The organism is Paenibacillus sp. V4I9, assembly GCF_030817295.1.
GTDB lineage: Bacteria > Bacillota > Bacilli > Paenibacillales > NBRC-103111 > Paenibacillus_E.
The window spans coordinates 6,397,318-6,628,003 of sequence record NZ_JAUSZE010000001.1 but is presented as its reverse complement, the minus strand read 5'-3'; the positions used below and the strand labels follow the sequence as shown (position 1 = coordinate 6,628,003).

Below are 230,686 nucleotides of genomic sequence, written 5' to 3'. Positions count from 1 at the left end.
TTTGGACGGCATCCTCAAGCATCGCCAAACGGTACTTCAATCGATCATTCGCAACATTGCTTTTATTTCGATAGGCTTACTGCTCGTTCTCTTTCTAATGACCTATGTGCTGCTCTCTTCGATTCGTAAGCTTCGCAATAGCGTTGGGGAGATTGCCAAGGGTAACTGGGATACGATAGTTACGATCAACACAAGGGATGAAGTGTCAGACCTAGGCGACAGTGTCAACACGATGGCTGCTCACATTCGAGACTACATCACCAAGGTAGAAAATTTCAGCCAATCCTACTATCGCTTCGTGCCGCAGCAATTTCTGCGTTTTCTGAACAAAGAAAGCATCCTAGATGTCGAGCTCGGTGATCAGGTGGAGCAAAATATGTCCGTCTTAATTTTCAATATCCGAGGCTTTTATCAACTGTCCAAAAGGCTCTCGCCGGAAGAGAACTTCAATTTCGTCAATTCATTTCTGAAAAGATTCGGACCTTATGTGCGCAATCATCAAGGTCTCATGAATAAGTACCTGGGCGCGGGCTTCATGGCATTATTCCCGAATCAAGCAGATGAAGCACTGCGAGCCTGTATTGAAATGCGTAAAGAATTGGACATTTATAATTCTCATCGAGCCAAAGTTGGCTATATGCCAGTTGATTTCGGCATTGGTTTGCATAAAGGACCGCTCCGACTAGGGATCATTGGTGAGGAGCAGCGTTTGGAAGGCAATGTGATTTCCGACGGTGTTAATTTGGCAACCATGCTGGAGAAAATGACGGAACCGCTAGGGGCATCGATTCTCATTACCGATTATGTGGTTCAATCGTTGGAGCAGGCAGACGGCTTCCACTATCGCAATTTGGGATTGATTCAGGTAGAAGGGGTCAAAGAGCCGCTTCATCTGTTCGATGTGTATCAGGGGGATCCGGATACGATCCGAACTCTGAAGGATAAAACCAAAGCTTTGTTCGAGCAAGCTGTAACGTACTACCAAGTAGGGCGATTCTATGATGCTCGTGAAGCGTTCTTAATGGTCATTAAGCAAAACCGACAAGATAAAGCAGCACAGCTGTATTTCTATATTTGTGATGAATACTTCCAAAACGGTACAACAGCAGAGTGGAATGGTACATTATCTGTTTCTTAATTTGAAAGAGGCGATGTTGGCATGCATGTGCACGAATTAGCAACGGAAAAGGACGCAATGCGTATTACGGATTTCTATTTGTCTTCGGAATCTTTTGATGACCAGCGGCATACACCGGGAGAACTAGAACATTTCCGTCATGCACCCCTGCTTAGTTTAACGCAGCGCAATCATCGTCATTGGTTTATTGAGAACGAATCAGGAGACATTATTGCGGTTACCAGCTGCAAGGAAAATGAGCATCAATCCGGAGGATTTCTGTGGGATTACTTAGCTGTACACCGCGAGTACCGCAGACATGGCTTTGCCAAGATTTTGTTCCAAGCGTTGGAGACGTTCGCCAGGTTAGCGGAGGGAAGATATATACTTACATATACCTGTGATTTACCAGAGTACCAGCCCATCCAAAAAATGTTTAGAGCGAATGGTTTTGAATTAATCGGCACTTATCCGAATTACTATTATGAAGGTGAAGCCAGGCTGGCTTTTTACAAACCACTGTGAATCAACTAATGAAATAATAGATTGGACCTGATGATATGCAAGGAAGCTTAACCAGATGGATGGGACTGCGCACTGAAGATATTCGGAAGCTATGGATGATGCTGCCGATCTTTTATTTTAGCGGGATTGCTGAATCCTTGAACTATACCGCGTTCATGGCGCTTTTTAACCAAAGATTCGGTGTGCAGTATTTACCTTATATCTATATCGTAGAAGCGGCAATCATGCCTCTAGAGGGCTGGCTCTTAGCGAAGCTGGCGAATCGGCTGCCCAAGGCCAAAATGATGACAACGCTCTACCTAATTATGATAGGATTGCTGCTCCTCAATGGTGCCGTGCTGCTTGGATTTAAGCTTGGCGGTATTGATTTCCGGTATTACTACCCGATTCTGTTCTTGTCTTCCAACTTTGTCGTGAGACAGCTCACGCTACTGCTTTGGAGTACGGCCTTCGATCTGTGTCCGACACAGCAGGCCAAAAGGTTAATGCCGGTGTTCATCGCTTCAACGACGACCGGCGGAATTACGGCAGGCTTGATCGCCCACCAAATTGGTAAACTGCTTGGTACCGAAGCGGTGTATGCGCTCGCTCCAGTGTTGATGGTGTTCGGCTTCATCTTTTTCCGCAAAGCGCTGGCACGGTATTTGGTGCCTTTGACTTTGAAAGAAGATAAACGATTGAAGGCACAGGGGGATTTAAGCCCAAGCGAAGAGAAACAGCAGCCTGCTGGCTACTATGTGAAACATATACTGCGCAGCCCGTTCTTGCTTTGTGCCATAGCTTTAATGACACTTATGCCTGCGATTTATTTTATGATCGAGTATCAGTACTTCACGGTTGCTGAGAGCAAGTTCCCCCAGGAAGGCGATTTAACCTCATTTTATGGATTAATTACCGCTATTCAATTCACGATCTGCTTGCTTCTGCAAACGGTATCTACCCGCTTAATGAACTGGCTGGGCGCGAGTAATATGCTGCTGGCGATTACGGTCATCTTCCTTGGCGGCTTTGGACTTACTGCTTTGTTTTTAAATCAATCGCTGGGGCTCGTGATGGTGTCCGGCTCTTATGCCATTTTTTATATTCTGCTGTATTACATTGCGGAGCCGTGCTATCAGCTTTTTTTCAAAATGATGCCTATCGGAAGGCGCGATGGCTATCGTTATTTTGCTCAGGGTGTGGCTGCTTCGGGCGGGATCTTAATCGGTTCACTGTTATCTTTGCTGCATTCGTTTGGCCTAATTCAGCTGTCACCTCTTGCTTGGGTAGGTGTAGTTGTAGCGGCTATTCTCGTCGTGGTAGCTTGGTTCGGAAGGAATCTATACATACGTGAATTGGTCAAAAGTGTGCAATCCTTGCATGCGGATCTATCGGATATTGCGGGCTCCTTTATCGGGGGCATTCGCAGCTCCAAAGCTTTATCCTCCATGCTCGGCTATCTGAAGCATCCGAATGATTATGTGCGAGAGCTGGCGCTCGAAGTGATTGGTAAAGCGAAAGATTCCGCTTTCCTGCCGCAGTTGATCGGAATGATTGGTGAGGAAAGCTCAAGAATCCGCATTGCTGTGCTGCGGGCGATGAATTTGCAAGGGGCAACGATTCAGGATCTCGTGCAGGTGGCTTCATTCTTGGAGGATGAGGACCCTGAGGTACGTGCGGAGAGTGTGAAGTTGATTTCAAAGGCAACACATCTCAAAAGCCAATCGCATTTCTTCATTCGTGTTAAGCTGCTAGATAACCATCCGAAGGTTGTGCACGAAGGCGTTAAGGCGCTTTATGCGCTGGAAAGTGAAGAAAGCTATCAAGCCTGTGACGAGGCAATTATTAAAATGCTCGATAACGGTGGTGAATGGGCGGTTTATGGCTGTCACACTGTCGCTGATCTTAAGCTGGATTCCTATTCAGCATGGGTGTTATCGCTGCTCGATGATCATCGTCCTGCTGTCAAAGTTGCGGCTGCGCACTGTATTGGTAAGCTTCAGCAGGTGGATGCAATTCCCCACCTCTTGTCGATGGTGCCACTCGCAGATCAAGAGCTGCGCAAGGCCATTCTCGAGGCTTTCATAGATATGGGGGCTAAGGCTCTGCCAGCCTTGTTGAACGGCGTGAATCATGTGAATCCGTTTATATGGAATTCGGCGGTTACAGCGCTCGCTGAGTTGCTGGATGAAAGTAAATTACGATCAGAGTTAGTTGATCGCTGCGTAAGTCGAATGCTTGCTTCCACGCAGGAACGCGCATTGCCGGCTGCTCTTCAAGAGCTGGGGATGCAGGGGCTTGCCGAGCTTGCCAACCAACGCTGCGGGGAGCTGCATAATGCGTTGGTTGGCGGCGCGTGGGCGGTAATGACCAAGTTCGTAGATGAGCGTGTGGTTACGACACTCCGCGAAGCGACTCAGGACGAGAGTGACGAAGTTCGCGATAATGCTTTGGAAGTTCTTGCTGAGGGGCTCGGCGATCGCAGATTGGCCTTGGCTCTGTTGGAATTATTAAAGAAAGAGACTGTGAGAAGCAGTGTAGCAATGACGGAGCCGCTTCTTATTTTGCAAGAAGCTAAGATTTGGTCGGATGATTGGCTTCGAGATATTGCTGTTTATGCACTAAGTTCACTGGAGCGTGCCGTTATGAAGGAAGATCGCAAGTTTTTAACGATGCTGGATAAAGTTATTTTCTTGAAGCAGGTCTCCCTATTCGCGGACCTGTCCGTGGATGAACTAGGTTTAATTGCAGGGATTGCAACGGAGGAAGTACATGAGGATCTTACTTATTTATTGCGCCGTGGTGAGAGGAATGCGGCCATGTATCTCATCATAGAAGGCAATGTAGAGCTGAGCAATGAGACAGGTATTGGGGAGACTGTAACGATTGGTGTACTAGGACCGAAGCAAGCACTCGGCGAAACGACGGCATTAGACGGATCTCCTTCCTCGATTACAGCTCAAGCGATTTTCGATGAGGTGCGTGTGCTCACTTTGCAAGGGGAAAGCTTGTCTCGGCTAGTGAGATTGTATCCAGAGATCGGGATTGGGCTGCTTCATGCTTCTAGTGCCAGAGTGCGGCTGCTCGAAAATATGCTTTTGAAAATGGCTTAAATCGGTTATTCGGCTAGTGGCTTCAGTAATCAGCGTCTGGGAGGGTGAATGTCGTGTCAGCAGAGTCCATCGTTTTGAGCAATGATCTGAAGGAACTCGAACGGCTAGGTGTATTCTTACGAGGCTTGTCGGGGACTATGGGCATGGATGACCATACGTTGTACCAAGTGAATTTAGTCTGCGACGAGCTTGTGACGAACATCATTCTCTATGGCTATCCGCCTGCTGAAACCCGTATGCATACGATCCGCATTGATTTGGGGCTTGTCCCCGATGGTTGGGAGCTTCGAATGACAGATCGCGGAGTGCCTTTTAATCTTCTGTTGAAGTCTAGTCCGACTGTGGATCAGAGCTTGGAAGATCGAGGGATTGGCGGTCTCGGCATCTACTTTGTGAAGCAGGTAATGGATGACATTGTATATGAACGCTTGAACGAGGAAAATGTTCTAATGATGAAAAAATGGCGAATCAAGGAGGAGGGAATATCATGATGATAACCGAGCAAATGCAAGGCGATATCGTGCTGCTAAGCTTAAACGGCCGACTGGATGCGAATACATCCGCGAGCTTGGAATCGGCTTTTGCAAAACTAGTAGAGCAGGGGAATGGCAAGTTCGTGTTTGATCTTCAAGGACTTGACTATGTCAGCAGTGCAGGGCTCAGAAGCTTACTTGCAGCAGCCAAAATGATTAAGGTGATTCAAGGCAAGCTGGCGCTGGCACGAATGAATGAGCATGTGAAAGATGTTTTCGACATGTCGGGATTTAGCCGGATTTTCTCAATTTATGAGACGGAAGCGGATGCTGTCCATGCTATTTCATAGTTGGAAAGGGAGGCGCGCTAGATGAATATCGTTGTTGGTGTGCTTCTCATTGTTTGTCTAGTGGTTGTCGTTTTTTGGCAGCTGAGCGAGCGAAAGCGTAGATCCGCAGAGTTGGAGCTTCAGAGAACTATGCAGCTATTCGATGTAAGTTTGGAAGTAAATTCGACGATCCGCAAGCAGGACTTGCTTGTGAAAATTATGGAAACCTCTTCCCGCATTATGAATGCGGAAGCTTCGTCGGTCATTTTGGTCGATGAGGAAAAAGGGGAGTTGTTCTTTGACCTTGCGCTAGGTGAAAAAGGCGATGAAGTTCGTGAAATTCGCCTCAAAATAGGTGAAGGTATCGCAGGCTGGGTGGCTCAGACCGGCGAATCGGTCAAGGTTGATGATGCTGGGCAGGATGAGCGGTGGTCGTCGAAGGTAGCGAAACGAGTCGATTATCCGACGCGCAGCCTTCTCTGCGTACCACTGGTAAGCAAGGGTAAAATTATCGGTGTGCTGCAGGTGTTGAACAAGCGGGATGGCGCCCATTTCTCTGACCGCGATTTACAGCTGCTTGAGTCCATTGCATCGCCAACGGCGGTCTCCTTGGAGAATGCCATGCTGTATGAAGCGCTTGAGAAGTCAATCCATGCGTTGAAAACGACGACGGCTGCTAAAGAACGGATGGAAAGTGAGTTGCGCATTGCCACCGATATCCAAATGGGATTCCTGCCTCGCGGGAGTTTGTGTTTAAGCAGCGGCGGCATTGAAGGTGATCTGAGCAGCTCAACTGAAGCGGAAGGTCTTGAAAGTGCTGACGTAGCCGTCGTGGAGACACAGGCCATTATTCGTCCTGCTCGTGAAGTGGGTGGGGACTTCTACGACTACTTCTGTATCGGAGCGGATCGCTTGTTCTTCGTGCTTGGCGATGTATCTGACAAAGGAATCCCTGCGGCATTATTCATGGCTGTAACCATGACATTGTTGAAAGGGAAGATGACTTCAGAGATGACTCCTGGAGAGCTGTTGACGTCAGTCAATCAGGAGCTTTATAAGGATGACTCAACGATGTTTGCGACGATCTTCTGCGGTTTACTGGATGTACGAACGGGACAGTTAATTTATAGCGATGGTGGTCATTGTCCCCCTTATATCATAAGGGAAAGCGGAGACGTGGAGCAGCTGAGAGGGAAGAAGGGTCTCCCGCTTGGCGTTATGGATGATACGCTTTATATGGATAATGAAATAACATTAGGTATTGGCGATCGAATTATACTATATACCGATGGGATTACAGAGGCTGAGGATCGGCTGCAGGAACAATATGGCTTCTCCCGACTCTATGATCTATTGTCGAAGGAGCAAGCAAGTAATCAAACGCGCATGCTTGAGCGGATGGTTGAGGGCGTAGATGACTTCACGAATGGCGCTGTCCAGTCTGATGATATTGCTGTGCTTGTTATAGACAGAACAACCAAAATGTAACCTCAAAGCCATATAGTTGTGATATAGTGAATTTATATGACTTCATGCGTTCAGACACGGATAATTAGGGGACGCAAGCCATCCGCGGATGGGAAATAAGGCTGGGAAATACCACTATAGGGGGTTCATGCCAATGCAAAAGTCACGTATTAACAGGCAACCAGATACTTCTTTGCAAACGAATCATCGTACCAAAAGCAGTACGCAAGGACAGTCTGCAGGAGCAGATCTGATGAATATTCAGCGCACGATTGGCAACAAAGCTGTTGGCAGTATGCTGACTGTTCAGACGAAGCTTACTGTTGGACCCGTGGGTGATTCTTATGAACAAGAGGCCGATCAAGTCGGTAAAGAAGTAGCTGATCATATCGCAGCATCAGAAAGTGGCGGGGCATCTAAGACAGACGTTCAGCGTACGGAGAGTGAAGGTGCAGGTTCGGAGGCTGAAGAACTTCAGATGAAACCAGCAGCGGACACGATCCAACGTATGGAGGAAGAAGATGAGCTTCAGATGAAGCCAGCAGACACGATCCAGCGTATGGAGGAAGAGGAAGAACTTCAGATGAAGCCATCGGCGGAAACGATCCAACGTATGGAGGAAGAAGATGAGCTTCAGATGAAGCCATCGGCGGAAACGATCCAGCGTATGGAGGAAGAAGATGAGCTTCAGATGAAGCCGTCGGGCGAAGCAATCCAGCGCTCGGAGAGCGGAGAATCAGAAGAGGAAGAGCTGCAAATGAAGCCGTCAGGTGGCGGAAGCTTCGATGCAGGGGCTTCTATCGAATCACAAATTAAGTCCAAACAAGGCAGCGGCAGCAAGATGGATAATCAGATTCAAGCCAAGATGGAATCCGCCTTTCAAGCTGATTTTAGCAATGTTAACATACACAATGACGCGGAGTCGACTAAGCTCAGCGCTTCCTTAGGCGCAGAAGCATTTGCAACTGGCAATGATGTCTTTTTCCGCGAAGGTCGCTATAACCCTGATAGCCGTGAAGGGCAGGAGCTGCTCGGTCACGAATTAACGCATGTTATCCAGCAGCGAGGCGGCAAATAAGGTTGATTCATCGGCAACAGGGACTTCCTATCATCCTGTTGCTTTTTCGCATGCACGATCACATTGTATAAAGGAGTCAGGCCCGAATGGCACAAGGAAACCAGTTCCAATCCAAACGAACCAGCACATCTAACCAAAGGGCTCAACTATCGCAAGCCCCTCAGATAAGCAGTACTTCACCTCAAGTGTCTCCTCTGGGAAGAGACTTCTTTATGCAAATGCAGCGAACAGCAGGCAATCGTGCGACGCAAGCCTATGCTAATCAACTCATTCAGAGAAATCCTGCGGCTACCCAGCCGCAAGTGGTTCCTTTGCCAACGGCAACAACAGCGCCACCCGTTGCAGCAACGCCGGCACCACTTCCCACTGTAGCAACACCGACGCCTGTAGCAACCCAGGCACCAGGAACAGCGCAACCTGCTCCCGGAATAGCACCCCCTACAACGGTAGCAACTCCGGCACTAGCACCAGCAATAGCAACAGCAGTAGCTGCCCCGCAGAGTGACGGGACTAAAGAAAGTGCGGACATGGGATCTGGCGTTGTTTCAACATTCAGTGACAGTTTCGGGATGAGATCAGAGGACATGGATGAGTCCTTCAAAAAATCGAATAATACAGGTGAAGAACAACTATCGAATAGCACGGGAGCTGTAGCTTCGACAGCGGATCTCATTGGCGGACCGTTCCAAATTTTGAGTACGATGAGAGAAATGCTAGCTATTTCTGAAGATGATCGAACAAAATTAGACTACGCGTCAGCAGGCTTATCCATAACCGAAGCTGGAGGTAAAATGGTCAGCGGATCGGCAGGTTTGATAGATAAATCAGCTAAATCCACAGGCCATGAAAATGGCGTGGGTGCTTCTTCCTCCGTCAGTGACTATTCCGGAACGGTTGCTGAAGCGATAACTTCTGTTAAGAGCGCCATTTTGACGGTTAAGGCGATTTATGATTTGTACAGTAAGCATGCTGGAAATGGCGGTCTGGACAAGGGAGAAAAGTCAAAAGGCGCTATTGAAATTATTAGCAATGCCATCCAGACTGCGCAATCCGGTCTCAAAGTAGCCAAAGGCATCATGAAGCTTATGGAAACAAGCACAGCCAGCTTAACATCCGTAATACCAGGTGTCAGCATTGCTGTAAGTGGTGTGAAAATTGCGATTAAAACCGTTGATGTCATTAAAGCCGGCTTAAATCGCTCGGCCATGACAACGTTGAAACGTGACTTTAAAGGGAAGCACACTGGTGCAGACTTCATTATTGCTAAGCGTTGGTTCCGTAACGCTGGTGTTGATAAAGCGAAGCTTGCGACGCATAAAGCGGAACTTGAACGGAAGAAGGCGCTAGGAGTTGCAGGTGCCGCAGAGCAGCTTGAAGAAATCGCTGAGTATGAATTAGCGAAAGAAATGAAAGATATTAACGTGAAGCGTACGACACGCGGCGGCTTGCAAATCGGTTTAGAGTTAACTAAAATAGCTGCAGACATTGCAACATTGACTGGGGTCGGAGCGCAAGTCGGAACGCCGCTCAAAATTGTGGCTTCGGGTGTAAGCGCCGCGATGCCGATTGCGAGGAATTTGAAACAAGCGGGCCGCGATCGGGCCTCCAAAGCCGGCGCATGGGGAATTACCAAAGCCGTTTTTGATGCTAATAAGTCGACCGATAAGAAACGGGAACAACGCGGGCGGGATGCGGATTTAATTCTGAATTTGATCAGGAATCTTCCTAAGCTATACGAGCCAGCGCCAGCTCCGGCGACTGCTGCGCCAACACCAACATCGGCACCAGCACCTGCAACATCAGGACAGGCCCCCGCAGTAACGACACAGCCACCAGCATCTGCGGCAACTGTGCCTGCACCGATAGCTATACCTGTAGCAGTAGCTATGCCTACAGATCCAGGTGTTCTTGCTCGATACGAGCATGTACGCAGTTATGTAGAAGCGGCTGGAGTAAGTTTACCGGCTCTTAAGAATTTTGAGAACAAAGATGAATTGAGAGGCATGTTGACTAAAGCCATGGCCCAAAGAGAGTAGGAGAGTGTACATACATGTTGCCAGATAAAATACATGCGCGTCATTTGGCGCAACTAGGGTTTCTGAAGGAAATTTTAGATGAGACAGGCCTAGCGACTAATTTATTGGAAAAATCCGAAGCGATTCCGCTTCACGTCCTCATGGCAGGATTCCAAGAGGACAAAAAAGGAAGGGAACGGTTCCTTCACTTTAGTTTTTTACCGCTGAATGATGATGAAATTGGCGCGATTCAGCTGCTGCAAATTTACAGTACGCTCCCCTTTCATTTGCAAGAAGGGTCCCGCGATGCCGTGGCTTCTGTCCTGCTGGAAATTAACACAAGATTGCCGATCGGTCATTTTGGCATCAATGAACAGAATGAGCTGCACTATCGGTATGTATATAGTATTTCAGCGTCCAGCACTTTTGAAAGTGAAGAAGTGTTGGAGATTCTCAGCTTGTTTGTCTACATGTGCGATATGTTCGCTGAGCATGTTGAACTCGTAGCGAGTGGTGAAGCCTCTGCTGAGCAAGTTGTTCAATCTTTGAGATAGTTGAAATAAACCGAAAAACCGATTCCTTCCTTAGTAGGAGATCGGTTTTTTGGCTGTACTATTTGATTTTTGTCTGCAGCAGTTCAATAAGCTGCTTACCGGGATCTCTCATTTCTCCGCCAGCAGGACGATTTCCATTGCCATTCTTGCCACCGGTTCGATCGGGTGCATTAGCATTTGGTTGTGCAGAAGCATCTGGTTTATTTTCTGTATTTCCAGATTCACCATTTTGATTGCCCTTGCCAGTGCCGGTGTTTCCGTTATTTCGAGGACCATTTGCACCGCCGTTTCCTCGATTGCTCATACGCCCAGCTGAATCCTCTATAAATTTCTTCTGGGCATCCGTTAACTTTTCAAATAGCTTGGTCTTGTTTTCATCACTAAGTTCAGCTTTAGTTACGATGTCTTGAGTAACGGGCAGCATGGATTGAGCCTGTTCTTTCGTAATGGTAAGTCCTTCTGCTTTGTCTAGCATGAGCAGGGTCTGGAATGTACTGAACATTTGTCTTTGTGCCGCACTCATGACAGGTCGGTCTTGAGCATTTTGCTTGCCGTCTGCCTGGGATTGTCCGTTTTGTTGTTGTTGCTGCGGTTGTGCTGAGCTTGCTGCAGCAGGTTGTGAGGATGACGGGTTCCCACAACCGCTTAGTATTACGGGGATTAGAATGCATAAGCCCGCTATTTTTGTCATTTTTATCATATGTATCACTCCTATCAGTCATCTTCTTCACAATCGTACACGACAATTATGAAAAATCTGAGAAGAGAAGCTGAATGATACATAAAAGTTAGCTTAAAATGTGCTGAGGGATAAAGATTTGTAGTCCATATAACACCTAAGATGGTGCAACCGAAGCTTTTGAGCCGCGACAAACATATGTAACACAAAGTTTACAACTGGGAGGTACTATTAATGCAGGAGCTTGTTGGGGAGTGCAAGGAATGTAGAAAGCAAATTTTCTGCAACGATGGATTTATTAACGGCGTAGTGTTAGACGATAACACGTTAATATGCTTTGAATGTTTCAAAGGAGAGAGCGAAATCACAGCTGATTAACAAAAAAAGAAGCTGCTCGAGCAGCTCCTCAACTAAACTTGTTTCACACTTTTGACCGTTAAGCTGGGAATATCACTTTTCAAAGCGTAGCGTCTGTTCAGCAGAAAGCCGAAAAGGGAAGCTAGCGACTGCTGGAACAGCATGCCGAGTACAACGGGGACAGTCACCAGAGGCGGGAAGTAGGCAACTGCGAGTACCGCGCCAGCACTAATATTACGCATCCCGCTGTTAAACGTAAGTGCTACGACGACGTCTTGTTCCCATCGCATGAGCTTGGCAACCAGCCACCCGATGATGTAACCAAGTGAGGCTATGAAGAGTACAAATCCGGCCAAACCTAGTAATCTAGCATTAAAATCACGTAAATAAGGGGCGATTACGGAGCTGTTGATAGCGACAACGATGCCCATGGTTATTTTCGAAAAAGGACCTAGACGCTCACTCCATTGTTCTTTAATTTTGCCGCGTGTCCATTGATTCAGCAGCATGCCAATGATAGAGGGTAGAACGATCATCAGGAACAGACCTTTCATCATCGCGAAGGAGTCCATCTGAACTTTGGTTCCAATTAACGCAGATAGTGTGTAGGGAACGACAAAAGGTGAAAGGATGGTGTCCATGAGAATAATCGATAAGGTGAGCATGATATTTCCGCGATAAATGGCTACCCAGACGAAGCTTGAAATGCCAGTAGGAATGGCTGCTGCTAAGATGAGGCCAGTTATGGTCATGGGCTCATGGCTGTATACGACATGCCCGAGAACCAGCGCAATCAGCGGCATCGCGACATGTAGAATTAACAATGTGGTTATGAGTGGAAGAGGCTGAACGACGACTTTGACGAATTCTTTGAAGCTGGAGCTTATGCTGCCCGCGAAAGTCATAAAGGCAAACAACCAAGGGGATAAATAGGTGAATTCGGATAAATGACTGCCTAGCAATATACCGATGAGAACACTGACTGGTGTAATTAGCGGCAAGATTTTTTCTAATTGACGATTCAATTGAGACAACATTTAGGTGAACATCCTTCCTTTAAACTTCTTAGGCAGCTTTGTCTCCCTATTATATGAGTTGAAAGGGGTGGTGACTAGCCCCACATCGTTATTCGAGAAATGAAAACGTTTGCGATGAATTCGGCTATTGGCTATAATTGGAGTACATGCAAGGTGCTTACACTATGTAAACAGGTTATTTTTTTATGGATAGCTTCTATATCGAGGAGTGTTTGTATGAAAAGCAGATGGGAACAGGAATTAGAGGAGCAAAGAAATAAACGGCGGGAGGAAATTATTCTAGCCGCTCAGGAGCTTTTTTTGGAAAAAGATTTGCACGGTGTAACGATGAAAGACATCGGACTTCAATTGGGGATCAGCCGTGTTACTCTTTATAAATATTATAACTCGATTGATGAGCTGGCATTTGAGGTTCAGATGAAGGTTCTGGACGATTTGTTTAGATGGGTCGATTCTCACAAAATCGGTGAACGAGCCGAAGAGAAAATGCGAAACTTATTGTTAGCATGGCAGGATTTTACCCAGACTAGACCTAGCCATTTACGCTTTATTGGACTGTTTGATCACTATTACCGAGAAAAGTATCCAACCCGCGAATTGGAGGAGAAGTATAAAATATTCATCCAAAATGTCTTTCCATCACCTGTTCAGCTTATTCTGGAAGGCATTCAAGATGGCTCGATCCGGTCTGACCTTGATCCCGCCAAGACATCAGCCATGATTGCAAACACGATGATGAGTATGACGCAGCGGATGGCATCAAGAGGAAACATTCTTCGTGTCGAACAAGAGATTGATCCAGGCGAGATGATGTTGCAGTTAATTGACATGATCATGGCCTATCTGAAACCCGAAGCGTCTTCTATCTGATCACGCTAGCTTTCACGAGAGGGGAAGTCTATTCAACCGTGCAAATTCATACTTTGCCTCTGTTCAAAACACTGCGCTTTAAGTTGATATTTGGGTTACTCATTATTGTGATACCCATCGTAGTTTTCATGATCTATAACAATTTGTACGCCATCCAAGTTGTTCGAAATCAAGTGGCTCAATCGAATAAAAATTTAATCAGCTTATATATGGGGCAGATCGACCGTAATTTGGATGAGGTAGACAAGTATTTATTCAACTTCGCTGCGCAAGACACGGGACTGCTTGTACTTGACGCGCAGCGAGATCAAAATGCCGATCGGTACTCTTTTACGAAAATTCAATTAAATAATAAGCTGTTAAAAGACCTCCCTAATTATAAATCAATGGATATGTTCTTTGTTTACTCGGAGCCGAATCAAGATTTATTGACAGTTATGAGTGATCAAGTCACTTACACCAGACAGGAAGCCGTTGAAAATAGCATTAAGACCATTTTTCAGGACCAACGCGATGGTTCAAATCAGACAAGTCTGAAAGAATGGTTCATGCTTAAGCTTGGAGATCAATACTTTTTGACCCGTGTGATCAAATATGGGAATGTCTATATCGGGGCATGGACGGATGCGAGTAAATTAATGGTTCCGCTGAACCTGGTCGATTTGGGCAACAACGGTAGGGCGCTGCTGGTTACGGACCTGTTCGAGACCATGTCTAACCAAGCTTTCGTACAAGAAAATCAAATTAATTTGAACGATGTTGGAACGGATTACAAACTCACTGGAAAAAACGAAAAATTTCTAGTCGTTGGCGAAAAATCCGCGAAAGGCCGTTTCAGCTTAATCGCTGCCATACCAGACAGCAAAATTCTAGAGAATCTTCCTTTCCTTCGCCGAATGGTATCGTTCATTTTGATGGGATCACTTATTCTGTTTCCTTTCATTTTGTTTCTTTTAAGGAAAATCATCTTGGTTCCGATAAACCGGATCATGATGGCTATGAGGAGAATCGAAGACGGGAATTTGGACGTCCGCATCACATACAGCCCTTCTGTCATTGAATTCGACAAGATGAACCAATCCTTCAATCGCATGATATCGCAAATACAGGAATTGAAAATTAATGTTTTGGAAGAACAATTAAATCATCAGAAGGCCGAACTCAAACATTTGCAGCTTCAAATTAATCCGCACTTTTTCCTGAACTCGTTGAACATTATTTATAATTTGGCACAGGTGAAAGACTTTGTATTGATTCAGGAAATGGCGCTTTGTCTCGTACAATATTTTCGCTTTATGTTTCGAAGCAACATGGCATTCGTCGCTTTAAGGGATGAGGTCCAGCATACTCTTAATTACTTTCGTATCCAAGAGATGCGGTTTCCTCAAAATTTGACTTATGATCTATCCGTTCCAGACAACCTGATGGATGAATTGGTTCCTCCGCTTGTTATTCAAACCTTTGTGGAAAATACGATCAAACACGCAGTTAGCATGGATAAACTTGTTCATATTGGTATAACCATTGAAGCCATAGAAGTTAATAAAATCCGTATACGGGTGCAGGATACTGGAAAAGGATTTCCTGAAGATGTTTTGGCTCGGCTGCAGATGGAAATGGATATCGGTAACGGAGAAGGTCATCATATCGGGATATGGAATGTGCAGCGTCGACTGCGTCTTCTGTATCAAGATCAAGCCCAGATCACGTTTTCAAATGGTGCAGGTCACGGCGCAGTGATTGAAATTCTCATCCCATTTCATGAGAAGAAAGGCGGAGAAAGCGATGCTTCAATTGCTGGTCGTGGACGATGAAATTCACGCTGTACGAGGGATAAAAGCGGGGGTACCGTGGGACCAACTTGGATTTTCAAAGGTTCATGAAGCTTTTAACATTCGACAGGCGAAGGAAATCTTTGGGGCCCAGAAAATTGATATTATGCTTTGCGACATTGAAATGCCGGAAGGTGACGGATTTCAATTGTTATCTTGGGTCAAAGAACACTCTCCAGATACCGAGTCCCTTTTTTTAACCTGTCATGCTGATTTCGAATTCGCGCAAAAAGCGATTCAATTGGGAAGTCTGGATTATATGCTCAAACCTGTCCGCTTTCCGGAATTGGAGAAAGCCGTTCGAAAAGCGATCGGACAATTAGAAAAGAAAAGAGGATTGGTCCAATTTAATGAAACCTATAAGCATTACTATCAGTTATGGGAATCGTACCAACCGATGGTTGTTGAGCGCTTCTGGCAGGATTTAATCCATAGGTCTATCCCTTCGAATAAGGTTCAAATCAAAGAAATTATGGCGAAGCAAAGTATACCTTATAGTGATACAGCCTTATTTGTGCCGATATGGATCAGTGTACAGCGTTGGCATAAAAAACTGACTCTTCGTGAAGAAAAAATAATGGAATTCGCCTTGCGCAACTCTTTGGAGGAATTGGCTGTACGGAAAGAGGCAAACGGCCAAATCGTTCAGGTCAAAAGCGGAGGGTTACTGGCCATCCTCTCGGTCGACCCGGGTAGCAAGATCGATAAAGAGAAGCTAACCAACGAATTACAGGGTTATATCGATGCTTGTAACCATTACTTTTTCTGTGATCTTTGTTGTTATATCGGTACTCCCGTATATACGGAGGGAATGCTGGAGATGTTCGAATCCTTAGTCACGTTGGAGTCCAACAATGTTACACAAACGAATAAAATCTTCTTTTTAAGTGAGCAACGATGCAGCTACGATACATTTCCGCTGCCCAAAATGAACGGTTGGGGGGAAATGCTCAAGTGTGGATGCAAAGGGAAACTGCTGAAAGAGATCGATCATAGTTTGGATGCGATGAAGCAAATGGAGAGACTCGATGCCAAATTGCTGCGCGGATTTTATGAGGATTTTCTGCAAATGATTCATCACGTATTACATTATAAGGGCTTGAGGGCGCATCAGGTTTTTTCGGAAGAACTTCTGTCTATGCAAGCATCGTCCGTTTCCCGTTCCATAGCTGATCTTAGACAATGGATAAACACGATGATCGAAGAAGCTGCGGGTCGCATTCATTCTGTGGATGAAAGTCAAACCGTTGTTGAAAAAGCGAAACACTATATCGCTCAGCACATCAACGAAGATGTATCGCGGGAAGATATCGCCAGCCATGTGAATATGAATCCGGACTACCTGACAAGAATTTTCAAGAAAGAAACCGGCTTGACGATTTCTGATTATATTCTCCAGGAGCGGGTAGAATTGGCCAAAGAAATGCTGGTGAAGACGGATCTTCAAATTGGAAGCATCGCCGCTTCAGTGGGCTACAATAATTTTTCCCATTTCTCAAAAATGTTCAAGAAAGCGACGGCCATTAATCCACAGGATTACCGCAAATTATATGAAACTTACCAAACATAAGGTTCCTTAAACATGAGATCGTTCCCTTCTCGGGTTCGATCTTTTTTGTTCAAAAAGAAGTCGGAAATGCGATAACAGGAAGTCGGGAAACAGGTAGAGTGCATAGCGGCAGTTAGATATGATGAGAGTATAACGGAAGAGGGGGGAACGATGTGGGGACAACGACAACAACTAGGGCAAATTCAGCGACCACGACAGCTGCTGGGATAACGGCAACGAAATCAATAACCAGAAAAAAACTGAGAAAGTTATGGAGGTATGCCCCTCTGTTTGTGATGGTCATACCCGAAATCATTTATCTGATCATCAACAACTATTTGCCGATGTTTGGCTTGATTATTGCGTTCAAAGACGTCAACTTCACGAAAGGAATTTGGGCCAGCGATTGGGTTGGATTTAAAAATTTCGAGTACCTGTTCAAAACCTCCGACGCCATGCTGATTACCCGAAATACGATTCTATATAATTCGGCTTTTATTATCATTAATTTGATCATCGCCGTTGGCGTAGCTATTTTGTTGAATGAAGTGAAGAAGAAATTATTTGCCCGGTTTTACCAAAGCGTCATTCTCATCCCCTATTTGATTTCTATGGTTATTGTCGGTTATTTGGTGCTTGCCATGCTAAGCGGAGAAACCGGTTACATTAATAAACAAATCCTGCCTATGCTTGGAATGGATCCAATCTCATGGTATAGCGAAGCCAAATATTGGCCGTATATTTTGACCTTTGTGAACATTTGGAAGCATGTTGGATACCTATGTGTCATCTATTTAGCGGCGATTATCGGAATCGACCCGGAATATTACGAGGCCGCAAGGATTGACGGAGCGAGTAAATGGCAGCAGATTACGAATATTACCATACCATTAATCACTCCGGTTATTGTGATTATGACATTACTGCAAATCGGCCGCATTTTTTACTCCGAATTTGGTTTGTTCTATCAAGTTCCGCTTGATACGGGCGCGCTCTTTCCTACAACCAACGTTATCGATACGTATGTTTATCGGGCTTTACTAAGATTGGGCGACATCGGCATGTCTTCGGCAGCGGGCCTATATCAATCCGTTGTGGGATTCATTCTCGTACTCATCTCAAATTATGAGGTGAGCAAGCGAAACAGCGATAACGCTTTGTTTTAATAAGGAGGGATACCCAATGAAAGTAAAAAGTCAACTGTACCAAGCGATCATTCATGTATTCTTTATTGGCATTGTTTGTCTCTGTCTTCTTCCGTTTTTTCTGCTCGTGATTACTTCTTTTACCGATGAAATGACCATTGTGTCAGAAGGGTATTCCTTCCTACCGAGTAAATTCAGCCTGGCAGCTTACGAATTTTTGTGGAACGATTCCTCCAACATATTTCGGGCTTACGGTATTACCATTCTGGTAACTTTAGTTGGTACGTTTGTGGGGCTATCGATCACTGCCCTATGCGCCTATCCATTATCTAGAAAGGATATGCTGATTCGCAAGCCGCTCTCGTTTATCGTGTTTTTCACACTGCTGTTTAACGGAGGTCTGGTCCCCACCTACCTGGTATATACACAAGTGTTCGATATGAAAAACACACTGCTGGCCTTAATCATTCCCGGTTTGTTATCCAATGGATTTTACGTGCTGATTATGCGAACCTTTTTTATGACTTCAATCCCAACCCCGGTTATTGAGTCAGCATCCATTGACGGGGCGGGGGAATTTAAAATCTTTTTCCAGATCGTGCTTCCGCTCTCTCTTCCCATTCTGGCTACGGTCGGATTGATGCAAACGATCGGCTATTGGAACGATTGGTTCAACGGATTAATCTATGTGACCGACAGCAAGCTGTTCAGTTTGCAAAATTTGTTAAACCGGATTTTGTTAAACGCGCAATTTTTGTCAAGCAACGCGAGCAGCAGCACAACGGAACTTGCTGCAAGCAGTAACATTCCGATGGAATCGGTCCGGATGGCTATGGCGGTTATTGGGACTATTCCATTGCTGATCGCATACCCTTTTTTTCAAAAATACTTCGTCAAAGGTCTCGTTATTGGAGCAGTCAAAGGCTAGGCTATACTCGGCATCAGCCGGTTAGCATAAATGGAATATAAACAGGGAGGCTACGAAATGAGAGGGAATAGAAAAAAAAGCGTCCAAACAGCGTTAGCGGGAATGATAGCCGTTTCTCTTCTATTGACGGCATGCAGCAGCGGTAGCGGTGGCTCTACGGCTACAACCGCACCAAGTGCGGCAGGAGAAACAGTAAAGGCGAAGTCGGACTTAAAACCTTATGAACTAACAGTGGCCTACTATAAAATTGGTAACAACAAGGATCTGCAAGAGGTCCAGGATGCCGTTAACAAACTGACCAAAGAGAAAATTAATGCAACGGTTAAATTTGTGCCTATTGACCCCGCTGCGTATCAGCAACAAGTCAATCTGATGCTTGCTAGCAATGAAAATTTGGACTTGCTAGTCACTTTGACAGCACTCGGCTACGGTACGCAAGCGGCAAAAGGACAGCTTGTCCCTTTAGAGGATCTGCTTAAGAAATATGGACAGGATATTGCCAAGGTCGTCACACCGGAGATTCAAAAAGCGACGATGGCCAGCGGTAAACTTTATGGCATACCTAGCGTACGCGACTGGGCAGCCGACTACGGTATCCTGATGCGCAAAGATATTGTTGATAAATACAAGATTGATCTAAGCAAGATCAAGACCTTTGATGATTTGGATGCCGTATTCAAGGTCGTCAAAGATAACGAGCCGAATATGGCGGCTATTGTTCCGGAAGGCGGGGGTACGTCCTATATCGCGTCCCTTGCACCTGGCTTTATGGACCCATTGAATGATGATAACGGAGTGCTGCCGGACCATGATAATAACCTGAAGGTAGTCAATTGGTTTGAATCGAAGCAATATTCTGATCTATTAAAAATGGTCAGAAGATGGTATTTGGACGGATATATCCCGAAAGATATCGCTACAAACAAAATCCGCCCTGAAGACCTTGTGAAGGCCGGCAAAGCTTTTTCCTTTACAGTGCATATGAAGCCTGGCTATGAAACGAAGGAAGCCATCTTGACGGGCACACCGATGGTTGCAGCTCGCATTATCCCACCTGTCACTTCTACGTCGTCGATTGCAAACGTCATGTTCAGTATCGCCAAAAACTCGAAGGATCCGGAGAGAGCCATGATGTTCCTCAACTTGCTTTACTCCGACAAAGAGTTGATCAACTTGATCGACTATGGCATTGAAGGAAAGCACTACGTCAAGAAGGGTGACTTGATCGCCTTCCCGAATGGAGTAGATACGCAGAATGCCACCTATAGCCCGAATCATGGATGGGAGTGGGGTAATCAATTCCTTTCCTACATTTGGGAAAGTGATCCTGTTAGTCTTTGGAAAGATCAGGCTGATTTCAACAAATCGTCCAAAAAATCAAAAGCGCTCGGCTTCAGCTTTTCTGTCGATCCGGTTAAAACGGAAGTGGCCGCTGTTCAGAGCGTGAAGGACCAATTCAAAATAGGTTTGGAAACCGGTACGCTGGATCCGGATAAAAACTTGCCTGAATTTATTGGCAAAATGAAGGCTTCCGGCATGGACAAAATTATAGCTGAGAAGCAAAAGCAGCTTGATGAATGGGCGAAAACCAATAAGTAGTTTTTGCGAGGAGAAGCTGCATGTCCCCTACAGAGATACAGGAGAGAAACATACCGTTTGTGCCTGTAATGATCGCGATTTTTTTCGGGTCCGTACTGGCGACACTTGGCATGAGTTCGATAAGTGTAGCGTTCCCCGTTTTGATGGAACAATTTCATACCGATTTGACCACCATGCAGTGGACGATGACGGGTTACCTGCTGGCAACCGGAATTGTGGCTCCCCTCACCGGGTATCTTGGGGAAAAGTTCAGTACCAAGTACCTGTATGTCGCTGCGCTTATTGGCTACACGCTGATTTCAGGACTTAGCGCTTTCGCATGGAATATTGAATCGTTAATTGCGTTTCGAGTCGTGCAGGGTATTTTTGGCGGGATTATCTTGCCAGCCACAATGACAATCCTTTATCAGGTGATTCCCCGAGCCAAGCAGGCGTTTGCGCTCAGCATGTGGACCTTGTCGACGATGCTTTCGCCTGCGTTCGGACCTCTATTGGCGGGCTGGCTGATCGGAAAGTTCGAATGGAAATGGCTGTTCCTCATGGACATTCCGTTCGGTATTGCGGCAGTTGCAGTCGCTTGGCGGCTTATTCCCTATTACAAACTGAATACACCGAAAACGTTCGATTTGCCTGGCTTGATTACCGTAATTCTAAGCAGCGGCTCCCTCCTGATCGCCTTCAGCGAAGCACATTCATGGGGATGGAGCTCGTGGAGAACGCTGTCTCTGCTCGCTTTCGGCATCCTGATGCTCGGGTGCTTTATTCGGAGAGAATTAATGATCCCTGAACCGCTCTTGAATTTGAAGGTATTTGTCAATTTAAAATATACGGTTAGCCTTGCCGTGCTGGCCGTTATTACGCTCAATTTGTATTCCGGCGCCTATTTAATACCGGTGTTTCTGCAGAACGTTCAAGGGGCGTCCGCACTGGAGGTCGGTTTGATCTTGCTACCGGCCACACTTGCGATGGCAGGCGTGATGCCGCTCGTCGGCAAGCTGTATATGAGAATTGCTCCGCAATGGCTGATCGTTTCCGGGATTCTTTTGATCGCGGTCGGAACACTAGCAATAGGACGTCTGGATGTGTACGTATCGCAATGGTACATCACTCTGTGGCTGACCATACGCTACATCGGGATTTCGTTAACGATCATGCCGCTTACCAACGTTGGTATGGAGGCTATCCCGCGCGAACTGTCCGGTCATGCTTCATCGGTGAATAACTGGATCCGCCAAGTTTTCGGTTCCTTTTCCATCGCGTTGTTTACTTCACTGATCGCATCACGGTTAACCGCACACAACCAGGCACTTGGTTTAGATAGGGCTGCGGAAGCCCAGCGAAAGTTGCTGAAGGCGGAAGCCTTCATGATGAGCTCTAATGACGTGTACATTGTAGCGACGATGATCGTATTAGTCGGCCTTCCTCTCGTGTGGACGTTGTTTAGAGGCAAATCTCGGAATAAAAGGCTAGTGAACCATAAGCTTCAGCATATGAAAAATTTAACACAAAAGGAGCAGTTAAAATGAGCATTTCAATTGGCGTGAATTTATTTTCAGTCTTTCAAGCACTAAACAACGACTACTTTGGCACCCTTGAAAAGGTAGCTTCTGCAGGCTATACAAATGTGGAATTAATCACCACCAATTTTATGACAGGCGTCCGATACAGTGACTCATTTCCTCTGCAAACCATAAAAAACAAGCTGGAAGAATTGGGGCTTAAGCCTATAGCATCCCATGAAAGACTGGATCAAGATGCCCAGAATTGGGATCAGTTAATCCAAGAAAATGCTGAACTTGGATGTAAAGCGATTGTAATGCCGTCTGCATGGATCAAAAATCGTGAAGATACATTGGTAACCGCAGAACAACTGAATGCAATCGGAAAAAAATGCACTGAAAACGGTTTGCAATTTTACTTTCATAATCACTTCCATGAATTCAAAAGATGGGAAAATACGACCTTATACGATATTTTAGTTGAAAATACGGACCCGGCTTATGTCAAATTTGAGTTGGATTTGGTTTGGGTTATGCGTGCGGGTCTTGATCCCATCGCCGTTCTTGAGAAATTAGGCAGCCGATGCGATATCGTCCATCAGAAAGATTTAAATAAAGAGGTCCTCCATCTAAACGTGTTTGACGCTCTCCAGCCAGGTGACGAAGATTTGGATATGATGCAGCTATATCGCGGGAAGGGATACATACAAGCAGGTGACTTTGTGGATCTAGGAACAGGTTCAATCGATTTTAAAGCCACCTACGACAAAATCAAAGAAATGGGTACGATCCAATATGCCTTTATTGAAAATGAAGGGATAAGCGACGATAAATTTACAAGCATAAAGAATGATTTAAAGCTTTTGCAAAAGTATGTGTAAAGCCGCTTTATGGCGCATTAGATCATAGGGAGTGTGTTCGATCATGTCAACAGCTAAATTGAAAATCGGAATTATAGGCTGCGGCGGTATTGCTAACCAAAAGCATATGCCTTCATTAGCGAAACTCACTCATTTAGGCGAAATGGTTGCTTTCTGTGATGTTGTCGAAGAGCGGGCTGTCAAAGCTGCAAAAGAATTTGGAACGGAGCAGGCGAAAGTTTATTTGGACTATAAGGAATTATTGCAAGATGAGTCAATTGATGTTATTCATGTGTTGACTCCCAATCTTCAGCATTCCTTCATAACGGTGGCTGCGCTTGAGGCAGGTAAGCATGTCATGTGCGAAAAGCCGATGGCTATCAATTCTGTTGAAGCTAAAAAGATGTTAGAGGCAAGCAAGAAGACAGGAAGAAAATTAACGATCGGTTACCAAAATAGGTTCCGAGACGATTCACAGGTATTGTACAAAGCATGCCGCCATGGGGAGTTCGGCGATATTTATATGGCCAAAGCCCATGCCCTTCGCAGACGCGGAGTTCCGACCTGGGGCGTTTTTACGGACAAAGAACAGCAAGGTGGCGGACCGTTGATCGATATTGGCACACACGCGCTGGATCTATCTCTCTGGTTCATGGACAACTACAAGCCGAAATCAGTGACAGGATCGGTATTCCACAAATTAGGGGATAAGTTCGAAGGCAATATGTTCGGTCCATGGGATCCCAAAAGCTACGAGGTCGAAGATTCAGCTTTCGGATTTATCAAAATGGAGAATGGTGCAACGATATTCCTGGAATGCGCATGGGCGCTTAATATAACAGATACTAGAGAAGCGATGACGACCCTGTGCGGAACAGAAGGCGGAGCGGAAATGAAAGGCAGTCCTGCTATGGGCAAAGGTGAGTTGGTTTTCAACAGCGCCAAGTATGGAAAGCTAGTCGAAACCAAGGCTACGACAGGCGGAGGCATTGCTTATTTCGACGCAGGTGCCGAAGAGCCAGGCGTGAAAGAGGCCAGACAATGGCTGGAGAGTATTCTCAACGATACGGAGCCACTTGTTAAACCGGAGCAAGCATTTGTTGTTACCCAAATTTTGGAAGCCATTTATGAATCGGCAAAAACAGGGAAAACGATAGAATTATGATCAATAAAAATTTCTATTTCCAAGCGATGAATGACGTGCTATGATATTTAACAATTACATACGAATGAATCCCTAGGGGCGCCGCAAGGCTGAGACAGAGCAATCTGAACCCTTTGAACCTGAACTGGGTCATACCAGCGGAGGAAAGTGGAACGATCATTGGAGCCCCATCTTTGCATGTTTATTAGGCGGCGCAACCTACAACCACTTTTCTTTGGAAAAGTGGTTTTTTTCATGCCTGAAAATAAGATTTTGGGGTGAAATTGATTATTTTAACCCATTTCATACAGTGTGTGGTACAGAAAGTAGCTGGGCCCTAAATTGCGATTTCTCTTTGGATTCCTGCACTGGAGTGATGTTTATCATCGCTAAAGTCAGAGTGAAGGGGAAAAGAACCTCCGTAGCGATGAAAAATATGCTTAAAACAAAAAGATGAAGATGATTTGGGGCGATTTCCACTCTGAAGTGATGTTTTTCATCGTTAGAGTCGGTGTGAAGGGGAGAAGAACCTCCGTAGTGATGAAAAACATGCTTATAACCCGAAAGTTAAGCTGAATAAGTAGCGCAAGAAAGGAGTTGAGACTCTTCATGACTGGGTATGAACTGCATGTCATTTCCAATGGCAGGCTAGCGTGGACAGAGCTGGCGGCGGTTGCGGCTAAGATTCACCCTTATGTCACGGCCATTCATATACGTGAAAAAAAGAAATCATTAGACGAGATATTCTTAGGTGTGCAGTTTCTGCTCGAAACAGGTATTCCTGCGAAAAGCCTATATATCAATGGTTACCCGTCCATTGTCACGGCTGCGGCTTTAGGTGGATTACAGCTCCAGGGCAGCACCCCGCCGCTTTCAACCCTAAGAGAATTCTGTCAGGGAGTGCAGAGGACTGGCGTATCGATACATAGTGCGGAGGAAGCTAAGCAGCGAGAGAGGGAGGGTGCGGATTATGTGATGTTTGGTCATATTTTTGCTACGAATTCCAAGGTGGGTATCCCGCCTAGGGGGTTGAAGCAGATCAGAGATATGGCGGCCCAAGTCTCAATTCCGATTATTGCGATCGGAGGCATGAGACCTGAACGTGTAGGATCAGTTTTGGAAGCGGGAGCTTCTGGTATAGCAGTGATGAGTGGGATATGGGAAGCGGAAGACCCATTGGAAGCAGTGAAAGCTTACGAGAGCGAGCTAAAGCGAAAGGAGGTTGGATAAATGAAACATATGAACGATGTGATCATCGTCGGAGGCGGAGTTATTGGCTCCTCGATCGCCTATAACTTGGCAAAGAGAGGTCAGTCCGTCATGCTCCTCGATCGCGGCAGGCTTGGCATGGAAGCCTCGGCGGCGGCGGGTGGCATGCTCGGAGCACAATCCGAGATGGAGGATACGGGCCCGCTTTTCCAGTGGGCCCGACAAAGCAGAGCGATGTTCCCCCAGCTGAGCGAGGAACTGAAAGCTCTCACGGGCATCGACATCGGTCTCGTCCGTGAAGGTTTGTTGAACGTGGCGCTCAGCGACGTTCAAGAGCAGGAGCTGCGCGCGAGGGAGAAGCTCCAACGCGCAGCGGGCGAGCAGGCGGAGTGGCTGAGCGCAGCTGCAGCCTCCAAGCTCGAGCCCGCCTTGAGCGAGGCGACGCGCGGAGCCTTATACCTGCCGGGCGATGGGCAGGTAGAGGCACCGCTGCTGGCGGCGGCGTTCGCGCAGGCAGCCCGTGTGCTGGGGGCGAAGGTGCAAGAATTCGCCCAGGTACTTGGGCTGCTGACGGAGCGAGGCCGAGCCGTCGGTGTTATGACGAGCGAAGGTCCGCTCTACAGCGACCACGTCGTTGTGGCGGCTGGCACGTGGAGCGGACAGCTAATGGCTGGTATCGGCGTCGACCTGCCGGTGTATCCCGTGAAGGGCGAGTGCTTCTCTGTCCTTACGACGAAGCCGTTGCCCAAGAAGACCCTGTTCACGACAGGGTGTTATATCGTCCCGAAAGCCGGAGGACGACTGCTGGTCGGCGCGACAGTAGTACCGAACAGCTACGACCGCAAGGTGTCGCTGGCTGGGCTAGCTGAGCTGATGGATCGCGCGAGGCTGCTCATGCCCGCGATTGGCGAAGCCGAGTGGGAGAAAGCTTGGTCGGGTCTGCGACCGCAGACGGCAGACGGGCTGCCGTACATCGGCAAAGTGCCGGGGTACGATGGTTTATATGCCGCTTGCGGGCATTACCGCAATGGGATTTTGCTCAGTCCGGTCACTGGTAAGGTGATCGCGGATTTCGTTTTGGGCGGGGGAGAGGATCCCCTTCAGCCTGAGCTTGAGCTGGGATTGGAGATAGGATCAGTGACAAGATCTGAGACGAGATCAGAGATAAGATCAGACACGGGAAAACAGACCTTTTTGGCTATGGAATCGTTGCTCGATGCTTTTAGTCCTGATCTATCTGGGCAATCGAAGCGGATCGGGCGGCGTAAAAGGGAACTTTTTTCAGCCTTAGGAAAGGAGCTGCACAGCATTGAAGCTGCACATTAATGGGCAAAGCGTAGACATTCCAGATTCAATCCGAACCATTGATGAGCTGCTCGCGCATTTTGAATTGAGTGAGAAAATGCTCGTCGTGGAACATAATGAAAACATTTTACAAAAAGAAGATCACGTGAAAGCTGAGCTTTCCGCAGGTCATAAAATCGAAATCGTTCATTTTGTTGGAGGGGGATAATTGTATGCTAAAAATCGGTCCTTACGAGTTTCGTTCACGACTATTGCTGGGCACGGGCAAGTTCCCGGATTTCAATATTCAGAAGCAGGCGGTAGAAGTTAGTGAATCTCAGATTTTGACGTTTGCGGTGCGTCGTATGAATATTTTTGAAGCGAGTCAGCCAAATTTCTTGTCGATGCTGGATGTGTCGAATTTCACCTTACTGCCGAATACGGCAGGCGCTAAAACAGCCGAAGAAGCTGTACGCATCGCGAGACTAGCGAAGGCTTCCGGACTATGCGACATGATCAAAGTCGAAGTTATTGGAGACGAAATGACGCTGCTGCCCGACCCGGTTGAAACGTTGAAAGCCTCGGAAATGCTCCTAGAGGAGGGCTTCATCGTGTTGCCATACACATCAGACGACGTTCTTTTAGCCAAACGCTTGCAAGCCCTAGGAGTTCATGCCATTATGCCTGGCGCATCGCCAATCGGAACAGGTCAAGGCATCATTAACCCGCTGAACCTGAGCTTCATAATTGAGCAAGCGACCGTACCAGTAATCGTCGATGCGGGCATTGGTGCTCCTTCGGACGCTGCACTTGCTATGGAGATGGGAGCCGATGGTGTGCTGCTCAACACTGCTGTGTCGGGTGCCAAGGATCCGGTCAAAATGGCTTACGCCATGAAATTGGCGATTGAAGCCGGACGTGCCGGCTTCGAAGCCGGCCGTATTCCGAAGAAGCGGTATGCCTCGGCTAGCAGCCCGATGGAGGGTTTTAGCCGCGTTTAGTTGGAGAAGAGCAAAAGTGTGAATCGGAGAAAGCCGAAAAGGACGTCTCGGGAGAGGGATAGTGGATATTCCATAGTGAGCGGTCGATAAAGATCTTCTCGGCTGGTGCGAGAGGGCTATTAGTAAGAATGTGAGGCTGAGAGGGCCGGAATATACGTCTCGGTAGAGGGATAGTGAATATTCCATGGTGAGCGGTCGATAAAGATCTTCTCAGCTGCTGTGAGTGGGTTGAGAGTAAGAATGTGAGGCTGAGAGGGCCGGAATATACGTCTCGGTAGAGGGATAGTGAATATTCCATAGTTGAGCGGTCGATAAAGGCCTTCTCGGCTGCTGTGAGAGGGCTATTAGTAAGAATGTGAGGCTGAGAGGGCCGAAAAGAACGTCTCGCTAGAGGGATAGTAGATAATCGATGGTGAGCGGTCAGAAAATGCTTTCTCGGATGTGTTGTTAGCGGGTTAAAAGCAAGAATGTGGCTCTTAGGGGGCGGGAAATAGAGATTGAAGCTGAAAGGGGGAGTAAGATGTCTGTTTACAAAGCATTAACGATCGCGGGCTCGGATAGCGGAGGGGGTGCGGGGATTCAAGCAGACCTGAAGACGTTCCAAGAGCTGGGCGTTTATGGGATGTCGGTCATTACCGCCGTGACTGCGCAGAATACGCTTGGTGTTCAAGGGGTTTATCCGATGAGCGCTGAAGCGATTGAGCAGCAGTTGGCCTCTATTGGGGAGGATTTACCTCCCAACGCGCTCAAAACGGGGATGTTATTCAGTGGTGAGATTATACGAATCGTAGCGGCCGCGATACAAACCTATAAGTGGGAGCGTGTCGTGGTTGACCCCGTGATGATAGCCAAAGGCGGGGCCTCCTTGCTTCAGCAAGAGGCTATCGATGCGATGATTCACTCTTTATTGCCGCTGGCCGATGTGGTTACACCGAACATACCTGAAGCTGAAGCGCTTAGCGGCTTGCAAATAACGGATAGCGTGTCGCGTCAACAGGCTGCGAAGCGGATTCATCTCTACGGCTGCAAGAACGTGATGATTAAAGGCGGACATGAAGTGAATACGGAGCATGCAACTGATTTGCTGTATGACGGGAAGACATTCACGGAGTTTTCGTCCAGACGTCTTGTTACCAAGCACACGCACGGTACAGGTTGCACGTTTGCGGCGGCGGTCACTTCGGGACTTGCGCAGGGCTTAACGACGAAAGAAGCAATCCAACTGGCAAAAAGATTCATCCAAGCTGCAATTGCGGAGCCGTTACACATAGGAAGCGGTCATGGTCCTACGAACCATTGGGCTTATCAACGTGGAGTTAGAGCGAGTATTGCTCGCACGTTGGCGAATGAGCTTGACAGGACGTCAACTGGCGGGCAGCTAAAGAGTGATAAGGCTTTGGACGCTGATGCTAATGCCACTGACTTAGATGACATTTTCGTCAACGAGGATGTTTTCATTCGAGGTGCACGATGAAAATCGAGCAGCTGCGCAAAGCGCTGCGTTTGTATTTGGTCATGGGCAGCCCGAACTGTGGCGGGGCTGACCCTGTTTCGGTGCTGGAGGCCGCTATTGCCGGCGGCATCACGATGTTTCAGTTCCGCGAGAAGGGCGCCGGAGCCCTGCAGGGGGCGGCGAAGCTCGAGCTGGGCGCGCGGCTGCGCCGCCTATGCGCGCAGCACGCGATCCCCTTCATCGTCAACGATGATGAAGGGCTCGCTCTAGAGCTTGAGGCCGATGGCATTCACATCGGCCAAGAAGACACCCCAGCCGCCGCCGTGCGGCAGCGGCTGAAGAAAATGATCGTGGGCGTCTCGGTCCACGATCTGGGCGAAGCCCGGTCGGCGCTCGCCGAAGGCGCCGACTATCTGGGCGTAGGCCCCCAATACGCCACGCGCACGAAGCTGGATGCGCGTGAGGTCCAGGGGCCTGCCGTCATCCAGCGGATTCGCGCAGGCGGCATCCGGCTGCCGCTCGTTGGCATCGGAGGCATCGATGCCACGAATGCATCCCACGTCATCCGCGCAGGGGCGGATGGCGTAGCCGTAGTCAGCGCGATTGCAAGCGCGCACTCACCACGTGAAGCAGCAACTGAGCTGCTTAGAAACATCAAATAGAGGAGGAATTCGTATGACAACAACTAATAGTAGTTCCGTGAAAGACGTCCAAATTTCCACATTTCCAGGTAGTAAAAAGGTATATGTACAAGGCTCAAGACCAGATATTCAAGTGCCAATGAGAGAAATTTCTTTGGGAAGCTCCACGAATTTACACGGAGAGGAAGTAGCCAATGAGCCAGTGCAGGTTTATGATACAAGTGGTGTTTATACCGATACCGAACTGAAAACGGATATCCGTCAAGGTCTTCCCGCTAATCGTTTAACATGGATCGAAGAGCGTGGTGACGTTGAATCTTACGTTGGACGTGAAGTGAAGCCAGAAGATAATGGGCTTGCAACTCCTGATGCAAGAGGGGCCGCTGAAATATTCCCAGGCTTACACCGCAGACCGCTCCGAGCTAAGCAAGGCTGTAACGTGACACAGATGCATTATGCACGCCAAGGCATCGTGACACCGGAAATGGAGTACATTGCGATTCGAGAGAATCTCGATGCTGAATTCGTTCGTAAAGAAGTAGCAATTGGTCGTGCCATCATTCCTTCCAATATTAATCATCCCGAGAGCGAGCCGATGATCATCGGACGCAACTTCCTTGTGAAAATTAATGCCAATATCGGAAATTCCGCCGTCGCTTCTTCCATTGAGGAAGAGGTCGAGAAGATGACGTGGGCCACCCGTTGGGGCGCTGACACGATTATGGATTTATCGACGGGCAAAAACATACATACAACACGCGAATGGATCATCCGCAACTCCCCTGTTCCTGTTGGAACGGTGCCATTGTATCAAGCGCTCGAAAAAGTGAACGGCAAAGCGGAAGACCTCACTTGGGAAGTTTACCGTGATACGCTGATTGAGCAAGCAGAACAGGGTGTTAGCTACTTTACGATCCATGCGGGCGTACTGCTGCGATACATCCCTATGACGGCTAAGCGCGTAACGGGTATCGTCTCCCGCGGTGGATCCATTATGGCTGCATGGTGCCTAGCTCACCACCAAGAGAATTTTCTTTATACGCATTTCGAAGATATTTGCGAAATTATGAAAGCTTACGACGTCGCCTTCTCGCTTGGTGATGGACTGCGCCCTGGTTCGATCGCAGACGCGAACGATGAGGCCCAATTCGCCGAATTGGAAACACTTGGCGAGCTGACGCAAATCGCTTGGAAGCACGACGTCCAAGTGATGGTTGAAGGACCAGGCCACGTGCCGATGCATCTGGTCAAAGAAAATATGGACCGTCAGCTGGAAGTTTGCCAAGAAGCGCCATTCTACACGCTTGGACCGCTGACGACCGACATTGCGCCAGGCTATGACCATATCACCTCTGCCATTGGAGCAGCGATGATCGGCTGGTTTGGCACAGCGATGCTGTGCTATGTGACGCCGAAGGAGCATCTCGGCCTGCCGAATAAGGAAGACGTACGCGTCGGGGTCATCACGTACAAGATTGCTGCGCACGCCGCCGATCTGGCTAAGGGCCATCCAGGCGCGCAAATTCGCGACAACGCGCTGTCCAAGGCGCGCTTCGAGTTCCGCTGGCGCGACCAGTTCAATCTCTCGCTCGATCCAGAACGCGCAATTGAGTACCATGATGAGACGCTGCCGGCCGAAGGCGCGAAGACGGCGCACTTCTGCTCCATGTGTGGACCGAAGTTTTGCAGTATGAGAATTACTCAAGATATAAGGCAGTACGCACACGCGCAAGGGCTTGATGAAGAGTCCGCGCGAAACAGCGGCATGGAGGAGAAGTCCAAGGAATTCCGTGAAGCAGGAAGCCAAATTTATCGTTAATAAATTGGGGGCGTTTCCACCTTTAATGGGTGACAGAAACGTCCCTTTTTGCTACCATAGAGAAAAGCTTAACTTCGTTAATCCGTTAAAGCGTTGAAATGGTCAGAAATGAGGACATTCATGTTTGCCGAGACTGCAATTGACATGAAATCCTTTTCGCATTATGATACGGTTAAAAAGATTTGACCGTCGTTTAATTAATCTCATTAAGAGATTAAGAGTTGACCAAGAACGCATGTTTAAGGGCTAGATTGGTACAATAGAGGGAGGTCGAGTCCATATGAAGCTGCAACCGGTTTATATTATTGAAGAACTTGAGCAATTAAAAACGATAAGTGATCCACTTCGCGCTAAGGTGTTACTTTATCTAATAGAGAAAGCTTACACCGGTCAGCAATTGGCTAAACTGCTGGGAATGGCTCGTGCGAAAGTGCATTATCATTTGAATGAGCTTGAGAAGCATGGCTTGATTTCGGTCTTTCGTACGGAACTCAAGAATGGTATTTTGCAAAAATTTTATCGTGCAGTAGCCCGCGGCTTCGTACCTAGTGAAAAACTGCTGCCATACGTCTCAGAGGTAGAGAATTATTATCGCGAGAGGACGCTTAGCGTACTTGGACGTGCCAGACGTAGAGCGATTAATGCCCCCGAAGAGGCGTTCCATATTCCATCTTCTGATCGTACTCAATGGCCGATTATCATGACCCAGGTCGAAGTCAAAATGAGCAAAGAGAAATATGCAGAATGGCTGAGAAAGTTTCGTGCTCTTATTTTTGAGCTTGATTCTCAGCAGGAAGAGAATGGGGAGTGGTTTTATTTGACCACGGTCGGCTTTCAAACGAATGAGCCGTCTTTTGACCCTGTTGATGAAGAAGAGGAGAGATAAAGTATGCTGGATCCAAGACTAACGAAACTCGCTGATGTGCTTGTGAATTATTCGGTTAAGGCGCAGCCTGGCGAAAATATTTTGATAGAAGCATATGGCATTGATTCTGCTCTTGTGAAAGAGATCGTGAAAAAGGTTCACGCAGCTGGCGCGCAACCTTTCGTCAATGTAAGAGATCATGTGATTATGCGTCAACTCATCATGAACGGTACAGAAGCTCAAATGCAGACATGGGCAGATGCCGATGCTTTCCAAATGAAACAAATGCAAGGCTACATAGGTGTACGCGGCGGAGCCAATATTTATGAACTGTCGGATATTCCGGCAGATCGGATGAAGCTGTACAATTCGATTTATTATCAACAGGTTCATTTTGATGTCCGCGTGAAGGATACAAGATGGGTCGTGCTTCGCTACCCAACGTCTTCCATGGCGCAGCTTGCCAGCATGAGTACAGATGAGTTCGAGGAGTTCTATTTCAACGTTTGTACGATGAATTATGGCAAAATGTCCAAAGCAATGGATGCTTTGAAAGATCTAATGGATCGCACAGATAAAGTGCGCCTCGTCGGTCCAGGCACTGATTTGACGTTCTCCATTAAAGGAATCGGCGGCGTTAAATGCGATGGGGAGCTCAACATTCCGGATGGCGAGGTTTACTCTGCTCCGGTTCGTGAGTCGGTGAATGGTATTATTTCCTATAATACACCAACGCCTCATGATGGTTTCATTTTTGAGAATATCGTACTTGAATTCGAAAATGGCAAAATCATCAAAGCGACAGCTAACGATACAGATCGAATTAATGAAATTTTTGATATGGATGAAGGTGCGCGTTTTGTAGGGGAATTCGCGATTGGCGTGAATCCTTACATTCAAGAGCCGATGAAAGATACGCTTTTCGATGAGAAAATCGACGGCAGCTTCCACTTCACACCAGGTAATTGTTACGATGATGCCTATAACGGCAACAAATCCTCCTTGCACTGGGATATCGTGAATATCCAACGTCCGGAATACGGCGGCGGCGAAATTTGGTTTGACGATGTGCTCATTCGTAAGGACGGTATTTTCGTACTGCCTGAGCTTCTGCAGCTGAATCCGGAAAACTTGAAGTAGAGCAGACAAAGTGTTCGGTAATAAGGTAGCTGGTTTTCGAGGTATCGAGGATTCCTCACGAAACTGATGCACTTTTTGCAGTTACTTGGCAGTTTAGCGCTCTCCTAATCACCGGATTTCATCCTATTCTGATTACCCCTCCATAGTCCCAATAAAAAAAGGTTGTCCAAAGTCACGAAGACTAGGACGACCTTTTTCTGTTTGGCGACCAATCAAACCCGCCGCTGCTGGGCCTGGTACTGACGAGGAGGAAGGCCGACAGCCTTCTTAAACGTTCGGATAAAGTTGGAGTAGTCGTTGAAGCCTGCTAGCTGGCACGTATCTGTGACTGTAGAGCCCTCGCGCAGCAGCTGTTTCGCTTTGGCGATGCGCTTGAACAAAATATGCTCATGAATGGTGCTGCCTGTGTGTTTTTTGAAGAGTCTGCATAGGTAGGAACGATTCATAAACACGACGTGTTCCAGTACCTCGAGCGACAGATCCTGATCTAAATTTTCGTCAATGTAGGTGAATAGAGAGGAAAGCTTGTCGGGAATCATGATCTGTTCCTCTTGTTTGCCTTGATTTTGAAAAACGCGATTGATAAAAACGAGCAGCTCGATAAAGGCTGAAACAAAGAGGATTTCCGATCCTGGGAGCGCTTGTGGTCGCTTATGCATCTCCATACGCTCATAAAGCTTCATAATGTCATCAATCTGCTGCGGAGTCAGCCGCATCCGGTTTTGTTCACCAAATATCCGGTTATTGAAGCAGTCGAGCAAGTTAAACTGCGGAGAATTAAACGTCTCCACCAGCGTAGGATTAAAATGGATCACGACGTTCTCATATCGCTGTTTTTTGGATTGAAAATTAGGTCTGTGCAGTTCATTACTATGCATGATCAGCAGATCCCCGTACTGCAAGGGGTAAACCTGTTTTTCGATGAAGTAGTGAACGTCTCCGGTAAGGAAAAAATAAATTTCATATTGGTCCTGGTGCTGGTGAAAATCCAATGGAAGCGGATCATGGGTCACGGCATGTCTAAAATTGATCATGCGATGCAAATTCTGGTAAAGTTCCTGCATGTGAGGCTCTCCTCTATTTAGCTGGAGTCAATATTAGCAAACTTTTGCCCAATTAATGCAATGAATACGTTTTTATTATACTGCAAAATAAAGAATAGTTAAACAATCAACCAACTCTTGTTAAAAAAAGGGGAGACTTTGATCTACGCTCAAAGATCCCTGTAAAGGAGAGACTTTGATCTCTGAAGCATATTCCGAATACTTTGCGGGGGCCCCAAATGAAATTAGGAGGCATATTCAAATGAAATTATCCGTGTTTACTGTAGCGACACCTGACATGACACCAGAAGAACTAGCAAAGGCGGCCCTTGCTGCCGGGATTGATGGCATTGAATGGCGTTTTAAAGATATTCCTGCTGACGCGGTAAATGAGAAGCCATCTTTCTGGAGAAATAATCTTTGCTCCATTGATCCGAATGGTTCGGATGAAGAATTGGAACGTTTTCGACTCGCTGCTGTTAACAATAACTTAGTGAACTTGAGTATCACCCCGTACTTAAATGCTTGTAATGTTGCAGAGACCGAGCATGTTTTCAAAACTGCACAGAAAATAGGAGCATCTTTCATTCGTATTGGTGTTCCTGGCTATGACAAGAGCAAAAATTATAATGACTTGTATGCAACGGCTGTGGACTATTTACATCATGTGCAGGAATTTGCTCAGCAGTATGGTGTTAAAGCCTTAGCTGAAATCCACCATAATACCATCACACCAAGTGCTGGATTGGCACATCGACTGGTTTCCAACTTCAATCCGGATTACATTGGGGTTCTGCATGATGCCGGCAACATGGTGCATGAAGGATACGAAAATTTTCGCATGGGTCTTGAGCTGCTCGGACCTTATCTAGCGCATGTTCATGTTAAAAATGCAAGATGGTTGCCAACCGGCGAAGAGCAAGATGGCATTAAGCTCTGGAAAAGTGAGTGGTCACCACTAAGCGAAGGGATCGTCAATTGGAAGCAACTGCTGAATGACTTAAAAGCGGTCGGCTACGATGGTTACCTCGGCATTGAAGATTTCAGCGGTCAATATGGCTCGCATGAAATGCTGAATAATTTTGCCTCGAAAGTGAAGCAATGGTTGGCATAAATATATGTATGTCTTAGGAGTCTCACTCGTCTTCAGCGAGTGGGGCTTTTTTTCATTTGCCATGCCAATGGTTGATATGTAGCCTTTGCTTTGTGTAAGATGGTACTCAAGAATACTGGGCAAAGGAGGGGAGCCATGGCGCGCTCGAAGTCGCTCTGGATACTATTGTTATGGTTTATAATCGCTGTAGCTGGTCTGCTCGTTTTGAAATGGACCGGTGTATGGGAGCACTTGGATCTGGATTGGCTGACCGATTGGCTGCGAGATTTAGGTCCACTTGGCGGGCTGATATATATTATCGTTTATACACTTCGTCCATTGGTATTATTTCCGGCGACACCGTTGACTCTGTATGGAGGCTATGTGTTTGGCGCTTTCTGGGGGACTATCTATGATATTATTGGGGCTGGCGCCGGGGCGATGCTATCTTTCTATATTACGCGCAAATGGGGCCGCAACAGCTTTCAGCGGATTTTGCGAAATAAGAAGCTTCAGTCTTTCGATCAGAAGGCCGAAGAAAAAGGTTTTATGGTCGTCCTATATATGCGGCTAATGCCTTTCTTTCCTTTCGATGGCGTAAGTTATGGGGCAGGACTCTCCAAAATTCGCTTTTGGGACTATACGTGGGGAACACTGATTGGTATAATTCCGGGTGCCGTTGTTTATAACGTTTTTGGCGCATCACTGCAAGACATTGGGTCGGGTAAGTTTTATGCCGCAGTGGGATTGTACATCGCTTTTGCGTTAATACCGCTGCTCCTGAAAAAGACACAGGCTCTAAGAACTCGCGACCGGGCATAGCGTACATAGTATAATGAGAAAATCAATATGGGGGAGAATTGATATATGCAGGGGAAAGCGTTGTACAAAGATTTATTTTGGGGGTTTGGGGCAGCGTGCGTATTGTTAATCGGTTTCGTACTATTGTCTCAAAGCTTGTCATCCACCTGGTTAAAGGAATTTGATGAGAGTATTGGTAGTGCTGTACGTTCACTGAGGAGTGACGCTGTAACACCGATTGCTTTATTTTTTACTATAATGGGAAAAGCGATAACAGAATTCATTGTATTCGTTGTTGTAGCCCTGATCCTACTGATCAAATTTAAGCACAAATGGGAGACACTTATACTGCTCATTGGTGTATTGACAGCGTGGGGGTTGAATCAACTACTTAAAAATCTATTTCAGCGTGACCGTCCTACGGGAATGCGATTAATTGAGGAAGACAGCTTCAGCTTTCCTAGTGGTCATGCGATGGTATCCATCCTGTTCTATGGACTGATCGGCTACTTATTGTGGGTCAATATGCGTAAAAAATGGAAAGCGGCCTGGCTAATCCCCGTTGTTACTATCGTTGTGGTTGTATGTATCGGTTTAAGCCGGATTTATCTAGGTGTTCATTATCCAAGCGATGTACTGGCAGGCTTTGCCGCAGGCGGCGCCGGACTCATTGGATGTATCATGGCGATTCATCGTATAGGGACGAGAAAGATACGAAGCATACATAGAACGGAACAGCTGCGAGGCTGAGTTCATGACTTTAGTGTTAAGTTAGGTAAAATAGAAAAGGGCCGTCAGGATTATCCTGACGGCTTTTTTGGATTAGGGGATAGGGCGAAATGGAGAATTAGAAAGGCAAGTTGTTGTACAGCGTACAACAATTTTCTTGATTTCTTCTTTGTACAAAATACAACTTACCACGGACAGCAAGGAAATGTTTAGGTTTCAAAAAGAACCATTTGGTGACCGGTTAGACTGACAGAAACGGAAGTATATCCTTCTTCGTTCGTCATATGAGGTAGCAACGTCATTTCAGGCAGCAGCATGACTTGTTTAACCTTCTCATCCAATTTGATCTGTACGGAGATGTCTCTTAAAGTCAGCACATCCTCGATGACCTGGGTATCTCCCCGCAAGATGGGGACGGCATAGAGTAGATGCAGCACGTAATCAGTCCCGTTGGATTGACGGGTCAAGTTTACTTTCCCAGCAGAAGGCAGATCGGTTATCACCGTTGGAGCCGAGATAAACTGTTTGACACACGCAAGGAATAAATCCCTATACAACTGCACGCCGTGCTTCCGATACAACCTAAATAGGGGTTGAGCGATATAGATGATATTGCCGTGTTTAACAACAGCCGGATAATCCGCTTCTTCTTTGGCCGGAGCATGAAGATGCGAACAGAAATGCCCGTGCCTCCGGTTGAAATAAGGCCTGTAGGTCTGAGCCAAAACTTCAGCACTGTTCACCTGAGCTTGATAACCCGATTCGTAATTGAGAAAAGGTGATCTTACAAGCGATCCGGTTAGCTGATCAGTGACCAGGGTATAATCCACATCCCACTCGGATTTCCCTTTGAACTCCACGCCTAGATCCAAGGAGAATTCGGGGCGATCCGACCGAAGTCCGCTTTCTGCGCTCATAATCAGATTTCCGCCGCCAGTTATATAATCTTCAAGTTTGCGCTGTAAAGCATCAGATACTCGAATACAGTCGGGCAGAACGATAATTCGATAGGCGGAGAAATCCATCGAGTCATCAATGATATCGAACAAATAGTGGCCTTCTTCAAGCATCATATAAGCACCCATATCGCTTGTTCGGCTATCTTCGGCATCTGTAAGTGCATTGGCTGAAAGGATGGCAATTTCGGATATACTGGTCGTATTCTCACACCATGGTTCTTTGGCCGCAATTCCGTCGAAAGCTTCCCCAATAATCCGGTAGGTTTCTTCGTCCATTCGGCCATCGGGGTGAAGCTGATCCCCAATACAAATTCTTGCGCCGAAGGCTAGCATTTGCTGGCATTCATACTTCAATGCGGCCGGATTTTTGAATCCGCCGAATTCTCCCCACGATTTGTGGAATTTCCCTGTCATTCCTAAATACTGAAAGTCTTGTTTGCGAATGTAACGAACCATGCTGGTGAAGTAATCGTAACCCCAACCGCCTGTCGGCAGCGATTCGATGTCGTAATGCGAATAGTAAGGGTAGTATTGCTTTTCACCCATTTTTTCCGTGCAGCAGTTATGATACAGCCTGGTATCCGGGTTAAGGGACCAGATCAATTCGGATGTTTGCTGTAAGTAATTCAAGTACACTTTTTTGGCCAATTGCTTGCGGTGATCCGGGTTGTTTTCGTTAAGACCCATTTCTTTGAGGCTGTCGCGGCAGTAAGAACAAACGCAAGGATATTCTCCGACGATATCGTAAAAGATTCCAACAGGCTGGAATCTCTCCATGACTTCCTTCGTATAGTCCAGAAGATACTGTAAATACGGTGTATTCAGACATAGCATATGCCAACCGTCAAAGCCGGTCGAACGGGGCGCTTCTGGATCTGCTGATTTCGGTGGACCGTAGGGGTCATCACCTTCGGGGGCGATTGCCACCCATTCAGGGTGCTCGCGAGCAGAAAGCTCGTTAAATCCAACTGTCATATAAATCGGAGCTTCGATGTCATTTGCGCTGCAAGCAGCTAACATGCGCGGCAACAAATTCGTTTCCAAATGAGGATGAGGCTTCCCGACTTTCGTGTCAAAATAACTCCAACCATGATGACACATGGCAAAGACGTTAATTGTATCTACTTGAGCACTTTGCAAACAAGAGATGAATTGTTCTTCATCGAAATTTCTACCAACGCCGGTAATGTGCTCGGACGTATGAAAGTCCAAATGGACTTGGCGGTAACGAATAGATTTGAATGATTTCATAGATTCACATTCCTTCTAAGTATATTGTTATTCCGTGTGAACCATCAATCTGGATGGAAACTCACATTTAGAATAACAAAAGCGCTATGAGCTGTCTTTGAAGGAATGTGTTGCATTTGTACAAAACTATCCTAATCTTTTAATACCCCTCCCTTAAACGTTTGCGGTAAACGGAGGGTGACTCGCCGAAATTTTGCGTAAATAATCTCGAGAAGTAGTGGATGGAACCGAAGCCAAGATCTTCGGTGATGTCAGTGATAGATAGATTGGTTTCACGCAAAATCTTTTTGGCTCTCTCCAGCTTGCATTTAATCGCATAAGAATGGGGGCTCATGCCTATTTCCTGGATAAATAACTTATGCAAATAAGAGGTGCTAATCCCTAGCTGCGAAGCCCATTTCTCAATAGAAATGTTATGTTGAGGAAATTCCTTCATTTGCTTCATGATCGCTTGCATTCTTCTGTCACTTTTAAGGGTAGGGTTTCGCCAAAGGTTCGCCAATTCTGAAACAAATTGCTCAAAGGCTGCCCTTCGGAAAAGTTTAGCATCTTCCTGTATCTGTTCGATATTTTCGATGACATGAAGATATAATTCCATCCATCTCATCTGCTTGGGGGCGTGCACTTTGGTAGGAATCGTAGGCAAATCCTGAAATACGACGTTAGGTGAGCACTCGGATGGATCACAGAGCTGGTCTCCGAAATGAAACAAAGACATATCTCCCACTCGAGGTCTGGTGTTAATCCAATCAAAGTAAATCGAAGCATGGACCATCGGATGCTGGTTATCCGCATGAAAAGAGTGAGGCAAGCCTGGCGGGATGTAAAATAGGTCTTCTCTGGTACAGGAATATACAGTTGTTCCAATGGTTATTGAACCTTTGCCTTCATAAATGTATACATACGAATGCACGAACGATTTGCGCGGACCAATTCGCTCATTTGGACGAAACGGAAAATAATCGGCTCGATATATTTGCGGAACAATGTCGGAAAGTTGTATCGTTTTCTCTTCTAGCTTCATATATGTAGTGTCACCTCGATCACCTTAATATTTGTATAATACAATACTTTATGAATGAATGAGATTCGTAGAGTGATAAATTTAACCCTTTGTAAATTTATGCCATTGTCAAAAGAAGATAATCGATTTATACTATGAACCAGAAGCATAGTAAACCTTCTGGTATCGATACCAGAAAACGCATTAATTATTCAGATATAAATTATTTGGATATTTAGCAGTGAATCTGGTATCGATACCAGATTGTTGTAATCTTACACAGGAAGGTGGTTAGCCCCTGCGAACGTTTTGCCTGCTATTCTGGTATCGATACCAGAAATAATTCTTAGACGAAATGTTTATGCTAATCAATAACGTGAAATCAAGAGGGCGTCGTATGTGGTTGGGGAAAGCTGAAATGAGCCTTGGAATTACAAATGTCTTATTATTATCAAATTTCGCTAAATCGGAGGAACAAGACTATGAAATTTAAAGCATTGTACAGTGTGCCACTAGCTCTTAGTTTGATTCTTGTCGTATCTGCCTGTGGTGACCAGAATAATACGAGTACTTCGACGCAAAAACCAACTACGACCAGTTCTAATCAAAATGAAAGCGCTTCTAATCAGAAAGTTTCGTTAACGATGTGGTATTGGAACGGTGCGATATCCGATTCAACGATTGAAGCAGCTAAGAAAAAATTTCCGAATATTGATTTGCAAGCACAGAAACTTCCATCCGGGGGGGATTACGCAACCAAATTAAAAACAACAATCTCAGGCGGAGGAAGCGGGCCGGACATCGTAGCGATGGATAGCTGGGTTACTTCCATGTTGCCTTATAAAGAAAAATTCGTGAATTTATACGATCAAGGCGCTAAGGACATCCAACCCCAGTATTTGGATTGGAAATGGAAAATGGCCGCATCAGCAGACAATAAATATTTAATCGGTTTGCCGATCGATGTTGCTCCGGTTGTTATGTATTACCGCAAAGATTTATTTGAGAAAGCGGGAGTACCGAGCACGCCGGAAGCCATTAAGAGCCAAGTGAAGACGTGGGGTGATTATTTCAATCTTCAGCAGAAAGTGAAAGACGCAACAGGATCGCAATTACTATCCATTGTAGATGTTTTCAGAAACATCATAGGCCAAAATAGCCAAGGCTATTTTACGGAAGATGGAAAATATATTGGTGATCAGGCCCATATCAAAGGTGCTTGGGATATGGCTGTGAAAGCCTACCAAACGGGCTTAACGTATCCAAATGTTAGTGATGCTGAGAAAAATGCCGCAACGAACAACAGCAAAGTTTCTTCTTTCATCGGAGCGTCTTGGGCTGTTGGTGATTTGATTGGCGCAGCTCCTGATACGAAGGGGAAATGGCAGATTGCCTACCCGCCTGGTGGTGTGGGTAATCAAGGAGGATCATTCTTCGGGCTGTTGAAATCGACGAAAAATCCGAAAGAAGCTTATGAAGTTATTAAATTTCTAACTAGCCCCGATAACCTGGTTGCTGGATATAAGGAATTCGGTAACTATCCGTCTACACCGGAAGTTTACACGAAACCCGAAATGGTAAATAAAAATGAGTTCTTCGGAAACCAAGATCTGAGTCCAATATTCGCTGAAGCGGCAAAAGATGTGAAAATCGCACCAGTCGATTCAAGAGACGATATGGTCGGTACTTCTTTGACCGATGAAATTGGTTTAATTGACACGCAGAAGAAAGACCCAGAGAAGGCTTGGAAAGATGCGCAGGATAAAATTAAAAGGCAGCTTTCACGCTAAGCCGTATTTGGTAAGAAAATGAATGAAATAATGGATGTAGGTGAGGAAGTAGGCTTCCTCGCCTCGTCCAATTAGCGGAGGAATAGCATGGGAGGTCTTTTTAAAGAAATTTATAAGAGCAGAACACTGTATCTATTTATTTCTCCATTTTATATTTTGTTCCTGATCTTTTCTGTATTTCCCATTTTGTTCTCGATGTACTTAGCCGTACATAAATGGGATGGAATTGGGGAAATGAAATATGTTGGATTCAAGAATTTTGATTATATGCTCCATGATCCGACTTTTTGGAAAGTGTTAGTCAACAATATCGCACTTTGGATATTGGGGAACGCACCGCAGCTTCTGTGCGCATTGGTTGTCGCATATGTGATCAATTTATCCATTGTAAGATTCAAGGGTTTTTACAGAATTGCTTATTTTCTTCCGAATGTAACGGCCATGGTGGCTGTCGTCATTATCTTTCAGTCCTTGTTCGGCAACGAGTACGGGTTGATTAACTATTTGATGGAAAAAATCGGCCTTCATAAGATAGCGTGGTTAAATTCGGAATTCGGAGCTAGAGTCGTTATTGCAGCAATGATTTCTTGGAGATATATGGGGTATAACGCCGTCATCTATTTATCGGGCTTGCAAAGAATTCCAAAAGATCTATACGAAGCAGCTGAGCTGGACGGCGCTACCTTATTTCAAACTTTCACCAAAATTACGATACCAATGCTCAGACCCATCATCTTGTTCTCAGTGATGATGTCGACAATCGGCGGGTTTCAAATTTTCACGGAACCTCAAGTATTAGCTGGAAATCAACCGCCATACCCGGGTACCGATACGATCGTTCTCTATATGTTCCGGGAAGGTTTTAATTATCAGAATTATGGTTATGCAGCTGCAGTATCATGGGTGTTATTCATCATCATCGGCTTATTATCCGTCCTCAATTGGAAGTTTTTCAACAGATCGGATGATTGATAAAAAGGAGAATACAAGATGACTGTTGAAGTGTTGACCAAAAAAATAATCGTAAATACTTTTTTGATGATCGGTGTCGCGATCTCCATATTTCCGTTTTACTGGCTTATCGTCATGTCCACGAATGAGACAAGTGCGATGTTTGCTTTTCCGCCGGAGTTAACGTTCGGAACTAATTTGATGAATAACTTTCATCATGTTTTGGAGAAAAGCAATTTTATTCGTGCATTCTTCAACACGGTTTTCATTGCATTGATTAGCTGCACGCTTCAGTTGTTTTTCAATTCATTGACTGGATTTGCGTTTGCCAAATTTAAGTTTCCGGGTTCTAAATTGCTGTTTTTTGCCATGATGGCCACGATGATGATTCCAGCGCAAATGCTGCTGGTTCCGCAATTCATCATTATTAAGGAGTTCGGGTGGTTGGGAAGTTATAAGGCCTTGATTATCCCGGGCATGGCAAGTGCATTCGGAATTTTTTGGATCAGGCAATATGCGCTAGCGATTCATGATGATTTACTAGAGGCTGCGAGAATCGATGGCTGTAATAAATTTGGACTTTATTGGCATGTTGCTTTGCCGATTTTAAGACCTGCGCTTGCCTTTCTCGCTATAACAACGTTTATGGGCGTGTGGGAAGATTATTTGTGGCCTTTGATCGTATTGACGGACACTTCCAAATTCACATTAATGTTAGCCTTACAGCAATTAAAATCGGCTCATACAGCAGACTATTCCATGGTTATGACTGGAGCACTTATGGCTACCCTTCCATTGATTGTCTTCTTCCTCATTGTGAGCAGACAATTCATCGCCGGGATCACAGAGGGTGCAGTTAAAAGCTAAGATATAAGTTAGAAGAGAACTAGTTTTTTAGAAGGTAGGGTGACAAGGTTGGCTCCGAAGATTAAGGATGTCGCCAAACAAGCGGGCGTTTCCGTGACTACGGTTTCGCGGGTGCTTAATGGAGAGAAGTATGTAAAGGACGATCTAAAAGCTAGGGTGAAGAAAGCTATTGACGAGCTCGGATACGCGCCTAGTCACATTGCTAGGAGTCTGGTACGGAAAAAGACAAACCTTATCGGTGTCATTGTCCCAGACCTTACGTCAAGCTTTTACTCCACCATTCTAAGCAGTATTGAAGAAACAGCCAGTCTGAATGAGTACAATCTTCTGGTGTGCAACATTAGTGAGGATACCGATAAAGAGTTCAAATATTTAAATGTATTTAAAGAAATGCGTGTAGACGGCATTATCATTATGCATGAAAAATTGAATGATGAAATCAGGGCATTTTTGAATAAGCTGGATATTCCAATTATTTTCTCAAGTGTAAGACCATCTGATCAAACGTTTCTTTCTGTGATCATTGATGATTACGCGGCAGCCTTCGATGCAACCAATTATTTGATAGAGCTTGGACATCAACGAATTGGCTTTATTGGCGGCGATATGAGAGACGTGACCTCCGGCCAAAATCGCTACATTGGCTACCGCGGTGCTCTATCCGAGCGCAGCATCCCCATCGTAGATGAGTACATTCGGTTCGGCGATTATAAAATACAAAGCGGGTACAATCTCATGAAAGAGATTCTGGCTTGCGGTACCCATCCAACCGCTATATTTGCGGTGAGTGACGATATGGCTGTAGGGGCTATGAATTGTATTCATGACCATCAGTTGAAAGTTCCGGAAGACATTTCGGTCATTGGATTCGATGGAAGCCAGTTGACGGAGTTGGTTCGTCCACAGTTATCCTCGATGGAGCAGCCTATTCAGGATATGGGGAAAGTTACGGTGGAAACGCTGCTTGATTTAATTACAGGGGATGCGGAATCGCCAAAAGAAGATATTATTTTGAAACATAAGCTTGTTGTCCGTAATAGCTGTGGGCCTTATCGTGAGGACAAATAAGTATAGAAAAACATAGATATATAGAAGCGTAAAAGCATAGATATTTATTTGGATTGAGAGAGGGAGAGTATATTGAAAAAATTTGATGCGGTGGTCATCGGTGACGCCAATATAGATCTCGTTGTGGCAGGACTTAATCAAATTCCTCAGCCAGGTCAGGAGATTTTCGTTGATAATATGACGATGCATGTTGGCGGGGGGGCTGCTTTGTTCGCGATTTCACTCGCTAAGCTCGGGCTTGATGTAGCTTTTAACGGTGTTCTGGGAGATGATGACTACGGCCATTATGTTCGAGGGCAGTTCGGCCAATATGGTATCGATACCAGCTTGATTAAAACAAGTAAAACGAGTAACACCGGTATCACGATCGCGATTAATCCAGAGACGGATCGGTCTTTTATCACTTATGGGGGATCCAATATGGAGCTTCAAATAAGGGATTTGGACTTGTCACAAATCGCTCAAGGAAAACATGTTCACGTGACCGGATATAGAGGAAGACGCAACCACGAAGAATTCATAGCGATGGCCAAAACACTGAATGAGATGGGTGTGACCCTTTCCTGCGATGTAGGCTGGGATGATTCAGGCGAGTGGTTTAAGGGTGTTTTCGATTTAATGGCTTACTTTGATGTATTTCTAATGAACGAAACGGAAGCTTTTCATTACACAGGCTTCGATCATATAGAAGAAAGCTTACGCTTTATGGGGGGCTATTCCAATCACATTGTAGTTAAACTCGGTCCAAAAGGGGCTGTAGCCATGAAGGAAGGCCAAATAACGTACCATTCGGCATTTCCGGCCGAGACTGTAGATACAACTGGCGCAGGGGATTCCTTTAACGCTGGTTATATCTTTGGACATTTGACGGGTCAAAATGTGGAAACATGCTTGCAGTACGGAAATGTTTGCGGAGCACTATCTGTCGGCGCTCACGGCGGCAGCACGGGTACACCGGACAAGGATGGGCTTGAGGCCTTTATCCTTCAATTCGGAGATCACATCAAAGAACGTATGGAGGCGTAATTATGAAATTGACCTTAATCGGAGGCGGCGGGGTTCGCGCCGTTTTATTTACAAAAAGCTTAACGTTAAAAGCAGAAGATGCCGGGATTACTAAGTTTGTTCTTCATGATACGGATGAGGAGCAGCTAGCCGTTATTTCAAAATTATGCCAGATCGTAATCGATCGCAGCGGAATCAACCTTCAGCTGGAGACTACAACAGATAGCCGCGAAGCGATTAAGGGTGCGGACTACATTGTAACTACGGTACGTGTAGGTAAGGAATGGTCACGGTATGTAGATGAGCAGATCGCTCTAAAACATGGCGTGATCGGTCAAGAAACGACGGGACCAGCAGGTTTCTCGATGGCGATTCGTACGATTCCAGTTCTGATGGAATATTGCGAGATTGCTAAAGAGCTTGCACCTCAGGCCTGGATCTTTAACTTTTCGAACCCATCTGGACTTGTTACGCAAGCATTGCGAAATGCGGGCTACGATCGGGTGATCGGGATCTGTGATTCGCCAAGCCATACGAAGCTGCGAATGGCCGAAGCGCTAGAGATCGATCCGAAGGAGCTAGAGGTTGAATTTTTCGGACTTAATCATTTGTCATGGATGACCAAAGTAATTTATCAAGGCAAAGACATTATGTCGGAGCTTAAGAATGATCCCGATTTTACAAGTCGGGTGGATGAATTCAAAATGTTCGATACTGATTTGCTGAAATCACTTCCTTTTTTACCAAATGAATATTTGTACTATTATTACCACCGCGAAAAGGCCTTCGCTAATATCGTTAAATCAGGAATGACGCGCGGCCAGATGATCGCAGAGAATAATAAGGAAATGCTCAATATCTTACGTAAGATGGATATTGAAAGCAACCCGGATGAAGCCATTCAAACCTATTTGTACTATACGCAAAAAAGGGAAGCTTCTTATATGGCGATTGAAACCAATTCGGAGTCGAAGCCTGTTCTACCGACAGATAAGCTAGAGCTGCCTAACTCACTTGGCTATGCAGGTGTCATGCTGGATTTTGTGGAGTCGCTGCAAACGGGTGAGACCAACAACATCGTTCTATCTGTACCGAATGAAGGCAGTATCGAAGGTTTCGCCGATGATGACGTCGTTGAAATTTCTTGCGTTATCACGAAAGACGGGGCGAAGCCGGTTCAGATCGGTTCTGTGCCGGAGGAAATGAGCCTGCTGATGAAAAATGTGAAGCTGTTTGAGCGTCTGACCGTTGAGGCTGTCAAACATAAATCGCGTGATCTAGCCATTCAAGCCCTCACCGTTCATCCGCTTGTTAATTCCTATTCCATTGCTAAGCTGCTTGTCGATGATTATTTGGAAGCCTATAAGGATATTCTGGGGGATTGGAAATAATGACCTTGCCTAATTCTGTCACTTCCTTGCTTGAAGAAGCGGAGATTAAGCTTGCTGGGCACCCGAAACTGCTCGCCATGTTCAAGAACTGCTATCCGAATACGCTGGAAACCACAACCAAAATAATGAACGACAATACCGCGTTTGTATTCACCGGGGATATCCCGGCAATGTGGTTAAGGGATTCCAGTGCGCAGGTGAGGCATTATATACCGCTCACGGCCGGAGACAAAGAACTGCAGGAAATAGTGGCTGGCTTGATTCGCAGGCAAATCGCTTATATTCATATCGATCCTTATGCGAATGCGTTCAATGAGGAAGCGAACGATAACCGGTACGACCAGGATCTGACCGAGCTGAATCCGTGGATTTGGGAACGCAAATACGAAATCGATTCGCTCTGTTACCCGATCCAACTGTCTTACTTGTTTTGGAAGGCGACCGGACGGACGGATATGTTTGATGATTCCTTCCGGTCAGCGGTTCACACGATTATCTCGCTATGGAAAACCGAACAAAGACATGCCGAACAATCTCCTTACCGGTTCGCCCGTATAGATTGTCCGCCAAGTGATACACTGCGTAATAATCGGATGGGAATGCCCGTAAATTATACAGGGATGACTTGGTCCGGATTTCGGCCAAGCGACGATGCTTGCACGTTCGGCTATTTGATTCCAGCCAATATGTTTGCAGTTGTGGTGCTCCGTTATATGGAGGAAATTGCCCAGCTTGTATGGGACGATCAGGAGTGCGTACAGCTTGCGGCGGAGCTTCGAGAAGAAATAGACTTTGGCATTCAAAACTACGGCACTTATCTTCATCCTAAGTACGGAAAGATTTATGCATATGAAACAGACGGATTCGGCAATTACAACCTGATGGATGACGCCAATGTTCCCAGCTTGCTGTCGATTCCTTATTTGGGTTACACGACCTCAGACGATCCAGTCTATCAAAATACGCGTAGATTTGTGCTAAGCAGTGACAATCCAACCTACTTTGATGGGAAATATGCGAAGGGGATCGGAAGTCCGCATACGCCAGCGGGCTACATTTGGCCGATTAGTCTGGCTATGCAGGCCCTTACCTCGCAGGATGAAACCGAAGTAAGAGAGCTTCTGGAGATGCTGCTGCGGACGGATGCGGATACGGGGTACATGCATGAAGGGTTCGATCCGAATTCCCCGACCGATTATACGCGCCCATGGTTTGCTTGGGCCAACAGTTTATTCGGCGAGTTGATCCACGGTCTGCTGGTTAAGGGTTACTTTAATTCATAGATGTCTTTACGAAGGAGAGAGTGGTCACATTGAATCACATCAATCGATATTGGGAAGACTTAAGCGTTTTGCAGGTGAACAGGGAGACTCCTCGAGCCCATTACATCCCTTATGCGGATGCGGGGTCGGCGAAATCCGGAAAACGCGCGCGTTCCCCTTTTTATCAGACATTGAACGGAAGTTGGAAGTTCCAATATCATCGCAGTGTTAGGGATGTAGAAGAAGCTTTCTACGAGGAATCGGCGAATGTCAGCGCTTGGGATGAATTAATCGTTCCGTCATGCTGGCAGGTGAATGGCTATGATCAGCTTCAATACACCAATATCAATTATCCTTTTCCTTGCGATCCCCCTTATGTACCGGATAACAACCCAGCCGGACTGTATGTGAGAGAATTCAACGTTTCGGGCAACTGGGACAAAAAGGACAAATATATCGTCTTTGAAGGGGTTAATTCGTGCTTTTACCTCTGGATAAACGGCAAGTTTGCCGGTTACAGCCAAGGCAGCCGGGTACCTGCGGAATTCAACGTATCTTCCTTGCTCCGCGAAGGGAAAAACCGTATTGCTGTGATGGTGTTGAAATGGTGCGACGGTTCTTATCTGGAAGACCAAGATGCGTGGCGGTATACCGGAATATTCCGGGATGTGTATTTGCTTGCTCGCGATTCTGTCCATGTTCGAGATGTGTTCAATAAACAAACGTTCGAAGACGGTTTTCGGAAGGTTACTCTGTTGACAGAACTGGAGACGACGGGTTCTCAAACAGTCAGAGCCGAATTGAAAGACGCACAAGGTAACATCGTGGGTACGGACGAAGCCGCTGTCGACGGAAAAGGCACGCTTCGATTCGAGGTGACGAATCCGGTCTTGTGGAATGCCGAGAAACCGAATCTGTACCAACTCTATGTTCATTGTGGTAATGAGGTGCTTCAATTTCCAGTCGGGTTCCGGCAAATTACAATTACGGACGGCGTTTTCCAGATCAATGGACAGGCGGTCAAGCTAAAAGGCGTCAATCGCCATGATTCCCATCCTGAGCTCGGACAGACGATTCCGCTTAATCATATGATCAAAGATCTCGTTCTGATGAAGAAGCATAATATCAACACGATCCGGACCTCGCATTATCCGAACGATTCCCGATTTATGGATTTGTGCGACGAGTATGGTTTTTATGTCATTGATGAAGCTGACTTGGAATGCCATGGTATGGGGACGGCGAGCGAGGAGTGGGATGATGCGAATATTCATCTGCTTTCTCAGAAACCCGAATGGGAAGCCTCGTTTGTGGATCGGGCTATTCGGATGGTGGAACGGGATAAAAATCATCCATCGATCGTGATGTGGTCCATGGGTAATGAGTCTGGTTACGATGTTAACCATATCGCGATGGCTGAATGGACAAAATTGCGTGATGCGTCCATACCGGTTCATTATGAAGGTGCTGCTTCGAATCAAGCTAATCCCGACGTGGAGAGTCTCGATATGGTAAGCCGAATGTATGCTTCCGTGCAAGAGATTGAAGCGTATGCTCAGGACGAGAAGCAGAAGAAGCCGCTGTTCCTATGCGAATACAGCCATGCTATGGGAAATGGTCCAGGCGATTTGAAGGATTATTGGGATGCCATTTACAAATATCCGAAGCTCATGGGCGGCTGTGTGTGGGAGTGGTGCGATCACGGTATCAAGACTGAGACGAGTGACGGTACGCCTTTCTTTGCTTATGGGGGCGATTTTGGAGATAAGCCTAACGACGGGAATTTCTGTATCGATGGTCTGATTACGCCGGATAGGAAACCGCATACGGGGCTGTTGGAGCTCAAGAAGGTGATCGCGCCCATTCGCATCGAAGCGCAAGATTTGCGAAGAGGTACGATCAAGGTGACGAACCTTTACGACTTCATCGATCTATCTCATTTGGGGCTTCATTGGAAAGTGGAGATGGACGGTTTGGTTGTCCAACAGGGACAACTTGAGTCAATTGAAGCCGCACCGCATGGTCATCAAATTGTGACAATACCTTATGATTTGCCAGAAACATCAACTGGAACATACATGCTTACCTTATCCTGCTGGTTGAAGGAACAGACGAATTGGGCGGAAGCTGGTTACGAAATCAATTTTGAACAGTTTGAATTGCCTGTGCAGCAGGTGAAAGAATCAGGTGATAGCTTACGGCAAATGTCCCCTTTTCAAGCTTATCAGGAGGGAGACATTCTGAGGATCGAAGGCTTTGATTTCTCTCATGCGTTTGACTTGTACAGCGGAATGATACAGAAGATTTCCAAGCACGGGGTGAATATGCTCCAGTCTCCGGCCCAGCTCACTGTTTGGCGCGCTCCAACGGATAATGACATGCATGTGAAGGAAAAATGGATGAACGCAGGTTATGACCGTACAGCAATGAAAACATACCGCTGTGAATGGACGGAAATTGACGGAACATCTGTTGAAATCAAGAGCGAATTCTCCCTCGGCGGAGATAGCCGGTTTACCGTCCTTCATGGAGAAGCGATATGGAGAATAGATGGAACTGGCGAGATTTCAGTCAAGCTGCAAGTAAAAGTGGGAGAAAAGCACGTCTATCTTCCGCGTTTTGGCCTTCAGCTTACGATGCCTCAAGGTATGGAGGAAGTCGAGTACTTAGGCTTCGGACCGCATGAGAGCTATATCGACAAGCGTCAAAGCGTGAAAAGAGGCAGATACCTGATGACGGTCGACGAGATGTTTGAAGATTACATCATGCCTCAGGAAAATGGGTCCAGGTATGGAACAGAGTGGGCTATTGTTTCCAATGAGCAAGGGATGGGGATCAAGTTTTCTTCTCCAGAAGATTTCTCCTTGAATGCGGGCCATTTTACGCCAGAGGATTTGACAAGAGCGACTCATAACTACGAGCTTGCGAAGAGGAAGGAAACGATCGTCCATCTGGATTACAAGATGAGCGGGGTAGGATCCAATTCTTGTGGACCGGAGCTTCTTGATTCATACCGTCTTAACGAAAAAGAATTCTCGTTTGAGCTCCGTTTGATGCCGGTGTTTAAAGAGGATGAATAGAACGGCAGCTGTACTTTTGATGGGGCGGTCAAATGTTTGAAGGAGGATTCAAGATGAGATATATGAATAGCAAGGGCGTAGACAAACCCATTTCCCGATTGTTCATGGGAACGGGAGATTTGAGAAAATTGGAAGAGCCAGAACGGATGATGCTGGATGCTTACATTCGCGCTGGCGGTAATGCCTTCGATACAGCTCATCAATATCGGGGGAAAGAACTGGTTCTCGGCCAATGGCTTGCGGAGCAGAAGAACCGGGAAAAGGTGGTCATTCTAACGAAGGGTGCTCATCATGATGACGGAAGCCCGGGTCCACGGGTAAATCCAGAAGCGATCCGCAAGGATTTAACGGAGAGTCTGGAGAGGCTAGGAACGGAATATGTCGATCTATATGCGCTGCACCGGGACGATCCGGACGTTGCGGTCGGACCAATCATCGAAGAGCTGAATGTACACCTTGAGGCCAAGCGAATCCGGGCAATTGGAGCATCTAACTGGTCGCATAAGCGAATCCAGGAAGCGAATGAGTACGCGGCTGCTCATAAACTCACAGGTTTTTCATTCAGCAGTCCGAATCTTAGTCTTGCTAAGCCTAACGTACCCCGCTGGGAGGGCTGCGTTTCGGCAGATGAGGAAACCTGCGGTTGGCATTCGGTCAATCAGCTGCCATTGTTAGCATGGTCCGCTCAAGCTGGTGGATTTTTCTCAGGAAATTTCACGCCAGACAATCGTACGGATGAGGAAATGGTACGCGTTTACTACAGTGAAAACAACTGGGAACGTTATCGTCGTGCCGCAAAGCTGGCAGAAGAAAAGCAAGTTTCACCGATTCAAATTGCCTTATCATACGTTCTTAATCAGTCGTTCCCGACATGTGCAATCATTGGGCCTCGAAACCCCGAGGAGCTGGATTCCTCTATACAAGCTATGAATTTGCCCTTAACTGAGCAAGAGGTCGAATGGTTGGATTTGAAAAGGGAGGAGATTGCGGAATGATTAAACATAATTTGGCTGCGCAATTATATACCTTGAGAAACGAATTGAAAAAAGATTTCCCTAGCGTGCTGAGAGAGCTCAAAAAGATGGGATGGGCAGCCGTCCAAATCGATGGGCTGCATGGAAACCCCGCGAAAGATATTGCTGCGATAATGAAGGAAATCGGCTTGCAAACGGCTGGCATGCATGTCGGTTTGGAGCGATTGAAGAACGATATGGACGCCGTATTGGAGGAGGCCCGCCTTTTCGATACGAAGGATCTGATCTGCCACTCCCTACCGGATGGGCTGCAGAATCCAGAAGGATATGCTAGTGTGCGTCGCGATTTGTTGCAAGCCGCTTCCAAAGTCAGTGGCATGGGATACCGCGTAGGGTATCATAATCACGATTTTGAATTTCATACGACAATCGACGGAAAATTTGCGCTGGAATATTTGCTTGAAGATCCGGCTATTTATGCAGAGATTGACACCTACTGGGTAAAAAAAGCGGATCAAGATCCGCTGTCCTTCATCCAAAATTATGCTTTTCGTATGCCGATCCTCCATTTGAAGGATATTACTGCAGACGAAAGAAAATATTTCGCTGAAATCGGAACGGGATTGATTGATTTCGCACCTATCCTGAAGTGGGGATTGCAAAATGGGGTAGAATGGTTCGCTGTTGAGCAGGATTATTGCCCGGGAAACCCAATGGATAGTTTGGAGTTAAGTTATACCAATTTGCTCAAGCTAGAGAAATTGATTCATTGAAATCGATAGGAGGAGAGATTCGATATGTTTTTTACAGAATCGAAGCTGGAAGCAAGACTGCGCGAATTAAGCGAAACCCGGTATCGCGATGCGGTGCCTATGGAGCGATTTTCAGCTACGGAAGACGAGGATGGAGCGATTGGAGCAAGGCCGCCAGTCACGCTGCCTACGTTTGAACTGAAAACAGGTGAGACTTGGAAAGGGCGCGACCGCTACGTGTGGCTATCGCGCACGATTGATATTCCTAAGGGATGGGCAGATAAAACCATTTTGGGGCGCTTCGATTTCGGTGAAACGGGCGGAGGCAACAATGACGGCTTCGAATCCTTATTATATTGGAACGGTTCCCCTTTTCAGGGCCTCGATTCGAACCATCAAGAAGTATTTTTGCCGGAAGAAGCTGCAGGAACTAGGGGGCGGATGGATATCCGCCTGTGGTCAGGGCTCGAAGGAGGCGGGAAACCGCGCGAGAAGAAGCATACGGTGAATCGCGCTGAAATCTGCTGGCTGGATGAGCGGGTTGACGATTTCTACTACACAGGACGCGCTGTGCTGGAAACAATCCGCAGCCTGGATGCTAACCATCCTGAACGTAATCAGTTAGTTAAAGCGCTCGATCGTTCTTTTAAACTAGTTGATTGGTCGAATCCGCTCTCGGACGCTTACTATGAATCCGTATATAGTTCCCGAGAACTGCTTCTTGAGGAATTAAATCAGATGGAGAAGCATCATCCAGTTACGGTTACTTGTATTGGGCATACCCATATTGATGTGGCTTGGTTATGGAGACTTAAGCATACTCGGGAGAAATGTGCACGCTCGTTCTCAACAGTGCTGCGCCTAATGGAACGATTCCCGGACTATGTATTTTTGCAGACACAGCCTCAACTATACGCCTATATCAAGCAAGATTATCCTGATATTTACAAGCAAATCCTTGAGCGTGTACGTGAGGGGCGCTGGGAAGTTGGCGGAGGAATGTGGCTGGAAGCGGATTGCAACCTAACCTCTGGGGAATCGCTGGTGAGACAATTTTTACACGGGACCCGATTTATTCGTGAAGAATTCGGAGTAGAAAGCACCTATTTATGGCTTCCTGACGTATTCGGGTACAGCTGGGCGCTGCCGCAAATTTTGCGGAAATCCGGTTTCGATACGTTCATGACGACCAAAATCAGCTGGAACCAATTCAATCGTATGCCTCATGATACCTTCAAATGGCGGGGAATTGATGGCACTGAAGTTTTGACGCATTTCATTACCACACCTGGCGATTGGGAAGAAGCTAACTCGTTCTTCTATACGTACAACGGCATGGTAACGCCAATGACGGTCAAAGGTACTTGGGATGCCTACCGAGATAAGGAAGTAAATCAAGAACTTCTGCTTTCTTATGGTTATGGGGATGGCGGCGGCGGTGTCAATCGAGAGATGCTGGAGATGCGCCGTCGTTTGGAAGACATGCCTGGCCTGCCAAAAGTGAAAACAGGACGCGCAGACGAATACTTTGAGCGGTTACAAGAAACTGTTGAAGCAACCGACCGTTACGTCCATACATGGGACGGTGAGCTGTATCTCGAATATCACCGCGGGACTTATACAAGCCAAGCCTACATCAAACGGATGAATCGTAAGCTGGAGCTTCTATATCGTGAAACGGAATATGTCAGCGCTTTGGCTGCCTTGTTGAAATCCGATTGGAGCGTTTATCCACAGGAGATGCTTAACAAGGGTTGGACCATCCTTTTACGCAATCAGTTCCATGATATTATTCCTGGTTCTTCGATTACAGAGGTCTACGAGGACAGTCGTGAGGAATATGCTGAAGCTATGTCTATAGGGACATCCGCGTGGAATGAAGCTGCAGCTCGAATTGGAAACCAGCAGGAAAAAGGTGCGGTAACGGTTCTGAACAGCGCTTCATGGGAACGCAGCGATCTTGTTGTAATCCCTGGGGAAAAAGCTGCGATTGGCAGCGTTTGGACAGATCGCGAAGGCCGCCAATTGAAATCGCAATACACGGATGGCCGCTGGATCATCGACACGCCTCAGGTACCGTCTTTAGGTATGACGACGATTCACTTTACAGATCAATCTCAATCAACTGTGGCTGACGAGATTCCTTTCCAATTGGAAGGTCGCTCGCTGAAAACGCCTCATTATGAAATCGAATGGAACGAATCCGGTCAATTGGTTCGCGTATTCGACCTAGATAATCGCCGGAACGTGCTTGCCGCAAACTCGCGAGGCAACGTTCTGCAGGTGTTTGAAGATAAGCCGATTGATTTCGACGCTTGGGATATTGATATTTTTTACCAAGAAAAAATGCGTGAAATTACCGATCTCGTTTCGGTTGAGCTCGTTGAAGAAGGACCATTAGCAGCAACTGTTGCATTCAAATGGAACTTTGTGAAGTCTACGATCTCACAGTCGATGACTGTTTACGCAGGCAGCCGTCGCATTGATTTCCGCACCCATATCGACTGGCAGGAACGTCAGCAGCTGTTGAAGGTTGCATTCCCGGTAGACGTGCGTTCTACGGAGGCTACTTACGATATCCAGTTCGGTAACGTCAAGCGTCCGACGCATTGGAATACGAGCTGGGATTGGGCGCGTTTTGAATCCGTCGGGCACCAATGGGCGGACTTGTCTGAACGTGGATACGGTGTAAGCTTACTGAATGATTGTAAGTATGGCTACGACATTAAGGATAATGTCATGCGTTTATCGCTAATTAAATCCGCGATTCATCCGGATCCGACAGCTGATCTTGGAGAACATTCCTTTGTGTATGCTCTTCTCCCGCATGCGGGGGATTGGTATGCAGGCGGTACGGTACAGGAAGCATGGGCGCTTAATAATCCGCTGACGAGTTACGTTGGTGTTCCAACGAAAGGTACACTTTCCATGTTCGAATTCTCTGCTCCAAACGTGATGGCGGATGCGATCAAAAAAGCAGAGGATGGAGAGAGACTGGTGCTGCGTATCCATGAGTTTGCTGGAGTCCGTACCTACGTGAATATCAAGAGCGATTTTAAAATTCGATCGCTGCAGGAATGTGATTTGATGGAGCGTCCTATCGGGGACGTGGAGGCTTTCAATATTGAGCTGAAGCCTTATGAGATTAAGACATTTCTTGTTAGTCTTGAAGTTTAGGGCAGCGCTGTAAAACCTGAATCTGAACATAAACCTAATTTCCACCTATGCCTCAAATTGTTGCAAAATAATGAACCTAGCGGTGATTTTCCGCTAGGTTCTTCGCTTACCGGCTACACAGCATGTTTGGTTACGGATATTGCTAGTCATGCGGAGCTATTGGCAGACAATGGTGTAGTTTCGAGACTGTCGATTCATTCAGGTATGCTCCTAACAACTGGTAGGCACTCTTCCTGGGCTAAAGTGGTTACTAATGTTGTAGTTATGAAGGGCGGGATTTAGGCCGCAATTGTTGCACATTCTACAACATCATTCAACCGAGAATAGAGATTCATTCATCCAGCAACCTCATATAAGCCTATATGAAGATGGATTCCGATTTTATAACGCCCAATTAAGATAAATGTGTATTGAAAAATTACTGTTTGGAAAAAAGTCTGGCATAAAATTTCCCTGTAACCATACACTTTTAGTAAGTAAGAGGAATTGATAAGTTAAAATTTCACAATCGGGGACAACGCCATTAGGGGTTTGTCCTTTTTCTTTTGTTGGTCGGACGTTGTATAATCAAGATCATCGGCAGATGACTCAGAAAGAAGGGATGACAATGCTGAAGTTAAGTATTCTTGATCAGTCACCGGTATCATCCGGGTGTACGCATAGCGAGGCTTTACAGCAAACAATTGGGTTGGCTCAGGTGGCCGACCGTCTAGGCTACACCCGATTCTGGGTGTCGGAGCATCATAACTCGGCAGGCCTTGCGGGCTCCTCGCCAGAGGTGCTTCTCTCCACGCTGGCTGCCCGCACTAGTCGTATTCGGCTCGGCTCCGGCGGCGTGCTGCTGCCCCATTACAGCCCCTACAAGGTCGCTGAGAATTTCCGTATGCTCGAGGCGCTCTATCCGGGGCGCATCGACCTTGGCATCGGGCGTGCGCCCGGAGGCACGCCGCATACGGCCAAAGCGCTGCGAGGCATCAGCGCTGATATGTTCGAAGGACTTGAGCGGTTCCCAGCGCAAGTCACGGATCTGCTCGGGTTCCTCGCCGACTCGGTGGAACCCGGGCACGTATTCGAGGGCATCCGCGCCACCCCTTTGGTGGACTCGATGCCCCAGGTGTGGCTGCTCGGCTCGACCGGGCAGAGCGGGGTATATGCCTCGCAAGCAGGCGCAGCGTTCTGCTTCGCGCACTTCATCAACGGAGCGGGAGGACAGCATGCGGTGCGCAGCTACCGCAGCTCGTTCCGACCGTCAGCGCTGAATGTCGTACCGCAGGCGACAGTGTGCATCTATGTGCTGTGCGCTGAGACGCAGGCGGAGGCCGAGGGGCTTGCGGCTTCGATTGATTTGCGCATCCTGCAAACGGAAAAAGGCGAATTCACAGGAGTGAAATCGCCCGAAGAAGCGGCTGACTATGTATACTCAGATTGGGATCATACAAGGGTAAGGGACAATCGATCCCGTATGATTATTGGTGATCCGAACCAGGTAAGGGAGCAGCTGCTGCTCCTAGCCGAAAGCTACCAAGTCGATGAAGTGATGGTCGTGACTGGAGGCTACCGCTTTGAGACGAGACTGCAGACGATTGAATTGTTGGCAGAAGCTTTTAAACTTGAGATGAGGCAGCATGCTTTTTAAGGAAACGGTTAACGGTTCTGACTCGGCCGCTTATCGATTTCTTGTGTGACGATATAGGCTAGCTCCTCGTTGCCGAATAGAGTTAGCACGCCTAGTACAGTATCATCAGGGACTTCACCAGCTTCTTCTTTGGAAACCGTTAAATCAAGGGCTTGCTGCAGCGATTCGTTATTAGGCTGGTCAGGATAGGCGCTATGATAAAGCGCAGCAGGATCCAAATCATGGTTGATACACCATTGTGCAAAAACGAGGATCATCATATGCTCTTCACGTTTGTAATTTTCGATCATTTGTTCTTCTAATTGTTTATTATTCATATTTGGTTAGACATCTCCTTAAACAACCTCTTCCTGGTGATGGGTTCATTATAGCGAAAGATTAGGTGTAATCACAATGATTAAGAATGAGAAAATCAAAGCATCCGAGGTTCATGTTACGGGACTGCTTGGTGAAGATCTGGGCGTTATGTCCACGAAGGAAGCACTACTGCTAGCAAAGCAGCTGAAAGTGGATTTAATCTGCACCTCGCTCATGAGCAGTCCTCCTCCCTGTAAGCTCATTGGAGCTGGTCAAGCGAAGCAAGAAGATCTGCAGGAAAAGCAGCAGGCCCGCAAGCGTGAGCAAGCTCCTAAGGTCAAGGAGCTCCGCTTAACGCCCCACATTGAAGATCATGACCTGGAGACGAAGCGGCTGCAAGCGGAGCGCATTCTGCAAGGCGGTGACGCTGTGCTGCTGGTCGTGAAGATTTCAGGCAAAGAAGGCGCGAAGGCGAAAGAATTGCTTGAGACGCTGACCAAAGATTTAAGCTCGTATGGACGTAAGCACACAGGCATACAGCTTAGCGGTAAGCAAGCGGCTGTGCAAATGGATCCCTTATAAAAAAAGCATGGACTACTCGGGATAGATCGAGCAGTTCATGCTTTCTTTTAATTAACTGTAATCGCTTGAGACCCCATCTGCTCCCAGACTGTTTTGAAATCAAATAAAGCATAGGATTCCTGCTTTCCGGTCATCGGATCGTTCATATAGGCGTAATCATCGTCCCAACCTGTTAAGAGTAAAGCGTGCTCGGGTTGATACCACTCGACTAGCTGACCCTCTTCATCCTGCCATTCCATCTCCAGATAAGGTATATCCATATGTTCCGTTGCCCAAATCATTGCTGGTTTTCCTTGGGAAATAATCGTGAGCAAATCTTTAAAGGCAATGCCAGACAAATCCCTAACATGGCCGGGTAACCATTGATCCAGCATGTCCGCGATCGGCCTATGATAAATACCATACCCTACCTCATAAGGGTTACCTACAAATACATTTTTGGGATTACTGCCAATTAATGCTCCGTCGTCATTCACATAGGGCAACTCACCTAAGGGGAGTGCATCAGCGACCTCCTCTTTGGATACTGGGACCCCAGCCCAGTTTAACAGCATCGTGGCCACGACTGCTTCGCATCCGTTCGGCAGCTCGGGCAGTTGCGATAGGGGAGGAACATTTTGCAACTGAAAATGATGTTTCATCTTGGGTTGAATGGTTGGTGCAGGGGCAGGTATTGATATTGGTATTGGTATTTGTTGTTCTGTACCATCTAGATGTGGTTTAGTGACGGATATAGGTAATACCTGCTCCAGGGCAGGAGATGTAGGCATAGCGTTTGCCAAACAAAAGATGCTGAATAAAACTAAAAAACAACAGGTCATTTTCTTCATTTCCCACGTCCAATCTGGTTATCTTCTCATTACAACATGGGAAAATGGAAAAATCAAATAAAGGGATCGGCTATCTATTTCTGCAAATTGAAAATGATCAAGCCAATACACATACAATGGCAACTCTGTCGCATAGTCTAGGAGAACGGATTATTGCCAAGAGCGTTGGTTTTTTAAGCCGACCGCTCATCGCTTGAATCAAAAAATGCTTGGCGTATATGTTCGTGAGGTATAAGCTCATAGAATAGGGTAAAATGGGAGCAAAGACTCGTTTAACGGATATAAGGGAGACTTATGAATAAACACGAGGATCAGAAAAAGGCGATGGAACAAGCTGCAATTGATATCTTTCTGGATTTATACAATGTGAACAATGAGGTTCCCTTACGTATGGTTCAGCAGCAAGAGAAGCCGGACGCGCTGCTTGAGGATGCGAGGGATAATCGAATAGGGTTAGAAGTCACCCATCTGTTCTACGATACCGAGGAAGCACGGCTTATGCTGTCGCGTTCCGAGCTGACTAAGCCTAGTGCCGAAGGAATAGATACGTTTATTAAGGTCATTAATGACCGCATTCAAAGTAAGGAACATAAATTAAAAGATTACTCTCATGATTATCCCTGCATGCTGCTTATTCGTAATCTATCCCTTTTGTTTGGGATGTCCGATATACTTGGCCGGAAGCGTAATCTGGTACTACCGCATGGACATTTCACCCAGGTGTGGCTCCTGTCTAGAGATTTCACACCAGACTGGTTATTGATTAACTTGAATGAAGTTGGTCGTGGAGGTATGAAATGAAGCGTTTCTACATAGGACTTGTTGCAGCTTTTGGTGTGTATGCGTTAACCTTGATCGTTTACTTCTTAAAAGGGGACTTGTTCCACATCCCATATGCACTAATTGGAACCATTGCAGACCCGCATACGTTCATGACCACAGAAGAAATTACAAAGGCCGAGTCCTTGTCACGTATACGCTCGCTAGCTTATTTCCTAAGCTCTCCATTGCAAATGGGGGTCTTGCTGGCACTGCTCGGAATTGCAGTAAGGTTTCGCCGTATGTCAGAAAGGTTATTCCGCGCCTCCTTCCTGCAGATGGTTGCTTTTGTGCTTTTTTTTACCTTACTTATGGACGTGCTCTTCCTGCCGATTGATTATTTTCTGTTCAAAGTCGATCAGGCTTATGGTTTGTCCACGGAAACACTAGCCTTGTTCTGGAGTGATCGTGGGAAAGATTTCCTCATTGACGTCTTGGGTACGATTGTTATCGTATGGATTTTCAGAGGGGTGTTAAAATGGCGTCCTGACCGTTGGTGGCTCTGGTTCTGGCTGGTATCTATTCCGCTTATTTTGTTCGTCACCTTCATCCAGCCCGTTGTGCTGGACCCGCTGTATCACGATTTTCAACCGCTTCAAAATCAAAAGCTAAAGGCACAAATTCTCCAGCTTGCTGCGCAATCACAGATCCCTGCGGATCAAGTATATGAAGTCAATATGTCTGAGCGGACTCATACAATTAATGCCTATGTGAACGGCATTGGAGGGAACGCCCGTATCGTTCTTTGGGATACGATACTAAAGAAGCTGCAGCCGGATGAGATTTTGACCGTGATGGCTCATGAAATGGGACATTACGCCGAGCGGCATATCTATCTAGGGATTGCTTATGGGATCGCACTTAGTTTTATCGGTTTCTGGCTTGCCTTTCATGCTTATCGTTTGTTTATTCGGCGTTGGGGTTCCTATTGGGGAATACGAGGGGAGAGCGATTTAGCTGCTCTGCCGATCCTGCTGCTTATTGTGACGATCATGAGTTTTGCCTCGGCGCCAGCGCAAAATGCTTTCTCGAGAGTCATCGAGCATCGAGCCGATGTCTATGCTATGAAAATGACCGGAGACGGCAGCGCCGCGATCCGCGCCTTTCAACACATAGCCCAAGAAAATCTCAGCCCCGTCACACAACCTAAGCTGGTTCAGTGGTTCCGCGGGTCGCATCCAACGATTTTGGAGCGGATTTTATATTTTGAGCAGTTTGAAGCTAAACGTTAGAGTAGAGTGGGAGTAAAAAGAGTGGTTCGTCGCATTCCCCTTCTTATATGTAAAAAAGCACTGAAGGCTTCCAGAATTTCTGGATAGCTTCCGTGCTTTTTTTCGAGGATTCTTTATACTTGCTCATAACTTCTACTCTTCCTACTCTTGTTAGGTTAAGTGAAATATGCATAATTAGTCGGTAAGTAACTATCTTTCCAAGCGTTTTGTTTGCTGTTTTTTTGAAGAAATGGAGCCTTAGGCAAGTTGTACTGCTTACAACAATTTCCTTGATTTCTTTTTGGGAAGTTAAGAATGTTGTATGTTCTACAACAATCTAGCAGTTTTATAGGCTATAGAGCTACTTTTGGCCGGATAAGCGAGCAAATGTTTCAGCATTAGTGGGTTTTGCATACCGCCATATAGCGTACACTGCGCGCTCAGGATTCGTGCGCGGTGAGAAACTTACCAAACGCTATTCGTTTCTACGGGTCATTTGCTGCCATACGGAGCCTTCGGCGGCGTGCCCACCTTCGATACGTTCGAGTGCGATTTTCACCTGCATGCGTACCTCGAATTCGGGGTCATCTACTGCTTGGTGCAGGGCACTGAGCACAGTGTTATCTCCCACTTCGTACAAGAAGCGCGCCGCGCGCCAGCGGACTAGCTTGTTGCGGTCTTTGAGGGCCTTCGCCATGGCTGGCATGGCGGCAGGGTCACCGATGTCGGACAGCGTATCGCCTGCGGTCCGCCGAACGGAAGGTGTATCGTCCTCGAGGGCACGATACAGGAAGGGCAGTACCTCGGGTTCCTTGATATCCCCGAGGTATACGGTTGCTAGTCGCCGAATCGACGTGTTCTCGTCCTGCAGGGCATGGACGAGAAGCGGCAGCGTCGTAAGCGACGGCTGGATCTTCTGAAGCGCGGCATAGCGCAGCTTCCAGTCGCTATGGCGCAGCTGTGCAAGGGCTGCGCTAGCATCCTCAACCCCCGCGGATTCCTCCGCGGGGGAAGTTTCTGAGGTCTCCCGCATCGCGAGGGAGACCAAGCTTTCGACGCGGGCGTCGTCGTAAGAAGCGTCCAGCTCCTGGACGACTTCGCCCGCGATGTCCGCGAGCTCGCCGTAGCGTACGCCGAGCTCCTCGAGCTTCCGCTCCTTAATCAGGTTCGGCGATGCCGTACCGGCGCGAACTGCCGCCTGAGTGAAGCGCTCCGGCATTCCTACGCGAACTTCTTCTGCGCCCGCGCGTACCCTCACCTGGAGCGGGATGCCACGAAACATCTGCACGAGGACTTGTGCCTCACCGAATGCGGCTTCAGCCGTGGGCTGCTGTTCCGGAGGCAGGCCTCCGTCTGCAGATGGCTGCGCTTCGCCGAAAATTTCACGGGCTCTGGCCAGAATGAACTGCCAGTCCCCCTTAGAAGTACGGTCTACGGCAATGAAGTCCGCTGCATGGAACACACTAATAACGCCTTGGACAGCCAGCAATTGTCCAATGTTTTCAGGTGCTTGCTTGCTGTTAGCTTTTGCATAGGTTTTTCGCACACCAGCAGGAAGCGACTCATCCATATTGAGCTTCATCGAATTCGGACTAGGTGTTGGTTCAATAGATATAATTTTCAAGTGGACAACTCCTTCATGAAGGCATCGTAGCCGTTAACTGTTACGTGAAAAGACCCGGACGAAGTTCCGTCCAGGCCTGTTATAGGCATTCACTGCCGCTTAATCCAAATCAACTAAATTGCGATTTAAGTAGTGATCCAACGTTTTTGTTAAATCAAACACCGTATGAGCTAAGTCAACATTCTCAAACACATGATCACATTCGTCACGGAAAGCTAATTCATCTTCGTAATAAGAGAGATACTTCGAAATGACTTCTTCCGAGTCTCCACTTTCTTTCATCCGTTGTTCAAGTTTATCCCGTCCGGCATGAATGAAGATAAGGACTACGTGATCTCCGTAAATCTTTTTGAGGGTTTCGGCGCCAAAGCGGTTCAAGATTAAATAAATACTGCCGCTAAGCTCGAACATGTGTTCAATATCTGCACTTTTGATACCATACAAATGGTCATTAACTGTACTAACCTCAATGAATTCACCGGCAGTTTGTGCTTTAACAAACTCGGCAGGAGAGATAAAGTGATAATCTTGACCATCTTCTTCGGAAGCCTTCGGAGGTCTGGTGGTGTAAGAGATGACCTGCTTCATGCCCAAAGTGGAGCCTGACATTTCCGCGACCGTCTTACGACCAGCACCGTGAGGACCGGTGAATACAAAAATCATTTCCTTGTCCTTTAATGCGTACATGGAACATACCTCCTTAATGGGAATTGTGGGGGGTAAATCCTACGTGCGTGCAACGGTATGAAACGATTTTTGATAAGTAGGATCACTTGCAGCCGTATTTATATTTTACAACGTTCGGGTTATTCGGTAAAGTCTTGCTTGGAAAGCGCTTTTTTTCCTAGCGCTTTCCGCCACGGCCACCACCGCGTGGTGCGCTGCCGCGGGATCCGCCTGATTGCCCGCCGCGAGGCGAGCTGGATCTGTCGCCACGAGGCGCTCCGCCACGTGCTCCGAAGCTATCACCGCGAGGTGCGCTACCTGCGCTACCGCGTGCCTGGCCGCCGCGTCCGCCGCCAGCTTGCCCGCCACGCGGCGCACTCGGTCTGTCGCCACGAGGCGCTCCGCCGCGAGCTCCAAAGCCTTCGCCACGAGGCGCTCCGCCGCGAGCTCCAAAGCCTTCGCCACGCGGTGCTCCGCCGCGAGCCCCAAAGCCCTCACCACGCGGTGCTGCTGCACCACGCGGTGCTGCTGCACCGCGAGCTCCGCGCTCCGCGCTGTCGCCACGGCCTTTGCCGCCGCGAGCTCCGCGCTCCGCGCTGTCGCCACGGCCTTTGCCGCCGCGAATCGTGCGTGACGCGCTTGCTGCATCGTCACGCCCCGTGCCGGCATACTTATTATATGGCGAATAAGACTTATCGCCATGAGGAGCAGAACGTCTGCGCTCCGTACCTTCACCGCGACCTTCGGTGCGCGGCGCGCGTTCGGCTGCGTCTCCGCCACTCCATGACTTGGTGACGCGTGCTTTAGCTGCATTCATGTTGTCACCGCGACCTGGTCCGGCATTCGTTGCGGCTGGTCGCTCTTTACTCTCAGCGCGTCCCCAAGTATTCGGATTGCGTTCCGAGTTGACCTTCGCAGGACGTGGACCTGTACGTGCACTTCCAGGCGTAGCGGTACGCGAACCGAATTTATCGCCTCTAGAAGATGAACTTTTCGTTCCATACTGAACGTTGTCTCGACCACCACGGCTAGCTTCGCGAGCGCCGGATCTTCCGCTGCGTCCGCCGCGCAGTTCCGCTGCGCCGTTTCTTTCATTACGGCCCCCGCGTGATTGCCCACCGCTGCTTCTGCGTGCGGAACCTCTGCCATCCGTGTCAACATATTCCTCAGAGTTGGAACGAACACGTCTTTGCTGTTGTTCCTGACTTCTCAAAGACATCCGAATCCCTTTTTCGATTAATTCAATGGTAGGCATATCTCGCTGTGTAGCAAAAGTCACAGCTACACCCGATTCCCCAGCACGGCCAGTTCGGCCAATACGGTGAATGTAGCTCTCGGCATCTTGCGGGACATCATAATTGAAAATATGAGTGACGCCTTCAACATCTAAGCCACGAGCTGCGATATCCGTTGCAACCAAAAGTTCGATTCGCCCGTCTCTGAAACGCTTCATGACTTGTTCGCGCTTCGCTTGAGACAAATCACCGTGAAGCTCATCCGACATTAAGCCAATTTCCTGCAAAACCTCATTTAGCGCTATAGCCTTAGCTTTCGTTCGACAGAAAATCATCGCTAGATATGGCTTATATTCTTTAATAGCTGCTATCAAAGCATCTTGTTTGTCTCGGTCTGTCGTCGGAATCAGAACTTGTTTAATTTCAGTCAAAGTCACTTGTTTACTTTGAATTTTAATTTCCTTAGCTTCTTTCATATAAGCTTTGGATAGGTTTACGACCTGCTCAGGCATAGTTGCAGAGAAGAGAAGCGTTTGACGATAAGGGGATGTTTGGGCAATGATATCCTTCACTTCATGAAGGAAGCCCATATGCAGCATTTGATCGGCTTCATCTAATACAAGTATTTTCAATTTATAGAAGTTGATAGAACCGCGGCGAAGGTGATCGAGCAATCTTCCCGGTGTTCCTACTACTATATGTATGTTACCTTGCAGCTTTCTAAGCTGCTTTTCTACATCTTGCCCGCCATATGCAGCCAAAACCTTTGCGCCTGTAACAGGGACAAGGATTTTCAGCTCATTGCTAATTTGAATAGCTAATTCACGTGTCGGTGTCAATATAAGTGCTTGGACATCTGGGCTCTCTACATCAATTGTTTCTAATATAGGAAGTACGAAGGCAAGGGTTTTACCTGTACCTGTTTGTGCTTGTGCGATAACATCTGTACCTTTTAATAAAACAGGAATCGCTTCTTTTTGAATGGGGGTCGGTTCTACGACTCCTCCAGATTGTAAAACGTTAACGAGACTTTCTCTAATACCTAATGAGGCAAATCCATTTGACATGGTAAATTGGCCAGCTCCCTTTTTTCTACTTACTTGTTAAAGACGATTCCCTCATTGTACAGGAATGCCAGACAAATGAAAACAGGAGCCGACCAACAAGCAGTAATTACTACCTTATATATAGAAGGAATTTTCGTTAATTCATGTAATTTGCTTCTACATCAGTCTTCAGGCAACACTTGCGCTGTACCGAAAATGCGAGTAACCGTTTGATTGAAATCCGTTAATAACGGCATCAGTGAATGGCCCTTCCAGCTTTCTTGGGCGTAGTTGTTCATTTTATTAAGGAAATCACGGTTTGCCGAAATGTAGACATCCATAATGTTAGGTTGCAGCGTACGAATTTTCTCGGCCATGGCTTGTTTAAATCGATGAGAAAGCATATCGTGGTGAACGGCAGTTTCATAACTATTGTAGCCATTGTTTAAATCATTGGACGGCATGTAGTCATTAAATGGCGCATTATCGTTATAAAAACCTTTGTTAGTCCCCTGGTTATTCGTCTCTCTGGTGGTACCCTTGGTACCTGTAGCACTGCTATCAATCATTAGAGCGACGTAGGCATTCTGATCCGTGGTCATCACGATGGCTGTATTAACTCCATTCATGGCATGTAATTGATTGGAAAGAAATTGGCTGTATTCCAGCTTTGCATTGTTGTGTGTTACTGAACCATAGAGCTGTTGGGTTTGATAAGCTCTTTCGGTTTCCTCTGTTTTTTCGACAGGGGCGCCAAAATTCGTGTGGTCGGGACTTTTTCCATATTCTCTTCCTTTCTCTGCACAACCGGATAATGTCAGCAGGAGGAATATCATTCCACAAATCGGAAAACCTAACTTCCTGAGCATCAAAAGAGACCTCCCATATAGATTGTAATGTTTATAGGATGGGATGTTTCTGCGCTTTTATTCGTGTTCACAAATAAAGGCTTTTATGCATAAAGAGGCGGGTGTATGGAAATACCCATGGAGGGAAAATATATCGCTACAGAGCGGTTTAAGAACAATTTGTGAACTTCCCTCCAGCGATTGACAAAAACTTTTCACGAATTTATAGTTAATAAAGTGAATTGACATGGGCATGGCCTTCGTGGTAAAAATATTGTTTTAAAAGTGGGGTTGATACAATGAGTCGATTGAAAAAGTTATGGCGTCTGGTGCCCCTTTTAGCGGCAATGACGTTCTTGCTAACCGGGTGTGGAGACCCAACCTTGTCTGCTTTAATGCCAAAAGGTCCTGTGGCAACCGAGCAGCTTTATTTAATGAAATTAAGTCTCTTTATCATGGTTTTTGTCGTAATTGTCGTATTTGCAATTTATGTGTATGTGTTAATTCGCTTTCGTAAGCGTGAAGGTGATAATAGCGTACCTAAGCAAGTTGAAGGTAGCCACGTGCTTGAGATTATCTGGACAGTCGTTCCGATTCTCCTTCTGTTAGTACTTGCGGTGCCAACAGTGTCCTACACATTTAAGCATTCAACGAATTACAATAAGGACAAAGCTGCGGTTCATGTCAAAGTAACTGCGCATCAATTCTGGTGGCAGTTTGAATATCCCGATTTAGGCATCGCTACAGCTCAAGAGCTTGTCGTACCTAAGGATAAAATTATTGCATTCGATCTTGTTTCAGCTGACGTGTCTCATGCCTTCTGGGTACCATCCCTAGGTGGTAAAGTGGATACAAATCCAGGTATCCATAATACGCTTTATCTTCAAGCTGACGAAATTGCAACCTTCCAAGGAAGATGTACAGAGCTTTGCGGAGCCTCGCATGCCTTGATGAACTTTACCGTTCAAGCGAAGTCCGAAGCCGATTTCAACGCGTGGGTAGCGAAAATGAAAGCTCCTACTAGTGTGCCGGCAACTGCGCAAAAAGGTGAAGAGCTTTTCAAAGAAAATTGTATGTCTTGTCACGCTGTTAATGCGAACGGTCCTGGTGTTGCTCCTAACCTTAAAGGTTTCGCTGATCGCGATACGCTCGCTGGTATTCTGGAACACACTCCTGAGAAAATGGCGTTGTGGATACATAATCCGCAAGAACAAAAACCGGGCAACAAAATGCCGGCTTTTGGTAAAGAAGCAGGCGGCAAGCTTGATGACGGTCAAATTAAAGATATTGTTCAGTACTTACAGACTTTGAAATAAACTTCTCAGTTAAAGGAGGTTAATACGTTGGCTCACTCTCATCCAGTAAAGAAATACAGCGGTTTGATGGATTGGCTTACAACAGTCGATCACAAAAAAATCGGTATCCTGTACTTAATAGCGGGCGGCTTCTTCTTCCTCGTAGGAGGACTTGAAGCCATCTTGATTCGGATTCAACTCGCTTTTCCCGATCAGCATATTTTTATCGGCGATTCATTTAACCAATTAACGACGATGCACGGAACAACGATGATTTTCTTTGCGGCTATGCCGGTTATCTTCGCATTCATGAATGCCATCGTTCCTCTACAAATTGGTGCAAGGGACGTTGCGTTCCCTTTCGTTAACGCACTTGGTCTTTGGTTGTTCATCGCAGGTGGCGTACTGATGAACACAAGTTGGTTCTTGGGTGGAGCACCTGATGCTGGTTGGACGGGGTATGCTCCATTATCCTCGATAACGGACACCAGTTGGGGACAAACACTTGAAAACAACCTTCAAGGTACTGATTTCTACGTACTAGGACTACAAATTGCTGGTATTGGTACTCTAATCGGGGGGATTAATTTCCTCGTTACGATTATCAACATGCGTGCACCTGGTCTTACGTATATGCGTATGCCAATGTTCACGTGGTCTGCTTTCGTTACTTCTGGTTTGATCGTTCTTGCATTCCCTGCGATTACGGTTGCCCTTGTTGAACTAATGTTTGACCGTATCTTTGGCGGTGCATTCTTCGATGCAGCCAGAGGCGGTAACAACGTTTTATGGGAGCATTTATTCTGGATTTTCGGGCATCCCGAAGTTTACATTCTGATTCTTCCTGCATTTGGTATTATTTCTGAGATCGTTTCGACTTTCTCGAAAAAACGTCTTTTCGGATACAGCTCCATGGTATTTGCAACAGTTTTGATTGGTTTCCTAGGCTTCATGGTTTGGGTTCACCATATGTTTACATCAGGTTTAGGTCCAGTTGCTAACTCTATCTTCGCGATTGCTACAATGGCGATTGCAGTTCCAACTGGCGTAAAGATCTTTAACTGGTTATTCACACTTTGGGGCGGACAAATTCGCTTCACAACAGCAAATATTTTCGCAACAGCCTTTATCCCAACATTCGTAATGGGTGGAACAACGGGGGTTATGCTTGCGATTCCAGCAGCAGACTTCCAGTATCATGATACGTATTTCGTTGTCGCACACTTTCACTATGTTATCGTTGGTGGTCTAGTGCTTGGTTTGTTCGCGGGTCTTTACTACTGGTGGCCAAAAATGTTTGGACGTATGTTGAACGAAGGAATGGGTAAACTGCATTTCTGGTTGTTCTTCATTGGCTTCCATTTGACATTCTTCCCTCAGCATTTCTTGGGACTCATGGGAATGCCGCGTCGTGTCTTTACCTACCAACCCGGATATGATCTCGAAGTAGGTAACTTAGTATCAACGGTAGGCGCGTTCTTGATGGGTATCGGTACATTGGTATTCCTGATCAACATTATTGCAACACAAAGAAAACCAGTTACGGCTCCTGCAGATCCATGGGATGGACGTACATTGGAGTGGGCGATTCCTTCACCTGCACCTGAGTATAACTTCAAACAAACGCCGCTTGTTCGCGGTTTAGATGCACTTTGGAAAGAAAAAATGGCTGGTAATAAAGAGATGACTCCGGCAGAACCTGTAGGTTCGATTCATATGCCTTCCTCATCCATATTACCGCTTGTTATGTCCGTTGGTTTGTTCATTGCAGGATTTGGTTTTATGTACAAAAACTACTATGTAGCTGCCGCGGGTATCATTGTTACATTTATTGCAATGTTCTTACGTTCCGTATACGACGATCATGGTTGGCATATTGAACCGGAAGAGCTTGAAGACGACAAGGGGGTAAAGGCATGAGTACTCATCATACGGGCGCACTGCCTGCTAATCCGGAAACGGCTACCCTCGAAGGGAAAAATAAAGTTCTCGGATTTTGGTTGTTCCTCGGTGCTGAAGTTGTGTTGTTCGGTTGTTTATTCGCAACCTACATCGCACTTCGGAACTCTGTTCCAGACGGTCCTACAGCGGATGAACTTTTCAAACTCAAAACAGTGGGTTGGTCTACATTCATCCTCTTAACAAGTAGCTTAACGAGTGTGTTCGCGATCATTGCGATGCACAAACAAAAGCTGGGACAATTGTTATTTTGGCTGGCAGTTACTGTATTGTTTGGTCTTTCGTTCTTGGGTATGGAGATTTACGAGTTTTTTGAATATGTTCATGAAGGACATAAATTTACAACAAGTGCTTTCTCGACCTCATTTTATACCTTGGTCGGATTCCACGGAGCTCACGTAGCGTTCGGTGTTTGCTGGATTACACTGTTGATTTTGCAAGGACTCAAAAAAGGTCTTACGGTTGTTACAGCACCTAAGTTTTATGTAGCAGCCTTGTATTGGCACTTTATTGACTTAGTCTGGGTATTTATCTTCACAGTCGTTTATCTGATGGGGAAGGTGGGTCACTAAGATGAGCAGCAATTCTCATGATACACACGCACCTAGCAAACGAGTAAAGCATGAATCACCATTGAACCACTACTTGTCTTACATTATTTCGATTCTTCTCACGATGTTGGCTTTCGCTGTCGTTCTTTACGGAGACTTGGATCGTTCCTTTATTTTAATCTTCATCGTATCCTTGGGTATTGTGCAAGCTTTAGTCCAACTTCTGTTCTGGATGCATGCCAAAGAAAGAGGACACTTATTCCCACTTATTTTTTTGGGTGCAGGAGCTTTCGTTGCTCTCACCGGTGTTATTACAGCAGTATATTGGATGTGGTGGTAAGAAAGCAGGAAGAGGCAACTTTGTCTAGACAAAGTGCCTCCTCTTTTTTTAATTGAAAGGAGATAGAGATTAGCTATGAGCCAAATTGGTGGATTTTTCGATTTGTGGAATCCTGTTATACTGTTGGTGGTCGTCGTTGTCGGATATGTCTATAGTCGATTTGTCGCTAAGGGGAATGGGAATTTCGCAGATGCCGAGCCAGTTTCGGATAAACAGAAGCTATATTTCTTTACAGGGCTTGTCCTGTTCTACATTGGACAAGGAAGTCCGATTAACTACATCGGACATCATTACTTGTTTAGTGTTCATATGCTGCAGCAAACGATTCTCTATTTAATTGTTCCTATATTTATATGGCTAGGTACGCCTGCTTGGGTGCTCCGTCTTTTCATGCAAAATCGAGTCTTCCGCGGTACATTTTCATTTTTCGCACGTCCGCTGATTGCGCTATTTTTGTTCAATATGCTCTTCTCCATCTATCACATGCCTTTTATTATGGACGGTTTGATGAAGAATGATGTGTTACTTGTAAGTTATCATACGGTGCTTCTGATTACTGCGTTCATGATGTGGTTCCCTGTATTTTGTCCACTTCCGGAGCTGAATCGCCTGAATGACCTAAAGAAATTAGCGTATATTTTCGGCAATGGTATGTTGTTGACACCCGCCTGCGCGCTTATCATATTTGCAGATTCGATCATTTATGATATGTATTCGAACGTTACTGTGCCTTTCACTCATTTGTCTCCACTGGATGATCAACAGCTCGGCGGTGTTCTTATGAAAATCATTCAAGAAGTCGTATATGGATCTACACTTGCCTATATTTTCTTTAGATGGTACCGTAGAGAGCGTAAGGAAGAAGACGATATGGATCTTGTTGAGACACAAGAGAGCTTGAATAACCAGGGCGGGAATTGGAATCGCGCTTAGAAAGGATTTATGGAGATGCACATTTTACCAACTATTTCTACGATGTTTATCGTTATCAGTGCCATATTTGTTGGTTTCGGCTGGTATCATATTGTAAGAGGGAATCGGGAAACGCATCAAAAGCTGATGGTACTTGGAGCAATCTTCGCTCTAGCGTTTTTTATCATCTACATGTCCCGTACCTTGTTTGAAGGAAACACGGCATTTGGCGGGCCTGAGAGTCTGAAGCTGCCGTATCACTTATTCTTGTTCTTCCATATTACGCTGGCAACGGTGGGTGGAGTGCTAGGTCTAATCACCTTATGGTTTGCTTACAAAAACAAGTTTCTAAAACATAAAAAAATCGGACGAGTCGCCGCGATTGTATGGCTGCTTACGGCGCCTACAGGCGTAATGGTGTATGTTTTGCTGTATTTGATGTATCCAGGTGGGACGACGAAGCCAGTTATTGATGCGATTTTTGGTTTGTAAGGAGAAGCTGAATGTGTGAGTATAGCTCACAACATTTGGCTTTTTTTGTTTTGTGAAATGTATAAGAAATCAGTGAATTATTGAAGAAAAAAATCTGTGAATAAAGATATTATTCACGGACGGCTTTTTTATATGGTTGCAGTACGTAAAAAGCAAAGTTTTGTTATAAATTTTGATGTTTCCTTCAATGTAAGCGATTACATAAAATTCTATACTATCCTTAATGGCTGATGATCAGAAATCAACAGCCAATGAAATGGGTTTCATAACGAAGCTATAAAGGAATTTGAAGGAGGGCCAACCATTGCAATTATCCAAAATGAAAGAAGCTGGTCATCCAACTTTCACCGGAAGCACTGAGGTAAACACAAGTTAATATACGACTGCTTTTTAGGCCTCATTACTACTACACGCAGCGAGCGAAATTGCTTTTCGAAGTTATAGCCCGAAGGAGGATAAAGATGTTAAAACGCACCCTGGCAATGATCACTTCCGTTCTGGTAGCGGCCAGTCCGATTGCACCGACTGTAACACATGCTGCAGATGTTAACAGGACTTTAGTGAACATCAATGCAAGTTCAACTTTTCAAACCATTGACAACTTTGGCGCTTCAGACGCGTGGTCCATGGATCCAATTGGAAAGGAATGGTCTGAAAGCAACAAAGAGAAGATTGCTGATTTATTATTTTCACAGGACAAGGGAATCGGCTTATCGAGCTGGCGGTTTAATATTGGAGCCGGTTCTAACGATACGGATGAAAGTATCATTACGATCCCTTGGAGAAGGGCGGAAAGCTTTAAGAAAGATGAGAGTAGTGCTTATGATTGGTCGAAGCAGGCGGGCCAGCAATGGTTTTTGAAAGCTGCAAATGATAGGGGTGTCAAAGATCTTATTGCATTTGTGAACAGCCCGCCGGTTTGGATGACCAAAAACGGACATGCACAGCCGGATGCTACCGTCGGCTCTACGAATCTTAAATCGGGTTATGAAGGCAAGTTCGCCGGATTTTTGACGGATGTTATGGATCATTTCGACAAATCAGGCATTCATTTTAATTATATCAGCCCTATAAACGAACCTACGTGGGATTGGAATGGAGCCGGTCAAGAGGCGAATCGCTATAACAACACGGACGTGATCAATGTCATTAATAGCCTTTATGCGGAGCTCCAGAATAAGAATATTACGACCAAAATCAGTGCTCCGGATGGCGTCGAAATCCTGTCCCTGCTTGACGATGCCAAATATGCGCAATTTATGGCCACCTCCCAAAATCCTAACGATAACAAACTGCAATATCAGGGAGGAAGCAATAAATTAAATGTAGGCAAGTTCCGGGAATATATAAAGGATCTTCTGGGCAACCCTGAAATAGCTTCCAAAATCAGTAACAAAATCGCTTCCCATTCCTATTGGTCAGATACGGTTTCGGATCGGAATGGGGACCGCTTGGGGGAATTGCGGAAGCTGCTGTGGGAGAATCTTCAAAGCACCTTGCCGGGTTCCTCCTACTGGATGAGTGAACATTGCATCCTAGGCGATGTCGGGGAAATGCAGGGGAACGGCAGGGACTTGGGCATCGATCCTGCACTTTTGATAGCGCGTACGATTCATTATGATCTGTCTGTTGCGAATGCATCCGCTTGGCAATGGTGGACGGCTGTATCCAAAGGAGATTATAAAGATGGGCTGATCTATACGGATTACGGTATGCCGGGAGACGAGCAATCGATCTATTCTTCCAAAATGTTATGGGCGCTCGGGAACTATAGTAAATTTATTCGTCCAGGCGCTAAGCGGATAGCCATGACCGGATTGGCGGAGAATGATCCCAAGGGGCTGATGGGGTCGTCTTATTTGCATGAGGGCAATAATAAAATGACTTCCGTCTTCGTGAACTACACCAATGAGGACAAGCCGGTTACTGTTCAATTGAATCAGTTGCCGGAAGGAAAAAAAGTATATCATCTTACGCCGTATGTGACGAACGCAAATGAAAGTTTGGCTCAGCATGACATGGTAACGGCCGATGCAGACGGTGCTTTCCAATATACCATTCCTGCAAGGTCTATTGTTACGTTGGACGGCAGCTATGCGGCGGCAAATCAAGCACCGGAAAAACCGGGTATTGATTCGGTCAAGTCCTTGAATAAAGCAGCAGAAATCAAGATAAACGACGTTTCAAAAGCCGAAAGCTACAAGATCGTCTACGGTACATCCCCGGACAATATGAATAGGACAGCCGGTCCCGTGACGGGTTCAAACTACACGCTCCTTGGCCTGGAGAATAATTCGATCTATTATATCGCGGTAATAGCCGTGAACCATAACGGTGATAGTTCTCCTTCGGACACGGTATCCGTGACGCCGAAGCTGAGTCCGCCACAACAGGTTTCCGCTAATCCCACTGATGGAGGGGTGGAAATTCAATTTTCCGCTGATCCCAATGTTCCACATTATCTGGCAAAGTGGGGAACCTCCAGTGGTGCCTACAACGGAACCGTTGAAATCGCAGGTCAGGATGGCATATATAAAGGAACCCTTACAGGCTTAACCAACGGCAGTCCCTATTACGTGGCGATCCAGGCACAGGACGGAGTGGATACCAGCTCCTTGTCTCCGGAAATGATAGTTACTCCAACGATACAACCACCAAGTAAGCTGATTGCCATTCCAGGTGACGGCAAAGTTCAACTTGAATTCCCCGAGGTGCAAGGCGTCACCCAGTATTCTTTGGAGATGACGACGGAGAATGGGGCGCCAAACATCTTAGAGCTCCCTACGAATTCTGCAACTGTTGATCATCTGACCAACGGCCGAAGCTATTCCTTCCGAGTTTCTTCTGTTGGTGTAGGTGGGGTTGGTCAACCAACAGCGAACATTCAAGCAACGCCTCAAGCCGAAACCGTTACGTGGGAAGATGATTTCCAGAATTCTACTATGAATTCCTACAATCCGGACGTCAGTGTATGGAAAATGGAAAATGGTTTACTCAAGCATCAATCCGGAGGAGATAACCAAGGAGAGCTTTCCATCAAAAATATCAATATGATAGACGGCATGATCTCTGTTACGGCCAAACATTCAGAGTTAGGCGCTGATTGGGGAATCGTATTCCGCGGTACGGATTATAATCATGCCTATGCTTTTGGATTTGAGAACGATGCCCTTTTCTTGCGGAAGAATGGCACGAATATGACCAACTCGAAAGCCTTCTCGGCTAAGCTGAATCAACTGTACCCTTTAAAAGTTGTTTTGGATGGTCCGCATATTCAGGCATATCTGGATGGCGAGTTGATCTTTGATGTAATAGATTCCTCTTACAGCAGCGGTATGGTAGGACTGCATAGCTGGAGTAATGCGCAGTTTAGCTATTTAAAGGTTACCCGGGCGGATGGCTTGATGAAAGCTCCGGAGATCTACACCGTTCATATCGGCAACCATCGAATTGACCTGAAGTATGCGGAAGTCGATGGGGCAACCGCCTATACGGTACAATACGGCACATCACCCGATAACTTGCAGAATACATTGGCCGTAAGTGGTGGAAATGCGGCAGTAACCGGACTTAGTAATAATCAAGTTTATTATTTTAAGGTTGTTGCCATGAATGGCACCATTCAGACCGAATCAAGTGTAAAATCGGGTGCACCCCGCGATATCCAAGAACCGCAGCTGCTTTATTATGTGGATGCTGGAGACGGAAGTGCGGCTTTTTTAGAAGATGGAGAGTCTTTTGGGGCCTTCAACGGAGTGGAGGATCAAGCCTACGGGGTGGATCCGGTTACCGGGAATATGTGGGGCTATGTAGCAGACGGTGATTCCACTTGGGCCCGAACAGACGCCACCAGCAATTTCGAGACCATTCGGCAATATGACGGGAACGACTTGAATAAAGGGCTTGCCTATAAATTCAATCTTCCCAATGGGGCGTACCGGGTTACAGTCGGATTTTTCGATCCTTGGTCTGATATTAACCGCAAGATGGATTTGACCATTAACGGGATAACGACGTTAACTGATTATGTCATTGGCATTGGCCAGGAAGTAAAGCAGTTTGACTCCATCCATGTGTCGAATGGTCAGCTTGAAGTGAAGGTTCTCAAGAAGGCCGGCTCCAAGCCTATGCTAAGTTGGATCAAGGTAGAGAAGGAATTGTTGTATTATGTAGATGCCGGGGATTCAAGCCCTGATAAATTGGAAACAGGCGAGGAGTTTGGTGTCCGGAACGGCGGGGAAGATCAGGCCTATCAGGAAGATCCTTTGACTGGATACAAGTGGGGCTATGATGCCGATGATTCTCAAACCTGGGCAAACCAAAATGAGGATCGCTGGAACAGCATTCGCCAGTACGATGGCAATACAAACGGCAAAGGTTTAAGCTATCGATTTGAAGTGCCGAGCGGTCTGTATAATCTGGATCTGGGTTTCGATGATCCCTGGGATAGTTCCGACCGAGTAATGGATCTTGAAGTAGAGGGACAAAAAGTCCTTACTAACTACTTGGTCGGATCGGGTCAAGACGTGAAACGGGTAGTGGGCATTTCCGTTACGGATGGAGTGCTTGACGTAAAGATCACGAAACAAGGAAACAGTAAGCCGCTTATCAGTTGGCTCATGGTTCAGCATGATAACGGCATTCCCGTTCAACCGGTTATCAAACGCGTAGCTGAAGGGAATTCCCAGGTTACCCTGTATTTTGACGAGACCCTTAATGCCGCCTACGACATTGCTTATGGCACAGATGAAGGGAATCTTGCCAATCATGTTTCTGTACCGGGAAATGTCAATCATTATACGGTAGAGAACCTGACGAACGGCACACCGTATTATTTTGGGATGACAACGGTTAGAGGGGACTTGTCCAGCGCCATATCCATTGTGAAAACATCGACTCCTGTGGGCCCTGCGGACCCTAATCTTTACTATTTTGTTGATGCAGGGGCGACGGCCGTTCAAAACGGAGTTACACTCGGTGTGAAACAATCGGTTCCTGATCAGACTTTTGGAGCGGACCCCATCTCCGGAAAAACCTGGGGATACGTTGCGGACGACGGAAAAACCTGGGCCAAGAGTGATGAAACAGATCCTTATCTGTCGATTCGCCAATATGACGGAACTGATAACGGAAAGGGAATCGCTTATAAATTTGAAGTTCCACACGGAACTTATACCGTACAAATGGGTTTTGACGACCCTTGGGACTCGTCATCCCGTTTGATGGACATCTATATTCAAAACGAGCTCAAACTTCAAAATTATTTGGTTGGCGACAAGCGGGAGTTCAAGGAATTTACTGTGGACGTGGATACGGACCAGCTTGACGTAAAGCTGGTTAAGGCAGGCTCCGACAAGCCTGCTGTAGGTTGGATTTCCGTCCGTTATGTGAAACCACTTCCAGAACCGGTCGATACAAGTCCTAAGCTTTGGTACAAATTCAACGAGGGCAGCGGGACAACGGTTAACGATTCTACCGGAAACGGCCATACTGGTACACTGAGTCAAGGCGCCTCATGGGGAACAGCAAAAAATGGCAGTGGTGCTGTCACGCTGAACGGAAGCAACGGCTTCGTACAGCTGCCAAATGGGATTCTGGCTGATATAACGGATGTCACGGTGGCAACGAATGTGTTTATCGATCCAACAATCAGCAATCCTTACTGGATCTTTACGTTTGGTTCAGCCGAGGACCCTGGTTCGGCTTCTGGTACGAAATATTTTGGTATGCTGACTGATGGAGGCGGCAATTCCCGTGTCAGCATCACGAATGACAGATGGTCCGCGGAACAGAACGCAGCGAAGGGGTCTTCCATCTCCAAGGGCGTGTGGAAGAATGTCGCTGTGACCTTATCCGGCACAACCATGACTTTCTATGAGGATGGGAGCAAGATTGCCGAAAAATCGAACGTAACGCTGTCTCCCAAGGATATGGAAGCGACTATAGCCAACTATATCGGCAAGCCTGCTTATCCCGCAGATCATTACTTGAAAGGGCAGATTTCGGATTTTCGCTTATATAACCGTGCCTTATCTGCCGATGAAATTAAGCATGTATGGATCGAGTCTCTGACCGACAGCGAGGCGGTTCAGGCGGTTAAAGAAGGGCTTAGTCTCGGCGATACTACGACTGTGGTCAGCAACTTGACACTCCCGACTACCTATGCAGCCGGAGTGAATATAACATGGAGCTCCGATCGTACGGATCTTATTGCTATTGATGGCAAAGTGACCAGGCCGTTAGACACAGATACAACTGTTCATTTAACAGCAAGTATCACTAAAGGGTCTGCGACGGACACTAAGACCATTGCGGTAACCGTTTTGAAAGCAGGAGATGTGGTAGGACTGGATTCCCAATCTTATGTGTTGTTCTTTAACCAAACACACAAGACGATAGTCACTGTAACCCATGCAGATGGGTCCGTGGAAGATGTTACGGGTACAGCAACGTTTGAATCCTCGGATCCGAACGTCGCCGAAGTGGACGGTTCGGGAATAGTGACCGGGCTCCATAAAGGGACCGCAGTTATTAAGGTTGCTTACAATGGAGAGACATACCAAGCGACTGTAACGGTAAAAAATGAAATGCTGCTTTGGTATAAACTGGATGAAACCAGCGGTACTTCTGCTATTGACTCATCGGGGAATGGGAATGACGGTGTACTCAAAGACGGCGCAACCTGGGGACAAGGAATTGGAGGCACCTCCCTTCAATTAGGCGGTGGTTATAATGGCGCATATGTGCAAATGCCGAATAACCTTCTCCAGGGGGTTGAGGATTTAACGATATCGGCCTTCATGAAGATGGATGCAACTGCGGCGGCGCCGCAATGGTTGGCGACATTCAGCAACACGAACAATGGATACATCTACTTCGCGCCGACGCTGAGCGGCAGGTTCAGATACTCCATCACGCCTACGAATTGGAGCGGAGAGAGTGGCGTAGCCAGCAGTTCGATTCCTGTCAATTCTTGGAGGCAGGTCGCGGTGACCTATTCTTCCTTGACAGGTACCGCCACCTTGTTTGTGGACGGGGTTGCTGTACAAACCAATGTGATTTCAAAAAAACCGAGCAGTCTGGAACCGACCAATGCCAACTTTATCGGTAAGCCGTGGCCTAATTATGGCGACCCTTATTTTAAAGGCAATGTCAGCGACTTCCGCTTATACAACAGAGCATTGGACGCATCGGAAATTCAGGCGATCTATGGAAGCAAGCTGAGCGATATGTTTTTAACAGATCAGATGGACCTGACGCTCGGGGATACCAGCGCTGTACAAGACAACTTGACGCTCCCGACCAGAGGTTTGTATGGAAGTGCCATCACCTGGACTTCGAGCAATGAAGCTGTGGTCAATAGTCAGACAGGTAAGGTAACACGTCCTGCAGCTGTCGCCGGTAACGCAACGGTAACGCTGACGGCGACCATCAGTAATGGCCAATCAACAGCAACCAAAACCTTTACTGTAACCGTCATTAAGCAGCTTGCAGATGCTGAGAAATTAAAACACGATGCTGAGAACCTGACGGTACATAACATTAACGATGTCCGCGACAATCTGACATTGCCTGTAAAAGGTGACTACGGCTCCTTGATTTCATGGTCCTCTGAGGATCCTGCCGTTGTTACACCAACCGGTGAGGTGAAACGTCCCGCAGCAGGTACCGGAGATGTGGAAATCAAATTAACGGCAACGCTCAGGATGAATGATGAGGTTCTTACCAAAGCGTTCTCGGCACATGTCAAGATGTTGCCCGCCAAGCCGAATTATGCAGGCTATCTGTTTGCCTACTTTATCGGCGAAGGCACGAAAGATGGTGAACAGCTCTACCTGGCATCGAGTAATGGGAATGATCCGCTGCACTGGAACAATTTGAACAGCGGCAAACCTGTATTTACCTCTCACTTGGGTGAGAAAGGGGTTAGAGATCCCTCTATTGTTAGGTCACCGGATGGTGATAAGTTCTACATGATCGCAACAGATCTAAATATTAATAACAACGGAGATTGGACCCGGGCTCAAACAACAGGCAGCACTTCCCTGTTGATCTGGGAATCTTCGGACCTGATTCATTGGTCCAACCAAAGGCTGGTTAAGGTATCTTCCGATTTGGCAGGAAATACTTGGGCACCGGAAGCGTTCTATGATAAAACGACTGGAGAATATGTGGTATTCTGGGCATCGAAGATCTACAGTGATGCCACTAAGTCGGGCAGTCCGAACGAAAGAATGATGTACGCGAAGACGCGGGATTTTTATACTTTTACGGAAGCCCAAGAGTATTACAACCCCGGTTATTCGGTCATTGATACAACGATGATTGAAAACAACGGGAAGATTTACAGATTTACCAAGGATGAACGTGATTTAAACGCTGCCACTTCACCTAACGGCAAGATGGTATTCGAGGAATCAGGCAACTCCATTTTCGGCAACTTCACCATGATTAAAGAAGGAATCGGGAAAGGGAGCATTCCTGCGGGAGAAGGACCGCTGGTTTTCAAGGCTAACGGAGAAAATAAATGGTATCTGTTTATCGATTATTTTTCCGGTGGGGGCTACAAGCCTTTCTACACCACTGATTTGGATTCCGGCATATGGACCCCGGTTTCAAGCGGATACAGCCTCCCGATACCGACGCCGAGGCATGGAACGGTGCTGCCGATCACAGCGGAAGAGTTGGCGAGAATCAATGGAACGCTACCGGTAGAAGTTGCACCTGTGGTTGGTGAAGTGACTAACGTGACGATGGATCAGCAGGCTCTCACGTTAATTCCGGGGCAGATGGCACAATTGAAGGCGACCGTTGTCCCCGATCTTGCAGGGAACAAGACCGTCCTGTGGTCAAGCAGCAATGAATCTGTTGCCAAAGTCAACAACACGGGAACCGTAACCGCAATCGGCAATGGAACTGCTACGATTACGGCGACCACGGTGGATGGTGGAAGGATTGCCACGGCTCAGGTTACGGTTCAGGAAGCAGGCACTGTACCTGTAATACCACCAACGACTACCGATGACGCTCCTGCCGGTTGGGTGAACAAAGACATTACGTTAACTCTCACGGCTAGTGACAACGGCTCTGGCGTAGCCGGCACCTACTACACCATGGATGGCGGTGTAGAGCAACAAGGCACCTCCGTTGCCATCACGGCCGAGGGCAATCATACGATCTCGTATTGGAGTGTTGACAAGGTAGGCAACGCCGAATCCCCCCATTCGGCGGTTGTACAGCTGGATAAAACTTCCCCAACCATCACAGGCGCTCCGACGACCAGCGCAAACGCGAGTGGTTGGTACCCCAGTAATGTGACGGTTCATTTCACCTGTACGGATGCCTTGTCAGGTACTGTTAGCTGCGCGCAGGATAGCACCATCTCTACCGAGGGCGCTAACCAAAGGGTACAAGGAGATGCGGCGGACAGTGCAGGGAATACTGCTTCTGTTACAGTGAACGGTATTAACATCGACAAAACGGCACCGATAACGTCCGATAATGCTCCCGCAGGCTGGTCGAACAAAGACGTTACAGTAACGTTCGCGGCTAGCGACAACGGCTCTGGCGTAGCCGGCACCTACTACACCGTGGATGGCGGTGCAGAGCAACAAGGCACCTCCGTTGCCATCACGGCCGAGGGCAATCATACGGTCTCGTATTGGAGCGTTGACAAGGTAGGCAATATTGAGTCACCACATACGGCAGTAGTGCAAATTGATAAAACGGCACCTACACTGAATTTGGTTTTGGATAAAACTACTTTGTGGCCGCCAAATCATCAATTGATTATTGTGAAAGCAAATGTTGGCACCAATGATAGCCTTTCTGGAATCTCATCTATTGTTCTTACATCCATCACAAGCAACGAACCTGATAATGGGTTAAGTGATGGAGATCAGTCAAAAGACATCCAAGGCGCAAACATCGGTACATTGGATACTGAATTTATGCTTCGTGCTGAAAAATCTGACAATGATAACAATAACGATAACAACAACGATAACCAAAACGATAAAAATAAGGAAAAGGACAAAGGACGAATATACACCATCACCTATACAGCTATTGATTTTGCAGGAAATAAAACGACCAATACAGCGACCGTTAAAGTTTCTAATAACCAATCTAGCAAGTAAGGGTGGCGTAGCTGTAAGTATTTAAAAAAAGAAAATCGGAGGACAATCTTTACGGATTTGCGGACAGGTCAGAAGTCGCATCCTATGCGAAGCAAAGCGTAGCTACGCTAATCAAGAATGGAATTATCTACGGGGACGGCAGCAGAATCAATCCGCTCGGGAATGCAACGAGGGCAGAAACAGCAGTGCTTATGTATAGAATATACAACAAGTAGGCATTACTGGACCATTAGCATCATTATGCTAATGGTCTTTTTTGCGTATCATAGCATGAGTAATACGAAGCTTTAATGCGCAATCGGAAGACTTACCTCTATCGTTGTCCCTTTATTTTCCTCACTGAACACGGCGACTTCTCCGTGATGATTTTCTATAATCCTTTTACTGACCATGAAACCTAGTCCGGTTCCTTGTTCTTTTGTTGTGTAGAAGGGTTCTCCTAACTTAGAAAGAATGTATTCGGGAATCCCACACCCTTGATCGATAAAGCGAAGTAATATATGATTTTCATTTTTACTTGTTAATTGAATAACGATATTTCCGCCTTTGGGCATAGCTTCTATAGCGTTTTTAATAAAGTTAATACACACTTGTTTCAATTGATTTTCATCACACAGAATAGGGGGAATATCTGGATCAAACTTCGTGATGATTTGAACATTGTTGATAATGGCTTGCGTATCTAGTAGGGTGGTCACTTGTGCTAAGAGCATCCGAATGTCTTTACGTTCCGTTTGAATGATTTGAGGTTTTGCAAGAATTAATAGTTCACTCAGAATCATTTCAATTCGTTCGATTTCGGAGGCCATAATGTCCAAATACATTTTTTTCTCGACGATGCCAGATTTCATGAGTTGAACGAATCCTTTAATTGCAGTAATTGGATTGCGAATTTCATGAGCAATTCCTGCCGCTAATTGACCCGCAATGGATAATTTCTCTGACCTAATCAATAGCTCTTCCGCTTGCTTTTTGTCAGTGATATCCCTTAGGATCACAGCCCAACCATTAATATGTCCATTCTCACCCCGCATAGTGAAACTCGAAATCATAACCGTAAGAATAACGCCATCTTTTCTTTTTCTAATGGTTTCATATCCTTCAATGGCCTCAAAAGATTTAATTCTAGCCAGATTATGAACGACCTCTGGTTTAAGTTTAAGTGGAATGTTGGGTAAATCAAGTACATGGAGTCCAACAATTTCGGTCTCCGTCCATCCATACGTTTTTTCAAAGGCATGATTCAATCTTACTACTCTGTCTTCCAAATTAAGGATAAGAATCGGATCCACATTTCGATCAATAAAGGATTCAAGCTGGTCTTTCGCTGCTTTCAGTTCTTGCTCCGCACGTTTTCTTTCACTAATATCTCTTCCCACAGCTAATACTTTAACAATTTCCCTGTCTTCATTACGTATGATTTTTGCCGTTGTTTCAAACCAGACATAGTGTCCTTGTTTATGACGAACTCGGCAAGTAAAAGTATCCACATCTGATTTCAGCAGAATACCTGTATCGATAAAGGAAGCAACATCATCCGGGTGCCAGAACTCGATTGCGACTTTGCCCACATATTCAACAGGCTCATATCCAAGTAAAGCCTTAATGGCAGGGGAAACATAACGAATTACGCCATCAGGCGTTGCATACGAAATAATATCCTGCGCATTCTCTGAAATGAGTTGGTATAAATTTTGACTTTCTTCTAGCTTTTTCCACAATTCTTTTCGGTATGTGATATCACTAGCAATTCCGTAGACACCAATGACTTGCTGATTAACAAAGATCGGGACATTGGTCACATCGAAGGTCGTATGTCTCCCTGTCTTATTTATACCTGACGCCTCGTATCGCTGTGCAAAACCTTTTGTCGCTTGAATGAAATGATGCTCTACCTGTTCATAATCTGTAGGATCTACGACCGAACGAAAGTTTATCGGATTCTCTATCATTTCCTGTTTCGTATAACCCATCAGTTCTTCAAAAGATTGATTAATAGAGGTGTAGTTTCCCTCCAAATCCATTGAATAAATTAGATCCGGGTGATAGTCGAAAAGGGATTTATAACGCTGTTCGTTGTCCTGCAAGTTACGCTCTTTTTTGATTCGTTCGGTAATATCTCTGGAAACGACGATAATTTCTTTAAGCTCGCCTGTTTCTGAATCAAGAAGGGAGCTGCTAGTTGACTCGATCCAGATGTATCTTCCATCCTTTTTACGTATTCGAACGATCCTGTTAGAATGCTTGTCTGTTTGAAGGATAGCTATATGATCCTGATTTCCCATTTGGACATCTTCAGGATGAAGGAATTCATAACCTGACTTCCCGATCATTTCTTCAGGCGCATACCCAAGAACTTCATAACAGGAAGGAGATGCGTAGAGATAGGTTCCGTCAGGGTTGTGCATAGTAATGAAATCAAAAGCATGCTCCACAACGGATCGATAGCGTTGCTCTCTTTCTATTAAGAGGCGCTTTTTCTCCTGTATTTCGTTATAAGCGATCTTTCGATCGGTGATATTGATAACCTGAGATATGAAAAATAGGGGTTCTCCAGCTTTACTTTTTACTAAGGAGACCGTTATTTGTACCCATACAATCTCGCCCTCTTGCTTAATTAAACGTTTTTCCATTTGATATGATTCTCTCATACCTTCTATTAATTGGTTTCTAAACGCAAGGTCAAGGTCTAAATCATTGGGATGTGTCATTTCTTGAACGGTCTTAAGGAGTAATTCTTCCTCAGATAATCCTAAGATCGAGCAGACAGTTGAATTTGCTTTGATTACGCTCCCATTAATTGCTACGAGAACCATACCAATCGGAGCATACTGAAAGGCCTGGAAAAATAAGGTTTGATTCTCTAGCTGTTGCTCAATTAGCATTTCGTAACCCTCCCGTTATAACTCGATGTATGAGTTCTTCTATGGAATTGTTCTTTTCTCCTTCTAGCTTTATAAACAAATATCCAATTATAAAGAAGGCTCTCCATCTGGAGCGATGGAGAACCTATTTTGACTTATGTCGTTCGTAAACATCCAATCAGAGTCAGTTATCTGTTTCCGACAGCTCTTGGCTAAACGAAATAAACTCACGCATAGCGTAAGAGACGTAGTGATCCTTAGGCCAAATAATAACTAAATTCCATGAAATAGAAGGCTCTGTTAAAGGTAACGTAAGTACCTCCGGACAAGTGATTTTACTGCAAATCGTCTCGGGTATGATGGAAATACCTGCATTCGAAGCAACCATTTCAGCCAAAAGGTCCCACTGCGAGCTTTCGTAGACAACGGAAGGATCGAATCCTACGGATCGACAGGCATGAATGACATGGTTTCGAACGGCATAGCCGCTAGGAAACAGGATAAAGGGTTCATTTCTTAGCTGCAGCAGAGATACGCTGGATTGCTTAGCTAGCGGATGAGAACGATGGATGATGAGCGCTAATTTTTGATAGATAAAAGGCAAGGTTTCAAAGTTAGACGTGTCAATAGGTCCAACCACCACACCGAGATCAAGCTTTCGATTTTGCACAAGGTTTTCTACATTCTTAGCGCCTTCTTCGACAAGTTGGAAGTGGATATTAGGATGTTTAATTTGGAACTTTGCGATAACTCGTGTAAAGAAAACGGAACCAACTACTGGGGGCAACCCTATGGTTATGGTTCCTTTTTTTAGGTTGGAGACATCATCTAATAGGTGATGAAGATCATGGACAGCCTGAACGATGACTTGAATCTGTTTAACGGCGATTTCTCCCGAGTCCGTCAATTGAACATACTTGCCTGAACGATCAAATAAAGTAGCGCCCAGTTCTTCTTCTATATTTTTCACCATTTTACTCAGTGTTGGTTGTGTGAGGTGAAGGGTTTCGGCCGCTTTGGTAAAATTCATGTGTTTAGCAATTTCAAGCAGATAAGTTAACTGGCGTAAATCCAAAGGATCATCCCTCCCCGACCTATAGCATTTTTTCATGATTGTCATTCCAAATATGAATTTTACCTCTTGGGAATCTGCATGTAAACTGAAATTAATCCAAATGTAATTTAAATAGTTTATTCATACCAGACAAGTTGGAAGCGCTTTTACAAATGACTATAAAGGAGAACAGAACATGTTTATTGAGATTGTAGCGATTGTGTTATCCTTAGGCCTGCTGATGTTTTTTGCTTACAGGGGCTATCCGGTCATCGTGTTCGCACCTATTTTCACCTTGCTGGCCGTATTGATTTCGGGAATTGCTTTAATGCCGAGCTATACAGAAGTGTATATGGTGAACGCAGCGAATTATGTGAAAAACTTTTTCCCGATTTTCCTATTGGGAGCTGTGTTCGGTAAAGTGATGGAATTGAACGGTGCGGCATCCTCGATTGCGCAATCATTAGTGAAGGCATTGGGATCCAAGAGAGCGATGCTTTCGGTTGTTCTTGCTTGTGGTATCTTAACGTACGGCGGTGTTTCTTTATTTGTGGTAGCGTTTGCAGTGTACCCTTTCGCTGTTTCGATCTTCCGAGAAGCCAATATTCCAAAGAGATTGATTCCCGGTACGATTGCTTTGGGAGCGTTTACTTTTACGATGGATGCACTGCCAGGAACACCGCAAATTCAAAATATTATTCCTACAACTTATTTCGGAACGGATTCTTATGCGGCTCCAATTCTAGGTATTATCGGTGGTCTTATCGTATTTGGCTTAGGACTGTTCTGGTTGGAACGCAGACGCAAGCAAGCGGAAGCTGCTGGTGAAGGCTATGGTTTAGGACATAAGAATGAGCCTGAGGGGCTAGACAATCAGAAATATCCAAATCTTTGGGTGTCAATCATCCCATTGGTGCTGGTCTTGCTATTCAACTACTTGCTAAGTAGAGGTTTCTTAACGGTAAACAACTGGTATTCGGCTGAGCTTTTGAAAACGTTTAATATTGCCAACGTAAAAACGGTGTCGTCTTCCTGGGCATTGATCGTGGCTTTGCTCATTGGTATTCTTTCGGCAATCTGCATTAATGCGCGCGTTGTTCAAAGTAAATTGGCGGCGGGCTTGACGGCAGCAGCAATGGGGGCGCTGCTTGCAATTTTCAACACAGCATCTGAGGTAGGCTTCGGTAATGTTGTAAAAACCCTTCCAGGATTCAAAGCTATTCAGGGTTGGATTCTAGGCTTAAGTTCTCATCCGCTTATCTCTGAAGCCATTTCGGTCAATATATTGGCCGGCGTAACGGGCTCCGCATCAGGAGGGCTTTCCATCGCCTTGGAAGTCATGGGTAAGCAATATTTGGCCGCAGCAACCACAGCAGGGATTAGCCCGGAATTGTTACACCGAATTGCTTCGATGGCATCAGGCGGTATGGATACGCTTCCTCATAATGGTGCAGTCATCACACTTCTTGCCATTACAGGACTCACACATCGACAATCGTACAAGGATATTTTCGCCATCACGGTTATCAAAACAGTAACTGTTCTATTGCTCGCGATCATTTTGTCGATTTTTTAATAGTTCAAGATGGAGGTATACGCAATGACTAGGTTCTTGGAAAATAGAGTCGCTTTGATAACAGGGGCAGCAAGCGGTATTGGTCTTGAAATCGCTCGCACTTATGCACGGGAAGGAGCCAAGGTGGTCATTTCCGACATAAATGGTGAACAAGCGAATCTGGCTGCGCAGCAGTTGCAGCAAGAAGGCTTTGATGCTATAGGAGTCAAATGTGATGTAACGCAGGAACCGCAATTTGTCGAAGCTATTGAAACAGTGGTTCAAACCTATAAGCGGCTGGACATTCTAGTCAATAATGCAGGGCTGCAGCATGTTGCACCCATTGAGGATTTCCCCGTAGAAAAGTTTGAATTCATGATAAAGGTCATGCTGACAGGTGCTTTTATCGGAATTAAACATGCTTTCCCTATCATGAAGGAACAAGGCTTTGGCCGGATCATTAATATGGCTTCGATCAACGGAGTCATTGGATTTGCTGGCAAAGCTGCCTATAACAGCGCAAAGCATGGGCTGATCGGTTTGACGAAAGTAGCAGCACTCGAAGGTGCTCCCCACGGCATCACGGTGAACGCACTGTGCCCGGGATATGTTGATACGCCTCTTGTTAGAGGGCAGCTGCAGGACTTGGCGAAAACGCGTAATGTTCCTTTAGAAAGTGTTCTGGAAGAAGTTATTTACCCTTTGGTTCCACAAAGACGCCTCTTAGCTGTCGAGGAAATTGCGGACTATGCGATGTTAATTGCAAGCGATAAATTACGAGGTGTTACGGGAGCTTCCCTATTAATCGATGGCGGTTACACGGCGCAGTAGAGATAGATCAACCTAGGGATAGGAATAGGAGATGGATCATCATGAATAAAATATGTTCTTCCATGGAGGAAGCTGTAGCAGATATTCGTGACGGAGCCACTTTAATTGTTGGCGGTTTCGGACTTTGCGGGATTCCAGAGAATTTGATTGCGGCGCTTAAAGCGCAAGGGACCAAAGATTTATGCGTAGTTAGCAACAACTGCGGGGTTGATGATTGTGGACTAGGACTTCTGCTAGCCAATAAACAAATCAAGAAAATGATTTCCTCCTACGTGGGAGAAAACAAAACGTTTGAGCAGCAGTTCTTAAGCGGAGAACTCGAAGTGGAGCTGGTTCCACAAGGGACGCTTGCCGAACGAATTCGCGCTGGCGGAGCCGGCATTCCCGGGTTTTATACAGCATCGGGCGTAGGCACTTTAGTGGCAGAAGGCAAAGAGCACAAAACATTTGAAGGACGCACCTATTTGTTGGAAAAAGGGATTGTTGGTGATTTTGCCTTAGTCAAAGCTTGGAAAGCTGACACGCTGGGCAATTTGATTTTCCGCAAAACATCGCGCAACTTTAATCCGCTGGCAGCAGCAGCAGGAAAAGTGACGATCGTTGAGGTGGAAGAAATTGTGCAGGTAGGCGAGCTGAACCCGGACGATATTCATACGCCAGGTATTTATGTGCAGCGGATTGTGAAGGGTGCGTCCTATGAAAAACGGATTGAACGTCTCACCGTTCGAAGTAAGGAGGTATCGGTATGAAAAACGACCGTTCAACGATTATTAAGTGTGCCGTTGAGGAAATTCAAGAGGGCATGTATGTGAATTTAGGCATTGGCCTGCCTACGCTAGTCGCCAATTATATTCCCCCGGAAATGACAGTTATGCTGCAATCGGAAAACGGGCTTCTAGGCATCGGTGCCTACCCTTACGTAGGAGAAGAAGATCCGGATTTGATTAATGCAGGCAAAGAAACGATAACCGCTGTAGCGGGCGCTTCTTTTTTTGACAGCGCAGAATCGTTCGCTATGATCCGTGGGGGCCATATTGACTTGGCCATTCTTGGCGGTATGGAGGTAGCGGAGAATGGTGACCTTGCTAACTGGATGATTCCCGGAAAAATGGTGAAAGGGATGGGTGGCGCTATGGATTTGGTCAACGGCGCCAAACGGATCATTGTCATCATGGAACATGTGAATAAAGCAGGTGAGTCTAAGGTTAAAAAGGCATGCACCCTGCCACTGACAGGCAAAGGTGTAGTGAATCGTCTGATCACGGATTTAGCCGTTTTTGATTTTACTGAAGAGGGCATGGTGTTATCCAACATACAGCCAGGCGTCACGATGGAAGAGGTTCTTGCTAACACCGAAGCGCGTTTTACAATTAATCCTCTTCTTCAAAATGAACCTCAGTTGAGCAAAGGAGATCGTTATGAGTAGAGAGGTCGTCATCGTTAGCGCAGTTCGTACAGCCGTTGGCAGCTTTCAGGGAGCATTGGCGGACATATCCGCTCCGCAGCTGGGCAGTACGGTTATCCAAGAGGCTCTGAAGAGAGCTAATCTGGCTGACAGTCAAGTAGACGAGGTCATCATGGGTAACGTGCTTCAGGCTGGCCTTGGGCAAAACCCAGCCCGACAAGCTTGGCTGAAGGCAGGGTATTCGCAATTCGTTCCAGCGATGACGATTAACAAGGTGTGTGGTTCAGGCCTGAAGTCCGTCATGCTGGCGGCACAGTCTGTGAGCCTCGGAGATGCAGATATCGTGGTGGCTGGCGGTATGGAAAATATGACGCAGGCGCCCTATCTGCTGCCCGGGGCTCGTTCTGGCCTGCGGCTCGGTGACAGCACCATGGTGGATTCGATGATTCGGGATGGATTATGGTGCGCGATGTGCGACATCCACATGGGCATCACAGCCGAGAATATAGCGGAACATCATCGTCTTACACGTGCAGAGCAGGATGAGTTTGCTGCTTGGAGCCAGCTGAAGGCGGAACAAGCGATTGCATCCGGCAGATTCAAGGACGAGATAGTGCCTGTAGCCATTCCGCAAAGAAAAGGCGATCCGGTGCTATTCGCGCAAGATGAGTTTCCTCGGGCAGGTACAACAGCTGAAGTACTTGGTAAGCTCCGTCCTGCTTTCAAAAAAGAGGGCACGGTTACAGCTGGCAACGCTTCTGGCATTAATGACGGAGCCGCTGCGCTGGTTGTTATGTCCGCGGATAAGGCTAAGGAGCTTGGGCTTAAGCCCTTAGCTCGCATTAAGGGATATGCGAGTGCTGCCTTAGATCCATCCATGATGGGAATGGGACCCGTTAATGCCGTTAATAAACTGCTCCGTAAAACGGGAGTCCCACTCGATAGCGTTGATTTATTTGAGCTGAATGAAGCCTTTGCTTCGCAGTCATTAGTCGTTGGCCGCGAGCTGGGCATCCCACGGGAGAAATTAAATGTTAATGGAGGATCGATTGCCATTGGACACCCGATTGGTGCGAGCGGAGCCCGTATTCTGGTTACGCTGCTGCATGAGCTGGAGAAGAGAGATGGCAAGCTGGGTGTGGCTGCTTTATGTATTGGCGGCGGACAAGGCGTTGCTATGTTGGTCAAGCGAGGATAAATGGAAGAAGCAAAAGAGCAAGCCGCAGATCCTGCGGCTTGCTCTTGCTGTATAGATGAGCTTCTGGACCGTTTTAAAATGCGAAAGCTAGTTACTCGCTAACCATGCGATTAGTCAGGCTGCCTAATTTCTCAATAGAAATAGTCACCACATCACCGGCTTGCAAGTATACCCGCTTATCCACCGGATCCCCAAGCACGACCCCTTCAGGTGTACCTGTCAAAATAATATCGCCCGGATACAATGTCATATGCTGAGATATGTAGCTGACGATTTCGTTGCAGTGGAAAATCATATCTGCTGTGTTCGAGCTTTGGCGCACTTTGCCGTTGACCGTGGTGCTGATTTGCAGGTCATTCGGATTGCCGACTTCATCGGCGGTCACTAAATAAGGACCGAGTGGACTAAAGTCATCACACGATTTGCCAAGCAGCCATTGCGGGGTGCGCATTTGCAAATCACGCGCAGAAAGGTCATTCACACAGCAATAACCGTAAACGTGTTCCAAAGCTTGTTCTTTGGAGATATACTTGGCCTGCTTACCTATTACGATAACAAGCTCGGCTTCATAATCGACTTCCTTGGTCACACGAGGAAGAGCAACGTCATGCCCGTGTCCTGTAAGCGTATTATTAAATTTGTTGAAAAGAATAGGGAATTGCGGAATCGGGGCATTCGTTTCTTCGGCATGCTTGCGATAGTTAAGCCCTACGCAAATGATTTTATTAGGATGAGTAACGCAGGGGCCATACTCCAGAGTATCTTCGCTCAGCAGCAAGGAAGCACGATCAGCGTGTTCAAGGACTAGATGAACAAGCTGCTGCAGCGCGGCGTTAGCGGGAGTTCCGCCATTAATAGCTTCATGAATGGTGGACGGGACAATGAAAGCAGGTGACAGCTGTTTAACCGCTTGAACGACATCTAACACGCCAACCGCGGTTTGGACGCCAAGGGTTAGCTCATCATTTTTCTTAAAAGTAAGTAGTTTCATTCGAAAAACCTCCTGAATAAATGAATAATAGCAGACGTGCTTCTTATGCGTTCTTACCGAAAGTAACGCCTCCGTCAATATATAACGGTGAACCCATCATGAACTTGGAATCGTCTGAGGCGAGGAACAATGCTGCTAATGCGACGTCTTCCGGACGACCCATTTCGCTGCTTAGCTGTCTAGATTTCAAAGAGGCGATGGCAGCTTCAGGATCGTCATAAGAGGTACGGAGATAATTTTCAACGAATGGTGTTAAAATGGTCCCCGGCAGCAGCGCATTCACCCGAATGCCATAGGCGGCATAATCCACCTGCATCGATTTCGTCAATGCGAGAACAGCGCCTTTGGTAGCTGCGTAAGAAGCCCTGCGGGCTAGACCGATTTCCGCGATACACGAAGACATATTAATAATAGATCCGGCTTTACGCTCCATCATGTGGGGGATGACAAATTTGGATGGCAAGAATACGCCTTTTACATTAATGCTCATGATGCGGTCCCAAGCATCCGGCTCTAGCTCATGGAGTGCGCCGACTCCGCTGATCCCAGCGTTGTTGAAAAGCACGTCAATACGGCTATATGTCTGTATGATTTGCTCTACCATCTGTTTGACGGAGTCTTGCTCTGTAACGTCTGCCTGAATGAACTCAGCCGATCCACCCGAAGAGGTAATCGCTTCTACCGTTTCATTCCCTTTTGCAATGTCGAGATCATTTACGATGACTTGAGCACCTTCTTGGCCAAATAGAAGGGCGGTGCTCCGGCCGATGCCCGATCCGGCACCTGTAATGAGAATGACTTTGTCTTGAAGTCGTTTGGACATAGCTAGTCTCCTTTACTCAGAAAGTATGTGTGCTAGATTACAAATTTCTTCTATACAGGACTGCTTCTTTTGTTCCCATTGCAGAGACATCATGGAGCAGCTGACAGCGGCAATTACTTGGCCTTGGGCATTCCGGATCGGAGCCGCCGCGCAGCTAAAACCAAGCACGGCTTCTTCTAAGTCTAATGCATAGCCTTGTTGTCGGATTTGCTCTAAACTTTGCTTTAATGCTTGTAAAGAGGTAATGGAATGAACCGTTAAATGTGGAAATGGTTCTTGGTCAGAACGATAAAGCGAATCAATTTCTTCATCGCTCAGATTAGCCAGCATGACCTTACCGAGTGCGGTAGCATGTGCAGGTAAACGCATGCCTGGTTCGGAGGCTAGTCTTACCGGCGTAAGCGCTTCCTCTTTGGCGATATAAAGGACTTCCTTGCCATCTAATTTGGCAAGTTGGAACGATTCGCCCAGTCTCAGCTTGGACAAGGAAGCTTCCTTGTGGAAGGACTCATTCAAGTCTCGCTGCTGCATGGCGGCATGGCCGAAACGAGACAATTCTCTTCCTAACCGGTAGGTTTCTCCGGTTTCCTTTTCGATCCATCCCAAATTCTCCATAGTTAATAACAACGAGTACATCGAACTTTTGTTAATGGCGAGCGTTCGTGATAAGTCGATGAGTTTCAACTCACCGGGATGAATAGAGATTTCTTTGAGAATCAGGTGTGCACGTTCGATGGCCGGAACGCGGTATTTATCATCCAAGTTAGGGCCTCCTTAATCGTAAAGCGATCGTTCAAATACATTGCGTTTCTAGTGTGTGAGGTTTTGTATATAAAACCAAGTTTATGTGATAGAACCATTTTATCATATTATAAGTAAAAAAACGAGAACCCCCCGTGAGGAATTCTCGTTTTTTTCAGTTGATTCCATCGCGCCGAATCCTGGGCGCGCATTGTAGCGCCGCATGGCGGAGGTCAACCCACTTAGAATCAACATCGACAAACGCGCTCGTCCTTTTAGGACGACGGAGTTGTTATCCTCGATCGAAAAGATTAGGGATTTCCAAATTCTGTTAGGTAAATATTTTTATATCATCGACGAAGTTACTCCATCTGATTTAGCTCGCAAGTCACCCTAGATAAGAGGACGGATGCCATTGCACACTTATTTGCCATCAAGAATGAACTGCTTGGATGCCATACACTTATCTGCCACCTGGAATGAATTGCTTAATCCACCCGCCGAAACCCTGAGGGTTCCTCGTTTGAATAAGCACGACACCTTCGCCGCGGAAGCGGCAGACAACGCCCTCGCCGCTCGTCAAGCTGGATAACCAGCCTTTGGCCGCTTTTTCAATCGTATACTGCGTATAATCCGGCCAAGCAACGAGATGCCCGTTATCGATGATCACTTCTTGTCCTGGAGCTAGATTAATGGCATGAATAGCACCGTAAGAGGAAAGGAAGACGGTGCCTTTTCCGCTAATTTCAACGATGAAAAAACCCTCGCCAGACATAAAGCCGCTCATCAGGTTTTGCATTTTCGTATTCACCTGAATGCCGGATGTTCCAGCAAGAAAGCCATCTTTTTGCACATATAGCTTGTAGGATCCGTCTAGCTCTACGGCTTCAATATCGCCAATGACAGTAGGCGCCAGTAAAACCTCGCCCGATCCTCTGCTAGGAGTTAATTCTTGGAAGAAGAATTTCTCACCGCTCAGCATTCGGCCTAAACCTCGCATGAGACCGCCCTCTACGGTTCCCTTGAGTTCGATATTGGGGGACATAGAGACCATAGCTCCAGCTTCCGCCTTGATGTTCTCACCAGCTTCAAGCTCTACCTTCAACATAGGAAATGCGCCCTTATATAAAATTTCGTGTTTCATAGTCATCCTCCAATTTTTAAATGAAATGGTTGTTTTAAGCCGTTTTTAAATGGGGTTGATTGTCTAAACTGCGATTCGTATAGACGAATCCAGCACAGAGCAGTAAAATGCCCATCGTGACATAGAAGACGGACGTGAAACCGTATGCTGCCGCAAGATGGCTGCCAATTAAAGGGCCAATCAGATTGCCTAGGAACAGCGATGAGGTATTAAAGCCGTAAGCGGTCCCTTGAATCTGAGTAGGCGCCAGCTTCATAACCAGCGCGTTCAGAGAGGGAATCATGCCGCCGATGAACAGCCCAAGCAGGAATCTGCCGACTAAGAGCATGGTGATGCTAGTGGCAAAAGCCTGCGGGATGAAGGCAAGTGCTGCCATCGATAGGGCGATCACGAGTGTTTTGCGCTGACCGATACGGTCGCCGAGTCGCCCTAAGGATGGAGCGCCGAACAAGTTCGCGATGCCGGTAATCGCAACGATTAGACCAGCGAACAGCTCCAAGTGGCTTCCTGTATATAAGGTCTTCGCGTACACTGTCACAATCGGCTCGATGCTCATCATTCCGATTTGTGTGATCAAGGAAGCAGCGAAAACCGGGAGCAAAGGCCGAAACAGCCGCCAATCGGTACGCCGTCGTTCTTTTTTCTTAGAGGGAGGCTTACGCTCCTCTTTAATGAAAATCATGACGATGATGCTCGCGCAGAGCATGAGCCCTCCAGTGAAGAAGAACACATGGCTGTAGCCGAAGAAACCTGCCAGCAAGCCTCCAAGTAAAGGGCCGATTAGCGATCCGGCGATCGCCCCCGTTTGTAAAGTGCCGAGCGATTTGCCCGAATGCTCTGGCGGTGTAACGGAAGCTTGAAGAGACACCGCCATGGAGATGAAGCCGGAGAAGATACCGTTGAGCAGCCGCAGAGACAGCAGCTGCCAAGGTGACGTGACGATGCCCATGAGTGCTGTCACAATGGCCATCCCGAACCCGGCGCGAAGCAGCATGATTTTACGTCCGCGTCGATCCGCGATTGCGCCCCAGAGCGGCTGAGTGAGAAACGATGTGATGAACTGCGCAGCGACAATCCAGCCTGTCCAACGTACAATTTCGCCAAGATCTTGAACCCCGAGTTCTCCGATGTAGAGCGGTAGGAACGGAAGAACAAGATTCATACCGCACATAACGGAGAAATTAGCACCCCATAGAATCCATAGTGACTTTTTCCAATGTAAGGGGGTTGGCATGGTCGAAGGCTCCTTATCATTTTTTTCCAGTATAACATAAAAAGAGCTATCCCCAAGCGGTTATGGCCGCATGGAGGATAGCTGTACAGGAGAAGGTTTTATTGATTCATATTCGACATCATTGCGCCGAAGAAGAGTACAAAGAAAATAAAATAGAGACCGATTCCGATGAGAGCCCAGATTAAGCTTGCTTTGGCATAATTAGATTTCGTTGGGTTTTCTCCTTTACTGAATGCCCACACGAATAACATCACAATATTCACAAGTGGAATCGCAAGGAGCAGGATTATAATCATCCAATCTTTTACACTTAGGACAGGTGCATTTTGTTCTTCCATATCAAGTCAACTCCCTCTAAGTTATATAAGTTAACTGTATTTTGAAGTTAGCCTATATATGCCTTCGAGTTGTTCGTAAATTACCCTCGTGAGAAACGCTGTCTATATTTGCGAGGAGAGATACCTTCCATTTTGGTAAAGCAGGTGGCAAAATAGGCAGGCTGCTCAAATCCAACCTCTTCCGCGACGTGCGCGACGGGTAGATCGGTTTGAAGCAGCAGCAGCTTAGCCTGCTGGATCCTTAACCTAAGCAGGTATTCCGTCGGGGAGCAGCCATATTCTTTTTGCATGCAGCGTGCAATGTAAACAGGGTGGAAGTTGACATGATCGCCGAGCTCTTTGGCTGAAACAGACGCTTTGTAATGCTGCCTTAAATAGGCGGCCGCTTTTTCCGCGCAGGCCTTGGAAGGTGATGGTTGATCGCTGTCCGTGGACGCGGAAAGCTGGTGCAATAGCTCATGAAAAAGCTGCTGCTGCGCAAAACGGACACTGCTCATATGAGCGCTCGGTTGCAGCTGCTGAAGCTGTTCGAACAGGTCATAGGTTTTTTCTGGCTGCAGAAGTGTTGTATATTGAGGGATCCGAATTGTAAAAGGTTCTACAGCAAATAGCTCAATTGGGGTATGTAAAGGGTCTTCCAGAGGTATAGGTTGGACCGTATGGTCTACCATAGCCCATGGTCCACTTGCGTGGAAATGCATCCAATAAGTACCCGTTAGCTCGGAACAGACTTGTGTAGCGAAATGACAGCTGTCCGGCCTTAGAATAACGGCTTGTCCAGCTGCTACCTCGAACCTAGCATCCTCCTCGCCTATATAGAAGCAGCCCGATGTGGTGATTAGTAAATCAAATACTTGGATATTGCGTCTGCTAGGATGTTTGCTGCCTTTGGATATCGTGCTGAAACCACTTGTAATGTAGTGCGGCAGCGGAGGGACAGTCATTTCGATAAAAGCCATCGGAGTCACCTTTTCATCTCTAGAATGGAGGTTGGAATTTTGAAACTTTAAGTTGCAAAACTCATACTTGGAGTCAACTATAGCATCTATAATTTGAGCAGACAACAAAGTTTCATTTATACAAAAAGAGAGATGATAATCGGATGGTGAAAAACATGGACAAAGAGAAAAATAAATTCACACTATGGCTTCTAGCTTGGCCTATTTTCGTCGAATTGCTTCTACAATTACTTTTAGGTGCCGTAGATACCTTAATGGTAAGCCGTGTATCAGATGATGCGGTGGCGGTGGTCGGCTTAGCGAACCAACTGTTCCAAGCGATGATGATCTTATTTATGACGGTTGCGAGTGGCGCCGGGATTTTAATTGCTCAGAAAATAGGAGCCAAGCAGAATGAATCTGCGCGCACCGTTGCCATTATGGCCATAACCGTCAGCGCTGCGATAGGCAGTGTGCTAAGTGTGATTCTTTATAGTGAGGCTCGCCCTTTAGCTAATCTGTTTCACTTGGAGGAGCGGCTGCTGCCTCTGGCTGAAACCTATATCTCGATTGTGGGGAGCGGGATGGTTTTGACAGCTTTGACGGCGGCGCTTAGCACCGTGATTCGGAATACGGGGAACACCAAAGGGCCGATGATTACGGCTATTGGTATGAATGTTATTCACATCGTGTTTAACTATGGATTTATATATGGCGAGCTCGGATTTCCTCAACTGGGTTTAACAGGTGTGGCCATTTCTACCCTCGTGAGCCGGTTGCTGGCGACGTGTTTGCTGCTGTTTATGTTCATTTCCGCGTTCGAGCGGAGGATGGAGTGGCGGGATCTTATCGTATTCAATCGAAAGCTGTTTGGCGATATTTTGAAAATAGGTTGGCCGCTCGGCGTGAACATGTCTTCCTGGGTTTTGACGCAGCTGACGATCTACACGTTCCTAGCCACGATGGGAGCTAAGGAATTGGCCGCGAGAACGTATATGAACACGCTTGAGTCGATTTGTTTTATGTTAGGCTATTCCATTGCCTTAGCTGTTCAAATTCAGATTGCTCATCTGTATGGAGCTGGAAATATCAAAGAAGCTTATAAGAGCGGATATCGAGGTACATGGATTGGACTCGGTCTTGTTGGATTCAACAGCATCATTCTCTTTCTCATCGGCAAAAGCTTTCTCGGCTTCTTCACCTCAGACGCGGATATTATCAAGCTGGGACTCTCCTGTTTGGTGCTGACACTTATCTTGCAGCCAGGGAGAATGCTCAATATGGGCTTCGGTAATGCGCTGAGCGCGGTGGGCGATACCCGTTACAATATGATCATATCGCTGTTCTCGATGTGGGGAGTGGCCGCGGGCTTTTCCTATGTCTTGGGCTTGCACATGGGCTGGGGGCTTGCGGGTATTTATGTCGCCATGATCTGCGACGAATATTTGCGCGGTATCCTCGTTGTGATCCGTTGGCGCCAGCAGAAGTATTTGCGCCGGGCGGAGGAGCGGGATAAGAGCGCTGCTGCTTCAGGGAGCGGTGAGGGTACTGGTATGGGCATGCATGCGTAGGTTGGTTGGCAAACAATGCAATTTGTTTCTGAAAGGCACGGGATTGCTCTTCCGCGTCTTTTTGTGTTTTGAGAATGGAACGAACAGGCAGCATACACCAATAAACCAAACTTGACATGCAGACAAATGGTTGCATATAATGATGGCATGGATAAAGTATTTAAAGCTCTTGCTGATTCAAGCCGAAGACAACTCCTTGATGAGCTCTTCAAGAAAAATGGCCAGACATTAAATGAACTATGTGATCATCTTGAAATGACCCGTCAATCCGTAACCAAACACCTGCTTATATTGGAGGAAGCGAATCTTATTCTTATTGAATGGCAAGGCCGAAATAAAATTCATTATCTAAATATGGAACCCATCGGAGAGATTTATGACCGCTGGATCAGCAAATATGATCGTGATCGCATCGAAGCATTGCGTGAAATTAAAAAGCGGCTTGAAGCGGAGTGACTCTGAGCAGGCTCAGAGATCCCTATAACGGAGAGACTTTGAGCAAGCTCAAAGATCCCTAAAGCGGAGAGACTTTGAACAAGTTCAAAGATCCCTATATATGGAGGAAAAAAATGACTGATGCAATATTTGTTTATGTAACTTACATCAAGACGACGCCGGAAAAGCTTTGGGAAGCTTTGACAAGCAGCGATTTTACCGAAAAATACTTCTTCGGAAGCAAAATTCAATCGGACTGGCAAGAAGGCTCTAACGTCACCTATTCGCGGAATGGACAAGTCACCGATCACGGAATCATACTAAAGTGCGAGCCGCATCATTTACTTTCTTTTACATGGAACATGGTAGGAGATGAAACCTCTCGTAAGCAGCCATCACGGGTCACTTTTGAGTTAAAAGCATTAGATTCGACGGTCAAACTGACACTTAAGCATGATAATCTAGCATCGGTTGACATCGTGGATAGAGAAGATACCTTTGAGGGATTAAATAATGGATGGCCAGCCATTCTGAGCAACCTGAAGAGTTTACTCGAAACAGGGAACACTTTGCCACCCATTTCCATCTAACCCATCACAGTTACATCGAAAGAGAGTTGATTTAGTATGAACAACCTTACGAAATTTAAAATAGTTAAGCCCGTTAATGAAGTATTTGACGCTTTTATAGACCCTGAGAAAATGTCTAATTATTGGTTTTCTTCAGGTTCTGGAAGATTGGAGCAAGGCAAGACGATTACTTGGAGATATGATGAATACAATGCACAAGTGGATATAAAAGTATTGGAAATAGAAGCAAATAAGAAAATCGTCTTCCAGTGGGGTGCAACGGATGATGGACATGTTGTAACGATTACGCTGAAAGAGTTCGATCATTCGAGCACCGTTATTGAAGTTAACGAAGAAGGTTTTAATGAAAATGATGAGGACCTAATCAGTCAATTGATAGATAATAAAGAAGGTTGGGTTTACATGTTGACCTGTTTAAAGGGGTATTTGGAATTTGGTGTTAATCGATTAAGAGCAGCAATTGTTAGGTGAGTAGATTTTATATGTTATGGGTTAGGGGTAAGCGAAGCTTACCCCTTATTTATACTGTATAGACGTGAGGGAAAGTCAGCCGAGAAGTCGATTTCCGGCTTCTCGGACTCAGTTGGCGAAATGACTTCGGACAGCCCCTAATTCATGCGTCTACACAAGTCGCCCCTACCTGCGGTAGGTGCGAAACAGAATGTCACGGTTGTAGTTGCCAAACCCCTCACCGTACAAGGTCAAACCGCCGACATGTGCCGCATGGTTCGGCACTTCGAGCCGCAGTGTCCACTCGTTGCGGGACATGGGGATATCTTTGATCGAGACAGCCGATAGCCGCTGTCCGTCAAGGAAAGTTCCCTGCTCTGTGACCCGGATGATCTTTAACCAACCATATTGGTTGATCGTGTCCGGCCACCAGGCAGGGGTGAGTTGGCCGCGGCCTTGTCCCGAATCACCGGGACTCGTCCAATAGCCGAGCAGCGTATCATTGACGTAAAAATGAATGTCGGACGGCCAATTCGCTTTAATTCCTGGTGCTTCGGAGCTAATTTCAAGCGAAATCTCGATTTCCTCTAGTATCTGACCGGGCAGCACATAGTTCGGAATGCGATATTCCACGAAGCCGCTGCCGAACCAAAGAATCTTGGCATGCATCCGCTCCGGCTCGAAGAAGAAACGCGGATCATCGTACTGACCAATCACATGATCAGCCGTAGCCAAACCGCAGGTTGGATGCACTTCGAAGCGTGTGTAGTGACCAACCGGAATCGCAACTTCATCGAAAACTCGCTGCTGCTCTATTGGCCGCGGGAGCCGCATTTCGATGAGGGAGATGGCTAACTTGCACATTTTGTGCGTGCCGCCTTGCTTGCGAATTAAAGCGGTCTGAATAAGCCCTCCAGCCTCGAGCTTTTTTACATGCATGGTTACGATGGCGCTGCTTAATCCGAGCATATGAGCTAATTCCTTGACATTCATCTCTTGCTCAGCAAGCAGCTCCAGTATCTTAAGCCGCACATCGCTAGCCAGCGCCTCATACAGCGGCAGCCATTTGCGGTCTGTTGTCGTTTGGATCATCGGACAATCTCCTCATAGGTAGACTAATTAATGAAAATATGAATTCAACAGAAAGCAGAAGAAAAGCTTGAAATCATCCGCTGTTTATTGTTTAATATAGTCATAACATAATGAATGTATTAATCGATTCATATTTTTATTAATTATACTACGAGGTGAATACAATGTCTATGAAAGCGAGTATGATTATCGACAAAGATTTTAAAATCGGAGAAGTAGATTCTCGTATTTATGGCTCATTTATTGAGCATTTGGGGCGAGCCGTCTATGGCGGAATTTACGAACCTGGACATCCGCAAGCGGATGAACAAGGCTTTCGAGCAGACGTACTGGAGCTGGTAAAAGGTTTGGATGTTCCGATCGTTCGTTATCCTGGAGGTAATTTTGTATCCGGTTACAACTGGGAGGATGGCATTGGACCGTTAGACAAACGCAAGAAAAGACTTGATCTGGCTTGGCGCACCATTGAACCTAACCTGGTTGGATTGAATGAGTTCATGGATTGGTGCCGCAAAGCAAATACAGAAGCGATGATGGCTGTCAATCTGGGGACTCGTGGTCCGGATGAGGCAAGAGATATTATTGAGTACACCAATATCAATGGCGGGACCTACTGGAGCGATTTACGGATTTCCCATGGTTATAAGGCGCCTCATAACATCAAAACTTGGTGTTTAGGCAATGAAATGGATGGCCCTTGGCAAACGGGCAGCAAAACAGCCGCGGAATACGGGCGTACAGCCTGTGAAACGGCCAAAGTCATGAAGTGGGTAGACCCTTCGATCGAGCTTGTTGCTTGTGGCAGCTCTAGTCTACTTATGCCGACTTTCCCTGACTGGGAAGCAACTGTACTTGAGCATACGTATGATCACGTTGATTATATTTCCTTGCATCAATATTACGGCAACCGTGACAAGGATTCTGCCAATTTTCTCGCACAATCCATGGGCATGGATCAATTCATCCATACGGTGATCTCAACAGCGGATTATGTTCAGGCCAAGAAACGCGGGAAGAAGAAAATCAACTTATCCTTCGACGAATGGAATGTTTGGTATCATTCCAACGATGCGGATCGCAAAATAGAGCCTTGGTCCATCGCGCCGCCACAGCTTGAAGACATTTACAACCACGAAGATGCCCTGTTAGTTGGTTGTATGCTTATTTCCATGTTGAAGCGTGCAGATCGTGTGAAGATGGCTTGTTTGGCACAACTTGTTAACGTCATCGCACCGATCATGACAGCGAATGGGGGAGCGGCCTGGAAACAGACGATCTACTATCCTTATATGCATGCAAGCGTGTTTGGACGCGGGACTGTTCTTGTGCCGCTGATCAAATCACCGAAATATGACGCGAAGGATTATACGGATGTGCCTTACTTGGAGGCTGTTGCCGTTCATAATGAAGACAATTCCGAAGTGACGATCTTCGCGGTTAACCGTCATCTAGAGGAAGCACTTCCTCTGGAGCTGGATCTACGCAGTTTTGGCGAATGTCGAGTTATTGAGCATATTGTTCTGGAGAACGATGATCTGAAAGCTTCGAATACGATTGATGCCCAGGATCGGGTGAAGCCTCACACAGGAGGTAATGCGGCCATATCGTCAAACAGCCAGATTCAGGCGATACTTGGTAAAGCATCGTGGAACGTCATTCGGTTGAAATTAGCTTAAAGAGACGAGTAGACGGCATTACTACTTAAATAAGACATGGCCTGGGACATGCCCCGGTCATGTCTTTTAATTTATCCAGCCCGCATAACTGTTATGTTTTTGCTGCTCTATTTTCCAGCTCCTTTATTTTACAATCTATGCTCTGGTATGATGAGAGAAATACAATAGATTGAAGGAGTTTCGTACGTATGAAATTAAAGCTGTTTGGAATAGTTATTCTGGCTCTCGGCTTATCCGCTTGTGGAAATAAACAAAATGAAACGCAGCCGGCGGCGGTTAAAGTGGACGTTCCTAAGATTTATCAGAATTTCTGCATCTCGTGTCATGGTAATCAATTACAAGGTGGACAAGGCCCTAATATCCAGAAAGCGGGAGAACGTTTAGATGAAGCGGAGATCATAAAGCGTATTCAAAAGGGAGGTGGCGGGATGCCGCCGTTCCAAGTGGCACTGAAAGAGGAAGAACTGAAGGCATTGGCGTCGTGGCTGGCAGGGCTTAAATAATGGGTGTTTATGGTAAAACTAAGCTTCCTTTAAGGTTAGCTACATAATTTCTTCACAATTGGAGTTTATAATAGGGGCAAGAGGAGAGTGATGCAATATGCACTTGAATTTGAAGCCCCGGAACCATCTTCCTAAGAAGATGAGACCAAACCGTCTGGGAGCGACGATTTCGCTTTTATTATTTATGATAGGCTTACCTATACTTTCTGTAGCCGGAATGGAACTTCTTGAACGCGGTACTTTGCATGAAACGGCCCAATGGATAGCATCTAACCGATCACTTTTTCTATTAAATGTAGGACTATCCTTCTGTTTATTAACTTTCATATATGCTGTTGTAGGATCATTAGCTATATCCGGATCCATCTCAACTTTATTGCTTGGCCTTATGGCACTGATCTCTTATATGAAGGTGAAAATGATCGGGGAGCCCTTCTTCCCGTGGGATATTTTGTTGAACAAAGAAAGTATGGATATAGCTTCGCTCGTAACAGGGAAAGCCGCACTTCTCCGAATCGGAGCTGTGGTCATCGCGGTCATCCTTGTATTTTTATTAAAATGGGTACTCCCGCGGGTATCTTTTTCTATCGTCAGTCGAATTGGTTTAGGGCTGTTTTCGCTCTATGCCTTGTATGCATTTGCAATTAAAACACCGTTAGCTGGCAAAATTCTTGACCATATAGGTGTAAATGAAATTGTATGGAATCAGAAAGAGAACTATGCGAATAATGGACTAGCGCTAGCTTTCACCCTCAATGTCAAAAATTCGATCGTTCAAAAGCCAGAAACGTATAGTGATCAGAGTATTGCAACTGTTGCAGCTAATCTCCAAGAGGTAGGCATGCAAAAGGCAGGACTGAAAAAGTCCGTAGATGCTGATTCTCTAAAAGGGAAGAAACCGAACGTAATTTTTATTATGAGTGAAGCGTTCTGGGATCCAACTTTGCTAACAAATGTGACGTTCAGTGAAGATCCGGTACCCACTATCCACCGCTTGCAGAAGGAGACGACATCCGGATACTTGTTATCCCCCCAATTCGGCGGCGGTACCAGCAATGTGGAATTCGAAGTGTTAACGGGGAACTCGATGAGCTTCCTGCCAGGAGGGTCCATTCCGTATCAACAATATATAACGAAACCTGTACCGAGCTTAGCGAGTTATTTTGCCGATCAGGGCTACAAAAGTATGGGAATTCACTCCTATGAAGGCTGGTTCTGGAACCGTAATTCGGTGTATAAGGAGTTAGGTTTCGAAAGCTTTAAGAGCAGTGAACATTTCGTGAATCCGGAAATGAAGGGTTATTTTATCTCGGACGCCGAAGTATCCAGAAGCATTATAGATGAAGTCGATAAAACCGAAGATCCAATGTTTATGTACACGGTAACCATGCAAAATCATGGACCTTATGATGAACCACGGTATGGAGAAAATCAGTTCAAAGCGCAAGGTGACTTGACGCCTGAAGCAAAAACGATTCTTGAGACCTACGCGCAGGGCGCGCACGATGCGGATCAAAGCTTGCAAATGCTGATCGATCACTTCCAAGAATCGGATGAACCCACGATGATCGTATTCTACGGGGACCATTTGCCGATGTTGGGATTAGATTATCAAGTATACAAAGAAGCAGGTTTCATCCAAACCAGCAACGCGAATGATTGGTCGCTGGAAGAAGTGAAGAAAATGCACAGCATCCCGCTTGTTACTTGGTCGAATTTCGATATGCCGAAGCAGGATATCCCACTGCTTAGTGATTCCTTCCTTGGTGCCCACGTGCTTGATATGCTGCATATGGAGAAACCAGCTAATTTCAAGTTGAATGCCGAATTGGCGGCGCAAGTGCCAGGACTACTGAGTAATCTTGTTGTTGATGCGAACCAAGAACTTCATGCTGAAGTCCCCGAATCCGCGCAAGCACTCCGTGATGACTACAGGAATGTGCAGTACGATTTACTTTTCGGTAAACAGTACTTAGCTGAACATATTGATCATGACTATTTGACTAAAACCATTCAGGACAACTTTAACGCTGAATTTGATGAAGGAAATGTACCGCCGCAAACGCAGGGAGTGAGCAGCAATACGCCCACTTCGAAGCCGGTGAGCGCGCAGTAAGAGAAGTCCCTATTTTGTTGCTCTGAGCGACGAGATGGGGACTTTTTCATTTTTGGTGGAGGCGTTATCACCACCTAAAAATAATCATTGCCATGGTTAGGGTAATTTTGGTAATATAGACTTCCGTCTCTACGCGGCGGCTGCAAAAAAAGCTAGTTGATAAGGATCAAAACAGCTCAGGAGGTGTTTTATGCTTTTCGCGGTTTTTGGCGCGCAAGGCGTATGCGAGGAATTTGCAGTATCGCGGTTCGCATCTGCTGCACAATGCAGTGAGTGCGGTGTTTGGCTTCATTTATGCTAGCATTTGGACCGGTTTGGGGAGCGACTCGTCACTCGGCGAATACGGTGCGAAAGGGATTGTAGGTTATATTGCTTTTAACCAAGCGATCCTTTGGATTACGCAGTTCACGACGAATGGACTCGGACTCGAGCAATCGGTGCGAACTGGTCAAATCGCGGTCGATCTCATGCGGCCGGTACACTTATTCTATCAGGCGATGAGCCGGGAATGGGGTCAGGTATATTATCAGTTTCTTTATAAATTTATCCCGATTTATGCCCTCTACTACTTCATTTTCTCCTTACAGCTTCCACATCATGCTTCGGTTTATGGCTGGACAGCGATTGCGCTCGTTTTGGCGGCATATATCTCCATTTGCACAAATTATTTGATAGGTGTAGCAGCCTTGTGGACCACGGAATCTCGTTGGTTTTACTGGGTTAATTATTCCTTCAGTACACTGCTCTCTGGTTTTTTCATTCCTTTAGAATGGTTGCCGGGTTGGCTCCGCACGATTAGCTTTTACACACCATATCCCTATCTACTCTATTATCCCACTCGTATCTATATGCAGCTTGAACAAGGAACTGTTGTGCTCGGAGCTCTCCTATGGGGCATCGGGTTTACTTGTGTCTGTCTGGCGGTTACACAGGGGGTACGCAGAAAGCTGGAGGTGCAAGGCGGATGATGTCAGTGAGGCTCTATATACTGCTGATCAAGGCGAGCTTGCGAAGCCGAATGCAGTATAAGTTTAATTTCTTTTTTTCGACCGTGATGGCTTCCTTTGTACATATCTCAGAATTTCTGATGGTGGCGTTGGTGATGATGCGTTTTGGCAATATCAAAGGATGGACACTGTATGAGGTGTGCTATCTGTACGGGGTTATGATGATATCCAAAGCGATTTATCGCACGCTGGCTTCCGATGTGCATCATCTAGAGAAATATCTCGTTTCTGGTGATCTGGATGCGCTTCTCACACGGCCTGTCCCCGTGCTGCTGGCGCTGATGACACAAAACGCTCGTCTCTTATTTGCCGAAGTAGGGCAAGGAATCATCTTACTTTTTATTGCTATGAAAGCCTTAATGGCTAATGGACAAATCGGATGGTCAGCCGTTCCTTTAACGATGTTAATTATTCTAACGGGTGCCATTATTTTATTCGCCATCGGTCTAGCGACAGCAGCAGCAGGCTTCTGGCTGACCCGGATCGAATCCCTGCAAAATATGACCGAAGACGCTTCTCAAACCGCGGCACGCTATCCGCTTTCCTTGTATCCAAAGTGGCTTCAGGGTGCGCTATTGGTGCTCGTTCCGGTAGGCTTCGTGAATTACATTCCTACTCTATATTTGCTGAGACATCAAGGAGGCATTGGGATGCTGCTAGGGACCATTGCTGTTTCATTCGCTGCGCTCTGGCTGGCTATGCGCTTCTGGAAGCTAGGATTATCTCGATATCAAAGTACAGGAAGTTAACCAACAGCTTCATACAAGGAGGGACCACAAGAAACATGATAACCGTAACGAATTTGCGCAAAACCTTTCAAACTCCGCTAGTCAAAGAAGGCAGGTTCTCTGGCATTCGAACTTTGTTCTCACGAGCCTATAAAGAGAAGGAAGCGGTACGCGATGTAAGCTTCGAGATTGAATCTGGCGAGTTCGTCGGGTATATTGGACCTAATGGAGCGGGAAAGTCGACAACGATCAAAATGCTCACCGGCATTCTTCACCCAACCTCCGGCGAGGTGCTGATTCACGGCTATAGTCCTCAGAAGCATCGAAGACGAGTCGTAAGGCAGCTTGGCGTTGTATTCGGTCAGCGCAGTCAGCTGTGGTGGGATCTGCCGGTGAAGGATTCCTATGAAATTCTAACGGCGATGTATCGGGTGGAGGAAACCACCGCCCGCCGCAGATTAGGTGAATTGACAGAGCTTCTTGAACTGAAGGAGCTGATGGACACGCCTGTCCGGAAGCTGTCTCTTGGGCAGCGGATGCGGGCCGATTTGGCGGCTTCGATGCTGCATGATCCGGATATTTTGTTTCTGGATGAGCCTACCATCGGGTTGGATGTTGTCGCCAAGCGGAACATTCGCGGCTTTCTTCAGACATTAAATCGGGATTTCGGTAAGACGATTCTGCTTACTACGCATGATATGGATGATATCGAGCAATTGTGTAAACGAGTCATCGTGATTAATCATGGGCAAATTGGCTATGACGGGTCGATCGATGAGCTGCGGGATCGCATTGGCTTACCAACGATGATGAAGGTCACTTATCGAGGTGAAATCCAAGTTCCTGCTAGCTGGGAGCTTCCGTTTCGCGTGGTGGAGCAAGAAGCGAATAGTCTCACGATCGCTTGCAACCGCCAGGAGCTGAAAGCGATGGAAGTACTGCGTATCGTCAGCAGCTGGGGCGATATGGACGATGTACATATGGAAGAGCCTGAGTTTGAAGAGGTGATCCACGGTGTATATAAATAGATAGAAGTGGAGTGAGACCGTATGCCTATAGAGAACGAAGAACGGGAGAGGGAGACGCAGCGCGTTGCCTCTGTACGAGCTAATATACAGCAGCGAATTGAAGAGCTGCGCCAAACGGTGGATGAGCGCCGATCGGAAGCGACAGCGATTGGCCGCAGCTTCTGGGATGATATCTCGGTGAATGCGGATAATGATGATGATTTGATTGAGACGGCAGCGAGTATGGCCCAGCAGGAGCATGTGCTGCAGGGTCAAGAACGCAGCTATCGCTTGGCACAGGATGCGCTGCGTAAGCTGCAGCGTGTCGTCGATGCGCCGTATTTCAGCCGCATTGATTTCAAGGAGCGCGGGGAGCAGGAGCGAGAGAAGATTTATATCGGACTGACATCCTTTATAGATGCCAAGACGGATGAAATTCTTATCTACGACTGGCGTGCGCCCATAGCCAGCTTGTTCTATGACTATCCGCCAGGTCCGGCGACGTATCGGACACCGGAGATGGATGTCAGCGGCGAGCTGATGCTTAAGCGGCAGTACATCATCAAAGCCGGTGTGCTGCAGGATGTGTTCGATACGGGGATCTCCATCGGTGACGAGATGCTTCAGCAGATGCTGAGCCGCAGCGCCGACGAGAAGATGCACAGCATTGTCACAACGATCCAGCGCGAGCAGAACCAGATCATCCGCGATGATCGGCACAAGGTGCTGGTCGTACAGGGGGCGGCCGGCAGCGGCAAAACCTCCGTCGCACTGCAGCGCATCGCGTATCTGCTCTACAAATATCGGACGACGCTAAGCGCCGACAATATGATTCTGTTCTCGCCGAACTCACTGTTCAGCGACTACGTCTCTCACGTACTGCCGGAACTTGGTGAAGCTACGATGCAACAGACGACATTCCAAGACTATTTAACACATAAATTAAGCGACACAGGTCTGACTTTGGAAGATCCCTACGATCAATTGGAGTTCATCCTTACGGGGACGGATCAAGATCCTGCCTACGCAGCGCGGCTGCAAAGCATTCATTACAAAACGTCGGCAGCCTTTCTAAGTGTGATTGAAGCATACGGAGAAAAACTAAAAAATGGCGGAATTCGTTTCCTCGATTTATCCGTAGGTAAGAAGGTGTTGATTACTGCGGATGAGCTTAGCGAACGGTTTTACAGCAAGTCCTCCATTCTTGCTCTGGGTGAACGGATGGAACAATTATCGGAGTGGATGCTGGAGAAGCTGGATGAGTTTCAAGCGGATGTGCAGAAGAGGTTTTATCGTAAAATGGTGCGGGAGCCGAAATATTTGGGCACTGAGCCAGAGATGAAAAAGATGAGCAAGATCAAAGCGCATAAAGCGATTGCTCCACTTAAGGAGAAGGCACGAAAGCTCGCTTATGTGGACGTGCTCGGGATGTACCAAGATCTTTATACGAATAGTGAATTACATCAAGAGCTTATGCACCATTCGGAACAGCGTCTACCCGCAGCTTGGGATACGATCAGCACGTTCACGGCCGATGCGCTTGCTGGTGGAATGCTGCATTACGAAGATGCGACACCTCTTGTATATTTGAAGGGCCTTGTTGAGGGCCAACTGCGCGTAGGTACCATCCGTTATTGTCTTGTAGATGAGGCGCAGGATTACTCGCCGTTTCACTACGCGTACTTGAAGAAGCTGTTCCCACGTGCTCGGTTTACCCTGCTCGGGGACTGGAATCAAGGGATCTTCACGCACGCGAACGCGAACAGTACGGATGGCGAGGGGCAAACGAGCGAGTACAGCTCCATTAGCGAGCTGATGAAGGAAGACGAGACGGAGACAATCCGCCTCGTCAAGAGCTACCGCTCGACGCGCGAAATCGTCGATTTCGCTAGTCGCGTGCTGCCAGGCGGCGAGCCGATCGAGCCGTTCAGCCGCAGCGGCGAGGCGCCGCGTGTTCTGCGCGCGGCGGACGAGACCGAGCTCAGCCGCCTCGTGGCTGAGGCGGCCAAGGCTAGGCGCGACGGCGGCGCAAGCTCCGTCGCGATCATTTGCAAGACCGAGCGCGAGACGCGAGGCGCGCACGCCAGCCTGAAGCCGCTGCTGCCAGGACTCGCGCGGATCACCAAAGAGACGCTGCACTATGAGGCAGGCGTCATGATCCTGCCGGCGTACCTCGCCAAAGGGCTCGAGTTCGACGCCGTTATTCTCTACGATGCCGGGGCGGCTGTCTACGCGGAAGCGAAGGAGCGCAAGCTGTTTTACACCGCTTGTACCCGCGCACTTCATCACCTAGACGTGTTCCACTTAGGTGAATTGACACCTTTTCTCCTGAACAAATAGACATACGTCCATACCTATCTGCCCTGCCCGACATAGGATATATCGAGCAACAACAAAGAAAAGGTTTTTAGCGGGCAGAAGGGAGGAATAACCATGTCAGGCGTTGGATATTCTAGCACAGCTGTCGTACTGGTACTGTACATTCTGTTGGTCATCATTCTTGCAACATTCTAATCTCAAAATAGGATGAAAAAAACCGCCTTCCGATAGATCGGAGGGCGGCTTTCTTGTTTCTAATCTCATTACAGCTCAAATTTTTGCATTTCCCCAAGTCTCGCTGAATATCAGATTAGTCAGGCTCCTGCGTTTTTCCCAATTGGCTGTTTCCAAAATGGGCTTCTCTGGATAATTTTCTGTGAATCCAATAGATAACAAAGCTACTGGATCAATATGAGGAGGTATCCCTAGGATATCTCGCACATCATTTTTCTTATAGAAGCTTACCCAGCCCATAGCTAATCCCTCTGCACATGCCGCTAACCACATGTTTTGAATCGCACAAGCAACGGACATGATATCGGTTTCTGGTATAGAATTTCTTCCTAGCACATGAGAACCGCCGCGTGTTGGGTCACAAGTAACGCAAATGGTGAGAGGGGCCTGCTTGATCCCTTCGATCTTGAGATTTAGAAATTCGTCTTGGCGTGTATCTTCATAATGAATGGCTAAAGCCCGTCTCTCTTTATCTGCTGCCCATGCCAAACGTTCTTTCACTTTATCCGTAGAAATGATTATAAAATTCCAGGGTTGCATAAATCCAACGGAAGGACCATGGTGCGCTGCATTTAGCAATTTCATTATTGTTTCTTCTGGGATAGCATCCGATAAAAATGTTCGTACATCCCTTCTTGTATAAATGCTCTTGTACAAGCCGTCCTTTTCTTCTTCAGTAAACATACCTTTCACCTCACCCCTTCACCAAGCTCCCGTACGATGTAATTATTCATTAAATTTACACCCTCTCTTCTCTTTTTGCAATCGATGGAAGACCTAATTTCGATAGGTGTCTAAATCTAATTTGTCGCACCGCATAAATCCACTTGAATAGGAAATCTTAACTTATAAAAAGTTTCCACCTAATACCAATGTGGGAGATTAGCATATGTCTGGAACCAAGAAAATTACCGCGCTTCAACTATATTTTGTCTTAATCCTCTCGATTGGCATAACCAACCATGTCTTATTAATTCCGGTGCTGCTGCATTTAGGAAAGCGCGATTCCTGGTTCGGTGCAGCGGTCTCCCTGATTCCTTTGCTCATATGGGTATGTCTGCTTTATCTCGTTGTTAAACGTACGAAACAGCAGTATATGATGGAGTGGATCAAACAAAAGTTTGGGAAAGTGATCGTTTTTCCATTCAAAATAGGCCTTATTGTCATTTGTTTTGCCCATTCGATTATAACCATAAAAGATATGGTGACATGGACACATGTGACCTATTTACCTCGGACACCGCCTTTCATGATTAGTCTTCTGTTTATCATCTTTTGCTTTTTTGCGGCCCGGTCAGGGTTGCGAGCGATTGCAATAACCTCAGGCATTCTACTGCCGGTTGTCGTTTTACTTGGGTATTTTGTAATGGGAGCTAATTTCCAATATAAAGACTACAGCCTGCTTACACCTTTATTTACACACGGTTATGGACCTGCACTGACATCCATCATGCTTACTTGTGGCGCCTCTTTCGAGCTCCTAATTATCGTATTCCTTCAGCATCATGTCGCTACACGCATCCGGCTGCGGGCTTTATTGATTCTTGCGGCATGTGTAATTGGACTTACGATAGGACCGTTAACGGGCTCCATTGCCATATTTGGCCCCTTTGAAGCCGCGGATTTAAGGTATCCAGCCTTTGAACAATGGCGAATGGTCACATTGGGGAAATATATTTCCCATTTGGATTTCTTGTCTATTTTCCAATGGATATCAGGAGCTTGTGTCCGGACGTCGATGCTCATGTTTCTTAGCGTGGATGTTATTGGTATTCAAAAGAAGCGCACACGGACTCTAATCCTGATAGGGATTAGCCTGTTGTTCCTAGTGGTGAGCTTGTACCCAGTCACAGACAACCAGATGGTGTATCTGATTCAAAATAGATATTATCCCATTATGTTTGGAATAGGCTTAAGCTTGCTTCTTGTCTTGCTTGTGATGTCTATCCTGCCGGGGAGACGAAAGGAGAAGAATGCCTAATGAATGAGCAGGATTTACGAGATTGGTTTGCGTTGTCTGACGATGTCATCGTGAAATCTTATCGATTATCGGATGCTCATCCGAAAGGGCGAGTGATACTTATGTACTGTGAAGGTATGACCAATATGGATCATATCGAAAATCTCGTATTACCTAAGCTGGAAGGTCTATTCAAAAATGAAGTTGATGTTAACGCCTCAAAGCTAGATGTGAATACGATGCTTCAATTGCATGAAATTACGGGTTCCAACGCCATAGAGTCGATGACGGTTTCGTTGTATGCGGGAGCGCTGATCTTGTTTTTCGAAGAGACGCAATTACTGTATGCGTTGGATATCTCTGCGCCCCCCAACCGATCACCGGAGGAATCAAGTACAGAGACATCCATTAAAGGTCCAAGAGATGCGTTCACAGAAAGCATCATTACGAATATCGCGCTGGTTCGCAAACGCTTGCTGACACGCAGTCTTTGCTGTGAAAAAATGCAAATCGGCACGAGAACTAACACCTCTGTAGCTCTTCTTTATATAGACGATGTAATAAATGCTAGCGTGCTCCAGGAAGCAAAGCAGCGGCTTCAGGCTATTAACGTTGATGCCCTGATTAGCAGTTCGCAATTAGAAGAAGTGATGTGTGGGAGCAAATACCCATTCTTTCCTCTGTTGGATTATGCGGGAAGACCTGATTATGTAGCGGACAGCTTGCTGCGAGGACGATTCGCGGTTATGGTCGATGGTTCCCCCATGGTTCTTATTGCGCCAGCGAATCTGATGTATATATTGAAATCCCCTGAAGATGTGCACTCCCCCTATTATTATGTAGCATTCGAACGTATTTTGCGTTTGGTCGGGTTGGTCGTTTCAGCCTTATTGCCTGGTTTTTGGATTTCACTTTCTGCCTTTAATCTGGACCAAATCCCGTATCCGTTAGTAGCTACCATCGCCACATCCAGGCTGGGATTACCCTTGTCAGGTCCGATGGATTTTATTCTCATGCTGCTGCTGTTCGAATTGTTCCGTGAGGCTGGAGCACGGTTGCCTAAGGTGGTAGGACAGACCGTCACTGTCGTTGGCGGGCTTATTGTTGGGGACGCCGCGATACGCTCGGGAATCACGAGCCCTACAACATTAGTAGTGACCTCCATTTCGACGATATCGATGTACACCCTAGTGAATCAATCACTTGCGGGAACGATTACCGTGCTGCGAATCATGATTTTGATGATATCCACGATTTTCGGTATTTACGGTTTTATGGTATCCCTCATGGGGCTCATTTTATATTTGTCAACATTAGAATCATTCGGTGTGCCTTACTTATCGCCCTTGTCTCCGCCTCAGTTCAGGGATATCATTCCTTCCATATTGGCCAAGCCATGGAACAAACTAAAGCGAAGACCGAAGGCATTAAATACGAAGGATGACACACGCCAGGGCGGGGAGTCTTCATGATTACGAAAGGTTTAGGACGACTGGCCATCGGAATGCTGCTTTTGATTAGTCAGACAGGCTGTTGGGATATGAAGACGATCCAAGACACGAATTACGTTACAGCGATAGGCTTCGATTATCAAAAAGGGCGCTACGTGGTGTACTGTCAAATGTTAGACTTCTCCAGCGTGGCTAAACAGGAGGGCGGTAAAGGAGGGCAGCCACCCATGATTTGGGTCGGACAAGAGGAAGGGGACACGATTAATGATGCTTACACCCGTTTGCACAAAACAACACAGCAGCGAGTCTTTTGGGGGCATGTGGGTGCTTATGTTTTTACAAAAGAGGCTCTAAAGCAAGGAGTAGGAAAATTCACTGACAGTTCAGTACGCTATGGTGAAACAAGGTTTACCCAATGGGTTTATAGTACGGATGAGCCCATAGAGTCGATTTTCTCGGTCATCCCTTTTTTCAATGTCTCTCCTTTGTCCTCTATTCTTATGCAACCTGTTGAAAATTACCTTCAACGTTCTTTTATTCGTCCGCTTAAATTATATCGGGTTGCTGCCCTAGCTAGAGAGCCTGGGAACACGGTGATGATGCCCACCTTGGCCATTCGTAAGGATGTGTGGGTGAAAAATGAAAAACCAGATCCTAAATTAGAAGTAAGCGGTGTCTATGCGATAGCTAAAAAAAATCATGTGGAATGGCTTTCAGAAGATCAATTCAAAGGTGCGCGTTGGTTGGAAAAAAGCACTGTCCGTACACCTATGGTCGTTTATATAAATGGGAAAGCTGAACTATCTGTTTCTATACAGAATCCTAAAGCCCGCATTACACCTCGAATGAAAGGAGATCAACCCGTATTCGATATTCATATCGAAGCCAAGGCAATCGTTGCCGAATTGCTTGAGAACGTTGATGAAGATGCACTGAAAAAACAGATCGCCAAACAAATCCCTGAGGAAATCGAGCAAACGTTTAAGCAGGGAAGAAAGCACGATACGGATGTTTTTCAGCTCGAACATGTGTTATATAAACAAGCTTTTCCCGAGTGGTCTAAGCTTACATCTAACGGAGAGAAACCGCTCGAGGATTATCAATTAGGGGATATAAAAGTAGATATCCAGCTATCCCACTCAGGGATGCTTAAGATGAAAGAAAAAGAGCAGCAGTATTAGTCATTGACCCATATTGAAGCCTTCATCTCCGCAGATTTCGCGGTTTTGGAGGCTTTTTTTAATAAAGTTTTAAGAATTGTTTTAGGCACGGTTAATAGGTGATTTAGAGGCAGTTAATGCGGAGGGGATAAGATGAATACATGGAAGCGAGGAACGCATCCAAATTAGATAAAGCGTATGAATACGCGGAGGAAATAAGATATGAATAAGAAGTTAGCGATGTTGGGATTAGGCGTTGCGGTAGGCAGCATGATGCTAGTGACCTCGGTATATGCAGGTGTGGGAGACGCTCCCGGGTATGAGACATTCAAATCAGCATTCAAACAAACTGCAGCGGTGAAGAATGTAACTCGCCAGGTGAATGTGTCCTTACAAGACAATGGGGCTTCATTACTCAATGTGAAATCAACAATTAAGAGCACTGGCGTCGATCACGCTGGCAGCGCAGTAGTCACAGTGAAAAGTGGAACGGATGAGCAAACTATTCACTTCTACAGCCAAGATGGGAAGCAGATTGTAAAAACAGAGGATTCCGAGGTGTATAAAGTGCTGGAAGGTGAAGGCATGCCTGGCAAGTTCAAAGGGCATGAGCAAGCAAACCATACACCTGACCCACAAGTTATTAGCGAAGTGGAAAATGTGGTCGATGCATTGGTTGGTAACCTGAAGAACTATGTAACCATGAGTGAAGCACCTGGGAACGTGAAGGACATTCATTTTAAATTATCCGGAAGTCAAATTTCACCCGTTGTGAACACAATTGGCTCGCTGGTTATTAAACATGGCACTGTAGAGAACAATCACCGTCCAATCCCGGCTAAAGCAGATACTCTTGGTGTAGATGTAACAACACTCAAAAACAGCCTGCCTCAGCTTGTAACTGACATCAAAATGGATGAGGTCGAAGTGAACGCAAGCGTGGATGCTGATAACCACATTACGAATCAAACGGCACAAATTCATATTTCTGGTAAAGATGCTCAAGGTGCTGCACATGATGTGGTGTTAAGTGTAGATATGACTTTATCTAGTCTGAACTCCACAACGCCAGATACGATTGATTTGAACGGAAAACAAGTGGAAAATGTGAAGTTTGATGAGAATTCCCACAAAAACTGGGGAGAGAAACATTAATAGAAAGACTAGAGGAGGATTCAACGATTGTTGACCTCCTCATTCATTCTGAAAGGCGGCCCGTTCATGAAACCCGTAGTAGAAATTAAGAACCTCACGAAAACTTACAAAAATTTGCGCGGTATTCATCAAGTGAATATGACGGTGGAGCAAGGCGATATCTATGGTTTTTTTGGACCCAATGGCGCCGGTAAAACATCGGTCATGAAGATCATGACTGGTTTAACAAGAGCACAGCAAGGCGAAGTGAAGTTGTTCGGCCATGATGTGTCTACACATTATGAGCAGGCTATGGCGAAGGTTGGCGTGCTGATTGAAACAGCGGAAGCTTACACCTATATGAGCGGCAGGCGGAATCTGGAGCAGGCGGCGCGCTTTTATCCTGGGATCGGCAAGCAGCGAGTGGACGAAGTACTGGAGATCGTCGGACTCACCCCTTTTCAACATGAAAAGGTTGCGGGCTACTCACTTGGCATGAAGCAGCGGCTCGGACTAGCGGCAGCGATGCTGTCGAAGCCTGAACTGCTTATTCTGGATGAGCCGACCAATGGGCTCGATATTGAAGGGATGGTTCAAATTCGTGAAATCATCATGCACCTAGCGCGTGAAGAGCGAATTACCTTCCTCATCTCCAGTCATCTTATTCATGAAATGGAGCTGATGTGTAATCGCATGGGCATCATTCATCAAGGACGGCTTGTTCGCGAGGGACTTGTTTCTGAATTAGCCAAAGGCAGCGCGACGCTGGAAGAAGCGTACTTGCGCGAAATCAATGAAGTTAGGAGGCTCGCTGCCCATGCATAGCTTAACCGCCAACGTCTGGAACGAAACGATCAAACTCGCATCGAAGAAGAAAACCATTTTCTTCCTAGCTGTTACGCTGCTACTTCCGGTTATTGCAGGCTTATTGCTTGCACGCTTTCAAAGCGGCATCGGCATCGGAGCCATTGCATCGGGTGATTTCCCTATCGTCATGCTCGGTTTGTTTACGAGTATATTCCTGCCTTTGTTCGTGTTCATGGGAGCCGCGGATGTATTCGCTGGTGAGATGGGTGAACGCACGATGAAGAATACGCTCACTCGGCCCATTACTCGCTTCAAGGTTTTCGCATCCAAGCAAATTGCGCTGGGCGTGTACATTGCACTTTATTTAATCGCAGGTTTACTGGCCTCGATTATGTCAGCTCTATTTTTCCAAGACTTCGGAGGCGTAAGTACAGTGGTTACTTGGTTCCTCGCCTATGGCTCGGCCTTCGTTCCTCTGCTTGTGCTCAGTATTGCAGCCGTGCTTCTCGCGCAGTTCTTCTCCAGCAGCAGCTCCGCATTGACCGTTAGCATTCTTCTTTATTTGGCGTTTAAAGTAGCTGCTTTTTTCATTCCGCAAATTGCAACCTACTCGCCAACAGCTTACACAGATTGGCATATGCTCTGGATTGGCAGTTCGATGGCCATTGGCAAGATGAGCAGCATCTTTATGTTTTTGATGGCGTGTAGTATATTGTTTTTTACAGCAGGATTTTATTTGTTTGATAAAAAGGAGATTTGATCCGATGTCGATTCGTTTACGGCTGGTACTTTCCTATATAGCCATGCTGCTTGTACCGCTTGTGCTCTCCGTGCTAGCCGTGATCTTAATCAGCGTCGCAACGTTTGGGAATCTGAAGTCGGTCTTTCAGGTTGATTTCTCCCAAGGCAATCCGATTAAACGTGTTGTTGATCAAGAACTAGAAAATGTCGCTTATATGAAAGCGAAGACGGATACGGAACCGGATGCTTTTCTGGATCCTGCATTTGTGAAGGATTTAGAGGCCAAATTCCATAAAATTAATATGGGCATCATCATCCGGAAGGATAAAGAGATTACGTACGTTTCACCGTATATTAAGCAAGGGGAGGCTGAGAATACCTCCAAGCTGCCTTCTTTTGGCACATCATCGGGTCAATTTCAGCGAAATCAAGGTTCCCTGTGGATAACTAGGCAGCAGGATTTTTTATTTTCAGATAATAGTAAAGGCTCTGTATTCGTTTTTCTGGATGGCGGTCCCTTTCAAAAGTATCTTCACCAATTTTCGAAATCCGTCATTGTTACGTTTATTCTTATTCTCGTATTGACGAATGGTGTACTGACTTACTTCGTTTCTCGCAGTATTATTAGGCCTCTAAGAGCACTCAAACGTGCGGCGGAGGAGATCAAGGAAGGCAATCTCGACTTTGAGATTGTACCGCATTCCGATGATGAAATTGGTGAGCTGAGTACGGCATTTGAAGAAATGCGGCGTAAGCTCAAGAAATCCGTAGAGGTTCAGCTTCAATATGAAGAGAACCGCAAGGAGCTTATTTCGAATATTTCCCACGATCTCAAGACGCCGGTTACGGCGATTAAAGGATATGTCGAGGGGATTATGGACGGTGTATCGAATTCCCCAGATAAGCTGGATCGGTACATTCGAACCATCTATAATAAAGCAGCTGATATGGACCGGCTCATTGATGAATTATTTCTGTTCTCCAAGCTGGATTTGGGCAAAGTGCCTTTTCAATTCGAGAAGGTTGATCTTGGACAATACGTGTTGGATTGCGCGCAGGAATTGCAGTTCGATATGGAGAAAAAAGGGGTTCAGTTCGCGCTCACCGAGCTGCCGAAGTCACCGCTGTATGTAACGGCAGACCGTGACAAGCTCAGACGTGTCCTGCTGAACATTATCGAAAATGCGATAAAATATAGTGAAGAAGGCAAATGCCACATTACCTTAACGTTGAGAGAGATAGACGGCAATGCCGTCATTCAAATAAAAGATAGAGGTCAAGGCATATCGGAGGAATCGCTTCCTCATATTTTTGATCGGTTTTACCGGGCAGATCCTTCACGTAACACGGCTACCGGAGGAAGCGGGCTTGGACTGGCGATAGCCAAACAAATTATGGAAGAGCACGGCGGGAGAATCAGCGCATCCAGTATCATGGGGCGGGGGACGACCGTATACATGGCATTACCGCTTAGTCAGCAGGGGGAGAGCGAAGGATGAGTCGAATCTTAATTATTGAAGACGAGCAAAGTATTGCAGAGCTGGAGCGGGATTATTTGGAGATCAGCGGCTATGAAGTCGATATCGAAAATAGCGGGGACAAGGGGCTCCAGCGAGCCCTCTCTACGGATTATGATCTCATTATTCTCGACCTTATGCTGCCGAAGGTGGATGGTTTCGAAATCTGCCGGCGTATTCGAAGTGAGAAGGACATTCCCATCGTGATGGTTTCCGCTAAAAAGGAAGACATCGATAAAATTCGCGGCCTCGGCCTCGGCGCTGACGATTACATGATCAAGCCCTTCAGCCCCAGCGAGCTGGTTGCCAGAGTGAAAGCCCATTTAGCACGCTACGAACGGCTGATGGGGCGGCGCGAAACGCGGAATGATGAAGTCCGCATCCGCGGTTTGATGATTGATAAAACAGCGCGCCGTGTTTTTGTGAACGAGAAAGAAGTCGTCTTCACGACGAAAGAATTCGATCTGCTCACCCATCTGGCGATGAATCCAAATCGGGTGTACAGCAAAGAGCAGCTTTTTGACCTTCTATGGGGGATGGACGCCATGGGGGAAATCGCGACAGTGACGGTACATATTCGCAAGCTGCGCGAGAAAATCGAGCAAGACCCGTCCAACCCGCAATACATCGAGACCATCTGGGGAGCGGGATACCGGTTTCGGATTTGACAGGAAAGCCTGGGAAGAGCATGACTCTTCTTGGGCTTTTTGTTTTTCAGGGACATTGGTCACGCCCGGTGAGAGCTCGGAAACGGAGCCTATCTCGGTGGATGCCAGCCGAAAGTGCGTTTTAAGAGCCTAATCGTCTACGCTCCATTGCTTAGAACCGCCGAAAGCGCGGAAACCGACTTCTCATGCCCCATATTCTGGCCTCGCCACAGTGTCGCTTTGAGATAAGCGCGTTTTCGGAGCCTATCTCTGTGGACGCCAGACGAAAGCTTGTATCTCGAGCGTAATCGTCTATAAGATGATGTAGTAATTAACAAATGGTCATTTACTCCATTGTAATGTTAAGATATTGTAAAGGTAATTTACACAGAGGAGAAAACTTACAATGATACTTTCCGTGGATTGGCACATTTTAATGAAATTAGGGATCTCAGCTATATTTGGTCTCATTATTGGCCTGGAACGAGAAATCAGGAATAAGCCGCTCGGACTCAAGACTTCTTTAGTCATTTGCTTAAGCAGCTGCTTGCTGACGATCGTGTCCATCGAATCGGCCAATAAATACGCCGTCATGGGACTGCACGTGATGGACCCCATGCGTCTAGCTGCGCAAGTCGTTAGTGGAATCGGTTTTCTTGGGGCTGGGGTCATCCTTCGCAAACACAATGATGTCATTATCGGATTAACGACAGCTGCAATGATCTGGGGGGCGGCCGGACTTGGGATTGCGGTTGGGGCAGGCTTCTTTGTAGAAGCGTTTTTTGGACTCCTACTTATCATGATTAGCGTCGTAGTTTTGCCTTATTATATTAAGAAAATGGGTCCAAGACCGCTGATTATGAAAGACCTGCGCGTGAGGCTCGTCGTCTCCCATGACGGCAACTTAACGACGATTATCAAAGCGATCATTGCTAAAGGCTACAAGATGAAAAGCGTACATATTAAAGAGCTGAACCAGGAGCAGCAAGAGCTGAATTTCATCGTGTATATTGATAGGAAATATGCTTCGGAAGTGTATGATGAGTTGAAAAGTATGGATTATATTGAGATTGCAGAAGTTGAGACTCTGTAGGGGGCAAAAGAAGTAATAGGATCGGATTGTGGTTTTTGACGCAATCCGGTCCTTTTTATAATTAGCTCGAAGTACCTGATGAAGCAGCACATCTTGCACCGAGTTCAGCTAATGCACTGGATAGGGAGCAGAAGTCTATACAACTTGAAGTGGAAAATCATGTTACAATATTGATCAAGAAATCATAACGGGTTAATGAATGAAAAGGGGCGCTGGCATGGAGGATGTTCATCTGCATTTAAAAAATCTTGGCTTCACAGACCTTGAAGCCAAGTGCCTGCACGTGCTCGCCGAAAGCGGCACGCAGACGGGCTACGAAATCGCCAAGCAGCTTGGCGTTTCGCGCTCGAATGTCTACTCCGCGCTGCAGAAGCTCGCGGAGAAGGGGGCTGTGCTCACTAGTCACGGTGAGCCCACGCATTATCAGAGCGTGCCGATCGAAGAGATCGGCGAGCGAATTGAAGCGGAGCTGCAAGCCTCGATCCGCTACGTGAAAGCGCACATGCCGAAGCAGGATGCGCACCGCTCGGAGTACTTCAGCTTGGAGGGAGACGCGAAGGTCATCGAGCGTATACGAACTGAGCTCAAAAAGGCGAAGGAAGAAGCGCTCTGTGAGCTATGGTCGGAAGAAGCGCAGCTTCTGAAGGAAGTTCTTCGTCAAGTGCCAGCGCAAGGCGTGCGCTTGCTGGTTTCGACGATTGGCGAAGCGGAGCTGCCAAGCGGGGTTCATCAATTCCAGCACGGACGCGAAGAGGGTTGGCAGAAGCGCAATGGGCGGAAATTTACGCTGCTGATCGACCGTAAGCTGGCAATTGTTGGCACGCGAGGCGGCGAGGAGCCGGCTCTGGCGATGATGACGGAGCATCCAGCGATGGTCGAGCTGCTGCTGAACAATTTTTTTCGTGATGTGGTGATCCACGAGCTGCAGCAGGATATGGGCGCAAAGCTAGAAGATAAATATGGCAAGAACTTCAAAAAAATTATTCAGAAGTACACCGAGGTAAAGGTAATGGATCCCCAACCGGCGGGTGTAGGGAAGTCGCTGGAAGGCAAGTCTAGTGAAGGAAAGTCTGCCGAAGGAAAAAGGAGAAAGAAGAAATGACGCAGCATGACGAGGAACAAACGAAGATAGAGGGAATTCTACTCGCAGCGGAAGCGCTCGTGAAGGAGAAGCTGGAGCGCGATAGCAGCGGCCACGACTGGTGGCACATTTATCGCGTCGTGCAGACGACGAAGCGTATTGCTGCCCAGGAGGGCGCTGACGGATTCGTCTGCGAGCTTGCGGCGCTGCTTCACGACGTCGTCGACGAGAAGCTGAACGCCGATCCAGCCGCTGCGCAGCGCGAGCTGGAGGCGTGGCTCGCTGCCAGCGGCACACCAGCGGAGCAAGTGCAGCACGTGCTGGAGATCATCAGCACGATGTCGTTCAAGGGCGGTGCGCGTCCACCTATGCGCACGCTGGAAGGCCAAGTCGTGCAGGATGCCGACCGGTTGGATGCGATAGGCGCGGTAGGCATCTCGCGCGTATTCGCTTATTCGGGCTGGAAAGGCCGCCCGATTCACGATCCTACCGTCATGGCTCGTGAGCATATGACGGAGGCGGAGTATCGCGCGGGGAAAGATACCGCGATTAATCACTTCTACGAGAAGCTCCTGAAATTGAAGGAGCTTATGAACACAGACTACGCCCGGCAGCTGGCAGAGGAGCGGCACCGCTTCATGGAGCAGTACCTCGAACAATTTTACGCGGAGTGGGAAGGCGAGCGATAGCAAACGAAAAAGAGCCAATGATGGCTCTTTTTTTGGTGAGATAGGCTGGTCTTTTCGCTTTTGCAGATAAGAATGTTGTACAGCATACAACATTTTTTAGGATTTCATGGTTCCAAATGAAAATTGTTGTACGCTGTACAACAATTTGTTCTAATTTGCTTCAAAGATGCTCGATTTGAGGGGGATTGTTGCACTTTGTACAACTCCGGAGAGGATATCCACACCTTAAGGGGCACATTGTTGTATAAAGTACAACTTCGCTTCTCTTTCAGTTATATGCGCAGCTTATCTTGCTACTATTCGTACCGTTGCCCAGCCCGATTGCTGATCTCGCAAATCACTTACCCTAGCCCAATCAAACCGTCCCACTCATTCCCAAAGCTATCACTCAAAAGACGGCTTCGTCAGCGGACAATTCGGCAGCCCAGAATCTCCCCATTATATTCCGCCAGCATACGCAGGAAATAGCACGTTTCGGGTAAATGATGCTCAAGGAACCAAAGTGTCAACCGGCTACGCAGGCTCATGGAACTTTATACATTTATTAAGTATCAACGAACTATATTCAACAAAAAAAGGGTCAAGATCAGTTTTCGTCGCATTTTGTGATAAAATAGAAGGAATGATTAATTAACTTCGAGCAGAAAGAGATGTTATGACAATGAAAAGAGAAGCAAAGTATATAGCGACGGTTTCCTTAGGGGTTATGGGAGCAGGCTTTCTGGCCACGCTGCCCACACCGGTTTCATCAACAATATGGGGAACCTTTTTGCAGGGTGGTTTTGAGGCTGGAGTTGTAGGCGGCTTGGCTGACTGGTTTGCGGTTAGTGCCCTGTTCCGTCACCCTCTTGGCATTCCGATTCCACATACGGCCTTATTACCGAAGAATCGTGAGAAGATTACGAAAGCGCTCGTTTCAACGGTTGAAAATGAACTGCTTTCCAAGGAAACGATTCGTACTCGCTTGCAGCAAATCCGTTTCTTAGAGCGTGGGCTTGAATTAGCGGAAACTCATTTGGACAACGAAGCCCTTCACAAAGGTCTCTCGACACTAGCCAAACAGGCTCTTAACGCGATTGATCTGAACAAATTGACGCCGCTATTAGCGGAGGAAATTCATAAAGCCCTCCAAGACTTAGATACGAGTCGACTCGTTCGTACGATTGTAGACAGCATTGCCCACGGCGGTTATGACGGCAAAACGTTTGATTTTGTTATTGATAAAGTGGAAGCATGGGCCATTAAGGCGGATACGCGCGATCAGCTGGGCGCTATGGCGCTCAAAGCGTTCGAGGGTCTGCAATCGAATGGCTTCATGGCATTTGCCGTTAATGCGTTCATCGGTATGGTGAATGAAGAGAAGATCGGGGGTATTATCCAGAACTTCGTTCTTTCCTACATCGAGCAAATGCGAACGAAAAATCATCCGCGAAGAGAAGCGGTTCTTACTTTTATTCGGAATGAGCTGAACAAGCTTGAGCGGAATCCACAGCTTTTGGCTGAGCTAGAAGGTTTGAAAGCGAAGCTGCCGGGCCTATTTGATCTCGATGAGAAATTATCGGGGCTGTTAGAGCGGTTGAAGGCGAAGGCAGAGGATTTCGTGGATCAGCCCGATTTTGTGCCTCAGCATGTGGTTCCGGTGGTTCGTAAAATGCTGATTTCGGTGAAGGAAAACGAGGATATGCTGCAGCGCGGCGAGAGCTGGATTCAAGAGCAAATCGCTGCTTATTTGGAGCAAAATCACAGCAAAATCGGTCTGCTCGTCAAAGAAAATCTGGATAAGCTGACTAATGATAAGCTGACCCAGTTGATGGAAGATAAGCTCGGCAATGATTTGCAGTGGATTCGTGTCAACGGTGCGATATGCGGATTTATCATCGGACTTGGCTTGGCAGGGTTAAAAATGCTGTTTTAGGTGAAAAACGACGGGACATGCCCGAGTGGAGGTAGGCATTTTGATCGAGATTAAAGGAGTTAGTAAGACGTTTGTTCAGCGATTAGGCGGCAGCTATCAGGCGCTGGATAATATCACTTTAACGATTGAAAAAGGGGAGTTCGTCTCCCTGCTGGGCCCGTCTGGATGCGGGAAATCGACTGTGCTGAATTTGGTCGCAGGCTTCGATACGCAGAGTGATGGCGTTATTCAGGTGAATGGGAAAAAGGTGACCGGCGCTGGCGCGGACCGTGTCGTCGTGTTCCAAGAGCATGGTCTATTCCCATGGTTGACGGTACTGGACAATGTAGCCTTCGGACTCAAGCAGAAGGGTATTGGAAAAAAAGAGCGTTACGAGCTGGCGATGGAACAGATCAAAGCTGTGCATCTCAGCCGTTTTACCGATCGTTATCCGCATGAGCTTTCGGGCGGGATGAAGCAGCGGGCCGCAATCGCCCGGGCGCTTGCCATGGACCCAGAGATTTTGTTGATGGACGAGCCGTTCGCCGCTTTGGATGAGCAAACGCGCCTTATTTTGCATAAAGAACTGGAAGAAATCTGGATGCGTACACGCAAAACGATCCTCTTCATTACCCATAACATTCGTGAAGCCGTGATCCTCTCGGATCGTGTATTCGTGATGTCCACGCGTCCCGGGACTATTAAGAAGGAGTTCGCCGTGAAAGCGGCGAGACCTCGGGATAGCGCAGACACCGTGCTCCATCATGTGGAGAATTCGATCATGGACGCGCTGGCAGACGAGCTGGAGAAAGTGGTAAGGGAGGAGACTGGCGATGAGTACAGCATCAAGAAGAACGATTTTTCTGGTACTGCTTCTGATAGCTTGGGAGGCGGGATTTAGATTATTCGGATGGGGATGGAAGTTCCCTTCGCCCACCCAAACCTTGCAAGCCTTCTACGATGGGTTGGTGCATGGAGAACTGCTCCAAGCGACAATTGCGAGTATGGCGAGGTTGTTGGTTTCCTTTGCTTTGTCTTTGCTAATTGGTACAACCCTTGGGTTCCTATTCGCACGCTACCGAATGCTGGATGATACGATTGGATTTCTGGTAGTTTCTTTGCAGACCATTCCGAGTATTGCTTGGCTGCCTTTTGCTATTATTTGGTTTGGTCTTAACGAATCTTCCGTTATTTTCATTACGACACTCGGAGCAACCTGGACGATGGCATTGGCCAGCCGTACCGGGATCAAAAACATCCCCCCTATTTATTTGCGCGCCGCGCAGACGATGGGAACGGGCAATGGGTTTAATCTATTCGTGCAGGTCATGATTCCTGCCGCTTTCCCGCATTTGATCAATGGTGTACGCACGGCTTGGGCTTTCGCATGGCGCGCGCTTGTTGCCGGTGAGCTCATTGCCAAAGGGGCTGGACTTGGTCAGCTTTTGCAGGACGGAAGAAATCTGGGCGATACATCACTGATGCTGTGCATTGTCATTATTATCGCGGTACTGGGCACGGTATCTGATCACTTCTGCTTTAAGAAACTCGAAGATAAAGTGCTAGAGCGATATGGCCTCGCTGGCTCGAAGTCTTGAGTAGGGGGCGGGTCGGATGAGAAAACGTGCATGGCTGTTGTTGCTGCTTCTAGTCGTGGTTTCGATGGTGAGTGCTTGCGGTGAGAAGCTGACTCCTACAGGCAAAGCTCAGGTGGTACGAGTTGGCGTATTCAAAAATGTCACACATGCCGCAGCCTACATCGCGCTCGAAAAAGGTTATTTCGCCCGGGAGTGGGGCAACGAAGTTAAGATTGAGGTCACAGCCTTCGATAACGGCTCTGACCTATCCATCGCTATGGCGACAGGGGATATCGATGTAGGATTCGTCGGCCCTGGGCCTGCGACAACTTTCTTTTTGAAAAGTGGGAATTACCGGGTCGTATCCGGTTCGAATAATGGCGGCGCGGTGCTTGTGGCCCGGAATGGCACAGGAATTAATAGCGTTAAAGATTTAGTAGATAAAACGATCGCGATCCCGTCCAAAGGAAACACGAACGAAATCTCGCTGCGCATGCTGCTGCAGCAAGAAGGTGTGAGCTTGGGCAGAAGTGCTGAGAGTGCGCACCTTATTGTGCGCTCACCGTCGGATGCGCTGATCTCCTTCCGCCAGAAGGAGATCGATGCGACGCTCGTCCCCGAGCCATGGGGGACACAGATCGAGAAGGCCGGACTTGGCAAAGTCGTCGTAGATTGGAAGGCGATCCCGCCGAACAATGGCGATTATCCGACGGTCATCATGGTCGCGAGCGACAAGTTCATTGCGCGGCACCGGGATATGGTGAAGGGCGCGATCAAGGCGAATAGGGATGGCATCGCGTTCATCCAGAACAGTCCCGAGCAAGCCTATGATCTCATCAACAACCAGCTGAAACAATACAGCGGTAAAGGGATGGACAAAGGCTTAATCAAAGCCTCGCTGAGCCGTTTGAAACTCACCACAGACGTTGACGTCAAGGTGATGGAGGAGATGGCGAAGGTATCCATCGATGCTCGCTATATTAAGGGCATTAACAAAGAGGAGCTCAACCTTAGTACATTCGTCGATTTGTCGATGCTCGAAGAAGTAAAGAATGGGAAGTAAGGGAAGAAGCCTGTTTCTATCCGAATTTTGGATGGAAGCTGGCTTCTTTTCTGTCCTTCAAGGTGTAGAATTAATTTTACAGAAAATTTAAAAATAGGAACCCAAAAAAGTATTGTCAAACGAAACCAATGCCATTATACTGGAAATAGTTTCAATATGAAAGCGATTCCAGAAAACGCTTACTTGTGTAATTTTTATCTCGATTCTTTTATTTTATGTAATATGGAATCGATACCAGACGAGTTTGCAGAAGCCCATAGGAAGGTGGTCATAACATGGAAACGAATCTGCCGCAAGCTAGAGTTGGCGCTGCGGTGAAGAAGAAAAATGCTGATCTGGGGAAAAGAATATTACAACACAAGCATTTATATCTCATGCTCCTTCCCTGTATTGTATTCTTCGTTATTTTTTCGTATATCCCGATGGGTGGACTCATGCTAGCCTTTAAGAACTACCAGTTTAACAAGGGAATCCTTGGCAGTCCTTGGGTCGGCTTAACGTATTTCAAAGCTTTTTTTAACGATTATCAAAGCGGGAAGTTGATTAAAAACACACTTATTATCAGCAGTATTAAAGTATTTTTGGGGCTGCCTTTTCCGATTCTGCTTGCGTTGATGTTCAATGAAGTCAGAAGCCGAAGATTTCGCGGAATCACACAGAGCATATCCTATTTGCCGCATTTTCTTTCCTGGGTTATCGTCATTGGCCTTATGCAGCGGGTTCTTGCTCCCGAGACAGGGCTGCTGAACGAGGCGATCCGATTCTTCGGCGGAGACGGAAGCACTTTTTTCATGATGGAGAGCAAGTACTTTTATCCACTCATGTTTGGAAGCCATATTTGGCAAAGTATAGGATGGGATTCCATCATTTATTTGGCCGCTATTGCCAGCATTAATCCTGAGCTGCATGAAGCCGCTAAGATTGATGGCGCTAATAAATGGCATGAAATCTGGCACGTTACCTTGCCGGGCATTCGGTTAACGATTTCGATCCTGTTTATTTTGTCGCTGGGCAGCATTCTGCAAGCGGGATTTGATCAAATTTATCTGATGAGAACACCCGGGAATATGGAGTTAGCTGATATTCTTGACACCTATATCATTCGTGTAGGCCTTCAAAATGGACAATACGGCTATGCGACTGCTGTTGGTTTAATGCAGGGTGTTATTGGACTGATTCTTGTCGTAACTGCCAATCGAGCTTCCAAAAAGTTTTTTGACGAATCTATATGGTAGCGCTACCATGATTTCCGTTTTTCAACAGTTGAAGGACGCCTTCGGGTGTTATTCATAAAAATTGAAAGATAAGGGGAGTATTGTATGAGCAAAAGATGGGTCAAATGGGTTACCATGCCTATGGCAGCAAGTTTACTGCTTGCCGGTTGTGAAAGTTCCAGTCAACCAGCAGGTGGAGGGGACAATGCTAGTACAACACCGTCAACCACAGCCAGCAGCGGCAAGCCCGCAACTTGGATTGCAGACAGAACAATCAAGGGGCTTCTGTTTATTGACAGCGATGATATAACCAAAGACATCAATCCGGAGATTGCCAAGAAGCTGAAAGAAATGACAGGGATTACTTTGCAAATGGAAGGTGTAAACTCGGAGCACGCGATTGACGGCCTTATTGCAGGGCTCGCTTCTAACGACTTGCCTGACTTCATCGTTTATTATCTCAATAACAGTGGACGCAAAGAAATGCCAGTCATTCTGAAAGCTGCCAAAGAAAACATGTTCACTGACCTGACTCCTCTTATAAAAGGCACCAAGATATACAGCAAATATCTGGATGATAAATATTTGCCGCTTGATACGAAGAACGGCGTTATGTTCCGTCCGGAATTTAACGGCTCCAGTTACTTTGTCCATATGAACGTTCAAAGAGAGGGCGGCTACGAAGAACGCAAGTATGTCGGAGGTCCTTTCATACGCAAAGATATTGCCGAAGCGTTGAAGGTTGATCCTCGAACGATTAAAACAACGGATCAAGTATATGAATTGGCACAGAAGATCAAAGACGGGAATTTCAAAGATAAAAACGGAAAAGCGGTTACCCCCCTCGGACCTAGATACTGGGGTAATAGCAATCACGAGAATGGACCCCTGTTCAATGATTTGACCTGGGGAGCGATTGACCAAGGCTTCGAAAAGAACAAGGAAGGTAAAATTGTTCACGAAAGCAAGACAGAATATCCGATGAAGCGTATTGAGTTCGTTCAGAAGCTTTTGAAGGAAAAAATAATGGCTCCAGATTATTACGCGATGCAGGAAAATAAAGCGACTGAAGGAGCTATTAACGGTTCATTTGGCATCATCGGCGATATGCATAGCTATTTGGACTTCAATAAAGATATGAGCTATCTTCCGCTTGGACCTATTAATTCTTTGGATGGAAGCTACCGGATGTCGGTTGATTATAAGAGCGGGTACATGGCCTGGTCGATTCCGAAAACAACGAAAAATCCGCAGGATGTCGTCAAATTTGCCGATTTCCTGGCCAGTCGTGAAGGCAAGCTGCTCTGGCAGTACGGTCTAGAGGGAAGAGACTTTACGCTGGATGCCAAAGGCAATCCGTTGGTCAAGAAAGAAGTGTTGGAGCTTCGGAACAAAGATCCGAAAGCGGCCAAGGAGCTTGGCTTTGAGGGAGTAGGGAATGGCTGGGGAAGCTATCTCGGCAGTACGGATATCAACAGGCTGGGCGATTTCGGCGAAATGCAGTATGGTGATTCTGTTTCACCGGAAGCCAATGCGACACCGCTGAAAATTGCCGAGTACTGGGGCTATGACGAGAAAAAGAAAAACGCAATCATCAACGACGGCTATCGTCCGCTTTCATTTATTAATGAGCTTGCGACAGGGAATGAATTAAAAACAGCCTTAACGAACTACAATGAAAGCGTCATTCGCGCGTTCTATGCCAAGAGCTTGGATGAAGCGCAAAAAATTCTAGATGCATCGAAAAAGCAATTACAGGCAGCTGGCTTGGACAAATTCGAAGAACTGCTTCAGAAGAAGGACAGCGATCCTAAAACGAAGGTTATTCTCAAATAATGAATGGATAGTAGGGAAGCGGGCGCTCCCCCAGGTAACGGCGGGAGCGCACTTCTTAGTCAGGGGTGAGATTAACGTGGGAAATGAATTTTATAAGCTCTCAGCAGGTGAAAAAATATTCAAATTCGTTAATTATGCACTCATTATTCTCCTGTGCCTGTCCATCATATTGCCTTTTCTGAATATATTGGCACTTTCCTTTAACGCAGGTAAGGATGCGGAAAGAGGAGGCATCTATTTCTGGCCCCGCGTATGGACGCTAGAAAATTATCGTGAAGTGTTTACATCGGCTAATATCGGCAAAGCATTTGCCATTTCCATATTTCGTACGGCTCTAGGCACCATTTCAGGCGTGTTTTTATCAGCTATGGCTGCCTATACGCTAAAAAGCAAGACGATGCCGGGCGTGCGATTTTTTACGCTTATGGTCTTTTTTACGATGTTGTTCTCTGGCGGCATTATTCCTTATTATATGCTGCTTAAAAATCTGCATTTGACCAATACAATCTGGGTCTATGTTCTTCCGGGACTATATAGTGCGTGGAATTTGATCATCATGCGGACGTTTTTTCAGCAAATTAGCATCAGTCTGGAGGAATCGGCAAAGCTGGATGGCTGCAGCGACTTTGGTATTTTTATGCGGATTATCATGCCGCTCAGTAAGCCTGTGCTGGCAACTATATCTTTGTTTACAGCTGTGAGTCATTGGAATGATTGGTTCACAGGAGCATTTTTTGTCCGAACCGCGTCGCTTAGACCTTTGTCCACCCTGCTGCAGGAGATGTTAACCAAACAGGATGCAATTCGAGAATCCCTGATGCAGGCTGCCGGTACGACGCAATTTCAAATGCTTGAACGCATGCAGCTTACGGGAGATTCCCTGAAGATGGCGACGATCATCGTAGTTGTGGCACCGATTATTGCTGCCTACCCCTTTATTCAGAAGTATTTTGCCAAGGGTGCGATGATTGGATCGGTCAAAGAATAGACGCCCAAGAGGAGAGGTTGTAAGTGACTTCAATAACAAATCCCTATGACAAACAAGGCATCTGGCTGCGAGGCAGCTTTCATAACCACACGACGAACAGTGATGGGCATCATCCGCTTTGGGCGGTGTACCGCATGTATCATGATTATGACTTTCTAGGCATATCCGATCATGATCTGATTACCGAGCATGAAGGCGAGCACACGATTGGGACCGTATTTGAAGCCATTGAGGTGAGCAGTTCGCAAACGCACATGCTGCTTGTCCACCCTCCGAGATCTCTTATGGACGGATACTCCAATGAATTTTCGATTGCCAATTATCAGAGACTATCCGATATATGTGTGGAGAACGGCGGCCTGTCTATACTGGCCCATCCGAACCGTTTTTTCTCCCATTATTGGCGGCATGAGGATATGCTCAGTATGCAGCGGTATAACGGCATTGAGGTTGTGAATGGGGATGGAAATCCGGAATACGACATCGCTTTCGATAAATGGGATTACCTATTGTCCGCAGGACGGAGGGTATGGGGCTTCGGAAATGATGACTCACACGTCTACGGGCAGGAGAAACGAGCCTGGAATATGGTGCTCACAGAAGAAAATACGAGTGGAGCTATTCTTACCGCGATTCGTGAGGGCAGCTTTTATGTTTCTACAGGCTATGGCTTTGAAGGAATTCAGGTAGAAGACGGTCAAATTATTTATGATCTTCGGTCAAGCCCATTGTATGATAAAATGTATAAATATGTGACATTGATCGGTAAAGAAGGCCGTATACTTCATGAGGAAACAGGAAGAATGAAACAGGTGAAGTATACGGTCAAAGGCGATGAAGGCTATATCCGCATCGCTGTCTACTTGGAAGGTGGATTCGGGGCGTTCGCTCAGCCGATATTTGTCGAATAACAGAGAAAAATGTTCATGCTGCAAGTAAGGAAGGATGATAATCATGGCGCCAAAAATTAAAGATGTAGCCAAGAAAGCGGGAGTATCCGTAACAACAGTTTCCAGAGTGTTAAACGGAGAAAAATACGTGAAGGACGATCTGAAGGCCAAAGTGAAACGCGTGATTGACGAGCTGGGTTATGCCCCAAGCCATATCGCGAGGAGTTTGGTACGGAAGAAAACGAACCTGATTGGCGTCATTGTTCCCGATCTGACATCCAGCTTCTATTCCACTATTTTGAGCAGTATCGAGGAAACGGCGAGCTTGAATGATTACAACCTACTGGTCTGCAACATTATCGAGGATACGGATAAAGAGCTAAAATATTTGAATGTGTTTAAAGAGATGCGTGTAGACGGCATTATTATTATGCATGAAAAATTAAGCGATGACATTCGCAGTTTTATTAATAAATTGGATATTCCTGTAATTTTTTCGAGTGTAAGACCATTAGATCATAAGTTCGTTTCTGTCATTATTGATGATTACGAGGCGGCCTATGATGCGACCCGTTATCTAATTGAGCTCGGACATGAGCGAATTGCCTTTATTGGCGGGGATATGAGAGACATCACCTCAGGGCAGAACCGTTATGTAGGCTATCGCAATGCACTCAAAGATCAGCGGGTCAGGATTGTGAATGACTATATCCGGTTCGGCGACTATAAGACGCAGAGCGGATACAATCTGATGAAGGAACTGCTTGCCTGTGAGCCTCGTCCTACCGCTTTATTTGCAGTAAGTGACGATATGGCGGTTGGAGCTATGAACTGCATTCATGACCATCAGCTAAAAGTGCCGGAAGATATATCCATCATCGGATTTGATGGAAGCCAACTGACGGAGCTCGTTCGTCCGCGCTTGTCCTCTATGGAGCAGCCTATTCAGGACATGGGGAAAATTACGGTGGATACGCTGATTGAATTAATTTCAGATCCTGCATGCAGTCCGAGGGAAGACTTGATATTGGGACATAGGCTTGTCGTACGCGACAGCTGCAGGGCCTATCAAACTGAGGGATAGACAGAGAACGGAGCGGGAGAGGGAGTGCGTAATGAGCAAATTTGATGCGGTTGTCATCGGCGATGCCAATATTGATTTAGTAGTGGTGGGCTGTAATCAGATTCCTCTGCCAGGGCAGGAAATTTTTGTTGAAGATATGTTGATGCATGTAGGCGGAGGTGCGGCTCTTTTCACGATCTCATTAGCCAAGCTAGGGCTGCATGTAGCATTTAATGGTGTTCTTGGAGATGATGGCTACGGTCATTATATTCGGGAACAGTTTGGACAATATGGTATCGATACCAGTCTGATCCGGACTAGCCAAACGAATCGTACAGGCATAACGATAGCAATTAATCCTGAGCAGGATCGTTCTTTTATTACCTATGCAGGATCAAACGCTGAGCTGCAAGTAAGCGATCTGGATTTAGCTCAAGTAGCGTCAGGCAGACATGTCCACGTAACCGGTTATAGAGGACGACGCAACCATAACGAATTCGTCGCTATGGCTAAGAAGTTGAAAGAGATGGGAGTAACACTATCTTGCGATGTAGGGTGGGATGATACCGGAGAATGGTATTCCGGGGTATTTGAGTTGATGCGTTATGTAGATGTCTTTCTGATGAACGAAACCGAGGCGCACCACTATACGGGCTTCGAACACATAGATGACAACCTAAGTTATATGTCGGGCTTCTGCAAGCATGTTGTAGTCAAGCTCGGACCCAAAGGAGCCGTAGCGATGAAAGACGGTTTGCAAACATCTCGCCCCGGATTCTCGGTCAAAGCTGTAGATACGACAGGAGCAGGAGATTCGTTTAATGCCGGTTACATGTATGGGTTCTTAACAGGGCAGAATGTCGAGACTTGCCTGTTATATGGCAACGTTTGCGGTGCTTTGTCAGTCGAAGCTTATGGCGGCAGCACCGGTACCCCGGATCGGGAAGGGCTGGAAGCTTTTATCAGGCAAAATAAAGAACAGGAATCCGACCTTCTGAAGTGGTATAACGAGGACTAGGTAGGGATATGCGAGGCTTATCCTCTATTCAGCTTGGTGTCAGATATTTTTAGTTGCGATCAGAAAGGGGCATTGACGAATGGCGGACGATCTGAGGTTCCGGGAGGACGGGACTTTTACCATAGTGCAATTCACGGAAACTGGATTGCGTGCAGCACTAATCTATTCGTGAACTTACTAAAAAACAGGGGAACCGCATACGCGGCTCCCCTGTTTTTTAGTTCCCGCCAGAAGCAGCCTGCTGCTCGCTCTTCTGCTGTTTATGTGCTTTGGCATCGATGACTTTGCTGTTTCCGCTGCCTTTTTCATTCACAGCTGCGAGGTTCATCGCACTGCTTCCTTGAAAAATGCCGCCCTCCTGAATAATGAAGGACCGGACATCGATATTGCCAACAAGCACGCCGGAGCTGGTCACGATGAGCTTGCCTTTGGTGTGAATATTGCCCTTCACTTTACCGGCAACGATGACATCGCGTGCCTGGATGTTGGACTGCACAACAGCGTTCTCACCAATGGTGATGTCGCCTGCGCACTCAATGTCGCCGTTCATCTGGCCTTCGATGCGAAGGCTGGCTTCGGACATGATTTTACCCTCACAAATGGTACTGCCCCCGATCAATGTGTCGGTTGTTTTCGTATCAATTCGCTTCGATTTAGAGCTTCCAAGCATTAGGGTTCATCCTTTCTATTGGTAATGAGATAAGGGGAGGGGTCGATCTGGACGCCGTTCTTATGAACTTCATAATGCAGGTGGGAGCCCGTGCTTCGTCCTGTGGAGCCGAGTAGGCCGATCTTTTGACCTTTCGTTACTGATTCTCCGCGTTTGACGAGGATTTTATTCAGATGCATGTACTCCGTTTGTATCCCTCGGGAATGATCGATAATAATATGATTGCCATGTTCGTTGTCAAAGCTGGCTTCTACGACTTTACCTGCAGCAGTGGCATATACGGGGTCATTGATCTCACCATCGAGGTCAAGCCCGGCATGCATGGTCGGTTTAAGCGTAAAAGGATCTCTTCGTATGCCGAAACCTGATGTAATAAGGTGGGTCGTCGTTGGCCAAAGTGTCGGCGTAATGCTGCGTAGACGCTCGGCTTCTACCAACCTGGCTTCGGATTCGCTCAAATTCACAAGAAGGGCGTTAATATCCCCAACTAACGAAAAAAGTCCTTGTTTGGTGCTGCTGACCAAAGAAGTTACTTCTTCCGAAGTAACAGGGACCTCGCTGCCACCGATGTCAGAGCGTACTCCACTCAGAGTTTCTGTACTCTCCATAGAAATCTTTTTGCTTGTCCGGTTTGTTCCTTCTGTCTGGCTCATTAACTGAATGACATGATCAAGTTTCTTAATTTCTTCTAACTTCACCTTAAATTCATTCGCTTGCTGGGATAAGTCAATCAAATTGGTTTGAAGCTGTTCCAGTTCGCTATTTTTAAGTGTAATTTGATTAACCAGTTGGCGTTCTTGTCCATCGAACGTTTGCTGCATGCTGGTTCTCGTTTGATGGGAGTAGATATTCATTAAGTAAATCGTGACAAAAAATCCAATCAACACGAGCAGGATCAAGCTTGGCACAATATATAGACTACTGTGCGGAAGCTTGAATCTTACGGTTCGGCGGTTGGCGCCCGGAATGATCATTAAGGTGAGTTCTTTTTTACCCCAGATGAATTTCAACCGATCCTCTTCCTTTCCGTAACAATGTCCCCCTCCTTGATTCGATTGTATTCGTCAAGAGGATGAGTCATGCCTAATTTATTATTTTGCTAAAATGGGAATGTTGGTAATTCTTGCTTCCAACATAAGCACTTTACGCTATGGGACATACTAAATTTGCCAAAAAGTTTTGTGTCTATGGGCTCAACTTTTCTGAGGAAAGTTACGTCTATAAGGTAGATCGATGAACGATTAGAAGTGAAGGGAGTTATCATCATGTTGAGAAAAACGATTACGTTTTTGGCAATAACGGTATTCGCACTTACAGGGTGTGAATCATCCGGAACCACAAGCGGGACAGTGAATGCTTCAAATTCACCGACGCCTAGTGCAACTATCACACCACAACCGACAGCTGCTGTTGACACGCCAGCTCCAGGTTCGACAGCTGTTCCTAATAAAGGTAATGAAACACCATCGAAGGTATCGATGAACGGGGTAACGGCGGTAAGGCTGGCTGATGCCAAGTCCGGCTGGATCGGCGGTAAAGGTTGGATCGCACGAACAGAGGATGGCGGTGTAAAATGGAAGGTTCAATACGAGGGGACAGGCGACATTAAGCAGCTGTTTGCACTGAATAGTCAAGATGCTTGGGCAGTTGCCTCGGATGAAGGTAAACTGCTAAGTACGAAGGATGGAGGCCAGCACTGGACATCCGTTGGTAAAGTACCGAATCAGGCGTTCCTTCATTTTGTAACGAAGACGGAAGCATTTAGCGGAAATGCACACACCATGGATGGAGGAGTGAAATGGACTTCCTTGTCAGTACCTGAGGGGACGAAGGGGGATGCTTATTTCCATGATAAAAATAATGGATGGGCTGTTAGACAAGTCAAGGATGCTATTGAAGTCCAACGAACACAGGATGGCGGCAAGACATGGAATAAGGTTATGTCCCGTAAAACAGCAGCCTCACTAACCGGTGTCGTTATCCGTTCTGCGGGTGTAAACGATGCGTGGGTTGAGCTAATTGGGGAATCGGGGATGACCCAAACCTCGTATTCGTTGTTTCACACGAAAGACGGCGGGAAAAGCTGGCTGACGGTTCTGGCAAACAGCACCGCCGGAGGTGGACCAGCCCCTGGTTTCCCTGCGGGTGAGAACACGGGGCCGAAGAACACGGGCGCAAAGCCCGGACCTCTCTACGTCGTGAGCCCAGACGTAGCTTATATGGGCGGGCAGTGCCCGAGCTGCGACAAGCCGAACTCCGTCGGGTGGACCAAGGACGGTGGCAAGACATGGGTAAACGGCAAGGAGTCGTTCACAGGCTATGGTGAGCTGCTGTTGGCTATGGCAGATGCGAATCAAGGGTGGCTCATCACGAATGACAATGAGCAGCCAAGCGTGATGTACACCACCGCTAGCGGTGGTGTTAGTTGGAACAAGGTGCATACGTTTGATGCACTGAAATAACGAAGAAGCCTTTCCGGAAGCAGAGCACTGCTGACGGAAAGGCTTCTTTGCTGTCTAATCACCCATGAAATTCCATCCTCTATACCCCCTGACCTTGTCATCGGCCGTAGAATTGTATAGGTAAACTTGCTTATCTAGAGGAGGCCACACATGCTTGCCAAAAAATATGCGATAGCCGCTCTAGTTTTTGCTTTTCTGGTATTAATCGGTTTTACCATAAAAAATCCTGAAAACATGGAATTATCGGCTGCATTCTCGAATGCTCACTCCAATAGATGGGTAGCAGCTGCCCCTATTCAGTTATCAGGACAGGATACCACTACCGATAAGGAATCTTCAGCGAAACCAAAGGCTGAAGTGAGAATGTCGGAGCAAGGGTCAGCTCCTTTCACCGGAAGTGAGGTGCAGCTGACAACTCCTGATAGCAGCGTACCTTTCGCGAAGGAGAATGAGAACGCTCTCACACAAGATCAGACCCATGATGGAGATGATCCAGTCCCAAATGCGAAGAATGTAAAGATATCCGCTGCCGAAATAGCTAAAGTAGTCGCACATTTTGAACGGCTTGCCCATTCGGATCAAAAGGAGCCGAGTTGGAAACGTAAAGCCGACCATCTCGTAGTAAAAGGATTTGGCTTCCTTGGAACCCCCTACGTATTCGGGGCGAAGTCGGACCAAACTGACTCTTTCGACTGTTCCTCCTTCTTGAGATACATCTTTATCAGTCAAGGGGTATCGCTGCCGCGTGATTCAAGGCAGCAGAGTCAGCTAGGTACAGAAGTGTCCATCGATCAGCTGCGTGAAGGTGATCTCGTGTTTTTCACCACTCCCAAAAGAAAAAATAAAAGCGGTATCGACCGTATCGGACATGTTGCGGTGTACTTAGGTAACGGTCTTATGCTGCATACCTTCCGCCCAGGCATTGGAGTCACGATATCAGAATTGAATAGCTCTTGGAGAGAGCGCTTAGTTAAGGCTAAGCGCGTTCTGTAACTCTCCCAGAAGTTCCACGTCATTCTGTCCCAAAATACTGTTCACCAACTGGAACCCGATTTGTAGACAATACATCACTTACAGTCCCTACGTGCAATCCTTTATTCTTTACAGCGGTAATCATGCCATCCAAGGCTGAACTTGCTGATCGAGTAGGATGCATCAGGATTAAGAAACCATTGTCCGCTTTTGTATTTATTTTATGAATAATGGATTGCGGGCTTGGATTTCTCCAATCAACCGTATCTAACGTCCACAACACCGTATTCAGCTTCATACTTTGAGCAACTTCTACAGTCTCTTTATCGAAATCGCCCGACGGGGGAGCAAACCATCGATTATTTACTTGCAGCTCTTGAGAGAGCAGTTTCTCGGTTTTCGAGATTTCTTGGTAAGCTTGGCTGTTGCTTAATTGGCTCATGTTTTTATGAGAATAAGCATGATTGGATAATTCATGACCGCGGTTCAGAATTTGTTTGGCCGTGGTCACATTCTTTTTAAGCCAAGAACCGTCAAGAAAGAAAGTTGTTTTCACATGATGCTTGTCCAATGTATCGAGAATAACAGGGATATATTCATTTCCCCATGCAACATTGATCATGAAAGAAACCATAGGTTTTTGAGGGTTGCCGCGATAAATGGGGGCAGCTCCCAACTGGTTAAGATGAATCTCCGCTGGTATTTCCTTATAAACATAATGAATAGATCTGCCGCCAAGGTTGTTCTTGTTCATTTCGTATGTCTTTTGTATATCGACTTCCAGACCATTGTAACCAGGGATAGCACCCTCAACACGATCTATTCTGGCGGATATAGGTGAGATTCGCATTTTTGGAGCTTCATTCATAATCTCGGTCATGACGGAGTCGCCAGCAGATGTTGTGAATCCGAACAAAACAGGCAGCGCACAAAGTATCAAACAATAACTTAACTTAAAATTTGCCATCGAAAAGCACTCCATTTCAGATCTCTTTTTAGATTTAGGCATTTCTATGTCTAATGAATTTTTGCAGGGAGAGCCTTGTTATAGTTTAGAAGTTGTGAAACGGTAACTAGCTGATATCCCCTACTTTTTAATTCCGGCAAAATAATCTTCAAGGCTGCTATGGTCTGTGTAGGACCTTCAATATAGTCATGAAATAACACAATATTTCCGTTTTTCGCATTCTTTAATACACGATTTACAATTTTGTTGACCCCTGGTGTACTCCAATCCTTTGTATCCAATTGCCAACTCCACATAATCATCTTATAACCTTCTGCTCGGACAGTAGCTACAAGACTCTCGTTATAAAACCCTCCAGGTGGGCGAAACAATAGGCACCGTCTTCCTGTTGTGTCATAAATAAGTTCCTCTGTTTGATTAATTTCTTTTTTGATGTTGTTTTTTTTGCTTAGATAGGCGTGGCTATATGTATGATTAGCTATCTCATGGCCCTCGCGTATAGTTTGATTTAGAACTTCAGGATAAAGTTTTACTTTATTACCGACAACGAAAAAAGTGGCCTTAGCCTCGTACTGTTTTAGAAGTTCCAGAATCTGAGCTGTGTACTCAGGGTGAGGACCATCGTCGAACGTTAATGCAATGACTTTTTCATCGGTGGTTATTTCCCAAACGATTTCTCCGCGTGTCTCATAATAAGCTCGATCTTTCTTAGGGGTTGCATTAGCAGTAGGCTGCATCAAAAATAGACAAATACACAAAATAAAGAATATTCTCATCGTGTTCTCCTTTATACAAGTGGGTGCAAATTTATAATCTCCAATTAACCCAAACCAATTCAATATAAATTTGGCTCGATTCAGCTCTTATGGTTATTTTGAGCAAAAAAAAAGACATGTTTGCAGCAACATGTCTTTTTGCACCATCTTATTAGGCCTTCGGTTGATCACCACCATTACTTCCGTTATTGCCCCCACTCCCATTCCCGTTTCCATTAAAAAAGGTATTCGTCAATGCACGAATCTTCTCCATGAATTTCCCGTACCCATATCCAGTGAGAAACGCCACGCTGATACGAGCAGCCATCGAGTCCCCGACTTGCAGCAGCAGAATGCCGCTCTCGAATAAGACGATGGTGATAATCGCTGATCCGAAGCATAGTATCGGACGCATCAGGTACCAGTACACCCATTGTGTGGTGAGGTCATGGTAATGCTCATGAAACATGCGTAGTCCATACAGCGCCCCGCCTAGAGCTCCTGCAAATCCAAAACACGCATACTCGTGATACAGATTTATGTCAATACCGAGAAGTTTCCCCTGAACAGAGCCGCTCCCCAGCACAGCCATCATCCAGAGGCTGCCGACGAACCAGATAAGCAAATAAGTGAAGATGAACTGCTTACCGAATCGGTGAAGGGGATCCATAAATAAAACACCGCCCTATACATGGTTAATACCATTGTATGAGCGTTGTTGTTGTTGATGCCTGCATATAGGGGCGCTTCTCCGATAACTTTAAATATTGCATGATAGCTGCGGAGCAGTCTTGCGCCGTATATTTTTGATGGTTGCGGATGTCCGTTCTACGTTTAACAAGTTCGGGATACTGTTCAAGCAGCAATTTGAACCAGTGATCTATCATCTCTAGCGAAATAATTTTCTGACCATAACCCTGTTCCTGAAAATAGTCGCAGTTCTTCTCTTCTTGACCTGGAATTGGGCTGTAGAACAGCATCGGAATGCCTTTGGCCATCGCTTCTGTACAGGTCATCCCGCCAGGCTTTGTAATGAGCAGATCGGAGATGTCCATCAGCTTGTTAATCTCACTAGTGTAACCGATTAGATGTACGTTAGGCTGCCGGAACACGTCTTCCTCGAGTAGTTGTTGACGCGCTTTTTCATTCGTCCCCAAGCAGATTAGAAGCTGGATATCCTTGCTCCAGCTTGCCAAGTACGTCAGCAGTTCTTCCTTTTCTTCCTTTTTAAATACACCCCAACCGCCGCCCATGACCATAACTGTGGGCATTGCTTTTAGACCAAATTCTTGGCGAATCTGCTCTTTGCTATGTTCCAACCGGAAATTAGGATGTACAGGAATCCCCGTGACTTCAACATGCGTTTCCGGCACGCCGCGGGCTATCAAGCGTTCTCTCACCAATGGTGTTGAAACCAAATATTTGTCCACTGCTGGATCAATCCACGTGCCATGAATGTCATAATCGGTGATGACGGTGAAGAGTGGAACAGCAAGTCCAGCTCTTTTCAGACGAGAGACAATGATGCTCGGAAAAGGATGTGTGCAAACGATGATATCTGGTTTTAGCTGCTTGATGATTGCTTTCGTTTGGGAGTAGAAAATACGATGCAGAAAAAGCGCTGCAACGCGGTTAGGCGACTTTTCATATTGATTACGGTAAAGCATACCATAGAGTTTAGGTTGTGATGTAACCGTGCGGCGGTATGCCGAAAAGATCCAAGGTGCTAAGGTAGGATGCAAAAAAGCGCCAAGTTCGATCACGCGTGTGATAATTTCAGATGAGCTTTGTCTTAGCTCCACTGAAAGCGCGTGAGCCGCTTGCGTATGACCTTTCCCGAAGCCCTCGGATAAGAGCAAAATCCGTTTTTTTCGCAAGGAACTCACCTTTCTTAATAAAACCATATCTTTGTGACCTATAGATAGGTATAGCCTTTAAATTTGTGAAGACTTCCGTTTAGATGCATAACATTTACGACACACAGGTACATAGCTTTCATTACCGCCAATTTGAATCTGTTCGCCGTGGAAGATCGGCACCCCGTCTTTGCAGCGCATATTCATAATCGCTTTTTTGTCGCAATACCAGCAGACGGTTTTGATCTCCTCAATCGTGTCAGCTACAGCTAATAAGGCATCGCTTCCTTCGAATAATTTCCCCATGAAATCAGCCCTGAGCCCATAAGCAATAACGGGAATATCCAATTCGTCCACAATTTCAATTAATTGAGCAACCTGCTCTTTATTCAAAAACTGCGCTTCGTCAACCAAAATGCAGTTTGGGCGTTCTCTACTCGCGAGTGCAATCATATCCAAGTTCTTGTCGACGACGGTAGCGACCTTTTGCATGCCGATTCTGGAAACGACTTTGCCAACCCCGAAACGATCATCTACGACGGACGTGAGAAGCAGTACTTTCTTTCCTTGTTCTTCATAATTATGAGCGACTCGTAAAACTTCAATTGATTTACCACTGTTCATTGTTCCGTAACGGAAATACAATTTTGCCAAGCTGGGCCATTCCCCTCTGCGGATGAAATAAATGTAAGTATTTAAATGGTAAAAAAGTAAGTGGCTGTCATGCTATCGAGCTCTGCCAGCTTGACGGCGGATTGAAAGCTTGCTTCTGAGGCGAGCTTGTTGCCGATCAGTGGCTGTTTCTTGTAAGGCTTTCGAATTTTGACTTCTATACTGCCTGGAACAGGCTCCCCTGTGATTTGAATCCGTTGGGGCTCGTACATTAGCACATGGATGATTTCCCTGGAAGTCGCATTATTGCTCTGCAAAAGCTCCTGGATCAATTCGTGATCCATAAGGGAAGGAATACGTTCTTTCATACCAGGGTTTGACTCGCAGTGATGAGCAGCGGCCTTGGCCAGCAGAGCATCCATCGCGAGAAACTGTGGGTTCAGAAAGAGTCGATGATCTTCGACAACCGCATGAACGAGCGCAGCAGCCGTATCTTCGTCAGCTTCCACATAATGACCGCGTAAGCGAAGCCCTTTGACAATCTCAGAGGGTGGCCGTACTTGTTGTCCGGCATAATAAGTATCTCTCAGAAAGCTATCCAGATGATCGAGCCCGAGCAGCGTTGTTTTATTCGTAAGAGGGCTGTCTTGATTCAAAATATCCACAATCGACGGTGGCGAAATGCCGTGCTTGATAAGAATATCAGCAACGACGCCACGCCTAATCAATTGCTCAGTCTGCTGATGATGATCGTACCCAAGTGTTCTCTCAACCGCATGGGAGAAAGGCAAGTGTCCAATATCATGTAGAAGCGCAGCAATACGCAAATGAGGTTCATCTGGGCAAAAGTGAGCCATCAATGACCAGACGCCTACGGTATGTTCAAAACGGGAATGTGTCATCGGTGAAAAAAGCGCAGATGCCCCGAAGTGATGTAGAAACTTCAGACGGCGCAGCGGCTGCGACCGGAAAAGCTCAACTTCAATCGGATGGGCCTTCATTTGCCATTGATAGAGAGGCTCCCAGATCGTTCCGGTTGAAAAAGTATGCTGTATACTCAAAACAGAGTTCCTCCTAGGCTGTGGAATCTGGATGTATGTTCATTGCAGCGGTATAAGCTATCATAGCATGAAACATAGAAAGTTTGCTATCATGGGGCTATGAAAAAGAAACTCAAAACTTGGCTTTGGATACTCGTCGCATTGTTCCTAATCATCCTGATTTACTTTTCTTTAATGAGTTGGAAAGTTAACTATACTTGGAAACATTCCCATGGAACTCCCAGTGATTGTATCATTATTCTAGGTGCTGCGGTATGGGATGGCAAGCCGAGTCCGGCTTTGCGTGAACGATTAGATATTGCGGTGGAGGCTTACAGCAGCGGATTAGCTCCGAAGATTATTGCCAGTGGGGGGATAGGCGGCAGTGAACCCTCCGAAGCTGAAACGATGAAACGGTATTTATTGGAGAAAGGAGTACCGGAGCGGGCCATCCTTTTAGAGGAGAAGTCACGAAGCACCATGGAGAATTTACAGAACAGTCAGGCGATTATGATGGAAAAAGGATATCGGACAGCGGTGATTGTAACGCATGGCTTCCATGCTTATCGGGCATCTCTGATGGCGGGAAGCCTGGGAATGACATCGACGATCGAGCCGGTTCAGATTCGTCCGCTTTCATTGACGTATTACACGTTAAGGGAGTGTGCAGGCATTGCTATTTTCACGCTGGAATCTATTATAATGAAACCCTTTTCATATTAATTATTTTTGAATTGAACTATAAGATATCAAGTGTTAATATAATATAAAAAATATTGAGAATATTTCATCTAATTAATTTGCGGTTTTGATGGAATAGGCATTCGCGTGTCATCACTTTTTAGCGCTTTAACGCGTGCGTCCAAGGGTAAACGACTCCGTCGTCCAATAAGGACGAAGAGTACAACCAAAAACGAGGGAAGAAAGGTTGCACAACATGACTAAAATTGGATTACCTCCCAAACAGGGATTGTACGATCCGGGGTTTGAGCATGATGCGTGCGGTATTGGCTTTGTTGCCAATATCAAAGGTGTCAAATCACATGAAATCGTCAAACAGGCGCTTCGTGTCCTTTGTAATTTAGATCATCGCGGTGGTCAAGGCAGTGAACCGAATACGGGTGACGGGGCAGGCTTATTGATGCAAATCCCGGATACGTATCTTCAGTCCGCTTGTGAAGAGGAGAATATTAAGCTCCCTGCTGCTGGCAGCTATGGGGTCGGTATGGTTTATTTACCTCAGGATTTGGAGGCGCGCCAAGCATGTGAGAGTATAATTGAGCGAATTGTCAAACAAGAAGGGCAGCAGTTCCTCGGATGGAGAACCGTTCCAACGGACAACAGTTCTTTGGGAGATTCCGCCAAGTCAGCAGAGCCGTTTGTACGCCAAGTCTTTATCGGTCAAAGTGAAGACGTTACGAGCAACTTGGATTTTGAGCGTAAGCTATATATCATTCGTAAGCTATCTGAAAACGTTATCAAATTATCTCATCGTGAATCGCAATTTTACTATTCTAGCTTGTCTAGCAGAACGATTGTATATAAAGGAATGTTAACGCCTGCGCAAGTGGATGCTTATTACATTGAATTGCAAGATGAGAAAGTAGACTCCGCACTCGCACTCGTTCACTCTCGCTTTAGTACGAACACGTTCCCGAGCTGGGAACGTGCACATCCGTACCGCTATTTGATTCATAATGGTGAAATTAATACCCTGCGTGGCAATGTGAACTGGATGCATGCCCGTCAGGCTATGTGCGAAACCGAATTATTCGGCGAAGATTTCAAACGCATTCTTCCTGTTATTGATACTGATGGTTCCGATTCACAAATGTTTGATAATACATTAGAATTCCTCATGCTTTCCGGACGTTCGCTGCCGCATGCAGCGATGATGATGGTGCCAGAACCTTGGTCCAAACACGAAACGATGGATGATGAGAAAAAGGCTTTCTACGAGTACCACAGTACACTGATGGAGCCGTGGGATGGTCCAGCAGCCATTGCTTTCACAGATGGCAGTCAAATTGGAGCAATTCTTGACCGCAATGGCTTGCGTCCATCGCGTTACTGTGTAACTACTGATGATTTCATTGTTCTGGCTTCTGAAGTAGGTGTTTTGGATATTGAACCGGAGCGCATTTTGTACAAAGATCGTCTCAGACCGGGACGTATGCTGCTTGTTGATACAGTAGAAGGCCGCATCGTGACTGATGAGGAAATCAAAAGCCGCATCGCTGGCGAAGAGCCTTACCGCGATTGGCTGAACGAGCACCTTGTTTCCCTTGAAGACTTGGAAGATGCGCCAATCGTGCTAGGTTCCGACTATGACACGGTACTGCAGCGTCAGCATGCATTCGGCTATACATTCGAACAACTGCGTAAGACACTGGAGCCAATGGCCAAAACGGGTGTAGACCCCATTGGTTCAATGGGTACGGATGCACCGCTTGCCGTGCTTTCCGATCGACCGCAGCTGTTATATAACTATTTTAAGCAATTGTTTGCGCAGGTTACCAACCCGCCGATCGATGCGAACTTCGAAGAAATTATTACAGCTCAAGGCACTACAATTGGTCCTGAGCGTAATCTGATTAACCCTGAACCGGAGAGCTGTCGACAAATACGTTTGCAATCGCCATTCCTCACCAATGAAGAGCTGGCGAAGCTGCGTCATATTAAGCGCGATGGCTTCAAAACAGTTACCTTGCCTACACTATTCGAGGCGGCCGAAGGCACAGAGGGTCTGGAAAGTGCGATGCAAGCTCTTTATACTGCGGCTGATCAAGCCATTGTGGAAGGCGCTTCGCTAATCATTCTTTCAGACCGCGGTGTGGATAGCCGTAAGGCACCGATTCCAGCGCTGCTTGCGACTTCGGGTCTGCATCACCATTTGATTCGCCAAGGCACACGGACCAAAGTCAGCTTGCTTGTAGAGTCGGGCGAACCGCGTGAAGTGCACCATTTTGCTTTGCTGCTTGGTTATGGCGCAGGGGCTATTAACCCGTATCTCGCGTTGGAAACGTTAGACGACATGATAGGGCGCAAGCAGCTAGTTGGCGTTGATATTGAGAAAGCGACATATAACTACATTAAAGCGGTGACGAAGGGCGTTGTTAAAGTCCTGGCGAAAATGGGTATTTCCACGATCCAGAGTTATCGTGGGGCGCAAATTTTCGAAGCGATTGGACTTAGCCAAGAGCTCATCGATTCGTATTTCACATGGACCTACACACCTGTTGGCGGTATTGGTATCGATATTGTGGCTAAGGAAGCTTTGATCCGCCACAACCGCGCTTTCTCCGAGCAAGAAGGACGTGATAAAGTGCTCGATACCGGCGGTGACTTGCAATGGCGCAGAGATGGAGAAGATCATCTCTATACCCCAGAAACGGTGCATGCCTTACAATCAGCCGTTCGTACGAACAACTTTGCGATGTACAAGAATTTCTCGAAGCTCATCAAACGTGAGGATGAGAAATATATGGCTCTGCGAGGGCTTCTGAGCTTCAAGGAAGGCCGACAACCGATCCCGATCGAAGAAGTGGAGCCGATCGAGTCGATCTTTAAGCGCTTCAAGACGGGAGCCATGTCCTATGGCTCCATCAGTAAAGAAGCGCATGAAACGATTGCGATTGCGATGAACCGCATCGGCGGCAAGAGCAACACCGGCGAGGGCGGCGAGCATCCGGAGCGCTTCACGCCGGATGCGAACGGCGACCTTCGCCGCAGCGCAATCAAGCAGGTGGCGTCCGGCCGCTTCGGCGTCACAAGCCACTATCTCGTCAATGCTGACGAGATTCAGATCAAGATGGCGCAGGGCGCGAAGCCCGGCGAGGGCGGTCAGCTCCCGGGAACCAAGGTGTACCCTTGGGTTGCTGAGGTTCGCGGCGTTACGCCAGGCGTAGGCTTAATCTCACCGCCGCCGCATCACGATATTTATTCGATCGAGGATCTGGCTGAGCTGATCCACGATCTCAAGAATGCCAACCCGCGGGCACGGATCAGCGTAAAGCTGGTATCCGAAGTCGGTGTTGGCACCATCGCTGCCGGCGTAGCCAAAGGGAAAGCGGACGTTGTCCTGATCTCCGGCTACGACGGAGGAACAGGCGCGTCGCCGCAGACGAGTATTCGTCATGCGGGACTGCCGTGGGAGCTCGGTCTGGCGGAGACGCATCAGACGCTCGTGCTCAACAACCTGCGCAGCCGTATCGTCGTCGAGACAGACGGCAAGCTGATGACAGGGCGCGACGTTGTCGTAGCTGCCCTGCTTGGGGCTGAGGAGTTCGGCTTCGCTACAACTCCGCTCATTACAATTGGCTGCGTGATGATGCGCGTGTGCCATCTGGATACCTGTCCGGTTGGGGTTGCTACGCAAAATCCGGAGCTTCGCAAGAAATTTGCCGGGGACCCGCAGCATGTGGTCAATTTCATGACCTTCATCGCACAGGATGTGCGTGAGATGATGGCTGAGCTTGGCTTCCGCACCATCGAAGAGATGGTCGGACGCACAGATGTGCTTGAGTCTAAGCAAGCTGTCGAGCATTGGAAAGCTAAGGGCGTCGACTTATCGCCGCTTTTGCACCAACCAGAGATGGGCGAGCATGTAGGCCGTTTCTGCCAAATGGAGCAGGATCATGGTTTGGATCGCTCTTTGGACGTAACGAAGCTGCTCTCTATTTGTGAGCCTGCTATTGAGCGCAAGGAGCATGTGCATGCCATCCTGCCAATTAAGAACGTCAATCGTGTTGTCGGAACGATTGTAGGTAGTGAAGTTACACGTCGTCATGGCGTGGACGGCTTACCTCACGATACAATCCGCCTCCATTTTAATGGGTCTGCTGGACAAAGCTTCGGTGCTTTCGTACCAAAAGGGATCACACTTTCGTTGGAAGGCGATGCCAATGACTACGTTGGTAAAGGATTATCTGGTGGTAAGTTGGCGATCTTCCCTTCCAGCAAGTCAAACTTTGTTCCCGAAGACAACGTGATTATTGGAAATACTGCATTCTATGGCGCAACCGACGGGGATGCTTACATCCGGGGTATTGCAGGCGAGCGTTTCTGCGTAAGAAACAGCGGCGTGCGAGCGGTTGTCGAAGGTGTAGGCGACCATGGTTGTGAATATATGACGGGCGGACGTGTTGTTGTTCTGGGTTCTACGGGACGCAACTTCGCAGCTGGTATGTCGGGCGGTATCGCCTATGTGTTGGATGAGAAGGGTGACTTTTCAAGTAAGGTGAACAAAGAAATGGTTTACCTAGAGCAGCTGGAAGAAACGTATGAAATGAACGAACTGAAAACGATGATTCAGCATCATGCCACATTTACGGATAGCAGCGTTGCCCACCAAGTTATTCAGCACTGGGATGAGTACGTTTGGAAGTTCGTGAAGGTTATACCGAAGGACTACAAACGGATGTTTGATGCTATCGAGAAGGTGAAACGCTCTGGATTAAGCCAACAAGAAGCCGTCATGGTTGCTTTCGAGGCGAATATGAGGGACGTTTCACGTGTCGGTGGAAATTAACGAATCAGATCAGATGCTATGAAGTAAGTTTTGCTTATGCAAAACATGTGATGCTTCCGATGCCAGTTTTTCTGGCGAAATACTCTTGGGAGGGATTAAACGTAAATGGGTAAACCAACTGGTTTTATAGAACATAGTCGTGAAGTGGCAACTGAAGCTGCTCCTCTAGTCCGAATTGGACATTGGAAGGAATTTGCGACGCCGCTGACTGAAGATAAATTGCAGACGCAAGGGTCTAGATGTATGGACTGTGGGATTCCATTCTGTCACACAGGGGCGCTGATCAGCGGCATGGCTGCTGGTTGCCCGGTTAATAACCTCATTCCGGAATGGAATGATTTGGTGTACCGCGGTCAATGGAGAGAAGCTCTGGATCGTCTGCATAAGACAAACAACTTCCCTGAGTTCACGGGACGCGTTTGCCCGGCGCCATGTGAAGGTTCGTGTACGGTAGGTCTGAAGGATACACCGGTTACGATCAAAAGCATCGAGAAAGCCATTATTGATAAAGGCTTCGATGAAGGCTGGACTACACCTGAGCCTCCGGAAGTACGCACAGGTAAAAAGGTAGCTGTCGTAGGTTCGGGTCCATCCGGACTCGCTGCAGCAGCGCAGCTGAACAAAGCCGGACACTGGGTAACCGTGTTCGAGCGTGCAGACCGCGTGGGCGGACTGCTCATGTACGGTATTCCGAATATGAAGCTCGACAAGAAGTACGTTCAGCGTCGTGTGGACCTGCTTGAAGCCGAGGGCATCACGTTCATTACCGGCGCTCATGTCGGTGTGAACTATCCGATTGAGAAGCTTCAAGAGGAGTTCGATGCCATCGTTCTTTGCGGTGGTGCAACGAAAGGCCGCGATCTTCCGATCGAGGGTCGTGAGCTAAGCGGCGTCCACTTGGCCATGGAATTCCTGAGCAAGAACACGAAGAGCTTGCTGGATTCCGAGCACGCTGACGGTGAGTTCATTTCCGCCGAAGGTAAGGATGTTATCGTCATCGGCGGCGGCGACACGGGTACGGACTGCGTGGGCACATCTTTGCGTCACAAAGCGAAGAGTGTTACGCAATTTGAGATTATGCCGAAGTCGCCGGACACTCGTCCTGCGAACAATCCTTGGCCGGAATGGCCAAAAGTCCACAAAGTGGACTACGGTCAACAAGAAGCGGCTGCGGTGCAAGGCGAAGATCCGCGCCAATACTTAATCAACACGAAGAAATTCGTGGGGGATGAGAATGGCAACTTGAAGGAGCTGCACACAGTGCTCATCGAGTGGCAGAAGAACGAGAAGGGCCAATTCGTTCCAGTGGAAGTTCCGGGCAGCGAGAAAGTATATCCAGCTCAGTTGGTACTGATCGCGATGGGCTTCACAGGACCGGAGAACACGGTGCTGGATCAACTCGGCGTCGTCAAGGACGAGCGCTCTAACGCAAAAGCGGACTACGGTAAGTTTGCGACGAGCGTGGATGGTGTTTTTGCTGCCGGTGACATGCGTCGTGGGCAAAGCCTCGTAGTTTGGGCGATCAACGAAGGTCGCGCAGCGGCTCGTGAAGTTGATCGTTACTTGATGGGATCATCGAATCTACCATAAAGATGTGGAAAAGGAAGAAACCCTTGGTTTGGGTTTCTTCCTTTTTGTTTGTATTCATTTTTCACCGTATTTGGCGGAAATAGAGTTGTGGGGGATTTATCCGCTGTTTTCCGAGCTTACTTCGAATCGAGGCATTGGCCAAAGATTCTATTTGCATGTTTGATGTACGCCTAACCCACAGAATCAAAAGGTGAACAATTCATACACATCATGTACAATAGAAGGAGCAGGTAAGCGCGCGATGCTGCGGAAGCCTAGTATGTACGGATTGGAGGGGAGCACATGAAGAAAGAGGATCTCATTACGCCGGCGGAACTGCATGCACTGCTAGCAGAGAATGGAGAGGACCTTCAGGAGTTTGAAATGGACAAACCCATCGGTACACAGCATCTTCATTCTCTGCAAAAAGCAGTTGTGCTCCTCTCCCAGCAGGTAGCTGATCTTCAAACACAGCTTCATGCGCATTTTGAACTCCAGAACAAACAGCAAGAACAACTGCTGCGACAATTTAAATATCAAATTGAACATAAGCTCCATGAGCAGTTGACGAATGGGATCGTGGTACTGCAGCAGCCGACGGACATGGATGCCGAAGTTTTGCATAAGGAATCCCAACAGTTTACGCTCTATTCAGATGAACTGCCTGAACGGGTTAATGAGGAGCCGACATATTCCAGGGTGAAAAGCTACAGAAAGATTCGGAAACGAAAAAAGTCGTTACTGGAGAAGCTTTTCGGATAGTTGAAAAGGACAAAAGACCGCATCTTCCTAGCCGAAGAGCGGTCTTTCCGTTTTAGTGCAGCTGGAAATCTATAGCATCCCTTCCTCATGAGCCTTCTTGGATGCTTGCACGCGGTCTCGGACGTCCATTTTCGAGTATATGCTGGAAATATAGTTCTTCACGGTGCCTTCGGACAAGAACAGCTTTTCGGCAATTTCTCTGTTATTGAGGCCATCGGCGATACAGTGCAGTACTTGCACTTCGCGCTCACTGAGTCCATAAGTATCGGCCCGAACCTGCTCTTCCACAGCTTTGACTCCGGCACCCTGCGATGTGTGATCTGAAGCGCCTCTTGCTTCCTTGACGAGCATTCTGGCGATATCTTGCGGGATGAGTGTGCCGCCTTGATGCACCCATTTGATGCCGGCCGCCAGATCCTTCGGATGAATGGCTTTGAGCAAATAGCCTTCAGCTCCCGCTCCTAGGGCATCAACGACATAGCTGATTTCCTGGAAGGTAGTCAGGATGATGACACGAATCTGAGGCCATGCGGCCTTGATTTGGCGGGTCGCTTCAACGCCGTCCATGACAGGCATATGAATGTCCATGAGTACAACGTCAGGCTGCTGTTCTTCGCACTGCTTTAGAGCAATGTGACCATTCTCAGCCAAGCCGACGACATGAATATCCGGATCCATATCAAGTACGATGTGTAAGCTTTCTCTTATTAAATCCTGATCATCGACCAGGAGAAGTTTAAGCGGGGTCGTGTTCATGCTGGGTCCTCCTTAGAGTTTTTCGCCAGAAAAACTGGCATCGTAAGCGCTACTTGAGTTTTTCGCCAGAAAAAACTGGCATCGTAAGCGCTGCTTATGTTTGTATCCACATTGTACCATTCGGTGCTTCCAACGGGAAAGGATTTAGAAAGTCGGCGAGCGTTTGGCAGGAATGGAACAATGGACGATAGTACCCTGACCTAATGTGGAGCTTACCTGCAGCGTACCCTGCAAAGCAAATATGCGTTCCTGCATGGCGTTGATACCAAAGCCAACTTTCAACTGCTCCGTACCGATGCCATCGTCCTCAATGCGAATGTCGACTAAACCGTCGGAGTAAGTTAGTGTAACTTCAACGGTGGAAGCCCTGCCATGCCGTTTGGCATTGGTTAGCGATTCCTGCAGACAGCGAATGAGCGAAAGTTTGGTTTGTTTTGGAATTTCGAATTCCTCACCTACGGTCTTGAATCGGATTTGGGTCCCGGTATGAAGGGCAAATTCGTTGGCCAGTCTCGTCAATTGTTGGGAGAGCAGCATATCGCCTTCGGGAACCATCTGATGAATGCTACGGCGTACTTCTTCGAGTCCATTGCGGGTTACACTACGCAGGACGTCCAGCTTTTCTTTGGCTTTGTCTGGTGCAGTTTCGATCAGGTAGGACACAGCGTCCATCCCCATGATGACGGAAGTAAACGTATGACCCACTGTATCGTGTAATTCACGTGCCATCCGATTGCGCTCCTCAAGCAGCGTAAGCTGTTCGATCTGGTTGGCGTACTGCTCTAATGCGTTATTTTGCTCATGGATTAAATGATACTGACGTTGGTTCTCGGCTAATAGCTTTTCGGTCTTCTCATTCGAAGTCACAACCCGTTGTAAGCTAAGGCCAATGGCAAAGAACAGCACAGCATTTAAGATAATGCTAAATAATTGGCCAACCCCCATCCCGCTGTGTAGGATGAAAAAATACTCAACAGGCACAGCGACCATAAATATGGGAGCGGTCCACCAAGCATTTTTTCGATCGGTGAGGAATCCAATGACCATTAATGGGCAATTAATAGTAAGGTACGCATCCTGCTGCATCCATGAAAGATAGATTTGTAGAGGAATACCTGTCAGCAGCACAGCAATCGGATAGAAAGTTGAGTTGATGTAGTCCGGTCTCCAGAATAGAAATGGAACGCCATAGGACAGGAGGATGGCCAATATCGTTTTAATTGTGGTAGTTAGTTCATGCTCATGCATATGCAGAAGCGCATAAAGTAGGCCAAGCAGCGAAGAACCGGTCAAGACGATAAACAGGGACCACTCTACACCATGCCAAGGTCTTCTTTGAATCATAAAAGGACTCCTTCACACAAGATCTTATATGATCATTGTACATAAAATTAGGAAAAAGCCATAGTGAGCACAGTCATATAGGTTAGGTGATGATTTGTGACCTTTCTCTATGACTATTCTTTGGGAGATTACTAGGCAAAGCGGTTAAGGTAGGGTAGCATTGGGTTATATTGGTTAAAAGTTAGGGGGAGTGTTAAGGATGACGGCAACAACAGATGCCATTATGCCGATAGTAAAAATCGATCAAATTACAAAACGAATCGGTTCTAAGACGATTATTGATAAATTAAGCTTTGAGGTGCCGCGGGGCGAGGTGTTTGGGTTTCTGGGTCCGAACGGAGCGGGAAAAACGACAACCATTCGGATGATGGTCGGACTCATGTCGATCACGGAAGGGGATATACGGATTAGCGGGTATTCGATTCGCACCCATTTTGAGCAAGCGATTCGTCATGTTGGCGCCATTGTGGAAAATCCGGAAATGTACAAGTTTCTGAGTGGTTATCATAATCTGGTCCATTACGCGAGAATGTTCCCGGGCATTGAGGAAGACCGGATTCATGAGGTCATTGATCTTGTTGGTATGGAAAATAGAATCCATGATAAGGTCAAAACGTACTCCCTCGGTATGCGCCAAAGGCTTGGAATTGCTCAAGCTTTGCTGCATAAGCCTTCAGTACTCATCCTGGACGAGCCTACCAATGGGCTGGATCCAGCAGGTATTCGCGAGCTGCGTGATCATTTACGGAAGCTTACCCGGGAGGATGGGATATCGGTCATCGTGTCCAGTCACTTACTATCGGAGATGGAGTTAATGTGCGACCGTGTCGCCATTATTCAGAACGGGAAGCTGGTGGACGTCAGACTGATTAAAGAATTTGTTCAAGCGGATGGCAAGCAGCAGGTGGCTTTTGAGGTGGCGTCGATGAATCAAGCTTTGACATTAGCAGCAGAACACGGAGCAACAGTGGAAGTAGCTGGGAATGACCTTATCATGAATCTCGATAAGCAAGAAACCGCTGCGTGGAACAAAAGATTCGTAGAGGCAGGGATTGCGGTCTACGGCATCCGAGCGGCAATCAAATCCCTGGAAGATCAATTTTTAGAAATGACGGGAAGTGATCCGATTGCTTAATCTCATTCGAAATGAACAGATGAAAATTTATCGTAGGCTGCGAACTTGGATTCTAAGTGGATTATTGATTGCCATTGTCGTATTAGCTGCACTGTTCTCACATTCGGGCTATAGTGCAAATGAAGAATGGAAGACAAGAGCGGCGGAATCGATTGAGCACAATCAGAAAGAGCTGGAAAATCCGGATGTGCCGGCCAAATTTAAACAGCAGATGAGGGAGGACATAGCGCTCCAGCAGTACATGTTGGATCATAATTACCCTCCGACAGATAACACCTTATGGGGTGGCACCTTAAGCGCGGCAGGATTAATCATCATGGTTACGTTATTTACCGTGATTATTGCCGGAGATATGGTCGCTGGTGAGTTTACATGGGGGACGATTAAGCTGCTGCTCATTCGTCCTGCCAGCCGAGCGAAGATTCTCTTGTCTAAGTATCTAACAACGCTTCTATTTGCAGCTACTCTGCTGATTGTGATGTTTATTACTTCTCTGATTGTGAACGGGTTCCTCTACGGATTTCAGAATCTAAGCCTTCCACACCTGACTGTAAATGCAGCAGGACAAGTTCAGGAAGGGAATATGCTGGTGTATGTGTTTGCAACTTATGGACTAAAGCTGATCGAACTCGTCATGATCGTGACGATGGCCTTTATGATCTCGACCGTATTTCGGAGTTCTTCACTAGCCATTGGCCTTAGCATTTTCATCATGTTCGCGGGGCAAATTATTACGCTATTGCTGATGAGATACAGCTGGGGAAAGTATTTCTTATTCGCCAACACGGATCTCACTCCCTACTTAGAGGGGCAGCCGCTGGCAGAAGGGATGACGCTTGGTTTCTCTATCACCGTTCTGCTCTTCTACTTCTTATTGTTTAATGTGCTCTCTTGGGAAATATTCCGCAGACGCGATGTAGCCGCCTGATTATCGGGTGGAATAGAGACTAACGGATACCAAAAAGGACGACTCCTAGGTTATGAAACCTTTGGAATCGTCCCTTTCTCATTTTTGAATATACCCGTGGATGGTATCAGGAACTTCCTGCAAGGAGTTCAACTGATAGAACGCCCCTTTGGGGGTGATGTCGATGGTTCCTTTGTTGTACTCCCAGTCCTGCTGTACAGGAATGTGAATCGAGTGAATACCCGCATGCAGCGCAGGCAGTACATCTGTTTTGATCGAGTTGCCGATCATCCATGTGTGGTTGCGATCAAAACGCTGTTCATTCATGATCGTTTCCATGTATTCTCTCGTCTTATGCACCGTAACAAAGATGCGATCATCAAAGTAGGTGTCTAAACTCAAATCCTTCACTTTTTTCATTTGGATGGATGCATCGCCACCTGTGTATAAGAACAGTCGGTGTCCGGCTTTCTGGAGATGATCGAGTGTTTCGTTCATTTGCGGATAAGGCTCTGCCGTGTATTCATAGACAGTGTGGCCTAATTGCATCAGCCATGATTCTTCTTTTACATTAGTTGGACGGTTATACTGTGCGGCAAACCATTGGTACGTCTCAACAAATGATTTGGGAAAACGATCCGGCATAAAGCCATGAATGTGGATGCCAGCAAGATCGATTTGGAGCTGCTTCTTTTTGATATCCTGTGCGCTAAGTCCGTGCCCAGAATACCAAGTGAGCATAAGATCGATAAACTGGTCAATCACGAAGTCAAAATATTTATTACAATGCACTAACGTATCATCAAGATCAAAAAGTATCGTCTGTTCTCTCATAGGCCCTGTCTCCTGCATCAGTTAGAAATGAATTTCCAACTATTATAACATGCGCCTAGCCCCAAACCTAGGCGAGACTATTACATAGCCACCGTATTCCCCTTAAATGCCCCATTTGCGGATGAGGCAGGTTTATTCCCGTTCTCTTGCTCACCGTTTTGGAGAGGAGCAGTTGTTGATGTTTTCGAGTCCATTTTACTGTTTCCTTGGAATAGTCCACCTTCTTCAATGATAAAGGAAGCCGCGCTGATATTGCCTTGAAGGGAACCTGTAGAAGTAATTGTCAGCTTGCCCTTGGTTATGATGTTACCCTGCACACTTCCTGCCAGTACAACGTCTCTTGCAGAAATATTGGATTTTACTACGCCATTTTCTCCTATAATAACATCCCCTGCGCATTCGATATCACCTGTAATGCCGCCTTCAATGCGAATGCTTGCTTCTGATTTGATGCGGCCTTCAAAGGTTGTACCTTCTCCAATCAAAGTATCTGTTGTATTCGGATTCATGAAGTCTTTCTTTTTCTTAAACATGGTGATTATTCATCCTTTCGAATCGCTTTGAGATAAGGTTTGGGATCGATGCTTTCCCCATTTTTGAGTACTTCATAGTGCAGATGAGGTCCAGTACTGCGTCCCGTGGAGCCGACTAGGCCTATAGAACTACCTTTTTCTACGGTATCTCCCTTGTTCACTAAAATTTTATTTAAATGCATGTACCAAGTGCGCAATCCCTTTGAATGCTCGATGACGATATTGTTGCCATGGAACATATCCTTCCCCGTACTGACGACTTTGCCGTCTGCGGTTGCATAGACAGGATCATTCTCACGGGCACCGAAATCAATGCCGGAATGAAAGCTTGGACGATGCGTAAAAGGGTCCGTACGGTAGCCGAACGTTGAGGTGACGACCTTGGTGGTAGTCGGCCACAAGGTTGGGGTAATGCGAAGCAATTGCTGCTTATCGGCAACCTTTTGCTTCGTTACGGTTAAGCTGGATTGCAGCTCTTTCACTTCGCTGTTAAGAACCGTGAAGGAAGCTAACGTCTGCTCACCAAGCTTTATAATGTCTTCCTGAGAAGCTGGATTAGGACTTCCGCCAATGCCGCTGTCGAGGGCAGGGAGCTTTCCATCTGCTTCCGCAGGTTTATCCTGTTTGCTGGATGACGTGCTGGCAACAGCTGTGCCGGTTGTGTTTGCGTCGATCCCGGCAATCGATTTGAGATCACTTTCGAATTTCTTCATCTCTTCGACTTGTGTTTTCATTTGTTCGGCTTGCTGAGACAGTTGAATAACTTCATTCTGTAATTGTTCGATGGCCTTGTCTTTGGAATTTAATGCAGCACTCCATTGCTGGTTAGCCCCTGTTAGCTTAGTTTGTAAAGCGCTAGCCTTTTTTAAGGTATTTGCATGCATCACATAAGTGATTATAGAAATTAGCAGTAGCACGGAGAGGCATGCTGCAGCGATATAAGCGAATAAATGGGGAATACGAAACCTGACGACCGATTGGTTGGCATCTGGAATGATGACTAGCGTCAGTTTTTTGGGTTTCCAGTTGAGCTTCATAAAGCTTAATTGTCTCCTGTCGTGGTTGAATTTGGTAAAGTTCATATTCCTGTACTTCATTCGTCATATTTTGATAAAAACCTTCCTAATACCTACTAGTCCTAGATAAAATGAGTCGAAAGTAGGAAGGAATCTTGTCGGATATAATCGAATGTACTTAAGAAATACAGGAAGTTGTAGATATGGAGTGTAGCCGCTAATGATAAAGCTTGCAGGTATCGATATAGGGAACGATAGTATTAAACTGGTGCTGGATGGTTCTAGAGAACCGTTAGTGATCCCGAATATCATTGCACCGGGATACGAAAGACATATTTTGCAGGAAGAGGATTCACCATTGAAAGCGCTGGATGTGATGATTTACAGCCCATCCCTTTCACAAAGAAATCAACGCTATTTCGTCGGACAACTTGCTTTGGAACACGAAGATAACCTAGAGCTTGAAGATACGGATAATAAGGCGATATCGGATCAATCCCTTATTGTTGCGCTTACTGCGCTAGCTTATCAAGGTCTCACCAACCAAGCCTTTAATGCTGGGTACGGAAATTCAGACGAAGTCGAATATACGCTCGGAACCGGTTTGCCTGTTCGTGCGTTTGCCAAGTTCAATCAGCAATTCGAGCAGAGGCTAATTGGTGAGCATGAAGTGACGTTTCTATCCACTCCACAATTCCAAAACCGCAAGATTAAAGTATCGGTGCGCAAGGTTGCAGTCTCCATTGAAGGTGCGGCAGCAATGTTCCATTTGGCAACGCACGACAGCTTGCAAGTCAAGGATGAAGAAATTTACAACGGCTGCATCGGTGTTTGCGAGATCGGTGCGCTGACAACGGACTTCCCTGTTATCAAACGGATGGCCATTGACAATCACTTCAGCCATGGCGAGCAAATTGGCATCGCTACTTATCTGGATGCCGTCATTCGCGATGTCGAAGATGCCTACGGCTACGTGTTTCCAAGCCGCGCGAAGCTAGTTCAGCGAGTGAAGAATCGTGAGTTTACGATTCAACTCCTTGGCGAAGGACAGGTTGATATTCGGCCGATCGTGGATCAGCATTTCCGCCGCGCGGCTTTGCGCATGATCGAGATGATCAAAAAGCGCTGGCGCAAATATCCCGATATTCAATGCTTCTATGTGATTGGTGGAGGCGCAACAGCCCTGAAACCTTATATCCAAGAAGCCGCAGGGTCGTTAAAATTACGATTCGCGAATGAAAGCGAATATCTAAATATGTATGGCTACTTGAAAGTGGCCAAAAGTAGGTTAAGCCAGTCAGTTCCTGATTAACCATGTAACGTGCCTGTTTATACGGGTGCGTTTTTTTTAATACATTTTTTTGCCGCTAAATCATCTACCTGCTTCTGATTGCTTCGAAAGGTTCACCTCCATATAAGTTGTCATGAGCGTAAGGAATAAACAACAAGCAAAACACATAGCGCAGGCCGTGCTCATGATGGGCTTATACTTGCCGAAGGCAAGTCCGATGGCAATGCAGACAGTGGAGAAGACAATCAGGATATTGCCCAGCCATAGCCATTGCTTGTAGGAGAATCGTACAGTGGTCTTGGTCATCTGCTCGGGAGGAGTTTTAGTAGAATTCCCACTGTCGCTGGGTGAAGCCACTGGATGAGATTGCTTCCGCTGCTTGATCTTCGCGGCAGCGAATAGGATACAGATGACGAAAGGCTGATATCCTAGGACGATGAGCGGCATGCTGAAATTCGCGAAGGCGAGCAGCTCCGTGATACTCTTGAACGATAGAATCGTCGTAAACGCCACCAAGAGGGCGACCTGTTTGTTAATGACGGGATAGTTGCGCTCCTTGATGATCGAGCTAATGCCTAAGAGAATCGCTAAATATATTGCGATCATTTTGCAAGCTAGAACGGGTAACCAGATAGTCAGGAGAACGATATCAAGCCGATCGAGAAAATCCGTCACATGAATCATTTGCACCAAATTGTAAGCGGGATATATGAAATTCGCAGACATTTTCGGTCCCAAAACGGTAAGTACCAAAAAAATGATAAGCGTGAACAGGCAAATACCGAGCATGGATCCGTGTCGGATCGCAGAACGGATTTGATTGGCGTTGTACATCGTGTGCAGAAAGGCGCCGAGAATGAAAATATCACCTGCACTTCCGATGGCAAGCAGGTTGCTGAAGGCCAATTGTTTGAACGGAATTGTGAGAACAGGCATAGCGAGCCGAAGATTGAATTCGTTCGATAGCAACAGCGGCATCGACAAAGTCGCGATGACGAAGAGAGGATAGAACATGTCGTTGACGCGAGCGACGATTTCAACGCTGCTTCTCCCAAAATAAATCAGATACAAACAGGGCACCAGAACTAAGATTTCGACGGGTGTGTTGTGCAGCAACAACGTGGAATTATATTTCGACGCGCAAGACATATCCTGTACGAGAATTTGCCAGAAGTGGAACAAAATTAAGAGATTGACGACAGTACCGCCCCAGCGCCCCAGCAAATGTATGGATATTTCGAAAATATTCCGCTTGGGAAACATCTTCACTAAATATCCGAAAAAGGCTGCAATCACAAATATATAGAAAACAGATAGGATATAGCTGAACCACGCATCCATCTCACTTACTCGAATCAGTACATTTTGCAACGTTAAGATGCCTCCGCTTGTGATGACAGAAGAGGTCAGCCACGCCAGCTGTCTCTGGTTGATCACTTGTTTTTTATCCATGAAAGACACCGCCTTTTCGATTGCTTCAAGGGCTGATCACTGAATGATTGATTTGTTGATTTGCGATCAAATACCCATTAAATGACTAAACCAAGGGGAGACCGTGTGGATAAAGAAGCGCGAAGGCATCGGAATGGGTACGTGTAAATATTTGGTCATGAAGAGTGCAAATGTGACAAAGGTAATTAGCCCATACGTCACCTTTACACTGCCTTTCTGCTGCTTAAGTACCTTGCGGTCTATCAAAAGACTGGCAATCATAATGAATAGAAAGCTCAGTATAAATATGCTGTTCATCGCTAGCTCCCATCCTTGATCACATTCTGATTGATAAGACCGGTTTCAGTGATGGAGGCTTCAACCTTGATGCGGAATTCAGCTTCTTTAAACACATCTCGCCACTGTTTTTTTAAACCATTGTTCCACGTATTAGGATGACTCCTCCAAACCATTAAACCCAATTGCGCTGAATCGGTCCCTTCCTTTTGCATTTGCTTAATGGCGGCTTGGACGCATTTCTTCACTTGCTCTGCGAATTTACGCTCCACCTTGTGGATGGCCTCCGGCTTGTTGAGATCTTGTTCGGATAAATCTTCACCAATGACCCCTTTAGCCTCTATCGTAGCTTGAAAGATAACCTTGTCTCCTTGCAACACAGGTTTGATAGCTGTATGTCCTTCCTTAACGAGAATGGAGATATCTTTGCCTGATTCCAATGGAAAAGTGAGTAGATGTTCTCTAACATGGTTTTTTAGCCACATGAGTCCATTCGCCTCCTGGTTCCTGTAAATGCCAACCATTCGGTCTCCTTTGAACTGACCATAGCCGATTAACTGAATTTCTTGAGAGGGCTGCTTGGTTCCTTGGGATTCCTTGGGCTCGAGGTAACTTAAAATAGGATCACTGTTAAAGCTAAGCGCAAGGCCAATTTCCTTCGTCGATGTCGCCATCGCACGGCGCGATTTGGTTATTTCGCGAATGACTTCGGAGGGAAAACGTTCAAACTTGGGCTCCGCATTCAGAAGGTCGTAGCCTCTGCCCTTCGTCACGACCAGAAAACAGGTCAGCCGGCTCTCCGGTGTGCGCGCCGCATCGTCAAACATGATCGCAATGCCTGCTTTGGCAAGCTTTTCGCCAATGACGATCGTGCGCCGATGTGATAGAAACAATCTGCGCGACATTCGCATCTGCAGCTTACTCGTTGCTTCGCGTATCGTCGTTCCGACCTCCGAATCTATATAGTAACTTTTGCCTCCGCTCGTACCGCCTCCACCCCCGCTGGCGCCACCCATGGAACCGGGGAGGGGTAACATATAGGTAACGCGATACTTGCCGTCGTCCTCCAGATCAACGGAAGAGGTGAGCACAAAGGCGATATCGTTGGTTTCTGTACGATCCCAACAGCCTGTCAGGAATGTCAGCATGAGGGTGATCATCATCCCAAACACAAAAAGACGCCTACGATGAGTCATCTGAGTTGCCCTCCTCACTCGCTTTATGCTCATGCTGAATTCTTCTTCCGGTTACGCCTCCGTCCTCCTCGATTTGCTGAGGCAGCTTGTGATCCATGCGCTGTGTGTCTTGAATCGCCATAAATGCAGGACGTTTCTCCATCGCCCACAAAGGAGAGCGAACCAGCGCATCCTGTAAGTCTCCAGCGGATAACGGTCCTAATGGGGATAAATATGGCACTCCGAAGGAACGTAAATTCGCCATATGTCCGAACAAAATCAGCAAGCAGAAGATGATTCCGTAGAAACCGAATACAGAGGCAACGATTAGAAAGGGAAAACGCAGCATCCGAATAGCGATAGCGCCGTTATAACGCGGGATGGTGAATGAAGCAATCCCTGTAATGGATACGACGATGACAATCGGTGCGGATACGATGCCGGCTTGGACAGCGGCTTGTCCAACAACGAGCGCACCCAAGATGGAGACAGCGGAGCCAACCGCTTTGGGCAATCGAATACCTGCTTCGCGTAAGGCTTCGAATGTAATTTCCATGATGAACGCCTCAACAACGGCAGGGAACGGAATCGCTTCGCGGGCGGCAGCAACACTTAACATCAGTGTTGTCGGTAGTAGTTCATGGTGGTACGTCGTTATAGCGACATACAGAGCAGGTGCCGTGAGCGACAGAAATAAGAAAATGTATCGCAGCAAGCGTAATAGTGTACCGATTTGGAATCGCTCATAATAATCCTCACTCGCTTGCATAACCTGTATGAACACGAACGGGACAATGAGTGCAAAGGGTGTGCCATCAACGAGGATGGCTACTCGTCCTTGCAGGAGAGCACTGGCGATGACGTCCGGACGCTCCGTATTTTGGATCTGTGGAAAGGGTGAATACGCATCATCTTGGATGAGTTCTTCAATTATGCCTGATTCCATAATGGCATCGATCTTAATGAGCTCGAGCCTCTTAACCACTTCCTCGACAAGGGATGGCATCGCCAAGTCGTCAAGATAACAGATGACGAGATTGGTATTGCTCTCTTTGCCAACACTCATGGATTTCATCTTGAGTCGAGGTGTCTTCAATTTGCGGCGGATCATTGAGGTGTTCGATCGGATACTCTCTACGAACCCTTCCTTTGGTCCGCGTACGACGGTTTCCGTCTCCGGCTCGCCAACGGAGCGCTTCTCTGTACCGCGAATACCAAGCAGAATGGCTTTCGCGTTGCCTTCTACGAGAAGAGCGGCATCCCCGCCGAGAACGGACACGAGCAGGTCTCCGTAATTATCGGAGATCTGTGTCTGAGACACGGGCAGTATCGTGCCCGCGATGCGGTCGATTGATGTTTCGCCGCCACCCAGGAGCATTAACGATTTCATCGTTTCGTTGAGCAGTTGGGTGTTGGTGAGTCCATCAACGAAGAGCAGCAATGCCGGAATGTGCGGCTCTATCTCGAATTCACGGACGACAACATCAGAGCAGTCCTGAAACATGGCTTTAATAAATTCATGATTTTCATGTAGAAGAAGAGATATTTTAGTTTGCTTAAGCTCTTCGATGAAGTGATAGTCTAACGAATCACTAAGCTCAGATTGCTCATTATTCTCACCCAGTCTATCTGATGGGCGTTTACGCAGGATACTTTTCATCAATTGTTTGGATGCTTTAACCATGCGTGGGGCCCTCCTGCTGCAATCTGGATGAAGATTATAGGAATGTGTTTCATATTTTTCTCGAAATGAAAGGATTTTATTACGAAAGTTGGAAAATTTTATTCGGTGGAGCCCGAACTGTAGGATGGGTATAGATGAGTAGCGCTTGGCAAAAGCTATCAGGACAAGAAATTGCGGGGAAATTTTCGCACCAAATTTGACCAACACGCTCGTTCTTAACGACGGCGTAAATCGTTTATCTTTTTTTGGCAGAGGAGATGGAGTTTTTGTTGTGGGTTATCATACTACTGCTGCTATTCATTTTTCAGACCGCAACGATTCTGATCGGCGAATACAAACGGCCAGCTAAAACGGTAGCCTGGCTGCTCGTTTTGTTTATTTTTCCAATCATCGGATTTATCATGTACTATTTCTTAGCCAAGGAATATACACAAAGGAAAATGGTTCGGCGCAGAGGACGTCGCAAAATGGATGAAATGAAACATCAATGGATGTATAAGGAATCGGCTGCGATTGCGAATAATGCGGAGAGTTATCAGCTGTTTGAAGAGTCGCGTCTTTGTGGACTGCTCCATAACATTCCGGGCTCACCCATTACTCAGAAGAATCGAGTTGAAGTGCTGACTAATGCGGAAGTCACTTACGAGGCTATGATAAAGGCGATTGAACAAGCGAGAAGTCATATACATTTTGAATTTTATACCATAAGACATGATGAAACCGGTGTGAGATTTCAAGAAGTTCTAATTCGTAAGGCGAAGGAGGGTGTCAAGGTCAGAGTTATTTATGACGGGGTGGGCAGCTATACGCTTTCAGCGGCTTACATAAATAAGTTTAAGCAAGCCGGGGTTGAAGTGCATCCTTTTTTGCGTCCGCTCATTGCATTCTTCGATAAACGAATGAACTACCGCAATCATCGGAAAATCATTGTCGTTGATGGATTGGTGGGGTTCGTTGGCGGTATTAATATTGCCGATGAGTACTTAGGGAAAGATCGAAAGCTTGGTTTCTGGCGGGATACCCATCTCATGCTGCACGGGGATTCAGTATATTATTTGCAGCAGACATTTATGACAGACTGGATGTTCGTTAGCAGGGAGCGATTGGCTGAAAAATCGTTATTTCCTGAGCATCATGAACCGCAAGCCTCGTTGGTCCAGGTTATTTCAAGCGGTCCAGATGCCCACTGGGATGCTATTCAGGAGATGTTCTTCGCAGGTATTATAGCAGCTAAGAAGCGAATTTACATGACAACGCCATATTTTATTCCGGATCCCAGTATCACTATGGCACTCAAAACAGCGGTAATCAGCGGCGTTGATGTCCGTATTATTCTCCCTTACAAATCAGATTCCCAAATCGTTCAGTACGCATCGCGATCCTATCTGCTTGAACTGATGCAGGCGGGAGTACAGTTCTATTTATATCGCAAAGGCTTCATGCACGCTAAGGTCATGATTATTGACCACTTGATGGCTACAGTAGGTACGGCGAATGTGGATATGCGCAGCTTTTTTAGCAACTTTGAATTGAATGCTGTGATGTTTAATAAGGATGAGATTGAGCGTTTAGAGGCTGACTTTTTAATGGATTTGAAGGATAGTGATGAGTTGAAATTAGCCCAATTTGAGATGAGGTCCCGCATGGAAAAGGGGAAGGAAGTCATTGCCCGATTATTATCTCCCTTGTTCTAATAGAGTAGTTCTGTTAGAGGCTACTAAATTATTTTAGACGCTCTATGATGGCGTTCAAATTTTGTGGAGGGACCTTCTCAATGAGGTCACCATATGTTCTCAAACGGTTCATTACCGTATGTAAGTTGAAATCACGAATGTTAGGACGCAGCTCAACCTCTTTCCATAATAGGGGGGTGGAAACAGAGGCGTCCTTTTTGGCGCGTGGTGTATAAGGAGCGGATAATGTTTTTCCATACCAGTGTTGTAGGTAGTCTACATAAATTCTATCGCCGCGATTTTTCTTGAACCTTTCGATGGTAAAAAGATTAGGATATTTTTTCACGACAAAGGCGCCTATAAAATGACCGATACGGCGAAGCTGTTCAAATGTGTAGCCATGCTGAATAGGGATGTAGATCTGAACACCTGTAGCCCCTGAGGTTTTGGGAACCGACTGAATATGCAGGGAATCCAACACTTCTCCAATGATGTGGGCAGCCTCCATAATACGCGGCTCTTCCTCTAGCGAAGGATCGATATCGATCACCCATTCTGCTGGCAGCGTCTCGCCAATTCGGTGGAAGGAAGGATGAAACTCCAAACAAGCCAAATTTCCCAGCCATATAAGGGTGGGTAACGAGTCTAGATTGATGTAATTAATGCCATCCAGCGGCGCCAGCTTCACGAAGCTAGGTACCGGATCGGGGGCATTTTTTTGATAAAAGGATTTTTCGTTATACCCATTAGGAAAACGAATGGTTGTTAAGTGGCGATTTCGGCAATAGCGCAGCAGGAAAGGAGACAACTCAGTTAATTTAGCGAGATAATCGGCCTTGGTAATGCCCGTTTCAGGCCATAAAAGCTTGTTCGGGTTCGTAATAGTCAGCTCATGCCCTTCCACGAGCAGCGTTCCTTTGGTTCCTTTGCTTGTGACCGCCATGTATAATTCGTCCCTCCTGATATGGATTTACATCCGATTATTCCCCGTGAGGAGGGATCTCAAACTGTCTCTGAGAAGTCCTTTTCGGACTTCTCAGAGACAGTTTGCTACTTTATGACGTTGAGAAGTCTATTTCGGCTCTCTCAGCATTCATTTGTCGGTAAACAAGCATCTTTCTGTCTCTGAGAAGTCTTTTTCGGACTTCTCAGCAACACTTTGCTACTTAATCGACGGTGAGAAGTCCATTTCGGCTCTCTCAGCATTCATTTGTCAGTTAACAAGCATCCTTCTGGCTCTGAGAAGTCCTTTTCGGACTTCTCAGCAACACTTTGCTACTTTATCGACGTTGAGAAGTCTATTTCGGCTCTTTCAGCATCATTTGTCGGTTAACAAGCATCCTTCTGGCTTCGAGAAGTCCTTTTCGGACTTCTCAGCAACACTTTGCTACTTTATCGACGGTGAGAAGTCCATTTCGGCTCTCTCAGCATTCATTTGTCAGTTAACAAGCATCCTTCTGGCTTCGAGAAGTCGTTTTCGAACTTCTCAGCAACACTTTGCTACTTTATCGACGGTGAGTAGTCCATTTCGGCTCTCTCAACATACATTTGTGGTTAACAAGCATCCTTCTGGCTTCGAGAAGTCGATTTCGGACTTCTCAGCAACACTTTGCTATCTTATCGACGTTGAGAAGTTCATTTCGGCTCTCTCAGCATTCATTTGTCAGTTAACAAGCATCCTTCTGGCTTCGAGAAGTCTTTTTCGGACTTCTCAGCAACACTTTGCTACTTTATCGACGTTGAGAAGTCTATTTCGGCTCTTTCAGCATCATTTGTCGGTTAACAAGCATCCTTCTGGCTTCGAGAAGTCCTTTTCGGACTTCTCAGCAACACTTTGCTACTTTATCGACGTTGAGAAGTCTATTTTGGCTCTCTCAGCATTCATTTGTGGTTAACAAGCATCATTCTGGCTTCGAGGAGTACTTTTCGGACTTCTCAGCAAAGGTGAGAGCTCGAAAACCGAGCTTTCGCTGAGCAGTGACTGACATGGACTCGGAAAACGTGCCTAAAAGTAGATAGAACCGTGGGAGGTTGTCATTTGAAGGTTGAGAAGTCGATTTACGAGCTTTCAGCTGAGGTGGAGGGTTTGGCGTAGGTGCAAAAGCTCGAAACCAAGCCTTCACAAGCAGCACTTCGCAGAAGCTAACGTATTCTTGCTTAAAAAAAATTGTCCACCTTATCACAAATGATAAAACCGCTTGCAGCTCCACGTCGTTACCTTAGATAGAAAATTTAAGGAGGAGTAATCGAGCATGGGTAATTTTAAAAAAGTATTCGTATCTTCCCTAGTGTTACTAGGTCTTATGGCGGGAGTGACAGCTCTATCAGCAGTCGCGGCTGAGCCTCTGAAGGTCAAATCCGAAACGGATATTGCAGGGGATATTGGTATCCTCCAAGGAGAGGGCAATGGGCTGACGGCTGAATACTTAAACAAGCCTACAACAAGGCTGCAAGCCGCGGTGATGTCCCTAAGATTAAAAGGATTGGAAGCCGAAGCGTTAGCTTTCACCGGAACGGCTAGCTTTATGGATGCTAGCGGCGTTTCCAAAGAGAACCAAGCGATTCTAGGTTATTTGAAAGCGCATCCTAATTTAGGCTGGCAGGGAACCGGCGATGATAAATTCGAACCGCTCGCAGGAATTACAGCGCAGCAGTATTATAAGGTTCTGTTGGAATCGCTAGGTTACATACAAGGTACGGATTTCGAGTACGCGAACGTATTTACCTTTGCCGGGAAAAATGGCTTATCGAAGATTGCTAATGTGAAGCAATTCAAAAACTTACATATCGCTACAGCAACCATCGAAGCTTTGAAGGTGCCAATCAAAGGAACTGCGAAAACACTAGGTGCCGATTTGACGGATAAAGGTAAAATCAGTGCGACTAAGCTCGAAGTGCTTGGGAACGCAGAACTTAGCTTGAAGCAAAGCGATACGTTGGGTAGTTATCTGACGGACTCCAAAGGCATGACGCTTTACTATTTTACCAAGGACGCAGCAGATGTTAATTCTTGTGTGGGTCAATGTTTGGTTAATTGGCCGATCTTTAACGGCAATAATTTCACGGTTCCTGCGGAATTTAGCGCAGCGGATTTCAAAGTTTTCGTGCGTGCTGACGGCAAAGAACAACTGACCTATAAGGGTTGGCCTTTATACTACTTCGTCAAGGATCAAAAAGCCGGAGATACCACTGGAGATAACGTTGGTAAGGTCTGGTTCGTTATTAAACCCTCGAACGGCGGCGTGGCGCTAGGCACCAAAACCGATCTAGGCAATTATTTGACAGATGCAAACGGCATGGCACTTTACTACTATGATAAAGATACGAAGGGTGTTAGCAATTGCTCCGGCAAATGCCTGGAGAAATGGCCATTATTCTACGCATCGAATATTGCACCTCCAACGGGAGTTAATTCAGCAGATTTTGGCACTCTCATTCGTGCAGATGGCAAGATGCAAACTACATACAAAGGTTTCCCTCTGTACTATTGGGTGGATGATAAGAAAATGGGAGACACATTAGGCCAGGATGTTGGTAAAGTCTGGTACATAATTGATCCTGCGAAATTCAGTGGCTCCAAGGCGGCGAATACATCTGTAAAAACAAGTAAATCCGACGCCCTTGGCACGTATTTGGTGGATCAGAACGGCATGGCTTTGTACTTGTTCACAAAAGATAAAGCGGACCCTAACTCCTGCGTTGGCCAATGTTTGGTTAACTGGCCGATCTTCTATGATGCGAACCTTACGGTTTCCTCAGATCTAACTAGCAGCGATTTCGGTACCCTTACTCGAAACGATGGCACGAAACAAAGCACGTATAAAGGCTGGCCGCTTTACTACTGGATCAAAGATCACAACCCTGGCGATACGACTGGGCAAAATGTAGGAAAGGTCTGGTTCGTCCTCGATCCAGCTCAAACCACAGCAAGATAACTTCCTAGTCGACCCTGTAGGTTTATTGCGCTCCAACATGCTGGCAGATTCAGCGACGTTGGGGCGCTATTTTTCTATAAAGCTATTGCCAAGAAGTCTAGCTGGCGATAAGGTAGAAAGATAATAAACTTCATTTCGACTCGGGGTGTACCGAATTATGCGAAATCGAACAGATGGTGAGCTCATGAAGCTGGTGATGGCTAAGCATCATCCTGCCTTAGAAGAGCTTTACGATCGCTATGCGAAGCTGGTGTATTCATTTGCGCTGAAATCCATGAAGGAAGAGCAAGCGGCCAGAGAAATTGTTCAGCTTGTTTTCACACGTCTTTGGACCACAGAAAAGGGCTTTGACGCAGGCAAAGGTGCATTCGTCAACTGGGTGATCACGGTTACCCGTAATATCACGATCGATTGCTTGCGCAAGAAGCGCAGACTCGATCAAGTGATCCAATTTGAGCCCAGAGAGTGGGAACATACGCTCATTTCGAGCGATCCTGATCCAGAATCGGTTATGTCACGTAAATGGATAGGAGAGCAAATTCAAGAGGCTTATGTGCACTTGTCGGATAGCCAAATTCAATTGATTGACATGATGTACTGGCAGGGCTATTCTTTAAGCGAAATTGCGACTCAAACGAATGAGCCGCTTGGTACGATAAAAAGCCGTTTGCACCAAGGGTTGAAAATACTTCGGAAGCATCTGACATCACTGAGGGAGGGATGACGTAATGAAAGAACAGGAGACTGTGGAATGCAGTTATCTTGTCAATTATTTGACAGGCGACTGCACAGAGTGGGAACGCGCTGCTTTCGAACGGCATCTGCGAACTTGTGTCACATGCCGGGAAGAATTAAGCGAGCTGCAGGAGGTCTGGCAGGCACTTCCTTTTGAGATGGAGGAAGTAGAAGTCCCCTCGGATTTGAAACAACAGGTTATGCAGTCTATTGTCCCGACACAACTGAAAGCAATCAAGAAAAAGAAGAAGAAACGTTCGTTCAAATGGGTGTATGGCGGAGCTGCTGCCATTATCTTAGGCCTCGTTGTAGGCGTATGGTGGAACAATCAACAACCAAAAAACTTTTCAGCCAACCCTTCTTTAAGTCAACCTGCGGAAATCGTGCATACGTTTCAATTGAAATCCGTTGAAAGTACAATGCCAACAGCCTCTGGCACAGCTTATGTGCTGCAAAATGGCGATATCCACAATGTGGTCATTAATTTGCAAGGTCTTAAGGAAACCAAAGGGGATTGGGCCTATCAGGTTTGGTATAACCGAAGCGGGAAGAGATACAATTGCGGGACGCTCCGTGTAGACGAGAAGGGCACTGGTGTGCTGACTTACAGCATCCCTGTGAAGGTGAAGGATTTCCAAATTGACTCCTTTGGCGTTACGTTAGAACCGGATCCGAATGGTTTGCAGCCGCGCGGGAAGAAGATACTGGGCACTTCGTAGCTCATACTACGAATAGGTTAAGGTTAAACTACTAGTTGTGTTTGATCAGAGGTCTGAGCATTTGTAGAGAGGACGGATAGATTTGAACGTAAAAGGTATTCATCATGTAACCGCGATGACAGGGGATGCAGCAGCGAATTTCCAGTTCTACACCGAGGTGCTTGGCATGCGGCTTGTTAAGAAAACAGTCAATCAAGATGATACAACGGCTTATCATTTATTTTATGGGGATGAAAAGGGGAGTCCGGGAACAGAGCTTACTTTCTTTGATTTTCCAGGAGTTGGGCCTAATGTATTAGGAGTAGGCAGTATTTCAGGTACATCCCTTCGTGTATCGAATGACGACGCGCTTTCGTATTGGGTAGAGCGATTCAAGGAACATGGTGTAAAGTACTCCCCTGTGGAGGACTTTGCGGGACGCAAAGTCATTTTTTTCGAGGATCCGGAAGGTCAGCAGCTAGCCATCATTTCCGATGAAAATAATACAGGTGTTAAGGGCGGGAAGCCATGGGAAAAAAGTCCGGTTCCTGTCTCATACGGTATTACCGGACTAGGCCCAGTGATGCTCACTGTACGGAAGCCGGAATCGACATTGGCAGCGCTTCGTTTACTAGGCTTCACGGAGAAAGAACGCGTTCCCGCGCTGACTAAAGGACAAGAAGATATCATTGTCATGCAAGTTGGTGAAGGTGGGTCAGGGGCAGAAGTCCAAGTCGAGCCGCGAAGCGATCTACCGGTTACAAGTCAAGGGAGCGGCGGCGTTCATCATGTTGCTTTCCGTATTGAAGACAAGGAAGAACTGCTGGCTTGGGTTGAAATCCTTAACAAAGCAGGATTACCTAACTCAGGTTTCGTAGAACGATTTTATTTCCGTTCCTTGTACTTCCGTGAGCCGAATGGTATTCTGTTTGAGCTAGCGACCGATGGTCCGGGATTTGCTACGGATGAACCCCTTGAGACGCTAGGCGAATCGCTTTCCCTTCCACCATTCTTAGAGAACCAACGTGCTTCCATTGAAGCAAACTTAAAGTCGCTGCATACGAAACGTTGATGTCCAAAAACGAACATCTCTGCTCTGTGATTCAGTTCACGGATTAGAGATGTTCGTTTTTATTTTATGATTTGAGTTAAATAGGTTATCATTGATACATATATAACATGAAGATGATGAAGGGATAGATGCCAAATGACGACTGGGGATAAAATCAAACTAACCTCTTACTCCACAAAAGGTGGATGCGGATGCAAAATCGGTCCGGGAGATCTTTCTCAAGTAATAAAATCTTTGCCGCCTACAGTTGCCAACCCCAATCTTCTCGTTGGGATAGATACTAGCGATGATGCAGGGGTATATAAATTAAGTGAAGAGCTTGCGCTCGTTCAAACCGTAGATTTCTTCACTCCGATCGTTGACGATCCCTATTCTTTCGGACAAGTAGCTGCGGCGAATGCCATCAGTGATATTTATGCGATGGGCGGTAAGCCATTAACGGCATTAAACATTGTCGCTTTTCCGATCAAAACGCTTCCCAAGCAAGTACTTGCCGATATTTTGCGCGGTGCTGGGGATAAAATGCTCGAGGCAGGAATTACACTAGTAGGTGGTCATTCCATCGATGACAACGAGCCGAAGTTTGGACTCGCTGTTACGGGATTGGTGCACCCAGGGAAAATTCGTACGAATGCAGGATCTAAGCCCGGAGATAAATTGATCTTAACGAAGCCGATTGGCGTGGGTATTCTGACGACCTCGATCAAAAAGGATCGATTGAATGAAGAAGAAATAGAGCGAGTCACGCAGGTGATGGCAACGCTGAATAAGACGGCGGCGGAAACGATGGAGCCTTATAACGTTCATGCCTGCACAGATGTGACGGGCTTTGGTTTAATGGGACATTCTCTGGAAATGGCCAAAGGCAGCGGCGTGGGTATTCGCATTACTGCGAAAGATGTACCTGTTCTGCCGCGAGTGCGAGAGCTTGCCAAAGAGGGCTTCGTTCCTGGGGGCACCAAAAACAACTTTGCTCATGTACAGGAATCGATCATATTTGCTGAATCATTGGATCAAATTAGCCAATGGATTTTATGCGACGCAGTCACCTCAGGGGGTCTCCTCATCTCTGTTGATGGAGAGCAAGCGGATGAATTGTATCGCAAACTGAAGGATGCAGGCGTAGAAGCGAGCATGATTGGCGAAATTACCGCAGAACATCCTGGACGCATTGTTGTACTTTAAAGGAGCGAAAATTCATTGTTTCAAGACATCACCATCGAAGAATTGCTAACCCTGCAAAATAAAAAAGAGATTGTTACGATCGATGTCCGTTCCTCATCTGAATTTGAAGATGGCACATTCCCCGGCAGCTTGAATATTCCCATATTTGAGGATGCAGAGCGTGCCGAGATAGGTACCTTATATAAGCAAGTGAGCATCCAAGCAGCTAAGGATAGAGGGCTGGAGATCGTTTCTGCGAAGCTGCCCGCTTTTGTGAAGTCTTTCGAGCAAATCAAGGAACCGAAGGCCGTTTTCTGCTGGCGCGGCGGGATGAGAAGTAAAACAACAGCAACCGTTTTGTCGCTGATGAACATTCGGGTTTACCGCTTGACTGGAGGTATTCGTGCCTATCGGAAGTGGGTTGTAAGTACACTAGAACAGCTTAGAGATTTTAAGCCTCCTGCACACGTTATTTTGGGAAATACGGGAACGGGAAAAACAGCTATTTTGCGCAGTCTTCTGGAAGAGGGCTATCCTGTCTTGGATTTTGAAGGGATGGCTGGTCACAGAGGCTCCATTTTTGGAGAAATTGGACTGAAATCGCATAACCAAAAAACGTTCGAATCATTACTGGTCGGACAACTATTGAAGCTTGAATCAGCGCCTTACGTTTTAATTGAGGGGGAAAGCAAGCGAATAGGCAAAGTCGTTCTTCCCGAGTTTATCGTTGAAAAAAAAGAAGCCGCCACGCAGATTTTTATCGAAATGCCCATCGAAGAACGTGTTCAGCATATTATCGAGGATTATAAACCTTTCGAAAATCAGCCGGATATTTTACATTCGTTTAAGCATATTAAAAATCGCATCCATACACCCATAGCCAAAGAAATTGAGACAAATCTTCAAGAACAGCATTATGAGAACGCCGTCAGGCTGCTTCTGATACATTACTACGACCCGCGCTATGAGCATGCGATGAAGCAATATGAACAAGACCGAGTCGTTATCAAGGCTGGAAATAGGAAAGAAGCTGTAGAGGCTGTGAAAAACTATTTGTCAAAGCTTTAGAATACGGCTATCGCGAAAAAAGAAGTGCTAACTGCAATCAGTTAGCACTTTTTTATTTGTTTTAAAGTATCATACACATGGGTGGCAGCAGCAGATAGGGGTGTGCTCTTTAATTTAATAAGACCCACTTTCCTCGCTGGGATAGGTGTTGTTAACTGAATTTCATACAACGTTTCATCCAAAAGTTCTTGAGTGACAAACTCTCTGATTCCGCAAGCTATACCGAAGCCATTTCTAGCAAATTCGATTAGTAAATCAACACTTCCAAGCTCGATCTCTGGCTTCATGGACAGAGCATGCCCTTCAGCAAAATGATCTAAGTAGGCACGAGTGCTGCTGCCTTTTTCAAGTAGGATAATCGGATACTCGAGCAATTTCTGAAGAGAAACGGGGTTTTCTGCAAAATGCTTATACGCTTCCCCTGTCAAGAAACAGTCATGAATGACTATGCTTTCTTGAATTGAGATACTAGGGTCCGAAATAGGGAGATTGACGATACCTAGGTCAATTTTCCCCTCTTTTAGCAGCGTAATCGTCTCAGTTGTTGTTCTGTTCGTTACTTGTATTTTTACTTTGGGGAACGATTCGTGAAACTGCTTAAGGTGCGGCAAAAGAAAATGTTTACAGAGCGTATCTCCAGCTCCAATTTTCACCTCTCCGTGAGTCAGTTGATGCATCTCCGTAATCTTTCTTTCACCATTAAGAATAAAATGATAAGCCTGCTCAATATAGGTGAAAAGCTCGCGCCCCTCCGTTGTTAATGTCACTCCTCGAGATGTGCGGAAAAATAATTGCCCACCCAGTTTAGCCTCCAATTGTTTAATCGAATGCGTAACAGCTGGTTGTGTAACAAATAGTTCATCAGCAGCCTTGGACAGACTTCCCGCTTTTGCCGTGATATAGAAGACCTGATATAGTTCCAAATTGTGAATCATAGTACGTTCATCTCCCTAATATCAATACAGTTAATATCTAATATTAGTAATATTAATTTTTTTAATATGAATATTAACATTATACTTAGCTGTAGGGAGTTATTTCAATGGGAGGGTGATCTTAAAATGACGATTACAGCTATTGTGGGAGCGAATTGGGGCGACGAAGGCAAAGGGAAATTAACAGATGTGCTTGCCGTTCATTCCCAGTTTGTAGTTAGGTACCAAGGAGGGAGCAATGCAGGGCATACGATTATTAACGACTATGGAAAATTTGCTCTGCATATGCTGCCTTCAGGAGTGTTCTATCCTGGAACCACGAACGTAATTGGACCAGGTGTTGCCTTAAATATGAGTAAGCTCCAAAGTGAATTTCAGGAATTAGTGAAGCGAGGCGTGCCTGAGCCTAAGATATATATTTCTGAACGTGCACAAGTCGTACTTCCTTATCACATTCTTTTCGATGAGTTGGAGGAGGAGCGATTAGGGGATAGGAAGTTTGGATCCACCAAGCAAGGGATTTCGCCATTCTATGCGGATAAATATGCGAAGCTTGGCATACAAGTGTCCGAATTATTTGATGAAAGTCATCTAAGACAAAAGTTAAATAGAGCATTAGAGTCCAAAAATATACTTCTCACTCATTTATATAAAAAGGCTCCATTGGATGTAGATCAGCTTGTGGATGAAGTGCAGAAGCAAGCGGCATTCATTCAGCCATTTGTGTGCAATACGACAACATTGCTGCAAGAAGCATTATCACAAGGGCAAACGGTATTAGTTGAAGGACAATTAGGAGCGTTAAGAGATCCTGACCATGGTATTTATCATTATACGACATCTTCATCCACATTGGCTGGATACGCTGCTGTTGGGGCAGGAGTTCCTCCATATGCTATTAAGAAAGTTGTCGCTGTTACGAAGGCTTATTCAAGCTGTGTCGGCGAAGGGCCATTTGTATCAGAAATTCACGCCGAGGCCGCTCATGAGTTACGCACGCGTGGCGGGGATGCGGGAGAATTCGGTGCAACAACCGGCAGGCCAAGGCGCGTAGGATGGTTCGATGTCGTTGCGACTAAGTATGGCTGTCAACTACAGGGTGCAACCGAGGTTGCCCTAACTAATCTAGATGTACTGGGCTATCTGGAGGAGATTCCAATATGTAACGCTTATCGTATTCAAAATGAGATTAGCATGGATTTCCCGCATACCTCACAATTACAGCAAGCAGAGCCAGTCTACGAAAAGCTGCCGGGTTGGAAGTGTGATATTTCACATATTCGTACCTTTAACGATCTCCCTATTGAAGCTCAAAATTATGTGCTTTACATTGAAAAAGTGATAGGTGTACCCGTACGTTGGGTCTCCATAGGGCCGAAACGCGAACAAATTATTGAGAGATAACTAGCGTTAAGTAATAGCAAAAAAACTAGGCCTCTAAGCAACTAATAATTGCTCAGGGGTCTAGTTTTTATATTTATTTACTAAATATTTTCTCAAGCGCCTCACGTTGAGGGGCTCTAACATTCACGACAGGGCGAATGCTTTGAGCGATTTTCTCTGCTTCTTCGATGGTCTGGCTTAAACCCAGTGTAATCAAAGTGCCAATGGCCACAGCACCAGTGCGGCCTTTGCCTCCGCCACAGTGAAAGCCAACTTTTTTGCCGCTTTTATAAGCCTCTACAACGTGATCGATTGCTTGCTGGAAAAGCTGATCCTGTGGTCCCTCAGCGTTGTCTCCAAGGGGTACTTGAATCCATTCGACGTTACCCGCTGGGAAAGCACACTCCGTGGCTTCTCCGCGTAGATCAACAATCACTTCAACGTTCTCGTTCTTGACCATGTCCTCTACGTCAGAAGCACCGCCAAAGTAGATTTTATCTTCGATTAAGGCTTGATAATTTTTTGGCATGGATAAGCCCTCCTTATTTTTTCTTAAATGGCATGAATTCTATAGTTGCCTTTACAGGTGCAGAAGGTGGTGCACAGCATAATGAGGCATCCAACGGCTCACCCGCGGATTCAAATTCGGAATCTTCCTTGGTATAAAAGATTTCCCAAGCGTTGCCGTCGGGATCATACACCCAAACCTTATCTTGAACGGCATAGCAGCAGGTCGTGTTCATTTCGTCGGTTAGAAGAAGTCCGCTTTGTCTCAAACGCTCACCCATCTTTAGGACGTCTTCCGTGTTATCCACTTGGAATCCCAAATGATTGAGAACGCCATTTTTCTCGAACGGCCTGACATTCAAAGAGAAGTGAAGAGCGGGACTCTCAAGCTCGAATTTCGCGTAGTTGTCTTTGACTTTCGTAGGCTCAGCGCCGAAGAAAGCACGGTAAAAATCTAACGATTTGTGAAGATCGGAACAATTTGCCGCAACGTGCATTCGTTTGATCATCTTATTTACCTTCTTTTACGAACTGCGTAATACGAGCTTTAATGGCATCGCGAACCTCGCGGAATTTAGCTGTAATTTCTTCTTCTGTTCCCGTAGCTTTGGCCGGGTCATCGAAGCCCCAATGCCATCTTTCGGCTTTATCATTACGCACCACAGGGCAATTGTCATTGGCATGACCGCACAATGTAATGATGTAATCCGCTTGACTCAAAATTTCAGGGTCAATCACATCAGAGGTATGATTAGAGATATCAATGCCATCCTCTTTCATCGTGGCAACCGCTCTTGGGTTTAATCCGTGTGCTTCCAGACCGGCACTTTTCACTTCATATTTGTCGCTGCCCAAAGCTTTCAAATAGCCATCTGCGATTTGACTCCGGCAAGAATTTCCTGTGCATAGAAAATATACGATTTTTTTGCCCATAGTGAACAGCTCCTTATAGGTTGATTATGAAACTACATTTAACCATAGGTACAGACCAATTAACGTGATTAATAAAGTTGGGATCGTAAGGATGATGCCTATTTTAAAATAGTACCCCCAGGTGATTTTCACACCTTTTTTGGATAGGACATGGAGCCATAATAAAGTCGCGAGCGAACCTATTGGCGTAATTTTAGGCCCTAAATCGGAACCTATGACATTGGCATAGATGAGAGCTTCACGAATGATGCCATCTGTTTGAGTGCCCTTGATCGCTAGCGCATCAATCAGAACTGTTGGTAAATTGTTCATAACAGAGGAAAGTATAGCGGCCAGGAAGCCCATCCCAACTGTGGCTGCAAATAAGCCTTGTCCAGAAATGGTTTCAATCAGTTCTCCAAGAGCATCTGTTAAGCCAGCATTCTTCAATCCATAAACAACCACGTACATGCCGATTGAAAAAATCACGACAGCCCATGGTGCATCTTTGATGATTTTTTTGGTTTCAATTACTTTGCTCGATCGAGCAATCACTAAGAAGTTAAGTGCAGCGGCACCAACAATGATGGAAACCGGGATTTTAATGAATCCACTGACTAAGTAAGCAACCAACAAGATGCCGAGAATCAGCCAAGATAAACGGAATAGCTTAATATCTTTGATCGCTTCGGATGGACGTTTAAGCTGAGTAACATCGTAGTTTTGTGGAATATCTTTTCTAAAATAAAGGAACAGCACAAGTAAACTTGCAGCTAATGAGAAAAGACTTGTAACAAACATCCGGCTAGTATAAGTGACAAAATCAATACCGAAAAAATCAGCCGATACGATGTTTACCAAGTTGCTCACAACAAAGGGAAGGGATGTCGTATCCGCTATAAAACCACTGGCCATAATGAACGGCAGAATCATTTTATCCGGGAATTTCAAGGCTCGAACCATGGCTAGAACGATTGGCGTTAGAATCAGCGCGGCGCCATCATTGGCGAATAGTGCAGCAACAGCGGCCCCGAGCAGGATGACATAGATGAACATGACCTTCCCGTTCCCTTTGGCAATGCGTGCCATATGTAGAGCCGACCATTCGAAGAATCCAATGTTGTCCAAAATGAGGGAGATCAGAATAATCGCGACAAAAGCCAAGGTCGCATTCCAAACAATGCCAGTCACAGTGACAACATCATTCAGAGAAACAACCTGAAAGAGGAGCGCAAGAATGGCACCTGCTGATGCGGACCATCCAATATTGAGCCCTCTAGGCTGCCAAATGACGAAGGTCAGTGTAAGTAAAAAGATAATAATTGCTAAATAAATCATGTGTTCCTCCTAAACCTCCTAAATTAGTTTGCATCCGCTAATAGCAGCAGTCCAGCTGCTCGCAAGACATGAGATCTACCTTTTCTTTTTGAGAAGGCAAATGTTGAAACAATTCGTGCAAATAAGGCTTATCGCTAATATTTAAAGAGTAATATACCCATTGCCCCTTTTTGGCTTCCTTAACCAAGCCGCCATCCTTCAATTTCCGCATATGTTGGCTAACATTAGGCTGGCTGGTTTTCATGATTTCCACGATTTCGCACACGCAAAGTTCACGTTCCTTAAGAAGCGAAAGAATCGTGAGCCGCATTTTATCTCCCAACAGCTTGCAAATGTCCGCGACTTTATCTATTTCAACCAAAGATGCACGCTCCTTCGTAAGGTGTAAAGTACAAGAAATTTCTTTGACATTTTCTCAATTTCCTATTCATTTGTCAATGCTTATATAATTACTTAATTATATAATAGATGGGCTTTGTTCTCTACTTTAAGGAAGAAGGGCATTAGGATGCTTGTGACTCTAGCTTTTATCGGTTTCTTACGGGAGAAAGTTTGTTGTACAACAATTCAGCCATATTTCACACTATGAGGCTACTTTTAGGAGGAAATGATGTACTTTCTGCAACAATTCTTTGAATAACGCGGATTAGCTTGCTTATTGTTGTACAAAGTACAACATGTCTAGGAGCAGACACTATTAGTTGATAGAAGCTAGTAAGATAACTGGCGTATGGCTGATCATTTTATGATTTTAATTTAAAGACGGTGTAATCATTTTTAGTTTGTTCTTTTTCAATAATGGCAACAATGAAGAGAACATATCAAACATGGGAGAACCACATGGAGCTTAAGCCTGTATTTCCTTTCGAGCCGATCAGTACAGAAACGATTCCAACATCCAGTGACTGGGTGGCCCAGATAAAATGGGACGGCGTCAGAATGCTAACTTATTTTGATGGAAATGACGTTCGGTTAGTGAATCGCAGATGTAATGACCGTACCAAGCAGTACCCCGAGCTGCTAGAAATAAAAACATACTGTTCGGCTTCTTCCATCATTTTAGACGGGGAAATCATAGCATTTGATCAAAAGAAGCCTGCCTTTCACGAGATTATGAAGAGGGAATCTTTACGAAAAAGCCAAAGTATAGATAGAGCCGTCACGCAGACGCCCATCACTTATATGATTTTTGATATCCTCATGTACAATGACAAGTGGGTCGTGGATAGGCCATTATCAGAGAGACAGAAGATCCTCCATGAAGTGATTACCCCCTTGCCCCAATTTCAACTTACGCAAAATATTGCTGATGGAAACAAACTCTTCGATGTTATGAAGGAGCACGGCATGGAGGGGGTTGTATGTAAGGACCTCAACAGTACTTATGCCATTGGGGGAAAAGACGGCCGTTGGGTGAAAAAGAAGATTTTCCGCGACCTATATGCTGTGATTGGCGGGGTAACTACGAGAGCGGGAGTTGTCAATGCGATTATGCTGGGGTTATACGACAAAGAAGGCCGTTTTATTTATATAGGTCACGCCGGCACTGGGAAACTAAGCAGGGAAGATTGGCGTCAATTAACGAAGATCGTTGAACCGATGATGACGCCTCAAAAGCCATTTATAAACGAGCCTGAACGGAGCAAAGAAGCCATTTGGACCCAGCCCAAGTTAACAGCGAAAATCCAATTTCTTGAATGGACTCCCCACGGAACGATGAGACATCCCAGCATTCAAGCTTTCGTTCAAATGGATCTAGCGGAATGCACCTTCGCACAGAAAATGTAGGACGTACCAACAAGCAATAACAAAGCAAAAGCGCTAATCCTTGAATATCAAGAATCAGCGCTTTATTTTCGTCCTATTTACATTCACGTTACCGGTTCTTTGACTTTCTTGGCTCTCGGTTTCGCTTTCGGCTTCTTGGCCTCAGTGACACTAGCGTCCTCACCTAACGCTACTTTTCCATCCGTCGGCTTCGTGGCATCAAGGCTTGCTTGCAGCGCGGCCATGAGATCAATAACGCTCGTTTTCTGCAGCGCAGGCGCTGATTGCACTTCTTCACCAGCCACCTTATGCTCGATTGCCTCCAGTAAGCGGCCGCGGTATTCATCTTTATATTTCTCAGGCTCAAAAGGTGTCGATAGCTGGCTGATGAGCATCTTCGCCATTTCCATTTCACGCTCGTTCACGGTGACTTTCTCGGGAAGGTTGGGAACTTGAGAAATCGGACGAATCTCATCCGGGTAAAAAATAGTTTCCATAGCGAGGCAGTTCTCAATAACTCGAATGGCGGCTAGTGAGCTTTTGGAACGGATCGAGACTTTGGCTATGCCGATTTTGCCAGTTTGACGCATGGAATCCAGCAGCAAATGATAGGCGCCAGACCCTGTGTCTCCAGGCCCTAGATAGTAAGTCTTTTGAAAATAAACCGGATCAATATCTGTCAAGTTGACGAAATCCAGAATCTTGATCTCTTTATTCGCTTCACCCGAGATATTTTCCAATTCATCCTTCTCAAAAATAACGAAACGTCCAGGTTCATACTCGTATCCTTTGGAAATTTCCTCCCACTCTACTTCCTTCTCACAAGTCTGGCATTTACGCACATAGGAGAGTGGTGTAATACAAGTTTTATGTATGTAACGCATGGAGATATCTTTATCTTCCGTAGCCGAAAACATTTTCACAGGCACATGAACAAGTCCGAAGCTGATAGCACCTTTCCAAACCGTATGCATCTCGTGATTCCTCCTGGGTAATCGTGATTGTACTAGTATTCTCTTGATTTAATTCCTTTATACGGTAGGGATTTAAGAGAATGGATTGCCCCCTGAGTGGGTACGTTAAAAGCGAAGTTGATCACCATGAAGCTAATCTATGCTAAGGAGGGATTCACGGATGGCACAAGATTCAAATGCATCCCAAGATACGATCAATGAAGGCAAAGATGATCATTTCATGGACATTGACCGCATGATTAACGAAGGCTTGGGAGGCGGTAACGTCACCATGCACAATGGATTAATCGAATCCTCGACGACGGATACGATGGATCATCCGGAATCCGTATTGGATGAGCCATGAACATTCATCGCGCTCAAGAAATTTTAGCCGCTGATGAGAAGATTCACGTCGAGTTAAATGGCCTCCCAGTCTGGATCGACAGTGTGGATACCGGCAAAGCAGTTGCCAAAGTTCATGCGGAAGAAAACCCGGCCGATTCTCGGGTCGTGGCGGTTCAAGAGTTAGAAGAGGTCCATTAGTGGATGTGAAAGAACAGCAAAAGCCTGCTCCGAGTTATTCCGGGGCGGGCTTTTTCAATTACAGAGTTGATGTTGCCTGCTAGCGAGGACTATAATAAGAGCAGCACGCGCAAACGGAAAGAAAGGGATGAGATCACTGACTCAATCCACATTTACGTATAACTCCAGGCATGAGGAAGATACCGATAAACTAGGGAGATTGCTGGCCGCCTATTTGCAGCCTGGCACCGTCTTTACACTAGATGGCGATCTAGGTGCGGGAAAAACGAGGTTTTCGCAAGGCTTTGCCAGAGCGATGGGAATTACCGAAACCGTCAACTCGCCTACATTTACGATTATCAAAGAATACGAGGGAGCCGAGCTTCCTTTCTACCATATGGATATGTACCGCATTTCCCAAGAGGAAGCGGATGAACTAGGACTCGACGATTATTTTTATGGAGCGGGTGTTACGCTGATCGAATGGTCAAGCTTAATTGAAGATCTACTGCCGCCAGAGCGACTAGCCATCACGATTGTCCATCAGAATGATCAAACCAGAGTATTTCACCTGACTCCGCACGGAGCCCCGTATCAGAGCTGGTGTGTACAAATGAAGGAGAACGGACATTTACAATGACAGAACGGACAATGAATTTAGGACGATGTTTAGCCATCGATACCTCTACATCTGCAATGACAGTTGCTATTTTGGAAAATGGAAACATGTTGGGCGAGGTCAGCTCCTACGCTGAACGGAATCACTCGATAGGGCTTCTTCCCCATATTCAAGATTTGCTTGCGCGTTTACATCTCAAACCCAAGGACCTTCAATCGGTCGCTGTGGGCCAAGGTCCCGGTTCTTATACAGGGGTTCGTATTGCCGTGTCTGTTGCCAAAACATTCGCATGGTCGTTAAATTTGGACCTCATTGGTGTGTCCAGCTTAGAAGCAATGGCACTTGGTGGTGCTATGAAGGAGCAGCGTGCGACCGGAAATGGGCCAACTTGGGTGGTTCCGCTCATGGATGGCAGACGTAAGCAGGCTTTTACGGCGGTCTACACCTATGAAGGGGCTACTCCTATGACAGATAGTGGAGAGCTAGGACCAAGCTGGCAAGAAGTTCTGCCTGATGGCATTCGAGTCATTGAATCTTGGACGGAGCAAATCGTTAAGCTAGCAGCCTCATCTTCGCAAGGACAAGGGCCCCAAGAGATTCTGTTTGTGGGTGAAACCGAAGGTTTTAAAGAGGAACTTGAACAATTTTCGCGGGATTGGGACGGAGTTGTTCGTGTACTTTCCTATGGCATTGAAGCAGAATATATCGGTAGACTAGCCTATCCGAGGCTGGCTAAAGGGGAGAAGGCAGATGTGCATACCTTTGTACCCAATTACACCAGACTTCCGGAGGCCGAAGCCAATTTACTTGCCGGGATTAAGACGAAGAAAGGGGATCATTGATGATGGAGCAGCGACAACCGCAAACAACCGAAAACTCGTTGGTGTTCCGTTCCATGCAAATGGAAGACATCCCTTTTATTTGTGAAATTGAGCAAGAAGCGTTCACGACACCTTGGACAAAAGGTGCATTCGAGAATGAATTAACGAACAATCAGTTCGCTCATTATATGATTATGGATATCGAAGGTGAGGTCGCCGGGTATGGCGGTATGTGGCTCATCATGGAAGAGGCGCATGTCACGAATGTGGCAGTTCGGGATACGTATAGAGGACGTAAGCTTGGGGAACGTTTGCTTCGGGAGCTTATGAAAACAGCTGCTTTCTTAGGGGCTATTCGGATGACACTTGAGGTTCGAGCCTCGAACTACGTTGCGCAAAATTTGTACGAAAAAGTCGGATTCCGCTCTGTTGGCGTGCGTAGAGGGTACTACACGGATAATCGCGAGGATGCTGTCATTATGTGGGCGGACTTGCCTAAGAGAAGAAAGGATAGTCTCGAAAATTGAGGCTTTCGGATAGGTGACGAATTTGACTAGAGAAGCAGGGCAAGAGCAAAAAAATGCAAAGCCGGTTTATATTTTGGCGATCGAAACGAGCTGTGACGAAACTTCCGTAGCCATTGTCGAAAATGGTAAAATCATTCGTTCCAATGTGATTTCCAGCCAGATCGAAACGCACCAACGCTATGGCGGTGTGGTGCCGGAGGTGGCTTCCCGTAAGCATGTGGAGTCGATCACATGGATGCTGGAGGAAGCCGTCGAGAAAGCAGGCGTATCGCTGCAGGAGCTGTCCGCGATTGCCGTAACCGAGGGACCCGGATTAATCGGGGCCCTGTTAGTGGGCGTCGTTGCGGGCAAAGCGCTAGCCTGCGCCTTAGACCTGCCGTTGATTGGTGTTCACCATATTGCGGGACATATTTATGCGAATCAACTTGTGCATGAGCTCGAATATCCGTTGATCTCGCTCGTTGTGTCCGGCGGACACACGGAGTTGATTCTAATGGAGGGGCCTGGCCAATTCCGCATCATCGGGCGAACGCGCGATGATGCGGCTGGCGAGGCCTACGACAAAATCGCGCGGGCGATGGGCCTGCCTTACCCGGGCGGACCGCACGTGGATCGGCTTGCGCAGGAAGCCGAGTCCGAGATCAAGATGCCTCGCTCATGGCTCGAGGCAGACTCTTACGACTTCAGCTTCAGCGGATTGAAATCCGCTGTGCTGAACGTCGTCAACCAAAGCAAGATGCGCGGCGAGGCCGTACAAGTCGCGCAGATTGCCAAAGGCTTCCAAGCCTCCGTCATCGACGTGCTTGTGGAGAAGGCTGGCCGCGCCGTGCGTGAATACGGCGCGAAACAGCTGCTGCTAGCTGGCGGTGTTGCCGCGAACAAAGGGCTGCGCAGCAGGCTCGCCGAGCGCTGCGAGCAGCTGAATGTGCCGCTGCTCGTGCCGCCGCTAGGCCTCTGCACGGACAACGCTGCGATGATAGGCGCAGCCGCTTTCCTCAAGTGGGACAAGCAAGAATTCGACTCGATGGAACTGAAGGCAGAGCCTCAGCTCAAGCTAGAAGAGTGGTAAGGGCAATAAAATAAATTTTCTGACAACTGTATTGACTTTGCCAAAGCAGCATATTATAATCACAATCAATACTTTCAAACGCAACGAACGGGATTAGTAAGGAACAGCAGTTTCGCTCAGAGAGCTGTGCGCTTGGTGAAAGCACAGACGAAACGGTACCTGAACTCGCCCGGGAGCGGTAAGACTGATAAGGATGCCAAGGATCCAGCACCCAAGTAGGTCTTGACGGTTGACCCCCGTGATCAGGTACATGAGTGGTTTCGAGTGTAACAGCTCGGATCAATTAGAGTGGTACCGCGGAAGGTTCAAGCCTGTCGTCTCTTTTATAGAGATGGCAGGCTTTTTTGGTTGTTCTGGAACTTGAAGCGAACATGAACAAATGCGAAGTAGGAATATGAACATATAACAAACGCGATGAACAAGAGTAGTAAGGGCTCACTTGTACGGTACAGAAAGCTGCGGGTTGATGCGACGCAGACCGTGAATGCCCCGAACTCGCTTGGAAGCGGTCATCCTGATCAGCTAATTTTACGCTGTTAGGGATGAACGGATGACCTCCGTGATCGGGTGACATAGTCAGCAGTAGTCTTGCTGTGCAATGTCTGAGGTGGGCTCCGTGACTTGGAGCCAACAAGAGTGGTACCGCGCTGGGTGAAGACCCGTCGTCTCTTATGTGGAGATGACGGGTCTTTTTGTTGTTTTTTTGAGGTGGCAGAATGATTTATCTCATTAAGTCTCTGTAACGATGAAAAACAGCACTAAAGTCACGTGGAGACACATAAGTCAGTCGTAGAAAGATTCATGTTCATTTTCAAACATTAAAGATAATCGCCGGCTCGTCTGGCCCCACCTTGAGGAGGAATAACCATGGAAATCAACAACACAAACAACAATCGACGTATTCGGATTTTTGACACGACACTAAGAGATGGTGAACAGGCGCCAGGAGCCTCACTGTATCCGGAAGAGAAGATCCGTATCGCAAGGCAGCTAGCGAAAATGGGTGTGGATACCATCGAGCCGGGCTTCCCGATATCAAGTCCTGGAGATTTTCAGGCGGTGCAGCAAATTTCACGTGAACTGCAGAGCATAGAGATTTGCGGCTTCGCCCGAGCTGTTAAAGCGGATATTGACTCGGCGGTGAAAGCCACACAGGATGCTGCTTCTAGACGCATTCACATGTTCCTGTCCTCGTCGGACATCCATCTGGATTTCCAACTTCGCAAATCCCGTCAACAGGTTGTAGAGATGGCCCGTTCCATGGTCGCCTATACGAAGCAATTCGTTGATCGGATCGAATTCTCACCGATGGACGCAACGCGAACAGGGGACGAATTCCTATTTGAGGTGCTCGAGGCGGTCATTGCTGAGGGAGCAACCATACTGAACATCCCTGACACTGTAGGCTACGCGCTGCCAGAAGAATACGGAGCTATGTTCCGCAGAGTGCGCCAAAGTGTAAGGGGAGGCGACACCGTGGAGTACAGCGCGCATTGCCATAATGATTTGGGTCTTGCTGTCGCGAACAGCCTAGCGGCTATTGCTGCAGGAGTCACACATGTGGAAGTAACCGTTAACGGTGTAGGGGAACGCGCAGGCAACTGTTCTCTCGAAGAACTCGTTATGGCCATTGAGACGCGCAAGCAAACCATGGGTGTGGAAACAGGGATCGTAGCCAGTGAAATTTTCAACACATCCAAAATGGTCAGCCGCATCATGGGGTTCCCAATTGCGTACAATAAGCCGATAGTTGGCCGAAATGCTTTCCAGCACGAAGCAGGTATCCATCAAGATGGGTTGCTGAAAAATCGCAACACTTACGAAATTATGGATCCGGAAAAGCTGGGCATTCCACGGTCCATGATCATTCTTGGTAAGCATTCAGGACGTCACGCGCTTAAACATCGCGTCGGACAATTTGGCATTGAGCTTACGGGAGAAGAACTGGATACACTTTATACCAGATTCAAAGAAAAAGCAGATGACCAGAAAATGGTGACCGACGACCAGCTGATGGAGCTTGTAGGATCTACCGTTGATGGGCAAATGGAGCCATTTACACTTACCCATATGCAAGTCGTTTCTAGCAGTGACCGCAATCGGGTTGCCTCCGTATCGGTAAAGAACAATCAAACAGGTGTTGAAAATGTGTACTCGGGAACAGGTGAGGGTCCGATTGAAGCAATCGTGCAGTGCCTTAGACAAGCGATTCCGATGGCTGTGGATTTCTCCGATCTGGAGCTTCATTCGTTATCCACAGGTGAAAAAGCAACTGGAGAAGCGGAAGTCACCATCTCAGTGGGCGGCCAAACTTACAAAAATACAGGCATTGACCAGGATGTGCTTGTTGCGGTAGCCAAAGCTTTTATCTCAGCCTGCAATCAAGCCATTCGTATGCAAAATAGCGCAGCGGCTCCAACAGAAGCCACGACGGCGTGATAAACGACATCACAATATCAAATTGTAAGAAAACTTAGATATATACACAGCTTGTGTGCAAAGTTATTCACATACCCTGTGTACAATGTGCATAACTAGTGCAAACCCACGGTTACCAACGGTTTTAAAAGAATACGGAGAAGAATAACTTTTTCACAATTTTTTGTGGACAATGTGGATAAGATTGTGGAAAACGAAGGAATAGCGCAGGGGGAGGCGAATTTTGCCTCTCTTTTTTTGTGGATAACGATGTGGATAAGTTATTAGCGTAAAATCATCACACTTTAAATTATCGGAACAATTCGGCAGTGGATAGCTTTTCACTTGGATGAAAATGCTAATAGAAAAAACAGTGGGTGAATACACTTGAAACTAAAAATAGCAGGCATATTTGTGGGTATCTTGACTTTATTGTTAGAGTTGTCCACAAGCGCGGAGGGAATAGAAGCTGGTATCGACCAATCCATCCACAACGAAGTAAAGTCCAAGCACGTAACGGTGGTTTCGATACCGGGTTTATCGTTCATAGAGCTCCGACCCGATCAACTTGTGGAGCTGCCCCATTTACGGAAGCTGACGGAGTTAAGTGCAGTTGGTGCTATGAACATTCGTACATCGAGTCGAACGCTGAGAGACGTGTATGTCTCGTTGGGAGCAGGAGCACCTTCCGTAGGAATCGCAGAAGTGCAGGCTTTTGCAGCAAAGGAAACAAAGCAAGGCACTCGTATTTCTGAACTTATGAATCGTTACATAGGTCACTATGGGGAAAATAAACCGATTGAGGCTGACTCTGTGCTGGTGCCTGACATCACGATGCTGCAGCGAGCTAATGAGAACCAAGGCTATGGAACAGGCACCCTAGGGGAATTGTTGAAGGAGTATGGTGTTTTTCGTGCTGTGCTGGGAAGCAGTGACTTGGGGAAGAGAACTGGCATCGAAGAAAAGAAATTGCGGCGATACAGTCCGCTCATGCTGATAGATTCCGATGGTTTTGTGGACAAAGGTGCACTCGGAGATGACGTCATAACTGTGGCTGTGGATAGACCGTACGGCATTAGCACCAATTATGCACAATTGCGTTCTTTGTGGAAAAAAAGGATGCTGCCCGGCATAACACTAATCGAATTAGGTGATTTGTACAGACTTTACATGGATCAAGAGCATTACAATGAGGAACGTTTCACACAGTTGAAAGGGCAAGTCTTGAGGGAGATGGACCAATGGATAGGGCAAGTGATGACAGGAATGAAGGAGGAGGAAAGCTTGTGGATCTTCTCTCCGGAAGTGAATAGTGAGGCGGCTAGAGCCAAAGCCTATCTAACTCCTATTCTTCATTACACGACCGACAGCAGAGGAGCAATATTAGTTTCGGAATCTACTCGCAGGCAAGGTGTCGTCACGGCGCAAGATTTCACAAGTTCGCTGCTAAAAGAGTTCAACATCCCGGTTCCGATTGGGCTGATGGGCATTCCTTTATCCTATATGGGGAAAAATGATGTACTTGCTGAGCTTGTCAGGGAACAGAGCAGCATGCAGATGATTTACCGCAGTAGGCCGCTAATGCTATATCCTTTTGTTACTTATGAAATGCTCGCATTGCTCTTGAGTTTGATGTATGGTTTGTGGATTAAAAAAAAACAGGCAGACCCTGGATATCTCGAAGGAAGGGCAGTACCTTGGCGCAGGAGTGTGCGTACGCTGCTTTTCTCGTTGCTCACGGCGCCTGCTGTTATGCTGTTGATGGGCTGGTTGGTTGTTCCTCTGACAACCAAAATAGGGATAGAAGGAACGATGCGGGCGCTGATTGCCATTTTTATTGTGTGCACGCTGCTTATTTCTGCTGTTATGGAAAAATGCCGCCTATCCACAGCCATGATCTGGCTCGGTCTTGGGAACGCGTTGATCATAACGCTGGATGGCAGTACAGGGGCCCATGCCATGAAGTATTCCATTCTGGGATATGATCCGATGATCGGCGCCCGCTACTACGGCATCGGGAATGAGTACATGGGCGTCTTGATCGGCGCCCTCGTTCTTGGCGTGACGGCGGCTTTGCAGCGCAGTCATGGGGGTGTAGAGCCCGCGCTGCGCGGCGGCGGGCTTGGTATTGAGCCGCTCCTTGTTGGGAGCGGGAAGATTGAGGCATCACCGCGCCTCGGAGTTGCGGCGGTTTCACCGGCCGCCGCGCTGCTCGCGTGCGGGGCGTTCTTGCTCGTGACGGCCTGCCTGGCGGCACCGTCACTCGGCGCGAACGCGGGCGGCGCCTTGTGCGCCGCGGTCGCCTTCGGCGTAGCCGGCGCGCATTGCTTCGCCGGCGAACGCTGGCGCGAGCTGCGCCTAGGCAGGGGCGCAGCCCTGCTGTCGGCGCTGCTCGCGCTGGGTCTTGGGGCGCTGTGGCTGCTCAACAGCGCCGATTCTCCCGCGGCATTCGCGCGGGAGAGCCATGTCGGGCGTGCGTTTCACGCGCTGCACGCCGGGCACTTCGATCAGATCGGACTGCTGATCGAACGCAAGCTGCGGATGAACGTGCACTTGCTTCGTGCATCCGCCTGGAGCAAAGTGCTCATCACCAGCCTCTTCGTGATGGCTGTCCTTGTGCTCCGTCCCCGCGGCCGTTTTCGCTTGTGGCAGCACAAATATCCGTACTGGATGTACGGGTTCTCGGCCAATATGGTCGGAGCCATCGCAGCGCTGCTGCTTAACGACTCCGGCATTGTTGCAGCAGCGACGTTGATCATCTTCGTCGCTGTACCAATGCAGCTCCTGAGATTGCAGGAGCTCGAAGCTTCTTAACGTCTTCATGATAAATCTCATTGGATCGGCCGGAGTAAGGCTCACACATTTGAAAATAAGAGCCCCTAGAAGCTTCTATTTCAACAAAAAGCGGCTAATTGTGGGAAATAAGAGTCTCCAGAGACTCTTATTTGATGCCGAATACAGCGCAAACGGAGCACTCCGCGCAAATAAGAGCCTCTAGAAGCTTCTATTTCGACAAAAACTGGTTAATCGATGGGCAATAAGAGCCTCCAGAAGCTTCTATTTCAACAAAAAGTGGAAGAAGCGGCCGGAACCCCATACCCAATCTCCTCCCCCCTGCTCCAAAAGTATGCAATAGACAAATGGACCTGAGGCAAAGCCTCAGGTCATTTACAATGATTTATTAGCAAATTAAGTGCAAGCAAAAATCTAAATCCGCTTGTAAATGTTGTTTCATCAAAACTTCTGCTTGGTCTCCATCTCTTGCTTTAATGGCCTCATAGATATTCTCATGTTCATCAATTAAGAAGGGCCGGTTGTAGTAGACAACGGTACGACGAAAAAGATAGATGATGGATTGCATACGATCAATAATATCAATCATGAACGGATTGTTACTTGCCTGTACGATGATCTCGTGAAATTTCTCATTAGCCTTCATAATGTCTTCCAATGCCCCTGTACGGCCAATCCTGACACACTCAAGAAGAGACTGTAATTCGCTTTCGGGAAGATAAGTTGCAGCACTTCGAGCAGAGTATCCTTCTAACAACATACGTACCTGAAACGTATTTCTCAAATCCTTCTCAGAAGGATTAATGACCATTTTATTTGCTATAAGTCCTTCTTGCTCCAATTTACGTATGGATTCCCGTATCGGGGTCCGGCTAACTCCTAATTCAGAAGCAAGCTTTTCCTCAACAATTTTGGTTCCGCGAGGAATTTCGCCTTTTAAGATCATATCACGAATAATTTCATAGGATTGGTTGTAAGCAGGACGAGATTTTTCATTGTTCTTGGCCAAATTGTCCACCTCTTCGCAGGCCCAAAATCTTAAACTAAAATAATTACTATACAACTTTTTTTCGAAAAAGTATAGACTAGCACTTTATTTAAAATAATATTAAGATATTCGTATCCGAAATAAACAAAATTGTATACAATTTATAAATCAATTGAATACATTCGGTGTTGCATGACAGGTTAACCCGTTGCATCTGTTAAGGAATATAGCTTTGATTTTTATCATAAACACATGTTCGTCAAAACATTCATGAGAAGCTATGCGGCAGACATGTGAAAGCGTAATCAAATAGGAGGAATAGAAATGAGTAAAAAAATTGGGTTTATAGGCTTAGGCATCATGGGAAAACCAATGGCTATCAATCTTTTGAAAGCCGGATACGATGTAACTGTAACCGATTTAAATAAAGAGGCTGTGGAACAAGTTGTTAAGTCCGGTGCTGTTGCTGCTGCAACTCCCCAAGAGGTAGCGGAGAATGTTGACGTAATTATTACCATGCTTCCGAATGCGAACATTGTCAAAGGTGTTATTTTTGGAGAAAACGGCATTCATAAAGGTGCAAAAGTAGGAACGGTAGTGATTGATATGAGTTCCATCTCTCCCGTAGTTTCCAATGAAATTGCAAGTGAACTGGCTAAACAAGGGATTGAAATGTTAGATGCGCCTGTAAGCGGAGGAGAACCTAAAGCTGTAGACGGTACCTTGGCCATTATGGTAGGCGGTAAGGAAGAAGTTTATGAAAGCGTGAAAGATGTGCTTTTCAGCATGGGAAGCGCTGTAACCTTAGTAGGCGGAAACGGATGCGGCTCTACAGCTAAATTAGCTAATCAAATTATCGTAAATCTCAATATTGCTGCTATGTCGGAAGCGCTTGTTTTGGCTGCAAAAGCCGGAATTGATATCGATAAAATGTATCAGGCGATCAGAGGCGGGCTTGCTGGAAGCGCTGTACTGGATGCAAAAGTTCCGTTGATCCTCGATAGAAATTTTGTTGCCGGAGGCAGAATCGATATTAATCTTAAGGATATTACCAATGTCATGGAAACAGCGCACGCAATTGGTGTTCCACTGCCGCTATCCAGCCAGCTTCTTGAAATTTTCCACGCGTTGAAAGTCGATGGCAAAGCCAGTCATGATCATGGCGGTATTGTTCAGTATTATGAAAAACTTGCACAAGTTGAAGTAAGGAGGGCGTAAGAGATGAGTACGAGTACAATAAGTGTCTCATTCCTTGAATCGCAATTGCCCCCGGAATGGAAAGGCAGCGATCTTCGTGGGCAAATCAATCAAATCAATCAATCCTGCAACAAGAAGATTATCGTGCTGGACGATGATCCGACAGGAGTTCAAACGGTACACGACATTGACGTATTGACGCAGTGGGACAAGGAATTATTACGTGAAGCTTTTAATAATCCGGAAACAGTTTTCTATATATTAACCAACACACGCGCCTATCAAGCGGCCGAAGCGGAAAGGATCAATCGTGAAATTGCCCAAAATGTACAGGCTGTAGCAAGTGAGACGGGAATCGACTTCGTCTTCGTCAGCAGAGGCGACTCTACATTGCGCGGGTATTATCCATTGGAAACCGATACGCTAACTGATGAGATTCGTCGAATGACAGGACTTGAATATGATGGGCATTTGATTATCCCGGCTTTTTTTGAAGCAGGCCGTATGACTTATCACAACACCCACTACCTAAAAGAAGGCGACGCGCTGCTTCCTGTTCACGAGACAGAGTTTGCCAAAGATAAGGTCTTTGGCTATGAGCATAGTGATTTAACGCAGTGGGTTGCAGAAAAAACGAATGGACGAATTAAGCCTGAAGATTGCGTAGTGATCACGCTCGAACAGGTGCGCCGCGGGCCGGATGCAGTTGAAGAAATGCTGTTACAGGTTAATGGGAATGTTCCGGTTATTGTAGATTGTTTATCCTACGCTGATCTGGATGTCCTATCCTTAGCGCTATTGCAAGCTGAGAACAAAGGCAAGAAGTACATTTTTCGAACGGCAGCCTCTTTTGTAAAATCTTACGGGGGCATAGCAGATCAAGATATTTTACCGAAAGAAAAGCTTGTGGCCACAGGGCAAGAATCACACGGAGGACTTGTGGTGGTCGGCTCCCATGTGCAAAAGACAACACGCCAATTGGAGAAATTGCTTGCAGGTACTGATATTATTTCACTGGAAATGGATGTAAATAAAATTTTAAATCCGACTGAAAAAGCAGATGAATCGAAGCGGCTCATTTCGAAAGTGAATGAACACATTGCCAGAGGACAAAATGTGGTTGTATTCAGCAGCCGCAAACTGGTTGCCGCCCAAACCTCGGATGGAAATTTAAACATCAGCCAAACTGTATCTGAATCACTGGTTAAAATTGTGAGTTCCTTAGATATTGTACCTAAATTCATCATTGCAAAAGGAGGAATCACCTCAAGCGATGTCGCCACAAAAGGACTTGGCATTCGTAAAGCGAGAGTCATTGGACAGGCTGCAGCGGGGATTCCAGTTTGGCTCACGGGTGAAGAAGCTAAATTCTCAGGCATTCCATATATCGTGTTTCCGGGTAACGTAGGAAGCGATACAACACTGCTGGAGACTGTTCTGAAAATTGAAGGCTAGCATTTGTGGGGGCGTATATTGAAATGAAAGGGGTCTATAAAGATGCTTGTGAATACCAAAGATGTATTAAAAGAAGCCCAAAGTAAAAAGTATGCTGTGGCCGCTTTTAATGTATTTAATCTGGAAACCGTTCAAGCCGCTATACAGGTAGCAGAACGTGAACATCAGCCAGTTATTATCGCATTGGGGGAACGCTATTTTCCAACCGTAGATGTTGAAGGATTCGCTGCGATGGTTCGAGCACTAGCTTCCAAAGCTAGCGTGTCTGTTTCGCTTCATTTAGATCACGCTTATGAGAAGGAATCTATTATCCGGGCGATTGAGAATGGTTTTACATCGGTGATGTATGATGGATCCAAATACGATCTTAATGAAAATATTTTACGGACAAAAGAAATCGTAGACCTTGCTCATCAGGCAGGCGTATCGGTGGAAGCTGAGATTGGATCCTTGGCAAGAGGCGCTTTTTCGGACGAAGAAGAAGGAGATGGAACCCTGACAGATCCGCAATCCGCGAAAGAATTCGTCGCAGCAACAGGAGTGGATTTCTTGGCAGCGGCGATTGGCACGGTACACGGTATGTATCAAGGGGAGCCTAATATTAACCTTCCGCTTTTGGAGAAAATTCGTGAAGTTGTTGAAATTCCGCTTGTCCTTCACGGGGGGTCTGGAACACCCGATGAAATGATCAGGCAAACGATAAAAAGAGGCATTTGCAAAATTAATGTCAACACGGAAGTATCGATGGCGGCAGTTAGCTATTTGCAAAATGTGTCTGATAACCAATCAATGGTACATCTTTCTTCCATAATGTCAGAGTTGCAAGCTTCCATGGAGCCTGTGATGACGAAATTCGTCAAATTATTCGCTAACTAAGATGCTTCAATTGGTAATCGCTTACAAATGAAAAGGGGGCAAAAAAAATGGTTTCTTTGTTTGGATTAAGTCACGACACTAGTTTATTGCTATATGCTTTGATTTCCATTGTAGGTTTAATTGTATTGATTGCAAAGTTTAAAACAAACCCATTTATCGCACTGATCGTCGCTGCGTTGTTTATGGGATTGATTTCGGGAATGAAGCTGCCCGACATTGTTAAGTCCTTTCAAGATGGGGTTGCCGGCACGTTAGGTTTTATTGCCATCGTTATCGGACTCGGAACGATGCTCGGGAAGATGATGGCCGAATCAGGGGGAGCTGAACGTATCGCCCGTACGCTTATACGCGTTTTTGGCGAGAAGAATGTCCACTGGGCGATGATGGTAGTGGCTGTCATTTGTGGAATTCCTGTATTTTTCCAGGTTGGGGTTGTCTTGTTGATTCCGCTTGTATTCGTGATTGCCAAGCATACAGGTACTTCGCTAGTCAAAATCGGTCTTTCTTTAGTTGCCGGACTTGCCGTTGTTCACAGTCTTGTTCCGCCGCACCCGGCTGCGATGCTGGCGGTTGGTATTTTTCACGCAGACTTGGGTAAGACTATCCTGTTGTCTATTTTTGTAGCGTTTCCTGCTGCTGCGGTAGCGGGTCCGATTTATGGCTCGTACATTGCCAAGAAAGTTCTTGTAGAACCAACAGGTGAACTGGTTGAGCAATTCACCAAGGCTCAGCAAAAGGAACTGCCTGGTTTTGGCATCACGCTCTTTACTATTTTACTTCCAGTTATTTTAATGCTGCTTGCTACCCTCGTGGATGTCACGCTACCTGCTACGAGCGGATTACGCATCGTCGTTGATTTTATTGGAAGTCCGGTCGTAGCACTTCTAATTTCGCTGATATTTGCTTTTTATTCATTTGGCTTTGCCCGCGGCTATGATAAAAACGACCTTCTAAAGTTTACAAATGATTGTCTGGGACCTGTCGCTTCCATTATACTAATCATAGGAGCAGGCGGCGGCTTCAATAAAATATTGATTTCAAGCGGAGTGAGCGACGCGATTGCTAAACTGGCTACAGGCGCACATATTTCGCCTCTTGTATTGGCCTTTGTAATCGCCGGTATCATTCGAGCTGCTGTTGGATCTGCCACTGTCGCTATGACAACATCAGCAGGCATCGTTGCCCCGCTTGCCGCTACTATACCCGGTACTAGCCCGGAACTGTTAGTGCTCGCAGTAGGAGCAGGTTCTATCATGCTTTCTCATGTGAATGACTCTGGATTCTGGTTGATTAAAGAGTTCTTTAACATGTCGGTAGCCCAGACGTTAAAAACGTGGACCGTCATGGAAACCATCTTGTCCTTCGTAGCTTTTGGCATTGTTTTGCTCCTCAGTCTAGTTATATAAGGGAGGAATCCATATCGAAAGAGAACTTGCATTAGAAATCGTTAGGGTCACAGAGCTTGCCGCATTGGCAGCTTCCAGATGGATGGGAAGAGGCGATAAGCATAATGCGGACGAGGCTGCCACTTCGGCAATGAGGGCTATGTTCGACTCCGTATCTATCAAAGGCACGGTCGTTATCGGAGAAGGGGAAATGGACGAAGCTCCTATGTTATATATTGGGGAGCAGGTAGGCAATCAGGACGGTCCCGAAGTTGATATCGCAGTCGATCCTTTGGAAGGAACGGAACTAGTGGCGAAGGGAATTAACAACGCTTTGGCTGTTGTCGCTGTTGCGAGCAAGGGAAATTTGCTGCATGCTCCGGATATTTATATGGAGAAACTGGCTTGCGGACCTCTGTTAAAAGGACGGCTTCGATTATCAGAGCCATTAGAAACAACATTGCTCAAGGCTTCCCAAGTTTTAAATAAATCGATATCAGAGTTAACAGTTTCTATTTTGGATCGGGAAAGACATGCCGCACATATGGAGACGCTGCGTCGTTTAGGAGTTCGAATTAAGCTTCTCAGTGACGGAGACGTTGCCGGAGCTATGGCACCGGCCTTTCCTGAGTCAGGCGTTGATCTATATGTAGGCTCCGGGGGTGCGCCGGAGGGAGTGCTTGCCGCAGCAGCATTATCATGTCTCGGCGGTGAAATTCAAGGCCGATTAATGCCGTCTTCTCCGGAAGAAGAGCAGCGTTGCCGGGAAATGGGGCTGCATGATCCGCTAAAGATATTATCGATGGAAGAAATGGTCGGGGACGGCGATGTCATTTTCGCAGCAACGGGCATAACACCCGGAGATTTTTTGGGCGGGGTGCTTTTTTTACCTGGACATCGTGCCGAAACACAATCTATCGTCATGCGGGCAAAAACAAAAACGATTCGCCATATCCGAACCAGTCACTTCTTGCCCAATAAACCGTTTCTAAACCATGTCTGATTTTATTGATCGCAGATACAAAAAAAAGTTTGGTTGAATTCTCAACCAAACTTTTTTTGCGTACCCGCTCTATGCGAGGAGCGCCTCCCACTCCTCATAACAAGCAGCGAGCGCACTCTTCCGCTCATCAACCGCAGCGGTCTTCTCCTGAACGAGCACATAGTTGTTGTACACAGCTGGGTCAGCAAGCTCCGCCTCCAAGGCGGACACTTCGTCTTCCAGACGAGCGATGTCAAGCTCAAGCTGCTCAAGCTTACGCTGGCGGCTGCGTTCTTCGCGTTTCGCCAGCTTGTCCGCTTCATACCCACCACCGCTTGCGGGATCACTCTTTCCAGCACCGGCGCTGCTGCCTCCAGCGGCCTTCTTCTCCGCTTCTTTGGCCAGACGCTTCGCTTCCATCTCGGCAAGCTCGGCCTTTTTCTCCACATAATCGTCGTAGTTACCGAGATAGCTCGTAAGCCCATCCTTCTGCAGATCAAGCATGCTCTCAGCCATCTTGTTCAGGAAGTAACGGTCATGGGAGATGAAGAGTAGAGTACCCTCGTAATCCATCAATGCCGACTCCAAAACCTCTTTGCTGTACAAATCCAAATGGTTGGTAGGCTCATCGAGGATCAAAACATTCGCTTTTTGCAGCATCAGCTTGGCTAAGGCTACGCGGGCTTTTTCACCGCCGCTTAAGGCAGCGACCTTCTTGAATACATCTTCGCCGCTAAAAAGAAAGCTTCCCAGCACCGTGCGAATGCGTGCTTCTTCCAGATGCGGATAGGTGTTCCACACTTCCTCCAGCACGTTGTTGGTCGGGGTCAGTCCTGTTTGCTCTTGATCGTAATAGCCAATCGTGACGCCAGCCCCCCATTTGAAGGTGCCTGCGTCTTGTTTGTGCTGACCAATTAACGTTTTGAGCAAGGTGGATTTACCCACACCGTTGGGTCCAATGAGTGCAGCGGTTTCCGATCGACGAAGCTGGAAGGAGACGCCATCCAGCAATCGGTTCTTTCCATCATAGGAAAGCGCTAAACGATCGACCTGCAGCACTTCCTTGCCGGAAGTCTGCTCGATTTCAAAAGAAAATGAAGCCCGTTTCAAATCCCCCATCGGCTTATCGAGTCGATCCATTTTTTCCAGCTGCTTGCGGCGGCTCTGCGCTCTCTTCGTCGTGGAAGCACGCACAATATTACGCTGAACAAAATCCTCCAGCTTGGCAATTTCATCCTGCTGCTTTTCGAACTGCTTCATTTCGATCTCATAATTAGCTTCTTTAATCTCGATGAATCGGGAATAGTTCCCCGTATATCGTTTGGAAGCATTTCGTTCTATTTCATAAATAGAAGTTACCAAAGCATCCAGGAAAAAACGGTCATGAGACACGACCAGAATAGCGCCCGGATAGCCGCGTAAATAACCCTCCAGCCATGTTAGCGTGGGGATGTCCAAATGGTTCGTCGGCTCATCGAGCATGAGCAGATCGGGTTCTTCGAGCAGCATTTTGGCAAGGGCAAGTCTTGTTTTTTGACCGCCGCTTAGTGTTTTGACTAACGTATCCGGAGGAAACTGACCGAAGCCCATCCCGTGCAAAATACCGCGGATTTTCGCTTCAATTTCATAGCCCCCATGTTCACGGAACCATTCGGAGCGCAGAGCGTAACGATTCATCGTAGTTTCGTACTTTTTTTCGTCCGAGATTAGATCAGGATCTGCCATTAACGCTTCCAGCTCTCGAAGCTCTCGCTCTGTTTCCAGTAAGGAGCTAAACACACTGAGCAGCTCGTTCCAGATAGACTTGTCCGTTTGCAGTCCGCTATTTTGCTTCAAATAGCCGATTTTCGTTTCCTTCGCCTTGAATAAGTCGCCGCTGTCATAGGACATCTCGCCGGCTATAATTTGGAGCAATGTCGATTTACCCGCGCCATTCACGCCAACTAAACCGATCCGTTCCCTGTTTTCGATCTGTAGCGTTATATTGGAGAGTACGGAACGTACCCCATAGCTTTTGGAAATGTTAGAAACCTGTAATAGCATCTGCTGCTACCTCCTGCTTATTAATGAAAGGACCTGATCTTGACCGCCCTTTCGTTGGCTTATAAATCCCATCAATTCACTAGTATACACCATGCGAGGCGGCATCGTATGCTTAATTTTGCATAGATCAGAATAGGTGGGGGATGGGTAAATGGTACTTTTGAGGCATGCTAAGCATGTAGTCTATACGTTCTTGCCCCTGCTTCTATTGATATTTCTATGTAAAGGAGTAACAAGCTCATCAGACATTGGGAAGCAGGCCATATCTGCAATTCCTGCATCTATTTCAACCACTTCCCCAGCAGCATTCACGATTATGACGTTTAATATCCACCACGGTGAAGGTTTAGATGGTAGAGTAAATATAAAACGTATTGCTGATCTCATTCAAAATGAAAAAGCCGACGTCATCGCCTTGCAAGAAGTGGATCAGTATCGCTGGCGCAGCGGGTATGTGGATCAAGCGAAGGAATTGGCCGAGCTTCTTGGGATGGATATGCGTTTTGCACCTAGTTTAACCTATACGGCCGGGCAATATGGCAATGCGATTCTGAGCCGGTATCCCATTGAGGACAGCAGCTACACGCTGCTTCCAGGCAATAAGGAAACTAGAAGTCTGTTAGAGGTAAAAATCAAGGTTAATTCTGAAACTGTTCGGATAGCCACCACGCATTTGGGACTGTCCAAAGAGGAGCGAAGCCTTCAACTTGCTCGCATTTCAGAAATGGTAACAAACTATGATGACCCACTTGTTGTCGCGGGGGACTTTAATATGGAATTAGACGCCTTTCCGTTCAAAATAGACACAGATCAGCTCACCAATGTGCCATTACGAGCGGGTGTGAAATCGACATTTGTGGATGGAAAAAGGATCGATCACATCTTCACGAATAGGAAAAATGTCCAATCTTCATGGGCGATTCCGACGATATTCTCGGACCATTTCCCCGTAATAACGCGCATTCGACTGGGGTCCCCAGTGCAAGTATAGTTTTTTTCCTTGTTTATGTTAAAATGGGGGAAACCACTCCTCGTTAGGGAAGGGCTGAAGCTAGTATGAACATCCGAGAGCGGAAAATCGAATTACGCAAAGAAATGGAAGAACTGCGCTCCTCCATCATGTCTGAAAAACGTGAAGAGAAGCAGCAGCGTATAAATGAAAGATTGAAAAAACTATGCAGCGATAGGCTTCTTGGGCATGGACAGAATGAAACGTCCGCTCCGCCTACGATCATGAGTTATATGCCTTTTCGGTCTGAGCCGGATGTTGCCCCTCTGATGGAATGGTGTTGGCAGCAGGGAATTCGTGTGCTTGTGCCGAAGGTTGTAGCAGATACGAAGACAATGAATTTACATGTCATAAGCAGCTATGAAGATGTGGAAAGCGGGGCATGGGGCATCAGAGAACCTCGCAGCGAGGTGCCGATTGAGCACGATTTGTCCACTTTATCTATGATCTTAGTGCCTGGGCTTGCTTTTGATTTGGATTTCGGAAGACTGGGCTATGGGGGCGGTTTTTATGATCGCTTCATGCAGCTATTTGCAGCGCGTGGGCTTAAGAGACCATTTGCGGTTGCGGCCGCTTTTGATAATCAATTGATTCCTGCAGTCCCTTCATCCTGGCATGATTTCCGAGTTGACGGGATCGTCACCGAGAGCAAAATGGTCTTCAAATCAGAATCCTAAAATAGAGGTGAGTGCTTTGCCCGATTCTTCCCCATTAACCCATTTTAATGAGCAGGGACGAGCACGAATGGTCGACATTTCGGACAAAGTAGAGACGAAGCGTACGGCTACCGCGCGTTCCACTTTAATTATGAAGAGCGAGACGCTCGATTTAATTAAGCAGGGTAAAATGAAAAAAGGCGACGTCCTCGCCGTTGCGCAAGTGGCTGGCATCATGGCCGCCAAAAAAACGTCAGACTGGATTCCGATGTGTCATCCGATTGCGCTGACGGGCATTGATATTCAGTTTGCTGATAATGGCAACAATGAACTATACATAGAAGCAACTGTCCGGACGACGGGTCCGACTGGCGTTGAGATGGAGGCTTTAACAGCCGTATCCGCCGCTGCTCTAACCGTCTACGACATGTGCAAAGCAGTAGAGAAGGATATGATTATCAGCTCCACGCTGCTTGTCCTCAAAACAGGCGGCAAAAACGGGGATTTTCACAGACGAGATAGTTGACAGTGACGCGACCAGACAGATAAAGCAGTTTTTTTCATAGAAATGAAAGTCGACGATCACTCAGGTTAGTGGGGTTATCTCATTCAGTTAACAAGGGAGAGGTGACGAAGGATGCACTGGAAAGTTGCGATTTTGACAGCCAGTGACCGCGGTTACCGAGGAGAACGAGAAGACACTAGCGCTCAGGTAATCCGCGAGCTGATTGAAGAGGAAATTCAAGGCGAGATCATCGAATACCGTGTTGTTCCGGATGAGATGGATGAAATCATGGCTTCATTAATAGAAATGACGGATTATTATCAGGCAGATTTGATTTTAACGACTGGCGGTACGGGACTAGCCCCCCGAGATGTGACACCGGAAGCAACGCTCAATGTGATTGATCGGGTAGCACCGGGGTTTGCAGAAGCCATGCGGATGATTTCGATGCAAAAAACACGGAAAGCGATGCTTTCCAGAGCGGTATCCGGCATTCGCGGGCGCACGTTGATCATTAATTTGCCGGGCAGCCCCAAGGGCGTGCAGGAGAATCTGATGGCGATTATCGATCAGCTCCCGCATGCGCTGGGGATTCTGACAGGCAAAGAAGGTGACCATGGGTGAGCGAACGTGAATCGATGCTACGTGAAGTCAAAGTCGAAGATGCCATCGGCATGATTTTGCCTCATGATCTGACTCAGATTTTGCCCGGTGAGTTCAAAGGGCGCCTGTTTCGCAAAGGCCATCAGGTGACTGAGGCCGATATTCCTGCGCTTCTGAGCATCGGCAAAGAGCATATCTATGTGATGGAGCTGCAGCCTGGCTACCTGCATGAGGATGAAGCTGCGCTGCGCATGGCAAATGCGATAGCTGGAGAGCACCTCACGCTGACAGAGCCGCATGAGGGCAAAGTGAACGTGAAATCGGCGATTCACGGCTTGGTCAAGATCGATAAGGCGTTCGTTGACAGTGTGAACGCCATCGATGAGGTCGTGTTGTCGACGATTCGCAGCAACATGGTCGTTCAGGCAGGCGCTTCGTTAGTCGGTACGCGGGTGATCCCGCTGATTGTGGACGAAGCGAAGGTTGTGGAGGTCGAGCGCCTAGCTGCCGCTCGCCGTGAGGAGGGCTTCACCTTGCTTGAGGTGAAGCCGTTTCGCAAGCTGCGCGTCGGCGTTATTACGACGGGCAGCGAGGTCTTCAAGGGCCGAATTAAGGATAAATTCGGCCCGGTTGTGAAGGAGAAGCTGGCGCAGCTCGGCTCCGAGGTGGTAGACCAACGCTTCGCGCTCGATGACAGCGAAGCGATTGTGGGTGAGATCCACGCGCTGCTAGCGCTGGGCGTGGATCTGGTTTTGGTCACGGGCGGCATGTCCGTGGACCCGGATGATCGCACACCGGGTGCGATCAAGCAGGCCGGCGCCCGCGTGGTCAGCTACGGCACGCCGATGCTGCCGGGCTCGATGCTGATGATCGCCTACCTGGGCGAGGTGCCGATCATGGGCTTGCCGGGTTGCGTGATGCACGACCCGTACACGTCCTTTGATGTGCTGCTCCCGCGGATTTGCGCGGGCGAGACCATCGTGCGCAGCGACATTACGGAGATGGGGTACGGTGGGTTTTTTCAGTGCTAGCTGGTGCTGCTACTAGCGGTAGCAGTAGCAGTAGTTGATGAGAGATTGCAAGGTATGTATCATTTTCGATTATGGATTTGGTTCCTTTATCAGCGATATGATTGTACGAGGTTTAGTGTTTGATTTTGTTGTGTGAGTTGTTTTAAAGGTTGCAAAACTGATTTTGCTTTTTAAAGCATATTCGGACATTTTGCTGCATTTTGTGCAGGAAATTAGATGAATTTACTACGCAGCTTGCAATTTACTGCAAAATCTGCAATGACGCAACAAATGATGGAGATGAAGTCCATGTTTCAAAATATCGGTTTCACCGAGCTCTTATTAATAGCAATCGTTGCTCTTGTGCTATTTGGACCGCAGAAGCTGCCCGAAATTGGCCGTGTACTGGGGCGCACGATCAGAGATTTTAAGAAAGGCGCTCATGCCCTGTTGAACGATGACCCTGAAGAAACGCCGAAGCCTGCAGCCCAGGTCAAACCTGCTCCGCAGGTTTCGACTCAAGGCGGAGCGGCCTCATCAAACGCTGTCGAAGCAGGTGCTCCTTCAGCAAGAGCGGCAGTGGAGTTTGTATCTGCAGCTCCAGCAGTAGTCGAGTCGGTTCCCCCAATGGATGCACCAAATGCCTCTCCGGCAGCAGTCTCCGCTGTGGAAGAACCGTCCGTCACTCCGACGGCACCCGCTCGAACGGACGCACCACCTGCCTCCTCGGCAGCGCCTATCGCGCCGCCAAGCAACACGCGGCGTCTACCAGACTAGCCGCTTTCTTTTCAGCATAACAAGTGCTTCAGCCGTATAGGTTTGATCCACTAGATCAGGTTGGTGAAATATGACAACGAACGAAGAAATGTCACTCGTAGAGCACCTTGGTGAGCTGCGCAAACGAATTATGTGGGTTCTGGTCGTCCTGGTCATAGGGATGGTAGGCGGACTAATCTGCGCGAAGCCGATCATTCGTTACCTCAAAAACATTCCGCCCGCTGATAGCATCAGTTGGAACGTTTTTTCCCCGTGGGATGCCCTGCGCTTGTATATGAATTTTGGTTTGGCCGTAGGTATTCTTATTACCCTGCCGGTTATTCTTTATCATATATGGGCGTTTGTTAAGCCTGGCTTACGCGAGGCTGAGCAGAAGGCTTCGATTATTTATATTCCTTATGCGTTTTTGCTATTTTTGGGAGGTCTTTCGTTCGGTTATTGGGTTGTTTTTCCGATGGCCTTTTACTTTACTTCCTCCATTAGCCGGAGTCTAGAAATCACGGAGATGTATGGCGCGGCGCAATATTTTACATTCATGTTCAACATCATTCTTCCACTGGCTATTGTGTTTGAGATGCCGATTGTCGTGATGTTCCTCACGAAGATTCGCCTTTTGAATCCGAAGCGTCTGCACAAGTTCAGAAGGTATGCTTACATGCTGCTCGTTATTTTATCTACGGTTATCACGCCGCCGGATGCGATATCGGCTATCTTAGTGGCTTTACCGCTTATTGTTTTGTATGAGTTTAGCGTATTTATGTCGGGATTCATCTATCGCAAACAGTTGGCGAAGGATGCTGAGTGGGAGCGGGAGTTCGGTCCTAAATGAGAAAACAGTCTGCGTTATGTGCAGGCTGTTTTTCTTTTTTTAAAGGGAATATTTGTTTTTCATTTGGGTAGAATGAGGGGGGTGTCCAAAAGTATGAAAAATGTGTAAAAGGACTTGCAAATTACTCCCAGAATGAGTATCATAAGAATTGTTGTTAGCACTAAACACATTCGAGTGCTAATAATCGACAAAACCATTACCAATTTTCTAAAGGAGGCTATTTTTCCATGATCAGACCGTTAGGTGATCGAGTAATCATTGAAGCCGTTGCGAAAGAGGAGACTACAGCAAGTGGCATCGTGCTGCCAGATACAGCTAAAGAAAAACCACAAGAAGGTAAAGTTGTAGCCGTAGGCGCAGGCGCGTTGAAAGATGGCGTACGTGTTCCGCTTGAAGTAAGCGAAGGCGACCGCATCATTTTCTCCAAATACGCTGGAACTGAAGTGAAATACGAAGGCCGCGAACTGTTGATCTTGCGCGAAAGCGACATTCTCGCTGTATTAGCCTAAATTTAGCAGGATATAGATCGGCAACAAGCATACTTAGTTTTTCCGTTTTACTACTTACTATGTACAGGTTCTAAATTAGAGGAGGTTTCCTATCATGGCAAAAGAAATTAAGTTCAGTGAAGACGCACGCCGCGCGATGCTTCGTGGGGTAGATGCTTTAGCTAATGCTGTAAAAGTAACCCTCGGTCCTAAAGGCCGTAACGTTGTTCTTGAGAAAAAATTTGGCAGCCCGTTGATCACAAATGACGGTGTTACGATCGCGAAAGAAATCGAGCTTGAAGATGCTTTCGAAAACATGGGAGCACAACTTGTTAAAGAAGTTGCTACCAAAACAAACGATGTTGCTGGTGACGGTACAACAACTGCAACGGTTCTAGCACAAGCTATGATCCGTGAAGGTCTGAAAAACGTAACTGCAGGCGCTAACCCAATGGTTATCCGCAAAGGTATCGAGAAAGCTGTTAAAGCGGCTGTAGAAGAGCTTCAAGCTATCGCGAAGCCAATCGAAGGCAAACAATCCATCGCACAAGTAGCGGCAATCTCTGCTGCTGACGAAGAAGTAGGCGAATTAATCGCTGAAGCTATGGAAAAAGTAGGTAAAGACGGTGTTATCACAGTTGAAGAATCCAAAGGATTCCTTACTGAACTAGAAGTTGTAGAAGGTATGCAATTCGACCGTGGTTACACTTCCCCATACATGATCACTGACACGGATAAAATGGAAGCTGTCCTTGACAACCCATACATCCTGATCACTGACAAAAAAATCTCGAACATCCAAGAAATCTTGCCTGTTCTTGAAAAAGTGGTTCAATCCGGTAAACAACTTCTGATCATTGCTGAAGATGTTGAAGGCGAAGCACAAGCAACGCTTGTTGTAAACAGACTTCGTGGCACATTCACTTGCGTAGCTGTTAAAGCTCCAGGTTTCGGTGACCGTCGTAAAGCTATGCTTGGCGATATCGCTGCTCTAACTGGTGGTCAAGTGATCACTGAAGAGCTTGGTTTGGATCTGAAATCCACGACTCCTGACCAATTGGGTAGCGCGCGTCAAATCCGCGTAACCAAAGAGAACACAATCATCGTTGATGGCGCTGGCGACAAAAAAGACATCGGCGCACGTGTTACTCAAATTCGCGCACAATTGGAAGAAACAACTTCCGATTTCGATAAAGAAAAACTTCAAGAGCGTTTGGCTAAACTTTCTGGCGGCGTAGCTGTTATCAAAGTTGGCGCAGCGACTGAAACTGAGCTGAAAGAGCGCAAACTTCGTATCGAAGATGCTCTGAACGCAACTCGTGCAGCTGTTGAAGAAGGTATCGTTTCTGGCGGTGGTACAGCCCTCGTTAACGTGTACAACGCAGTAGCTAAAGTAGTAGCTGTTGGCGATGAGCAAACAGGCGTAAACATCATCCTGCGCTCCCTAGAAGAGCCAGTTCGCACAATCGCAGCTAACGCTGGTCAAGAAGGCTCCGTAATCGTTGAGCGCCTCAAGAACGAAAAAGTAGGCATCGGCTATAACGCAGCAACTGGCCAATGGGTGAACATGTTCGAAGCAGGTATCGTTGACCCTGCTAAAGTAACTCGTTCCGCACTGCAAAACGCAGCGTCCGTTGCAGCTATGTTCTTAACAACAGAAGCTGTTATCGCTGACAAGCCAGAAAAAGACAAACCAGGCATGCCTGACATGGGCGGCATGGGTGGAATGGGCGGCATGATGTAATAAAGGTTAAAAACCCTTATATATCAAGGGTTTAGAGTGAGTCATATACCAATTTGACCTCATTCTGACCGCATCGCTCTGAAAATAGAGGTTTTTCAGGAGTTCTCCGAACTTTTGAGAGACCTCTTTTTTCTATCTTATGGTGACATGCAAGATAGATGTAATTGGTCGTGTCATCCTCCTATTATCTATGTTCGGATATTATTTTCAATAAAAAAAGCCCATCTGGGCTTATTGTGAAGGTTTTTCGATGTTCTCAACATGGTGTGCATCTAAGGTTTGTTGGATTCGGTCGATCTTCAAATCCATCACTTCTAATTTAGTTAATATCTGCTTTAACAATTCTTCCATAGCATTCACCTCAGTGAACATTATAACATTTTTCTACTTTTTATTTATTAAAATATGTAGATTTATACTTATTTATATCTTATCTACAGTTATAACTTTTTCATAACTTCAAAGCTCCCAAGCCGCAACAACCTTATTCTTCCCCGTCTGCTTCGCAGTAATCTCCGCCGTATCGGCCTGTTCAATCAATTCCTCTATCGAAGTTGGACTACAGAGCTCTAGGGAAGATACGCCCACACTGATGGTGATTTGGTAAGGGCGCCCGAAGGCAAATTCTCTTTCAATTTCGCCTCGCAGTTGATGGGCAATCTTGAGGGCTTTTTTCCCGTCCGTTTTAGGTAAAATTAGAATAAGTTCCTCACCGCCATATCGTCCAGCGATATCGCTTTTTCTTAAATTAAACCGGAAAATATCTGCGATTTCTCGTAAAACGCGGTCCCCTTCCGGGTGTCCGAACTCATTGACCCTACGGAAATTATCCACATCGATCATGATCACGGATAAGTCGAGGTTATAACGTCTAGAGAGCTCGAATTCTTCCCTCAGCTTTTCCATGAAATAACCGCGTAAATAAAAGCCGGTTAGGTTATCAATCACCATCTCTCTATGCAAGAGAACGTTGATAATATGCGGTTTGATGAAAGAAAGAAAATGCTCCATATGTTGAAGCTTTGTTTTGGTCATACCATCTACATAAACCTGGAGCGTAATAGCTTGATCACCTCGCTGAAAGAGAGTGAAAGTGTGGGCCCAGCTATCTTCACTTCGGCTTTGGTAGGCAATCAATTCATCGTGGTCTCTGAGTCCGGAAGCCGTAACGAAAACCTTTTGCTTATAATGCAGCAGTTTGTAGGTGATGGCCAGTTGAATAACTGGAAAGTAGTCAAAAAGTGCCTTGGTCAACCGCTGCATCGTTGTCATTAGATCCAAAGTTTCGGTAACCTGTTCACTGAGCTCGATGATGATTTGTAAATCCAAGGAGAGAAGCAACCATTGCTCGCGGTCCGCAATCATTTTTTGAACAAAATCATCCTGCATGATAGCGGGTGATGCCGGGGCAAAGGTGGGTCGAATAACCCGTTCCATGCAAGCGGTCAAGTAGGGACGCCAAGTTTCCTTTTGAATAATCTGATAACCATTTAACGCCCGTCGCAAATACAGCATCGCATTTTGTACATCGCCCTCATACATGGACCTCTCAGCCGAAAGTCTATAATAATCTGGCCAAAAGATATCAAAAGAGCATCGTTTGAGATAAGCTTCAAAGTTTTCGAACCAAATCCCCGTATTCTCCGAGCGAAGCTCTAAGAGGAGCGTAAGCAATTCTCGGTAAGCCCAACCAGCATACATCCCTGAGTTATTTTTCGAAATAAATTGTTCAAAAAGCTTGCAGGCTAGCTCCAAATTTCCCTCTCTAGTTTGGAACAGTGCGTCCAAGAAGAATGAGGTGTTCTCATATTTCAAGAAGCCCGGGACGGTGATAGGTTGATTTTGACGGAAGGCGACATAACCTTGTAAAACGGACAATAAAGCCATACTCGACTCTGTGATTTGCTGCTCGAACAGGAGGGTTTCTAGTTCTTGAAACAGTTCCCGCTGCTCCCATTCAAGTGCGTATAACAACTGATTCGTTAAATAAGTCTCGGCCAAATCCTTGCGCCGCAATTCGTCAACTTGTAGGACACGTTCTTTGTGATAGTGGTAGCTGGCCAAGTCTCCTTGATTTAATGAAAACTCCATCGCATTCAGATGACCTACTTGTTCCTTGATCGTGTAGCCAGAGCGCTTGGCACCTTCAATCCCGCGATATACATACGTATTGATCAGCTTATTGTTGCTCTGATAGGAATATAAATCATAGAGACGGAGCATGAGGTCCGTATGAGGTGAAGTTTCCAAAAGCGGTTCTAACTTAGCTGCAATGGATAAAGCCCACTCCTCGGTTTCAGGAAAATGAATCAACATATTAATCGTATAATAGTTCGTAATCTCCGCAAAATGGCGAAGTGAAAGCAAATTTCTCTTTGGATAGACGACCTCGGTATAGAAGACATGGAGCTTACGCACCTCTTCATCCTGTAGAGGGAAACAGAGATTGCTGGTGTTGAGTAGAAATGCAGCCCGTACCCGGTCTTCTAATGCCTGACTTTCGTCGAAAATAAAGGGGAACAGCTGCTCACGTAAAATATAAACATCCAAATCATTTTGCAAGATGCGGATATACATCCACCCGAAGCGATCCGTGATTTTGCCTGTTCGTTCGTATACAGTTAGTGCCAATTGTTCGGAAAGAGCAAATTGGTTAAGCAGTAGATACATTCTACTTAGCAGCCTGTCTAGGAAAATAAGATAAGGCCGTTCTAATTTTTCATATAAATATTTGATGCGTTCTAATAATTCAACCTTTTGTCCATAAGAGAGAAGGGAACGGATTTGTTTATAATATTTTAATAGCAAATAATATTCTACTTTATACTCACTCGCTTGGCTGGATAGTGTAATGAGTTGAGGTAAGCCAAGTGGGCGGAATTGATGCTGGTAATTCAATGCTGTTTGGTAGTAAGACATTAGTTGAACTGGAGGCAGCTCCTGTAAGACCAATTCGGTAATTTCAGTTGAGATAAATAAACTATCATTGTGACTGACATGAACAAGGCCAAGCTCTGCCAGCTTCGTAACCGAAGAGAGGATGATTCCTACATCCATTTCATTAGCCTTAAACAGGGAAAATACGCTTATTGGCATAGGCAAACAACATAGGAGCCGTAATAGCTCTATTTCCTCATTGTCCAAAAGGGAGATCCGCTTAGAAAACAAGTGAAGAGAGTGGAGTTTTTCATATTCAAGATGGAATGCAGTTGTTTTGTGCCAGCCCTTGTTGGTTAGATGAATACTTCCGGATTGAATAAGCTCCTCCAAAATGATGCGGCAGTGACTAAAGTTGATTTTGTGCTCATAAAACCAATTTTTCAATTCGCATATTAACGTGGAATCAGCTCGTCCAAATTGTGAAGACAACAGCTGTTCATAGATCGCTTGGTCCGAATGATGGATTTCAAGCGTTTGAAAGGAGATGCCAGTGAATTGAGAAGGTATCTGACTGCCGCTGAAAATAATATGTAAGCCAGTCATTTCATGGCCATGCACTCGCCAAAAGTTGAGGAGAATAAACTGGGAATCTTCATCAAAGAGTTCGCTGTTTTCAAAAATATAGAAAATGTTTTGAACAGGGAACATCGGGATGATTGAAGAAAAAAATTGGTTCAACCATTCGGTTAGCAGATAAAGGATATCGTCCCCTTCATAGTGCTTTTTAAGAAGCTGATCAAATTTACGAGAAAGATTCCGCAGCATGGTGATTGATTCAGGAAATAAGCCATAAGCGAGATGCAAGGTTCGGGAGACCACTTCACGTAAGGTTGAATAAGGAAGTCCTTGGGAAACAATCTTGAAGAAATAGCCTCTTTCTAACATCTCATTGACATTCTGAGTGTAAACATCAAATCGAATAGCCTCATCCTCACAAACGAGCCCTAATAAACGTTTCTCAATTGACTGTAAAAAATTTCGAAAAAGCTTTTGATGCTCTTGCGTAATTGGCGCAGCGGCAGGGTGCAGCCATTGTGGGCTGCTATGGGAAATAAGCGGTTGCACCTGCTCAGGCAGTTGAAAGGATGCTCGAATGATATCGGCAATTTCATCTGCGAATAACATAGTTTCTGGCTCAGTACGAAGACGCTCTGATAATTGCACCAGGTTATTTGGCACGGAGTCGGAGCCATATATCGTATGAATCAGCAGATGGATAGCTTCAAAATCAGCAGCTCGGGAAAGAAGAAATCGCCGTGCATAACGCGGAAATGAAGTGAATGAAAAGTCCGTTAATAAATGATTAATAAATTCGATAGCGGAAGGGAATGGTTGGACATCGATGATAATGGCTAACGTTTTTGGATCGAAAAAAAGCTGCTCTGGCAGCAAAAAGCCCATATAAAACTGTTCTTCATGCAGAATGGAAAGCGCTCTACAAATGGAGATTAGCAATTTTCCTTTGGATTCATCACTTAATGCTGCTTTTTCTATATGTGAAAACGGCAAATAGCCTTCTGGCAATGGAGAAAGCTGAACGACGAGATTGCCCTCAACAAGATTCCAATCCAGCGGCTGACGGAAATAATCTCCTTTAGCGGCTTTCGCCCAAGAGAGCAAACGAGTCTCGATTTGTTTTTCATGGAAATAATTCCAAAGCTTGTGATGGAGATGCATCTCCGAATAATCTAGAGCATGAGAGTATGTTAAATGACGAAAGTTGGATTTCGTGTATTGAGTTGTATGATTCATCATACTCCATCCTCCTTCTAAGGTATGGGGATTCAAGACGCAGGGGATGGGATGATACCATCAAAATACTTCATTTCTCAATTGTAACAAATATATGAAGCAAAAGGGAGAGAATCATGGTGCGATTAGCCTGCCTTTTTCGGGTCTGCTTGGACATTTAACCTGCTTGGCCCAAAAAAAACGCCTATTTATTGGCAAAATAGGCATTGGTACATTCATTGGACTAGGGATAAACGTATACTAACATAAACCTATAGAGGAGTTGACCCACCAATGGATCATTACAAACCTAACCAACTCAGCCCGCTTAGCCAACCGTTCCAACCTAGTCAAATCAGCCCGTTTAGCCAACCTAGCCAACCTGGCCCAGGCAAACCATATCAATGTCCACCGACTGACCCGATCATGACAAGTCCAGAAAGAATAGTAAGAGACTTCTACCACCCACAGAAAGTTCAAGTTATTCATCCTATTCAAATCGTTAACCGCCACCACTGCGTTCCTGTCTATGAGCATGTGTACACTTGTTCTGAGGAAGATGAGTATTGCGGCACTCACCCGCATCCGCATCAGGGTATGCTGCGCGACTAGATGATAAGGAAGCCATCAACTGATATCCATTTGTGGGATAACGGTTGATGGCTTCTCTTATTCTAGAGAAACGGAGTGTATACATATTTTAGTGGTAAATGTATAATTATGTATTATATTGGAAAGGGTGTGTGGTTATGTCGAATCGTGTGTTCCCATTAAAGCGGGAAAAGCGTGATTTACGCGATTATCATTTTATGAGCACAGCGTTTAAGTCCCCGGGCGAGCTGCCCAAGAAAGTTGACTTACGCTCAGACATGTCCCCCATTGTCGATCAAGGTGCACTCGGAAGCTGTACGGCTAACGCCATAGCAAGCGGGCTTCGAGAGTATTTGCTCGTAAGCAGTCAGGAGAAGTGGACAGCCCTTTCTCGGCTTTTCTTGTATTGGCACGAACGCAAGCTCGGAGGTCATGTGGGTGAAGATTCAGGGGCCTATATCCGAGATGGGATGAAAGTGCTCCAGAAGATTGGCGTTTGTCCAGAGGAAGATTATCCATACAACATTGCTGATTTCAGAGATACTCCCGATCCCAAAGCAGAACGGGATGCAGCTAATTACAAAATCAAAGACTACCACCGGATCACGGATTTATATGCTCTCAAGGCAGCACTGGCAGAACAATCACCCGTTGTTATCGGCATGATGTTGTATGAGAGCTTCCAATCCCCTGAAGCAGCCCAAACGGGTAAAATTCCGGCTCCGAAGAAGAAGCGTGAACGGGTACTGGGCGGACATGCCATGTTGGCAGTTGGCTATGTGGACCGTGGCCAGTCAGGTCATGTCATCGTGCGCAACAGCTGGGGCGAGGACTGGGGAGATCAAGGTTACTGCTATATTCCTTATAAAATGTTTCAGGATCCAGACAGTGTGATGGATATGTGGACGGGACGGTAAATGAAAAGCAAAAGGCACCACATCACTGTGGCGCCTTTTTTTCTATTTCAACTGAAAGTTTGTAGCTATGATTGCATCAATATTCTGTTTCTCCGCTGGATCCTTGGCAATGAGCTTGTCAAGAAGGGCTTGATCCTTCGTGCCTTGCTTTTGTAAAGCAGCCAAATACCATCTAATCAGAACTCGATTCGTTTGGTCATCTAGATTTTCAGAAATGTGAGGTTGAATGGTTGCAGCTGCACCTGCATAATCACCGCGCATATAACTGATTTGCCCTGCATTTAATGCCATGCTAGGTGTTACAGCAAACGCACGGCCCTGTGCTTGTTCTTTCGGTAGGTTTTTCAAGGAATCTACCCGCGCTAGAACGTCCTTGTAAGTGGCGAGAGCATTATCGAGTCTAGTGTTGTATTCTTGCATATTATTCTTTTCTCTAGCTTGATTCGCAAGATCAATGCCTAGAGACATACTCTTTTCATACATTTCAATATACCATGGATAATTAGGAATCTGAGCGTTTGACCAGTCTAACGCTTCTTGCTTGTTCCCTTTGATGAGAAGCATATTGAGCTGCTGCATCGCCACCATGCGGTTATGCGGTTCTTTTTTCAATAACTGGTTAAGAAGATCTTGGGCTTGATTGAAAAAAGCTTCACCCTTCTTCGGGTCTTCCTTCTGCATCTGATTAGATACTTGAAGTAGAATCCCAATTCGGCTGACCTGTCCTGTTAACAAATAGTCAGGATGAGCAGGATGCAGAGAGATCGCTTTGTCCAGTGGAGCTACGATTTGGTTGTAATCTTGACTCTTTTTAACAACCTCAAGTGTCTGCTTATATGAACTATTCGCCGAGACTAGTTGAGCCGAGATATAGAACATTATGATCGATAAGACAGCCAGGACCGCCGGGAACATTTTGTGAAGCGCAAGTGAATCAGACTTTAATCGTATCGGAGCCGATGTACTGTTACTCAGCATCCCGCCTAGTGCAAGGAACAAAATAGCGCCCAAATACACATAGCTTAAATCAAAGTCAATCATACTGTGGACCAAGAGTGAAATTGTTACGATGAAAAATAGGAAGTGCAGATCTCGCTTCTCTTGTGAACTTTTGATGTAGCTTCGTATATAGAACACCATGACAGCAATGACGAAACCAATGAAGGCAAGGAATCCGAGCGCGCCGGCCTCAACCAAGTATTGAAGAGCGAAGTTATGAGCCTGGCGACTTGTGTATGGGTTGTTTTGATACTTCTCATATAAAGAAGCCCAAGCGCCACCGCCTGCTCCAATAATCGGATAATCCGACCACAGCTTCACAGCATCCTTATAAAAAGTTCCGCGCTCCAGAACGCTGTGCTGTTGGAAGTTAATATTTTCGATACGTGTTTTCACGTTGTCTGGAAGAATGTTTTTAAAACCAGTGTCACTTAGGATTAGAATGGCTCCTACTACCCCAACAACAATTGCTGCGATCGGAAGAATGAAGGTAGCAAATTTCTTAGAATCGAAACGAGCCGTGATGCGCTCTAACCAAGGAGCACCGAGGCGTTGAATAACGATAGCCAGCACAGAGAAAACTACAGAAGCAATCAGCAAGATTAACCAACCGTTCCAAGATTCTGATGCACTAGGCTGTTTTTGTAATCCGATTCCGATATCTGTCACTTTTTGTAGAATGACCAATGACGCTGCAAATGCTAGACCAAATTGTATGAGTGCTAGAATCTGTCTACTAATTGAAAAGAAGAAAAGCATAATTAAGAAAACAACCGGAATAACCACTATCGCACCACGAGAGAGCGTTAACCAGAACGAAACAATGATTGGTACCAACATGATTGCATGTGGGAGAACGACGTACCATTTGCGAGACTTCACAATGAAGAATAGTGATCCAAGGGACAATGTGATTAAAAAGGCAGCATACGTATTCGCATATTGGAAAACAGACGTTAAACGTAAACCGTTAGAGTCAGTCATAATGGCATCGCGGTACAAGTAAGGTGTATTTGGATCCATAAGAGCGAACCATCCTACCAAGTGCCCAGCGAAGTTTCCGTTGCCTAACCAGTACAAAAGTCCGAAGAGGACAATGAAATAACCGGAAATAATTAACAAACTGGCAAGAATCGACGTGCCAAGCTTGTTTTTTGTCAGAAATACACCTAAAATGAAGAAGGTTGCATACAGCATTTGGATGTAGACCATATTGGTTGCCAGATAGTGAGAGGCTGAATTCGATAACGAAATCACGTAAGTCAGCGGCATTAGCAAGACCAGAATGGTCAATACATCTTTCTGTTCCTTAAGCTTGAATAAAAAGAAAGCAAGGATTGCAATAAGCAGCAATATGATGGAGGACCATACGGAAGCCGAGTAGATTGTTCTCTCAAAATCGTAAGTTCCACCATTAAACAACGCCCGTTGAAACGGCGCCCAGAACATAAACAAGCCTGTAAACACTACTAAAATCCAAAAAATAACAGAGCTCTTCTCTGTCGTTATCGTTCCATTCGCTTTTGCACGCGAAGCCGCGTAGGCATTCTTACTTGCACTCATGACAAAACAGTCTCCTTCTTCGCTAAAGTTCGACTTTATTTTAGCATACTGGAAGAGGGTTTCCAAATGGAGATTATTATTTATTATCCCAGTTTAATGTTCACTTGTGGTCTATTCATATAATAAATTTTCAGAAGAGGTTGATAGTAATAATGTTTGTAAATCCTTTAAATATTTTTAAAAACCTGTGGAATCATAGGGAGCTAATCAAAAGTTTCGCTAAAAGAGAAGTACTATCTAAGTATAAGGGATCTTTTCTCGGAATCATGTGGTCATTTATTAATCCGCTTTTGATGTTAATTGTTTATACATTCGTATTTAGCGAGATATTTAATGCAAAGTGGAATACAGCAAGTAATAGTAAGGTTGAATTTGCAATTATTATTTTTTGCGGATTGATAACGTTTAGCATATTTGGCGACGTAATCAGTCGCGCTCCTTATTTAGTACTAAGTAATGCCAATTATGTGAAGAAGGTCGTTTTCCCTTTAGAAATTCTTCCTGTAGTAGCTCTAGGATCTGCAGTAATTAATAGTCTTATTAGCATGGGCATATTAGTTTTATGTGTTGGTATTTTTATGCACGTGATAGAATGGACGTTAATTTTTATTCCTTTAGTACTATGTCCATTGATGCTTTTATCGTTGGGATTAGGTTGGTTTTTATCATCATTAGGAGTATATCTTAGAGATATTGCCCAAATTGTCACAGTAGCTGTACAAGCCCTGATGCTATTAAGTCCTATTATGTATCCAGCAACTTTAATTCCTAAGGATTTGCTCTTTTTATATTATCTTAATCCTATTGGTTATGTTGTAGAGGATATGCGAAGAATAATAATCTGGGGAGAATTACCGAATTGGAGCTCCTTGGGTATCGAAACGATAATAGGGTTAGTTATTTTCTACATGGGGTATGCATGGTTTCAAAAAACAAGATCGGGTTTTTCAGATGTAATTTAGCATTTGAAATTGGAGGTTCTTTTGTGGATTCAAATGTAACAATCAGTATTGATAATGTAAGTAAAACTTATAAAATTTATAATAACCCTCAGGACCGTCTAGTGCAGTCATTATTAAGGGGAAAGCGTCAGTACTATAAAGAGTTTAAAGCATTAAAACACATTTCGTTTGAAGTAAGAAAAGGCGAAACTGTTGGTATTATTGGTAGAAATGGTTCTGGCAAAAGTACATTACTCCAGATTATTGCAGGTACTCTACAAGCGACAGAAGGTACTGTTAAAGTTTATGGCCGAGTAGCAGCTTTACTTGAATTGGGTAGCGGTTTTAATCCAGACTTTACTGGAAGGGAAAACGTATTTTTGAATGGGGCTATTCTTGGTATTAGTAAAGAAGAAATGAGTAAACGTTTTGATGATATTGTGTCATTTGCTGACATTGGAGATTACATTGATCAACCTGTTAAAACATATTCAAGTGGCATGTATGTTAGACTTGCGTTTGCGGTAGCTATCAGCGTTGAGCCTGATATTCTTATCGTAGACGAGGCTCTTGCTGTGGGTGATGGTCGATTTCAATTAAAATGCTTTGAAAGAATAAAGACAATGAAAGAAGCTGGGACAACTATCTTGTTGGTAACTCATGATTTACAATCGATAAGACAATTTTGTGATGAATGTTTATTATTTGATAAGGGTGTTTTATTAGATCAAGGTAAACCTAATGATATTGTTAATAAATACACTAAAATATTATTTTCAAGTCCTGAATCAGAACTTTTAGAACATAACGAATTGATTGAAGATACTGCTGGTTTTCAAGGAGCTAATGCAATAGATAATGATCAACGGATAGCTGATGCCAAAGAGTATCGCTATGGCAACGGTCAAGGTAACATTAGTTATGTTGATATAACTGACTTAGAGGGCAACTCGCTAGAAATTCTGACAACTTGTGATGAAGTTAGGATTTGTATGGAGGTAACTTCAAGCAAAGAGGTTCTTAAACCGATATATGCAATAACAATTAAGTCCGTTAAAGGGCTTGAAGTATATGGCACAAATACATACTTTCAAAATATGCCCTTTGAGGTTCTTCAACCCAATCAGCCGATTCGCATCGAATTTAAACATAAAATGTCCTTAGCACCAGGGACTTATTTTATTTCATTTGGTTTTGTCGAACTAATTAATGATGAAATAGTTCCTTTGGATCGTAGATATGATGCCAAAGAAATTAAAATATTGCCACAAGGCAGTGATCGTAGCTTTGGTATAGCTAATCTGAATTCTCAAATTTCAGTTAACTACCTAGTAAAAGCCGAAATGAAGAAATAAGGTGAAATAATGAACTCAAGTGATTTTATTAAAGACTTAAACTTAGTTGAAGTTTTATCGGATAATTTTGTTGTAGAACGCACTTATACAGGGAAATATGCGGATTTAAGTGATGAAAAAGAAGCGGAAATGATCTCATTAATGAGTAATAAACATTGGAGAGAAGTTATCGCGGAAAGTTTTCAGGAAAAGTCGCCATGGCTTTACCGAATTATTGCTGATGCAGGCCGTCCTATGTTTTTGGATATGCTGGATATTCCTAAAAACGGACTTTATTTAGATGTTGGATCAGGATGGGGACAAGTATGTATTCCATTAGGACGTTTAGGTAACTCAGTAGCTCTTGATCTAACGTTTAACAGACTTAATATTTTAAGAAGCATTGCCAATCAAGAAAAAGTTTCTCTGCAGTATGCACAAGGGAATTTCCTATCTTTCCCGTTTATTGAAAAAAGTTTTGATACAATTATCTTTAATGGGTCTTTAGAATGGATTGGTGTAGGTAGAGAAAAAGGTACTTCGATTAGAAAAGTCCAAATTGATGCTTTGAAAAAAGCAAATGACCTTTTGAAACCTGATGGTATGATCTATATTGGTATAGAAAATAGCATGGGTCTGAAATACATTTTAGGTACTGAAGATGATCACACAGGTCTACAGTATCATACTTTTTTAGAAGAAAGAATCGCTGAGAACAACTTCCAAACTCAAGGTAAAGGTGAGCAACTTCCTTCTAAAACTTGGAGTCTAGAAGAGTACAAGGAAATGATATCTGAATCAGGCTTAGAATTAGAAAAGGTTTATGGTTGCTTTCCCGATTATAAATTGATTAGGCAGATGATTGATTTAAGGTTTATTAATGAAGAATTGATTAATGGGACACCTGTTACGGAACATGTCGGGATAAGTGGAGAAGACATTGACCGACCTCTAGAATTACACGCTATGTATAAAGTATTAGCGAAAAATAAGATTGCGCAATATTTCTGTCCTTCATATGCATTAATTATACGCAAGAGAGGTCATTCTAATGGAACTATTTAAAGCTTTGATTCACTCAAACATAAGTACGACAGAAGATCTAAATAATCTTATAATTAAATTACAGCTTAGTGATGGTATGAGGAGCGAAAATGCTTTTAGCGCTAGGTTTTTTGTTTTCTATCCAAATGGTGATAAGTTATGCTCTGTTAAAAAAATACCAGCGAATGGTTTATTTAATATAGAAAATATCTCGTATGCACAAGGATTGTACCGGGATTTCTCCGATTTATCAGCCCCGCATATTAATGGAATTTATCATGGTGAAGATGGTTATATATATATCGTTGAAGAGTTTCTTGAAAACAAAACAACTTTATTTTATGCTATGGAACAAGGTGATCTTTCGAACAATGAATCCATTGAAATTTTGAATTTATTATTCAATTGTATTAAGATGCAACCGCCCATTCCTTTTGATCAAAAAGTATTGGATGAAGATATAAAAATGTGTTTTAATGCATTAGAGTTATTAGAGTTACCGGAGCCTACACTAAAAGAACTTAAATTAAAGTTGGATAAATTAATAAATGATAATATAAAATCGTTAACCACTAATTTACTATGGACAAACAGAGATATGTTAACGCGTAATATTATACTCGCGGAAAATAAGCCTTATATAACAGACTTTGATTTAAGCCGGAAAACTCACTTCTTCTGGCTTGATATTTACAGATGTAGTCATTACTCAGATATTCCAGTACAAGAGCTTAACTTGAATATGAATGTGGACGAACATCTATTACAATTGTTATTTCACCTTAACGAAATTACATTACAATATAAGGTTCTAAATACAAAGGCTTTCATAGATTCATCTAAACCACATAAACAAAAGGTCTTAGAGATTATTAATAGGACTATGGGGATTTGGATTGAAGAACTAAAAACTAGTGAGCCTCTTATTCCAATTACAAATGGAGATCCTTACTTGCAATTGTTTTGGTCAATAAACAATGAATATACAGAAAGTAATTCTACGAAGTTAATGGTTCTTGAGGACGGCGAGGTTCATCAATACGTTTTCGATGTCCCTCATATCGGTCAGAGTATAAGGCTTGATCCAAGTAATAAACAATGTTTAATAGAAATTAACAAAATAACAATAAGCTTATTGGGAAATGAAATTTTTGAAATAACAAGAGAGACAAATTCTGAACAATTTAAAGTAAATAATGGGTTATTGCAACTAGAGAACCCTAGTTCATTTAAAGTAGTTTCGTTAAATAATGATCCTCAAATTATGATCAATCTCCCAGAAAAAACAAATGATATAAATAGTAAGATGAGTATTACAATTGAAATGAGCTGTACTCCAGACATATCAAGTATAATCATAGATGCATTTACAGTTAAATCTAATGAATTACTGAAGACAAATGACGAATTAACTCAACTCGAATCAGCATACAAAGCAGAAAAAGATAACCATATAAATGCGACTAAGCTATTGGAAGAATCAGCAGTATGGTTACAAAAACTTGAAACTAATCTTTCAGAAGGTAATAAAAATATAATCTCACTTCAAGATGAGTTAGAAAATTCAAAAAAAAATGAAATTGATTGTTTGATAGAGCTATCACAAGTGAAAAAAGAGATAGGTATAATTAAGAACACAGTTTCTTGGAAAATTACCAAACCTTTGAGAAAACTTGCACGATTAAAAAATATAGCAAGAAAATTAAGGGATGTATTAAGGGTGCTAGTGCAAAAGAAGTTTGTTCTTGGATTGGTACCGATGAATGATTTAACTGAAGGAATCGGTGGTCATCAATGGGCAAGTATTGGAACCGACCCGCATTTTCAATTGCATGGAGAGTTTCCAAAAGGTTGGGTTAGAATTAAATGGGCTTCTTATAGCAATGTTAATCTTCCTTTGAAGTTGTATTGGGATGAAGGAAATGGGCTTTCAGAAACAAATAGCCACATATTTGGGTATATACAAAAAGGAGATAAGGTAGTCCAAAATACTTTTGTCTTTATAAGTCCATTAGCATTAAATCTGCGACTCGATACAGGAGAGATTGAAACAGATTTTCTACTCGAGCCTATTGAAATGTATAATGCAACTAGAATCCACGTGATTATAAGATCTGCATTATTTTATATTAAACAACGTGGCATGACATTTGTAACTATAAAATCTTTACTAGGAAAATCATGGGATGTATACAAAGCACAGGGTTTTAGGGGAGTTTGGGCCAAAATAAAATATAGCGTTATCGGTGGTAACAGTACTACTAATTCTATAGATTACCAAACATGGATTATTGCTCAATCTATAACAGATAACATTAAAGAAGATATTCTTAAAGATATGACTAATTTCACTTATAAACCTTTAATTTCAGTAATAGTTCCTGTATATAATGTTGATGAAATATGGTTGGTTAAGTGTATCGAATCGGTTAGAAATCAGCTATATACAAACTGGGAGTTGTGTGTGGCTGATGATGCATCACCAAAGCCTCATATTCGTGAGGTGCTTCAGAAGTATGAGAAGCTGGATGAAAGAATTATGGTTGTTTATCGAGAGAAAAATGGTCATATATCTGAAGCTTCTAATTCCGCTTTAGAAATTGCGAATGGTGAGTTTATTGCCCTTCTAGATCATGATGATGAATTGACTATTGATGCTTTATATGAAAATGTAAAATTTCTTAATAAACATTTAGATGCCGATATGATATATAGTGATGAGGATAAAATCAGCATGGAAGGTGAGCGACATTCACCGTTTTTCAAACCAGATTGGTCTCCTGATACATTGCTATCACAAATGTATACATGTCATCTCGGTGTATACCGCACATCTCTAATAAAAAAACTAGGCGGGTTCCGTAAAGGTTTTGAAGGTAGCCAAGATTACGATTTAGTCTTGCGAGTAACTGAAAAAACTAATCGTATTTATCATATACCTAAAATATTATATCATTGGCGCTCAATACCACAATCAACGGCTTCAGGCGGTGCTGCCAAAAGCTATACAAATGATGCTGGATTTAGAGCATTAGAGGAAGCAATTAGTAGAAGAAACATTAATGGATGGGTAGAACCTGATCCAGAGGTGTCTAATTTATACGTAGTACATCATAAACTAATTAGCAACCCATTAATTTCTATTATTATACCTACAAGAAATATGACAGCTATACTTGATACTTGTATTGCTTCTATTTTCGATAAAACAACTTATGATAATTTCGAAATTATTGTTGTAGATAATGGTAGTGATGATCCAACGACAATAAAATTATTTCAAACATGGCTTCAAAAAGAACCTATTAGATTCAAGGTAGAACGAATAGACATTCCATTTAATTACTCGCGACTTAATAATATCGCAGTAGAGAAGGCCAATGGAGAGCTAATTTTACTTCTTAACAATGACATAGAAGTTATAACCCCTACATGGTTAGATGAAATGGCAGCCCAAGCAATGCGTAGTGAGATTGGAGCGGTAGGTGCTTTTTTACTTTATCCCGATAACACAATTCAACACGCAGGAATTATTCTGGGTATCGGAGGTATTGCCGGTCACAGTCATAAGTATTTTGATTCCAAGGATTATGGCTATTTCTCGAGGTTAAGAATGGTAACAAACTATTCAGCTGTGACCGCGGCATGTTTGATGATAAGAAAGGAAGTTTATGTCTCAGTTAAGGGGCTTGATGAAAGTCTTGAAGTAGCTTTTAATGATGTTGATTTTTGCTTGCGTGTTGGTAAAACAGGCTTGAGAAATGTGTGGCTTCCACAAGTAAAATTATACCATCACGAATCCAAAAGTCGTGGACAAGAAAATACACCTGCAAAAATTGCGCGATTTAATAGAGAGATTGAATTTATGCAAGTTAGGTGGGGGGATAAGTTGTTGAAGGATTCCTTTTACAATTCCAATTTAACCCTAGATCACGAAGATTTCTCTTTATCATTTAGTTTTAAAAAAGGTATGTAATAGAAATGTTGGGGAATATAAGAATAAAAAATGATCTTTCTCTGCTCTGTAATTTCGCGATACTGGTTATAAATAAATCTAGGCTCGATTAACATTGAGTACAGGTCTATTATTACTTCTCTGCTTTATCACTTTATATTAATTGTTTACTAGAATAGGAGAGACTGGTGTTGAACAAGGGAACTGGGTGGAATGCGAGAATGGTATCGCACCAGTTCTTTTCTTTATTTATCACTATGCTGATATGATCTCATTTGGCGATAAATTTAATAAAATAAGTAGTTTCAATGTGATAATAGGAGATACTATGATAATTATCTATTTATTGATAGCCACATGCTTTAATTTAGTCGCGCAGTTACTTTTGAAAAAGGCTGTTTTAGGTGTAGAAATCAAATTTACAAATTTTAATTCTATAGTTAATATTTTATCGAATTTTTATATATGGTTAGGTGCAATAAGTTATGGACTAAGTTTCTTGCTTTATATCATTGTATTGTCACGAGGAGAGCTTGGCAAAGTTGCTCTTATATCACAAGCGCTAACAATAATTGGAGTTTTATTTGTTTCATTTTTTTTCTTTCAGGAACCATTAACTGTATATAAAACTATTGGTATTCTGTTGCTCTTTCTAGGAGTTTGGTTCATCTTCAATAATAAATAAAAAGAAACATAAAAAATTGTTCAATTGATTTATAATAAATTAAACACCAGTAACATATTTCAGTGAAATTCACCTATTTTATGGAATATAGGATTATAAGGAGAAAGTAATGTTAAAAATGTCGAAGTTTAGTAATCTAATATCTATTGGGTTTTATTTTTCTTTATTGATAGGTGCATTATTAAAATTATACACTCCAAACGTACTTGGGAATTTTAATAGAAGAATTATTTCAGCTTCAACTTTGGCGGCAGTTGATGTGAATTCTCGGATTTCTTTTTATTATAAATATTTAATTCTTGGAATGATTGTCGTTGTTTTATTTGCTATTTTATATAGAAATGTTCAGCCTCATCTATCAAATTTAATAAAAAAGGATAAATCATATGTTTTTTATATTGGTTTTTATAATATAATTTCATTTTTTGGAATGATAACACTAATTTCAAATTTTGTGGGTTCGAATAGTATTAATGTGATATATGTAATAATGAGTCTGCATTTTTGTTTGATTTTAACTTTTTTTTGGAAGTGGTTAGCTAACAGAGAGTCATGGGTGATAGTTAACTATTTATTTTCCAACAATAAATTTGTTATTTGGTCTTTTCTTTTTGCCTTTAGTTTAATGTTGGATATACATTATGTTTTAAAGAATGTTAAGACGTTCAAAGCTGACCTAATAGTTTATATTATGAGTTATCTTATTACTGTAGTAGTTAGTTATGTATTGTATTCAATAATTCGTAAAAGAGAATTTAATAAAAATTATATATTGAAGATAATCATTGTTAGTGCTTTTCCTATATTTATTATTCCTTCAATTTTGCCAATATCAAATGAACTATATCTAATATTAAATCAAAGGGGAATATTAAATGTTACTCCTCTAATAATTCAAAAGATTTCATTTATCATAGCTTTTTGTGCTAGTATTGTAATATTTGGAATGGGTTACAGGGGAAAGTTTATTAAATGGGGAAGTTTTAACTTGAAAGGGTTATTTAGTAATATATATTATCCTTTTTTCTTAATTATGTTAGTTATTATGTTATATCACCCTGCAGTAAAAATGGGTCCTCCTTCAGAATTATTTGAATCAGGAAACCCTGGAATCGCAATAGATCAACTATTTCGCTATGGTAAAATTCCAATAATTGAAACTTTCAATGCACATGCTTTTTCAGAATTGTTTGGACCACTTGTTTTCTCGATTATTAATGGATACCAAGGATGGGCAAGTAACTTATACTCAGAAATAATTGATAAAATATTATATTACACAATTGCATTTTATTTCTTGAAAAACGTAATTTCTAAAGAATTTGCACTATTAACCTTACTTTTATTTCCTTTCCAAGTTCTTACGAATCTGCTACTTCCAAATTATTTTATTTTTGCATTAATATCTATTTTTGCAATTTTCATATTAATTAAAAGTAAAAGTAGTTTCTATAGTTATTTGACTTTTTGGTTCATATTAAGCTTGACTTTTATATGGCGTTTTGATTTAGGTGCCGCAGCAATAATGTCAACGTTATTTGTATTAATTCCATATGTTGTCATATATAGAGATAATTTGAGAATTAAAAAATTAGTTTTAAGTGGTATATTTGTTTTTGTGTTTTGGCTCTTGTTATTCTTATTTTTAGCGACTCTGAAACAAGTTCCAGTTATTTTTAGATTAAGGGAACTACTATCTGTAATCTCATCAAATCAGGTTTGGGGATATCCAACATTAGGTGATAGTAGAAAGTTAAAATACTATTTATTCTACTTTTTAGTACCAATTTCAAACTTGATGATACTTCTCTTTGTCATTTATAAGGTCAAATTTATAAATAAAATTAAAGCAGAGGTGTTTATATCTATAGTTTTTTTAATTTTGTTTTCATTATTTAATTTCCCTCGTGGATTAGTTCGCCATTCACTTGTCGAAAACAAAATAGATGTGATCTTGGGCTTTTTCGTATTTTATGTATCTTTTATTCCATTTCTAATTTTTAATAAAAGAAAATTAGAGAATTATATATTTTTTTCAGCGACTGCCATTGGTATGTCCATAATTATACTGTTTAGTTCGCAAGGAATGAAAATAGTAGATAATTCTTTATTTTCACAAACGATGAAAGAACTTCCATCTTTGTTAACTAATGTTAAAGTGGAAAACAGTAAAATTATACGTTATGAAGAATCTCCAGAATATACCACTCAAACTTATTCATCTCTTAAAAAACTATTTGACGAAACTATGTCATCAAATGATACATTTCTAGATTTCGGTAATTTACCTTATTTATATGTATATACTAATCGTAAAACTCCAATGTATATAAACCAAACACCTGCATTTTTATCTGATGAAATATCTCAGACATCATTTTTAAAAGAAATAAATTCATTGTCGATTCCATATGTTATCTTTGCTGATAAATTGGGTTGGAATAGCTTAGATGGTATCCCTAATAATATTCGGTCATATCGTGTTGCTGAGTTTATTTACAAGAATTATGAACCGTTTATTAAAATGAATGGAATGGGGGTATGGGTACTCCAAAACAGAAAGAATGAATTAGAAGCCAAATTAAATAAATTAAATAATCCTTCAAATATCATCACATTGTTTGACTCGAAAAAGGATGGGCACAACAAATATAAGGTGTATAATCTTAATGCTGTAATAGTAAACAATACTTTAAAGTTAGTATCAGGGTCATTAGATCCTCAAATATATGGAATTCTGGCAGCACCCGACCAACAGAAAATTGTACTTGGAAAAGGGGATTCTTATTTGGAAATGACTTATTCCTCTGAAAAGGCCGGTGATGCTCAAGTTTTTTATAGTGTTGACAATAAACCATTTAGTGAACAGATGAGTTCTACTATTCATATTGATGAAACAAAAGAGCAGAAAACAGTTAAAATTCCAATCCTAACAACTAATGGTATATTAAGTGATGTCCGAATTGATCCGCCAACTGATGGGGTGTTGTACATTAATAGTCTTTACTTAAAAACACGTGATTTAGACAAAGTTATTGATCAGGAGTACAGGATACCATTGGAAGATAATGTGGATATCTCATGGCTTCCTTACTATTGGGGATCTAACGACCCTCTTGATGCAAAAACTCAAACTGAAGTACAAGGTACTTTAATAAACAATGAGAAGAAAATAGTGAAAGGTGTTTCTAATAAATTCAGAGTTATAAATTCTATTCAAAAAGACAATGGTAATTATTTGCATTTAAATTTAAAGTCAGATGAAATTGGTGACCCATATAAAATGGAAATAAAGTATAGCGGATTAACAAATATGGGGGAATCTAGTACATCTATTTCGTTCTTCATTAAAGCTGATGGTCAATATCATGATTACCTGATTAGAATGAGTAGCCAATACAATTGGTATAGAACAAATGTTGATATGTTGAACCTAACTTCAGAAGCAGCAACAACATTACAATTTATGAGTATCAGAGAAGGAGATTGAGTTTTCTTAGTGCAATTTTTCATTTTTCCATTTTAACTACCTGTGATTTCATTCAGAGAGGAACAACATGAGAATTCAAGAATATGACTACGTAATATTTGGTGCAGGTATTTATGGAATGTACGCTGCAAAAATACTTGGATCCAATGGTCTAAGTGTGGCACTGATCGAGATAGATGATAAGCCTCTGCAACGAGCAAGCTTCATCAATCAAGCAAGAGTTCACAATGGTTATCACTATCCTAGAAGTGTCTCAACCGCAGAGAAATCAGCTAATTATTATAGACGCTTTAACGATGAATTCGAATATGCGGTTCACAAACAATTTAAAAAAGTTTATGCCATTTCTTTGTATGATTCACTAACAAATGCTGAGCAGTTTAAAAGATTTTGTGATTTTGTAAGTATTCCTGCTGAAGAAATTAATGCTTCGAAATATTTTAATAACGGAATGGTCGAAGCAGCTTTCGAGACTGACGAATTTACTTATGATGCTCAGAAAATAAGAAATTCATTAAGCGAAGAATTAAGTGAATTTAGCCATGTGAAATTTATATTTAGTGGCCAAATTGCGAAAGTAGAAGTGCTTGAGGATACTTTTCGAATAGGATTAACTAACGGAATGATCATAAAAACTCCTAACGTTTTGAATGCTACTTATGCGAGTATAAACCAATTGCTTAGGTTTTTCGGATATGATCTTTTTAAAACGAAGTATGAGTTGTGTGAAGTAATCCTAACGAAAGTATCCACAAATTTTTCTAATACTGGAATCACAGTGATGGATGGACCTTTTTTCTCTTTGATGCCTTTTGGTTTTTCTGGTAATCATTCTTTGACTTCAGTTAGCGATACACCTCATGAAACAAGCAATGATTCTTTTCCAAAGTTTTCTTGCCAGGCATTCAGATCCGATTGTAGTGAGACTTTTCTGCGAAATTGTAATTCATGTGATTTCCATCCAAACTCGGCATGGATTAGAATGAGCCAATTAGCAAAAAAATTTTTGAAGCCAGAAATATCAGTTCAATACGAGTCTTCATTATTTGCTGTTAAAACAATTTTAAATACAGCAGAAATTGACGATTCACGTCCTACTGTAATAAAAGTGTCTTCTAATAAACCGACTTTTATATCTGTTTTTTCAGGTAAATTTAATACAATCTATGACTTAGAGGAGGTGTTACTGTGAAAGAACAAGTCTTCATTTCAGCAATTGTTTATGTACGTGATGAAGAAAATAGCGTTGTAGATGGGCTAGAGCAGTTAAATGCCTCGCTCGCAACAACTTTTAAAAATTATGAAATCATTCTTATTAACGATGCAAGCGGAGATGCAACTTTAACAAATGCAAGGAAAGTAATAGAATCAATATTAGGAAACCTAACGATTATAAACTTATCTAGACCTCATGGGATAGAGAAAGCTATGAATGCTGGGTTAGTTAAATCAATAGGTGATTTTATCTTCGAAATTGAAAATATAAACTTTGATTATTCATTGGAAATTATTCATTCTTTATTTAAAACAGCT

At 45.7% G+C, this 230,686-nt stretch carries 190 protein-coding genes, 2 pseudogenes, 1 riboswitch and 2 other annotated features (2 of these 195 running past the window's edge); of the genes and pseudogenes, 141 read left to right on the top strand and 51 right to left on the bottom strand.

What is annotated here, in order from left to right:
• From QFZ81_RS30500 to QFZ81_RS30460, 9 genes are all read left to right on the top strand, one after another.
• Positions 1-1,138 carry the end of an adenylate/guanylate cyclase domain-containing protein gene (locus QFZ81_RS30500; protein ID WP_307605727.1) on the top strand. Its footprint begins 1,628 nt before the window's first position, so only the last 1,138 of its 2,766 coding nucleotides appear in the window; its start codon lies beyond the left edge, outside the window; the stop codon is at positions 1,136-1,138.
• A 21-nt stretch (positions 1,139-1,159) separates the two neighbouring features.
• The gene (locus QFZ81_RS30495; RefSeq protein WP_307438427.1) at positions 1,160-1,642 is read left to right on the top strand and encodes a GNAT family N-acetyltransferase; all 483 of its coding nucleotides are present in this window, start codon (positions 1,160-1,162) and stop codon (positions 1,640-1,642) included.
• Between the two features lie 59 nt (positions 1,643-1,701).
• A complete protein-coding gene (locus QFZ81_RS30490) occupies positions 1,702-4,734 on the top strand; it encodes an MFS transporter (RefSeq protein ID WP_307438429.1) in 3,033 nt (1,010 codons plus the stop codon).
• A gap of 53 nt (positions 4,735-4,787) precedes the next feature.
• A complete protein-coding gene (locus QFZ81_RS30485) occupies positions 4,788-5,225 on the top strand; it encodes an ATP-binding protein (RefSeq protein ID WP_307605726.1) in 438 nt (145 codons plus the stop codon).
• The gene (locus tag QFZ81_RS30480; protein WP_307438433.1) at positions 5,222-5,557 is read left to right on the top strand and encodes an STAS domain-containing protein; all 336 of its coding nucleotides are present in this window, start codon (positions 5,222-5,224) and stop codon (positions 5,555-5,557) included. Before QFZ81_RS30485 ends, QFZ81_RS30480 begins: the two co-directional genes overlap by 4 nt.
• Before the next feature lie 21 nt (positions 5,558-5,578).
• Positions 5,579-7,024, top strand: coding sequence for a PP2C family protein-serine/threonine phosphatase (locus QFZ81_RS30475; protein ID WP_307605725.1), 1,446 nt, complete (start codon positions 5,579-5,581; stop codon positions 7,022-7,024).
• A 133-nt stretch (positions 7,025-7,157) separates the two neighbouring features.
• Entirely contained in the window at positions 7,158-8,081 is a 924-nt protein-coding gene (locus QFZ81_RS30470; RefSeq protein WP_307605724.1) for an eCIS core domain-containing protein, read from the top strand.
• Between the two features lie 86 nt (positions 8,082-8,167).
• Positions 8,168-10,117, top strand: a complete 1,950-nt coding sequence (locus QFZ81_RS30465; RefSeq protein ID WP_307605723.1) for a hypothetical protein — start codon at positions 8,168-8,170, stop codon at positions 10,115-10,117.
• A 14-nt stretch (positions 10,118-10,131) separates the two neighbouring features.
• Complete coding sequence (locus QFZ81_RS30460) at positions 10,132-10,650, top strand: YbjN domain-containing protein (RefSeq protein WP_307438440.1); 519 nt, start codon at positions 10,132-10,134, stop codon at positions 10,648-10,650.
• A 58-nt stretch (positions 10,651-10,708) separates the two neighbouring features.
• Here the strand turns inward: QFZ81_RS30460 and QFZ81_RS30455 are convergent, their stop codons facing one another.
• Together QFZ81_RS30455 and QFZ81_RS30450 are read right to left on the bottom strand one after the other, a co-directional pair.
• Entirely contained in the window at positions 10,709-11,350 is a 642-nt protein-coding gene (locus QFZ81_RS30455; RefSeq protein WP_307605722.1) for a hypothetical protein, read from the bottom strand.
• 389 nt (positions 11,351-11,739) lie between these two features.
• Positions 11,740-12,723, bottom strand: a complete 984-nt coding sequence (locus tag QFZ81_RS30450) for a bile acid:sodium symporter family protein (protein ID WP_307438444.1) — start codon at positions 12,721-12,723, stop codon at positions 11,740-11,742.
• A gap of 216 nt (positions 12,724-12,939) precedes the next feature.
• Here QFZ81_RS30450 and QFZ81_RS30445 point away from each other — a divergent pair, with 216 nt between their 5' ends.
• From QFZ81_RS30445 to QFZ81_RS30360, 18 genes and pseudogenes are all read left to right on the top strand, one after another.
• Positions 12,940-13,593 carry a TetR/AcrR family transcriptional regulator gene (locus tag QFZ81_RS30445; RefSeq protein WP_307438446.1) on the top strand — a complete coding sequence of 218 codons (654 nt, stop codon included), beginning with the start codon at positions 12,940-12,942 and terminating at the stop codon, positions 13,591-13,593.
• A gap of 38 nt (positions 13,594-13,631) precedes the next feature.
• Positions 13,632-15,407, top strand: coding sequence for a sensor histidine kinase (locus QFZ81_RS30440; protein ID WP_307605721.1), 1,776 nt, complete (start codon positions 13,632-13,634; stop codon positions 15,405-15,407).
• A complete protein-coding gene (locus QFZ81_RS30435) occupies positions 15,379-16,995 on the top strand; it encodes a response regulator transcription factor (protein ID WP_307605720.1) in 1,617 nt (538 codons plus the stop codon). Before QFZ81_RS30440 ends, QFZ81_RS30435 begins: the two co-directional genes overlap by 29 nt.
• A gap of 275 nt (positions 16,996-17,270) precedes the next feature.
• Positions 17,271-18,140 carry an ABC transporter permease gene (locus QFZ81_RS30430; protein WP_307607081.1) on the top strand — a complete coding sequence of 290 codons (870 nt, stop codon included), beginning with the start codon at positions 17,271-17,273 and terminating at the stop codon, positions 18,138-18,140.
• Between the two features lie 16 nt (positions 18,141-18,156).
• Positions 18,157-19,047 (top strand): carbohydrate ABC transporter permease, encoded by an 891-nt coding sequence (locus tag QFZ81_RS30425; protein ID WP_307438450.1) that lies wholly within the window; start codon positions 18,157-18,159, stop codon positions 19,045-19,047.
• A gap of 57 nt (positions 19,048-19,104) precedes the next feature.
• Entirely contained in the window at positions 19,105-20,646 is a 1,542-nt protein-coding gene (locus QFZ81_RS30420) for an ABC transporter substrate-binding protein (RefSeq protein ID WP_307605719.1), read from the top strand.
• A 20-nt stretch (positions 20,647-20,666) separates the two neighbouring features.
• The gene (locus QFZ81_RS30415; protein WP_307605718.1) at positions 20,667-22,172 is read left to right on the top strand and encodes a DHA2 family efflux MFS transporter permease subunit; all 1,506 of its coding nucleotides are present in this window, start codon (positions 20,667-20,669) and stop codon (positions 22,170-22,172) included.
• Complete coding sequence (locus tag QFZ81_RS30410; RefSeq protein WP_307438456.1) at positions 22,169-23,026, top strand: sugar phosphate isomerase/epimerase family protein; 858 nt, start codon at positions 22,169-22,171, stop codon at positions 23,024-23,026. Before QFZ81_RS30415 ends, QFZ81_RS30410 begins: the two co-directional genes overlap by 4 nt.
• Positions 23,027-23,069: 43 nt before the next feature.
• Positions 23,070-24,170 carry a Gfo/Idh/MocA family protein gene (locus tag QFZ81_RS30405; protein WP_307438458.1) on the top strand — a complete coding sequence of 367 codons (1,101 nt, stop codon included), beginning with the start codon at positions 23,070-23,072 and terminating at the stop codon, positions 24,168-24,170.
• Positions 24,171-24,234: 64 nt separating this feature from the next.
• Positions 24,235-24,333: riboswitch (TPP riboswitch) on the top strand.
• 425 nt (positions 24,334-24,758) lie between these two features.
• The gene (locus tag QFZ81_RS30400) at positions 24,759-25,379 is read left to right on the top strand and encodes a thiamine phosphate synthase (RefSeq protein WP_307605717.1); all 621 of its coding nucleotides are present in this window, start codon (positions 24,759-24,761) and stop codon (positions 25,377-25,379) included.
• A complete protein-coding gene (gene thiO, locus QFZ81_RS30395; protein ID WP_307605716.1) occupies positions 25,380-26,684 on the top strand; it encodes a glycine oxidase ThiO in 1,305 nt (434 codons plus the stop codon).
• Entirely contained in the window at positions 26,668-26,871 is a 204-nt protein-coding gene (thiS, locus tag QFZ81_RS30390) for a sulfur carrier protein ThiS (protein ID WP_307605715.1), read from the top strand. The genes thiO and thiS overlap by 17 nt, the downstream gene beginning before the upstream one ends.
• A gap of 4 nt (positions 26,872-26,875) precedes the next feature.
• The gene (locus tag QFZ81_RS30385; RefSeq protein WP_057304179.1) at positions 26,876-27,643 is read left to right on the top strand and encodes a thiazole synthase; all 768 of its coding nucleotides are present in this window, start codon (positions 26,876-26,878) and stop codon (positions 27,641-27,643) included.
• Between the two features lie 520 nt (positions 27,644-28,163).
• Positions 28,164-28,952: pseudogene (gene thiD / locus QFZ81_RS30380) on the top strand (bifunctional hydroxymethylpyrimidine kinase/phosphomethylpyrimidine kinase); the annotation flags it as partial.
• 161 nt (positions 28,953-29,113) lie between these two features.
• Complete coding sequence (thiE, locus tag QFZ81_RS30375) at positions 29,114-29,758, top strand: thiamine phosphate synthase (RefSeq protein WP_307605714.1); 645 nt, start codon at positions 29,114-29,116, stop codon at positions 29,756-29,758.
• Positions 29,759-29,771: 13 nt separating this feature from the next.
• Entirely contained in the window at positions 29,772-31,556 is a 1,785-nt protein-coding gene (gene thiC, locus QFZ81_RS30370) for a phosphomethylpyrimidine synthase ThiC (protein ID WP_307605713.1), read from the top strand.
• Between the two features lie 280 nt (positions 31,557-31,836).
• On the top strand, positions 31,837-32,442 hold the full coding sequence (locus tag QFZ81_RS30365) for an ArsR/SmtB family transcription factor (RefSeq protein WP_307438467.1): 606 nt from the start codon (positions 31,837-31,839) through the stop codon (positions 32,440-32,442).
• Between the two features lie 3 nt (positions 32,443-32,445).
• Entirely contained in the window at positions 32,446-33,561 is a 1,116-nt protein-coding gene (locus QFZ81_RS30360; protein ID WP_307438469.1) for an aminopeptidase, read from the top strand.
• Between the two features lie 212 nt (positions 33,562-33,773).
• Here the strand turns inward: QFZ81_RS30360 and QFZ81_RS30355 are convergent, their stop codons facing one another.
• Positions 33,774-34,625 carry an AraC family transcriptional regulator gene (locus QFZ81_RS30355; protein WP_307438471.1) on the bottom strand — a complete coding sequence of 284 codons (852 nt, stop codon included), beginning with the start codon at positions 34,623-34,625 and terminating at the stop codon, positions 33,774-33,776.
• A 241-nt stretch (positions 34,626-34,866) separates the two neighbouring features.
• On the opposite strand from QFZ81_RS30355, the gene QFZ81_RS30350 reads away from it, so the two are divergent.
• From QFZ81_RS30350 to QFZ81_RS30340, 3 genes are all read left to right on the top strand, one after another.
• Positions 34,867-35,718 (top strand): sugar phosphate isomerase/epimerase family protein, encoded by an 852-nt coding sequence (locus tag QFZ81_RS30350; protein WP_307605712.1) that lies wholly within the window; start codon positions 34,867-34,869, stop codon positions 35,716-35,718.
• 135 nt (positions 35,719-35,853) lie between these two features.
• Complete coding sequence (locus tag QFZ81_RS30345) at positions 35,854-36,519, top strand: TVP38/TMEM64 family protein (RefSeq protein ID WP_307438475.1); 666 nt, start codon at positions 35,854-35,856, stop codon at positions 36,517-36,519.
• A gap of 45 nt (positions 36,520-36,564) precedes the next feature.
• Positions 36,565-37,248, top strand: coding sequence for a phosphatase PAP2 family protein (locus QFZ81_RS30340; RefSeq protein ID WP_307605711.1), 684 nt, complete (start codon positions 36,565-36,567; stop codon positions 37,246-37,248).
• A 188-nt stretch (positions 37,249-37,436) separates the two neighbouring features.
• Here the strand turns inward: QFZ81_RS30340 and QFZ81_RS30335 are convergent, their stop codons facing one another.
• Entirely contained in the window at positions 37,437-39,437 is a 2,001-nt protein-coding gene (locus QFZ81_RS30335; RefSeq protein WP_307438479.1) for an alpha-amylase family protein, read from the bottom strand.
• A gap of 139 nt (positions 39,438-39,576) precedes the next feature.
• A complete protein-coding gene (locus QFZ81_RS30330; RefSeq protein ID WP_307605710.1) occupies positions 39,577-40,461 on the bottom strand; it encodes an AraC family transcriptional regulator in 885 nt (294 codons plus the stop codon).
• Positions 40,462-40,922: 461 nt separating this feature from the next.
• On the opposite strand from QFZ81_RS30330, the gene QFZ81_RS30325 reads away from it, so the two are divergent.
• From QFZ81_RS30325 to QFZ81_RS30270, 12 genes are all read left to right on the top strand, one after another.
• The gene (locus QFZ81_RS30325; RefSeq protein ID WP_307438483.1) at positions 40,923-42,230 is read left to right on the top strand and encodes an ABC transporter substrate-binding protein; all 1,308 of its coding nucleotides are present in this window, start codon (positions 40,923-40,925) and stop codon (positions 42,228-42,230) included.
• 87 nt (positions 42,231-42,317) lie between these two features.
• The gene (locus QFZ81_RS30320; protein ID WP_307438484.1) at positions 42,318-43,202 is read left to right on the top strand and encodes a carbohydrate ABC transporter permease; all 885 of its coding nucleotides are present in this window, start codon (positions 42,318-42,320) and stop codon (positions 43,200-43,202) included.
• Between the two features lie 18 nt (positions 43,203-43,220).
• On the top strand, positions 43,221-44,048 hold the full coding sequence (locus QFZ81_RS30315) for a carbohydrate ABC transporter permease (protein WP_307605709.1): 828 nt from the start codon (positions 43,221-43,223) through the stop codon (positions 44,046-44,048).
• 48 nt (positions 44,049-44,096) lie between these two features.
• A complete protein-coding gene (locus tag QFZ81_RS30310; protein ID WP_307605708.1) occupies positions 44,097-45,116 on the top strand; it encodes a LacI family DNA-binding transcriptional regulator in 1,020 nt (339 codons plus the stop codon).
• A 72-nt stretch (positions 45,117-45,188) separates the two neighbouring features.
• Positions 45,189-46,142, top strand: a complete 954-nt coding sequence (locus QFZ81_RS30305) for a carbohydrate kinase family protein (protein WP_307605707.1) — start codon at positions 45,189-45,191, stop codon at positions 46,140-46,142.
• Between the two features lie 2 nt (positions 46,143-46,144).
• On the top strand, positions 46,145-47,512 hold the full coding sequence (locus QFZ81_RS30300; protein ID WP_307438489.1) for a family 4 glycosyl hydrolase: 1,368 nt from the start codon (positions 46,145-46,147) through the stop codon (positions 47,510-47,512).
• Complete coding sequence (locus tag QFZ81_RS30295; RefSeq protein ID WP_307438491.1) at positions 47,512-48,795, top strand: glycoside hydrolase family 125 protein; 1,284 nt, start codon at positions 47,512-47,514, stop codon at positions 48,793-48,795. Before QFZ81_RS30300 ends, QFZ81_RS30295 begins: the two co-directional genes overlap by 1 nt.
• Positions 48,796-48,815: 20 nt before the next feature.
• On the top strand, positions 48,816-51,854 hold the full coding sequence (locus QFZ81_RS30290; RefSeq protein ID WP_307605706.1) for a glycoside hydrolase family 2 TIM barrel-domain containing protein: 3,039 nt from the start codon (positions 48,816-48,818) through the stop codon (positions 51,852-51,854).
• A gap of 53 nt (positions 51,855-51,907) precedes the next feature.
• Entirely contained in the window at positions 51,908-52,849 is a 942-nt protein-coding gene (locus tag QFZ81_RS30285) for an aldo/keto reductase (RefSeq protein WP_307605705.1), read from the top strand.
• The gene (locus QFZ81_RS30280) at positions 52,846-53,601 is read left to right on the top strand and encodes a sugar phosphate isomerase/epimerase family protein (protein WP_307605704.1); all 756 of its coding nucleotides are present in this window, start codon (positions 52,846-52,848) and stop codon (positions 53,599-53,601) included. The genes QFZ81_RS30285 and QFZ81_RS30280 overlap by 4 nt, the downstream gene beginning before the upstream one ends.
• 24 nt (positions 53,602-53,625) lie before the next feature.
• Entirely contained in the window at positions 53,626-56,757 is a 3,132-nt protein-coding gene (locus QFZ81_RS30275) for an alpha-mannosidase (protein WP_307605703.1), read from the top strand.
• A gap of 607 nt (positions 56,758-57,364) precedes the next feature.
• The gene (locus tag QFZ81_RS30270) at positions 57,365-58,393 is read left to right on the top strand and encodes an LLM class flavin-dependent oxidoreductase (RefSeq protein WP_307438497.1); all 1,029 of its coding nucleotides are present in this window, start codon (positions 57,365-57,367) and stop codon (positions 58,391-58,393) included.
• Between the two features lie 8 nt (positions 58,394-58,401).
• Here QFZ81_RS30270 and QFZ81_RS30265 read toward each other — a convergent pair whose 3' ends face one another.
• Positions 58,402-58,710 (bottom strand): hypothetical protein, encoded by a 309-nt coding sequence (locus tag QFZ81_RS30265; RefSeq protein ID WP_307438499.1) that lies wholly within the window; start codon positions 58,708-58,710, stop codon positions 58,402-58,404.
• A gap of 76 nt (positions 58,711-58,786) precedes the next feature.
• On the opposite strand from QFZ81_RS30265, the gene infC reads away from it, so the two are divergent.
• Positions 58,787-59,272: a translation initiation factor IF-3 gene (gene infC, locus QFZ81_RS30260; RefSeq protein ID WP_307438501.1), complete on the top strand. Its 486-nt coding sequence runs from the start codon at positions 58,787-58,789 to the stop codon at positions 59,270-59,272.
• 47 nt (positions 59,273-59,319) lie between these two features.
• Here the strand turns inward: infC and QFZ81_RS30255 are convergent, their stop codons facing one another.
• Entirely contained in the window at positions 59,320-60,102 is a 783-nt protein-coding gene (locus tag QFZ81_RS30255; protein ID WP_307605702.1) for a C39 family peptidase, read from the bottom strand.
• Between the two features lie 44 nt (positions 60,103-60,146).
• Between QFZ81_RS30255 and QFZ81_RS30250 the strand changes: the two genes are divergently transcribed.
• From QFZ81_RS30250 to QFZ81_RS30240, 3 genes are all read left to right on the top strand, one after another.
• Positions 60,147-60,299 (top strand): hypothetical protein, encoded by a 153-nt coding sequence (locus tag QFZ81_RS30250; RefSeq protein ID WP_307438502.1) that lies wholly within the window; start codon positions 60,147-60,149, stop codon positions 60,297-60,299.
• Positions 60,300-60,396: 97 nt separating this feature from the next.
• Complete coding sequence (locus tag QFZ81_RS30245) at positions 60,397-60,903, top strand: hypothetical protein (protein ID WP_307438504.1); 507 nt, start codon at positions 60,397-60,399, stop codon at positions 60,901-60,903.
• Positions 60,900-62,153 carry a M48 family metallopeptidase gene (locus QFZ81_RS30240; RefSeq protein ID WP_307438506.1) on the top strand — a complete coding sequence of 418 codons (1,254 nt, stop codon included), beginning with the start codon at positions 60,900-60,902 and terminating at the stop codon, positions 62,151-62,153. The genes QFZ81_RS30245 and QFZ81_RS30240 overlap by 4 nt, the downstream gene beginning before the upstream one ends.
• Before the next feature lie 454 nt (positions 62,154-62,607).
• Here the strand turns inward: QFZ81_RS30240 and QFZ81_RS30235 are convergent, their stop codons facing one another.
• From QFZ81_RS30235 to QFZ81_RS30220, 4 genes are all read right to left on the bottom strand, one after another.
• Entirely contained in the window at positions 62,608-63,756 is a 1,149-nt protein-coding gene (locus QFZ81_RS30235) for a conserved virulence factor C family protein (protein WP_307438508.1), read from the bottom strand.
• Between the two features lie 99 nt (positions 63,757-63,855).
• Positions 63,856-64,443 (bottom strand): guanylate kinase, encoded by a 588-nt coding sequence (locus QFZ81_RS30230; RefSeq protein WP_307438510.1) that lies wholly within the window; start codon positions 64,441-64,443, stop codon positions 63,856-63,858.
• Between the two features lie 157 nt (positions 64,444-64,600).
• The gene (locus QFZ81_RS30225; RefSeq protein WP_307605701.1) at positions 64,601-66,724 is read right to left on the bottom strand and encodes a DEAD/DEAH box helicase; all 2,124 of its coding nucleotides are present in this window, start codon (positions 66,722-66,724) and stop codon (positions 64,601-64,603) included.
• Positions 66,725-66,885: 161 nt separating this feature from the next.
• Positions 66,886-67,572 (bottom strand): hypothetical protein, encoded by a 687-nt coding sequence (locus QFZ81_RS30220; protein ID WP_307438515.1) that lies wholly within the window; start codon positions 67,570-67,572, stop codon positions 66,886-66,888.
• 278 nt (positions 67,573-67,850) lie between these two features.
• Here QFZ81_RS30220 and coxB point away from each other — a divergent pair, with 278 nt between their 5' ends.
• From coxB to QFZ81_RS37540, 8 genes and pseudogenes are all read left to right on the top strand, one after another.
• Positions 67,851-68,867, top strand: coding sequence for a cytochrome c oxidase subunit II (gene coxB / locus QFZ81_RS30215; RefSeq protein ID WP_307605700.1), 1,017 nt, complete (start codon positions 67,851-67,853; stop codon positions 68,865-68,867).
• A 27-nt stretch (positions 68,868-68,894) separates the two neighbouring features.
• The gene (ctaD, locus tag QFZ81_RS30210; protein ID WP_307438519.1) at positions 68,895-70,766 is read left to right on the top strand and encodes a cytochrome c oxidase subunit I; all 1,872 of its coding nucleotides are present in this window, start codon (positions 68,895-68,897) and stop codon (positions 70,764-70,766) included.
• Complete coding sequence (locus QFZ81_RS30205) at positions 70,763-71,377, top strand: cytochrome (ubi)quinol oxidase subunit III (protein ID WP_057304211.1); 615 nt, start codon at positions 70,763-70,765, stop codon at positions 71,375-71,377. Before ctaD ends, QFZ81_RS30205 begins: the two co-directional genes overlap by 4 nt.
• 1 nt (position 71,378) lies before the next feature.
• On the top strand, positions 71,379-71,696 hold the full coding sequence (locus QFZ81_RS30200) for a cytochrome C oxidase subunit IV family protein (RefSeq protein WP_307438521.1): 318 nt from the start codon (positions 71,379-71,381) through the stop codon (positions 71,694-71,696).
• A gap of 75 nt (positions 71,697-71,771) precedes the next feature.
• The gene (locus QFZ81_RS30195) at positions 71,772-72,629 is read left to right on the top strand and encodes a cytochrome c oxidase assembly protein (RefSeq protein WP_307605699.1); all 858 of its coding nucleotides are present in this window, start codon (positions 71,772-71,774) and stop codon (positions 72,627-72,629) included.
• Between the two features lie 9 nt (positions 72,630-72,638).
• Positions 72,639-73,100, top strand: coding sequence for a DUF420 domain-containing protein (locus tag QFZ81_RS30190; protein WP_307438525.1), 462 nt, complete (start codon positions 72,639-72,641; stop codon positions 73,098-73,100).
• Between the two features lie 461 nt (positions 73,101-73,561).
• On the top strand, positions 73,562-83,239 hold the full coding sequence (locus QFZ81_RS30185) for a glycoside hydrolase (protein ID WP_307605698.1): 9,678 nt from the start codon (positions 73,562-73,564) through the stop codon (positions 83,237-83,239).
• A 68-nt stretch (positions 83,240-83,307) separates the two neighbouring features.
• A pseudogene (locus tag QFZ81_RS37540) lies at positions 83,308-83,454 on the top strand (S-layer homology domain-containing protein); the annotation flags it as partial.
• Positions 83,455-83,526: 72 nt separating this feature from the next.
• On the opposite strand, the gene QFZ81_RS30180 reads toward QFZ81_RS37540, so the two are convergent.
• Together QFZ81_RS30180 and QFZ81_RS30175 are read right to left on the bottom strand one after the other, a co-directional pair.
• On the bottom strand, positions 83,527-86,124 hold the full coding sequence (locus QFZ81_RS30180) for a PAS domain S-box protein (protein WP_307605697.1): 2,598 nt from the start codon (positions 86,122-86,124) through the stop codon (positions 83,527-83,529).
• A 163-nt stretch (positions 86,125-86,287) separates the two neighbouring features.
• Positions 86,288-87,178, bottom strand: a complete 891-nt coding sequence (locus tag QFZ81_RS30175) for a LysR family transcriptional regulator (protein ID WP_307605696.1) — start codon at positions 87,176-87,178, stop codon at positions 86,288-86,290.
• Positions 87,179-87,353: 175 nt separating this feature from the next.
• Here QFZ81_RS30175 and QFZ81_RS30170 point away from each other — a divergent pair, with 175 nt between their 5' ends.
• The 5 genes from QFZ81_RS30170 to QFZ81_RS30150 are packed head-to-tail and all read left to right on the top strand — an operon-like array spanning position 87,354 to position 92,146.
• Positions 87,354-88,733: a GntP family permease gene (locus tag QFZ81_RS30170; RefSeq protein ID WP_307605695.1), complete on the top strand. Its 1,380-nt coding sequence runs from the start codon at positions 87,354-87,356 to the stop codon at positions 88,731-88,733.
• A 24-nt stretch (positions 88,734-88,757) separates the two neighbouring features.
• Positions 88,758-89,543 (top strand): 3-hydroxybutyrate dehydrogenase, encoded by a 786-nt coding sequence (locus tag QFZ81_RS30165; protein ID WP_307605694.1) that lies wholly within the window; start codon positions 88,758-88,760, stop codon positions 89,541-89,543.
• A 41-nt stretch (positions 89,544-89,584) separates the two neighbouring features.
• On the top strand, positions 89,585-90,292 hold the full coding sequence (locus QFZ81_RS30160; RefSeq protein WP_307605693.1) for a CoA transferase subunit A: 708 nt from the start codon (positions 89,585-89,587) through the stop codon (positions 90,290-90,292).
• Positions 90,289-90,969, top strand: coding sequence for a 3-oxoacid CoA-transferase subunit B (locus tag QFZ81_RS30155; protein WP_307605692.1), 681 nt, complete (start codon positions 90,289-90,291; stop codon positions 90,967-90,969). The genes QFZ81_RS30160 and QFZ81_RS30155 overlap by 4 nt, the downstream gene beginning before the upstream one ends.
• On the top strand, positions 90,962-92,146 hold the full coding sequence (locus QFZ81_RS30150) for an acetyl-CoA C-acetyltransferase (protein WP_307605691.1): 1,185 nt from the start codon (positions 90,962-90,964) through the stop codon (positions 92,144-92,146). Before QFZ81_RS30155 ends, QFZ81_RS30150 begins: the two co-directional genes overlap by 8 nt.
• A 91-nt stretch (positions 92,147-92,237) precedes the next feature.
• Here QFZ81_RS30150 and QFZ81_RS30145 read toward each other — a convergent pair whose 3' ends face one another.
• From QFZ81_RS30145 to QFZ81_RS30115, 7 genes are all read right to left on the bottom strand, one after another.
• Positions 92,238-93,137, bottom strand: a complete 900-nt coding sequence (locus QFZ81_RS30145) for a fumarylacetoacetate hydrolase family protein (protein ID WP_307438541.1) — start codon at positions 93,135-93,137, stop codon at positions 92,238-92,240.
• Positions 93,138-93,180: 43 nt separating this feature from the next.
• On the bottom strand, positions 93,181-93,960 hold the full coding sequence (locus QFZ81_RS30140) for an SDR family NAD(P)-dependent oxidoreductase (protein ID WP_307438543.1): 780 nt from the start codon (positions 93,958-93,960) through the stop codon (positions 93,181-93,183).
• A gap of 12 nt (positions 93,961-93,972) precedes the next feature.
• Complete coding sequence (locus tag QFZ81_RS30135) at positions 93,973-94,722, bottom strand: IclR family transcriptional regulator (RefSeq protein WP_307438546.1); 750 nt, start codon at positions 94,720-94,722, stop codon at positions 93,973-93,975.
• A 442-nt stretch (positions 94,723-95,164) separates the two neighbouring features.
• A complete protein-coding gene (locus QFZ81_RS30130) occupies positions 95,165-95,845 on the bottom strand; it encodes a TIGR00266 family protein (RefSeq protein ID WP_307438549.1) in 681 nt (226 codons plus the stop codon).
• A 34-nt stretch (positions 95,846-95,879) separates the two neighbouring features.
• Positions 95,880-97,079 (bottom strand): MFS transporter, encoded by a 1,200-nt coding sequence (locus QFZ81_RS30125; RefSeq protein WP_307438550.1) that lies wholly within the window; start codon positions 97,077-97,079, stop codon positions 95,880-95,882.
• A gap of 98 nt (positions 97,080-97,177) precedes the next feature.
• The gene (locus QFZ81_RS30120; protein WP_307605690.1) at positions 97,178-97,417 is read right to left on the bottom strand and encodes a hypothetical protein; all 240 of its coding nucleotides are present in this window, start codon (positions 97,415-97,417) and stop codon (positions 97,178-97,180) included.
• Between the two features lie 80 nt (positions 97,418-97,497).
• A complete protein-coding gene (locus tag QFZ81_RS30115; protein ID WP_307438554.1) occupies positions 97,498-98,376 on the bottom strand; it encodes a helix-turn-helix transcriptional regulator in 879 nt (292 codons plus the stop codon).
• 155 nt (positions 98,377-98,531) lie between these two features.
• Between QFZ81_RS30115 and QFZ81_RS30110 the strand changes: the two genes are divergently transcribed.
• From QFZ81_RS30110 to QFZ81_RS30095, 4 genes are all read left to right on the top strand, one after another.
• On the top strand, positions 98,532-99,926 hold the full coding sequence (locus tag QFZ81_RS30110) for an MATE family efflux transporter (protein WP_307438556.1): 1,395 nt from the start codon (positions 98,532-98,534) through the stop codon (positions 99,924-99,926).
• A 126-nt stretch (positions 99,927-100,052) separates the two neighbouring features.
• Positions 100,053-100,382: an ArsR/SmtB family transcription factor gene (locus QFZ81_RS30105; RefSeq protein WP_307438558.1), complete on the top strand. Its 330-nt coding sequence runs from the start codon at positions 100,053-100,055 to the stop codon at positions 100,380-100,382.
• A 113-nt stretch (positions 100,383-100,495) separates the two neighbouring features.
• Complete coding sequence (locus QFZ81_RS30100) at positions 100,496-100,951, top strand: SRPBCC family protein (RefSeq protein ID WP_307438560.1); 456 nt, start codon at positions 100,496-100,498, stop codon at positions 100,949-100,951.
• Positions 100,952-100,987: 36 nt separating this feature from the next.
• Entirely contained in the window at positions 100,988-101,422 is a 435-nt protein-coding gene (locus QFZ81_RS30095; RefSeq protein ID WP_307438562.1) for an SRPBCC family protein, read from the top strand.
• Between the two features lie 165 nt (positions 101,423-101,587).
• Here the strand turns inward: QFZ81_RS30095 and QFZ81_RS30090 are convergent, their stop codons facing one another.
• The gene (locus tag QFZ81_RS30090) at positions 101,588-102,493 is read right to left on the bottom strand and encodes an ArsR/SmtB family transcription factor (protein WP_307438564.1); all 906 of its coding nucleotides are present in this window, start codon (positions 102,491-102,493) and stop codon (positions 101,588-101,590) included.
• Between the two features lie 164 nt (positions 102,494-102,657).
• Here QFZ81_RS30090 and arfA point away from each other — a divergent pair, with 164 nt between their 5' ends.
• The 7 genes from arfA (at position 102,658) to helD (ending at position 111,870) form a co-directional block, all read left to right on the top strand.
• Positions 102,658-104,169, top strand: a complete 1,512-nt coding sequence (arfA, locus tag QFZ81_RS30085; protein ID WP_307438566.1) for an arabinosylfuranosidase ArfA — start codon at positions 102,658-102,660, stop codon at positions 104,167-104,169.
• Positions 104,170-104,357: 188 nt separating this feature from the next.
• Positions 104,358-104,672 (top strand): c-type cytochrome, encoded by a 315-nt coding sequence (locus QFZ81_RS30080; RefSeq protein ID WP_307605689.1) that lies wholly within the window; start codon positions 104,358-104,360, stop codon positions 104,670-104,672.
• A gap of 97 nt (positions 104,673-104,769) precedes the next feature.
• Positions 104,770-106,788: an LTA synthase family protein gene (locus tag QFZ81_RS30075; RefSeq protein WP_307605688.1), complete on the top strand. Its 2,019-nt coding sequence runs from the start codon at positions 104,770-104,772 to the stop codon at positions 106,786-106,788.
• Between the two features lie 233 nt (positions 106,789-107,021).
• Positions 107,022-107,756, top strand: coding sequence for an ABC transporter permease (locus tag QFZ81_RS30070; RefSeq protein WP_307605687.1), 735 nt, complete (start codon positions 107,022-107,024; stop codon positions 107,754-107,756).
• Positions 107,753-108,544: an ABC transporter permease gene (locus QFZ81_RS30065; protein WP_307605686.1), complete on the top strand. Its 792-nt coding sequence runs from the start codon at positions 107,753-107,755 to the stop codon at positions 108,542-108,544. Before QFZ81_RS30070 ends, QFZ81_RS30065 begins: the two co-directional genes overlap by 4 nt.
• Before the next feature lie 35 nt (positions 108,545-108,579).
• Positions 108,580-109,551 (top strand): ABC transporter ATP-binding protein, encoded by a 972-nt coding sequence (locus tag QFZ81_RS30060; RefSeq protein WP_307438575.1) that lies wholly within the window; start codon positions 108,580-108,582, stop codon positions 109,549-109,551.
• A gap of 21 nt (positions 109,552-109,572) precedes the next feature.
• Complete coding sequence (gene helD / locus QFZ81_RS30055; RefSeq protein ID WP_307605685.1) at positions 109,573-111,870, top strand: RNA polymerase recycling motor HelD; 2,298 nt, start codon at positions 109,573-109,575, stop codon at positions 111,868-111,870.
• Positions 111,871-112,119: 249 nt separating this feature from the next.
• On the opposite strand, the gene bluB is transcribed toward helD, so the two are convergent.
• Positions 112,120-112,767, bottom strand: a complete 648-nt coding sequence (bluB, locus tag QFZ81_RS30050; protein WP_307605684.1) for a 5,6-dimethylbenzimidazole synthase — start codon at positions 112,765-112,767, stop codon at positions 112,120-112,122.
• Positions 112,768-112,972: 205 nt separating this feature from the next.
• Here bluB and QFZ81_RS30045 point away from each other — a divergent pair, with 205 nt between their 5' ends.
• From QFZ81_RS30045 to QFZ81_RS29945, 21 genes are all read left to right on the top strand, one after another.
• Positions 112,973-114,064, top strand: a complete 1,092-nt coding sequence (locus QFZ81_RS30045; RefSeq protein WP_307438581.1) for a GerAB/ArcD/ProY family transporter — start codon at positions 112,973-112,975, stop codon at positions 114,062-114,064.
• The gene (locus tag QFZ81_RS30040; protein ID WP_307438584.1) at positions 114,064-115,515 is read left to right on the top strand and encodes a spore germination protein; all 1,452 of its coding nucleotides are present in this window, start codon (positions 114,064-114,066) and stop codon (positions 115,513-115,515) included. Before QFZ81_RS30045 ends, QFZ81_RS30040 begins: the two co-directional genes overlap by 1 nt.
• On the top strand, positions 115,512-116,675 hold the full coding sequence (locus QFZ81_RS30035; protein WP_307438587.1) for a Ger(x)C family spore germination protein: 1,164 nt from the start codon (positions 115,512-115,514) through the stop codon (positions 116,673-116,675). Before QFZ81_RS30040 ends, QFZ81_RS30035 begins: the two co-directional genes overlap by 4 nt.
• Before the next feature lie 201 nt (positions 116,676-116,876).
• Entirely contained in the window at positions 116,877-117,809 is a 933-nt protein-coding gene (locus tag QFZ81_RS30030; protein ID WP_307438590.1) for a hypothetical protein, read from the top strand.
• A 66-nt stretch (positions 117,810-117,875) separates the two neighbouring features.
• Positions 117,876-118,613: an ABC transporter ATP-binding protein gene (locus QFZ81_RS30025; RefSeq protein ID WP_307438593.1), complete on the top strand. Its 738-nt coding sequence runs from the start codon at positions 117,876-117,878 to the stop codon at positions 118,611-118,613.
• Positions 118,606-119,355, top strand: coding sequence for an ABC transporter permease (locus QFZ81_RS30020; RefSeq protein ID WP_307605683.1), 750 nt, complete (start codon positions 118,606-118,608; stop codon positions 119,353-119,355). Before QFZ81_RS30025 ends, QFZ81_RS30020 begins: the two co-directional genes overlap by 8 nt.
• A gap of 4 nt (positions 119,356-119,359) precedes the next feature.
• Positions 119,360-120,835, top strand: coding sequence for a sensor histidine kinase (locus QFZ81_RS30015; protein ID WP_307605682.1), 1,476 nt, complete (start codon positions 119,360-119,362; stop codon positions 120,833-120,835).
• Positions 120,832-121,521 carry a response regulator transcription factor gene (locus QFZ81_RS30010; RefSeq protein WP_047687167.1) on the top strand — a complete coding sequence of 230 codons (690 nt, stop codon included), beginning with the start codon at positions 120,832-120,834 and terminating at the stop codon, positions 121,519-121,521. The genes QFZ81_RS30015 and QFZ81_RS30010 overlap by 4 nt, the downstream gene beginning before the upstream one ends.
• Before the next feature lie 385 nt (positions 121,522-121,906).
• Positions 121,907-122,593, top strand: coding sequence for an MgtC/SapB family protein (locus QFZ81_RS30005; RefSeq protein WP_373462576.1), 687 nt, complete (start codon positions 121,907-121,909; stop codon positions 122,591-122,593).
• Between the two features lie 217 nt (positions 122,594-122,810).
• Positions 122,811-123,695, top strand: coding sequence for a TrmB family transcriptional regulator (locus QFZ81_RS30000; protein ID WP_307438598.1), 885 nt, complete (start codon positions 122,811-122,813; stop codon positions 123,693-123,695).
• Complete coding sequence (locus QFZ81_RS29995) at positions 123,692-124,363, top strand: HD domain-containing protein (RefSeq protein WP_307605681.1); 672 nt, start codon at positions 123,692-123,694, stop codon at positions 124,361-124,363. The genes QFZ81_RS30000 and QFZ81_RS29995 overlap by 4 nt, the downstream gene beginning before the upstream one ends.
• Positions 124,364-125,024: 661 nt before the next feature.
• Positions 125,025-126,278, top strand: coding sequence for a DUF445 domain-containing protein (locus tag QFZ81_RS29990; protein ID WP_307438601.1), 1,254 nt, complete (start codon positions 125,025-125,027; stop codon positions 126,276-126,278).
• Positions 126,279-126,318: 40 nt separating this feature from the next.
• Positions 126,319-127,158 carry an ABC transporter ATP-binding protein gene (locus QFZ81_RS29985; protein WP_057302509.1) on the top strand — a complete coding sequence of 280 codons (840 nt, stop codon included), beginning with the start codon at positions 126,319-126,321 and terminating at the stop codon, positions 127,156-127,158.
• A complete protein-coding gene (locus QFZ81_RS29980) occupies positions 127,091-127,855 on the top strand; it encodes an ABC transporter permease (RefSeq protein ID WP_307438605.1) in 765 nt (254 codons plus the stop codon). Before QFZ81_RS29985 ends, QFZ81_RS29980 begins: the two co-directional genes overlap by 68 nt.
• 16 nt (positions 127,856-127,871) lie before the next feature.
• Positions 127,872-128,897 (top strand): ABC transporter substrate-binding protein, encoded by a 1,026-nt coding sequence (locus tag QFZ81_RS29975; RefSeq protein ID WP_307438607.1) that lies wholly within the window; start codon positions 127,872-127,874, stop codon positions 128,895-128,897.
• A 275-nt stretch (positions 128,898-129,172) separates the two neighbouring features.
• Complete coding sequence (locus QFZ81_RS29970) at positions 129,173-130,132, top strand: ABC transporter permease (protein WP_307438608.1); 960 nt, start codon at positions 129,173-129,175, stop codon at positions 130,130-130,132.
• Between the two features lie 84 nt (positions 130,133-130,216).
• On the top strand, positions 130,217-131,947 hold the full coding sequence (locus QFZ81_RS29965; RefSeq protein ID WP_307605680.1) for an extracellular solute-binding protein: 1,731 nt from the start codon (positions 130,217-130,219) through the stop codon (positions 131,945-131,947).
• A 76-nt stretch (positions 131,948-132,023) separates the two neighbouring features.
• Positions 132,024-132,935, top strand: coding sequence for a carbohydrate ABC transporter permease (locus QFZ81_RS29960; RefSeq protein WP_307605679.1), 912 nt, complete (start codon positions 132,024-132,026; stop codon positions 132,933-132,935).
• A gap of 23 nt (positions 132,936-132,958) precedes the next feature.
• The gene (locus tag QFZ81_RS29955) at positions 132,959-133,846 is read left to right on the top strand and encodes a CehA/McbA family metallohydrolase domain-containing protein (RefSeq protein ID WP_307438614.1); all 888 of its coding nucleotides are present in this window, start codon (positions 132,959-132,961) and stop codon (positions 133,844-133,846) included.
• A gap of 43 nt (positions 133,847-133,889) precedes the next feature.
• Positions 133,890-134,909, top strand: a complete 1,020-nt coding sequence (locus QFZ81_RS29950) for a LacI family DNA-binding transcriptional regulator (protein WP_307438616.1) — start codon at positions 133,890-133,892, stop codon at positions 134,907-134,909.
• Between the two features lie 31 nt (positions 134,910-134,940).
• Positions 134,941-135,906 (top strand): carbohydrate kinase family protein, encoded by a 966-nt coding sequence (locus QFZ81_RS29945; protein ID WP_307605678.1) that lies wholly within the window; start codon positions 134,941-134,943, stop codon positions 135,904-135,906.
• A gap of 217 nt (positions 135,907-136,123) precedes the next feature.
• Here QFZ81_RS29945 and QFZ81_RS29940 read toward each other — a convergent pair whose 3' ends face one another.
• On the bottom strand, positions 136,124-136,576 hold the full coding sequence (locus QFZ81_RS29940; RefSeq protein ID WP_307438620.1) for a bactofilin family protein: 453 nt from the start codon (positions 136,574-136,576) through the stop codon (positions 136,124-136,126).
• Positions 136,576-137,586, bottom strand: coding sequence for a M23 family metallopeptidase (locus tag QFZ81_RS29935; RefSeq protein WP_307438622.1), 1,011 nt, complete (start codon positions 137,584-137,586; stop codon positions 136,576-136,578). The genes QFZ81_RS29940 and QFZ81_RS29935 overlap by 1 nt, the downstream gene beginning before the upstream one ends.
• A gap of 255 nt (positions 137,587-137,841) precedes the next feature.
• Here QFZ81_RS29935 and QFZ81_RS29930 point away from each other — a divergent pair, with 255 nt between their 5' ends.
• Both QFZ81_RS29930 and QFZ81_RS29925 read left to right on the top strand, forming a co-directional pair.
• Positions 137,842-139,038, top strand: a complete 1,197-nt coding sequence (locus QFZ81_RS29930; protein WP_307605677.1) for a WD40/YVTN/BNR-like repeat-containing protein — start codon at positions 137,842-137,844, stop codon at positions 139,036-139,038.
• 150 nt (positions 139,039-139,188) lie between these two features.
• The gene (locus tag QFZ81_RS29925; protein WP_307605676.1) at positions 139,189-140,031 is read left to right on the top strand and encodes a C40 family peptidase; all 843 of its coding nucleotides are present in this window, start codon (positions 139,189-139,191) and stop codon (positions 140,029-140,031) included.
• A 19-nt stretch (positions 140,032-140,050) separates the two neighbouring features.
• On the opposite strand, the gene QFZ81_RS29920 is transcribed toward QFZ81_RS29925, so the two are convergent.
• From QFZ81_RS29920 to QFZ81_RS29895, 6 genes are all read right to left on the bottom strand, one after another.
• Positions 140,051-140,977, bottom strand: coding sequence for a polysaccharide deacetylase family protein (locus tag QFZ81_RS29920; protein ID WP_307605675.1), 927 nt, complete (start codon positions 140,975-140,977; stop codon positions 140,051-140,053).
• Positions 140,978-141,027: 50 nt separating this feature from the next.
• Positions 141,028-141,753, bottom strand: a complete 726-nt coding sequence (locus QFZ81_RS29915; RefSeq protein ID WP_307438630.1) for a polysaccharide deacetylase family protein — start codon at positions 141,751-141,753, stop codon at positions 141,028-141,030.
• A gap of 151 nt (positions 141,754-141,904) precedes the next feature.
• Positions 141,905-142,402 (bottom strand): hypothetical protein, encoded by a 498-nt coding sequence (locus QFZ81_RS29910; protein WP_307605674.1) that lies wholly within the window; start codon positions 142,400-142,402, stop codon positions 141,905-141,907.
• Positions 142,403-142,427: 25 nt separating this feature from the next.
• On the bottom strand, positions 142,428-143,609 hold the full coding sequence (locus tag QFZ81_RS29905; protein ID WP_307438635.1) for an MGDG synthase family glycosyltransferase: 1,182 nt from the start codon (positions 143,607-143,609) through the stop codon (positions 142,428-142,430).
• A 57-nt stretch (positions 143,610-143,666) separates the two neighbouring features.
• Entirely contained in the window at positions 143,667-144,242 is a 576-nt protein-coding gene (locus tag QFZ81_RS29900) for a thymidine kinase (RefSeq protein ID WP_307438636.1), read from the bottom strand.
• 41 nt (positions 144,243-144,283) lie between these two features.
• Positions 144,284-145,261, bottom strand: coding sequence for an HD domain-containing protein (locus tag QFZ81_RS29895; protein WP_307605673.1), 978 nt, complete (start codon positions 145,259-145,261; stop codon positions 144,284-144,286).
• A 99-nt stretch (positions 145,262-145,360) separates the two neighbouring features.
• On the opposite strand from QFZ81_RS29895, the gene QFZ81_RS29890 reads away from it, so the two are divergent.
• The 4 genes from QFZ81_RS29890 (at position 145,361) to QFZ81_RS29875 (ending at position 153,101) form a co-directional block, all read left to right on the top strand.
• Positions 145,361-145,963, top strand: a complete 603-nt coding sequence (locus tag QFZ81_RS29890) for a YdcF family protein (RefSeq protein WP_307438640.1) — start codon at positions 145,361-145,363, stop codon at positions 145,961-145,963.
• 214 nt (positions 145,964-146,177) lie between these two features.
• Positions 146,178-150,770 carry a glutamate synthase large subunit gene (gltB, locus tag QFZ81_RS29885; RefSeq protein ID WP_307605672.1) on the top strand — a complete coding sequence of 1,531 codons (4,593 nt, stop codon included), beginning with the start codon at positions 146,178-146,180 and terminating at the stop codon, positions 150,768-150,770.
• Positions 150,771-150,875: 105 nt separating this feature from the next.
• The gene (locus QFZ81_RS29880; protein ID WP_307605671.1) at positions 150,876-152,360 is read left to right on the top strand and encodes a glutamate synthase subunit beta; all 1,485 of its coding nucleotides are present in this window, start codon (positions 150,876-150,878) and stop codon (positions 152,358-152,360) included.
• Between the two features lie 282 nt (positions 152,361-152,642).
• Positions 152,643-153,101: a hypothetical protein gene (locus QFZ81_RS29875; RefSeq protein ID WP_307605670.1), complete on the top strand. Its 459-nt coding sequence runs from the start codon at positions 152,643-152,645 to the stop codon at positions 153,099-153,101.
• 69 nt (positions 153,102-153,170) lie between these two features.
• Here QFZ81_RS29875 and QFZ81_RS29870 read toward each other — a convergent pair whose 3' ends face one another.
• The gene (locus QFZ81_RS29870; RefSeq protein WP_307438648.1) at positions 153,171-153,857 is read right to left on the bottom strand and encodes a response regulator transcription factor; all 687 of its coding nucleotides are present in this window, start codon (positions 153,855-153,857) and stop codon (positions 153,171-153,173) included.
• 144 nt (positions 153,858-154,001) lie between these two features.
• Positions 154,002-155,201: a sensor histidine kinase gene (locus QFZ81_RS29865; RefSeq protein ID WP_307605669.1), complete on the bottom strand. Its 1,200-nt coding sequence runs from the start codon at positions 155,199-155,201 to the stop codon at positions 154,002-154,004.
• A gap of 199 nt (positions 155,202-155,400) precedes the next feature.
• Between QFZ81_RS29865 and QFZ81_RS29860 the strand changes: the two genes are divergently transcribed.
• Positions 155,401-156,336 carry an ABC transporter ATP-binding protein gene (locus tag QFZ81_RS29860; RefSeq protein WP_307438651.1) on the top strand — a complete coding sequence of 312 codons (936 nt, stop codon included), beginning with the start codon at positions 155,401-155,403 and terminating at the stop codon, positions 156,334-156,336.
• Positions 156,320-157,264: an ABC transporter permease subunit gene (locus QFZ81_RS29855; RefSeq protein WP_307438653.1), complete on the top strand. Its 945-nt coding sequence runs from the start codon at positions 156,320-156,322 to the stop codon at positions 157,262-157,264. The genes QFZ81_RS29860 and QFZ81_RS29855 overlap by 17 nt, the downstream gene beginning before the upstream one ends.
• A 78-nt stretch (positions 157,265-157,342) precedes the next feature.
• Here QFZ81_RS29855 and QFZ81_RS29850 read toward each other — a convergent pair whose 3' ends face one another.
• The 3 genes from QFZ81_RS29850 to QFZ81_RS29840 form a co-directional block, all read right to left on the bottom strand.
• A complete protein-coding gene (locus QFZ81_RS29850; protein WP_307438655.1) occupies positions 157,343-158,077 on the bottom strand; it encodes an HAD family hydrolase in 735 nt (244 codons plus the stop codon).
• 80 nt (positions 158,078-158,157) lie between these two features.
• On the bottom strand, positions 158,158-158,610 hold the full coding sequence (locus QFZ81_RS29845; protein ID WP_307438657.1) for a bactofilin family protein: 453 nt from the start codon (positions 158,608-158,610) through the stop codon (positions 158,158-158,160).
• A 5-nt stretch (positions 158,611-158,615) separates the two neighbouring features.
• Positions 158,616-159,647, bottom strand: a complete 1,032-nt coding sequence (locus QFZ81_RS29840) for a peptidoglycan DD-metalloendopeptidase family protein (protein ID WP_307438659.1) — start codon at positions 159,645-159,647, stop codon at positions 158,616-158,618.
• A 199-nt stretch (positions 159,648-159,846) separates the two neighbouring features.
• On the opposite strand from QFZ81_RS29840, the gene QFZ81_RS29835 reads away from it, so the two are divergent.
• The gene (locus tag QFZ81_RS29835; protein ID WP_307605668.1) at positions 159,847-160,938 is read left to right on the top strand and encodes a ParM/StbA family protein; all 1,092 of its coding nucleotides are present in this window, start codon (positions 159,847-159,849) and stop codon (positions 160,936-160,938) included.
• Positions 160,939-160,998: 60 nt separating this feature from the next.
• Here the strand turns inward: QFZ81_RS29835 and QFZ81_RS29830 are convergent, their stop codons facing one another.
• The 4 genes from QFZ81_RS29830 to QFZ81_RS29815 all read right to left on the bottom strand — a co-directional run bounded on the left by QFZ81_RS29830 (position 160,999) and on the right by QFZ81_RS29815 (position 165,504).
• Positions 160,999-162,369 carry a GerAB/ArcD/ProY family transporter gene (locus QFZ81_RS29830; protein WP_307438662.1) on the bottom strand — a complete coding sequence of 457 codons (1,371 nt, stop codon included), beginning with the start codon at positions 162,367-162,369 and terminating at the stop codon, positions 160,999-161,001.
• A 66-nt stretch (positions 162,370-162,435) separates the two neighbouring features.
• Positions 162,436-162,666: a hypothetical protein gene (locus tag QFZ81_RS29825; protein WP_307438664.1), complete on the bottom strand. Its 231-nt coding sequence runs from the start codon at positions 162,664-162,666 to the stop codon at positions 162,436-162,438.
• Positions 162,667-162,668: 2 nt separating this feature from the next.
• On the bottom strand, positions 162,669-163,841 hold the full coding sequence (locus tag QFZ81_RS29820) for a Ger(x)C family spore germination protein (protein WP_307438666.1): 1,173 nt from the start codon (positions 163,839-163,841) through the stop codon (positions 162,669-162,671).
• On the bottom strand, positions 163,828-165,504 hold the full coding sequence (locus tag QFZ81_RS29815; RefSeq protein ID WP_307438668.1) for a spore germination protein: 1,677 nt from the start codon (positions 165,502-165,504) through the stop codon (positions 163,828-163,830). Before QFZ81_RS29815 ends, QFZ81_RS29820 begins: the two co-directional genes overlap by 14 nt.
• Before the next feature lie 266 nt (positions 165,505-165,770).
• On the opposite strand from QFZ81_RS29815, the gene cls reads away from it, so the two are divergent.
• Complete coding sequence (gene cls, locus QFZ81_RS29810; protein WP_307438670.1) at positions 165,771-167,198, top strand: cardiolipin synthase; 1,428 nt, start codon at positions 165,771-165,773, stop codon at positions 167,196-167,198.
• 28 nt (positions 167,199-167,226) lie between these two features.
• Here the strand turns inward: cls and ligD are convergent, their stop codons facing one another.
• Complete coding sequence (ligD, locus tag QFZ81_RS29805) at positions 167,227-168,120, bottom strand: non-homologous end-joining DNA ligase (RefSeq protein WP_307438672.1); 894 nt, start codon at positions 168,118-168,120, stop codon at positions 167,227-167,229.
• 1,309 nt (positions 168,121-169,429) lie between these two features.
• Between ligD and QFZ81_RS29800 the strand changes: the two genes are divergently transcribed.
• The 6 genes from QFZ81_RS29800 (at position 169,430) to mnmH (ending at position 175,849) form a co-directional block, all read left to right on the top strand.
• Positions 169,430-171,112 (top strand): hypothetical protein, encoded by a 1,683-nt coding sequence (locus QFZ81_RS29800; RefSeq protein WP_307605667.1) that lies wholly within the window; start codon positions 169,430-169,432, stop codon positions 171,110-171,112.
• Between the two features lie 157 nt (positions 171,113-171,269).
• Positions 171,270-171,836: a sigma-70 family RNA polymerase sigma factor gene (locus tag QFZ81_RS29795; RefSeq protein ID WP_307438676.1), complete on the top strand. Its 567-nt coding sequence runs from the start codon at positions 171,270-171,272 to the stop codon at positions 171,834-171,836.
• A gap of 4 nt (positions 171,837-171,840) precedes the next feature.
• Positions 171,841-172,566, top strand: a complete 726-nt coding sequence (locus QFZ81_RS29790) for an anti-sigma factor (RefSeq protein WP_307438678.1) — start codon at positions 171,841-171,843, stop codon at positions 172,564-172,566.
• Positions 172,567-172,648: 82 nt separating this feature from the next.
• A complete protein-coding gene (locus QFZ81_RS29785; protein WP_307438680.1) occupies positions 172,649-173,617 on the top strand; it encodes a ring-cleaving dioxygenase in 969 nt (322 codons plus the stop codon).
• A gap of 135 nt (positions 173,618-173,752) precedes the next feature.
• The gene (gene selD, locus QFZ81_RS29780) at positions 173,753-174,802 is read left to right on the top strand and encodes a selenide, water dikinase SelD (protein WP_307605666.1); all 1,050 of its coding nucleotides are present in this window, start codon (positions 173,753-173,755) and stop codon (positions 174,800-174,802) included.
• Positions 174,803-174,817: 15 nt separating this feature from the next.
• Entirely contained in the window at positions 174,818-175,849 is a 1,032-nt protein-coding gene (gene mnmH, locus QFZ81_RS29775) for a tRNA 2-selenouridine(34) synthase MnmH (RefSeq protein ID WP_307605665.1), read from the top strand.
• Positions 175,850-175,890: 41 nt separating this feature from the next.
• Here mnmH and QFZ81_RS29770 read toward each other — a convergent pair whose 3' ends face one another.
• Entirely contained in the window at positions 175,891-176,784 is an 894-nt protein-coding gene (locus QFZ81_RS29770) for a LysR family transcriptional regulator (protein ID WP_307605664.1), read from the bottom strand.
• A gap of 126 nt (positions 176,785-176,910) precedes the next feature.
• On the opposite strand from QFZ81_RS29770, the gene QFZ81_RS29765 reads away from it, so the two are divergent.
• Positions 176,911-178,188: an adenylosuccinate synthase gene (locus tag QFZ81_RS29765; RefSeq protein ID WP_307605663.1), complete on the top strand. Its 1,278-nt coding sequence runs from the start codon at positions 176,911-176,913 to the stop codon at positions 178,186-178,188.
• Between the two features lie 73 nt (positions 178,189-178,261).
• Here QFZ81_RS29765 and QFZ81_RS29760 read toward each other — a convergent pair whose 3' ends face one another.
• The 5 genes from QFZ81_RS29760 to QFZ81_RS29740 are packed head-to-tail and all read right to left on the bottom strand — an operon-like array spanning position 178,262 to position 181,285.
• The gene (locus QFZ81_RS29760; protein WP_307438689.1) at positions 178,262-178,696 is read right to left on the bottom strand and encodes a protein-tyrosine phosphatase family protein; all 435 of its coding nucleotides are present in this window, start codon (positions 178,694-178,696) and stop codon (positions 178,262-178,264) included.
• 13 nt (positions 178,697-178,709) lie between these two features.
• Complete coding sequence (locus QFZ81_RS29755) at positions 178,710-179,183, bottom strand: ArsI/CadI family heavy metal resistance metalloenzyme (protein WP_307605662.1); 474 nt, start codon at positions 179,181-179,183, stop codon at positions 178,710-178,712.
• Position 179,184: 1 nt separating this feature from the next.
• Positions 179,185-179,607: an arsenate reductase (thioredoxin) gene (gene arsC / locus QFZ81_RS29750; protein WP_307605661.1), complete on the bottom strand. Its 423-nt coding sequence runs from the start codon at positions 179,605-179,607 to the stop codon at positions 179,185-179,187.
• 24 nt (positions 179,608-179,631) lie between these two features.
• Positions 179,632-180,924 (bottom strand): arsenic transporter, encoded by a 1,293-nt coding sequence (locus QFZ81_RS29745; RefSeq protein WP_307605660.1) that lies wholly within the window; start codon positions 180,922-180,924, stop codon positions 179,632-179,634.
• 37 nt (positions 180,925-180,961) lie between these two features.
• Positions 180,962-181,285 carry an ArsR/SmtB family transcription factor gene (locus QFZ81_RS29740; RefSeq protein WP_307605659.1) on the bottom strand — a complete coding sequence of 108 codons (324 nt, stop codon included), beginning with the start codon at positions 181,283-181,285 and terminating at the stop codon, positions 180,962-180,964.
• A 479-nt stretch (positions 181,286-181,764) separates the two neighbouring features.
• On the opposite strand from QFZ81_RS29740, the gene QFZ81_RS29735 reads away from it, so the two are divergent.
• Positions 181,765-182,712, top strand: a complete 948-nt coding sequence (locus QFZ81_RS29735) for an ATP-dependent DNA ligase (RefSeq protein ID WP_307605658.1) — start codon at positions 181,765-181,767, stop codon at positions 182,710-182,712.
• An 83-nt stretch (positions 182,713-182,795) separates the two neighbouring features.
• Here the strand turns inward: QFZ81_RS29735 and ku are convergent, their stop codons facing one another.
• On the bottom strand, positions 182,796-183,665 hold the full coding sequence (ku, locus tag QFZ81_RS29730; RefSeq protein WP_307605657.1) for a non-homologous end joining protein Ku: 870 nt from the start codon (positions 183,663-183,665) through the stop codon (positions 182,796-182,798).
• A 160-nt stretch (positions 183,666-183,825) separates the two neighbouring features.
• On the opposite strand from ku, the gene QFZ81_RS29725 reads away from it, so the two are divergent.
• The 8 genes from QFZ81_RS29725 to QFZ81_RS29690 all read left to right on the top strand — a co-directional run bounded on the left by QFZ81_RS29725 (position 183,826) and on the right by QFZ81_RS29690 (position 192,437).
• Complete coding sequence (locus QFZ81_RS29725; protein WP_047687243.1) at positions 183,826-184,011, top strand: hypothetical protein; 186 nt, start codon at positions 183,826-183,828, stop codon at positions 184,009-184,011.
• Positions 184,008-184,190 (top strand): H-type small acid-soluble spore protein, encoded by a 183-nt coding sequence (locus QFZ81_RS29720; RefSeq protein ID WP_047687245.1) that lies wholly within the window; start codon positions 184,008-184,010, stop codon positions 184,188-184,190. Before QFZ81_RS29725 ends, QFZ81_RS29720 begins: the two co-directional genes overlap by 4 nt.
• A 127-nt stretch (positions 184,191-184,317) precedes the next feature.
• Positions 184,318-184,809, top strand: a complete 492-nt coding sequence (gene tsaE / locus QFZ81_RS29715) for a tRNA (adenosine(37)-N6)-threonylcarbamoyltransferase complex ATPase subunit type 1 TsaE (protein ID WP_307438708.1) — start codon at positions 184,318-184,320, stop codon at positions 184,807-184,809.
• Positions 184,806-185,630, top strand: a complete 825-nt coding sequence (gene tsaB / locus QFZ81_RS29710; RefSeq protein WP_307605656.1) for a tRNA (adenosine(37)-N6)-threonylcarbamoyltransferase complex dimerization subunit type 1 TsaB — start codon at positions 184,806-184,808, stop codon at positions 185,628-185,630. The genes tsaE and tsaB overlap by 4 nt, the downstream gene beginning before the upstream one ends.
• Positions 185,630-186,136, top strand: a complete 507-nt coding sequence (gene rimI / locus QFZ81_RS29705) for a ribosomal protein S18-alanine N-acetyltransferase (RefSeq protein WP_373462578.1) — start codon at positions 185,630-185,632, stop codon at positions 186,134-186,136. The genes tsaB and rimI overlap by 1 nt, the downstream gene beginning before the upstream one ends.
• 13 nt (positions 186,137-186,149) lie before the next feature.
• On the top strand, positions 186,150-187,205 hold the full coding sequence (gene tsaD / locus QFZ81_RS29700) for a tRNA (adenosine(37)-N6)-threonylcarbamoyltransferase complex transferase subunit TsaD (RefSeq protein ID WP_373463732.1): 1,056 nt from the start codon (positions 186,150-186,152) through the stop codon (positions 187,203-187,205).
• A gap of 74 nt (positions 187,206-187,279) precedes the next feature.
• Positions 187,280-187,530: a binding site (T-box leader), on the top strand.
• A gap of 80 nt (positions 187,531-187,610) precedes the next feature.
• Positions 187,611-187,878, top strand: a binding site (T-box leader).
• Positions 187,879-188,072: 194 nt separating this feature from the next.
• Positions 188,073-189,644, top strand: coding sequence for a 2-isopropylmalate synthase (locus QFZ81_RS29695; RefSeq protein WP_307605655.1), 1,572 nt, complete (start codon positions 188,073-188,075; stop codon positions 189,642-189,644).
• Positions 189,645-190,010: 366 nt separating this feature from the next.
• The gene (locus QFZ81_RS29690) at positions 190,011-192,437 is read left to right on the top strand and encodes a hypothetical protein (protein WP_307605654.1); all 2,427 of its coding nucleotides are present in this window, start codon (positions 190,011-190,013) and stop codon (positions 192,435-192,437) included.
• Between the two features lie 367 nt (positions 192,438-192,804).
• On the opposite strand, the gene QFZ81_RS29685 is transcribed toward QFZ81_RS29690, so the two are convergent.
• Positions 192,805-193,425, bottom strand: coding sequence for a GntR family transcriptional regulator (locus QFZ81_RS29685; protein WP_307438718.1), 621 nt, complete (start codon positions 193,423-193,425; stop codon positions 192,805-192,807).
• A 303-nt stretch (positions 193,426-193,728) separates the two neighbouring features.
• Here QFZ81_RS29685 and garR point away from each other — a divergent pair, with 303 nt between their 5' ends.
• From garR to glpX, 5 genes are read left to right on the top strand one after another with little or no spacing between them, the layout of a single operon-like run.
• A complete protein-coding gene (garR, locus tag QFZ81_RS29680) occupies positions 193,729-194,622 on the top strand; it encodes a 2-hydroxy-3-oxopropionate reductase (protein WP_307438720.1) in 894 nt (297 codons plus the stop codon).
• 3 nt (positions 194,623-194,625) lie between these two features.
• A complete protein-coding gene (locus tag QFZ81_RS29675) occupies positions 194,626-196,056 on the top strand; it encodes a four-carbon acid sugar kinase family protein (RefSeq protein ID WP_307605653.1) in 1,431 nt (476 codons plus the stop codon).
• 42 nt (positions 196,057-196,098) lie between these two features.
• On the top strand, positions 196,099-196,932 hold the full coding sequence (locus QFZ81_RS29670; protein ID WP_307438723.1) for a class II fructose-bisphosphate aldolase: 834 nt from the start codon (positions 196,099-196,101) through the stop codon (positions 196,930-196,932).
• A gap of 47 nt (positions 196,933-196,979) precedes the next feature.
• Complete coding sequence (locus QFZ81_RS29665) at positions 196,980-198,338, top strand: GntT/GntP/DsdX family permease (protein ID WP_307438728.1); 1,359 nt, start codon at positions 196,980-196,982, stop codon at positions 198,336-198,338.
• Between the two features lie 13 nt (positions 198,339-198,351).
• Entirely contained in the window at positions 198,352-199,320 is a 969-nt protein-coding gene (glpX, locus tag QFZ81_RS29660) for a class II fructose-bisphosphatase (RefSeq protein WP_307449353.1), read from the top strand.
• Between the two features lie 69 nt (positions 199,321-199,389).
• On the opposite strand, the gene QFZ81_RS29655 is transcribed toward glpX, so the two are convergent.
• Positions 199,390-201,342, bottom strand: a complete 1,953-nt coding sequence (locus tag QFZ81_RS29655; RefSeq protein WP_307605652.1) for an ABC-F family ATP-binding cassette domain-containing protein — start codon at positions 201,340-201,342, stop codon at positions 199,390-199,392.
• A 151-nt stretch (positions 201,343-201,493) separates the two neighbouring features.
• On the opposite strand from QFZ81_RS29655, the gene QFZ81_RS29650 reads away from it, so the two are divergent.
• The 9 genes from QFZ81_RS29650 (at position 201,494) to groL (ending at position 208,963) form a co-directional block, all read left to right on the top strand.
• Positions 201,494-202,333 carry an endonuclease/exonuclease/phosphatase family protein gene (locus tag QFZ81_RS29650; protein ID WP_307605651.1) on the top strand — a complete coding sequence of 280 codons (840 nt, stop codon included), beginning with the start codon at positions 201,494-201,496 and terminating at the stop codon, positions 202,331-202,333.
• Between the two features lie 65 nt (positions 202,334-202,398).
• Entirely contained in the window at positions 202,399-203,028 is a 630-nt protein-coding gene (locus QFZ81_RS29645; protein WP_307438734.1) for a 5-formyltetrahydrofolate cyclo-ligase, read from the top strand.
• Between the two features lie 16 nt (positions 203,029-203,044).
• On the top strand, positions 203,045-203,533 hold the full coding sequence (gene moaC, locus QFZ81_RS29640; protein ID WP_307605650.1) for a cyclic pyranopterin monophosphate synthase MoaC: 489 nt from the start codon (positions 203,045-203,047) through the stop codon (positions 203,531-203,533).
• A 111-nt stretch (positions 203,534-203,644) separates the two neighbouring features.
• Positions 203,645-204,136 (top strand): MogA/MoaB family molybdenum cofactor biosynthesis protein, encoded by a 492-nt coding sequence (locus QFZ81_RS29635; RefSeq protein ID WP_029197035.1) that lies wholly within the window; start codon positions 203,645-203,647, stop codon positions 204,134-204,136.
• A 14-nt stretch (positions 204,137-204,150) separates the two neighbouring features.
• Entirely contained in the window at positions 204,151-205,146 is a 996-nt protein-coding gene (locus QFZ81_RS29630) for a molybdopterin-binding protein (protein WP_307607076.1), read from the top strand.
• Between the two features lie 216 nt (positions 205,147-205,362).
• Positions 205,363-205,902: a twin-arginine translocase TatA/TatE family subunit gene (locus tag QFZ81_RS29625; protein ID WP_307605649.1), complete on the top strand. Its 540-nt coding sequence runs from the start codon at positions 205,363-205,365 to the stop codon at positions 205,900-205,902.
• 70 nt (positions 205,903-205,972) lie between these two features.
• Positions 205,973-206,731 (top strand): twin-arginine translocase subunit TatC, encoded by a 759-nt coding sequence (tatC, locus tag QFZ81_RS29620; protein ID WP_307605648.1) that lies wholly within the window; start codon positions 205,973-205,975, stop codon positions 206,729-206,731.
• A 227-nt stretch (positions 206,732-206,958) separates the two neighbouring features.
• The gene (gene groES / locus QFZ81_RS29615; protein ID WP_028553854.1) at positions 206,959-207,240 is read left to right on the top strand and encodes a co-chaperone GroES; all 282 of its coding nucleotides are present in this window, start codon (positions 206,959-206,961) and stop codon (positions 207,238-207,240) included.
• A 94-nt stretch (positions 207,241-207,334) separates the two neighbouring features.
• Positions 207,335-208,963 (top strand): chaperonin GroEL, encoded by a 1,629-nt coding sequence (gene groL / locus QFZ81_RS29610; protein WP_056830967.1) that lies wholly within the window; start codon positions 207,335-207,337, stop codon positions 208,961-208,963.
• Between the two features lie 459 nt (positions 208,964-209,422).
• Here the strand turns inward: groL and QFZ81_RS29605 are convergent, their stop codons facing one another.
• On the bottom strand, positions 209,423-213,658 hold the full coding sequence (locus QFZ81_RS29605; protein WP_307605647.1) for a GGDEF domain-containing protein: 4,236 nt from the start codon (positions 213,656-213,658) through the stop codon (positions 209,423-209,425).
• Positions 213,659-213,928: 270 nt separating this feature from the next.
• On the opposite strand from QFZ81_RS29605, the gene QFZ81_RS29600 reads away from it, so the two are divergent.
• The gene (locus QFZ81_RS29600; RefSeq protein WP_307438761.1) at positions 213,929-214,246 is read left to right on the top strand and encodes a hypothetical protein; all 318 of its coding nucleotides are present in this window, start codon (positions 213,929-213,931) and stop codon (positions 214,244-214,246) included.
• A 137-nt stretch (positions 214,247-214,383) separates the two neighbouring features.
• On the top strand, positions 214,384-215,142 hold the full coding sequence (locus tag QFZ81_RS29595) for a C1 family peptidase (protein WP_307605645.1): 759 nt from the start codon (positions 214,384-214,386) through the stop codon (positions 215,140-215,142).
• Between the two features lie 42 nt (positions 215,143-215,184).
• On the opposite strand, the gene QFZ81_RS29590 is transcribed toward QFZ81_RS29595, so the two are convergent.
• Positions 215,185-217,704 (bottom strand): O-antigen ligase family protein, encoded by a 2,520-nt coding sequence (locus tag QFZ81_RS29590; RefSeq protein WP_307605644.1) that lies wholly within the window; start codon positions 217,702-217,704, stop codon positions 215,185-215,187.
• Between the two features lie 152 nt (positions 217,705-217,856).
• On the opposite strand from QFZ81_RS29590, the gene QFZ81_RS29585 reads away from it, so the two are divergent.
• The 8 genes from QFZ81_RS29585 to QFZ81_RS29550 form a co-directional block, all read left to right on the top strand.
• Positions 217,857-218,666: an ABC transporter permease gene (locus QFZ81_RS29585; RefSeq protein WP_307605643.1), complete on the top strand. Its 810-nt coding sequence runs from the start codon at positions 217,857-217,859 to the stop codon at positions 218,664-218,666.
• Between the two features lie 23 nt (positions 218,667-218,689).
• Positions 218,690-220,000: an ABC transporter ATP-binding protein gene (locus tag QFZ81_RS29580; RefSeq protein WP_307605642.1), complete on the top strand. Its 1,311-nt coding sequence runs from the start codon at positions 218,690-218,692 to the stop codon at positions 219,998-220,000.
• Positions 220,001-220,009: 9 nt separating this feature from the next.
• On the top strand, positions 220,010-221,044 hold the full coding sequence (locus QFZ81_RS29575; protein WP_307605641.1) for a class I SAM-dependent methyltransferase: 1,035 nt from the start codon (positions 220,010-220,012) through the stop codon (positions 221,042-221,044).
• Positions 221,031-224,999, top strand: a complete 3,969-nt coding sequence (locus QFZ81_RS29570) for a glycosyltransferase family 2 protein (RefSeq protein ID WP_307605640.1) — start codon at positions 221,031-221,033, stop codon at positions 224,997-224,999. Before QFZ81_RS29575 ends, QFZ81_RS29570 begins: the two co-directional genes overlap by 14 nt.
• A 187-nt stretch (positions 225,000-225,186) precedes the next feature.
• The gene (locus tag QFZ81_RS29565) at positions 225,187-225,663 is read left to right on the top strand and encodes a DMT family transporter (RefSeq protein ID WP_307605639.1); all 477 of its coding nucleotides are present in this window, start codon (positions 225,187-225,189) and stop codon (positions 225,661-225,663) included.
• Between the two features lie 109 nt (positions 225,664-225,772).
• Entirely contained in the window at positions 225,773-229,153 is a 3,381-nt protein-coding gene (locus QFZ81_RS29560; RefSeq protein WP_307605638.1) for a hypothetical protein, read from the top strand.
• A 67-nt stretch (positions 229,154-229,220) separates the two neighbouring features.
• Positions 229,221-230,345 (top strand): FAD-dependent oxidoreductase, encoded by a 1,125-nt coding sequence (locus QFZ81_RS29555; protein ID WP_307605637.1) that lies wholly within the window; start codon positions 229,221-229,223, stop codon positions 230,343-230,345.
• Positions 230,342-230,686, top strand: partial view of a glycosyltransferase gene (locus QFZ81_RS29550; protein ID WP_307605636.1) — the 5' portion only. The gene runs 645 nt beyond the window's last position; 345 of the gene's 990 nt are visible here — the first part of the coding sequence; the start codon lies at positions 230,342-230,344; its stop codon lies off the right edge, out of view. Before QFZ81_RS29555 ends, QFZ81_RS29550 begins: the two co-directional genes overlap by 4 nt.

What these genes read in the sequence shown, in the direction of transcription:
- QFZ81_RS30360 (WP_307438469.1), top strand. Translation starts at nt 32,446, where the DNA reads ATGCTGGATCCAAGACTAACGAAACTCGCTGATGTGCTTGTGAATTAT.
- QFZ81_RS30265 (WP_307438499.1), bottom strand. Translation starts at nt 58,710, where the DNA reads ATGAATAATAAACAATTAGAAGAACAAATGATCGAAAATTACAAACGT.
- QFZ81_RS30140 (WP_307438543.1), bottom strand. Translation starts at nt 93,960, where the DNA reads ATGTCCAAACGACTTCAAGACAAAGTCATTCTCATTACAGGTGCCGGA.
- QFZ81_RS30015 (WP_307605682.1), top strand. Translation starts at nt 119,360, where the DNA reads ATGTCGATTCGTTTACGGCTGGTACTTTCCTATATAGCCATGCTGCTT.
- QFZ81_RS30385 (WP_057304179.1), top strand. Translation starts at nt 26,876, where the DNA reads ATGCTAAAAATCGGTCCTTACGAGTTTCGTTCACGACTATTGCTGGGC.
- QFZ81_RS30225 (WP_307605701.1), bottom strand. Translation starts at nt 66,724, where the DNA reads ATGTCAAATGGATTTGCCTCATTAGGTATTAGAGAAAGTCTCGTTAAC.
- QFZ81_RS30100 (WP_307438560.1), top strand. Translation starts at nt 100,496, where the DNA reads ATGACTGATGCAATATTTGTTTATGTAACTTACATCAAGACGACGCCG.
- bluB (WP_307605684.1), bottom strand. Translation starts at nt 112,767, where the DNA reads ATGTTTACTGAAGAAGAAAAGGACGGCTTGTACAAGAGCATTTATACA.
- QFZ81_RS29880 (WP_307605671.1), top strand. Translation starts at nt 150,876, where the DNA reads ATGGGTAAACCAACTGGTTTTATAGAACATAGTCGTGAAGTGGCAACT.
- QFZ81_RS30185 (WP_307605698.1), top strand. Translation starts at nt 73,562, where the DNA reads ATGTTAAAACGCACCCTGGCAATGATCACTTCCGTTCTGGTAGCGGCC.
- QFZ81_RS30270 (WP_307438497.1), top strand. Translation starts at nt 57,365, where the DNA reads ATGCTGAAGTTAAGTATTCTTGATCAGTCACCGGTATCATCCGGGTGT.
- QFZ81_RS29850 (WP_307438655.1), bottom strand. Translation starts at nt 158,077, where the DNA reads ATGAGAGAACAGACGATACTTTTTGATCTTGATGATACGTTAGTGCAT.
- QFZ81_RS30455 (WP_307605722.1), bottom strand. Translation starts at nt 11,350, where the DNA reads ATGATAAAAATGACAAAAATAGCGGGCTTATGCATTCTAATCCCCGTA.
- QFZ81_RS30460 (WP_307438440.1), top strand. Translation starts at nt 10,132, where the DNA reads ATGTTGCCAGATAAAATACATGCGCGTCATTTGGCGCAACTAGGGTTT.
- QFZ81_RS29830 (WP_307438662.1), bottom strand. Translation starts at nt 162,369, where the DNA reads ATGGATAAAAAACAAGTGATCAACCAGAGACAGCTGGCGTGGCTGACC.
- QFZ81_RS29945 (WP_307605678.1), top strand. Translation starts at nt 134,941, where the DNA reads ATGAGCAAATTTGATGCGGTTGTCATCGGCGATGCCAATATTGATTTA.
- thiO (WP_307605716.1), top strand. Translation starts at nt 25,380, where the DNA reads ATGAAACATATGAACGATGTGATCATCGTCGGAGGCGGAGTTATTGGC.
- QFZ81_RS29845 (WP_307438657.1), bottom strand. Translation starts at nt 158,610, where the DNA reads ATGTTTAAGAAAAAGAAAGACTTCATGAATCCGAATACAACAGATACT.
- ligD (WP_307438672.1), bottom strand. Translation starts at nt 168,120, where the DNA reads ATGGCGGTCACAAGCAAAGGAACCAAAGGAACGCTGCTCGTGGAAGGG.
- QFZ81_RS30130 (WP_307438549.1), bottom strand. Translation starts at nt 95,845, where the DNA reads ATGAAACACGAAATTTTATATAAGGGCGCATTTCCTATGTTGAAGGTA.
- QFZ81_RS30330 (WP_307605710.1), bottom strand. Translation starts at nt 40,461, where the DNA reads ATGAAGCTAGAAGAGAAAACGATACAACTTTCCGACATTGTTCCGCAA.
- QFZ81_RS29940 (WP_307438620.1), bottom strand. Translation starts at nt 136,576, where the DNA reads ATGCTTGGAAGCTCTAAATCGAAGCGAATTGATACGAAAACAACCGAC.
- QFZ81_RS29860 (WP_307438651.1), top strand. Translation starts at nt 155,401, where the DNA reads ATGACGGCAACAACAGATGCCATTATGCCGATAGTAAAAATCGATCAA.
- QFZ81_RS30340 (WP_307605711.1), top strand. Translation starts at nt 36,565, where the DNA reads ATGCAGGGGAAAGCGTTGTACAAAGATTTATTTTGGGGGTTTGGGGCA.
- QFZ81_RS30285 (WP_307605705.1), top strand. Translation starts at nt 51,908, where the DNA reads ATGAGATATATGAATAGCAAGGGCGTAGACAAACCCATTTCCCGATTG.
- QFZ81_RS30435 (WP_307605720.1), top strand. Translation starts at nt 15,379, where the DNA reads ATGCTTCAATTGCTGGTCGTGGACGATGAAATTCACGCTGTACGAGGG.
- QFZ81_RS30120 (WP_307605690.1), bottom strand. Translation starts at nt 97,417, where the DNA reads ATGGAAGAACAAAATGCACCTGTCCTAAGTGTAAAAGATTGGATGATT.
- thiE (WP_307605714.1), top strand. Translation starts at nt 29,114, where the DNA reads ATGAAAATCGAGCAGCTGCGCAAAGCGCTGCGTTTGTATTTGGTCATG.
- QFZ81_RS29560 (WP_307605638.1), top strand. Translation starts at nt 225,773, where the DNA reads ATGTTAAAAATGTCGAAGTTTAGTAATCTAATATCTATTGGGTTTTAT.
- QFZ81_RS29735 (WP_307605658.1), top strand. Translation starts at nt 181,765, where the DNA reads ATGGAGCTTAAGCCTGTATTTCCTTTCGAGCCGATCAGTACAGAAACG.
- QFZ81_RS30345 (WP_307438475.1), top strand. Translation starts at nt 35,854, where the DNA reads ATGGCGCGCTCGAAGTCGCTCTGGATACTATTGTTATGGTTTATAATC.
- QFZ81_RS29605 (WP_307605647.1), bottom strand. Translation starts at nt 213,658, where the DNA reads ATGATGAATCATACAACTCAATACACGAAATCCAACTTTCGTCATTTA.
- QFZ81_RS30220 (WP_307438515.1), bottom strand. Translation starts at nt 67,572, where the DNA reads ATGCTCAGGAAGTTAGGTTTTCCGATTTGTGGAATGATATTCCTCCTG.
- QFZ81_RS29875 (WP_307605670.1), top strand. Translation starts at nt 152,643, where the DNA reads ATGAAGAAAGAGGATCTCATTACGCCGGCGGAACTGCATGCACTGCTA.
- QFZ81_RS30170 (WP_307605695.1), top strand. Translation starts at nt 87,354, where the DNA reads ATGTTTATTGAGATTGTAGCGATTGTGTTATCCTTAGGCCTGCTGATG.
- QFZ81_RS29790 (WP_307438678.1), top strand. Translation starts at nt 171,841, where the DNA reads ATGAAAGAACAGGAGACTGTGGAATGCAGTTATCTTGTCAATTATTTG.
- QFZ81_RS30470 (WP_307605724.1), top strand. Translation starts at nt 7,158, where the DNA reads ATGCAAAAGTCACGTATTAACAGGCAACCAGATACTTCTTTGCAAACG.
- QFZ81_RS30350 (WP_307605712.1), top strand. Translation starts at nt 34,867, where the DNA reads ATGAAATTATCCGTGTTTACTGTAGCGACACCTGACATGACACCAGAA.
- ku (WP_307605657.1), bottom strand. Translation starts at nt 183,665, where the DNA reads ATGCATACGGTTTGGAAAGGTGCTATCAGCTTCGGACTTGTTCATGTG.
- QFZ81_RS29825 (WP_307438664.1), bottom strand. Translation starts at nt 162,666, where the DNA reads ATGAACAGCATATTTATACTGAGCTTTCTATTCATTATGATTGCCAGT.
- QFZ81_RS29760 (WP_307438689.1), bottom strand. Translation starts at nt 178,696, where the DNA reads ATGCCAAAAAATTATCAAGCCTTAATCGAAGATAAAATCTACTTTGGC.
- QFZ81_RS29975 (WP_307438607.1), top strand. Translation starts at nt 127,872, where the DNA reads ATGAGAAAACGTGCATGGCTGTTGTTGCTGCTTCTAGTCGTGGTTTCG.
- QFZ81_RS29725 (WP_047687243.1), top strand. Translation starts at nt 183,826, where the DNA reads ATGGCACAAGATTCAAATGCATCCCAAGATACGATCAATGAAGGCAAA.
- infC (WP_307438501.1), top strand. Translation starts at nt 58,787, where the DNA reads ATGATTAAGAATGAGAAAATCAAAGCATCCGAGGTTCATGTTACGGGA.
- QFZ81_RS30445 (WP_307438446.1), top strand. Translation starts at nt 12,940, where the DNA reads ATGAAAAGCAGATGGGAACAGGAATTAGAGGAGCAAAGAAATAAACGG.
- QFZ81_RS29665 (WP_307438728.1), top strand. Translation starts at nt 196,980, where the DNA reads ATGGTTTCTTTGTTTGGATTAAGTCACGACACTAGTTTATTGCTATAT.
- QFZ81_RS29795 (WP_307438676.1), top strand. Translation starts at nt 171,270, where the DNA reads ATGCGAAATCGAACAGATGGTGAGCTCATGAAGCTGGTGATGGCTAAG.
- groL (WP_056830967.1), top strand. Translation starts at nt 207,335, where the DNA reads ATGGCAAAAGAAATTAAGTTCAGTGAAGACGCACGCCGCGCGATGCTT.
- QFZ81_RS30165 (WP_307605694.1), top strand. Translation starts at nt 88,758, where the DNA reads ATGACTAGGTTCTTGGAAAATAGAGTCGCTTTGATAACAGGGGCAGCA.
- tsaB (WP_307605656.1), top strand. Translation starts at nt 184,806, where the DNA reads ATGACAGAACGGACAATGAATTTAGGACGATGTTTAGCCATCGATACC.
- QFZ81_RS30475 (WP_307605725.1), top strand. Translation starts at nt 5,579, where the DNA reads ATGAATATCGTTGTTGGTGTGCTTCTCATTGTTTGTCTAGTGGTTGTC.
- groES (WP_028553854.1), top strand. Translation starts at nt 206,959, where the DNA reads ATGATCAGACCGTTAGGTGATCGAGTAATCATTGAAGCCGTTGCGAAA.
- QFZ81_RS30105 (WP_307438558.1), top strand. Translation starts at nt 100,053, where the DNA reads ATGGTTGCATATAATGATGGCATGGATAAAGTATTTAAAGCTCTTGCT.
- QFZ81_RS29815 (WP_307438668.1), bottom strand. Translation starts at nt 165,504, where the DNA reads ATGGTTAAAGCATCCAAACAATTGATGAAAAGTATCCTGCGTAAACGC.
- QFZ81_RS29635 (WP_029197035.1), top strand. Translation starts at nt 203,645, where the DNA reads ATGCACTGGAAAGTTGCGATTTTGACAGCCAGTGACCGCGGTTACCGA.
- QFZ81_RS29925 (WP_307605676.1), top strand. Translation starts at nt 139,189, where the DNA reads ATGCTTGCCAAAAAATATGCGATAGCCGCTCTAGTTTTTGCTTTTCTG.
- QFZ81_RS30045 (WP_307438581.1), top strand. Translation starts at nt 112,973, where the DNA reads ATGTCTGGAACCAAGAAAATTACCGCGCTTCAACTATATTTTGTCTTA.
- QFZ81_RS30200 (WP_307438521.1), top strand. Translation starts at nt 71,379, where the DNA reads ATGAGCAGCAATTCTCATGATACACACGCACCTAGCAAACGAGTAAAG.
- QFZ81_RS30355 (WP_307438471.1), bottom strand. Translation starts at nt 34,625, where the DNA reads ATGCAGGAACTTTACCAGAATTTGCATCGCATGATCAATTTTAGACAT.
- QFZ81_RS29800 (WP_307605667.1), top strand. Translation starts at nt 169,430, where the DNA reads ATGGGTAATTTTAAAAAAGTATTCGTATCTTCCCTAGTGTTACTAGGT.
- QFZ81_RS30230 (WP_307438510.1), bottom strand. Translation starts at nt 64,443, where the DNA reads ATGTACGCATTAAAGGACAAGGAAATGATTTTTGTATTCACCGGTCCT.
- QFZ81_RS30245 (WP_307438504.1), top strand. Translation starts at nt 60,397, where the DNA reads ATGAATAAACACGAGGATCAGAAAAAGGCGATGGAACAAGCTGCAATT.
- QFZ81_RS29755 (WP_307605662.1), bottom strand. Translation starts at nt 179,183, where the DNA reads ATGATCAAACGAATGCACGTTGCGGCAAATTGTTCCGATCTTCACAAA.
- QFZ81_RS30035 (WP_307438587.1), top strand. Translation starts at nt 115,512, where the DNA reads ATGATTACGAAAGGTTTAGGACGACTGGCCATCGGAATGCTGCTTTTG.
- QFZ81_RS30075 (WP_307605688.1), top strand. Translation starts at nt 104,770, where the DNA reads ATGCACTTGAATTTGAAGCCCCGGAACCATCTTCCTAAGAAGATGAGA.
- QFZ81_RS30335 (WP_307438479.1), bottom strand. Translation starts at nt 39,437, where the DNA reads ATGAAATCATTCAAATCTATTCGTTACCGCCAAGTCCATTTGGACTTT.
- QFZ81_RS30410 (WP_307438456.1), top strand. Translation starts at nt 22,169, where the DNA reads ATGAGCATTTCAATTGGCGTGAATTTATTTTCAGTCTTTCAAGCACTA.
- QFZ81_RS30160 (WP_307605693.1), top strand. Translation starts at nt 89,585, where the DNA reads ATGAATAAAATATGTTCTTCCATGGAGGAAGCTGTAGCAGATATTCGT.
- garR (WP_307438720.1), top strand. Translation starts at nt 193,729, where the DNA reads ATGAGTAAAAAAATTGGGTTTATAGGCTTAGGCATCATGGGAAAACCA.
- QFZ81_RS30040 (WP_307438584.1), top strand. Translation starts at nt 114,064, where the DNA reads ATGAATGAGCAGGATTTACGAGATTGGTTTGCGTTGTCTGACGATGTC.
- QFZ81_RS30295 (WP_307438491.1), top strand. Translation starts at nt 47,512, where the DNA reads ATGACCTTGCCTAATTCTGTCACTTCCTTGCTTGAAGAAGCGGAGATT.
- QFZ81_RS29675 (WP_307605653.1), top strand. Translation starts at nt 194,626, where the DNA reads ATGAGTACGAGTACAATAAGTGTCTCATTCCTTGAATCGCAATTGCCC.
- QFZ81_RS29865 (WP_307605669.1), bottom strand. Translation starts at nt 155,201, where the DNA reads ATGATTCAAAGAAGACCTTGGCATGGTGTAGAGTGGTCCCTGTTTATC.
- thiC (WP_307605713.1), top strand. Translation starts at nt 29,772, where the DNA reads ATGACAACAACTAATAGTAGTTCCGTGAAAGACGTCCAAATTTCCACA.
- coxB (WP_307605700.1), top strand. Translation starts at nt 67,851, where the DNA reads ATGAGTCGATTGAAAAAGTTATGGCGTCTGGTGCCCCTTTTAGCGGCA.
- QFZ81_RS30150 (WP_307605691.1), top strand. Translation starts at nt 90,962, where the DNA reads ATGAGTAGAGAGGTCGTCATCGTTAGCGCAGTTCGTACAGCCGTTGGC.
- QFZ81_RS29595 (WP_307605645.1), top strand. Translation starts at nt 214,384, where the DNA reads ATGTCGAATCGTGTGTTCCCATTAAAGCGGGAAAAGCGTGATTTACGC.
- QFZ81_RS29995 (WP_307605681.1), top strand. Translation starts at nt 123,692, where the DNA reads ATGACGCAGCATGACGAGGAACAAACGAAGATAGAGGGAATTCTACTC.
- QFZ81_RS30110 (WP_307438556.1), top strand. Translation starts at nt 98,532, where the DNA reads ATGGACAAAGAGAAAAATAAATTCACACTATGGCTTCTAGCTTGGCCT.
- QFZ81_RS30000 (WP_307438598.1), top strand. Translation starts at nt 122,811, where the DNA reads ATGGAGGATGTTCATCTGCATTTAAAAAATCTTGGCTTCACAGACCTT.
- QFZ81_RS30250 (WP_307438502.1), top strand. Translation starts at nt 60,147, where the DNA reads ATGGAAAAATCAAATAAAGGGATCGGCTATCTATTTCTGCAAATTGAA.
- QFZ81_RS30495 (WP_307438427.1), top strand. Translation starts at nt 1,160, where the DNA reads ATGCATGTGCACGAATTAGCAACGGAAAAGGACGCAATGCGTATTACG.
- QFZ81_RS29745 (WP_307605660.1), bottom strand. Translation starts at nt 180,924, where the DNA reads ATGATTTATTTAGCAATTATTATCTTTTTACTTACACTGACCTTCGTC.
- QFZ81_RS30020 (WP_307605683.1), top strand. Translation starts at nt 118,606, where the DNA reads ATGCATAGCTTAACCGCCAACGTCTGGAACGAAACGATCAAACTCGCA.
- QFZ81_RS29910 (WP_307605674.1), bottom strand. Translation starts at nt 142,402, where the DNA reads ATGGATCCCCTTCACCGATTCGGTAAGCAGTTCATCTTCACTTATTTG.
- QFZ81_RS30425 (WP_307438450.1), top strand. Translation starts at nt 18,157, where the DNA reads ATGAAAGTAAAAAGTCAACTGTACCAAGCGATCATTCATGTATTCTTT.
- QFZ81_RS29835 (WP_307605668.1), top strand. Translation starts at nt 159,847, where the DNA reads ATGATAAAGCTTGCAGGTATCGATATAGGGAACGATAGTATTAAACTG.
- QFZ81_RS29720 (WP_047687245.1), top strand. Translation starts at nt 184,008, where the DNA reads ATGAACATTCATCGCGCTCAAGAAATTTTAGCCGCTGATGAGAAGATT.
- QFZ81_RS30300 (WP_307438489.1), top strand. Translation starts at nt 46,145, where the DNA reads ATGAAATTGACCTTAATCGGAGGCGGCGGGGTTCGCGCCGTTTTATTT.
- QFZ81_RS29590 (WP_307605644.1), bottom strand. Translation starts at nt 217,704, where the DNA reads ATGAGTGCAAGTAAGAATGCCTACGCGGCTTCGCGTGCAAAAGCGAAT.
- QFZ81_RS29870 (WP_307438648.1), bottom strand. Translation starts at nt 153,857, where the DNA reads ATGAACACGACCCCGCTTAAACTTCTCCTGGTCGATGATCAGGATTTA.
- QFZ81_RS30090 (WP_307438564.1), bottom strand. Translation starts at nt 102,493, where the DNA reads ATGATCCAAACGACAACAGACCGCAAATGGCTGCCGCTGTATGAGGCG.
- QFZ81_RS29625 (WP_307605649.1), top strand. Translation starts at nt 205,363, where the DNA reads ATGAATTTACTACGCAGCTTGCAATTTACTGCAAAATCTGCAATGACG.
- QFZ81_RS30320 (WP_307438484.1), top strand. Translation starts at nt 42,318, where the DNA reads ATGGGAGGTCTTTTTAAAGAAATTTATAAGAGCAGAACACTGTATCTA.
- QFZ81_RS29630 (WP_307607076.1), top strand. Translation starts at nt 204,151, where the DNA reads ATGCTACGTGAAGTCAAAGTCGAAGATGCCATCGGCATGATTTTGCCT.
- QFZ81_RS30280 (WP_307605704.1), top strand. Translation starts at nt 52,846, where the DNA reads ATGATTAAACATAATTTGGCTGCGCAATTATATACCTTGAGAAACGAA.
- QFZ81_RS30420 (WP_307605719.1), top strand. Translation starts at nt 19,105, where the DNA reads ATGAGAGGGAATAGAAAAAAAAGCGTCCAAACAGCGTTAGCGGGAATG.
- rimI (WP_373462578.1), top strand. Translation starts at nt 185,630, where the DNA reads ATGATGGAGCAGCGACAACCGCAAACAACCGAAAACTCGTTGGTGTTC.
- QFZ81_RS30415 (WP_307605718.1), top strand. Translation starts at nt 20,667, where the DNA reads ATGTCCCCTACAGAGATACAGGAGAGAAACATACCGTTTGTGCCTGTA.
- QFZ81_RS30400 (WP_307605717.1), top strand. Translation starts at nt 24,759, where the DNA reads ATGACTGGGTATGAACTGCATGTCATTTCCAATGGCAGGCTAGCGTGG.
- QFZ81_RS30275 (WP_307605703.1), top strand. Translation starts at nt 53,626, where the DNA reads ATGTTTTTTACAGAATCGAAGCTGGAAGCAAGACTGCGCGAATTAAGC.
- QFZ81_RS30155 (WP_307605692.1), top strand. Translation starts at nt 90,289, where the DNA reads ATGAAAAACGACCGTTCAACGATTATTAAGTGTGCCGTTGAGGAAATT.
- QFZ81_RS30190 (WP_307438525.1), top strand. Translation starts at nt 72,639, where the DNA reads ATGGAGATGCACATTTTACCAACTATTTCTACGATGTTTATCGTTATC.
- QFZ81_RS30030 (WP_307438590.1), top strand. Translation starts at nt 116,877, where the DNA reads ATGAATAAGAAGTTAGCGATGTTGGGATTAGGCGTTGCGGTAGGCAGC.
- QFZ81_RS30145 (WP_307438541.1), bottom strand. Translation starts at nt 93,137, where the DNA reads ATGAAACTACTTACTTTTAAGAAAAATGATGAGCTAACCCTTGGCGTC.
- QFZ81_RS30405 (WP_307438458.1), top strand. Translation starts at nt 23,070, where the DNA reads ATGTCAACAGCTAAATTGAAAATCGGAATTATAGGCTGCGGCGGTATT.
- QFZ81_RS30430 (WP_307607081.1), top strand. Translation starts at nt 17,271, where the DNA reads ATGGTCATACCCGAAATCATTTATCTGATCATCAACAACTATTTGCCG.
- QFZ81_RS29990 (WP_307438601.1), top strand. Translation starts at nt 125,025, where the DNA reads ATGAAAAGAGAAGCAAAGTATATAGCGACGGTTTCCTTAGGGGTTATG.
- QFZ81_RS30205 (WP_057304211.1), top strand. Translation starts at nt 70,763, where the DNA reads ATGAGTACTCATCATACGGGCGCACTGCCTGCTAATCCGGAAACGGCT.
- gltB (WP_307605672.1), top strand. Translation starts at nt 146,178, where the DNA reads ATGACTAAAATTGGATTACCTCCCAAACAGGGATTGTACGATCCGGGG.
- QFZ81_RS29575 (WP_307605641.1), top strand. Translation starts at nt 220,010, where the DNA reads ATGAACTCAAGTGATTTTATTAAAGACTTAAACTTAGTTGAAGTTTTA.
- QFZ81_RS30325 (WP_307438483.1), top strand. Translation starts at nt 40,923, where the DNA reads ATGAAATTTAAAGCATTGTACAGTGTGCCACTAGCTCTTAGTTTGATT.
- helD (WP_307605685.1), top strand. Translation starts at nt 109,573, where the DNA reads ATGCCTATAGAGAACGAAGAACGGGAGAGGGAGACGCAGCGCGTTGCC.
- QFZ81_RS30315 (WP_307605709.1), top strand. Translation starts at nt 43,221, where the DNA reads ATGACTGTTGAAGTGTTGACCAAAAAAATAATCGTAAATACTTTTTTG.
- QFZ81_RS30080 (WP_307605689.1), top strand. Translation starts at nt 104,358, where the DNA reads ATGAAATTAAAGCTGTTTGGAATAGTTATTCTGGCTCTCGGCTTATCC.
- QFZ81_RS30125 (WP_307438550.1), bottom strand. Translation starts at nt 97,079, where the DNA reads ATGCCAACCCCCTTACATTGGAAAAAGTCACTATGGATTCTATGGGGT.
- QFZ81_RS29930 (WP_307605677.1), top strand. Translation starts at nt 137,842, where the DNA reads ATGTTGAGAAAAACGATTACGTTTTTGGCAATAACGGTATTCGCACTT.
- QFZ81_RS29965 (WP_307605680.1), top strand. Translation starts at nt 130,217, where the DNA reads ATGAGCAAAAGATGGGTCAAATGGGTTACCATGCCTATGGCAGCAAGT.
- arsC (WP_307605661.1), bottom strand. Translation starts at nt 179,607, where the DNA reads ATGGGCAAAAAAATCGTATATTTTCTATGCACAGGAAATTCTTGCCGG.
- QFZ81_RS30005 (WP_373462576.1), top strand. Translation starts at nt 121,907, where the DNA reads ATGATACTTTCCGTGGATTGGCACATTTTAATGAAATTAGGGATCTCA.
- QFZ81_RS29585 (WP_307605643.1), top strand. Translation starts at nt 217,857, where the DNA reads ATGTTTGTAAATCCTTTAAATATTTTTAAAAACCTGTGGAATCATAGG.
- QFZ81_RS29650 (WP_307605651.1), top strand. Translation starts at nt 201,494, where the DNA reads ATGGTACTTTTGAGGCATGCTAAGCATGTAGTCTATACGTTCTTGCCC.
- QFZ81_RS29600 (WP_307438761.1), top strand. Translation starts at nt 213,929, where the DNA reads ATGGATCATTACAAACCTAACCAACTCAGCCCGCTTAGCCAACCGTTC.
- QFZ81_RS30465 (WP_307605723.1), top strand. Translation starts at nt 8,168, where the DNA reads ATGGCACAAGGAAACCAGTTCCAATCCAAACGAACCAGCACATCTAAC.
- QFZ81_RS29555 (WP_307605637.1), top strand. Translation starts at nt 229,221, where the DNA reads ATGAGAATTCAAGAATATGACTACGTAATATTTGGTGCAGGTATTTAT.
- QFZ81_RS30480 (WP_307438433.1), top strand. Translation starts at nt 5,222, where the DNA reads ATGATGATAACCGAGCAAATGCAAGGCGATATCGTGCTGCTAAGCTTA.
- QFZ81_RS29980 (WP_307438605.1), top strand. Translation starts at nt 127,091, where the DNA reads ATGAGTACAGCATCAAGAAGAACGATTTTTCTGGTACTGCTTCTGATA.
- QFZ81_RS29655 (WP_307605652.1), bottom strand. Translation starts at nt 201,342, where the DNA reads ATGCTATTACAGGTTTCTAACATTTCCAAAAGCTATGGGGTACGTTCC.
- QFZ81_RS29765 (WP_307605663.1), top strand. Translation starts at nt 176,911, where the DNA reads ATGACGATTACAGCTATTGTGGGAGCGAATTGGGGCGACGAAGGCAAA.
- QFZ81_RS29840 (WP_307438659.1), bottom strand. Translation starts at nt 159,647, where the DNA reads ATGAAGCTCAACTGGAAACCCAAAAAACTGACGCTAGTCATCATTCCA.
- QFZ81_RS30240 (WP_307438506.1), top strand. Translation starts at nt 60,900, where the DNA reads ATGAAGCGTTTCTACATAGGACTTGTTGCAGCTTTTGGTGTGTATGCG.
- QFZ81_RS30025 (WP_307438593.1), top strand. Translation starts at nt 117,876, where the DNA reads ATGAAACCCGTAGTAGAAATTAAGAACCTCACGAAAACTTACAAAAAT.
- QFZ81_RS29890 (WP_307438640.1), top strand. Translation starts at nt 145,361, where the DNA reads ATGAAAAAGAAACTCAAAACTTGGCTTTGGATACTCGTCGCATTGTTC.
- QFZ81_RS30060 (WP_307438575.1), top strand. Translation starts at nt 108,580, where the DNA reads ATGATAACCGTAACGAATTTGCGCAAAACCTTTCAAACTCCGCTAGTC.
- QFZ81_RS29645 (WP_307438734.1), top strand. Translation starts at nt 202,399, where the DNA reads ATGAACATCCGAGAGCGGAAAATCGAATTACGCAAAGAAATGGAAGAA.
- QFZ81_RS29770 (WP_307605664.1), bottom strand. Translation starts at nt 176,784, where the DNA reads ATGATTCACAATTTGGAACTATATCAGGTCTTCTATATCACGGCAAAA.
- QFZ81_RS30065 (WP_307605686.1), top strand. Translation starts at nt 107,753, where the DNA reads ATGATGTCAGTGAGGCTCTATATACTGCTGATCAAGGCGAGCTTGCGA.
- selD (WP_307605666.1), top strand. Translation starts at nt 173,753, where the DNA reads ATGACGACTGGGGATAAAATCAAACTAACCTCTTACTCCACAAAAGGT.
- QFZ81_RS29950 (WP_307438616.1), top strand. Translation starts at nt 133,890, where the DNA reads ATGGCGCCAAAAATTAAAGATGTAGCCAAGAAAGCGGGAGTATCCGTA.
- QFZ81_RS30180 (WP_307605697.1), bottom strand. Translation starts at nt 86,124, where the DNA reads ATGCTAATTGAGCAACAGCTAGAGAATCAAACCTTATTTTTCCAGGCC.
- QFZ81_RS30095 (WP_307438562.1), top strand. Translation starts at nt 100,988, where the DNA reads ATGAACAACCTTACGAAATTTAAAATAGTTAAGCCCGTTAATGAAGTA.
- QFZ81_RS29915 (WP_307438630.1), bottom strand. Translation starts at nt 141,753, where the DNA reads ATGAGAATATTCTTTATTTTGTGTATTTGTCTATTTTTGATGCAGCCT.
- QFZ81_RS29970 (WP_307438608.1), top strand. Translation starts at nt 129,173, where the DNA reads ATGGAAACGAATCTGCCGCAAGCTAGAGTTGGCGCTGCGGTGAAGAAG.
- tatC (WP_307605648.1), top strand. Translation starts at nt 205,973, where the DNA reads ATGACAACGAACGAAGAAATGTCACTCGTAGAGCACCTTGGTGAGCTG.
- QFZ81_RS29670 (WP_307438723.1), top strand. Translation starts at nt 196,099, where the DNA reads ATGCTTGTGAATACCAAAGATGTATTAAAAGAAGCCCAAAGTAAAAAG.
- QFZ81_RS30450 (WP_307438444.1), bottom strand. Translation starts at nt 12,723, where the DNA reads ATGTTGTCTCAATTGAATCGTCAATTAGAAAAAATCTTGCCGCTAATT.
- QFZ81_RS29570 (WP_307605640.1), top strand. Translation starts at nt 221,031, where the DNA reads ATGGAACTATTTAAAGCTTTGATTCACTCAAACATAAGTACGACAGAA.
- QFZ81_RS30365 (WP_307438467.1), top strand. Translation starts at nt 31,837, where the DNA reads ATGAAGCTGCAACCGGTTTATATTATTGAAGAACTTGAGCAATTAAAA.
- QFZ81_RS29920 (WP_307605675.1), bottom strand. Translation starts at nt 140,977, where the DNA reads ATGGCAAATTTTAAGTTAAGTTATTGTTTGATACTTTGTGCGCTGCCT.
- tsaE (WP_307438708.1), top strand. Translation starts at nt 184,318, where the DNA reads ATGAGATCACTGACTCAATCCACATTTACGTATAACTCCAGGCATGAG.
- QFZ81_RS29820 (WP_307438666.1), bottom strand. Translation starts at nt 163,841, where the DNA reads ATGACTCATCGTAGGCGTCTTTTTGTGTTTGGGATGATGATCACCCTC.
- QFZ81_RS30195 (WP_307605699.1), top strand. Translation starts at nt 71,772, where the DNA reads ATGAGCCAAATTGGTGGATTTTTCGATTTGTGGAATCCTGTTATACTG.
- QFZ81_RS30255 (WP_307605702.1), bottom strand. Translation starts at nt 60,102, where the DNA reads ATGAAGAAAATGACCTGTTGTTTTTTAGTTTTATTCAGCATCTTTTGT.
- QFZ81_RS30490 (WP_307438429.1), top strand. Translation starts at nt 1,702, where the DNA reads ATGGGACTGCGCACTGAAGATATTCGGAAGCTATGGATGATGCTGCCG.
- QFZ81_RS30010 (WP_047687167.1), top strand. Translation starts at nt 120,832, where the DNA reads ATGAGTCGAATCTTAATTATTGAAGACGAGCAAAGTATTGCAGAGCTG.
- arfA (WP_307438566.1), top strand. Translation starts at nt 102,658, where the DNA reads ATGTCTATGAAAGCGAGTATGATTATCGACAAAGATTTTAAAATCGGA.
- QFZ81_RS30115 (WP_307438554.1), bottom strand. Translation starts at nt 98,376, where the DNA reads ATGGCTTTTATCGAAATGACTGTCCCTCCGCTGCCGCACTACATTACA.
- QFZ81_RS29695 (WP_307605655.1), top strand. Translation starts at nt 188,073, where the DNA reads ATGGAAATCAACAACACAAACAACAATCGACGTATTCGGATTTTTGAC.